The organism is Streptomyces achromogenes, from assembly GCF_030816715.1.
Taxonomy (GTDB): Bacteria; Actinomycetota; Actinomycetes; order Streptomycetales; family Streptomycetaceae; genus Streptomyces; species Streptomyces achromogenes_A.
This window is the reverse complement of record NZ_JAUSYH010000001.1, coordinates 5718461-5949146: the sequence shown is the minus strand read 5'-3', so window position 1 is coordinate 5949146 and position 230686 is coordinate 5718461. Positions and strand designations below refer to the sequence as shown.

195 protein-coding genes, 3 tRNA genes, 4 pseudogenes and 1 riboswitch (2 of these 203 cut by a window edge) are annotated in these 230686 nt (G+C 72.1%); of the genes and pseudogenes, 78 read left to right on the top strand and 124 right to left on the bottom strand.

The window, feature by feature from the left end:
* From QF032_RS26870 to QF032_RS26860, 3 genes are all read right to left on the bottom strand, one after another.
* A protein-coding gene (locus tag QF032_RS26870) for an MFS transporter (protein WP_307046005.1) crosses the window boundary here: on the bottom strand, positions 1-747 show its 5' portion. It extends 597 nt beyond the left edge of the window; only the first 747 of its 1344 coding nucleotides appear in the window; the start codon lies at positions 745-747; its stop codon lies off the left edge, out of view.
* A 190-nt stretch (positions 748-937) separates the two neighbouring features.
* On the bottom strand, positions 938-1894 hold the full coding sequence (gene meaB / locus QF032_RS26865; protein WP_307046003.1) for a methylmalonyl Co-A mutase-associated GTPase MeaB: 957 nt from the start codon (positions 1892-1894) through the stop codon (positions 938-940).
* Between the two features lie 58 nt (positions 1895-1952).
* On the bottom strand, positions 1953-3164 hold the full coding sequence (locus tag QF032_RS26860) for an acetyl-CoA C-acetyltransferase (protein ID WP_307046001.1): 1212 nt from the start codon (positions 3162-3164) through the stop codon (positions 1953-1955).
* A gap of 151 nt (positions 3165-3315) precedes the next feature.
* Between QF032_RS26860 and mce the strand changes: the two genes are divergently transcribed.
* The 7 genes and pseudogenes from mce to QF032_RS26825 all read left to right on the top strand — a co-directional run bounded on the left by mce (position 3316) and on the right by QF032_RS26825 (position 13107).
* Entirely contained in the window at positions 3316-3756 is a 441-nt protein-coding gene (gene mce, locus QF032_RS26855) for a methylmalonyl-CoA epimerase (protein WP_306949231.1), read from the top strand.
* Between the two features lie 230 nt (positions 3757-3986).
* Positions 3987-7869, top strand: a pseudogene (gene scy / locus QF032_RS26850) (polarized growth protein Scy).
* A gap of 183 nt (positions 7870-8052) precedes the next feature.
* Positions 8053-8991: a cellulose-binding protein gene (locus tag QF032_RS26845; RefSeq protein ID WP_306949233.1), complete on the top strand. Its 939-nt coding sequence runs from the start codon at positions 8053-8055 to the stop codon at positions 8989-8991.
* A gap of 84 nt (positions 8992-9075) precedes the next feature.
* The gene (locus tag QF032_RS26840) at positions 9076-10068 is read left to right on the top strand and encodes an ABC transporter ATP-binding protein (protein WP_307045997.1); all 993 of its coding nucleotides are present in this window, start codon (positions 9076-9078) and stop codon (positions 10066-10068) included.
* Positions 10069-10070: 2 nt separating this feature from the next.
* Positions 10071-10841, top strand: coding sequence for an ABC transporter permease (locus QF032_RS26835; RefSeq protein WP_307045995.1), 771 nt, complete (start codon positions 10071-10073; stop codon positions 10839-10841).
* Between the two features lie 110 nt (positions 10842-10951).
* A complete protein-coding gene (locus tag QF032_RS26830) occupies positions 10952-12229 on the top strand; it encodes an ABC transporter ATP-binding protein (RefSeq protein WP_307045993.1) in 1278 nt (425 codons plus the stop codon).
* Entirely contained in the window at positions 12226-13107 is an 882-nt protein-coding gene (locus QF032_RS26825; RefSeq protein WP_307045991.1) for an ABC transporter permease subunit, read from the top strand. Before QF032_RS26830 ends, QF032_RS26825 begins: the two co-directional genes overlap by 4 nt.
* A gap of 35 nt (positions 13108-13142) precedes the next feature.
* On the opposite strand, the gene QF032_RS26820 is transcribed toward QF032_RS26825, so the two are convergent.
* A complete protein-coding gene (locus tag QF032_RS26820; protein ID WP_307045989.1) occupies positions 13143-13475 on the bottom strand; it encodes an ATP/GTP-binding protein in 333 nt (110 codons plus the stop codon).
* Positions 13476-13696: 221 nt separating this feature from the next.
* Here QF032_RS26820 and QF032_RS26815 point away from each other — a divergent pair, with 221 nt between their 5' ends.
* The gene (locus tag QF032_RS26815) at positions 13697-14725 is read left to right on the top strand and encodes an LLM class flavin-dependent oxidoreductase (RefSeq protein ID WP_306949239.1); all 1029 of its coding nucleotides are present in this window, start codon (positions 13697-13699) and stop codon (positions 14723-14725) included.
* Positions 14726-14821: 96 nt separating this feature from the next.
* On the opposite strand, the gene QF032_RS26810 is transcribed toward QF032_RS26815, so the two are convergent.
* Positions 14822-15214 carry an SCO5389 family protein gene (locus QF032_RS26810; protein WP_306949240.1) on the bottom strand — a complete coding sequence of 131 codons (393 nt, stop codon included), beginning with the start codon at positions 15212-15214 and terminating at the stop codon, positions 14822-14824.
* 312 nt (positions 15215-15526) lie between these two features.
* Here QF032_RS26810 and nucS point away from each other — a divergent pair, with 312 nt between their 5' ends.
* Positions 15527-16207 carry an endonuclease NucS gene (gene nucS / locus QF032_RS26805; protein ID WP_173985563.1) on the top strand — a complete coding sequence of 227 codons (681 nt, stop codon included), beginning with the start codon at positions 15527-15529 and terminating at the stop codon, positions 16205-16207.
* A 123-nt stretch (positions 16208-16330) separates the two neighbouring features.
* On the opposite strand, the gene QF032_RS26800 is transcribed toward nucS, so the two are convergent.
* Positions 16331-18931 carry an ATP-binding protein gene (locus tag QF032_RS26800; RefSeq protein ID WP_307057773.1) on the bottom strand — a complete coding sequence of 867 codons (2601 nt, stop codon included), beginning with the start codon at positions 18929-18931 and terminating at the stop codon, positions 16331-16333.
* 258 nt (positions 18932-19189) lie between these two features.
* On the bottom strand, positions 19190-19513 hold the full coding sequence (locus tag QF032_RS26795; RefSeq protein WP_057584016.1) for an STAS domain-containing protein: 324 nt from the start codon (positions 19511-19513) through the stop codon (positions 19190-19192).
* A gap of 469 nt (positions 19514-19982) precedes the next feature.
* Between QF032_RS26795 and QF032_RS26790 the strand changes: the two genes are divergently transcribed.
* Positions 19983-20555 carry a cob(I)yrinic acid a,c-diamide adenosyltransferase gene (locus QF032_RS26790; protein WP_306949242.1) on the top strand — a complete coding sequence of 191 codons (573 nt, stop codon included), beginning with the start codon at positions 19983-19985 and terminating at the stop codon, positions 20553-20555.
* On the opposite strand, the gene QF032_RS26785 is transcribed toward QF032_RS26790, so the two are convergent.
* Together QF032_RS26785 and QF032_RS26780 are read right to left on the bottom strand one after the other, a co-directional pair.
* Positions 20552-21145: a hypothetical protein gene (locus QF032_RS26785; protein WP_307057771.1), complete on the bottom strand. Its 594-nt coding sequence runs from the start codon at positions 21143-21145 to the stop codon at positions 20552-20554. The two genes, QF032_RS26790 and QF032_RS26785, sit on opposite strands and share 4 nt — an antisense overlap.
* On the bottom strand, positions 21142-21300 hold the full coding sequence (locus tag QF032_RS26780; RefSeq protein WP_307045983.1) for a hypothetical protein: 159 nt from the start codon (positions 21298-21300) through the stop codon (positions 21142-21144). Before QF032_RS26780 ends, QF032_RS26785 begins: the two co-directional genes overlap by 4 nt.
* Between QF032_RS26780 and QF032_RS26775 the strand changes: the two genes are divergently transcribed.
* The 3 genes from QF032_RS26775 to QF032_RS26765 all read left to right on the top strand — a co-directional run bounded on the left by QF032_RS26775 (position 21299) and on the right by QF032_RS26765 (position 25094).
* Positions 21299-22474: a sensor histidine kinase gene (locus QF032_RS26775; RefSeq protein ID WP_307045982.1), complete on the top strand. Its 1176-nt coding sequence runs from the start codon at positions 21299-21301 to the stop codon at positions 22472-22474. The two genes, QF032_RS26780 and QF032_RS26775, sit on opposite strands and share 2 nt — an antisense overlap.
* Before the next feature lie 15 nt (positions 22475-22489).
* Positions 22490-23143, top strand: coding sequence for a response regulator (locus QF032_RS26770; protein WP_307057769.1), 654 nt, complete (start codon positions 22490-22492; stop codon positions 23141-23143).
* A gap of 127 nt (positions 23144-23270) precedes the next feature.
* Positions 23271-25094 (top strand): glycoside hydrolase family 18 chitinase, encoded by a 1824-nt coding sequence (locus QF032_RS26765; protein ID WP_307057767.1) that lies wholly within the window; start codon positions 23271-23273, stop codon positions 25092-25094.
* Positions 25095-25168: 74 nt separating this feature from the next.
* Here QF032_RS26765 and QF032_RS26760 read toward each other — a convergent pair whose 3' ends face one another.
* The 26 genes from QF032_RS26760 to QF032_RS26635 all read right to left on the bottom strand — a co-directional run bounded on the left by QF032_RS26760 (position 25169) and on the right by QF032_RS26635 (position 53622).
* A complete protein-coding gene (locus tag QF032_RS26760) occupies positions 25169-25615 on the bottom strand; it encodes a DUF2550 domain-containing protein (protein WP_306949247.1) in 447 nt (148 codons plus the stop codon).
* 142 nt (positions 25616-25757) lie between these two features.
* Positions 25758-26132 (bottom strand): F0F1 ATP synthase subunit epsilon, encoded by a 375-nt coding sequence (locus QF032_RS26755; protein WP_020131175.1) that lies wholly within the window; start codon positions 26130-26132, stop codon positions 25758-25760.
* Between the two features lie 133 nt (positions 26133-26265).
* On the bottom strand, positions 26266-27702 hold the full coding sequence (gene atpD, locus QF032_RS26750) for a F0F1 ATP synthase subunit beta (RefSeq protein WP_307045978.1): 1437 nt from the start codon (positions 27700-27702) through the stop codon (positions 26266-26268).
* Entirely contained in the window at positions 27702-28619 is a 918-nt protein-coding gene (locus QF032_RS26745; RefSeq protein ID WP_306949249.1) for a F0F1 ATP synthase subunit gamma, read from the bottom strand. Before QF032_RS26745 ends, atpD begins: the two co-directional genes overlap by 1 nt.
* Positions 28620-28640: 21 nt before the next feature.
* A complete protein-coding gene (atpA, locus tag QF032_RS26740; RefSeq protein WP_057584041.1) occupies positions 28641-30230 on the bottom strand; it encodes a F0F1 ATP synthase subunit alpha in 1590 nt (529 codons plus the stop codon).
* A 134-nt stretch (positions 30231-30364) separates the two neighbouring features.
* Complete coding sequence (locus tag QF032_RS26735) at positions 30365-31186, bottom strand: F0F1 ATP synthase subunit delta (protein WP_306949250.1); 822 nt, start codon at positions 31184-31186, stop codon at positions 30365-30367.
* On the bottom strand, positions 31183-31731 hold the full coding sequence (locus tag QF032_RS26730; protein ID WP_306955932.1) for a F0F1 ATP synthase subunit B: 549 nt from the start codon (positions 31729-31731) through the stop codon (positions 31183-31185). Before QF032_RS26730 ends, QF032_RS26735 begins: the two co-directional genes overlap by 4 nt.
* 46 nt (positions 31732-31777) lie before the next feature.
* Positions 31778-32023: an ATP synthase subunit C gene (locus tag QF032_RS26725; protein ID WP_020131181.1), complete on the bottom strand. Its 246-nt coding sequence runs from the start codon at positions 32021-32023 to the stop codon at positions 31778-31780.
* 72 nt (positions 32024-32095) lie between these two features.
* Entirely contained in the window at positions 32096-32905 is an 810-nt protein-coding gene (atpB, locus tag QF032_RS26720) for a F0F1 ATP synthase subunit A (protein ID WP_306949251.1), read from the bottom strand.
* A 222-nt stretch (positions 32906-33127) separates the two neighbouring features.
* Positions 33128-33541: a hypothetical protein gene (locus QF032_RS26715; RefSeq protein ID WP_306949252.1), complete on the bottom strand. Its 414-nt coding sequence runs from the start codon at positions 33539-33541 to the stop codon at positions 33128-33130.
* Positions 33542-33845: 304 nt separating this feature from the next.
* Positions 33846-35198, bottom strand: coding sequence for an MraY family glycosyltransferase (locus QF032_RS26710; protein WP_307045976.1), 1353 nt, complete (start codon positions 35196-35198; stop codon positions 33846-33848).
* 173 nt (positions 35199-35371) lie between these two features.
* Positions 35372-36610 carry a serine hydroxymethyltransferase gene (glyA, locus tag QF032_RS26705; protein ID WP_307045974.1) on the bottom strand — a complete coding sequence of 413 codons (1239 nt, stop codon included), beginning with the start codon at positions 36608-36610 and terminating at the stop codon, positions 35372-35374.
* A gap of 76 nt (positions 36611-36686) precedes the next feature.
* Positions 36687-37364 (bottom strand): arsenate reductase/protein-tyrosine-phosphatase family protein, encoded by a 678-nt coding sequence (locus QF032_RS26700; protein WP_057584057.1) that lies wholly within the window; start codon positions 37362-37364, stop codon positions 36687-36689.
* Positions 37361-38008 carry an L-threonylcarbamoyladenylate synthase gene (locus QF032_RS26695; protein ID WP_306949255.1) on the bottom strand — a complete coding sequence of 216 codons (648 nt, stop codon included), beginning with the start codon at positions 38006-38008 and terminating at the stop codon, positions 37361-37363. The genes QF032_RS26700 and QF032_RS26695 overlap by 4 nt, the downstream gene beginning before the upstream one ends.
* A gap of 116 nt (positions 38009-38124) precedes the next feature.
* Positions 38125-38964, bottom strand: coding sequence for a peptide chain release factor N(5)-glutamine methyltransferase (gene prmC / locus QF032_RS26690; RefSeq protein WP_057584721.1), 840 nt, complete (start codon positions 38962-38964; stop codon positions 38125-38127).
* An 87-nt stretch (positions 38965-39051) separates the two neighbouring features.
* Positions 39052-40128: a peptide chain release factor 1 gene (gene prfA, locus QF032_RS26685; RefSeq protein ID WP_057584061.1), complete on the bottom strand. Its 1077-nt coding sequence runs from the start codon at positions 40126-40128 to the stop codon at positions 39052-39054.
* 107 nt (positions 40129-40235) lie between these two features.
* Positions 40236-40460, bottom strand: coding sequence for a 50S ribosomal protein L31 (gene rpmE, locus QF032_RS26680; protein WP_057584064.1), 225 nt, complete (start codon positions 40458-40460; stop codon positions 40236-40238).
* Positions 40461-40629: 169 nt separating this feature from the next.
* Positions 40630-41808: an LCP family protein gene (locus QF032_RS26675; protein WP_307057764.1), complete on the bottom strand. Its 1179-nt coding sequence runs from the start codon at positions 41806-41808 to the stop codon at positions 40630-40632.
* A 168-nt stretch (positions 41809-41976) separates the two neighbouring features.
* Complete coding sequence (locus tag QF032_RS26670; protein WP_307060383.1) at positions 41977-43779, bottom strand: trypsin-like serine protease; 1803 nt, start codon at positions 43777-43779, stop codon at positions 41977-41979.
* Positions 43780-43960: 181 nt separating this feature from the next.
* Positions 43961-45997, bottom strand: coding sequence for a transcription termination factor Rho (gene rho / locus QF032_RS26665; RefSeq protein WP_307057762.1), 2037 nt, complete (start codon positions 45995-45997; stop codon positions 43961-43963).
* A 427-nt stretch (positions 45998-46424) separates the two neighbouring features.
* Positions 46425-47354 (bottom strand): homoserine kinase, encoded by a 930-nt coding sequence (thrB, locus tag QF032_RS26660; RefSeq protein ID WP_057584076.1) that lies wholly within the window; start codon positions 47352-47354, stop codon positions 46425-46427.
* A gap of 460 nt (positions 47355-47814) precedes the next feature.
* Positions 47815-48873 carry a threonine synthase gene (gene thrC, locus QF032_RS26655; RefSeq protein WP_107441899.1) on the bottom strand — a complete coding sequence of 353 codons (1059 nt, stop codon included), beginning with the start codon at positions 48871-48873 and terminating at the stop codon, positions 47815-47817.
* Positions 48874-48876: 3 nt separating this feature from the next.
* Entirely contained in the window at positions 48877-50169 is a 1293-nt protein-coding gene (locus tag QF032_RS26650; RefSeq protein WP_307057760.1) for a homoserine dehydrogenase, read from the bottom strand.
* A 196-nt stretch (positions 50170-50365) separates the two neighbouring features.
* Positions 50366-51757, bottom strand: coding sequence for a diaminopimelate decarboxylase (gene lysA, locus QF032_RS26645; protein WP_307057758.1), 1392 nt, complete (start codon positions 51755-51757; stop codon positions 50366-50368).
* 14 nt (positions 51758-51771) lie between these two features.
* On the bottom strand, positions 51772-52863 hold the full coding sequence (gene nrtL, locus QF032_RS26640) for an ArgS-related anticodon-binding protein NrtL (protein ID WP_307057757.1): 1092 nt from the start codon (positions 52861-52863) through the stop codon (positions 51772-51774).
* 267 nt (positions 52864-53130) lie between these two features.
* A complete protein-coding gene (locus QF032_RS26635) occupies positions 53131-53622 on the bottom strand; it encodes a response regulator (RefSeq protein ID WP_306949263.1) in 492 nt (163 codons plus the stop codon).
* 111 nt (positions 53623-53733) lie between these two features.
* Here QF032_RS26635 and QF032_RS26630 point away from each other — a divergent pair.
* Positions 53734-53805: transfer RNA gene (locus QF032_RS26630), tRNA-Arg, on the top strand.
* 130 nt (positions 53806-53935) lie between these two features.
* Here the strand turns inward: QF032_RS26630 and QF032_RS26625 are convergent.
* The gene (locus QF032_RS26625; RefSeq protein WP_307045913.1) at positions 53936-54670 is read right to left on the bottom strand and encodes a sulfite exporter TauE/SafE family protein; all 735 of its coding nucleotides are present in this window, start codon (positions 54668-54670) and stop codon (positions 53936-53938) included.
* A gap of 291 nt (positions 54671-54961) precedes the next feature.
* Here QF032_RS26625 and QF032_RS26620 point away from each other — a divergent pair, with 291 nt between their 5' ends.
* On the top strand, positions 54962-55681 hold the full coding sequence (locus tag QF032_RS26620) for an IclR family transcriptional regulator (protein ID WP_307045912.1): 720 nt from the start codon (positions 54962-54964) through the stop codon (positions 55679-55681).
* Positions 55682-55776: 95 nt separating this feature from the next.
* On the opposite strand, the gene QF032_RS26615 is transcribed toward QF032_RS26620, so the two are convergent.
* The 4 genes from QF032_RS26615 to QF032_RS26600 all read right to left on the bottom strand — a co-directional run bounded on the left by QF032_RS26615 (position 55777) and on the right by QF032_RS26600 (position 61013).
* Positions 55777-56289: a DUF3761 domain-containing protein gene (locus tag QF032_RS26615; RefSeq protein ID WP_307057756.1), complete on the bottom strand. Its 513-nt coding sequence runs from the start codon at positions 56287-56289 to the stop codon at positions 55777-55779.
* A gap of 235 nt (positions 56290-56524) precedes the next feature.
* The gene (locus QF032_RS26610) at positions 56525-57163 is read right to left on the bottom strand and encodes a hypothetical protein (protein ID WP_307057755.1); all 639 of its coding nucleotides are present in this window, start codon (positions 57161-57163) and stop codon (positions 56525-56527) included.
* Positions 57164-57287: 124 nt separating this feature from the next.
* Positions 57288-60176 carry a helix-turn-helix transcriptional regulator gene (locus QF032_RS26605; RefSeq protein WP_307057753.1) on the bottom strand — a complete coding sequence of 963 codons (2889 nt, stop codon included), beginning with the start codon at positions 60174-60176 and terminating at the stop codon, positions 57288-57290.
* Between the two features lie 195 nt (positions 60177-60371).
* Complete coding sequence (locus tag QF032_RS26600) at positions 60372-61013, bottom strand: hypothetical protein (RefSeq protein WP_307045904.1); 642 nt, start codon at positions 61011-61013, stop codon at positions 60372-60374.
* Positions 61014-61403: 390 nt separating this feature from the next.
* Between QF032_RS26600 and QF032_RS26595 the strand changes: the two genes are divergently transcribed.
* Positions 61404-62048 (top strand): dihydrofolate reductase family protein, encoded by a 645-nt coding sequence (locus QF032_RS26595; RefSeq protein ID WP_307057751.1) that lies wholly within the window; start codon positions 61404-61406, stop codon positions 62046-62048.
* 96 nt (positions 62049-62144) lie between these two features.
* Here QF032_RS26595 and QF032_RS26590 read toward each other — a convergent pair whose 3' ends face one another.
* Positions 62145-62921 carry a hypothetical protein gene (locus QF032_RS26590; RefSeq protein ID WP_307045901.1) on the bottom strand — a complete coding sequence of 259 codons (777 nt, stop codon included), beginning with the start codon at positions 62919-62921 and terminating at the stop codon, positions 62145-62147.
* 251 nt (positions 62922-63172) lie between these two features.
* Here QF032_RS26590 and QF032_RS26585 point away from each other — a divergent pair, with 251 nt between their 5' ends.
* Positions 63173-64003, top strand: a complete 831-nt coding sequence (locus QF032_RS26585) for a hypothetical protein (protein ID WP_307057749.1) — start codon at positions 63173-63175, stop codon at positions 64001-64003.
* 157 nt (positions 64004-64160) lie between these two features.
* Here the strand turns inward: QF032_RS26585 and QF032_RS26580 are convergent, their stop codons facing one another.
* The 3 genes from QF032_RS26580 to QF032_RS26570 all read right to left on the bottom strand — a co-directional run bounded on the left by QF032_RS26580 (position 64161) and on the right by QF032_RS26570 (position 68876).
* Positions 64161-65261, bottom strand: a complete 1101-nt coding sequence (locus QF032_RS26580; RefSeq protein WP_307045898.1) for a LacI family DNA-binding transcriptional regulator — start codon at positions 65259-65261, stop codon at positions 64161-64163.
* A gap of 260 nt (positions 65262-65521) precedes the next feature.
* Positions 65522-67342 (bottom strand): glycoside hydrolase family 35 protein, encoded by a 1821-nt coding sequence (locus QF032_RS26575; RefSeq protein ID WP_307057747.1) that lies wholly within the window; start codon positions 67340-67342, stop codon positions 65522-65524.
* A gap of 352 nt (positions 67343-67694) precedes the next feature.
* Positions 67695-68876 (bottom strand): MFS transporter, encoded by a 1182-nt coding sequence (locus tag QF032_RS26570; protein ID WP_373430494.1) that lies wholly within the window; start codon positions 68874-68876, stop codon positions 67695-67697.
* Between the two features lie 345 nt (positions 68877-69221).
* On the opposite strand from QF032_RS26570, the gene QF032_RS26565 reads away from it, so the two are divergent.
* Together QF032_RS26565 and QF032_RS26560 are read left to right on the top strand one after the other, a co-directional pair.
* Positions 69222-69362: a hypothetical protein gene (locus QF032_RS26565; RefSeq protein ID WP_307057743.1), complete on the top strand. Its 141-nt coding sequence runs from the start codon at positions 69222-69224 to the stop codon at positions 69360-69362.
* Between the two features lie 30 nt (positions 69363-69392).
* A complete protein-coding gene (locus tag QF032_RS26560; RefSeq protein WP_373430386.1) occupies positions 69393-70655 on the top strand; it encodes an acyltransferase family protein in 1263 nt (420 codons plus the stop codon).
* 279 nt (positions 70656-70934) lie between these two features.
* Here the strand turns inward: QF032_RS26560 and ku are convergent, their stop codons facing one another.
* Entirely contained in the window at positions 70935-72053 is a 1119-nt protein-coding gene (gene ku, locus QF032_RS26555; protein WP_444875774.1) for a non-homologous end joining protein Ku, read from the bottom strand.
* Positions 72054-72122: 69 nt separating this feature from the next.
* Here ku and ligD point away from each other — a divergent pair, with 69 nt between their 5' ends.
* Positions 72123-73004, top strand: coding sequence for a non-homologous end-joining DNA ligase (ligD, locus tag QF032_RS26550; protein WP_307045889.1), 882 nt, complete (start codon positions 72123-72125; stop codon positions 73002-73004).
* A 167-nt stretch (positions 73005-73171) separates the two neighbouring features.
* Here the strand turns inward: ligD and QF032_RS26545 are convergent, their stop codons facing one another.
* Positions 73172-73969: a nuclease-related domain-containing protein gene (locus QF032_RS26545; RefSeq protein ID WP_307057741.1), complete on the bottom strand. Its 798-nt coding sequence runs from the start codon at positions 73967-73969 to the stop codon at positions 73172-73174.
* A 110-nt stretch (positions 73970-74079) separates the two neighbouring features.
* On the opposite strand from QF032_RS26545, the gene QF032_RS26540 reads away from it, so the two are divergent.
* The 10 genes from QF032_RS26540 (at position 74080) to QF032_RS26495 (ending at position 84693) form a co-directional block, all read left to right on the top strand.
* The gene (locus QF032_RS26540) at positions 74080-74589 is read left to right on the top strand and encodes a protein-tyrosine phosphatase family protein (RefSeq protein ID WP_307045886.1); all 510 of its coding nucleotides are present in this window, start codon (positions 74080-74082) and stop codon (positions 74587-74589) included.
* A 284-nt stretch (positions 74590-74873) separates the two neighbouring features.
* Complete coding sequence (locus QF032_RS26535; RefSeq protein ID WP_373430385.1) at positions 74874-75833, top strand: hypothetical protein; 960 nt, start codon at positions 74874-74876, stop codon at positions 75831-75833.
* On the top strand, positions 75830-77242 hold the full coding sequence (locus QF032_RS26530) for an ATP-binding protein (RefSeq protein WP_307045884.1): 1413 nt from the start codon (positions 75830-75832) through the stop codon (positions 77240-77242). Before QF032_RS26535 ends, QF032_RS26530 begins: the two co-directional genes overlap by 4 nt.
* Positions 77243-77312: 70 nt before the next feature.
* On the top strand, positions 77313-78047 hold the full coding sequence (locus QF032_RS26525; RefSeq protein ID WP_307057739.1) for an SH3 domain-containing protein: 735 nt from the start codon (positions 77313-77315) through the stop codon (positions 78045-78047).
* Between the two features lie 52 nt (positions 78048-78099).
* Positions 78100-79695 (top strand): FtsW/RodA/SpoVE family cell cycle protein, encoded by a 1596-nt coding sequence (locus QF032_RS26520; protein WP_307057737.1) that lies wholly within the window; start codon positions 78100-78102, stop codon positions 79693-79695.
* A complete protein-coding gene (locus QF032_RS26515; protein WP_307045879.1) occupies positions 79692-81146 on the top strand; it encodes a peptidoglycan D,D-transpeptidase FtsI family protein in 1455 nt (484 codons plus the stop codon). Before QF032_RS26520 ends, QF032_RS26515 begins: the two co-directional genes overlap by 4 nt.
* Before the next feature lie 94 nt (positions 81147-81240).
* Entirely contained in the window at positions 81241-82179 is a 939-nt protein-coding gene (locus tag QF032_RS26510) for an AurF N-oxygenase family protein (protein WP_306949302.1), read from the top strand.
* Positions 82180-82215: 36 nt separating this feature from the next.
* Positions 82216-82866: a TetR/AcrR family transcriptional regulator gene (locus QF032_RS26505; RefSeq protein ID WP_306949303.1), complete on the top strand. Its 651-nt coding sequence runs from the start codon at positions 82216-82218 to the stop codon at positions 82864-82866.
* A gap of 14 nt (positions 82867-82880) precedes the next feature.
* Entirely contained in the window at positions 82881-83243 is a 363-nt protein-coding gene (locus tag QF032_RS26500) for a hypothetical protein (protein WP_307057735.1), read from the top strand.
* Between the two features lie 103 nt (positions 83244-83346).
* Entirely contained in the window at positions 83347-84693 is a 1347-nt protein-coding gene (locus QF032_RS26495) for a C40 family peptidase (protein WP_307045874.1), read from the top strand.
* On the opposite strand, the gene QF032_RS26490 is transcribed toward QF032_RS26495, so the two are convergent.
* The 6 genes from QF032_RS26490 to QF032_RS26465 form a co-directional block, all read right to left on the bottom strand.
* Positions 84666-86141: a hypothetical protein gene (locus QF032_RS26490; protein ID WP_307057733.1), complete on the bottom strand. Its 1476-nt coding sequence runs from the start codon at positions 86139-86141 to the stop codon at positions 84666-84668. The two genes, QF032_RS26495 and QF032_RS26490, sit on opposite strands and share 28 nt — an antisense overlap.
* Before the next feature lie 67 nt (positions 86142-86208).
* On the bottom strand, positions 86209-87462 hold the full coding sequence (locus QF032_RS26485; protein ID WP_306949307.1) for a styrene monooxygenase/indole monooxygenase family protein: 1254 nt from the start codon (positions 87460-87462) through the stop codon (positions 86209-86211).
* 24 nt (positions 87463-87486) lie between these two features.
* Positions 87487-88131, bottom strand: coding sequence for a GTP-binding protein (locus QF032_RS26480; protein ID WP_306949308.1), 645 nt, complete (start codon positions 88129-88131; stop codon positions 87487-87489).
* A complete protein-coding gene (locus QF032_RS26475) occupies positions 88112-88534 on the bottom strand; it encodes a DUF742 domain-containing protein (protein WP_306949309.1) in 423 nt (140 codons plus the stop codon). Before QF032_RS26475 ends, QF032_RS26480 begins: the two co-directional genes overlap by 20 nt.
* Positions 88531-89034, bottom strand: a complete 504-nt coding sequence (locus tag QF032_RS26470) for a roadblock/LC7 domain-containing protein (protein WP_307045868.1) — start codon at positions 89032-89034, stop codon at positions 88531-88533. Before QF032_RS26470 ends, QF032_RS26475 begins: the two co-directional genes overlap by 4 nt.
* On the bottom strand, positions 89031-92012 hold the full coding sequence (locus tag QF032_RS26465) for a sensor histidine kinase (RefSeq protein ID WP_307057731.1): 2982 nt from the start codon (positions 92010-92012) through the stop codon (positions 89031-89033). Before QF032_RS26465 ends, QF032_RS26470 begins: the two co-directional genes overlap by 4 nt.
* 368 nt (positions 92013-92380) lie before the next feature.
* On the opposite strand from QF032_RS26465, the gene QF032_RS26460 reads away from it, so the two are divergent.
* Positions 92381-93172, top strand: coding sequence for a hypothetical protein (locus QF032_RS26460; RefSeq protein WP_307045864.1), 792 nt, complete (start codon positions 92381-92383; stop codon positions 93170-93172).
* Between the two features lie 105 nt (positions 93173-93277).
* Here the strand turns inward: QF032_RS26460 and QF032_RS26455 are convergent, their stop codons facing one another.
* Both QF032_RS26455 and lon read right to left on the bottom strand, forming a co-directional pair.
* Positions 93278-93778, bottom strand: a complete 501-nt coding sequence (locus tag QF032_RS26455) for a MarR family winged helix-turn-helix transcriptional regulator (protein ID WP_373430384.1) — start codon at positions 93776-93778, stop codon at positions 93278-93280.
* A gap of 182 nt (positions 93779-93960) precedes the next feature.
* Complete coding sequence (gene lon / locus QF032_RS26450) at positions 93961-96375, bottom strand: endopeptidase La (RefSeq protein ID WP_307045863.1); 2415 nt, start codon at positions 96373-96375, stop codon at positions 93961-93963.
* A 345-nt stretch (positions 96376-96720) separates the two neighbouring features.
* Between lon and QF032_RS26445 the strand changes: the two genes are divergently transcribed.
* A complete protein-coding gene (locus tag QF032_RS26445; protein WP_307057729.1) occupies positions 96721-97740 on the top strand; it encodes a DUF5954 family protein in 1020 nt (339 codons plus the stop codon).
* A gap of 311 nt (positions 97741-98051) precedes the next feature.
* On the opposite strand, the gene QF032_RS26440 is transcribed toward QF032_RS26445, so the two are convergent.
* The gene (locus QF032_RS26440) at positions 98052-98933 is read right to left on the bottom strand and encodes a rhomboid-like protein (protein ID WP_373430383.1); all 882 of its coding nucleotides are present in this window, start codon (positions 98931-98933) and stop codon (positions 98052-98054) included.
* A gap of 216 nt (positions 98934-99149) precedes the next feature.
* Between QF032_RS26440 and QF032_RS26435 the strand changes: the two genes are divergently transcribed.
* The 4 genes from QF032_RS26435 (at position 99150) to QF032_RS26420 (ending at position 105905) form a co-directional block, all read left to right on the top strand.
* The gene (locus QF032_RS26435) at positions 99150-99836 is read left to right on the top strand and encodes a spermidine synthase (protein ID WP_307045858.1); all 687 of its coding nucleotides are present in this window, start codon (positions 99150-99152) and stop codon (positions 99834-99836) included.
* Positions 99837-99958: 122 nt separating this feature from the next.
* Positions 99959-100699 (top strand): response regulator transcription factor, encoded by a 741-nt coding sequence (locus QF032_RS26430; protein ID WP_020130720.1) that lies wholly within the window; start codon positions 99959-99961, stop codon positions 100697-100699.
* A complete protein-coding gene (locus QF032_RS26425; RefSeq protein WP_307045856.1) occupies positions 100696-101811 on the top strand; it encodes a sensor histidine kinase in 1116 nt (371 codons plus the stop codon). The genes QF032_RS26430 and QF032_RS26425 overlap by 4 nt, the downstream gene beginning before the upstream one ends.
* Before the next feature lie 302 nt (positions 101812-102113).
* Positions 102114-105905 carry a multifunctional oxoglutarate decarboxylase/oxoglutarate dehydrogenase thiamine pyrophosphate-binding subunit/dihydrolipoyllysine-residue succinyltransferase subunit gene (locus QF032_RS26420; RefSeq protein ID WP_307057727.1) on the top strand — a complete coding sequence of 1264 codons (3792 nt, stop codon included), beginning with the start codon at positions 102114-102116 and terminating at the stop codon, positions 105903-105905.
* Between the two features lie 194 nt (positions 105906-106099).
* Here QF032_RS26420 and fxsT read toward each other — a convergent pair whose 3' ends face one another.
* The 8 genes from fxsT to QF032_RS40910 form a co-directional block, all read right to left on the bottom strand.
* Positions 106100-109141 carry an FxSxx-COOH system tetratricopeptide repeat protein gene (gene fxsT, locus QF032_RS26415; RefSeq protein WP_306949323.1) on the bottom strand — a complete coding sequence of 1014 codons (3042 nt, stop codon included), beginning with the start codon at positions 109139-109141 and terminating at the stop codon, positions 106100-106102.
* A 133-nt stretch (positions 109142-109274) separates the two neighbouring features.
* Positions 109275-110771: an aKG-HExxH-type peptide beta-hydroxylase gene (locus tag QF032_RS26410; protein ID WP_444875855.1), complete on the bottom strand. Its 1497-nt coding sequence runs from the start codon at positions 110769-110771 to the stop codon at positions 109275-109277.
* Positions 110768-111964 carry an FxsB family cyclophane-forming radical SAM/SPASM peptide maturase gene (locus tag QF032_RS26405; protein ID WP_373430493.1) on the bottom strand — a complete coding sequence of 399 codons (1197 nt, stop codon included), beginning with the start codon at positions 111962-111964 and terminating at the stop codon, positions 110768-110770. Before QF032_RS26405 ends, QF032_RS26410 begins: the two co-directional genes overlap by 4 nt.
* Positions 111965-112240: 276 nt before the next feature.
* The gene (fxsA, locus tag QF032_RS26400) at positions 112241-112471 is read right to left on the bottom strand and encodes an FxSxx-COOH cyclophane-containing RiPP peptide (RefSeq protein WP_307057723.1); all 231 of its coding nucleotides are present in this window, start codon (positions 112469-112471) and stop codon (positions 112241-112243) included.
* Between the two features lie 26 nt (positions 112472-112497).
* Positions 112498-115980 (bottom strand): SAV_2336 N-terminal domain-related protein, encoded by a 3483-nt coding sequence (locus tag QF032_RS26395; protein WP_307057721.1) that lies wholly within the window; start codon positions 115978-115980, stop codon positions 112498-112500.
* Between the two features lie 7 nt (positions 115981-115987).
* A complete protein-coding gene (locus tag QF032_RS26390) occupies positions 115988-117010 on the bottom strand; it encodes an AAA family ATPase (RefSeq protein WP_307045845.1) in 1023 nt (340 codons plus the stop codon).
* Between the two features lie 108 nt (positions 117011-117118).
* Complete coding sequence (locus QF032_RS26385) at positions 117119-119464, bottom strand: VMAP-C domain-containing protein (RefSeq protein WP_307057719.1); 2346 nt, start codon at positions 119462-119464, stop codon at positions 117119-117121.
* Positions 119461-120195 carry a CU044_2847 family protein gene (locus tag QF032_RS40910; RefSeq protein ID WP_444875854.1) on the bottom strand — a complete coding sequence of 245 codons (735 nt, stop codon included), beginning with the start codon at positions 120193-120195 and terminating at the stop codon, positions 119461-119463. The genes QF032_RS26385 and QF032_RS40910 overlap by 4 nt, the downstream gene beginning before the upstream one ends.
* A gap of 233 nt (positions 120196-120428) precedes the next feature.
* Here QF032_RS40910 and QF032_RS26375 point away from each other — a divergent pair, with 233 nt between their 5' ends.
* The 3 genes from QF032_RS26375 to QF032_RS26365 all read left to right on the top strand — a co-directional run bounded on the left by QF032_RS26375 (position 120429) and on the right by QF032_RS26365 (position 123011).
* On the top strand, positions 120429-120611 hold the full coding sequence (locus QF032_RS26375; protein ID WP_019058231.1) for a DUF6104 family protein: 183 nt from the start codon (positions 120429-120431) through the stop codon (positions 120609-120611).
* Between the two features lie 167 nt (positions 120612-120778).
* The gene (locus QF032_RS26370) at positions 120779-121843 is read left to right on the top strand and encodes a DUF4097 family beta strand repeat-containing protein (RefSeq protein WP_307045841.1); all 1065 of its coding nucleotides are present in this window, start codon (positions 120779-120781) and stop codon (positions 121841-121843) included.
* A 1-nt stretch (position 121844) separates the two neighbouring features.
* On the top strand, positions 121845-123011 hold the full coding sequence (locus QF032_RS26365; RefSeq protein WP_307057718.1) for a PadR family transcriptional regulator: 1167 nt from the start codon (positions 121845-121847) through the stop codon (positions 123009-123011).
* A 28-nt stretch (positions 123012-123039) separates the two neighbouring features.
* Here QF032_RS26365 and QF032_RS26360 read toward each other — a convergent pair.
* From QF032_RS26360 to QF032_RS26345, 4 genes and pseudogenes are all read right to left on the bottom strand, one after another.
* Positions 123040-123649, bottom strand: a pseudogene (locus tag QF032_RS26360) (Clp protease N-terminal domain-containing protein).
* Positions 123649-123858 (bottom strand): helix-turn-helix domain-containing protein, encoded by a 210-nt coding sequence (locus tag QF032_RS26355; protein WP_018571396.1) that lies wholly within the window; start codon positions 123856-123858, stop codon positions 123649-123651. The pseudogene QF032_RS26360 and the gene QF032_RS26355 overlap by 1 nt, the downstream one beginning before the upstream one ends.
* Before the next feature lie 123 nt (positions 123859-123981).
* Positions 123982-124947 (bottom strand): zinc-binding dehydrogenase, encoded by a 966-nt coding sequence (locus QF032_RS26350; protein WP_306949331.1) that lies wholly within the window; start codon positions 124945-124947, stop codon positions 123982-123984.
* 317 nt (positions 124948-125264) lie between these two features.
* Positions 125265-126494: an NAD(P)-dependent malic enzyme gene (locus QF032_RS26345; protein WP_307045835.1), complete on the bottom strand. Its 1230-nt coding sequence runs from the start codon at positions 126492-126494 to the stop codon at positions 125265-125267.
* A 635-nt stretch (positions 126495-127129) separates the two neighbouring features.
* On the opposite strand from QF032_RS26345, the gene QF032_RS26340 reads away from it, so the two are divergent.
* From QF032_RS26340 to QF032_RS26330, 3 genes are read left to right on the top strand one after another with little or no spacing between them, the layout of a single operon-like run.
* Entirely contained in the window at positions 127130-128092 is a 963-nt protein-coding gene (locus tag QF032_RS26340) for an ABC transporter substrate-binding protein (RefSeq protein ID WP_307045833.1), read from the top strand.
* 39 nt (positions 128093-128131) lie between these two features.
* A complete protein-coding gene (locus QF032_RS26335; RefSeq protein WP_306949333.1) occupies positions 128132-129100 on the top strand; it encodes an amino acid ABC transporter permease in 969 nt (322 codons plus the stop codon).
* Positions 129097-129858: an amino acid ABC transporter ATP-binding protein gene (locus QF032_RS26330; protein ID WP_306949334.1), complete on the top strand. Its 762-nt coding sequence runs from the start codon at positions 129097-129099 to the stop codon at positions 129856-129858. Before QF032_RS26335 ends, QF032_RS26330 begins: the two co-directional genes overlap by 4 nt.
* Positions 129859-129922: 64 nt before the next feature.
* Here QF032_RS26330 and QF032_RS26325 read toward each other — a convergent pair whose 3' ends face one another.
* Entirely contained in the window at positions 129923-130156 is a 234-nt protein-coding gene (locus QF032_RS26325; protein WP_307057716.1) for a hypothetical protein, read from the bottom strand.
* Positions 130157-130355: 199 nt separating this feature from the next.
* Here QF032_RS26325 and QF032_RS26320 point away from each other — a divergent pair, with 199 nt between their 5' ends.
* Positions 130356-130985, top strand: coding sequence for a CGNR zinc finger domain-containing protein (locus QF032_RS26320; RefSeq protein ID WP_306949337.1), 630 nt, complete (start codon positions 130356-130358; stop codon positions 130983-130985).
* Here the strand turns inward: QF032_RS26320 and sodX are convergent.
* On the bottom strand, positions 130889-131323 hold the full coding sequence (gene sodX, locus QF032_RS26315; protein ID WP_307045827.1) for a nickel-type superoxide dismutase maturation protease: 435 nt from the start codon (positions 131321-131323) through the stop codon (positions 130889-130891). The genes QF032_RS26320 and sodX overlap by 97 nt on opposite strands.
* A 145-nt stretch (positions 131324-131468) precedes the next feature.
* On the opposite strand from sodX, the gene sodN reads away from it, so the two are divergent.
* Positions 131469-131864, top strand: a complete 396-nt coding sequence (gene sodN, locus QF032_RS26310; protein WP_057584215.1) for a superoxide dismutase, Ni — start codon at positions 131469-131471, stop codon at positions 131862-131864.
* Between the two features lie 241 nt (positions 131865-132105).
* Here sodN and ppk2 read toward each other — a convergent pair whose 3' ends face one another.
* Complete coding sequence (gene ppk2 / locus QF032_RS26305; protein WP_307045825.1) at positions 132106-133032, bottom strand: polyphosphate kinase 2; 927 nt, start codon at positions 133030-133032, stop codon at positions 132106-132108.
* Positions 133033-133202: 170 nt separating this feature from the next.
* On the opposite strand from ppk2, the gene QF032_RS26300 reads away from it, so the two are divergent.
* The 3 genes from QF032_RS26300 to QF032_RS26290 are packed head-to-tail and all read left to right on the top strand — an operon-like array spanning position 133203 to position 134887.
* Positions 133203-133613 carry a helix-turn-helix transcriptional regulator gene (locus QF032_RS26300; RefSeq protein WP_306949340.1) on the top strand — a complete coding sequence of 137 codons (411 nt, stop codon included), beginning with the start codon at positions 133203-133205 and terminating at the stop codon, positions 133611-133613.
* An 11-nt stretch (positions 133614-133624) separates the two neighbouring features.
* Entirely contained in the window at positions 133625-134059 is a 435-nt protein-coding gene (locus tag QF032_RS26295; RefSeq protein WP_306949341.1) for a VOC family protein, read from the top strand.
* 36 nt (positions 134060-134095) lie between these two features.
* Entirely contained in the window at positions 134096-134887 is a 792-nt protein-coding gene (locus tag QF032_RS26290) for a VOC family protein (RefSeq protein WP_307057714.1), read from the top strand.
* Positions 134888-134947: 60 nt separating this feature from the next.
* Here QF032_RS26290 and QF032_RS26285 read toward each other — a convergent pair whose 3' ends face one another.
* Entirely contained in the window at positions 134948-135142 is a 195-nt protein-coding gene (locus QF032_RS26285) for a hypothetical protein (RefSeq protein WP_307045819.1), read from the bottom strand.
* A gap of 53 nt (positions 135143-135195) precedes the next feature.
* Complete coding sequence (locus QF032_RS26280) at positions 135196-135780, bottom strand: dihydrofolate reductase family protein (RefSeq protein WP_307045818.1); 585 nt, start codon at positions 135778-135780, stop codon at positions 135196-135198.
* 122 nt (positions 135781-135902) lie between these two features.
* Between QF032_RS26280 and QF032_RS26275 the strand changes: the two genes are divergently transcribed.
* Positions 135903-136496, top strand: a complete 594-nt coding sequence (locus QF032_RS26275) for a TetR/AcrR family transcriptional regulator (RefSeq protein WP_306949345.1) — start codon at positions 135903-135905, stop codon at positions 136494-136496.
* 236 nt (positions 136497-136732) lie between these two features.
* On the opposite strand, the gene QF032_RS26270 is transcribed toward QF032_RS26275, so the two are convergent.
* Both QF032_RS26270 and QF032_RS26265 read right to left on the bottom strand, forming a co-directional pair.
* Entirely contained in the window at positions 136733-137845 is a 1113-nt protein-coding gene (locus tag QF032_RS26270; protein WP_307057712.1) for a family 2 encapsulin nanocompartment cargo protein polyprenyl transferase, read from the bottom strand.
* Positions 137842-139248 carry a family 2B encapsulin nanocompartment shell protein gene (locus tag QF032_RS26265; protein ID WP_307045811.1) on the bottom strand — a complete coding sequence of 469 codons (1407 nt, stop codon included), beginning with the start codon at positions 139246-139248 and terminating at the stop codon, positions 137842-137844. Before QF032_RS26265 ends, QF032_RS26270 begins: the two co-directional genes overlap by 4 nt.
* A gap of 156 nt (positions 139249-139404) precedes the next feature.
* On the opposite strand from QF032_RS26265, the gene QF032_RS26260 reads away from it, so the two are divergent.
* Positions 139405-140316, top strand: coding sequence for a 1-aminocyclopropane-1-carboxylate deaminase/D-cysteine desulfhydrase (locus tag QF032_RS26260; protein ID WP_373430381.1), 912 nt, complete (start codon positions 139405-139407; stop codon positions 140314-140316).
* A gap of 55 nt (positions 140317-140371) precedes the next feature.
* Here QF032_RS26260 and QF032_RS26255 read toward each other — a convergent pair whose 3' ends face one another.
* Positions 140372-141970 carry a Na+/H+ antiporter gene (locus QF032_RS26255; RefSeq protein ID WP_307057710.1) on the bottom strand — a complete coding sequence of 533 codons (1599 nt, stop codon included), beginning with the start codon at positions 141968-141970 and terminating at the stop codon, positions 140372-140374.
* A 58-nt stretch (positions 141971-142028) separates the two neighbouring features.
* On the opposite strand from QF032_RS26255, the gene QF032_RS26250 reads away from it, so the two are divergent.
* From QF032_RS26250 to QF032_RS26240, 3 genes are all read left to right on the top strand, one after another.
* On the top strand, positions 142029-142289 hold the full coding sequence (locus QF032_RS26250) for a UBP-type zinc finger domain-containing protein (protein ID WP_057584245.1): 261 nt from the start codon (positions 142029-142031) through the stop codon (positions 142287-142289).
* Between the two features lie 334 nt (positions 142290-142623).
* Entirely contained in the window at positions 142624-143037 is a 414-nt protein-coding gene (locus QF032_RS26245; protein ID WP_004925829.1) for an anti-sigma regulatory factor, read from the top strand.
* On the top strand, positions 143034-144143 hold the full coding sequence (locus QF032_RS26240; protein ID WP_307045805.1) for an RNA polymerase sigma factor SigF: 1110 nt from the start codon (positions 143034-143036) through the stop codon (positions 144141-144143). The genes QF032_RS26245 and QF032_RS26240 overlap by 4 nt, the downstream gene beginning before the upstream one ends.
* Before the next feature lie 30 nt (positions 144144-144173).
* Here the strand turns inward: QF032_RS26240 and QF032_RS26235 are convergent, their stop codons facing one another.
* Entirely contained in the window at positions 144174-144629 is a 456-nt protein-coding gene (locus QF032_RS26235) for a hypothetical protein (RefSeq protein WP_307057708.1), read from the bottom strand.
* A 126-nt stretch (positions 144630-144755) separates the two neighbouring features.
* On the opposite strand from QF032_RS26235, the gene QF032_RS26230 reads away from it, so the two are divergent.
* Both QF032_RS26230 and QF032_RS26225 read left to right on the top strand, forming a co-directional pair.
* Complete coding sequence (locus QF032_RS26230; RefSeq protein ID WP_306949352.1) at positions 144756-145724, top strand: diacylglycerol/lipid kinase family protein; 969 nt, start codon at positions 144756-144758, stop codon at positions 145722-145724.
* Between the two features lie 319 nt (positions 145725-146043).
* Positions 146044-146301, top strand: a complete 258-nt coding sequence (locus QF032_RS26225; RefSeq protein WP_006380970.1) for a WhiB family transcriptional regulator — start codon at positions 146044-146046, stop codon at positions 146299-146301.
* A gap of 240 nt (positions 146302-146541) precedes the next feature.
* Here QF032_RS26225 and QF032_RS26220 read toward each other — a convergent pair whose 3' ends face one another.
* A complete protein-coding gene (locus QF032_RS26220; RefSeq protein ID WP_307060377.1) occupies positions 146542-148008 on the bottom strand; it encodes a PAS domain-containing sensor histidine kinase in 1467 nt (488 codons plus the stop codon).
* Between the two features lie 523 nt (positions 148009-148531).
* Here QF032_RS26220 and nagB point away from each other — a divergent pair.
* Positions 148532-149317 (top strand): glucosamine-6-phosphate deaminase, encoded by a 786-nt coding sequence (gene nagB, locus QF032_RS26215; RefSeq protein ID WP_307045801.1) that lies wholly within the window; start codon positions 148532-148534, stop codon positions 149315-149317.
* Between the two features lie 124 nt (positions 149318-149441).
* On the opposite strand, the gene QF032_RS26210 is transcribed toward nagB, so the two are convergent.
* The 4 genes from QF032_RS26210 to QF032_RS26195 all read right to left on the bottom strand — a co-directional run bounded on the left by QF032_RS26210 (position 149442) and on the right by QF032_RS26195 (position 154131).
* Positions 149442-150941 carry a glycoside hydrolase family 3 protein gene (locus tag QF032_RS26210; RefSeq protein ID WP_307057706.1) on the bottom strand — a complete coding sequence of 500 codons (1500 nt, stop codon included), beginning with the start codon at positions 150939-150941 and terminating at the stop codon, positions 149442-149444.
* A 7-nt stretch (positions 150942-150948) separates the two neighbouring features.
* A complete protein-coding gene (locus tag QF032_RS26205) occupies positions 150949-151797 on the bottom strand; it encodes a carbohydrate ABC transporter permease (RefSeq protein ID WP_307057704.1) in 849 nt (282 codons plus the stop codon).
* The gene (locus tag QF032_RS26200; protein ID WP_306949356.1) at positions 151794-152777 is read right to left on the bottom strand and encodes a carbohydrate ABC transporter permease; all 984 of its coding nucleotides are present in this window, start codon (positions 152775-152777) and stop codon (positions 151794-151796) included. The genes QF032_RS26205 and QF032_RS26200 overlap by 4 nt, the downstream gene beginning before the upstream one ends.
* A gap of 73 nt (positions 152778-152850) precedes the next feature.
* Positions 152851-154131 carry an extracellular solute-binding protein gene (locus QF032_RS26195; RefSeq protein ID WP_307057702.1) on the bottom strand — a complete coding sequence of 427 codons (1281 nt, stop codon included), beginning with the start codon at positions 154129-154131 and terminating at the stop codon, positions 152851-152853.
* 349 nt (positions 154132-154480) lie between these two features.
* On the opposite strand from QF032_RS26195, the gene QF032_RS26190 reads away from it, so the two are divergent.
* From QF032_RS26190 to mctP, 3 genes are all read left to right on the top strand, one after another.
* Positions 154481-155245: a GntR family transcriptional regulator gene (locus tag QF032_RS26190; protein WP_307057700.1), complete on the top strand. Its 765-nt coding sequence runs from the start codon at positions 154481-154483 to the stop codon at positions 155243-155245.
* A gap of 99 nt (positions 155246-155344) precedes the next feature.
* Positions 155345-155620 carry a DUF3311 domain-containing protein gene (locus QF032_RS26185; RefSeq protein ID WP_057584266.1) on the top strand — a complete coding sequence of 92 codons (276 nt, stop codon included), beginning with the start codon at positions 155345-155347 and terminating at the stop codon, positions 155618-155620.
* Positions 155617-157245 carry a monocarboxylate uptake permease MctP gene (mctP, locus tag QF032_RS26180; RefSeq protein WP_306949359.1) on the top strand — a complete coding sequence of 543 codons (1629 nt, stop codon included), beginning with the start codon at positions 155617-155619 and terminating at the stop codon, positions 157243-157245. The genes QF032_RS26185 and mctP overlap by 4 nt, the downstream gene beginning before the upstream one ends.
* Positions 157246-157402: 157 nt before the next feature.
* Here the strand turns inward: mctP and QF032_RS26175 are convergent, their stop codons facing one another.
* Positions 157403-160987, bottom strand: coding sequence for an ATP-binding protein (locus QF032_RS26175; protein WP_307045795.1), 3585 nt, complete (start codon positions 160985-160987; stop codon positions 157403-157405).
* Positions 160988-161129: 142 nt separating this feature from the next.
* On the opposite strand from QF032_RS26175, the gene QF032_RS26170 reads away from it, so the two are divergent.
* The 3 genes from QF032_RS26170 (at position 161130) to QF032_RS26160 (ending at position 165367) form a co-directional block, all read left to right on the top strand.
* Positions 161130-161636 carry a GNAT family N-acetyltransferase gene (locus QF032_RS26170; RefSeq protein ID WP_307057698.1) on the top strand — a complete coding sequence of 169 codons (507 nt, stop codon included), beginning with the start codon at positions 161130-161132 and terminating at the stop codon, positions 161634-161636.
* 52 nt (positions 161637-161688) lie between these two features.
* Positions 161689-161824, top strand: a riboswitch (cobalamin riboswitch).
* Positions 161825-161948: 124 nt separating this feature from the next.
* The gene (locus QF032_RS26165) at positions 161949-164333 is read left to right on the top strand and encodes a ribonucleoside-diphosphate reductase subunit alpha (RefSeq protein WP_307057696.1); all 2385 of its coding nucleotides are present in this window, start codon (positions 161949-161951) and stop codon (positions 164331-164333) included.
* The gene (locus QF032_RS26160) at positions 164333-165367 is read left to right on the top strand and encodes a ribonucleotide-diphosphate reductase subunit beta (protein ID WP_307045790.1); all 1035 of its coding nucleotides are present in this window, start codon (positions 164333-164335) and stop codon (positions 165365-165367) included. The genes QF032_RS26165 and QF032_RS26160 overlap by 1 nt, the downstream gene beginning before the upstream one ends.
* On the opposite strand, the gene QF032_RS26155 is transcribed toward QF032_RS26160, so the two are convergent.
* Positions 165280-165537 carry a hypothetical protein gene (locus QF032_RS26155; protein ID WP_307045789.1) on the bottom strand — a complete coding sequence of 86 codons (258 nt, stop codon included), beginning with the start codon at positions 165535-165537 and terminating at the stop codon, positions 165280-165282. The two genes, QF032_RS26160 and QF032_RS26155, sit on opposite strands and share 88 nt — an antisense overlap.
* 91 nt (positions 165538-165628) lie before the next feature.
* Here QF032_RS26155 and QF032_RS26150 point away from each other — a divergent pair, with 91 nt between their 5' ends.
* Entirely contained in the window at positions 165629-166594 is a 966-nt protein-coding gene (locus tag QF032_RS26150; RefSeq protein WP_307045787.1) for a GlxA family transcriptional regulator, read from the top strand.
* Between the two features lie 10 nt (positions 166595-166604).
* Here QF032_RS26150 and QF032_RS26145 read toward each other — a convergent pair whose 3' ends face one another.
* The 10 genes from QF032_RS26145 to QF032_RS26100 all read right to left on the bottom strand — a co-directional run bounded on the left by QF032_RS26145 (position 166605) and on the right by QF032_RS26100 (position 176673).
* Complete coding sequence (locus QF032_RS26145; protein WP_307057694.1) at positions 166605-167975, bottom strand: bifunctional albaflavenone monooxygenase/terpene synthase; 1371 nt, start codon at positions 167973-167975, stop codon at positions 166605-166607.
* Positions 167972-169081, bottom strand: a complete 1110-nt coding sequence (gene cyc1, locus QF032_RS26140) for an epi-isozizaene synthase (protein ID WP_444875862.1) — start codon at positions 169079-169081, stop codon at positions 167972-167974. Before cyc1 ends, QF032_RS26145 begins: the two co-directional genes overlap by 4 nt.
* Positions 169082-169363: 282 nt before the next feature.
* The gene (def, locus tag QF032_RS26135; protein ID WP_307057690.1) at positions 169364-170014 is read right to left on the bottom strand and encodes a peptide deformylase; all 651 of its coding nucleotides are present in this window, start codon (positions 170012-170014) and stop codon (positions 169364-169366) included.
* A 91-nt stretch (positions 170015-170105) separates the two neighbouring features.
* Positions 170106-171086 carry a tetratricopeptide repeat protein gene (locus QF032_RS26130; RefSeq protein WP_306949369.1) on the bottom strand — a complete coding sequence of 327 codons (981 nt, stop codon included), beginning with the start codon at positions 171084-171086 and terminating at the stop codon, positions 170106-170108.
* A 105-nt stretch (positions 171087-171191) separates the two neighbouring features.
* Positions 171192-172466: a metal-dependent phosphohydrolase gene (locus tag QF032_RS26125; protein WP_307057688.1), complete on the bottom strand. Its 1275-nt coding sequence runs from the start codon at positions 172464-172466 to the stop codon at positions 171192-171194.
* Between the two features lie 26 nt (positions 172467-172492).
* Entirely contained in the window at positions 172493-173806 is a 1314-nt protein-coding gene (locus QF032_RS26120; RefSeq protein ID WP_307057687.1) for an HD-GYP domain-containing protein, read from the bottom strand.
* 159 nt (positions 173807-173965) lie between these two features.
* Positions 173966-174277, bottom strand: a complete 312-nt coding sequence (rsrA, locus tag QF032_RS26115) for a mycothiol system anti-sigma-R factor (RefSeq protein ID WP_306949371.1) — start codon at positions 174275-174277, stop codon at positions 173966-173968.
* Positions 174274-174969: an RNA polymerase sigma factor SigR gene (sigR, locus tag QF032_RS26110; RefSeq protein WP_307050312.1), complete on the bottom strand. Its 696-nt coding sequence runs from the start codon at positions 174967-174969 to the stop codon at positions 174274-174276. Before sigR ends, rsrA begins: the two co-directional genes overlap by 4 nt.
* Before the next feature lie 248 nt (positions 174970-175217).
* Positions 175218-175856, bottom strand: coding sequence for an alpha/beta hydrolase family protein (locus QF032_RS26105; protein ID WP_307057685.1), 639 nt, complete (start codon positions 175854-175856; stop codon positions 175218-175220).
* A 1-nt stretch (position 175857) separates the two neighbouring features.
* Positions 175858-176673: an SOS response-associated peptidase gene (locus QF032_RS26100; protein ID WP_306949373.1), complete on the bottom strand. Its 816-nt coding sequence runs from the start codon at positions 176671-176673 to the stop codon at positions 175858-175860.
* Between the two features lie 100 nt (positions 176674-176773).
* Between QF032_RS26100 and QF032_RS26095 the strand changes: the two genes are divergently transcribed.
* The 4 genes from QF032_RS26095 to QF032_RS26080 all read left to right on the top strand — a co-directional run bounded on the left by QF032_RS26095 (position 176774) and on the right by QF032_RS26080 (position 180494).
* Positions 176774-177496: a M50 family metallopeptidase gene (locus tag QF032_RS26095; RefSeq protein WP_306949374.1), complete on the top strand. Its 723-nt coding sequence runs from the start codon at positions 176774-176776 to the stop codon at positions 177494-177496.
* A 160-nt stretch (positions 177497-177656) separates the two neighbouring features.
* The gene (gene aroA / locus QF032_RS26090; protein WP_307057684.1) at positions 177657-179000 is read left to right on the top strand and encodes a 3-phosphoshikimate 1-carboxyvinyltransferase; all 1344 of its coding nucleotides are present in this window, start codon (positions 177657-177659) and stop codon (positions 178998-179000) included.
* Positions 179001-179011: 11 nt separating this feature from the next.
* Positions 179012-180022 (top strand): ribosome small subunit-dependent GTPase A, encoded by a 1011-nt coding sequence (gene rsgA / locus QF032_RS26085; RefSeq protein WP_307045773.1) that lies wholly within the window; start codon positions 179012-179014, stop codon positions 180020-180022.
* A 148-nt stretch (positions 180023-180170) separates the two neighbouring features.
* Positions 180171-180494, top strand: a complete 324-nt coding sequence (locus QF032_RS26080; RefSeq protein ID WP_062642293.1) for a DMT family transporter — start codon at positions 180171-180173, stop codon at positions 180492-180494.
* A gap of 51 nt (positions 180495-180545) precedes the next feature.
* Here the strand turns inward: QF032_RS26080 and QF032_RS26075 are convergent, their stop codons facing one another.
* Complete coding sequence (locus QF032_RS26075; RefSeq protein WP_307045770.1) at positions 180546-181157, bottom strand: TetR/AcrR family transcriptional regulator; 612 nt, start codon at positions 181155-181157, stop codon at positions 180546-180548.
* 168 nt (positions 181158-181325) lie between these two features.
* Between QF032_RS26075 and hisN the strand changes: the two genes are divergently transcribed.
* The 3 genes from hisN (at position 181326) to QF032_RS26060 (ending at position 183241) form a co-directional block, all read left to right on the top strand.
* On the top strand, positions 181326-182126 hold the full coding sequence (gene hisN / locus QF032_RS26070; RefSeq protein ID WP_307045768.1) for a histidinol-phosphatase: 801 nt from the start codon (positions 181326-181328) through the stop codon (positions 182124-182126).
* A gap of 158 nt (positions 182127-182284) precedes the next feature.
* The gene (locus tag QF032_RS26065) at positions 182285-182677 is read left to right on the top strand and encodes a CBS domain-containing protein (RefSeq protein WP_306949378.1); all 393 of its coding nucleotides are present in this window, start codon (positions 182285-182287) and stop codon (positions 182675-182677) included.
* A gap of 147 nt (positions 182678-182824) precedes the next feature.
* Entirely contained in the window at positions 182825-183241 is a 417-nt protein-coding gene (locus QF032_RS26060; protein WP_306949379.1) for a Fur family transcriptional regulator, read from the top strand.
* A 138-nt stretch (positions 183242-183379) separates the two neighbouring features.
* On the opposite strand, the gene QF032_RS26055 is transcribed toward QF032_RS26060, so the two are convergent.
* The 4 genes from QF032_RS26055 to QF032_RS26040 form a co-directional block, all read right to left on the bottom strand.
* Positions 183380-183453 (bottom strand) — tRNA-Met (locus QF032_RS26055).
* A 306-nt stretch (positions 183454-183759) separates the two neighbouring features.
* Complete coding sequence (locus tag QF032_RS26050) at positions 183760-185616, bottom strand: tetratricopeptide repeat protein (RefSeq protein ID WP_307045766.1); 1857 nt, start codon at positions 185614-185616, stop codon at positions 183760-183762.
* Positions 185617-185820: 204 nt separating this feature from the next.
* Positions 185821-185894: transfer RNA gene (locus QF032_RS26045), tRNA-Met, on the bottom strand.
* A 40-nt stretch (positions 185895-185934) separates the two neighbouring features.
* Entirely contained in the window at positions 185935-188910 is a 2976-nt protein-coding gene (locus QF032_RS26040) for a UPF0182 family membrane protein (protein ID WP_307060375.1), read from the bottom strand.
* A 164-nt stretch (positions 188911-189074) separates the two neighbouring features.
* Between QF032_RS26040 and QF032_RS26035 the strand changes: the two genes are divergently transcribed.
* Entirely contained in the window at positions 189075-189617 is a 543-nt protein-coding gene (locus QF032_RS26035) for a PPA1309 family protein (protein ID WP_306949381.1), read from the top strand.
* 100 nt (positions 189618-189717) lie between these two features.
* Here the strand turns inward: QF032_RS26035 and QF032_RS26030 are convergent, their stop codons facing one another.
* The 4 genes from QF032_RS26030 to QF032_RS26015 form a co-directional block, all read right to left on the bottom strand.
* Positions 189718-190809 (bottom strand): YlbL family protein, encoded by a 1092-nt coding sequence (locus tag QF032_RS26030; RefSeq protein ID WP_307045764.1) that lies wholly within the window; start codon positions 190807-190809, stop codon positions 189718-189720.
* Between the two features lie 54 nt (positions 190810-190863).
* A complete protein-coding gene (locus QF032_RS26025; RefSeq protein WP_307050573.1) occupies positions 190864-191055 on the bottom strand; it encodes a hypothetical protein in 192 nt (63 codons plus the stop codon).
* A 145-nt stretch (positions 191056-191200) separates the two neighbouring features.
* Positions 191201-191659, bottom strand: coding sequence for a molybdenum cofactor biosynthesis protein MoaE (locus QF032_RS26020; protein ID WP_306949384.1), 459 nt, complete (start codon positions 191657-191659; stop codon positions 191201-191203).
* Positions 191660-191819: 160 nt separating this feature from the next.
* Positions 191820-192929 (bottom strand): SDR family oxidoreductase, encoded by a 1110-nt coding sequence (locus tag QF032_RS26015; RefSeq protein ID WP_307045762.1) that lies wholly within the window; start codon positions 192927-192929, stop codon positions 191820-191822.
* 192 nt (positions 192930-193121) lie between these two features.
* Between QF032_RS26015 and QF032_RS26010 the strand changes: the two genes are divergently transcribed.
* Positions 193122-194591 (top strand): zinc-dependent metalloprotease, encoded by a 1470-nt coding sequence (locus QF032_RS26010; protein ID WP_307057681.1) that lies wholly within the window; start codon positions 193122-193124, stop codon positions 194589-194591.
* Positions 194588-195103, top strand: a complete 516-nt coding sequence (locus tag QF032_RS26005) for an NUDIX hydrolase (RefSeq protein WP_307045757.1) — start codon at positions 194588-194590, stop codon at positions 195101-195103. Before QF032_RS26010 ends, QF032_RS26005 begins: the two co-directional genes overlap by 4 nt.
* A gap of 93 nt (positions 195104-195196) precedes the next feature.
* On the opposite strand, the gene QF032_RS26000 is transcribed toward QF032_RS26005, so the two are convergent.
* The 4 genes from QF032_RS26000 to QF032_RS25985 form a co-directional block, all read right to left on the bottom strand.
* The gene (locus QF032_RS26000) at positions 195197-195952 is read right to left on the bottom strand and encodes an AIM24 family protein (protein ID WP_306949388.1); all 756 of its coding nucleotides are present in this window, start codon (positions 195950-195952) and stop codon (positions 195197-195199) included.
* Positions 195953-195969: 17 nt separating this feature from the next.
* Positions 195970-196650 (bottom strand): AIM24 family protein, encoded by a 681-nt coding sequence (locus tag QF032_RS25995; protein ID WP_079659796.1) that lies wholly within the window; start codon positions 196648-196650, stop codon positions 195970-195972.
* Positions 196651-196661: 11 nt separating this feature from the next.
* Entirely contained in the window at positions 196662-198323 is a 1662-nt protein-coding gene (locus QF032_RS25990; protein WP_307057679.1) for a TerD family protein, read from the bottom strand.
* A gap of 144 nt (positions 198324-198467) precedes the next feature.
* Complete coding sequence (locus QF032_RS25985; protein ID WP_306949390.1) at positions 198468-199064, bottom strand: M48 metallopeptidase family protein; 597 nt, start codon at positions 199062-199064, stop codon at positions 198468-198470.
* A 240-nt stretch (positions 199065-199304) separates the two neighbouring features.
* Here QF032_RS25985 and QF032_RS25980 point away from each other — a divergent pair, with 240 nt between their 5' ends.
* Both QF032_RS25980 and QF032_RS25975 read left to right on the top strand, forming a co-directional pair.
* A complete protein-coding gene (locus QF032_RS25980; RefSeq protein ID WP_307057677.1) occupies positions 199305-200516 on the top strand; it encodes a TOMM precursor leader peptide-binding protein in 1212 nt (403 codons plus the stop codon).
* Positions 200509-201951 (top strand): ABC1 kinase family protein, encoded by a 1443-nt coding sequence (locus QF032_RS25975; protein ID WP_307057675.1) that lies wholly within the window; start codon positions 200509-200511, stop codon positions 201949-201951. Before QF032_RS25980 ends, QF032_RS25975 begins: the two co-directional genes overlap by 8 nt.
* An 80-nt stretch (positions 201952-202031) precedes the next feature.
* On the opposite strand, the gene QF032_RS25970 is transcribed toward QF032_RS25975, so the two are convergent.
* The 5 genes and pseudogenes from QF032_RS25970 to QF032_RS25950 form a co-directional block, all read right to left on the bottom strand.
* Entirely contained in the window at positions 202032-202250 is a 219-nt protein-coding gene (locus QF032_RS25970; RefSeq protein WP_307045747.1) for a hypothetical protein, read from the bottom strand.
* Between the two features lie 133 nt (positions 202251-202383).
* The gene (locus QF032_RS25965) at positions 202384-202710 is read right to left on the bottom strand and encodes a hypothetical protein (protein ID WP_306949394.1); all 327 of its coding nucleotides are present in this window, start codon (positions 202708-202710) and stop codon (positions 202384-202386) included.
* Positions 202707-203075 carry a WhiB family transcriptional regulator gene (locus tag QF032_RS25960; RefSeq protein WP_057584309.1) on the bottom strand — a complete coding sequence of 123 codons (369 nt, stop codon included), beginning with the start codon at positions 203073-203075 and terminating at the stop codon, positions 202707-202709. Before QF032_RS25960 ends, QF032_RS25965 begins: the two co-directional genes overlap by 4 nt.
* Before the next feature lie 176 nt (positions 203076-203251).
* Positions 203252-203569 carry a hypothetical protein gene (locus QF032_RS25955; protein WP_079041612.1) on the bottom strand — a complete coding sequence of 106 codons (318 nt, stop codon included), beginning with the start codon at positions 203567-203569 and terminating at the stop codon, positions 203252-203254.
* Positions 203570-203734: 165 nt separating this feature from the next.
* A pseudogene (locus QF032_RS25950) lies at positions 203735-206048 on the bottom strand (ATP-dependent DNA helicase UvrD2).
* Between the two features lie 78 nt (positions 206049-206126).
* On the opposite strand from QF032_RS25950, the gene QF032_RS25945 reads away from it, so the two are divergent.
* Positions 206127-206384, top strand: a complete 258-nt coding sequence (locus QF032_RS25945; protein ID WP_306955942.1) for a mycoredoxin — start codon at positions 206127-206129, stop codon at positions 206382-206384.
* Positions 206385-206517: 133 nt separating this feature from the next.
* Here the strand turns inward: QF032_RS25945 and nudC are convergent, their stop codons facing one another.
* From nudC to QF032_RS25920, 5 genes are all read right to left on the bottom strand, one after another.
* The gene (gene nudC / locus QF032_RS25940; protein ID WP_307045742.1) at positions 206518-207462 is read right to left on the bottom strand and encodes an NAD(+) diphosphatase; all 945 of its coding nucleotides are present in this window, start codon (positions 207460-207462) and stop codon (positions 206518-206520) included.
* Between the two features lie 153 nt (positions 207463-207615).
* Positions 207616-209028: a dipeptidase gene (locus tag QF032_RS25935; protein ID WP_306949397.1), complete on the bottom strand. Its 1413-nt coding sequence runs from the start codon at positions 209026-209028 to the stop codon at positions 207616-207618.
* A gap of 10 nt (positions 209029-209038) precedes the next feature.
* Positions 209039-212755 carry a UvrD-helicase domain-containing protein gene (locus QF032_RS25930; RefSeq protein WP_307057673.1) on the bottom strand — a complete coding sequence of 1239 codons (3717 nt, stop codon included), beginning with the start codon at positions 212753-212755 and terminating at the stop codon, positions 209039-209041.
* 175 nt (positions 212756-212930) lie between these two features.
* Positions 212931-216278 (bottom strand): ATP-dependent helicase, encoded by a 3348-nt coding sequence (locus tag QF032_RS25925; RefSeq protein WP_307057671.1) that lies wholly within the window; start codon positions 216276-216278, stop codon positions 212931-212933.
* Positions 216279-216544: 266 nt separating this feature from the next.
* The gene (locus QF032_RS25920) at positions 216545-216931 is read right to left on the bottom strand and encodes an MGMT family protein (protein WP_307057669.1); all 387 of its coding nucleotides are present in this window, start codon (positions 216929-216931) and stop codon (positions 216545-216547) included.
* 186 nt (positions 216932-217117) lie between these two features.
* Between QF032_RS25920 and QF032_RS25915 the strand changes: the two genes are divergently transcribed.
* From QF032_RS25915 to QF032_RS25905, 3 genes are all read left to right on the top strand, one after another.
* On the top strand, positions 217118-219805 hold the full coding sequence (locus tag QF032_RS25915; RefSeq protein WP_306949400.1) for a lysylphosphatidylglycerol synthase transmembrane domain-containing protein: 2688 nt from the start codon (positions 217118-217120) through the stop codon (positions 219803-219805).
* Positions 219806-219889: 84 nt separating this feature from the next.
* Complete coding sequence (locus QF032_RS25910; protein ID WP_307057667.1) at positions 219890-221434, top strand: alpha/beta hydrolase; 1545 nt, start codon at positions 219890-219892, stop codon at positions 221432-221434.
* A gap of 219 nt (positions 221435-221653) precedes the next feature.
* Positions 221654-223222, top strand: a complete 1569-nt coding sequence (locus QF032_RS25905; RefSeq protein ID WP_307057665.1) for an alpha/beta hydrolase — start codon at positions 221654-221656, stop codon at positions 223220-223222.
* A gap of 95 nt (positions 223223-223317) precedes the next feature.
* On the opposite strand, the gene moeZ is transcribed toward QF032_RS25905, so the two are convergent.
* The 8 genes and pseudogenes from moeZ to QF032_RS25865 form a co-directional block, all read right to left on the bottom strand.
* On the bottom strand, positions 223318-224496 hold the full coding sequence (gene moeZ, locus QF032_RS25900; RefSeq protein WP_307045730.1) for an adenylyltransferase/sulfurtransferase MoeZ: 1179 nt from the start codon (positions 224494-224496) through the stop codon (positions 223318-223320).
* A gap of 63 nt (positions 224497-224559) precedes the next feature.
* A complete protein-coding gene (locus tag QF032_RS25895) occupies positions 224560-225318 on the bottom strand; it encodes a spherulation-specific family 4 protein (protein WP_307045728.1) in 759 nt (252 codons plus the stop codon).
* Positions 225306-226268: an NAD-dependent epimerase/dehydratase family protein gene (locus QF032_RS25890; protein WP_306949405.1), complete on the bottom strand. Its 963-nt coding sequence runs from the start codon at positions 226266-226268 to the stop codon at positions 225306-225308. Before QF032_RS25890 ends, QF032_RS25895 begins: the two co-directional genes overlap by 13 nt.
* Positions 226265-226399 (bottom strand): hypothetical protein, encoded by a 135-nt coding sequence (locus QF032_RS25885; protein WP_307057663.1) that lies wholly within the window; start codon positions 226397-226399, stop codon positions 226265-226267. The genes QF032_RS25890 and QF032_RS25885 overlap by 4 nt, the downstream gene beginning before the upstream one ends.
* Positions 226400-226538: 139 nt before the next feature.
* A complete protein-coding gene (locus QF032_RS25880; RefSeq protein WP_307057662.1) occupies positions 226539-227756 on the bottom strand; it encodes a hypothetical protein in 1218 nt (405 codons plus the stop codon).
* A 113-nt stretch (positions 227757-227869) separates the two neighbouring features.
* Positions 227870-229657 (bottom strand): DUF3492 domain-containing protein, encoded by a 1788-nt coding sequence (locus QF032_RS25875; protein WP_307060373.1) that lies wholly within the window; start codon positions 229655-229657, stop codon positions 227870-227872.
* Positions 229658-229845: 188 nt separating this feature from the next.
* Positions 229846-230088, bottom strand: a pseudogene (locus tag QF032_RS25870) (hypothetical protein); the annotation flags it as partial.
* A gap of 12 nt (positions 230089-230100) precedes the next feature.
* On the bottom strand, positions 230101-230686 hold the 3' end of the coding sequence (locus QF032_RS25865; RefSeq protein WP_307045725.1) for a DUF3152 domain-containing protein. 719 nt of this gene lie beyond the right edge of the window; 586 of the gene's 1305 nt are visible here — the last part of the coding sequence; its start codon lies beyond the right edge, outside the window; its stop codon occupies positions 230101-230103.

Sequence of the window (230686 nt, the reverse complement as noted above, 5' to 3'; positions counted from 1 at the left end):
CCGTTCCGCGAACGCCACGACCAGCAGGTCGACCACGCCCAGCGCCAGGCCGACGCCGGCGATCGCGGCCACGGGCCGTCCGAGCCCGCGCAGCCCGCCGCCGCCCCGCCGCTCGGCGCCGGTGCCCGCGGGCGCCGTCCGCAGCGCGGGGGACGACAGGAACCCGGCCGTGCCGCCGGCCATCAGGGCCGCGCCGGCCACGATCCCGGCGGCCGGAGGTGCGAAGCCGACGAGGACGCCGACCAGCAGCGGCCCGGTCACGAACAGCAGTTCCTCGGCGACGCCGTCGAGGCTGTAGGCGCGCTGGAGCAGGGCCCGGTCGGGGGCGAGCCGCGTCCAGACGGCCCGCATGGCCGGCCCCAGCGGCGGCACACAGGCCCCGGCGGCCGCGGCGAGGGCGCCGAGCGCCGGTGCGGGGGCGGCGCCCGGCCGGGAGAGCGCCGCGGCCAGCAGCCCGAGCAGCACGGTGTGCCCGGCCGTCATCGGCACCAGCGCCCGGCGTGGCCCGTGGCGGTCGACGAGGGCCGCCCGCGCGGGCGACAGGAAGACGGCGGTGGCTCCGAACAGCGCCATCACGGCGCCGGCCACCGCGTACGAGCCCGAGGACCGGGTCACGGCGAGCATCACGGACAGCGGGACGACCGCGTAGGACAACCGGCCGGTCAGGGCGGCGGCGAAGGTGCGGCGGGCGTGCGGGAGCCGCAGGACGACGGCATACGAAGGCCGCACGGACGGTGAAGCGGACATGAGGAGGTTCCTCGACTCGAGGCAGGGCGGGAAGGGGGACGCCGGATCGCCGCGACCGGTCCGGCCTGCTGCCGCTCACCGATCACGGACCTGGGCGGTCCCTATGCCAAGAGGAGAAACACGAAACGAACGTACCAGCGCCCGCGCACGCCCCGCACGCCGTTTTCCACCGCCGTGCCGCCGGCCCCGCTCACCCCTCCGTGAGCCCCGCCACCAGTTCGTCGGCCGCGCGGTAGGGGTCGAGTTCGCCGGTGACGATGCGGTCCGCCAGGCTGCTCAGGCGGCGGTCGCCGTGCAGGTCGCCGATGCGTTCGCGCAGGGCCGTGACGGCGATCGTCTCGACCTCGCGGGCGGCGCGGGCGCGGCGGCGCTCGGCGAGGACGCCGTGCTCCTCCATCCACGCCCGGTGCTTCTCCAGCGCCTCGACGACCTCGTCGATGCCTTCGGAGCGCGCAGCCACGGTCTTCACGATCGGGGGCCGCCAGTCCCCGGGGCCGCGGGCCTCGCCGAGGCCGAGCATGTGGTTCAGTTCGCGGGCGGTGGCGTCGGCGCCGTCCCGGTCGGCCTTGTTGACGACGTAGACGTCGCCGATCTCCAGGATGCCCGCCTTGGCCGCCTGGATGCCGTCGCCCATTCCCGGGGCCAGCAGGACCACGCTGGTGTCCGCCTGGGAGGCGATCTCGACCTCCGACTGGCCGACGCCGACCGTCTCGACCAGGATCACGTCGCAGCCGGCGGCGTCCAGCACGCGGATCGCCTGCGGGGCCGACCAGGCGAGGCCGCCGAGGTGGCCGCGGGTGGCCATGGAGCGGATGTAGACGCCGGGGTCGGAGGCGTGGTCGGACATCCGGACCCGGTCGCCGAGGAGCGCGCCCCCGGAGAACGGGGAGGACGGGTCGACGGCGAGCACGCCGACCCGCCTGCCCTGCCTGCGGTAGGCGGTGACCAGCGCGGAGGTCGAGGTGGACTTGCCCACGCCCGGCGACCCCGTCAGCCCGACCACGTAGGCATTGCCGGTGAGCGGCGCCAGGGCCGCCATGACCTCCCTGAGCTGCGGGGACGCCCCCTCCACGAGGGAGATCAGCCGGGCCACGGCCCGGGGGCGGCCTTCCCTGGCCTGGGCGACCAGCGAGGAGACGTCCTGCATCACAGCTCCGTTCAGATCCGTTCAGTTGCGTTCAGCGGGTGACGTCGCGCGACGCGACTCAGGCCTTGGGCACCCGCACGATCAGCGCGTCGCCCTGCCCGCCGCCGCCGCACAGCGCCGCCGCGCCGACGCCGCCGCCGCGCCGCTTGAGCTCCAGGGCCAGGTGCAGCACCAGCCGGGCGCCGGACATGCCGATCGGGTGTCCGAGGGCGATGGCACCACCGTTGACGTTCACCTTTTCCGTGGACACGCCGAGGTCCTTCATTGACTGGACCGCGACGGCGGCGAAGGCCTCGTTGATCTCGATCAGGTCCAGGTCGGCGACCTCCAGGCCCTCCTTCTTCAGGGCGTGCGCGATGGCGTTGGAGGGCTGGGACTGCAGCGAGTTGTCCGGCCCGGCCACGTTGCCGTGGGCGCCGATCTCGGCGATCCACTCCAGGCCGAGCTCCTGCGCCTTGGCCTTGCTCATCACGACGACGGCCGCCGCGCCGTCGGAGATCTGCGAGGACGAGCCCGCGGTGATCGTGCCGTCCTTGGCGAACGCCGGGCGGAGCTTGCCGAGGGACTCCGCGGTCGTGTCGGCGCGGATGCCCTCGTCCTTGCTGAAGACGACCGGCTCGCCCTTGCGCTGCGGGATCTCGACCGGGGTGATCTCCGCCTCGAAGACGCCGTTCTTCTGGGCGGCGGCCGCACGCTGGTGGGACAGGGCGGCGATCTCGTCCTGCTCCGGACGGGCGAGGCCGAGGCGGGTGTTGTGCTTCTCGGTGGACTCGCCCATGGCGATGTTCTCGAAGGCGTCGGTCAGACCGTCGTGCGCCATCGCGTCGAGCATCTCGATCGCGCCGTACTTGAAGCCCTCGCGGGACTTCGGCAGCAGGTGCGGGGCGTTCGTCATGGACTCCTGACCGCCGGCCACGACGACGTCGAACTCACCCGCGCGGATCAGCTGGTCCGCGAGGGCGATCGCGTCCAGGCCCGAGAGACACACCTTGTTGATCGTGAGCGCCGGCACGTTCATCGGGATGCCGGCCTTGACGGCGGCCTGACGGGCCGGGATCTGGCCCGCGCCGGCCTGCAGCACCTGGCCCATGATCACGTACTGCACCTGGTCGCCGCCGATGCCCGCGCGGTCGAGGGCGGCCTTGATCGCGAAGCCGCCGAGATCGGCTCCGGAGAAGGACTTGAGGGAGCCCAGCAGTCGTCCCATGGGCGTACGCGCGCCCGCGACGATCACCGAGGTCGTGCCGTTGGAACCAGTCGAGTCAGTCATGAGCTGCGATTCCCCTTACCGGCCTGCACAGGCCGAGGAGTGAACGAGGGTTTACTTCGAATGTACTGAGTGGCACTCCGTGCCGTCATCGGGCCGTCAGTGTGATCGCGCGCACGTTGCGTAACCACCTCCGCCGCGCTGCACTAGCAGCATGCTGACGCGAATCGACCACATCGGGATCGCCTGCCACGACCTCGACGCGACCGTCGAGTTCTACCGTTCCACATACGGCTTCGAGGTGTTCCACTCCGAGGTCAACGAGGAGCAGGGCGTGCGCGAGGCCATGCTCAAGATCAACGACACCTCCGACGGCGGCGCCTCCTACCTGCAGCTTCTGGAGCCGACCCGCCCCGACTCCACCGTCGCCAAGTGGCTCGACAAGAACGGCGAGGGCGTCCACCACATCGCTTTCGGCACGGCGGACGTGGACGGCGAGGCGGCCGACATCCGTTCCAAGGGCGTACGCGTTCTGTACGAAGAGCCCCGACGCGGCTCCATGGGGTCACGAATCACCTTCCTGCACCCGAAGGATTGCCACGGAGTACTGACAGAACTGGTCACATCGGCCCCTGTTGAGTCACCTGAGCACTGACCCCCGTACATATGGGCCGGTAGGGTTGGGCTCGGTCGCCGCTCACACCGGGGCGACCCGGTCCTGCCGTCAGCGGCGGGACGCAGCCGGGGTCCGGGTTTCGGGGGACGAGCGTCGGGGCAGCAGCCCATGCTCCGTCGTTGATCTGACACCATTCCCCGGGGGCCCCGTCCGGCGGATGGACGGGGCTCGTTCGGAAGCTTGCGACCAGGGACGGATGGGACCGCGCAGTGCGGGGCTATGAGAGCCAGGAGCGGGAGCCGGCGGCTGACGTCGACCACCTGACTCGGTTCGAAGCCGAGATGAAGCGGCTGAAGACCGAGCGGGAAAAGGCGATCCAGCATGCCGAGGACCTCGGCTACCAGGTCGAGGTGCTGCGCGCCAAGTTGCACGAGGCGCGGCGCACCATCATGTCCCGGCCCGCCTTCGACGGCGGCGACCTCGGGTACCAGGCCGAGCAGCTGCTGCGCAACGCGCAGATGCAGGCCGACCAGCTGCGGCAGGACGCCGAACGGGAGCTGAGCCAGGCCCGGGCGCAGACGCAGCGCATCCTCCAGGAGCACGCCGAGCAGGCGGCCCGCCTCCAGGCGGAGCTGCACCAGGAGGCCGTCACCCGCCGCCAGCAGCTCGACCAGGAGCTGGCCGAGCGCCGGCAGAACGTCGAGTCGCACGTCAACGAGAACGTGGCGTGGGCCGAGCAGCTGCGCGCCCGTACCGAGGCGCAGGCCCGCCGGCTCCTCGACGAGTCGCGGGCCGAGGCCGAGCAGGCCCTGACGGCCGCGCGCGCCGAGGCCGAACGGGTGGCGACGGAGGCCCGGCAGCGGCTGCAGGCCGACGCCGAGTCGGCCCGCGCCGAGGCCGAGCAGCTGCTGCTGCGGGCCCGCACCGACGCCGAGCGGCTGCTGAACGCCGCGTCCACGCAGGCCCAGGAGGCCAGCGACCACGCGGAGCAGCTGCGCACCTCCACCGTCACCGAGTCCGACGCCGCCCGCCGGCAGGCCGGCGAGCTCAGCCGCGCCGCCGAGCAGCGGATGTCCGAGGCCGAGGAGGCGCTGCGCAAGGCGCAGGCCGAGGCCGACAAGGTGCTCGCCGAGGCCAAGGAGGCCGCGTCGAAGACGCTCGCGGGCGCCGAGTCGGCCAACGAGCAGCGCACCCGCACCGCGAAGGAGCAGGTCGCCCGGCTGGTCAGCGAGGCCACCAAGGAGGCCGAGACCACCAAGGCAGACGCCGAGCAGCTCGTCGCCGATGCCCGCGCCGAGGCCGAGAAGATCGTCGCGGAGGCCTCCGAGAAGGCCCGCACGCTCACCGCCGAGGAGAGCGCGACCCAGCTGTCGAAGGCGGCGAAGACCGCCGAGGACGTCCTCGTCAAGGCGCAGGAGGACGCCCAGCGCACCACCAGGGCCGCCGCCGAGGAGGCCGAGCGGATCCGCCGTGAGGCGGAGACCGAGGCCGACCGGCTGCGCGCCGAGGCGCACGACATCGCCGAGCAGCTCAAGGGCTCGGCGAAGGACGACACCAAGGAGTACCGCGCCAAGACGGTCGAGTTGCAGGAGGAGGCCCGCCGGCTGCGCGGCGAGGCCGAGCAGCTGCGCGCCGACGCCGTCGCCGAGGGCGAGAAGATCCGCGCGGAGGCCCGCAAGGAGGCCGTCCAGCAGATCGAGGAGGCGGCCAGGACCGCCGAGGAGCTGCTGTCCAAGGCGAAGGCCGACGCGGACGAGCTGCGGCAGAAGGCCACCGCGGACAGCGAGAAGGTGCGCACCGAGGCCATCGAGCGCGCCACCGCACTGCGCCGGCAGGCCGCCGAGACCCTGGAGCGCACCCGCGCGGAGGCCGAGCGCTCCCGCGAGGAGGCGGTGGAGCTCGCCGAGACCATCACCTCGAACGCCGAGCAGGCCGCGCGCGAACTGCGCGAGGAGACCGAGCGCGGCATAGAGGCCCGGCAGGCGGAGGCGGCCGAGGAGCTGACCCGGCTGCAGACGGAGACGGAGAGCCGGCTGGCCTCCGCCGAGCAGGCGCTCACCGACGCCCGCGAGGAGGCCGCGCGGATCCGCCGCGAGGCCGTCGAGGAGACCGAACGGCTGCGCTCCGAGGCCGCCGACCGGATCCGCACCCTTCAGCAGCAGGCCGACGCGGAGGCGGAGCGGCTGCGCAACGAGGCCGCCGCCGACGCGGCCGCCTCGCGCGCCGAGGGCGAGGCCGTCGCCGTCCGGCTGCGTTCCGACGCGGCCGCCGAGGCGGAGCGCCTCAAGACCGAGGCCCAGGACACCGCCGACCGGGTGCGCGCGGAGGCGCAGGCCGCGGCCGAGCGGCTGGCCGACGAGGCGTCCGAGACGCTGGCCGCCGCCCAGGAGGAGGCCGTCCGGCGCCGGCGCGAGGCCGAGGAGCTGCTCGGCTCCGCCCGCCAGGAGGCCGGCCAGGAACGCGAGCGGGCCCGCGAGCAGAGCGAGGAGCTGCTGGCCTCGGCGCGCAAGCGCGTGGAGGAGGCGCAGACCGAGGCCGTCCGGCTGGTCGAGGAGGCCGACCGGCGGGCCACCGAGATGGTGTCGGCTGCCGAGCAGCACGCGCAGCAGGTGCGGGATTCCGTGGCCGGACTGCACGAGCAGGCACAGGACGAGATCACCGGGCTGCGCTCGGCCGCCGAGCACGCGGCGGACCGCGTCCGGCGCGAGGCCGAGGAGGAAGCGGACCGGGTCCGCACCGACGCCTACGCCGAGCGGGAGCGGGCCGCCGAGGACGCGGGCCGGGTCCGGCGGGAGGCGAGCGAGGCGGCGCAGGCGGCGCAGGCGCTGGCCGAGCAGACCGTCGGCGAGGCGATCACGGAGGCCGAGCGGCTGCGCTCGGAGGCGTCCGCGCACGCCCAGCGGGTGCGCACCGAGGCGTCGGACACCATCGCCCAGGCCGAGCAGGACGCGTCGCGCACCCGCGCCGACGCCCGCGACGACGCCAACCGCATCCGCTCGGACGCGGCGACGCAGGCCGACACCCTCATCACCGAGGCCCGAAGCGAGGCGGAGCGGCTCCAGACGGAGACCCTCGCGGAGGCCGAGCGGCTGCAGTCGGAGACGATCGCGGAGGCCGAGCGGCTGCGCGCCGAGTCGGTCGCCAAGGCGGAGAAGCTGATCTCGGACGCGTCGGGGGACGCGGAGCGGCTGCGTGCCGAGGCCGCCGAGACGGTGGGGTCCGCACAACAGCACGCCGAGCGGGTCAGGACCGAGGCGGAGCGCTTCAAGGCGGAGGCGGCCGCGGAGGCCGACCGTCTGATGAGCGTCGCCCGCGAGGAGGCCGATTCGACGCTGGACGAGGCCCGCAAGGAGGCCAACAAGCGGCGCTCCGAGGCGGCCGAGCAGGTCGACACGCTCATCACGGAGACCGCGGCCGAGGCGGACAGGCTGCTCGCCGAGGCGCAGACGCAGGCGCAGAAGACCACCGCGGACGCGGAGGCGCAGGCCGACTCGATGGTCGGCGCGGCGCGCAGCGAGGCCGACCGGCTGGTCTCCGAGGCCACGGTGGAGGGCAACTCCCGGGTGGAGAAGGCCCGTACGGACGCGGACGAGCTGCTCATCGGCGCCCGGCGCGACGCGACGGCCATAAGGGAGCGGGCCGAGGAGCTGCGCGACCGCATCACGAGCGAGATCGAGTCGCTGCACGAGCGGGCCCGCCGCGAGGCCGCCGAGACGATGAAGTCGACCGGCGACCGCTGCGACGCGCTCATCAAGGCGTCCGAGGAGCAGCTCGCGAAGGCGCAGGCGAAGGCGCGGGAGCTGGTGTCGGACGCCAACTCCGAGGCCGGCAAGGTCCGCATCGCCGCGGTGAAGAAGGCGGAGGGGCTCCTCAAGGAGGCCGAGCAGAAGAAGTCGGCGCTGGTGCGGGAGGCCGAGGAGCTCAAGGCCGAGGCGATCCGCGAGGCGCGGCGCCACGGTCGAGGAGGGCAAGCGGGAGCTGGAGGTCCTGGTGCGCCGGCGTGAGGACATCAACGCGGAGATCTCCCGGGTCCAGGACGTGCTGGAGGCGCTGGAGTCCTTCGAGGCGCCGCCCGGGAGCAAGGACGGGGGCGTAAAGGCGGGTGCCGCCATCGGAGCTCCCCGATCGGGTGGGAAGCCCTCGGACGGTTAGCGGAATGTGTGGATTGGGTTAAAGTCTGGGGCCTTTGACCGGACCTTTGGCAAGGGGTGTGCCGCTCAGCCACCCAAAAGGGGTGTCATTCTCCAGATCAAACACGCATACGCTCGATGACACACCGCTCAGGCCCCTAGGATTCCACCTATCACCTCACCGGTCTCATTCGACAGGAACCCCATGAGCGACACTTCCCCCTACGGCTTCGAGCTTGTGCGGCGTGGGTACGACCGCGCTCAGGTGGACGAACGCATCTCGAAGCTCGTCTCCGACCGTGACAGCGCTCTGGCTCGTATCACTGCTCTGGAAAAGCGCATCGAGGAGCTCCACCTCGAGACGCAGAACGCCCAGGCCCAGGTAAGCGACGCGGAGCCGTCGTACGCCGGCCTCGGCGCGCGTGTCGAGAAGATCCTCCGCCTCGCCGAGGAAGAGGCCAAGGACCTGCGCGAGGAGGCCCGTCGCGCGGCCGAGCAGCACCGGGAGCTCGCCGAGTCGGCCGCCCAGCAGGTGCGCAACGACGCGGAATCGTTCGCTGCGGAGCGCAAGTCCAAGGCGGAGGACGAGGGCGTCCGGATCGTCGAGAAGGCCAAGAGCGACGCGTCGCAGCTGCGTTCCGAGGCGCAGAAGGACGCGCAGTCGAAGCGTGAGGAGGCGGACGCCCTCTTCGAGGAGACCCGCGCGAAGGCCGCGCAGGCGGCCGCCGACTTCGAGACCAACCTGGCCAAGCGCCGCGAGCAGTCGGAGCGCGACCTGGCGTCCCGTCAGCAGAAGGCGGAGAAGCGTCTCGCGGAGATCGAGCACCGCGCGGAGCAGCTGCGTCTGGAGGCGGAGAAGCTGCGCACCGACGCCGAGCGTCGTGCCCGTCAGACCGTCGAGACCGCGCAGCGCCAGGCCGAGGACATCGTGGCTGACGCGAACGCCAAGGCGGACCGGATCCGCTCCGAGTCCGAGCGCGAGCTGGCGGCGCTCACCAACCGTCGCGACAGCATCAACGCCCAGCTGACGAACGTCCGCGAGATGCTCGCCACGCTGACCGGCGCCGCGGTGGCCGCGGCCGGTGCGCCGTCCACGGACGACGAGCCGATCTCGCGCGGGGTCCCGGCACAGCAGACCCGGTAACGTCCGCGGGTACGGGGAACGGACATCGCCGAGCCCTCTGCCACTCCGGTGGCAGGGGGCTTTGCCGCGCTTTAGCGTGGCCGCATGATCGAGCTGTCGGGACTGACCAAGCGGTACGGCGACACGGTGGCGGTGAACAACCTCAGCTTCACCGTGAGGCCGGGCATCGTCACGGGCTTCCTCGGTCCCAACGGCGCCGGGAAGTCCACCACCATGCGGATGATGCTCGGTCTCGACCGGCCGACCGCGGGGGACGTCCTCATCGACGGGCAGCACTACGACCGGCTCAGGGATCCCCTCACCTACATCGGCGCCCTGCTGGACGCGAAGGCCATGCACGGTGGGCGCAGCGCCTTCAACCATCTGCTGTGTCTCGCGCAGAGCAACGGCATCCCGCGCAGCCGGGTGCACGAGGTGCTGGACACCGTCGGGCTCACCTCCGTGGCGCGGAAGAAGGCCAAGGGGTTCTCGCTGGGCATGGGCCAGCGGCTGGGCATCGCGGGCGCACTCCTCGGCGACCCGCGGATCCTGATGTTCGACGAGCCGGTCAACGGCCTCGACCCCGAGGGCATCCACTGGATCCGCACGCTGATGAAATCGCTGGCCTCGCAGGGGCGGACGGTGTTCGTCTCCTCCCATCTGATGAGCGAGATGGCGCTCACCGCGGATCATCTCGTCGTCATCGGGCAGGGCCGGCTGCTCGCCGACACCTCCATGGCCGACTTCATCGCGCAGAACTCGCGCAGCTACGTCCGTATCCGCACCCCGCAGCGGGAGCGGCTGCTCGACGTGCTGCACGGCGCCGGGACGGTGGTCGTCGAGACCGGTGGCGGGGTGCTGGAGGTCGACGACGGCAAGCCCGAGCACATCGGCGAGCTGGCCGCGCGGCACCAGATCGTGCTGCACGAGCTGAGCCCCCAGCGGGCCTCCCTGGAGGAGGCGTTCATGCAGCTGACCGCGGAGTCGGTCCAGTACCACGCGCACACGGACGTGCCGATGGACGCGTCCCCGGGCGTGCCGGGCACGCCCGACGTACAGCCCCTGCAGCAGTGGGGCGACGACTGGACGAGGAGCTGACGATGGCGGCGACCCAGGTCATCCGGTCCGAATGGACCAAGATCCGGTCGGTGGCGTCCACGGTGTGGACACTGTCCCTCGCCGTGGTGGTCACCGTCGCGCTCGGTGTGCTGATCTCGGCGCTGTCGAGCCACGAGTTCGACAACATGAGCCGGGGCGACCGGCTCTCCTTCGACCCCACCTTCGTCAGCTTCGCCGGGATGACCCTCGGTCAGCTCGCGATGATCGTGTTCGGGGTGCTGGTGGTGTCGAACGAGTACAGCACCGGCATGATCCGCACCTCGCTGGCCGCGGTGCCGCAGCGCGGCGTCTTCCTGTTCAGCAAGATCGCGGTGGCCACCGGGCTCTCGCTGGCCGTGGGGCTCGTGACCAGCTTCGTCACGTTCTTCCTGGGGCAGGCCATGCTCGGCTCCCACCGGGCGTCGATCGAGGACAGCGGCGTCCTGCGGGCGGTGATCGGCGGCGGTCTGTACATGACGCTCATCGCCGTCTTCTCGATGGGCGTGGCCACGATGCTGCGCTCGCCGATGCTGTCGCTCGGCATCCTGATGCCGTTCTTCTTCCTGATCTCCAACATCCTCGGCAACGTCTCCGCCACGAAGAAGGTCGGCCGGTATCTGCCCGACCAGGCGGGCAGCAGGGTCATGCAGGTGGTCACGCGGATCGACGACGACACCCCGTACGGGCCCTGGGGCGGGTTCGCGATCATGACGTTGTGGACGGTGGCGGCGCTCGCCGGCGGCTACCTCCTGCTGAAGAAACGCGATGCGTAACGCTTTGGGCTTTGCTTTCTTTTGGGCGGAACCGTCAGCGCCCCGATAGTCTCCTAACCCTTACGGGGGCGTGTGCCCTGCTGTCCTGAACCTTTCGATGGGTGCGGAGCATGATCGAAGCAGTCGGCCTGACCAAGCGCTACGGCGACAAGACCGCTGTGTACAACCTTTCCTTCCAGGTCCGCCCTGGGGCGGTCACGGGCTTTCTCGGGCCGAACGGCTCGGGCAAGTCCACGACCATGCGGATGATCCTGGGCCTGGACAACCCGACCGCCGGGTCGGTGACGATCGGCGGCTACCCGTACCGCCGGCTGCCCAACGCGGCCCGCCAGGTGGGCGCCCTGCTGGACGCCAAGGCGGTGCACGGCGGCCGGCACGCCCGCAACCACCTGCTGAGCCTGGCCCAGCTGTCCGGCATCCCGGCGCGGCGGGTCGACGAGGTGCTCGGCGTGGTCGGCCTGCAGGACGTGGCCCGAAAGCGCTCCAAGGGCTTCTCCCTGGGCATGGGCCAGCGGCTCGGCATCGCGGCGGCCCTGCTCGGCGACCCCCAGGTGCTGCTCTTCGACGAGCCGGTCAACGGCCTCGACCCCGAGGGCATCCTCTGGGTGCGCAACCTGATGAAGGCGCTGGCCGCCGAGGGCCGCACGGTGTTCGTCTCCTCCCACCTGATGAGCGAGATGGCGCTGACCGCCGACCACCTGATCGTCATCGGGCGCGGGCAGCTGCTCTCCGACATGAGCGTGAAGGACTTCATCTCGGCCAACTCCGCCGACTTCGCGCGCGTGCGCACCCCGCACACCGACCCGGAGCTGCGCGAGAAGCTGGCCTCGGCGCTCACCGAGGCGGGCGGCCACGTCCTGCCCGAGCAGGACGGCGCGCTGCGGGTGACCGGACTGCCGTTGCCCCGCATCAGCGACATCGCCCACGACAGCGACGTCCGTCTGTGGGAGCTGTCGCCGCACCAGGCCTCCCTGGAGGAGGCGTACATGCGGATGACGCAGGGCGCCGTGGACTACCGGTCGACCATCGACCAGAAGGCCGGCCTCCAGCAGCAGCTGCCGCCCGGGGCGCAGCCGCCGATGCCGGTGCCGGGCCAGGGCCAGCCGGGCTGGTACGCCCCGCCGCCCCCGCAGCAGCAGGGCTACGCGCCTCCGCAGCCGGCCCCGACGCCTTTGGCGGCCGCCCACGGGGCGTACGCCGCCCCCGGAGCGCCCGGTTCGGCTCCCGGCCCGAACAACGCCGCCAACCCGTACGCGCAGCCGCCCGCACAGGCCCCGGCCGCGCCGCCGGCACCCGCGCCCGCGGCGCCGGCCGCGTCGGCGCCCGAAGCCGCGCCCGCGCCCGTGTCCGCCCCCGACGCCCCGACCGAGTCCGAGGACGCCCGATGAGCACCCCGCAGCACCCGACGCCGCAGGCCGCACCCGCCTGGCAGACGGCGCCCGGCGCCTCGTACGCCGCGGCCGGCCCCGTCTACACCTCGCCGATCCCGGTCGTGCGCACCCACCTCGGGAACGCCATCGCCTCGGAGTGGACCAAGATCCGGTCGGTGCGCTCCACCATGTGGACGCTCGGCGTGTACGTGTTCCTCGTCGTCGGCATCGGGCTGGGGGCCGGCGCGATCGTCGCCGCGAACGCCTCCGAGCAGGACCTCTCGGGCGACACCGCGCTGCCCTTCGGCTTCTTCGGACTGCTGCTGGGCAGCATGTGCGTCATCACGCTCGGCGTGCTCACCACGGCCTCGGAGTACGGCACCGGCATGATCCGCACGACCATGGTCGCCTGCCCCTCGCGCGGCCGGGTCCTCGCCGCGAAGGCGATCGTGTTCTTCGCCGTCGCCTTCACGGTGACGCTCGTGGCGTCGGCCTTCGTGGCCGTGATCCAGGTGGCGATGCTGTCCGGCGCCCGCGAGCCGAGCGGCGCGGAGTGGCTGAAGGCCACCGTGGGCGTATCCCTCTACCTGGCACTGCTGGGGCTGCTGTCGCTGGCCGTCGGCTCGATCATCCGGCACTCGGCGGGCGCCATCACCATCATGATCGGCCTGCTGCTGGCCCCGCTGGTCATCGCGATCTTCATGTTCTCGTCCTCGCTGGAGAGCCTGCGCCAGGCCCTCTTCGAGTACTCGATCCCCAGCCAGCTCAGCGTCTTCTACGCGGCCTCGCTCAGCGAGAGCGGCCCGAGCGGCTGGGACCCGCTGTGGATCGCGCTGGGTATGACGGCCGTCGTGCTCGGCGCCGCCTTCGTGCTCCTGGAGAAGCGGGACGTGTAGGCCACCGCACCCCCACGCCGAGCGCGCCCCCGGGTTCAGAACCTGGGTGCGTTGCGGGACCGCTGCATCCCCGGGGTGCGGCGGTCCCGTGCGTTCCAGCACGCCTTGTGCCAGTGACGCCGGTCGTCGACGCCTGCGTGCTCCGGCCAGGCCACCACGTGCGGGACGCCGCCGGGGATCAACTGGTCGCAGCCGGGGCACCGGTACGTTTTGCCCTGGGCGCTCGCCCCGGCCACATGCCGTACGCTCCACTCTTCGCCGCGCCAGTCCTGCGCCGACTCCCAGCCGCCGTAGCGGCTCGCGCGGTCGTCCTCGGCGCTCCGGCCCGACGAGCCCTCATCCTTGGGTCGGTTGCGACGCGGCGACACAGGACACCTCACGGGGCTATACAGGGGGCAGGGCCGTTCTCCAGCGTACGCGGCGCGAGCCCGGGCACCCGAGGGGCAGCGGACCCGCAGGCCCCTTTCCCGGACGCCGCATTCGGCAGACAATCCGCAAATCTCTCCGCCAGGCCGTGTCCTCGGCACGTGTCGGACGGTTATGCCGGGTGGGGGAGCTCCGTGTCGGAGCCAAGGAAGCAGGAAAGTCCATGCGCGTTGGAAGTTTTGTGTTGGGGGCCCAGTTCCCGGGCCAGGGTCAGGGCGAGGCGCTGCACCGCGCGGTCCGCTCGGCCGAGGTCGCCGAGGAGGCGGGGCTCGACTCGGTCTGGCTGGCCGAGCACCACTTCGTGCCGTACGGCACCTGTCCGTCGGCGGTCACCCTCGCCGCTCTGCTGCTGGGCCGCACCCGCCGCATCAGGGTGGGCACGGCGGTCAGTGTGCTGCCCACCGTCCATCCCGTCGCGCTCGGCGAACAGGCCGCGCTGCTGCACCTGACCAGCGGCGGCCGCTTCTCGCTGGGCGTCGGCCGCGGCGGGCCGTGGGTCGACCTCGAGGTGTTCGGCTCCGGCCTGGAGGCGTACGAGAAGGGGTTCCCGGAATCACTCGATCTGCTGGTGCGCTGGCTGCGTGAACCTTCGGTGGGAGCCGACGGCGAGCGCTTCCGCTTCCGTGAAGTCCCCGTCGTGCCCCGCCCGTCGGAGGCTTTGACGGAGGGCACGGGGCCGGAGGTCGTCGTCGCCTGCACCTCCCCCGCGAGCGTGCGGCTGGCCGCCGAACGCGGCCTGCCGATGCTGCTCGGCATGCACGTCGGGGACGAGGAGAAGGCCGAGATGGTCGCCCAGTGGCGGCGGTTCGCCCGCGCCGCCGGGCGGTCCGAGGGCGAGATCCGCGGCGCGGCGCATGTCTCGGCGGGCGTCTGCCAGATCGCGGACCGGCGCACGGACGCGGTGGAGACCCTGGTGAAGGCCATGCCGGGCTGGCTGAAGCAGGGGCTCGACGCCCATGTCACGGTGGACGGCCGGCCCCGCTCCATGCGGGACCCGGTGGCGTACACCGAACTGCTCTGCGGGCTGCACCCGGTGGGCACCCCGCGGCTCTGCGCCGACCGCCTCGCGGCCACCAGCGAGCGGACGGGCATCTCGCGCTTCGCCCTGCTCGTCGAGGGCTCCGGCGACCTGGCGGCCACCGAGGAGAACGTACGGCGGCTGGGCTCGGAGGTGCTCCCCCACCTCCGGTGAGCGGCCCAGCCGGCCGCTGAGCCTGCCGCTCCCGTGATGCTCCCGTGGTGTCGGAAACCTCCCGCATCAGGAGCGGCAAGCGACATCGTCATGCCGTCAGCAGTCCCGGAATTCCGGGGACTGGTTGAGCACCTGGCTGCGGATCGAGGTGAAGCGGTCCAGCTTCTCGTCGACAGCCGAGTCCAACGGGAACACCGCCACCCGGTGGCAGTTCTGGAAGGCGAGCCGCACACCGAAGTGCCGCTGCAGCGCGCCGCGTATGGCGTCACTCGCGAGCGCGCGCAGCAGCTGCCCGCGTGCCTGCTCGTCCGGCGGGGGCGTCTGGTTGTCGGCGAAGTCTCCGCCGTCCACCTTCAGCTGGGCCACCAGGGAGCTGACCATCTCCCATGCGTAGGGCAGGGAGGTCCGGACGCAGTCGACGAATTCTGCTTCGTCGACCTCGCCTCGCTCGGCCTGATCGAGTAGGGCCGGTGAGACGTCGAGCGACATGGGTACTCCTCTCGCACCCCCGAGAACGACGAGGGTTGACGGACAGGGAAGGGGAGCCCGCCATGCCGAAACACCGCACACGCTGAGTACACGCATCGCGACCTCCCGTTCACTACGGTAGGCAACGGACGGTGACCGCACCAGGAGAATGAGCACATAGGGAAGGCCTGTTGGGCACACAATCGGCCACTGTCGAACAGAGGTTTTCCTGATCAAAAGGGGCGGGGCGCAAGGGTGGCCCGTTGCGTGCGGGACCGTCGGACGGGCGGGCGGATCGCGGGCACCACGGGGCGTCGGATAGCGTTGCCGACCATGCGTCTCGTCATCGCCCGGTGCTCCGTCGACTACGCCGGCCGGCTCACCGCCCACCTCCCCTCCGCCCCCCGTCTGATCCTGGTGAAGGCGGACGGCAGCGTCTCCATCCACGCGGACGACCGGGCCTACAAGCCCCTCAACTGGATGTCGCCGCCCTGCACGCTGAAGGAGGACGCGGGGGACTCCGAAGGCGTGGCGGGTGTCTGGACCGTCGTCAACAAGGGCGGTGAGAAGCTCATCATCACGATGGAGGAGATCCTCCACGACTCGTCGCACGAACTGGGCGTCGATCCCGGCCTGATCAAGGACGGCGTGGAAGCGCACCTGCAGGAACTGCTCGCGGACCGCATCGAGACCCTCGGCGAGGGCTACACCCTCATCCGCCGCGAGTACATGACGGCCATCGGCCCGGTCGACATCCTGTGCCGGGACGCCGACGGGCAGACCGTCGCGGTGGAGATCAAGCGACGCGGCGAGATCGACGGGGTCGAGCAACTCACCCGCTACCTCGAGCTGTTGAACCGCGACCCGCATCTCGCCCCGGTCCGCGGCGTCTTCGCCGCCCAGGAGATCAAGCCCCAGGCCCGCGTCCTCGCCACGGACCGCGGCATCGGCTGCACGGTCCTCGACTACAACGCCATGCGCGGCATCGAGGACGACAAACTGCGGCTGTTCTGACGTCGGGTACGGCGTCCGCACGACCGCCGGACGGCATCCGTACGGCGTCCGCACGACGACGAGGGCCGGGTTCCCGAAGAGGAACCCGGCCCTGTCGTGTGCCCAAAGCCGTGCCCCCGCGGCTCAGATGACCTCGTCCGGCGAGGTCGCCGCCGCACCGGAGGGGCCGGATCGCCCGGAGGAGCTCATCGTGCTGCCGACGGGGGCGGAGGACATGGAGTCGCCGGCCGAGGTCGAGGTGTTGCCGGAGGGGGTCGGTGCGCCGGTCTCCGAAGTGGACGGCGACGGCGACGCCGAGCCGGTCCCGCCGCTGGAGGACGCGGACGCCGAGGGCGAAGCCGACCCGGACCCGGTCGGGCCGGCCGACGGACTGCCGCTCGGCTCGGGCGGGCCGGAGGGCTTCCCGTCCCCGGGATCCCCCGAGCCGCTCGCCCCCGACGACGGCTCCGCCGAACCCGTGGGCGTCGGGTCGTCCGAGGTGCCCATGGTCCCGTCGGCACCCGGGTCCGTCGGCCTGCTGGTCGCCTCGCCCGTGTCGGCGGAGCCCTTGTCGTCGCCGGGGGTGTCCGCGCCGACGTCACCGCCGTCGACGCCGGTGGAGACGGACGGGTTGACGCCGACCCGGTCGGAAGGGTCGTCGGCGTCCTTGTTCGAGGTCGCGCCGAGCGTGACCACGGTGCCCAGCACGGCGACGAGCAACGCGCCGGCGCCGACCCCGACCAGGTTGCGCCTGGCCAGGCTCCGCAGGCCGCCGAGGCTGTGACGCATCGGCTCGGGGGGCGGTTCGCGGCGGGCGACGAGGGTCTCGGCCTCCGGCGGGAAGGTCGGGAGCGGCGCCTGTACGCCGCGGGGCGGGGACGCCTGTTCCTCGTGACGCGCGTCGGGCGTCTCGCCGCCGAACGTCGCGGCGGGCAGTCCCGGCACGTCGCCCGAGCGGTCGGCGACCAGCGCGAGGGCGCGGCGGCCGGCGACGGTGCCGCGCTTGTCGGCGATCGTGCCGCGCAGGGCGAGCGAGGCCTCCAGCTCGGAACGGGACCGGTCGAGGTCCCCGGTGCACAGCGCGAGGACGCCGAGCTCGTGGTGGAAGTAGGCGCGGTCCGCGGACTGCGCCGCGAGCCGGGCGGCCTCCGCGCCCTCGTGCAGCGCGCTCGACCAGGCGCTCCACTGGAGCCCCGCGGCGAGCGCGGGTGCCGCCGTGCGGGCGAGTTGGACGGCGGTGGCCTCCTCGCCCTCCTCGGGCCGGGTGGTGTCCGGGACGACCGCCGCGAGGGCGGCGAGGACGGCGTCCGCCTCCGCGCAGACCCGTTCCGGGGTGACCGAGGGGTGGCCGGTCCACCAGGCGTAGTGCTGGGCTGCGGCGTGAGCGCGGGTCTCGACGTCGTCGGCGTATCCGGCGGCCTCGAGCTGGGCCTGGACTCCGGCGGCGAGGCGGTAGCGGTTGCCGACCGGGGAGACGAGCCCGCAGCCGGCCAGCTCGCCGAGGGCCGCGTCGGCGTGGGTGTCGCCCACCAGGGCGGGCAGATGGGCCTGGTGCGGGACCTCGCCGCCGAGGGCGACGGCGAACCGCAGGGTGTCGCGGGCGGAGGCGCTGAGGCGGGCGGCGAGCAGGGGCGCCGGCGCGGCGGCCTCGCCGAGGGAGGGCAGGGGTATCTCCTCGGCCTCCCCGGCCCCGGCGACGGCGTCGACGGGGGTGGAAAGCGGCCGGGCGTCCTCGAAGACGCCGAACGCGTCTACCGCGTCGGCACTGGCCCGCAGCCGGTCGCGCTGCGCGAGCAGGGCGCCTGCCTGCACGAACCGCAGCGGCAGGCCCTCCGACTCGAACCAGAGGTCGCCGGCCCAGTTGGCCTCCTCCTCGGTGAGCACGCGGCCGACGGCCCGCTCGATGACCTCTACGCCGCCCGCGCGGTCGAGACCGGGGAGGACGACCTCCTCGACGGCGGAGTCCGCGGAGGGCAGCGGGGTGTCCGGCGTCGCGCCGAGCAGGAAGGCGCACTCGGGCGTCGCGTCCAGCAGATCATCGAGGGCGGCGCCGCCGAGGTCGAGGTCGTCGACCACCACGACCGCGCCGATCTCGCGGACCAGGTCGCGCAGCTCGTCCTCGTCGGGGCGGTGCCGGGGGGCGTCGTAGACGGCGTGGAAGAGGTCCTGCAGCAGGTCGGCGGTGGTGCGCCGGCGGCCGCTGAGGCGGACGACGCCGTCGGGGGCGAGGTCCTCGCAGTCCTCGGCGACCAGGTCGAGGAGGCTGGTGCGGCCGGAGCCGGGGGCGCCGGTGAGGCGGACGGAGCGGCCGCGGGCCAGGAGACGGACCAGTTGTTCGCGTTCGTCCTGCCGGCCGAGAAGCGGCCGCGCGGGCGGGGCGGCTCCGGCGGGAACGGGCGGACGGGCGGTGCGCTCGGCCTCGGCGCGCCGCTCGGGCGTGCGCCGGGCGGGCCGCTCGGCCCGTTCTCCCCCACTCTCGGCTGCGCTCGAGCGGGCGGTGCCCCCAGGCGGGCACAGCTCGATCTCGCTGCCGTCGACGGGGTTGACGGTGAGCAGATGGTCGCCGGCGACCAGGCGCACCGTGCGGGCCAGGGCGGCGGCGGGCTGGCCGAAGTCGGGGGTGAGGGGGTCCCTGGACGGGCGCGGGCGCGAGGTCTGGCCGGGCCCGGAGTCGAAGGCGCTCGACCGGGAGGCGTCCCCCGCGTCGTGGCCGTGCTCCTCGGGTCCCCGGGTGTTCGGGTCCATGGGTCAAGCCCCCCAAAAGCGTCGTGTGGCGGTAGCCCCTCCCGGCCTGGCCGCACACTGGGCTGTCGCTTCTGGTCCGGTGCCCGCTCGAGGGCTGCGGGCGGCGGGCAGACGAACCGTAAACCTTCGCACAGTATCTACGACAGCCCGGGGTGCCGGGCCGCCCGAAGCGTCACGGTCTCGTGAGGATTGCACCCGGATTCTCGCACCCGTCGCGCCCGTCCCACGCTTCCCGTCGCAGGCCACACCCCCTGCTCGTCACACGCGGGGCAGGGACTCCACTCCGATGCCGCCCTCGATCGCGAGGATCCGGTGCAGCCGGGTGGCGACCAGCAGTCGTTGCATCTGCGGCGGCACACCGCGCAGCACCAGGCGCCGGCCGCAGCGGCCGGCCCGCCGGTGGACGCCCATGATGACGCCGAGACCGGTGGCGTCCCACGAGTCGAGTCCGGACAGGTCGAGCACCAGGTCGCCCACTCCGTCGTCGACCGCCGTGTGCAGGGCCGTACGGGCGTCCGCCGCGCTGCGGACGTCGAGGCGGCCCCCGACGACCAGCTCGACGTGGTCGCCCTTGATGTGCATAGCGCTCCCCTAAGCGTGCGTCTCGTGCTCCGCGGTGGTGGTGTCCGGTGTTGCATCCTCTGACTGCGAGAAGCGGTCAGAGGTTGCCGTCTGTGAGCGAACCGATACCCAATTCACCCGCAAGGGTGAGGCTCCTGGGACCTGTGCGGTTCCGGTGCCTGTAGAGCCCTGCCCGCTCACGCGTCCGATGTCACCGGCGTCAACCATCCGGCGCAGCCGCCCCGGTTGCCTGTCCATGTGCCTCTCGGCCGGAGATTAGCGGTCGTGAGGCGCTGCGTGACCGGTTAGTAACGCGTCTCACGTCTCAGGGCGTGAGACGCCGGTCACGTCGTCAAATCCTGTCCGATTCACTCCGATTGACCCCGTCCTGAGCAGGCTCCGCCCCCCGCGAAGGGCCGCCGATCCGCCGCCCCGCGGACCGTGACGAAGGGAACGGAGCGGATGCGCGGGGACGGTCTAGATTGGCGGCATGGTCAATCTGACGCGCATCTACACCAGGACCGGCGACCAGGGCACCACCGCCCTCGGCGACATGAGCCGGGTCGCCAAGACCGACCTCAGGATCGCCGCCTACGCGGACGCCAACGAGGCGAACGCGGTGATCGGCACGGCGATCGCGCTCGGCGGCCTGGACGAGGAGGTCGCCGAGGTCCTCGTCCGCGTCCAGAACGACCTGTTCGACGTGGGTGCCGACCTGTCGACGCCGGTGGTGGAGAACCCGGAGTTCCCGCCCCTGAGGGTCGAGCAGTTCTACATCGACCGGCTGGAGGCGGACTGCGACCGCTTCAACGAGCAGTTGGACAAGCTGCGCTCGTTCATCCTGCCCGGCGGCACCCCGGGCGCGGCCCTGCTGCATCAGGCGTGCACGGTGGTCCGGCGCGCCGAACGCTCCACGTGGGCCGCCCTGGAGGCGCACGGCGAGCGGATGAACCCGCTCACCGCGACCTACCTCAACCGGCTGTCGGACCTGTTGTTCATCCTCGCCCGCACCGCCAACAAGGCGGCCGGGGACGTGCTGTGGGTGCCGGGCGGGGAGCGCTAGTCCATCTTGGCCGGTTCCCGCTCCGGGCCGTCCTTCGGTTCCGGCTCCGGGCCGCCCTTCGGCTCCCGCTTCGGGAAGAGGGTGTAGCTCGCGGCGATGACGACGTTGACGCCGACGACGAACAGCATCCGCTGCTGCCACGCCCGCAGCGAGCCGGTGTCGCCGTCGCCGCCGACGTACCGGACGGCCGCCTGGAGCAGGGCGACGGCGACCAGGGCGGCGAGGGTCCAGCGGCCCGCGACCTTCCATTCGTGAACGGCGCGGGCCCTGCCGTACTTCGGCGGCCTCACCGGCGGCGGTCCGCCCGCGAAGCGGTGGGCGACGCGGGCGTCCGCCCACTTGATCGTGGAGTGGCCGAGGCCCACGGTGAAGCCGATGTAGACGGCGGCGAGGCCGTGCCGCCAGTCCGGCTCGGCGCCGTTCCTGAGGTCGGTCGCGGTCACGGCGAACAGCACGATCTCCAGCAGCGGCTCGCACAGCAGCAGGGCGAGGCCCAGCCGCGGCATCCGGAACACGTACCGGAAGGCCAGCCCGGCGGCCAGCAGCACCCAGAAGGCCACCTCGCAGGCGATGATCAGCGTGACGATCACGGTCCGCTCCTCTCGTTCGCCGTCCCAGGCTCCCGCAGCGCGCGGCCGCGTTCGTCGTCGCCGGTGACGAACTCGCGGTACATCGAAAGATGCAGTTCGGGACCGTTCCCGAGGAGCAGGCGCACGGGTCGCGGGGCGTGTTGGATGGAGGGCATGCCCGCACGACGACTGCCCCGCCCGCACCGGTTCGACGTCCGCATCGCGGTCGGCGGACTGCTCGGCGGACTGCTGCTCGTCGTCGCCGGCCTGGGCACCCGGCCGTCCAGCGACCCGATCACGCTGTTCGACGGCCCCTGGCCCGTCCTGCCGCCTCTGCTGGTGACGGCGGGCTGCGAACTGATGCGCCGCACGGCCCCGCGCGCGGCCCTGCTCACGGCCACGGCCGCGTTCTGCGCGGATCTGGTGACCCAGGGCAGTCTGTCCACCCTCCTGATGTTCACCGACGTCATGTACGCGGCCGTCCTGTACGGCCCGCTCGCCTCCGCCCGCCGTATCCAGTGGATCACCGGGCTGCTCACGGTGGCGGGAACGCTGGTGCCGTTCGCGGTGTGGCGGGTGCCGGAGGCGCTGCTGATCGGCGTGGTCGTGGGCGTCGTCGCGTACGGGCCCGCCGCCACCGGCTGGATCGTGCGCGACCATCGTGACGCCGCCGAGGCCGCACGGCTGCGGGCCGAGCAGACCGCGCTGCTCGCCGAGATCGACCGGGCCCAGGCGGTCACGGCCGAGCGGGCGCGCATGGCGCGGGAGTTGCACGACATGGTCGCCAACCACCTGTCGGCGATCGCCATCCACTCGACGGCCGCGCTCTCGATCGACGACCCGGACACATCCAGGCAGGCGCTGTCCGTCATCCGCGAGAACAGCGTCGAGGGGCTGGCGGAGATGCGGCGGCTGATCGGGATCCTGCGCGACGACGGCGGGGAGTGCGAGCCGGCGGCCGCCCCCACCCTCGAAGGCCTGCGTTCCCTGGTCGACGGCGCCCGCGCCAACGGGCTCGACGTCACCCTCGACGCCGACCACGGCGAGGTCCCGACCCCGGTCGGACTCGCCGCCTACCGCATCGTCCAGGAATCGCTGACCAATGCGCTGAAGCACGCGTGCCCCGGCCGGGTCACCGTCGGCCTCGTGCAGCGCGACGGCGCACTCGACCTGCGGGTCGGCAGTCCGTACGGCCGCCGGGACGGGCCCCGCGCCCCCGGCTCCGGGGCCGGACTCGTCGGGATGCGGGAGCGGGCCGCGCTGCTCGGCGGCACGTTCGCCGCCGGGCCGCAGGGCTCGCGCTGGACCGTGCACGCCGTGCTGCCCCTCGTAGGGGGAGAGCCCGCATGAGCAAGGAGGGGCCCTGTGAGTTCCGCCGTCCGTGTCCTGGTCGCCGAGGACCAGTCCGCCGTCCGCGCCGGACTCGTTCTCATCCTGCGCAGCGCGTCCGACATCGAGGTGGTCGGGGAGGCCGCGGACGGGGAGCAGGCGGTGGCGCTGGCCCGGGAGCTGCGTCCCGACCTGGTGCTGATGGACGTTCAGATGCCGCTGCTGGACGGGGTGTCGGCGACCCGGAGGATCGTCGCGGAGGGGCTGGCCGACGTCCTGGTCCTGACCACCTTCGACCTCGACGCCTATGTGTTCGGTGCGTTGCGGGCCGGTGCGGCCGGATTCCTGCTCAAGAACACTGAGGCGCGGGATCTGCTGACCGCGGTCCGCACCGTGGCCGCCGGGGACGGGCTGATCGCCCCGGCCGTGACACGCCGTCTGATCGCCGAGTTCGCCGCGCGCCCGGTCCGCACGCCCGCGGCCGATCCGGCCGCGCTCGACCCGCTGACCCGGCGTGAACGCGAGGTGCTCGCCTGTCTGGGCCAGGGACTGTCCAACGCGGGGATCGCCGAACGCCTCGACATGGCGGAGGCGACGGTGAAGACGCACGTCAGCCGACTGCTGGGCAAGCTGGGACTGCGCAGTCGGGTGCAAGCGGCGGTCCTGGCGCAGGAGTTGGGCATCCGGTGAAATCGGGAGCGAAGTGAGTCGCAGTGGTCCAGACCTATTGACCCGTGGTCCAGACCTTTCTATTCTCGCGGCACCGTGGGCGTGAAGGCTCAGTCACGCCCCCCCGACTCCCCCGAGGAGGCGCGCGATGCGCTTCAGACACAGAGCCGCGGCAGGGTTCGCCACGCTGTTGCTCCCCCTGGCCGGGCTGGTCGGCCTGGCGAGCCCCGCCCAGGCCGCCCCGACCGCAACCGCCACCTACACCAAGGCCTCCGACTGGGGCACCGGCTTCGAGGGCAGGTGGACGGTGAAGAACACCGGCACCACCGCCCTGAGCTCCTGGACGGTCGAGTGGGACTTCCCCTCCGGCACCTCCGTCACCTCCGCCTGGGACGCCGACGTCACGTCCTCCGGCACCCACTGGACCGCCAGGAACAAGTCCTGGAACGGCAGCCTCGCCGCCGGCGCCTCGGTCTCCTTCGGCTTCAACGGCGCCGGCGCCGGCTCCCCGTCCAACTGCAAGCTCAACGGCGGCGGCTGCGACGGCACGTCGGTCCCCGGCGACGCCGCCCCCTCGGCCCCCGGCACACCCACGGCCTCCTCCGTGACCGACACCTCGGTGAGGCTGACCTGGTCCGCGGCCACCGACGACAAGGGCGTCAAGAACTACGACGTCCTGCGCGACGGCGCCAAGGTCGCCACCGTGACGACCACCTCGTACACCGACACCGGTCTCACCGCGGGCACCGACTACTCCTACGCCGTCCGGGCCCGTGACACCGCCGACCAGACGGGACCGGCCGGCGGCGCGGTCGCCGTCCGCACCACCGGCGGCGGCACCACTCCCCCGACCACCGGCGACAAGGTCAGACTCGGCTACTTCACCGAGTGGGGCATCTACGGCCGCAACTACAACGTCAAGAACCTGGTGACGTCGGGCTCGGCCGCGAAGATCACACACATCAACTACGCCTTCGGCAACGTCACGAACGGCCAGTGCGCGATCGGCGACTCCTACGCCGACTACGACAAGGCCTTCACCGCCGACCAGTCGGTCAGCGGCGTCGCCGACACCTGGGACCAGCCGCTGCGCGGCAACTTCAACCAGCTGCGCCAGCTGAAGGCCAAGTACCCGCACATCAAGGTGCTCTGGTCGTTCGGCGGCTGGACCTGGTCCGGCGGCTTCGCCCAGGCCGCGGCCAACCCGGCCGCGTTCGCCCAGTCCTGCTACAACCTGGTCGAGGACCCGCGCTGGGCCGACGTCTTCGACGGCATCGACATCGACTGGGAGTACCCGAACGCCTGCGGCCTGTCCTGCGACACCAGCGGGGCGGCGGCCTACAAGAACCTGATGCAGGCACTGCGCGCCAAGTTCGGCGCGAACTACCTGGTCACCGCGGCCACCACGGCCGACGGCACCTCCGGCGGCAAGATCGACGCCGCCGACTACGCGGGGGCCGCGAACTACGTCAACTGGTACAACGTGATGACGTACGACTTCTTCGGCGCCTTCGACGCGGACGGTCCGACCGCCCCGCACTCCCCCCTGACGACGTACAACGGCATCCCGCAGGCCGGGTTCACCACGGCCGACGCGATGGCCAAGTTCAAGGCCAAGGGCGTCCCCGCCAGCAAGCTGCTCATCGGCATCGGTTTCTACGGCCGCGGCTGGACGGGCGTCACCCAGGCCGCGCCCGGCGGCACGGCGACCGGACCCGCGGCCGGCACCTACGAGCAGGGCATCGAGGACTACAAGGTCCTCAAGACGTCCTGCCCGGCCAACGGCGCCATCGCCGGCACGGCCTACGCCTTCTGCGGCAACAACTGGTGGTCCTACGACACCCCGGCCACCATCGCCGGAAAGATGACCTGGGCCAAGAACCAGGGCCTCGGCGGTGCCTTCTTCTGGGAGTTCAGCGGAGACACCGGCAACGGCGAGCTGGTGAGTGCCATCAACAGCGGGCTTTCGTAAAGAAGTTCGCTGGGCGACATTGACGCTCCCCCGGACTCAGTCCCGGGGAAGCCCCACCCAGAGAGTGAATGTGGCTACGCCACGTTCACTCTCTGTCCGGGCGGGGCTGCCTCCAGCCACGCGAGGAAACCGGTCAGCGCGTCTTCGCTCATGGCGAGTTCGAGGCGCGTGCCCCGGTGCAGACAGACGAGGACCACCGCGTCGGACAGCAACGCCAGCTCCTCCTCGCCCTCGGGAAGGCGGCGGCCGGCCACCTCGATCGAGCCGCGCTCCAGAACCCGGCGCGGACGGTAGGCGTAGGAGAAGACGCGGTACCACTCGATACGGTCGCCGTTGTAGCGGGCGACCCCGTAGCTCCAGCCCTTTCCGCTCGTGTCCGGTTTCTCGGAGACGTCCCAGCGCAGGGAGCAGTCGAAGGTGCCGCCGGAGCGCTGGATGAGCCTGCGGCGCAGACCGAAGACGAACAACCCCAGCGCCACCAGGGCCACGACAATTCCGCACACAGTCAGAGCGAGGACCATCGACACCGACCTCCTCGTCTCCTGGGTACCGAAAATAGGTAACGGAACGGAAAAATCATCCATATCTGCCTCAGCCGCGGTCGGCTCCGGATTGCTCCGGTGCCGACCGCGGCTGAGTGACGTCCTGCGGTTCCGCGCTGGTTCAGCGCGAGGCCGCCGCACGCAGTCGTACGTCCGCGCGACGCTCGGCGGCGGCATCGCCCTCCGCCTTCGCGCGCTCGAGTTCGCGCTCCACGCGCTGGACGTCGATCTCGTCCGACAGCTCGGCGATCTCGGCCAGCAGCGACAGCTTGTTGTCCGCGAACGAGATGAAACCGCCGTGCACCGCGGCGACGACCGTTCCACCCTCACTCGTACGGATGGTCACCGGGCCCGACTCCAGCACACCGAGCAGCGGCTGGTGACCGGGCATGACGCCGATGTCGCCGGACGTGGTGCGCGCGACGACCAGGGTGGCCTCGCCGGACCAGACCTCTCGGTCGGCCGCGACCAGCGCGACGTGCAGCTCAGCAGCCAAGGTGGCTCCTCGGGTCACCACCCGGCGGATTCTGCCGGGTGTTGGTTACAAGTCTAAGGGGCGTGCGTGAGGGGGCGGGACGCGCCCGCCCCCTCAGCCGTGAGCCGAAGGGCTCACTTCGAACTCAGGGAGTTCAGGAGACGCCCAGCTCCTTGGCGTTGGCCTTCAGGTCCTCGATACCACCGCACAGGAAGAACGCCTGCTCCGGGAAGTGGTCGTAGTCGCCGTCGATGATCGCGTTGAACGCGGTGATCGACTCGTCCAGGGGCACGTCCGACCCGTCGACGCCGGTGAACTGCTTGGCGACGTGGGTGTTCTGGGACAGGAAGCGCTCCACGCGACGGGCGCGGTGGACGGTGAGCTTGTCCTCCTCGCCCAGCTCGTCGATGCCGAGGATGGCGATGATGTCCTGAAGGTCCTTGTACTTCTGCAGGACCGTCTTGACGCGCATCGCGGTGTTGTAGTGGTCCGCCGCGATGTAGCGGGGGTCCAGGATGCGGGACGTGGAGTCCAGCGGGTCCACGGCCGGGTAGATGCCCTTCTCGGAGATCGGACGGGAGAGAACCGTCGTCGCGTCGAGGTGGGCGAAGGTGGTGGCCGGGGCCGGGTCGGTCAGGTCGTCCGCGGGGACGTAGATCGCCTGCATCGAGGTGATCGAGTGACCACGGGTCGAGGTGATGCGCTCCTGGAGGAGACCCATCTCGTCGGCCAGGTTCGGCTGGTAGCCCACCGCGGAGGGCATCCGGCCGAGCAGGGTCGAGACCTCGGAACCGGCCTGGGTGAAGCGGAAGATGTTGTCGATGAAGAACAGCACGTCCTGCTTCTGCACATCGCGGAAGTACTCCGCCATGGTCAGACCGGCCAGGGCCACGCGCAGACGGGTGCCCGGGGGCTCGTCCATCTGACCGAAGACCAGGGCGGTCTTGTCGATGACGCCCGAGTCGGCCATCTCCTCGATGAGGTCGTTGCCCTCACGGGTGCGCTCACCGACGCCGGCGAACACGGAGACACCGTCGTGGTTGTTGGCGACGCGGTAGATCATCTCCTGGATGAGCACCGTCTTGCCGACGCCGGCGCCGCCGAACAGACCGATCTTTCCACCCTTGACGTACGGGGTGAGGAGGTCGATGACCTTGACGCCGGTCTCGAACATCTCGGTCTTCGACTCGAGCTCGTCGAAGTTGGGAGCCTTGCGGTGGATGGACCAGCGCTCGCCCTCGTACTGCTCGTCGACGTTCAGCACCTCACCGAGGGTGTTGAACACCTTGCCCTTGGTGAAGTCGCCGACCGGGACGGTGATGCCCGTGCCGGTGTCGGTGACCGGGGCCTGGCGGACCAGACCGTCGGTGGGCTGCATCGAGATCGTGCGGACCAGGCCGTCACCCAGGTGCTGGGCGACCTCCAGGGTCAGCGTCTTCTTCTCGCCGGCGAGGGCCGGGTCGGCCACCTCGACGTGAAGGGCGTTGTAGATCTCCGGCATGGCGTCGACGGGGAATTCCACGTCGACGACCGGGCCGATGACCCGGGCGACGCGGCCCGTGGCAACGGCCGTCTCAACTGTCGTCGTCATTACCTGTCACTCCCCGCGGTCGCGTCGGCCAGGGCTGCGGAGCCACCGACGATCTCGCTGATTTCCTGGGTGATTTCGGCCTGGCGGGCCGCGTTGGCAAGCCGGGAGAGCGTCTCGATGAGCTCGCCCGCGTTGTCGGTCGCCGACTTCATCGCGCGCCGCGTGGCGGCGTGCTTCGAGGCTGCCGACTGGAGGAGAGCGTTGTAGACGCGGCTCTCCACATAGCGCGGCAGCAGGGCGTCGAGGACGTCCTCCGCCGAGGGCTCGAAGTCGTACAGCGGAAGGATCTCGCCCTTGGGGGCTGCTTCCTTCGCCACCTCGTCGAGGCTCAGCGGCAGCAGACGGTCGTCGAGCGCCGTCTGCGTCATCATCGAGACGAACTCGGTGAAGACGATGTGGAGTTCGTCCACGCCGCCCTCGGCCGTGTCCTTCTCGATGGCCTCGATCAGCGGACCCGCGACCTTCTTGGCGTCCGCGTACGTCGGCTCGTCCGTGAAGCCCGACCACGACTCCGCGACCTTGCGCTCACGGAAGTTGTAGTGCGCGAGACCACGCCGGCCGACGATGTACGTGTCGACCTGCTTGCCCTCGGCCTCGAGGCGTGCCGTCAGCTGCTCCGCGGCCTTGATGGCGTTGGAGTTGAAGGCGCCGGCGAGCCCGCGGTCGCTCGTGAGGAGCAGCACCGCGGACCGCACGACCGTCTCGGCCTGCGTGGTCAGCGCGTGCTTCGTGTTCGAACCGGTGCCGACCGCCGTGACCGCGCGGGTGAGCTCGGTCGCGTACGGCGCGGAGGCCGCCACCTTGCGCTGCGCCTTGACGACGCGCGAGGCGGCGATCATCTCCATCGCCTTGGTGATCTTCTTGGTCGCGGTGACGGATCGGATGCGACGCTTGTAGACCCGGAGCTGGGCTCCCATGAGTCAGGTCCCTTCCTTACGTCACTTGGCCGCGGCCGGGGCGTCCTCGCCGAGAAGCTTGCCGTCCGAGGTCTCGAACTGCTTCTTGAACTCGGCGATGGCGTCGGCAACAGCGGTGAGGGTGTCGTCCGACATCTTCGCGCCCTCCTTGATGGAGGTCATGAGGCCCTGCTCCTTGCGGTGCAGGTACTCCAGGAGCTCCTTCTCGAAGCGGCGGACGTCGGAGACCGGAACGTCGTCCATCTTGCCGGTGGTGCCGGCCCACACGGAGACGACCTGGTCCTCGGTCGGCATCGGCTGGTACTGCGGCTGCTTGAGCAGCTCGACCAGGCGCTGACCGCGCTCCAGCTGCGACTTCGACGCCGCGTCCAGGTCGGAACCGAAGGCGGCGAACGCCTCCAGCTCACGGTACTGGGCGAGGTCGAGGCGGAGCCGGCCGGACACCTGGCGCATGGCCTTGTGCTGGGCGGAGCCGCCGACGCGGGAGACCGAGATACCGACGTTCAGGGCCGGACGCTGGCCGGCGTTGAACAGGTCGGACTCCAGGAAGCACTGGCCGTCGGTGATGGAGATGACGTTGGTCGGGATGAACGCCGAGACGTCGTTGGCCTTCGTCTCGACGATCGGCAGACCGGTCATCGAGCCGGCGCCCAGGTCGTCGGAGAGCTTCGCGCAGCGCTCCAGCAGACGGGAGTGCAGGTAGAAGACGTCACCCGGGTAGGCCTCGCGGCCCGGCGGGCGGCGCAGCAGCAGCGACACGGCGCGGTAGGCGTCGGCCTGCTTCGACAGGTCGTCGAAGATGATGAGGACGTGCTTGCCCTCATACATCCACTGCTGACCGATGGCCGAACCGGTGTACGGCGCCAGGTACTTGAAGCCGGCCGGGTCGGACGCCGGGGCGGCGACGATGGTCGTGTACTCCAGCGCGCCGGCCTCTTCGAGGGCGCCACGCACGGAGGCGATGGTCGAGCCCTTCTGGCCGATGGCGACGTAGACGCAGCGGACCTGCTTCTTCACGTCACCGGAGCGCCAGTTGTCGCGCTGGTTGATGATCGTGTCGACGGCCAGGGCGGTCTTGCCGGTCTGGCGGTCACCGATGATCAGCTGACGCTGGCCACGGCCGATCGGGGTCATCGCGTCGACGGCCTTGTAGCCGGTCTCCATCGGCTCGTGCACCGACTTACGGGCCATGACGCCGGGAGCCTGCAGCTCCAGCGCACGGCGACCGGACGTCTCGATCTCGCCGAGGCCGTCGATCGGGTTGCCGAGCGGGTCGACGACACGGCCGAGGTAGCCCTCGCCGACGGCGACGGACAGGACCTCTCCCGTGCGGGTGACCGGCTGGCCCTCCTCGACGCCGCTGAACTCGCCGAGGATGACGGTACCGATCTCGCGCTCTTCGAGGTTGAGCGCAAGACCGAGGGTGCCGTCCTCGAACTTCAGCAGTTCGTTGGCCATGGCCGAGGGGAGGCCCTCGACCTTCGCGATGCCGTCGCCGGCAAGGGTGACCGTACCGACCTCCTCGCGCGAGGCCGCGTCCGGCTTGTACGACTGGACAAAGTTCTCCAGCGCGTCCCGGATCTCCTCCGGCCGGATCGTGAGCTCCGCCATCTGGGTTCCCTGCTCTCCTTGTTGGGCCCGAAGTTTCACTTTGGGGGGATGGGGACTCCCCCCTGAAAGAGGTGAATCCTCTGCACGGCCCAACCAGGGCCGCCATCAGTTCGTACTGCGGTCTTGAGTTGCTGCTAGCTCGCCATGCGGCGGGCGGCGTCCTCGATGCGGTCCGCGAGGGAGCCGTTGATCACCTCGTCGCCGACCTGCACCCGGATCCCGCCGAGGACCGCGGGGTCCACGTCGAGGTTGAGGTGCATCGGGCGGCCGTAGAGCTTGGCGAGGGCGGCGCCGAGGCGCTGCTTCTGCGGGTCGCTCAGCGGTACCGCCGAGGTGACGACGGCGACCATGCGGTCCCGGCGCTCAGCGGCGAGCTTGGACAGGGCTTCGAGGCCCGCTTCCAGGCTACGTCCACGGGGCGCGGTCACGAGGCGCGTCACCAGTCGCTCGGTGGCCGCGTCGGCCCGGCTGCCGAGCAGGCTGCCCAGCAGCTCGCTCTTGGCCGAGACGGTGGCCTTCCGGTTGGTCAGTGCGGCGCGCAGCTCGGTGTTCGAGGAGACGATCCGTCCGAAGCGGAACAGCTCGTCCTCGACGTCGTCGAGCGTGCCGGCCTTCTGCGCGGCCGTGAGGTCGGCGATGGACGCCAGCTCCTCCAGCACGTCCACCAGGTCGCGGGACTGCGACCAGCGGGAACGCACCAGGCCGGACACCAGGTCGGCGGCGGGGCCGCTGATCCGGGAGCCGAGCAGGCGCTGGACCAGCTCGGCCTTGGCCTCGCCGGCCTGCGCCGGGTCGGTGAGGACCCGACGCAGCGAGACCTCGCGGTCGAGCAGCGCGGTGACGGTCGCCAGCTCACCGGCGAGCTGCGCGGCGTCCACGGACGTGGAGTCCGTCAGCGCGTCGAGACGCTCACGGGCTGCTGCGAATGCCTCGCGGCTCGCTCCGTGTGCGGTCATCGAGACGCCTCGGCCTTCTCCTCGAGCTCGTCGAGGAAACGGTCGATGACGCGGCTCTGGCGGGCGTGGTCCTCGAGGGACTCCCCGACGAGCTTGCCGGCCAGTTCGGTGGCGAGCTTGCCGACGTCCTGACGCAGCGCGGACGCGGCGGCCTTGCGGTCCGCCTCGATCTGGCTGTGCCCGGCGGCGACGATCTCCTCGCGCTGACGCTGGCCTTCCGCGCGCATCTCGGTGATGAGCGTGGCGCCCTGCTCCTGCGCCTCCTGGCGCAGCCGCGCGGCCTCGTGACGGGCCTCGGCGAGCTGCGCCTTGTACTGCTCCAGGACGCTCTGGGCCTCCGTGCGAGCAGCCTCGGCCTGTTCGATCCCGCCCTCGATGGCGTCGCGACGCTCTTCCAGAACCTTGTTGATGTTCGGAAGGAGCTTCTTGCCCAGGACGAAGAACACGATCGCGAAGGCGATCAGACCGATGACGAGCTCGGGGATCTCCGGGATCAGAGGATTCTGGGCCTCCTCCTCAGCCGCGATTTGCAGCAAGGGCGAGATCACATCAGTTCCTTCCGTGGAATTCTCTCGTCGGCGTTAGACCGGATCAGGACGTCGGGTAGACGAAGCCCATGACCAGACCGATCAGGGCGAGCGCCTCACAGAGGACGAAGCCGAGGATCTGGTTCTGACGGATCAGGCCGGCGGCCTCGGGCTGGCGGGCCAGCGCCTGGGTGCCGTTACCGAAGATGATGCCAACGCCGACGCCGGGGCCGATGGCCGCGAGACCGTAGCCGATGGCAGCGAGGTTGCCCTTGATTTCGACCGCGGCGAGGGTGTCGAGAGCGGACATGCCGTAACTTCCTTCTCTTTACACAGGCCGGTGGGGGTTGGCCACCGGAAGTTCAGGGGGTGGTGCGGGTGCTCAGTGGTGCTCGGCGAGCGCGCCCTGGATGTAGCTGCAGGACAGGAGGATGAAGACGTAGGCCTGGAGGGCCTGGATGAACAGCTCGAACACCGTCATCACGAGGACCATCAGGAACGAGACCGCCGAGTAGGCGATGCCGATGCCGTTGAGCAGGTACCAGGTTCCGATGGTGAAGATCAGGATCAGCACGTGCCCGGCGAACATGTTGGCGAAGAGCCGGACGGCGTGGGTGAAGGGCCGGATGAACACGTTCGACAGGAACTCGAAGAACATGACCATCGGGAACACCGGGCCGAGCGACTTGTCATAGCCGGTGATGTTCTTGAAGCCGCCGATGAAGCCGTGGCGCTTGAACGTGATGCTCATCCACAGGATGTAGACGAGCGCGGCGAGACCTGCCGGGAAGGCGATCACCGCGGTGGCCGGGAACTGGGCCAGCGGGACGATCGACCACAGGTTCATGATCCAGATGAAGAAGAACAGCGCGAACATCAGCGGGACGTACTTCTCGCCCTCGCGCTTGCCGATCGTCTCGTAGACGACCCCGCGGCGTACGAAGTCGTAGCCGGCCTCGCCGACCATCTGGAGCTTGCCGGGGATCAGCTTCGGCTTGTTGAAGGCCGCCCAGAAGAATCCGATGACGACGACGGTGCTCACCAGCGAGAGCAGCATCGGCTTGTTGAATTCGATGCCGCCGACGGTGAAGAGCGGCTCGAACATGAACGAGTGCAGGCCGGGGGTCGGGAAACCGCACCCGTCGAAAATATGACAGTCGGTCTCGAAGGCGAGCGTCTTGGCGTTACTCACCGCGAGCTCCTTCAGCGTGGCGCATGGGTACGGCAACCTCGATGTGTCGGCGCGGCCTGCGACCGCGGGACGGCACTGGACTGGACTTGCGGATTAGGGGGCGGCGACTGGGCTCCGAACCGTGAGACGTCACAGGCACGCTTGCCGCCCGCGCCAGCTCTGCCGCAGTTGTGGCGAGACCATAGCAAAAGAGCGGAAGTCCCTTTACACCGGCCCTACAGGTCACGACGACGTCCGAGCGGTATCCGGCTCGACGTAGAGGATCTTGGCCTTCATGTGCGAACGCACCTGGGCGGCGATCCACACCAGAGTGGCCGCGAGCAGCGTGAAGGCGAAACATTTCGGATTGAAGGCCGAGGTCCCCTTGAACGTGATCAGCACGATCATCAACAGCAGAATCTGAGTGGTGTAGAGCAACAGCCCCATCGACTGGAACAGATGGGGAAGCTGGCGCGCGGTGCGCAGCAGCACCATCAGCCCGCCGCCCATGAAAAGCAGGACGAGCACCGCACCGAAGACGGCGCCGAGCGCTCCCTTGCCGCCGGCAACGGCGGCGCTCACCGCGACTCCCGCCACACCCGCGACCGCGGTGGGCAGGGCACAGTGCAGGAGCGTTCGTACGTCGTTGGACTGCATGGCGGCAACTCCGCATTCAACGGGGGCAGGGTGTCGTCATGGACGAGCGTAGTCCCGGCCCGAGGGGGCGAGTGACCTCGCTCCGCCTCGCTCCAACGAACCGTCTCAGCACGGTTCTTCGGCTCTATCCGGGGGTTCTCGTGAACCGTATCACAAACTATTTGATGAGGTCTTTACCTGGAGGGTGTGCCCACTGTCACACATGAGAGTGACAGTGCGCGTCTGTGCAGAATCCGGGGTGGCTTGTCTGGTAATGGGGGGCTTTGCCCTCCCTGGACTCTCCCACGACTTGGCAATGCTCTCGTCAGATTCTTACCTTGGAGCTGCGCCGCCCACCGATCGCGGTGGCCCCGTTGGCCCCCGTCACCCCGACCGTGACAGGCGGCTGCCGCTCCTCCTCCGCGCGGTCCGCGACGGGCTCCACATCCCCCGCGAACGGCTCGGCTGAGGCCGCCGCCGGCTGCTGCCGCCGAGCGGCCGCGGAGCGCCGGCGTCGCCGGTAGCGCGGCGGGACGAACGCCTCGGCCCAGCGCGGGGTGCGCGGCGTGAACCGCGGCAGCAGAAGCAGGCCCAGCCCGATCGCGCTGAGGAACACGACGCCGAGGACGATCCACATGGAGGCCGAGTTGACCGAGTAGGCGAGCGCGCCGAACGCGATCAACGCCGACCAGAAGTACATGATCAGCACCGCGCGGCTGTGCGAGTGGCCGATCTCCAGCAGCCGGTGGTGCAGATGCCCCCGGTCCGCCGCGAACGGCGACTGACCGCGCCAGGTGCGGCGCACGATCGCCAGGATGAGGTCGGCGGCCGGGATCGCGATGATCGTCAGCGGCATCACCAGCGGGATGTAGACCGGCACCATCTGATGGACGGTGCTGCGCTCGGACCCGCTGACGCTGAACAGATTGTCCGGGTCGACGTTTCCCGTGACGGAGATGGCTCCCGCGGCCAGCACCAGCCCGATCAACATCGAGCCCGAGTCGCCCATGAAGATCCGCGCGGGGTGCATGTTGTGCGGCAGGAAACCCAGGCACATGCCCATGAGGATCGCCGCGAACAGCGTCGCCGGGGCGGCCGCCTCGATGCCGTAGGAGTACCAGATGCGATACGTGTACATGAAGAACGCGGCCGCGGCGATGCACACCATGCCGGCGGCGAGTCCGTCGAGCCCGTCCACGAAGTTGACGGCGTTGATGGTGATGACGACCAGCGCCACCGTCAGCAGTGTGCCCTGCCACTGCGTCAGGGCGACCGTGCCGACCCACGGCACCGGCAGCCACAAAATCGTCAGACCCTGCATGACCATCACGCCCGCGGCGATCATCTGGCCGCCCAGCTTGATCAGGGCGTCGATCTCGAACTTGTCGTCCAGGACGCCGATCAGCCAGATCAGCGCCGCCCCGGAGAGCAGGGCGCGCGGCTCGTTCGACTTCTCGAAGACCTCGTTGAGGTTGGTGAGATGGTCGGCGACCAGCAGACCGGCGCACAGACCGAAGAACATCGCGATCCCGCCGAGCCGCGGAGTGGGTTCCCGGTGCACGTCACGGGCCCTGATCTCCGGCATCGCTCCGGCCACGATCGCGAATTTCCGTACCGGCCCTGTCAGCAGATACGTCACCGCGGCCGTGATGCAGAGCGTCAGCAGGTATTCACGCACGGGCTTCCCCACATGTCTCGCCGGCCATCTCAGTCCCACACCCTAGCGATCGACTACGTCACGGCGCATATGTGTGAGGACTCCCGGGTAGTGACGATGGTTTCACGTGCAGCTGTGAGCCGTGGCGCAGCGGGGGTGCGCACCCGGGCGCACACGGCGCGTCCACCCCCGGTTCAGCCCGGATAGGGCGGGAACGCCAGGGTCAGTTCGCGCACGTTCTCGCGGGCCGTCCGGGCGTCGGTCGCCTCCCGCAGCACCCCGGCCAGCAGCGCCGCGATCCGCGTCATCTCCGCCTCCCCCATGCCCTGCGTGGTCACCGCGGCGGTGCCCAGGCGCAGCCCACGGGCGTCGCCGTGCGGCAGCGCGCACCAGTCCAGGACGATCCCCGCGGCCGCCAGCAGCCCCCGCGCGGCGCGTCCGTCGATCCCCAGGGGCGCGGTGTCGGCGGTGATGAGATGCGTGTCGGTGCCGCCGGTCGTCACGGCCAGCCCCTCCCGTTGCAGCGCCGCCGCGAGAACCCTCGCGTTGGCGACCACCTGATGGGCGTACACGGCGAACGCCGGCGTCGCCGCCTCCCCGAACGCGACCGCCTTCGCGGCGACGGTGTGCATCTGCGCGCCGCCCTGCGTGAACGGGAAGACGGCCCGGTCCACGCGCTCGGCGAGGTCCCCGCCGCAGAGGATCATCCCGCCGCGCGGTCCGCGCAGCACCTTGTGGGTGGTGGCGCAGACGATGTCGGCGTACGGCACCGGGGAGGGTGCCGCTCCCCCGGCGACCAGCCCGATGGGATGGGCGGCGTCGGCGATCAGGAACGCGCCGACGTCGTCGGCCACCTCGCGGAAGAACGCGTGGTCGATGTGGCGCGGGTAGGCGGTGGACCCGCACACGATCGCCTTGGGCCGGTGGGCCCGGGCCAGCGTGCGGACCTGCTCGTGGTCGATGAGCCCGGTCTCCGCGTCCAGCCCGTAGGGGACGAAGTCGAACCAGCGTCCGGAGAAGTTCGCCGGCGAGCCGTGGGTGAGATGGCCGCCGTGCGGCAGCCCGAGGGCCAGCACGGTGTCGCCGGGCCGCAGCAGGGCGGCGTAGGCGGCCAGCACGGCCGAGGAGCCCGAGTGCGCCTGCACGTTGGCGTGTTCGGCGCCGAACAGCGCCTTGGCGCGGTCCACGGCGATGCGCTCGGCGACGTCGACGATCTCGCAGCCGCCGTGGTGGCGGGCGCCCGGATAGCCTTCCGCGTACTTGTTGGCGAGCGGCGAGCCGAGGGCGGCGAGCACGGCGGGCGAGGTGAAGTTCTCGGCGGCGGTCAGCTGAAGCGTCGACGCCTGCCGCTCCCGTTCGCCGAGGAGGATCCCGGCCAGCTCGGGGTCCTGCCGGCGCAGGACATCGGTCTCGGGGGCATGGGTGACCGACATGGTGCGCTCCGGGCGTCGACGGTGACGTACGTCCAATGTAGGCCCGCACCGCCCGCCACGCCCCGCGCCCGCGCGGTCAGGCTCGCGTCGGCACCCCCGTCAGGGCCGTCACCACCGGGTCCAGGGCCTGGTGTATCTCGTCGCCGATGGAGCGGAAGAACGGCAGCGGCGCCCCGTACGGGTCGTAGACCTCGTCGGCCTCCAGGGTCGGGGCCAGGAGCCACCCGCGTAGCGCCGCCGCCGCGCGGACCAGCGCCCGTGCGCGCATCACCACGCCCTCGTCCAGCGGCGGGAGGGTGGCCGGGTCGATGGCGTTCACCAGACGGGTGAACTCCTTCAGGGTGAAGGTGCGCAGCCCCGCCGAGTGGCCCATGGAGATGACCTGGGCGCGGTGGTCGCGGGTCGCCGTCAGGACCAGGTCGGCCATGATGACGTGTTCGTCGAGGAGCTCCCGGCCGGTGAACCCGGACGCGTCCGCGCCGAACTCGGCCAGCACGGTCTCCGCGTTGGCCTCCATGGGCGCGCCCTCGTGGCCCCAGGTGCCCGCGCTCTCCACGATCAGCCCGCCGCCCAGCAGACCGAGCCGCTGGGACACGAAATGCCGGGTCAGGCGCTCGGTGATCGGCGAGCGGCAGACGTTGCCGGTGCTGACGTGGAGGATGCGGAAGGTGTCGCGCGGATATCCGAACGTCGTCGTCTGCTCCGCGGCACGTTCCCCGTTGCCTATGCCACGCCCCGCGTCAGGGGCTGTCAATTCGCCACCTCGAGGTCGGGTACGACCTTCCGCAGCTCGTCCGCGGAGATCGCGCCCGCCCGCAGCAGCAGCGGCACCTCACGGCTGACGTCGACGATCGAGGAGGGCACGTTGCCGGGGGTCGGACCGCCGTCGAGGTAGACGGAGACGGAGTCGCCGAGCATCTCCTGCGCGGAGTCGCAGTTCTCCGGCGCGGGGTGGCCGGTGAGGTTGGCGGAGGAGACCGCCATCGGGCCGACCTCCGTCAGCAGCTCGATGGCGACCGGGTGCAGCGGCATCCGCACGGCGACCGTGCCCCGGGTGTCGCCGAGGTCCCACTGCAGGGAGGGCTGGTGCCTGGCGACGAGCGTCAGCGCGCCCGGCCAGAAGGCGTCGACCAGTTCCCAGGCCAGCTCGGAGAAGTCCGTGACGAGGCCGTGCAGCGTGTTCGGGGAGCCGATGAGGACGGGGGTGGGCATGTTGCGGCCCCGGCCCTTGGCGTCGAGCAGGTCGGCGACGGCCTCCGAGGAGAACGCGTCGGCGCCGATCCCGTACACCGTGTCGGTCGGCAGGACCACCAGCTCGCCCCGGCGGACGGCGGACGCGGCCTCGCGCAGACCGGTCACACGGTCGGTCGCGTCGTTGGTGTCGTATCGCCGGGCCATCTAGCGAGCCTCCTCGTACACGGAATACACGGAATTCAGGGAACACACGGACTGCACGGAACGCGCGAATGCTGACGCGTACACGTCCTGCTGCGGGTCGGAAGTGCGGGGGGCGCTCACGGCGTCGCCCTGCGGGCGGTGGCGAAGCGCGGCCGGTTGTTGAGGTCGGGGTGGTCGGCCGCGTCGGCCCAGCCCCGCTCCTCGGTGAAGATCCACGGCACCTGGCCGCCCTGGGTGTCGGCGTGCTCGATGACGACGACGCCGCCGGGACGCAGCAGCCGGTGCGCGGTGCGCTCGATGCCGCGGATCAGGTCGAGGCCGTCCTCGCCGGAGAACAGGGCGAGCTCGGGGTCGTAGTCACGGGCCTCCGGGGCGACGTACTCCCACTCGGTGAGCGGGATGTACGGCGGGTTGGAGACGACGAGGTCGACCTGGCCGTCGAGGTCGCGGAAGGCGTCCAGGGCGTTGCCCTGGCGCAGGTCGACCCTGGAGCCCTCCATGTTCTTACGGGTCCACACGAGGGCGTCCTCGGACAGCTCCACGGCGTGCACCCGGGAGCGCGGGACCTCCTGCGCGAGGGCGAGGGCGATGGCGCCGCTGCCGGTGCACAGGTCCACGATCCGGGGCTCGACGACGTCCATGGCGCGTACCGCGTCTATGGCCCAGCCGACGACCGACTCGGTCTCGGGACGCGGCACGAAGACCCCGGGGCCGACCTGGAGCTCCAGGTACCGGAAGAAGGCCCGGCCGGTGATGTGCTGAAGCGGCTCGCGCTGCTCGCGCCGGGCGATGACCTCCCAGTAGCGGGCGTCGAAGTCGGGATCCTTCACGGAGTGGAGTTCACCGCGCTTGACGCCGTGCACGAAGGCGGCGAGCTCCTCCGCGTCGTTGCGCGGCGAGGGCACGCCGGCGTCGGCCAGCCGCTGGGTGGCCTGAGCTACCTCAGCGAGCAGCAGACTGCGAGGGCTCGGGGGGCGTCCCCCAAATGATTGCTGCACGCAAGTCCTCCGTGTCGTACTCGTCGTGCGTCCGTCCTACAACGCCTACGCGGCCGCGAGCTTGGCGGCCGAGTCCGCGTCGACGCAGGCCTGGATCACCGCGTCCAGGTCGCCGTCCAGGACCTGGTCCAGGTTGTACGCCTTGAAGCCGACGCGGTGGTCCGAGAGGCGGTTCTCCGGGAAGTTGTACGTGCGGATCTTCTCGGAGCGGTCGACGGTGCGGACCTGACTGCGGCGGGCGTCGGCGGCCTCCCGCTCCGCCTCCTCCTGCGCCGCCGCCAGCAGCCTGGAGCGCAGGATACGCATCGCCTGCTCCTTGTTCTGCAACTGGCTCTTCTCGTTCTGGCAGGAGGCCACGACTCCGGTGGGAACGTGCGTGATGCGCACGGCGGAGTCGGTGGTGTTGACGGACTGGCCGCCGGGGCCGGAGGACCGGTACACGTCGATGCGCAGGTCGTTCGCGTTGATCTCGACGTCCACCTCCTCGGCCTCGGGCGTCACCAGCACGCCGGCGGCGGACGTGTGGATCCGGCCCTGCGACTCGGTCGCGGGCACCCGCTGCACGCGGTGCACTCCGCCCTCGTACTTCAGCCGCGCCCAGACGCCCTGTCCGGGTTCCGTCGCGCCCTGCCCGCCCTTGGTCTTCACCGCGACCTGGACGTCCTTGTAGCCGCCCAGCTCGGACTCGGTGGCGTCGATGATCTCGGTCTTCCAGCCCACCCGCTCGGCGTAGCGCAGGTACATCCGCAGCAGGTCGCCGGCGAACAGGGCCGACTCGTCGCCGCCCGCACCCGCCTTGATCTCGAGGATGACGTCCTTGTCGTCGGACGGGTCCCGGGGCACGAGCAGCAGCCGCAGCTTCTCCGTCAGCTCCTCGCGCTGCTTCTCCAGCTCCTTGACCTCGGCGGCGAAGTCCGGGTCGGAGGCGGCGAACTCGCGCGCGGTCTCGACGTCGTCACCGGTCTGCTTCCAGGAGCGGTACGTGCCGACGATGGGGGTGAGCTCGGCGTAGCGCTTGTTCAGCTTGCGCGCGTTGGCCTGGTCGGCGTGGACCGACGGGTCGGCGAGCTTCTTCTCCAGGTCGGCGTGCTCTCCGAGCAACTCCTCGACGGCCTCGAACATGGTGGGCTCCTGAATGACGTACGTGGGGGAAGGGCGGGCGACCAAAAACGCCGGTCCCGGCGTGTCCCGGGCGGGGACACTGCCGTGGACCGGCGAAGAGGGGCTCGCTACTTCTTGGAGCCGGCGGCGGCCTTGCCGAAGCGGGCCTCGAAGCGGGCCACACGGCCACCGGTGTCGAGGATCTTCTGCTTGCCCGTGTAGAACGGGTGGCACTCGGAGCAGACGTCGGCGCGGATGGAACCGCTTCCGATCGTGCTGCGGGTGGTGAACGACGCGCCACAGGTGCAGCTGACCTGCGTCTCGACGTACTCGGGGTGGATGTCGCGCTTCAAGGTGTCTCCTAGTTTCGGGAGGGCGCCGGGTCGCTGCCGCGGGATACGGCAAACGTGAACCGGAGCCGACGTACCAGTCTGCCAGCACTGGCCGTATCCCCCAAAACCGGGGGGCGGGGCGATCTATTCCCCAGGGGCCTCGGCGCCGGGCGCGGTCGGACCCCGGTGGCTACGACGAGGCCACGACCCCGGCCGCCTCGCCGCTGGCGTTGCCCTCGGTGGCCGCCTTCGGGACGGGCCGGTCGTTCCTCAGCGCCGTCCACACCTGCTCGGCCTTGGCCTCGGAGACGAGGACGCGGTTGAGGTTGGACGGGTCGTACCGCACTGGCATCGTCACCATGGTCATGTCCGCCGCGCCGATGCCCTGGAGACCGCTCGCGAAGGACATCAGGGAGTTCAGCGACCCGAGGTCGGAGTCGGTGGTGACGGCCTTGGTGGCGGTGTCGGCGAGGTCGTACAGCCTGGTGCCGCCGGTGAGCAGCCCGACGTGCTTGACCTGGTCGACCAGGGCCTTGACGAAGGCCTGCTGGAGCTGGATGCGGCCGAGGTCGGAGCCGTCGCCCACGCCGTGCCGGGTGCGGACCAGGCCGAGCGCCTGGTCGCCGGTGAGCGTGTGGGTGCCCGCGTCGAGCTTCAGGTGGCTGTCGGGGTCGTCGATCGCCTTGGTCGTGGTGATCTCGACGCCGCCGAGTTCGTCGATGAGCTTCTCGAAGCCGGCGAAGTCGACTTCCAGGTAGTGGTCCATCCGGATGCCGCTGATCGCCTCGACCGTCTTGACCGCGCAGGCCGCGCCGCCCGTCGAGTACGCCGAGTTGAACATCACGTCGGACGCCGCGTCGTGCGTGACGCCCTTCGTGTCCGTGCAGGCGGGCCGGTCGACGAGGGTGTCGCGCGGTATGGAGACCACACTGGCCCTCTTGTGGCCCTCGTAGACGTGCACGACCATCGCGGTGTCGGAACGGGCGCTGCCGTCGTCGGCGCCGCCGCCGAGCTTCTTGTTCGTGCCGGAGCGGGTGTCCGAGCCCAGCACGAGGATGTTCTCGGAGCCGTTGTCGACCTTGGTGGGCCGCGCCGTGCCCAGCGCCTGGTCGATGTCGACGCTCTTGATGTTGCCGTTGAGCTCGAAGTACAGGTATCCCGCTCCGGTGCCGCCGAGGACGAGGACGCCCGCGGCGCTCCAAGCGGCGATCAGCAGACCCTTGCGTCTGCCGGCGCGCTGCTTGCGGTGGCGCGGACCGCGCCAACCCTCCTGGCCGCCCCGACCGTCCGGACCGCTCCGGTCGGCCGCCCCGCTCGTCGTGCCGGCCTCACCCGGTGTGCCGGGCTCCGGCGTGCTCTCGGCAGACATGTGCTCCTCTGTTCTCGTGGAACCTCACCATGGTCACTCCGCCAGGACAGACGGGGAAACTCGGGACAGGGTTACACGCCACCCCGTGTGCGAAACGTGCCGGAACACACACGGAGCGTGCCGCAGGTGAGGGCCGCACACGGCGCTCACCTGCGGCTTCGTGGGGCGTCAGCCGAAGATGTCGTACTGCTTGAAAGTCGTCCCGAGGGACACCCTTGTGGCAAACATCGCACTCGTGGCGGTTCCGGTTCCCTTGTACAGGTAGAGCACCCCGGCGGGCGTGCGGGCGAGCAGGTCGGCCACGCCGTCGCCGTTGACGTCCCCGACGGCGGCCACGACGTTGTACGTCGTGCTGCTCCAGGTGGCGACCTTGACGCGGGCCGCGAAGGCGGACGCGGCGGCGCCGTTGCCCTTGTAGAGGTAGACCGCGCCGGTGCTCTTGTTGCGGGCGATCAGGTCCGCCCTGCCGTCGGCGGTGAAGTCGCCGTGTCCGCGCAGGACGTTGTACTGGTTCCAGCCCGTGCCGTTCTTGACGCGCGCGGCGAAGGAGCCGCCGCCGTTGCCCGGGTAGACCCACAGGGCCCCGGCCGAGTCCACGGAGACCAGGTCGGGCAGGTAGTCGCCCGTGACGTCGCCGGGGGCGACGATCTGGGTGCGGGTCTTCCAGTTGTCGGCGATCAGCTTGGTCGCCCAGGTGTTGCTGGAGGGCACGTAGTGCCGCCAGAAGACGTCACCGTCGGACGCGCGCCGCAGGACGAGGTCCTGGACGCCGTCGCGGTCCAGGTCGGTCTGCAGGACCAGGTTGTAGCTGCTCCAGCTGCCCCAGGACTCGCGGGCGCCCAGCGAGGCGCCCTTGGAGTCCATCTCGTACCCGGTCTTGGTGGCCGCGGCGCGGGCCCACAGGTCGGCCAGCTGGTCGCCGCTGAGGTTGCTGTCGTCGACGCGCGGGTAGGCGGTGCCGACGTACGCGGAGACCTTGCTGAAGACGCTGTACGCGCCGCTCTCGACGCAGTTGGTGACGCCCCACGAGACGACGCCCACGATCCGGTCCTGGCCGGCCGCGTTCCGCACGATCAGCGGTCCGCCGGAGTCGCCGTTGCAGGCGCTGGTGGTGCCCGAGTCGGCGCCGGTGGCGGGCGTGCCCGCGCACACCATGTGGCCCTTGCGGTAGTCGGCGCCGTAAAAGTCCGAGCAGGTGGCGTCCGACCGCATCGGCAGCACGGCCGTCTTCAGCGTCTCGGAGAGGTCCTGCGTGGCCGAGGTGGTCCGGCCCCAGCCGTACAGCGTGGCCTTGGTGCCGGTCGCGTACGAGGCGGTGTCCGTGCTCGTCGTCATCTTGATCGGTGTGGCCCTGACCGGCGTCTCCAGGGTCAGCACGGCGATGTCGTTGTCGATGGTCGTGGCGCTGTAGGACGGGTGGTTCCACTGCCGGCGGACGTAGGTGCCGGTCCCGCCGTGCAGGCTGCCGTCGTCGGACATCAGCTGGGCGCTGCCGGTGACGACGTAACCGTGGGCCTGCCAGTTGTAGCCCTTGACGCAGTGCGCGGCCGTGAGGATCTTCGTCGGCGAGACGACCGAGCCGCCGCAGAAGAAGCCGACGTCGTCGGTGGTGGTGCTGGTGCCCCGGTCGTCCCCGTACCAGAGCTGGGCCATCCACGGGGCCCGGGCGACGGTCGTCGTCGTACCGCCGATGATCTTCGGGTCGACCCTGGCGGCGCCGACGCTCGTGCTCCCGCTGAGGGACGCCTTCGAGGCCTGCCCCGGCGTCTCGTCGCCGCTGACCGCGACGTCGATCAGCTTCCGCAGCTCCTTGGCCGACTTCGTCGCGGCCGTGGCGGGCGCCGGCGGCGCCTCGGCGGCCTGGGCGGACGACAGGAACAGCGCGCCGGCGACGGCCGCTGCCAGGCCCGCCGCGGCGACGGGCAGGGCGATCCGTATCCGGCGTCTGTGCCGGCCGCCGCCCCCGGACATGGGTGTACCCACGCGAGTCCCCCCTCGGGATCAGGATGGTGGAAGAAGAGCGAGATCGTATCCCGCCCGTGAAGCGCGGATCAGGGCCGCCCCCGCGTGCGGGGACGGCCCTGATCCGATGTCTGCGGGCTACGACTTCAGTCGTCGACGTCGGTCGTCGTCGACTTCAGTCGTCGTCGACTCAGTCGTTGTTGTTGCCCGGCGACGGCGTCGTCTTCTGGATCTGCATCAGGAACTCGCCGTTCGACTTCGTCTGCTTCATCTTGTCGAGGAGCAGCTCGATCGCCTGCTGCTGGTCGAGCGCGTGCAGCACCCGGCGCAGCTTCCAGGTGACCGCGAGCTCCTCGTTGCCGAGCAGGATCTCTTCCTTGCGGGTGCCGGACGCGTCCACGTCCACCGCCGGGAAGATGCGCTTGTCGGCGAGCTTGCGGTCGAGCTTGAGCTCGGCGTTGCCGGTGCCCTTGAACTCCTCGAAGATCACCTCGTCCATGCGGGACCCGGTGTCCACCAGCGCGGTGGCGAGGATGGTCAGCGAGCCGCCGTCCTCGATGTTGCGGGCCGCACCGAAGAAGCGCTTCGGCGGGTACAGGGCCGTCGAGTCGACACCACCGGACAGGATGCGGCCGGAGGCCGGGGCGGCGAGGTTGTACGCACGGCCCAGACGCGTGATCGAGTCGAGCAGCACGACGACGTCGTGGCCGAGCTCCACCAGACGCTTGGCGCGCTCGATGGCGAGCTCGGCGACCGTGGTGTGGTCCTCGGCCGGACGGTCGAAGGTCGAGGAGATGACCTCGCCCTTGACCGACCGCTGCATGTCGGTGACCTCTTCCGGACGCTCGTCGACCAGGACGACCATCAGGTGGCACTCGGGGTTGTTGTGCGTGATCGCGTTGGCGATCGCCTGCATGATCATGGTCTTGCCGGTCTTCGGCGGGGCCACGATCAGGCCGCGCTGGCCCTTGCCGATCGGCGCGACGAGGTCGATGATGCGGGTCGTGAGAACGCCCGGGTCGGTCTCCAGACGGAGCCGGTCCTGCGGGTAGAGCGGCGTCAGCTTGTTGAACTCGGGGCGTCCGCGCCCGGATTCGGGCGCCATGCCGTTCTGCGAGTCCAGGCGGACCAACGCGTTGAACTTCTCGCGGCGCTCCCCGTCCTTCGGCTGGCGGACGGCGCCGGTGACGTGGTCGCCCTTGCGCAGACCGTTCTTGCGGACCTGGGCGAGCGAGACGTACACGTCGTTCGGGCCCGGCAGGTAGCCGGAGGTCCGGATGAACGCGTAGTTGTCCAGGATGTCCAGGATGCCCGCGACGGGGATCAGCACGTCGTCGTCGGCGAGCTGCGGCTCGGGGGCGCCGATCTCGTCGCGCCCGCGGCGGCCACGGCGGTCGCGGTAGCGGCCGCGGCGGCCACGCCGGCCGTCGCCGAACTCGTCGTCGTCCTGCGGGCCGTTGTCGCGCTGCTGACGGTCCTGGCGGCCGCCGCCCTGCTGCTGGCCCTGCTGGCCGCCGCGCTGCTGCTGACCCTGCTGGCCGCCCTGCTGGTCGTCGCCCTTGCGGCGGTCACCGCGGTCACCGCGGTCACCTCGCTCGCCACGGTCACGGCCGCGCTCACGGCGGTCGCGGCGACGGCCCTCGCCGCCGTCGGCGTCGCTCCTGGCGTCGCCCTGGGGCTGTGCCTGGGCCTCGGTCTGCGCCGGCGCGGGCGTCTCGGCCTTCGGCGCGCTCTTCGCCTCGGCGGCGACCGTCTCCGGGCTGCCGACGTCGGCGGTGGCACGACGGCGACGGCGCTCGGCGGGCGCGTCGGCGCCGGCCGGCTGGCCCGGAATCTCGATCTGCTGCTGGGCCACGGCCTTCTCGGCGGCGGCCTCGGCCGGAGCGGCGTCCGCCTTCTTGTCGGCGGCGTCTCCGGTGCGGGCCTTGGAGGTGGCGCGGCGCTTGGGCTTGGTCTCGGCGACCGGGTCCGCGGCCTTGGCCGGGGCGCCGCCTCCCGCCTGCGCCTCCTTGATGACCTCGATCAGCTGGCTCTTGCGCATCCGCGCGGTGCCCTTGATGCCGAGGCCGGATGCGACCTGCTGCAGCTCGGCCAGCACCATGCCCTCGAGGCCGGTACCGCGGCGTCGCCGGGAGCCTGCACCGGTGGCAGGCGCGGAGGCGTCCGTGGCGGGCGCGGCAGCGGTCTCCTCGACACGTGCGCCCATCAGATCGGTGGTGTCGCTCACGAAGGGTCCTTCCCTGGAGCGGACGTCGGCCTGTCTGGCTCGGCGACCGTTTGTGCTGTCCGGCTTCGATCCTTGCTGTGGCGAAGCCGGGGCGGTGGTCCGCCTTGTGCGGCGGAAGAGAATTTGCTGGTGATGGCGCTTCCGCGACGAGCCGTGACACCCAGTGTCACGTGGCGTGGTAGCACCGATTCCGAAGCTCCCCCAGAGGGGGGACCCCCATCTGCGGGCCGCTCAGCGTCGTTGCACGGCGTACTGCCCAGGTACGACGTACGGAACGCAGTGCGGCTTGGGGAGCTCCCGGAAGAATGTCTGTCCCGAAGCGGGACACGAAGCACCTCGCCGTGGTGGGGTCGGGTGCAGACTTGAGGTTAACACTACCGGATCCAACAAACATTCCCCCTCTCGAAATCCGGCAACCGTGCGCTTTTTAGATGTCGCCGGAGGGCGCAAGAGGCAGCACGCACGCCCCCTGCAGGTCCATGGCCAGGCGGTTCGCGGCCCAGTCCGCGCCTGCCGAGGATTCGATCTTGTCGGCGGTGCCCGCGTCGGCCAGTGCCATCACGGTGGGTCCGGCGCCGGAGATGACGGCCGGAATTCCGTCGGCGCGCAGCCGCTCCACCAGTGCGGCGCTCTCCGGCATGGCCGGCGCGCGGTACTCCTGGTGCAGACGGTCCTCGGTGGCGGGCAGCAGCAGTTCGGGGCGCCGGGTGAGCGCCTCGACGAGCAGTGCGGCGCGGCCCGCGTTGGCGGCGGCGTCGACGTGCGGGACGGAGCGCGGGAGCAGTCCGCGCGCGGTCTCGGTGAGGACCGGCTTCCCTGGCACGAAAACCACCGGAACGATGGAATCGGCGGGCTCCGTCCTGATCGCGCGCGCGGCGCCGGCCTCCATCCAGGACAGGGTGAATCCGCCGAGCAGACAGGCCGCGACGTTGTCCGGGTGGCCCTCGATCTCGGTCGCGAGCTCGAGCAGGGCGGCGTCGTCGAGCCTGCTCTCACCGCCTATGGTCACCGCGCGCGCGGCGACGATGCCCGCGCAGATCGCGGCGGACGAGGAGCCGAGGCCCCGGCCGTGCGGGATGCGGTTGGCGCAGACGATCTCCAGTCCGCGCGGCTGACCGCCGAGGACGTCGAAGGCGGTGCGCAGGGAACGGACGAGCAGGTGCGTCTCGTCGCGCGGCAGCGTCTCGCTGCCCTCGCCCGCGATGTCGATGTGCAGCCCGGAGTCGGCCACCCGGACGACGACGTCGTCGTAGAGCCCCAGCGCGAGGCCGAAGGCGTCGAAACCCGGGCCGAGATTGGCGCTGGTGGCGGGAACGCGCACACGCACGGGGGCGGCACGGAAGGCGGGACCGGCCATCTTGCGATGACTCTCCTTGAGCTGCGGGGCTGTGGAATGAGATGCGCTACGTACATGAGGACCCTGCCGCCGCTACGGCGACGCAGCACCGCGGCATATGCGGCGGGCGGGTTCAGTACAGCCTATCGAAGGAAGGTTCTGCGGCGACATAGGGCGCACAGGAGGCGCACGATGCGTGTCGTAAGCCCCCTGTGCACCCCCGATGGGGAAGTCCCCGTCGAGGGTGCCGGGAAGCGGTGTTCCCTGGCGAGCGGGTGCCCCTCGCGGAACGGGTGCTGCCGGTGGAACGGATGTTCCCCGTGCGGCGGACGTTCCATGCGGAACGGGTGTTCCGGGAGCGGCCGTCCCAGGCGGAGCGGGTCTTCCGGGTGGAGAGGGTGTTCCCAATCCGCCGTCCGCCGTCCGCCGTCCGCCGGCGGGCTGGTGGGCAGCCCGCCGGTCCGTGGTGGACAGGATTCCGCTACGCGAGGCCGAGGCGCTCGGCCGCCGTGACCGCGTCGACCGGGACGGTGACGGGCTGCGGGGCGCCGGCGACGGCCCAGTCGGGGTCCTTGAGGCCGTTGCCGGTGACGGTGCAGACGATGCGCTGGCCCGGGTCGACCAGACCCTGCTCGGCGGCCTTCAGCAGACCGGCCACCGACGCGGCGGACGCGGGCTCCACGAAGACGCCCTCCTGAGCCGCCAACAGCCGGTAGGCGCGCAGGATCTCACGGTCCGTCACCTCGTCGATCCGGCCGCCGGACTCCTCCTGCGCCGCCAGCGCGAACTTCCAGGAGGCGGGGTTGCCGATCCGGATGGCGGTGGCGATCGTCGACGGGTCCTTGACGATCTCGCCGCGCACGATCGGAGCGCTGCCGGACGCCTGGAACCCCCACATCCGCGGGGTCTTCGCGGCGATCTTGTCGGCGGCGTACTCCTGATAGCCCTTCCAGTACGCGGTGATGTTGCCCGCGTTACCGACCGGCAGGACGTGGATGTCGGGGGCGTCGCCGAGCATGTCGACGATCTCGAAGGCGGCCGTCTTCTGCCCCTCGATGCGCACCGGGTTCACCGAATTGACCAGCGCCACCGGGTAGTTGTCGCTCAGCGCTCGGGCGAGGGTGAGGCAGTCGTCGAAGTTGCCGTCGACCTGGAGGATCTTCGCGCCGTGGACGAGGGCCTGGCCCATCTTGCCGAGCGCGATCTTGCCGCGCGGCACGAGCACGGCCGAGACCATGCCCGCACGGACGGCGTAGGCGGCCGCGGAGGCAGAGGTGTTGCCCGTGGAGGCGCAGATGACCGCCTGCGCGCCCTCCTCCTTGGCCCGCGTGATCGCCATCGTCATACCGCGGTCCTTGAAGGACCCCGTCGGGTTGGCGCCCTCCACCTTCAGGTGGACCTCGCAGCCCGTGCGCTCGGAGAGCACCTGCGCGGGCACGAGCGGCGTGCCGCCCTCACGGAGCGTCACGACCGGCGTGCTGTCGGATACCGGCAGCCGGTCCCGGTACTCCTCGATGATTCCGCGCCACTGGTGGGTCATTGGTTACTCTCCTTCAACCCGCATGATGCTGGCGACACCCCGCACGGTGTCGAGCTTGCGCAACGCCTCGACGGTCCCCGTCAGGGAGGCGTCGGACGCGCGATGGGTGACGACGACGAGAGAGGCCTCGCCGTCCTTGCCCTGTTGGCGCACCGTATCGATGGACACCCCGTGCTCGGCGAACACGGTCGCCACCTGGGCGAGAACACCCGGTTTGTCGGCGACGTCCAGGCTGATGTGGTAGCGCGTGACGACATCGCCCATGGGCGACACCGGCAGGGCGGCGTACGCCGACTCGCCGGGCCCCGTCGCCCCGCTGAGCCGGTTGCGGCAGACGGCGACGAGGTCGCCGAGCACGGCGGAGGCGGTGGGTGCACCGCCGGCGCCGGGGCCGTAGAACATGAGCTGGCCGGCCGCGTCCGACTCGACGAACACGGCGTTGTAGGCGCCGCGCACCGAGGCGAGCGGGTGGCTCAGCGGAATCATGGCGGGGTGCACCCGCGCGGTCACGGACCCTCCGTCGGCCGCCCGCTCGCAGATGGCGAGCAGCTTGATGGTGCAGCCCATCTGCCGCGCGGAGGCGAAGTCGGCCGACGTCACCTCGGTCATGCCCTCGCGGTAGACGTCGTCGAGGCGCACGCGCGTGTGGAAGGCGATGCCGGCGAGGATGGCGGCCTTGGCGGCCGCGTCGAAGGCCTCCACGTCGGCGGTCGGGTCGGCCTCGGCGTACCCCAGGGCGGTGGCCTCGTCGAGGGCCTCCTGGTAGCCGGCGCCGGTGGAGTCCATCTTGTCGAGGATGAAGTTGGTGGTGCCGTTGACGATGCCGAGCACCCGGTTCACCTTGTCGCCGGCGAGGGACTCGCGCAGCGGCCGGATCAGCGGGATCGCGCCCGCGACGGCGGCCTCGTAGTAGAGGTCCTCGCCGTGCTCGTCGGCGGCGGCGTGCAGCGCGGCGCCGTCCTGGGCGAGCAGCGCCTTGTTGGCGGAGACGACGGAGGCGCCGTGCTCGAAGGCGGCGGTGATGAGCGTACGGGCGGGCTCGATGCCGCCGATGACCTCGACGACCACGTCGATGTCTCCGCGTTTGACTAGGGCGGTGGCGTCGGTGGTGACGAGGGCGGGGTCGATGCCTTCGCGGACCCGGGAGGGACGCCGCACGGCGACACCGGCGAGCTCCACGGGAGCCCCGATGCGCGCGGCGAGGTCGTCGGCGTGCGTCGTCATGATGCGCGCCACCTCTGAGCCGACCACTCCGCAGCCCAGCAGCGCCACCTTCAGCGGACGCGTACGCATCATCCGACCTCGTTTCCTGAATACCGTCTACGGCTGTTTCCGGTTGGTTCAGTCTCACTCACCGGACCGGAGTTTCTATCCCCGGTCCGGATCGTGAGACATCTATTTCATTTTCGCAGAGGCGGCGGACAGGAGATCTTCCGCCCTTTCCTCTCTGAGCCCCATTCTCCTTCGCGGGGCCCATTTCCCGGCCGGTCGCTCAGCCGACGTCGAGCCGCAGCAGGTCCTCCTCGGTCTCCCTGCGCACGACGACCCGCGACTCCCCCTCGTGCACGACGACCACCGGCGGCCGCAGCACGTGGTTGTAGTTGCTGGCCATGGAACGGCAGTACGCGCCCGTCGCGGGGACGGCGATGAGGTCACCGGGTGCCAGGTCCGACGGGAGGAACGCGTCCTTCACCACGATGTCCCCGCTCTCGCAGTGCTTGCCGACCACGCGCGCCAGCATCGGCTCGGCGTCGCTGGCACGCGAGACGAGCGCCACGCTGTACTCGGCGTCGTACAGCGCGGTGCGGATGTTGTCGGACATGCCGCCGTCGACGGAGACGTACGTCCGCAGCCCGTCGAGCGGCTTGACGGTACCGACCTGGTAGAGGGTGAACGCGGTCGGTCCGACGATCGCGCGGCCCGGCTCGACGGAGATGCGCGGGGTGCTCAGCCGTGCGGCCTCGCACTCCCGGGTGACGATCTCGGTCAGCGCCTTGGCGATCTCGTGCGGCTCGCGGGGGTCGTCGTCGCTGGTGTACGCGATGCCGAGACCGCCGCCGAGGTCGATCTCGGGCAGCTCGACGCCGTGCTCGTCCCTGATCACCTTGAGCAGCCCGACCACCCGGTGGGCGGCGACCTCGAACCCCGACATGTCGAAGATCTGCGACCCGATGTGCGAGTGGATCCCGATCAGCTCGAGCCCGTCGAGCTGAAGGGCGCGCCGCACCGCCTCGGCCGCCTGGCCGTCGGCGAGCGGGATCCCGAACTTCTGGTCCTCGTGGGCGGTGGCGATGAACTCGTGCGTGTGGGCCTCGACGCCGACGGTGATGCGGATCTGCACCCGCTGGCGCTTTCCGAGGGACTGCGCGATGTGCGCGACCCGCACGATCTCCTGGAAGGAGTCGAGGACGATGCGCCCGACCCCGGACTCGACGGCCCGGCGGATCTCCTCCGTCGACTTGTTGTTGCCGTGGAAGGCGATGCGGTCGGCGGGCATGCCGGCGGACAGGGCGGTGGTCAGCTCGCCGCCGGAGCAGACGTCGAGGTTGAGCCCCTCCTCGTGCAGCCACCGCACGACGGCCCGGGACAGGAACGCCTTGCCGGCGTAGAAGACGTCGGCGTCGTTCCCGAACGCGGTGCGCCAGGCGCGCGCCCGGCCGCGGAAGTCCGCCTCGTCGAGGATGTAGGCCGGGGTGCCGTGCTGCTCGGCGAGGCTGACGACGTCGACGCCGCCGACGGTCAGCACACCGTCGGCGTTGCGTGTGACGGTCTGCGCCCAGACCTTGCCGTCGAGGGTGTTCAGATCGGCGGGCGGCGCGGAGTAGTGGCCCTCGGGCAGGACGTCGGCGTGACGGGGCCCGGCGGGGTGGGCGGAACGGCTCATCTGGGCGTGCTCTCTCAGAGGTGATCGGGTGCGTCGATACCGAGCAGGGACAGGCCGCCGGCCAGCACCGCCCCGGCGGCTTCGGCAAGCGCGAGCCGGGCACGGTGGGCGGCCGAGGGTTTCTCCTCACCACGGGGAAGGACGACGGGAAGCAGGACGAGGGTCGCGTCGGCCAGCGCCAGAAGGTGTCGGGCGAGACGGGGGGGAGCGCCGGCGTCGAGGCCGGGGGTGACCGGCTGCGGGGCGTCGGTCACGGCCGTGGCCAGGATGCGGGGGTAGTCCGCGAGAAGGGCAAGCAGATCGTGGGCTTCGGACGGCACCTGAAGCCCGAAGTCGGCGCCGACGACACGGGCCTCGGCGTCCGCGACGACATCCGTGTCGACATCCGGGTCGGCGTCGTGCGGGCCGGGGTCGGACCACGGCCCGAACCCGAGATCGGAGGCGTTGCGGCGCACGGCTCGGGTGCGGGCGTGGGCGTAACGGACGCGGAAGACGGGATTGCTCTCCCGCTGGACCAGGTGATCGGCGGTGATCCGGGGCCGGTCGTGCGGGGCCGGGTGGAGCAGGGCCCAGCGGGCGGCGTCGAGGCCGAGCGGGGCCGGGTCCTCGGGGGCGGGCGCGGGCCGCAGGGTGACGGGCCCGTCGTGACTGATGTCGACGCGGCCGCCCTGCGCCGCGACGATCCGCGCGAGCGCGTCGGCGACGACCTCCGCCCGCACCTCGTACGGCACCCGCACCGCGAAGACCTGCCCGGCCAGCCGGTCGCCGTGCCCGTACCGCGGCCCCGCACGGAGGACCCGCCGGACGAGGACCGCACCGGCGGAACCGTCGAGGCGGAGGTTGAGGAACCCCGGCCCGGTGATCTCGACGCCGGCGACCCCGTGGGACGCGGCCAGGTACGACCGGAGCACCTCGGCGACACGGAGCGGTGGCTGCCCGGCCGGCCGGGCGAGCTGGAGGGCGATGTTGGTGGCGTAGTCCCCACGCCCACCGGGCCCCGGCGGCGCGACCACGGCACGCGCAGGCACGGCCACGCTGAGCTCCCCGGCCTCCACGGCACGACGCACCGCGCACAGCACGGTACGGGAGAGCTCGACGGGGGTCACGGGACAAGCGTAGGGGAGGAGGGGGGTGGGTAGGCGAGCAGGTTTGCCAGAGGTCCGCTATGTGGACGTCGACAAAGAAAAGAGGGCCGCGAGGAAGCGAACCAAGGGACGGCGGGAATCGCGGCGGGGGAGGCGAAGCGGGGAACCGGGGGGAGAGCGAAGCAGGGGACGGCGGGGCAAACGAATCAGGGATCGAGGAAGCAGGCATCACGGAAGCAGGCATCACGGAAGCAGGGATCGAGGAAGCAGGGATCGAGGAAGGCGGCTCTACTCGGGCATGGGCCCTGCGCCGGACCCGCCACCCGTCCCCGCCCCCACGCCCTCCCCCGCGCCGCTCTCCCGGTCCATCAGGGTCCGAATGAGGGAGACGAGTTCGGCGGGATCGAAGGGCTTGGCGAGAAAGGCGTCGACGCCGACCTCCAGACCGGCCTCGACCTCGTACTGCGTACAGGCACTGATGATGGCGAGCGGAAGATCGCGCGTGCGTGGATCGGTACGCAGCCGAGCGGCGGTCCTCAGCCCGTCGAGCCGGGGCATGGCGACATCAAGGGTCACGAGATCGGGTCGCACCTGATGGACGACTTCCAGACACTCGACACCATCGGACGCGGTCACGACCTCGATGCCCTCCAGCTCGAGATTGACCCTGATCAGCTGCCGGATGACCTTGTTGTCGTCGACAACAAGCACCCGGCCCGACGCGCCTGGCACACCTCGAGAGTAGGTCCGGACCGGCCACCGCGTCCGGGTTTTCCCCACTTCCACCCCCCGCGGGCGACGCTCCGGCCCGCAGAAACACGTTCATGAACACCCCGAGGGAGCTGGTAGTGTTCTACCCGTCGCCGCGAGCAAACAACTCTGGCCCGACACGCCCCCGTAGCTCAGGGGATAGAGCAACGGCCTCCGGAGCCGTGTGCGCAGGTTCGAATCCTGCCGGGGGCACCTTGCATGAGGTGTCCGAAGACCCCGCCACCAGCGCTTACGCTGAGGACGGGGTCTTGGCGTATGTGCAGGCAGATGCAGCTTCGCCGCCGGTGGGACTCCTGCGGGGCGGGCGGCGCCCGGTGCGGCGTCACAGCATCCCCTGGACGCCCTTGACCAGGACGGAGAGGCCGCCGGTCAGAGCCAGGGCGAAGATGAGGCGGCGCACCCACTCCTCGGGGACCCTCGGCGCGAGCGCTCTGCCGACGAGGGCGCCCGCCACCATGGCGGCCACGGCCACCGACCAGGCCGGCCCGCTCAGCCGGGGCACACCGTTGGCGGCCACCGAGAAAACGTTGACCAAAATTCCATAAAATTGCGCGTTCGGCACGAATTCACGGACCGACCAGCCCGCATTCACCGCGTACAGCGAATACGGCGGCCCTCCGACGCCGGCGGCGGAATTCATGAATCCGCCCACCGCCCCTGCGGCCACAGCGCCTCTCGTCCCCGCCAGAGCCGGTATGCGCACGCCTCCCATGACGAAAGCGACGGCCAGCGTCACCAGTATTCCGATACCTGCCAGCAGCACAGGTTCGGGCAGTCGGGCCGCCACCCAGGAACCGGCGGGCACCGTGCATCCCGCAGCGATGATCAAGGGAACCATGGCGCCGATGCGCACCTGCCGCCACCCCGCAGTGAGCCCCACGACGCTGATGGCTCCGGCCACACAATTCGCGAGCACAACGCCCTGAGTCGTCCCGAGTACCAAAACGAGCGCGGGCACCGCGATGAGTGCAAAACCCATGCCGGTCAGCCATTGCACCGACGCACCCAGCATGACTATGCCGCCCAGCAGTAACTCGGCCGCCCCTGCGCTCGCCACGGCTCACACCCACCGGCATCCGAGATGATCTACGCCATCCTCTCCAGAGGGCGGCCGCGAACGCAACGGCCCGGCACGGAAGAATTTTTGCGCACTCGCCGGCATATTGCTTACACGGCCCTTATACGCGGAGGTCATTCAGAGTTCCCCGCCTTCTCGGGCATATCGGCGACGCAAGGGAAGCGACCCGGGCCCGAAAGAACGCGTCATGCACCCTCCCCAGCACGTTCCATGTATGGCACACTCATCCCCCTGCCGTCGCCGTCGGCCCGACCCGAAGGAGGCCGCAGCATGCCACCTCCCATCCAGTCCCTGTCCCGCGCCGCGGCCGTCCTGCGGCTGTTCGCCACCGGGACGGGCCGGTTCGGCCTCTCCGACACCGCAGCCGCACTGGACCTTCCGAAGAGCACCGTCCACGGAATCCTGCACGCCCTCGAACAGGAGGGCCTGGTCGAGCACGACACATCGTCCGGCACCTACGGGCTGGGCCCTGAACTGGTCCGGCTGGGCGGCAGTTGGCTCCGCGGACACGAGTTACGCGCGCGGGCGCTGGCCTGGGCCGACGACCTGGCCAGGGTCACGGGAGAAGCGGTGCACGTGGGAGTGCCCCACCCCTCGGGCGTGCTGATCGTCCATCACATCGTCCGCCGCGACCGCGCCCGGCAGGTTCTGGAGACAGGCCGCGTGGTGCCCGCCAGGGGGACCGCGCTGGGTACGGCGCTGACGACGCCCTCCTCCCAGCCCGCCGCCGGCACATCGGCTGCTTCCTCCGGCCTGCTGCGAGCCGCTCGGCAGCGAGGCTGGGTCTGCCTGCCCGACCGGGTGCGCGACGGCATGGTGTCGATCGCCGCACCCGTCCACGGCCGGAACCGGGGGACCGTGGCCGCTGTGAGCGTGTCCGCGGTCGCCGCGCGCATCCACGAGGACGCGACGGTGCGCGACCGCCTGGTCTCCTCGCTCAGGGCCTGTGCACGCGCGATCTCGCACGATCTGGGCGCCGCCCATCCCTGAGGCAGCCGTGGTCCACCGGGGACGTCGGGCAGGGGCTCTCCTCGCTCCGCGCGTGCTCCGGCCGTCACAACGGCGGCCCATGCCCGAGGCGTTGGCTAGCGGTAGAAGACGGACACGCCGCCGTGGTGCGAGCAGGCGCCCTGATGGTGAGCGGCATAGGAGTACGTACCGTCATTGCACAGGGCCGTCGCACCGCCGCCCGCAGAACCGGAGCCGCCCGACGAGCCGGAGCCGCCGCCGGACGACGAGCCGCCGGACGTCGAACTGCCGTCCGTGCCCGACCTCGCGGCGGCGTGCGCGGTGACGGTCACCTTCACAGTGACCGTCTCCGTCACCGTCGGCGCGGGCTCCGGCTTCGCGGTCTCCGTCGCCGTGGCCGTCGCGGTGACCGTGGCCGTGGCCGTGACCGTCGGCCGGGTCTTGTCGCTGACCGCCGTCTTCGTCGTGTTCGGCTTCTGGTCGTCCGCACCGGCGCTCCCCAGACCGACGATGAACGCCAGGCCCAGGGCGGGCAGCACGAAGCGTTTGCGGGCCCACCTGGGTGCGGGACGGGCAGGCGGCGATCCGGGCGGAGGCTGCAACGGCGGTTGAGGCTGGGAGTAGCTCACGAGGCCCCCTGGTTACGTGCGTGAGGGGCGAAACTACCCACACCGGGACGTCAACTGTGAGGGAAGAGTGAAGAAGTTGACCCAGTTGTGACCTGGCGGCTTCCCCGCGGCCCCGTACGCGCACGGCAGTTCCCGCGGCCCGGGCTTTTCCTTTCCGGGTGGCGAGGAGGCGGTTTCTGGATTCCGTTCCTCGTCAGCGTCAGCGTCATCTCGGCCGCGAGACCCGGGCCGGCGGTCAGGCTGTGCGCTCCCCCGGTGTGAACGGGCCGGTCGCGGGGGCGACGCACTTGTCGACGACGGTCTGCTCGCCGGCCGCCGAGCCGTCCAGGCAGAGACGTCCGCCCTGGTCGCGCAGGTCGAGGAAGAACCGTGTGGCCGTGCCGGACTGCTTGAGGTCGTGGATGCGCTCGTCGATGTAGCCGAGGTCGTTGAGGATCTTCCTGACCTTGGCGGGGGTGGGGTCCGCCAGATTCCACAGCGCCTGGGTGATGCGCTCTTCATGGAGGTTGCTCGCGCACCAGTCACGAGCGTTCAACTCCACCTCGGGGCCCGCCGTGGGGGCGATCGGCTCGACGGCGCCGGCCGGCGGCGTCTCCCCGGACGGCGACGTCTGCGCCGGACCCGACGGCGGCGCCTGCGGCGGAGCACTCGGGGGGCACTGCTGCGCGACCTGCTGCAGCATCTCCGTGAACGCCACGCCCTGTTGGGATCCCGCGCTGTCGGCTCGGCTGCCCGGCGACCTGTCCGCGTCCGGCTTCTCGGCGCCGCAGGCGGTGAGCGCCAGAGCCGCGAGAGCGGCACACGCGAGCGCCGGCCACAGGCGGCGCGGGGAAGGGGCGGTCGTGCCGGTCGGTGCGGAGGTTCGATTTCTCATGCCCCGAGTCTGGAAGCAGGTCACGGCCACCACGTGAGCACGCGTACTCACGTGCTCCGGCGCAGTCACTCAGATTTCGTCTTCGGCGCGCCCAGGCCGCGATGCGCACCCGATCACGCCTGGCTCATGAGCCGACGCCCAGGCCGATGCGGGTCATGAGGCGGGTCAGCGCCGAACGGGACGGCACGGCGAGCTTGCGATAGACCGAGGAGAGGTGCGTTTCGACGGTGCGTCGGCTGAGGTGGAGCCGGGCGGCGATGTCCTGGTTGCTCAGGCCCTCCGCCAGCAGACCGGCGACCTCCACCTCACGTGCCGTCAGTCCCGCCAGTTCCGCCGGGACCGCGGGCGGCCGGGGTACGACCTCGGGGCGGACCAACTCGGCCAGGTCGACGAGCAGACGAGCTCCGCCGGCGAGGGCGATGCGGTGGGCGCGGTGCCACAGGGCGGCGGCGCGCTCACTCTGGCCGCTGCGCTGTACCAGGGGCGCCGCGCGGAGCAGGCAGTACGCCTCCCACAGGCGCTGGCCGCAGCGGGCGTACTCCTGGGCGGCCGCGTCGAGGAGGCGCACGGCCTTGTCCGTGTCGCCGCGGTGTTCGGCCAGCGATGCCTCGGCTCGGCGGGCGGCCGCGCGCTGGCCGCCGAGTCCGAGCCGGTCGGCCTCGCGCGCCGCCTGTGCGGCCCATCGTCGGGCCTGGCCGAGGTCGCCCGTGGCGAGGGCCGCGGCGGTGAGCGTGTCGAGCTGCCCCGGGCGGATCGACGGTTGCAGCAGGGGGAGTTCGCGGCCCCCGCCGGCCGTCGTGATGGCCTCCTGCGCGCGGTGCGCGTCGCCGCTCACGAACGTCGTGTGCCCGAGCATGCACCACGCCAGGGCGGGCCACCAGCCCTTGGTCCCGCTGGTCGCCGCGACGGCCTCCTCTGCGGTGGTCAGGGCGCTGACGTCCCCGAAAGGACGGCACAGCAGCAGCACCAGCGTCTTGATGGCGAGGGTGAAGGCCAGAAGGTCGGGGCTGCCCGCGGCCCGGGCGAGTGTCTCCGCCTCCTCGGCCGCCTCCAGCGCGGACGGCAGACGGCAGGTGGTGAGGTGGACGAATGCCTTGCTCGTCAGCAGGTGCGGCAGGACGTGGAGCCGGCCGCCGCGCCGGGCGATGTCGAGCCCCCGGCCGAAGTGCCGTTCGGCGTCCTCGTAGCGCTCCAGCAGTACCTCCGCCCAGGCCAGCCAGCTCAGCGACTCGCACAGGTCGGTGAGGCCGGGGTCGGTCAGCGCGTCCGTGAGCCGGGACGCGGCGTCGGTGAACCGGACGGCCGCGGCCGTCTCGCCCTCGTACGCCTCGCCCAGGGCGGCCAGGGCGAGGGCGGCCGCTTCTCCCGCGCAGTCGCCGCCGGCTCGGGCGAGGGAGACGGCTTCCGCGACGTCCGCGCGGGCCTCCGGGTAGGACGCCGTCAGCAGGGCGGACATGCCGAGGGCGAGCCTGAGGGAGACCGCCTGCCCGGGAGACGGGCTCGGACGGCGGGACAGCTCGCGGCGCAGCAGAGCGGTGGCTTCCGGGGAGTGGCCGAGGTGCCGTTCCATCACGGCGCACCAGGCGACGGCCTCCGTGCGCAGCGGGAGAAGGTCCTTGCCCGACGTCTCGATCAGGTGGTGCAGCAGATCGCGGCTCTCGCGGAGACCGCCGCTGACGCCGAGCGCCCGGGCACGTGCCAGGACGAGTTCGCCTCGCCGTCTCTCGTGCTCGGGGGTGTCCGGCAGGTGCGCGAGGACGACGTGCAGCAGGTGGGCGGCGGTGGCGGGCGCGGTCGACGCGCACTGGGCGGCGGACTCCTCCAGCACGGCGGCCGCGTCGGCGTCCCAGCCGGTCATCGACCGTGCGACGTGGTGGGCCCGTTCGGTGGCCGGAGCACCGCTGCGGGCCAGTGCCCGCGCAGCCCGACGATGAAGCCGGGCACGCCGCCCCGGCGCGATGTTCTCGTAGACGAGGGCCCGTACGAGCGGGTGGCGGAGCACCCATCTGCCGCCCGGCGCGGCGCGCAGCACGTCCCGCGCCGCGAGGGCGCGGATCTGTTCCGTCACCTCCGTCGGCTCCCCCGGTGGCAGGCCGATCGCCGCGGTCACCATGGCGGGTGTGGCGTGAGCGCCCAGTGCTGCCACCGCCTCGGCGACTCGGCGTTGTGGCCCGGTCAGCGCGGTCAGCTCGTCGAGCAGCAGGACCGCGAGGCCGTGGGGCACGCCGACCGCGTCCGTCGCGTCGGGCTGGGTGAGGACGCTGGGCAGTCGGGCTCCGCCGCGGTACGCGTGCAGCAGTGCGAGCAGGTAGAAGGGGTTGCCTTCGCTGGCGGCGTACAGCTGCTTCGCCTCGCGCCCGGGAACGTCGGCGGCCAACGTCCGGATGGACTCCTCCTCGGGGAGCGGGCCCAGCGCGAGGTGCAGGACGTCTCCGCTGCCGGTGCCGCGTGCCAGGGCCGCGGTCAGGGACGTGGGCGTCTGCCGGGCCCGCCGTGCCACTACCAGGAGGACCCGTCCGCGGGCGGGGTGCCGGATCAGGTGATCCACGAGTTCCCGTGACGCGGGGTCCGCCCAGTGCAGGTCGTCGACGGCCAGGACCACACCTCGCTCGCCCAGGCGGGTGAGGAACGCGCTGATCGCCCGGTGCGGTCCGAAGCGGGCGACGGCGCCCGGGTCGGACGTGCCGCCCGGCGCCGCTTGCCGGATGCCGTGCAGCACCCACTCCAGTTCGGGGAGTCCGGGATCCGCGGCGACGACACGGGGGTCGACGTCCGCGAGCGCGTCGGTGAAAGCCTGGAAGGGGACGTGCTGTTCGTACTCCGTGGCGCGGCCGCGAAGCACCGTGAGTCCGTGTCGGCGGGCCCGGGCGCAGATTTCGCCGAGCAACCGGCTCTTGCCGATGCCGGGCTCGCCGGCGATGTCGACCACCGCCGGTGCGTCGGGCAGGTCCGGGCCGGCCAACAGGGCGTCGAGCCGCGCGAGTTCCGCTGTTCTGCCCACCAGTTGTGTCACGCTCGCGCACCCTGCCCGCCCAGTCGGTCCCAGTTCCCCTCGACCCATCCTAGAAGGGGCTACCGACACATATGGGGTGACATGTATCGAGCTCGCGCGGCAGGGTGTCACGCCGCCAACGTGCGGTGCGGCGCTGTGGGATGCGGCTCCCTGGCCTGCGGGGTGTCGGGCTGCGGGCGACGGCGACGGCGACGGCTACGCGTCGGTCTCGACGGTCGACAGGGGGATGCGGAGAGCGCGGTGCAGTCGGGCGGAGGTGTCGATGTCGAGGCCCAGCCTCGCGTGGCGCAAGGACGCGCTGTGCTGACGGATCAGGGTCAGGTCACGCAGCTGACGGTGCAGTTCGGCGGTGAGCATTGCGTCAGGGTCGACGGCGTTGCTGTCGCTGTTGTTCAGTCGCTCGCCCGTGTTCGCGCGCTCACCGGCGTTCGAGCGGGCGTCCGCGGCTTGGACGGCGCGGCTGCTGACCAACGGGACCGGATCGCCTGCGCCGAACAGGTAGGCCACCGCGGTGTGGAGCACGGCGGCCGCGGCCGGTTCGTCGGCGTCACCGGGGCCGGCCTGCCCGTCGTTGTGACAGTACTCGCTCAGAAGGTGCTCACCCAGCCCGTGCTTGATCTCTCCGAACGCCGACGCATTGCCCAACGCCGCCTCCCACAGGGCGTTGAGCGTCGGTCGGAGGCCGAGGGCGTACTCCGCCTGCTCATGGGCCGGCAGAGCCTCCTGGGCCCGCATCAGCCGCTCGGCCACCCCGACGGCGAACACCACGCGCTCGTCCGGGGACGCGGCGGCCAGCCGGTCTGCCACCTCGGCCTGCAACTCCTGCCAGGTCGTCATCCGTGCCCACCCCCGTCGTGACTGATCACTTGACGACGACACTAGCCGCACCCCGGCCACGAGCAGCGCGGTGGACGAGCGCGGCGGACGATGCGGCGGAGCAGCGCGGCGGAGCAGCGGCGGACGTGCCCGCGTGACTCTCCACGGGCGCGCTGCAGCTGACGGCGGCCGCGGCCGGTGACCTGCGGTGACGCCCGGGGCGGGGTTTCACCGGGTCGGGACGCGGCCCGTGTTCTATCGTGAGGGGGGAGTGAGTGCCGGTGCGGTGTCCCGGTACCGGGCGGGCGACGACCACGAAGTCGGTGCCGTCGCGGCGATGAGTTCGCCCGGGTCCACAGGTCTACCTGCCGACCGAGACAGACGGAACTCGTGACTCATCGGGAGCAAGGCATGGGCCTCATCGACATCGAGATGTTCGCGTCACTGGACCTCGTCGCGCAGTCACCCGGCGGCCCGGACGAGGACCCGGTGGGGTTTCCGTTCGGCGGCTGGCAGGCGCCGTTGTCGGACGAGGTCGCCGGAGCGCAGATCGTCGCCGCGTACGAGGGCACGGACGCCCTTCTGCTCGGCCGGCGGACGTACGACATCTTCGCCGCGTACTGGCCGCACCAGAAGGGCGGCGTGGACAACGAGATCGCCACGCTCTTCAACAGCGTCCCGAAGTACGTCGCCTCCCGCGGCACGCCCGACCTCTCGTGGGAGGGGTCGACGCACCTCGGCCCGGACCTGGCCGGCGCGGTGCGCGAGATCCGTGACCGGCACGAGCACGTGAAGGTCGTCGGGAGCCTGGACCTGGTGCAGACGCTCCTGCGGGAGAAGCTCTTCGACCGTCTCGACCTCTGGGTGCACCCGATCGTGCTCGGCGTCGGGAAGAAGGTGTTCGACGGTGGCGCGGTGCCCATGAACGTCACCCTCCTGCAACCGCCGGCGACCAGTCCGAAGGGCACCGTGTACCTGCGCTACGGACGCGCCGAGGGCACCCCCCTGACGGGGGACATGAGCGCACCCGACCGCGGCCTCGGCCACGACGACTGACGCCGCGGCCGGCTTCCCGAACGGGCGGCAGCAGGCTGGTTCCCCACCCGGGGCGGCAGCCCGGACCACCGCCGGGCCGGCCGGGGTGGGTCGGTGTCAGTAGCGGTGGCCGGGCCAGTGGGGATCCGTCCAGCGGGCCTCGCCGGTGAGGCCGAGCAGCCGTATCCGGTGCCGCAGGTCCGCCGGTGCGTCCGACGCGCGGAGTCGCGTCGCGGCGTGGCCGAGCAGCCAGCCGACCAGTTCGGCGCGCAGCTCGTCCTCGTCGTGCTCGTGCCAGTGGACGCACCACGGCAGGCCGTCCCCCAGGAGTTCGTACGTCCACTCCCCGACCGCTTCGGCGAGACGTCGGTCGCTGAGGGGCCCGGTGTGCTCTTCCCAGTCGGCGAGCCAGGGGCCGAGCGTTCCGGACGCCTCGGCGCACATCGCGAAGACCTGGTGCGCCGGGACGGCCGCGTCCGGGTCGGTGAGGCTCTGCACCCACCAGGCGTGCAGGAACTCGCTCACGGCGTCGGCCTGTTCGTCGGGCCACTGCTGCCAACGGCCGCGGGCGAGGGAGTAGCCGACCTCTTCCAGCCCGGACAGGGCTCGCACACGGCCGGCGACGAGGGCCGTGGCGAACTGCGGCAGGATACGGCGCAGCACGGCCGCGTGATCGCTCCAGTCGACGGCTTCCCAGGTCCGTCGCAGCAGGTCCGGCTCCAGTTCCACATCCGGGGTCTTGAGGAGGGAGACCTCTTCCGCGCTGCCCCAGTGGCATGAGCAGTTGTGCTCGTCCCGATGTGCGGTCATGCCGTGGAAGACGGCGGAGAGGCCGTCCAGGGCGGCGCCGAGGCGGCGGCGCGCGGCGAGATGCTGGAGGTGCCCGAGGTGCATGAGATGCCCGGCCTTCGAGGACTCCGTCCGGCTTTCGCCGACCGAAGATCGCCACGCTACACGGTGCGGTGGGGGCCGTGTCGGCCGTACCTTGCCGTTGCGATGCGGTCCGGCCGTTCCGACGCCCTCCCTCCTCCGTGGTCGGCGAACCGCGCGGCCGGTGTGCGCGTCTCCGCCGTCACAGGGCGGCTTCCGGTGGCGCCGCGTGTTCTGGTTCACGGTGCGCTGCGGCACCGTAGGGGAGGGTGGCCATGGCGTTGGCGATGTGCCCGTTGTGCAGCGACGATGAGGACATCGAGCTGGTCCGCGGGCTCGAGGGCGGGCGTCGGCGCGTCAGGCACCGGTGCGGTTACGAGTGGGAGCACGGCGCGCTCGCCGAGCCGAGGAAGCAGCCTCCTCGCTCCTTGGTCGATCTCAAGGCGCGCTTCCCGAAGGCCGAGGACGTCGAGCCCGGGGTGCTGGAACGCGTCGACCGGCTCAAGGCCCGCTACCTCGCCACCCGGCCTGGCTTCGATCCCGACGTGGCCGCCTACTGGGAGAAGTACCGGCGGATCTTCTCCCGCGAAGGGCTGTACACGTGCGATCCGAGGGCCCTCAAGGACTTCGCGAACTCCGACGTCGGAGCGCACCCCGGCAACCAGGCCACGTTCAACAGCGCGTGGAACGCCCTCGGCGACGACGCGGCCGCCGAGTCGACCCGGCAGACCGTCGGGTACCTCCTCCACGGACCCGACGACGTACCCCGCGAGGACCGGCTGGACCACCTGCTGAGCGGTGCGAAGCCGTTCGCCATGACGGGCTTCAAGGAGGCCCTGCTCACCAGGGTGCTCTGCGTGGTGGAGCCCGAGCGCTTTCTGTCGATCCTCAAGTACACGACGGAGGCGGGCGGCAAGCGCGAGATCGCGCGGATCGTCTACGGACTGGAGCTGCCCGCACCGGAGTCGGTGAACTGGACCCTCGGCCGGCTCGTCTTCTGGAGCAACGACCTTCTGCACACCCTCGTCGGAGACGGGTTCGCCAACCAGCAGCACTCCGCCGCGTTCCTGTGGTGGGCGAAGGACCGGATCGACGAGCCCTCGTGAGCCGACGGCCGTCCGCCGGGACAGCCGCCAGTGGGCCCGCGGGCGCGCAGGCCCCAAGATCCGAAGGCCGTCGGGCCGCACATCAGACACCCGCACATCAGACACCCGCACATCAGACGGTCGCACGCCAGACGGTCGCACGCCAGACGGTCGCACGTCAGACGGTCGGGTGCCGTGGGTGTGAGCGGGGCGGGGCTGTCGTGCTGTGGCGCACTCGCAGGTCGACCGGGATGAGGGTGAGGGAGGGCTCCGGCGCCCGGGAGGGCTGGGGCGGGCTGTCGATCCGGGCCAGGAGGACGCGCAGGGCGATGGTGCCGATGTCGGTGAAGTCGGTGCGGATCGTGGTCAGCGGGGGAAGGAAGTGGGCGGCTTCCGGGATGTCGTCGTAGCCGACCACGCTGACGTCCTCGGGGACGCGGCGGCCCGCCTCGTGGAGGGCGCGCAGCACGCCGAGAGCCATCTGGTCGTTCGAGACGAAGACCGCGGTCAGGCCCGGGTCCTTCGCCAGTTCGCGGCCCCGGTCGTAGCCGGAGTCCGCGCTCCAGTCGCCGACGAGGGGAACGTGCACCTCGGCCCCCGCCGCCTCGAGTGTGGCGCGCCAGCTGTCCGCCCGGCGGTCCGCCGACGTCCAGCCCGTCGGGCCGGCGAGGTGGCGGACCGTGGGGTGGCCGAGGGAGAGCAGGTGCCGCGTCGCCTTGCGGGCGCCGGTACGCGCGTCGGAGGTGACCATGGGGGTGCCGTCGCCGAGGTCGTTGTCCATGACGACCAGCGGGGTGTCGAGGTGGGCCTCCGCGAGGGCGCGCGCCAGCCGGACCTGGGGGGCGATCGCGATCACGCCGTCCGCGCCCTCCGCCGAGAGCCGGTCGGCGGCCCGCACCACCGTGTCCCGGTCCGCGGTGTCCAGCGCGATCGAGCTCACCAGGTAGCCCGCCTCCTGCGCCGCGGTGTTGATCGCGGTCAGGGTCGAGGCGGGGCCGTAGCGGGCCGCGTCGAAGGAGATCACGCCGAGCATGCGGGTACGGCCGCTGGCCAACGAGCGGGCGCTGCTGCTGGGACGGTAGCCCAGCGCGCGCATCGCCGTCCGGACCGCCTCCCTCGTCTCGGCGCGGACGGCCGGGTGGTCGTTGAGCACCCGGGAGACCGTCTGCTTGGAGACGCCCGCCAGCTTCGCGACGTCATCCATCACCGGGCGGGCTCCGGCGAAGTTGCGTCTGCTGCGTCCCCTGGGCGCCGGGCCGTCGGCAGCGCTACCGGTCATGGTGGGGGCTTCTTCCTGTGGACTGGCCGGACAGGGCGGCGGAGCCCGGGCGGGGGTGGGGAGGGTTCCGCTTGCGGGGCGGGCTTGTCCGGGCAGTCGTGCTGAACCGCCCGGCGGATCCACAGGATAGGCCGGGCGGTGACCGGGCGGACGGAGGGGTGATCGGGCGGGCGAACGGGCGAACGGGCGAGGGGGCGGAAGGAGGGGTGGAAGAGGGGGGCAGAGGACGTGGGCGGGACAGGGAGGCGGGACGGGGCGGGTCAGGGGCCCGTCGGGCCTAGGTCCGGGACGTCGGTGAGGTGGGCGTCGGACGTCGTGGCGCCGTGCAGTTCGAGGAGGACCAGGTCGTTGACGCCCCTGCGCAGGATCGGGGCGGGGACGTAGAGGGTGCGCTGGGGGCCGCGGTTCCAGTAGCGGCCGAGGTGGAAGCCGTTGATCCAGGCCTGGCCCTTGGTCCAGCCGGGGAGGGACAGGAAGGCGTCGGCCGGGGTCCGCACGTCGAAGGTGCCGTGGTGGAAGGCGGGCCCGGACGAGGCGAAGGCCTCGGGGACGGGGACCCGGGAGGTGAGGGTCCCGGTGGGCGCGCTCTCAGGGGCGACGGGCTCCGGGTCGGTGGCGGTGAGGGTCGTCGTGGAGGGGGCGTCGTCGAGCGGGAGGGCGTGGCAGTCCCAGTCCCGCAGGGGTCGTCCCATGAAGGTGACCGGGCCCAGCAGGCCCTTCGGGACGCCGATGCGGGGTCCGTAGTTGACCCGGCCCATGTTCTCCACGAGCACGTCGAGGACGGCGTCCGCGCGCGGGACGTGGACCGGCAGGGTCTCCTCGTAACGTTCGCGCTCCAGGACGCCGGCCGGAGCGCCGTCCAGGAAGATCTGGGCCCGGTCCCCCACTCCCCCCTCGAAGTGCAGCAGGCCGTGCCCCGGGGTGGGGACGGTCGTCCGGTACAGGGTGTAGCCGGCGCGCCGGCCCATGTCGTCGGCGGAGAGCGGGTCCTTGGCGCGGACCGGGCGGCCGGCCGGCGGGATGAGGGGCGTGCGGTGCGTCAACCGGACCGTGGTCGGGGCGAGTTTGGGCGACGGCGCCGGGACCGGCTCGTCCGGGACCGGGGCGTGGCGGGCGATGACCTCACGGAAGGCGTGGTACTTCGGGCCCGGGTCGCCGCTCTCGGTGAGCGGGGCGTCGTAGTCGTAGGAGGTGACGGTGGGCACGTAGGCGTGGTGGTGGTTGGCGCCGTTGGTGTAACCGAAGTTGGTGCCGCCGTGGAACATGTAGATGTTGACGGAGGCGCCCGCGGCGAGGAGCCGGTCCAGGTCGGCGGCGGCGTCCTCGGCGTCCCTCCCGTGGTGCGGGCCGCCCCAGTGGTCGAACCAGCCGATCCAGAACTCCGAGCACATCAGGGGGCCTTCGGGCTGTGCCTCGCGGAGCCGGCGCAGCGACTCCTCCACCCGGCTGCCGAAGGTGCCGGTGGCGAGGACGCCGGGCAGCGTCCCGTTGCGGAGGTGGTCGCCGGCGGTCTGGTCGCAGGTGAAGAGCAGTTCCTCGACGCCCCGGGAGCGCAGGGCGTGCTCGATGTGCTTGAGGTAGGCGATGTCGTCGCCGTACGCGCCGTACTCGTTCTCCACCTGCACGGCGATGACGGGGCCGCCCGACGCGGCCATGTACGGCAGGAGCGGCGGGAGCAGGAGGTCGAGGTAGCGGTCGACGGCTTCCGTGAAGCGCGGGTCGCTGGTGCGCAGGCGGATGTCGGGGTCGGTGGTGAGCCAGTGGGGCAGGCCGCCGCCGTCCCACTCCGCGCAGATGAAGGGGCCGGGGCGGAGGAGGACGTGCAGGCCCTCGGCCGCGGCCAGGCGCAGGAAGCGGGGCAGGTCGAGCAGACCGTCGAGGACCAGGGTGCCGGGTTCGGGCTGGTGGAGGTTCCAGGGGAGGTACGTCTCGACGGTGTTCAGGCCCATGAGCCGGGCCTTGCGCAGCCGGTCGGCCCACTGGTCGGGATGGACGCGGAAGTAGTGCATCGCCCCGGAGAGGATGCGGAAGGGGTCACCGTGGAGGAGGAAGCCGTCGGAGGTGGTGGCGAGGGCGGGCATGAGGTCCCTTCGGTGGGTGGGGCGAGGGCCGTGAGGGGCGGGGTGAGACGTGGACGGGGTGAGACGTGGGTGGGGCCTGGGTGAGGCATGGGGGTGGGCCGCCGTCTGGGGGCCGGCGGGTTGGGGCGCGTGTGGTGGGGAGGGCGTATGGGTGGAAGGGGTGCGGGTGGAGGGTGTACGGGTGGAGGGCGTACGGGTGGAGGGTGGAGCTGGGCGACGGGCCGCGATGGGCTGCGACGGGCCGCGCCGTCACGATCCGCTCACCCGGCTTGGGCGGCAGCGACTGCGGGGGCGGGCGCGACGGCCGTTGCGGGTACAGGTACGGGTACGGGGGCCGGCGTTCAGGGTTCTCTCAGGGGGAAGGTCGGCTTGTTGTCCGGGTGAGCCAGAGGGTGGCCGCCAGGCAGGCTGCCGAGACGGCCGCGAGGATGAGGGGGACGGCCCGGACGCCCGACCACTCGATGATCTTGCCGAGTGCCGGGCCCGCAGCCACGCCGCCCAGCATGGACGCGGCCATGACGATCGCGCCGGCCCGGCGGGCGCCGGGGGCGACCCGGCTGAGCCAGGGCAGGCCGGTGGGGAAGATCGGGGCGATGAAGAGACCCACGCCGGCGTAGGCGTAGGGGGCCATGTCCGGGATCGCCGCCAGGAGGAGGCAGGCCGTCATGCCGGCGCAGGAGACCGTGATGATCGCCTGGGCGGAGAAGCGCAGGGCGACCGGGGCGGCCAGGAAGCGGCCGAGAGTCATCATCAGCCAGTAGACGCTGGTCGCGGTGGCGGCCGCCCCCGCGCCGTAGCCGACCGACTCCAGATGGGTGGGTTCCCAGCCGCCCACGCCTGCCTCGATGCCCACGTGCAGCACGTAGAGGGTGACGAAGACGGCGAGGACGGAACGCAGCGCGGCCCCTACGGGCGTGGCGCCCCCGGTGTCAGGGGACACGGAGTCGGCGGACGCGGTGGCAGCGGACGCGGTGGCGGCGGCCCCGGTGTCGGCGAACGCGGGCTGCGGGGTGTGGTCCTTGACGCCCCGCAGGCAGAACAGCAGGGGGAGGTTGGCCAGGGCGAAGGCCAGGAAGAGGGCCGGGTAGTGCTCGGAACCGACGGCTCCGATCACGGCCGGACCCAGGATCGCACCGACGCCGAAGTGGGCGTTGAGGATGTTGAGCATCGCGGTGGAACGGCTTCCGAAGCCCGTCGCGAACAGTCGGTTGAGGCCGTAGTCGATGCCGCCGAAGCCGATGCCGGCGAGGAGTGCCGCGAGGATGGCGAACGGCCAGTCGGGGGCGAGGGCGAACCCTGCGGCCCCGGCCGCCATCAGCAGGTAGGCGACGGCGAGGATCCGGCGGTTGCCGGTGCGTCCGAAGCGGCGGTCGAAGAGGAGGACGCCGGCGACCCCGCCCGCGAAGTGGGCGCTCAGGCCGAGGCCCGCGGCGGAGGGGGAGAGTCCGAACTCCTCACGGAGGGCGGGGATCGAAGGACCGTAGAGGGCCTGGAGGGCCCCGATGAGCACGAATCCGAAGCAGGACGCGACCACGGCGGACGTCGTGAAGACGGGGCCGGTCTTCGGGGCGCCGAGGCCGGTCTCGGCGGCGTCGGGGCCCGCCGGGGCAGGCGACGGGGAGGCGGTGGCCGGGGCGCGCTGTGCCGTGGGGCGGTCGGTCACGCGGACTCCAGGACGGACGGCCCACGGCGTCGTGGGGGTGCGGTGTGATGCTCCGACGACCATCGATGTTACCGGTAACATTCAGAGCGTCAAGAGCGCGGCAGGGCCCGACGGAACCGGCCCCGGCGCTCGACGCGGGGTGCCGTCAGGGCACGGCTTGGTTGCGACAACGCGGTTGACCTGTAAGGGAGTCGGCGACGGCGGCAGCATGCGGGCATGAGCCGAGACCGGTACGTCGACTTCCTGCGGGCCTGGGCGATCCTGCTCGTGGTGCTGGGGCACTGGCTGATCACCGGGCTGGTCCGGCGCCCGGACGGGACGCTCGCCGCGCCCGAGATGCTGCTCGCCCTGCCCTGAACGCAGTGGCTGACGCTGGGCTTCCAGATCATGCCGCTGTTCTTCCTGGCCGGCGGGCACGCCGCCGGCGGCTCCTGGGCGCGGAGCCGGGACGCCGGCGGAACCGCCGCCGGGTGGGTGGGGCAGCGGGCGGCGCGCCTGCTGCTGCCCACGGCCGTCTACAGCGGCCTCGTCCTGCTCGCCGTCGGCGTGTGCGGCCCGCTCGGGGTGGATCCCGCAACTCTCGCGCTGGTGGGCTGGGCGATGGCCATGCAGTTCTGGTTCCTGCCGGCGTATCTGCTGCTCAGCGCCCTGACGCCGGCGTTGTACGCCCTGCACGCGCGGTGGGGCCTGCGCGTGCCCGTGGTCATGGGCGTCGCCGGGTTCGGCGTCGGCGTGCTCGTCGCGGCCGCCGGGCCGGCGCGCTCCGGGCTCGTCGAGGCCGTCGGGGCGGTGAACTACCTGCTCGTGTGGGGCGTGGTCTACCAATTCGGCTTCTGCTGGCGGGACGGGCTGCTGACCGGCCGCGGGCGGCGGACGCCGGCCGCTCTGGCACTGGGCGGCGGGGCGGTGTTCGCCGCGCTCGTCGGGCCCGGGCCGTTCCCGGTCGGTCTCATCCTGGTGACGGGGCAGGATCTGAGCAACACCGATCCGCCGTCGGCGGCCCTGCTGGCCTGGGCGGTGGCGCAGGTGGGGGTGGCGCTGTGGATCGCGCCGGCGGTCCGCGGAGCGCTGGAACGGGACCGGGCGCAACGCGCGGTGCGGGTGCTGGGTGCCGGCAGCATGACGCTCTACCTGTGGCACATGCTGCCCGTGCTGATCGTCGCCGCCGCATTCTACCTCACCGGCCTCGCCCCCGAACCCCGGTACGGCTCGGCGGGCTGGTGGGCCCTGCGCGTGCCGTGGTTGCTGGTGCTGGGGACGGTCCTGGCCGGGGTCGTCCGGGCGTTGCGTCCGCTGGAGCGGAGGCTGGTCTCCGTGGAGAGGGCCGTCCGGCCCGATGCCGGGCTTCGCGGGGCGGCGGCCTGGCGCATGTGGGCGGGACTCGGGGTCAGCGTCTGCGCGCTGACCTACTTCGCGGGCCATGGGTTCGCGCACGGAGGCACGTTTCCCGTCCCGGCGGCGCTGGGGCTCGGGACGGGCACGGCACTACTGGCCCTCCGCCGCCGAGGTGGCGATCTGCACGACGTGGACGGAGTGCACGACGTGGAGAGCGGGGAGGGCGGGGAGGCCCTGGGCGGCGACGAACGGGCGGACCTGGGCGCCGAGCGCGGCGGCCCCGGGGACGATGGAGAGTCGCACCGGGTCGTCTGACGAGCGGCTGCCGCCGGCCGGCCGATCGTGAGCTGTGGGAGGACGTCGGCCGGCTGGCCGTAAGCGGCGGGAGGACCCCGGCCCGCTGGTCGTGAGAGGCGGGAGGACGCCGGCCCGCTGGCCGTAAGCGGCGGGAGGACGCCGGCCCGCTGGTCGTGAGAGGCGGGAGGCGTCGGCCCGCTGCTCGTGCGCGGTGCGGGAATGCCGGTCGAGCTGATCGTGAGTGGGGCTGGGCCGCCGGTCGGCCGGTCAGAGGCTCACCGAGGGCGGGGCGGGTGGTCAGGCCGTGCGTTTGCGGGGCGTCGCCTTCTTCGCCGTCTTCTTGGCCGGCGTCTTCGCGGTCGTCTTCGCGGTGGTCCCGGCCGTCGCCTTCTTCGCAGTCGAGGTCGTCTTCTTCGCGGCGCTCTTCTTGGCCGTGCTCCCGCCCGCCGTCGTCTTCTTCGCGGCCTGGGTGGACTTCGCCGTCGACTTCCGCGGCGCGGCCGTGGACTTCCTCGCCGTCGACGTCGACTTCTTGCCGCCCGTCTGCTTGGGCGCGGCGCCGGCCGACTTGCGCTGGGGCAGGCGTCTGACCTCCGCCTTCTCGACCGCCCCCGGCTCGTGAGCGGAATCCGAGGCCTCACCCCGCGACTCCTTCGCCGCCCGGACGCTCTTCTCCAGGGCCGCCATCAGATCCAGCACCTTGCCGCTGGACGGCGCGGCCGGGGCCTCCGGGGGCGCCTCGCCGGCCGCCTTCGCCGCGACGACCTCCTCCACCGCCTCGCGGTACTCGTCGTGCAGGTCCGCCAGGTCGACCTCGCCGAGGGTGTCCATCAGGGCGTCCGCGAGGTCCAGCTCGTTGTCGCGGACGGTGACGGAGGTGTCCGGGGCGACGCCCTCCGGCGCGCGGACCTCGTCCGGCCAGAGCAGGCCGTGCATGGCGATCGCCTCGCCGACCACGCGGAGCATGCCGAGGCGCTCACGGCCACGGAGGGCGTACTTCGCGATCGCGACCTTGTGGCTGCGCTTCAGGGCCTCCCGGAGCAGGGTGTACGGCTTGGCCGCCGGGGCACCGCCCGCCTGGAGGTAGTAGGCGGCGTCCATCTGGAGCGGGTCGATCCGGTCGGCCGGCACGAAGGCCACGATCTCGATGGTCTTGGCGGTCGGGAGCGGGAGGTGGGACAGGTCCTCGTCGGTGATCGGGATGATCGTGCCGTCCGCGTCCTCGTAGCCCTTGCCGATCTCCGCCGACGTCACCTCGCGCTCCTCCAGCTCGCAGACCTTGCGGTAGCGAATGCGGCCGCCGTCCTCCGTGTGGATCTGGCGGAAGGAGATCGAGTGGTTCTCGGTGGCGTTCACCAGCTTGATCGGGATGCTGACGAGGCCGAAGGAGATGGCGCCGTTCCAGATGGATCTCACGTGCAGCACCTTCCGACCGAGCGTGAATGGCATGAGGTGGTATCAGGCGTTTTGTGTGATTCTCATGGTATGACGCCGATCACCGAAGTGGAGGGCAGGCGGCTCGCGCTCAGCAACCTGGAGAAGGTGCTGTACCCGGCGACCGGCTTCACGAAGGGCGAGGTGCTGCACTACTACGCGACCGTGGCGGACGTCCTGCTCCCCCATCTGCGGGACCGGCCGCTGTCCTTCCTGCGCTACCCGGACGGGCCCGGCGGCCAGGTCTTCTTCGCCAAGAACGTGCCGCCCGGGACGCCCGACTGGGTCACCACCGCCGAGGTGCCGCGGTCGGAGGGGCCGGCCCGGATGGTGGTCGTGCAGGACCTGCCGAGTCTGGTGTGGGCGGCGAATCTCGTCACCGAGTTCCATACGCCCCAGTGGGTGATCCAGGAGCCGGAGACCGCCGACCGGCTCGTCTTCGACCTCGACCCCGGCGCGCCCGCCACGGTCGTCGAATGCTGCGAGGTCGCCGTGTGGCTGCGGGAGCGGCTGGCGCAGGACGGCATCGAGGCGTTTCCGAAGACCTCCGGATCCAAGGGGCTGCATCTGCTGGCGGCGGTGCGGGGCGCCTCGTCCGAACGGGTCACGGAGTACGCCAAGCGGCTGGCCGTGGAGGCGGAACAGGCCGCTCCGCGGCTGGTGCTGCATCGCATGACGCGGAGTCTGCGGCCGGGGAAGGTGTTCGTGGACTGGAGTCAGAACGCGGCGCGCAAGACGACGGCCGCGCCGTACACCTTGCGGGCGCGGGCGGAGCCGACGGTGTCGGCTCCGGTCACCTGGGAGGAGGTGGAGGAGTGCGGGTCGGCGGGGGCGCTCACGTTCTTCGCGGGGGATGTCGCCGCGCGGGTGCGGGATTTCGGGGACCTGTCGGGAGCGTTGTTCGAGGAGGGACGGGTGGGGGTGGTGCCGTGAGGTTTTCGGCCCTACGGACGCCGGGCGGGCCGAAGGAGTGGGGCCTGGCTGCTGTGGGGGGGCAGGCTTCTGAACAGGTGGGTGCAGCTGAACAGGCGGGTGCAGGCTTCTGACCAGGCGGGTGCAGGCTTCTGAACAGGTGGGTGCAGGCTTCTGACCAGGTGGGGTCAGACTTCTGACCAGGTTCTGCGGTCTCTGGCCATCGCGTGGAGGGCCTCCACGTCCGCCGGTTTGAGGACTCCGCCCAGGCGGACCAGGTCGGGGAGGTCGGTGTCGGTCAGGACGCGGACCTGGCGCGGGGGGCCGGTGAAGGCGACGTCCGTCGGGCCCACCAGGGCGAGTACGGGACGGACCTCGGCCGTGAGGGCGTGAGACGCGCGGTCGGCGTCGCCCCGGATTCTGCGGAGCAGGGGCTCCGGCTCGCGGCGCCCCAGCCCGACCACCGGATCGGCGATCCGCACCCGATGCCTACGGGCGTACAGCGTGTGGACGGCGAACAGGCCCGCCGGACCGATGGCCAGGTGATGGAGCCGGTCGCCGCCCGGGAGCGGGAGGGAGTGCAGCGTGTGCCAGCCCGCGCCGTCGAGTCGGTCCAGCGCCTCGCCGACCGTCTGCTCGGCCGCGAGGGATCGCCGGCGCGGGTCGGTGCGCAGCCGGTGGGCGGGGTCGCGGTCGAGGTCGACCAGGAGGGCCTCGCCGGGGCGGTTGGGGGCCAGGTCGTCGTCCGGGTGAAGGGCGAGCCGGGCCAGCTCGGCGGGTGTGGGGACGGGGGGCGGGCCGACCGTGACCGGGCCGGTGACGAAGGGGCCGAGGACCTCCAGGACGTCCTCCCTGCGATCTTCGGAGACCAGGTTGATCCTGGCCGCCTCACGGTCGTACCAGGCGATGTTCCTGCCGTCCGTGAGGCAGACGTAGAGCCGCTCCCGGCCATGCCTCCAGGTCGGTATGACGCGCAGTCCGTTCATGCACCATCACCCCACGACCATGGGAACAGGAGGGACGCTCCGGGGCAAGAAGGCGGTTACCCGTGGAGTGAGTTGGGCAGAGACCGGGCACCGCGTTTGGGGAGGTGCCGTTGCGGACTCGCAGGAAGCGACCCGACGTACCGGAACCGGATCGTCCGTGGAGTGAGATCGTGCCCGGGCTGTGGATGGGCGGCCATGGGTTCCGGGGGCGTTCCGGAGAGCGGGAGCTCGCCGTGGTGCGGGACGGGTTCGATCTCGTCCAGACGCTGACCCGGGCCAGGCCGGGACACGGGCCCGGCCCCGGTGTGGAGCACCATGTGTGGCCGATTCCCGACGGACCGCTGGACGGCACCCAGCTCGCCGGGGTGATCCGGCTGGCGCAGGCCGCGGGCGACGCGCTGGACGCGGGGCGGACGGTCCTGGTGCGCTGCTACAGCGGTTACAACCGGTCGGGGCTGGTCGTCGCGCACGCGCTGATGCTCCAGGGGCGCTCGGCCGACGACGCGATCCGGCTGATACGGTCACGGCGCTCGCCGTGGGCCCTGCACAACGAGCTGTTCGTGGAGTACCTGCGCGCGGGACTGCCGACGGCCCGACTGCTCGAGGAATTGGCCGAGTAATCGTTTCTCCCGTGGTCAGCGCCTCGGCAGCGGCTCGGCACCGACTCGGCGTCGGCTCACCCTTCCGGCCTACCGGTACGCAAAACGGACTTCCTTACGAATTAAGGTGTGCCCGGGGGCCGGCGTCGACGCCGGTCGCAGGCCCGTAGTCATCGTCGTCGGAACCGTCCCCGCCATCGTCCCCGTCATCGCCATCGCCATCGCCATCGCCACCGCCACCCTCCCCGTCATCGTCGTCACCGCCATCGCCACCGGTCGTAGGCCAGAGGGGTCACAGGAGTCCCGTGTTCCGCAGTCGTCCCGCCGACCCCGGCACCCCCGGTCCGTCCGGCCCCGACCCCGGCACCCCCGGTCCGTCCGGCCCCGGCCCGAGCGGTCCCGGTCCGTCCGGCCCGCGCGGTCCTGTCGACGGTCCCGGGCGTTCCGGCGGACCGGTCCGCCGGAACGCCCGGTTCGCGCTCGCCGCCGTCGCCGTCGTCCTGCTGGGCTCGGTCGTCGTGGGCTGCGGGGACGCCGGGGAACTGAAGGGGGCGGGCGCCACGCCGACGGCGATCAGCCCGGACCGGCTCTGGCCGGATCTGACCCCCGCCTCCCGCCCCGCCTTCGACATCGGCGAGGTGGAGACCGAGGTGGTGCGGGGCGTCACCGTGCCCGGCGGGAACATCCGGGCGGTGGACCCGGTCTCGGTGGTCCGCCGGGAGATCGCCCGGAATCCGGGCGACTACGGTGCGGGAGCGTACGCGGAGACGGCCCGCCGGATGGCGGACTGCGGCAGGAGCGGCGCGAAGGCGGCCGAGTGCCCCGTCCTCAGGGCGTACTACCGCGACCTCACCGGTGACGGTCACGACGACATGACGCTGGGCTTCCGGCAGTTGCCCGGGAACCTCACGGCGGTCCGCGTCTACACCGTCCGCGAGAACCGGCTCGTGCAGATCATGGGCTACGAGGACGCCGTCAGCGGGGTCGAGCTGGCCGCCCGGTCCGTGATCATCCGCGCCCCCTCGGAGGTCGCCGGGTACGAGTACCGCCTGCAGTGGACCTGGGACCAGCAGCAGCAGGCCATGCTGCTCACCCACGACGAGATGCTGCGCATCGGCGGCCGCAAGCACACCCCGCGGTCGTCCGCCTCCGCTCCCGCCCCGGGAGCCACGACCCCTCCGACGGCCTCCCCCACGACCTCGTCGGCGCCCTCTTCCGACCGGGGTTCCGACTCCCCCGCCGCCTCCTCCGCGAGCGGCCGATGAGGCTGGGGATGCCCTCCTGGGCCGGCACGCTCGCCGTGAAGGCGGCCGTCTTCATCACCGTGATGTGCTGCGCGCTGGCCGCCCTGCTCGGTGTGCTGGTGCACGTGTCGGTGACGAACCAGACCGTCGGCCAGGCCCGCGACCTCGCGCTGTCCAGGCTGAAGGAGGCGACGGCGGCGTTCGAGGCCGGGGACACGCTCGGGTGGGGAGCGCGCGTCGACCCGCCGGGACTGCCCGCCTCGCTGCGGGCGTTGGCGGCGGCAGGGGAACGCGGCACCATCGTCGCCGACCGCGAGGGACGGCCCACGATGTGGGCGGCGGGCCCGGTGGACGGCGGGCGGGCCCTCGCGGTCGCCGTCGACTACTCGCAGAGCGCCCGCACCATCGAGGCGCTGGACACCGCGATCCTGTGGTCGTCGGCGCTGGCGATCGGGGCGACGCTGCTGGTCGGCGCGGTCGCGGTGACCCGCGTGACCCGGCGGCTGCACACCACCGCGCAGGTGGCCCGGCGGATCACCGCCGGCGATCTGGACGCCCGTGTGAACGACCCGCGCGCGAGGGAGCCGGGCCGGCCGCGGGACGAGGTGGGCATCGTGGCCGTCGCCCTGGACTCGATGGCGTCCTCGCTGCAGGGCAAGCTGCTGAGCGAGCAGCGGTTCACCGCCGACGTGGCGCATGAGCTGCGGACCCCGCTGACCGGGCTGCACGCGGCGGCCGAACTGCTGCCGCCGGGACGGCCGACGGAGCTGGTGCGCGACCGGGTGGCGGCGTTGCGCACACTCACCGAGGACCTGCTGGAGATCTCCCGGCTGGACACCGGACGGGAGCGGCTGGAGCTGGACGCCGAGGACCTGACGGCGCTGGTCATGCGGGTCGTACGGACGGCGGAGGCCTCGGACGGCTCGAGCGGCGTGGGTGGTTCGAGGGGCGTGAGTGGTTCGGGTGCGGCCGGCGGGACGCCTGCCGGCAATGGTCCGGGCGGCTCGGGTGGTCCGGGGGGCTCGGGCGGCTCCCGCGGCCCGACGGCCGGCATCGCGGTCACCGTCGTCCGGGACGCGCGCGTCGAGACCGACCGACGGCGCCTCGAACGGGTGCTGGGGAATCTGCTGGCCAACGCGCGCCGGCACGGACGGGCGCCGGTCGTGCTGACGGTGAACGGGCCGATGGTCACCCTGCGGGATCACGGGGACGGCTATCCGGAGTACCTCATCACCCACGGGCCGCAGCGGTTCCGCACCGAGGGCGGGGCGAAGGGGCATGGACTCGGTCTGACGATCGCGGTGGGACAGGCGGAGGTGCTGGGGGCGCGGCTGACGTTCGCCAACGCCGCGGACGGCGGCGCGGTGGCGACCCTGACGCTGCCTCAGACGCCTCCGGCCGCGAGCGGCCTCCCCGATGGCGCAGCGTGACGGGCGGCGAGCACGAACCGCTCCTAGTGTGGCGATAAGTCAGCTTCACCCTCTTCGTGGAGGTATCGCCATGTCCCTGCGTTCCACCCTGACCCGTCTCGCCGTGGTCACCGCAGCCGGCGCCCTCGCCGCCTCCGCCGCCGTCACCCCGGCACTCGCCGACGGCGGGGACGGCGTCCACGCCCAGCAGGGCGGAACGAACGACTGGCGGCACGAGGGCGGCGACGGCGACGACTGGCAGTCCGGCGGCGGCGGTGGCGGTGACGGCGGCGACGACTGGCAGCCCGGGGGCGGCGACGACCCCTGGCAGTCCGGCGGCAACCAGAACGGCAACCAGAACGGCGGCAACCAGTCGGGCGGCAACCAGTGGCAGTCGGGCGGCAACCAGAACGGGAACCAGTCCGGTGCCAACCAGAACGGCAGCCAGTCCGGCGGCAACCAGTCCGGCGGCAACCAGTGGCAGTCCGGCGGCAACCAGTCCGGCGGCAACCAGTGGCAGTCCGGAGGCAACCAGTCCGGGGGCAACCAGTGGCAGTCCGGCGGCAACCAGTCCGGGGGCCAGAACGACGGCCGCCGCTCGCGCGGGCGCGTGACCGCGAGCGAACTGCTGCTGCGCAGTGCGCCCACCCGGGCGAGTCAGGTGATCCGGGTGGTCCACCGCGGGGACATCGTCTCCATCTTCTGCCGGACCTCGGGTCAGGACGTCCAGGGCAACGCGCAGTGGTACCTCCTGACGGACGGCACCTGGGCCTGGGGCTCGGCGCGCTACATCGAGACCATCGGCGCGCCGCCGCGCCGGTGCTGACACGACCGCCCGGCACGGCTCACAAGCAGCCACATTTAGGTAAGTTCCGGACATGACGAGAACCGGAGTCGGAGCGGGGACCACCGTGGTGGCGGCCGACGCGCCCGCTCCCGCGGCAGGCCTCCCCCGGCGCCGTGGCGTCGAACTCGCCCTGATCGTCCTGGCCGTCCTGCTCTCGGTGTACGGCTACTGCGCGGTCGGCCTGGCGAAGCTCGGCGCCGTGCCGCCCGGCGCCGCCGGCTACGGCGCCGGGCTCGGGGTCCTCGCGCTGCTGGCGCATCTCGCGGTGCGGTGGCGCGCCCCGTGCGCCGACCCGCTGCTGCTGCCCATCGCGGTGCTGCTCAACGGGATCGGCCTGGTGCTGATCTACCGGCTCGACCTGGAGACGCCCGGCGACCGGGCCTCGCCCACCCAACTGGTGTGGTCCACAGTCGGGGTGGGCCTGTTCATCGTGGTGGTGACCGTGCTGGGCGACCACCGCGTGCTGCAGCGGTACGCGTACGTCTGCGTCGTTGCGGCGCTCGCCCTGCTCACCCTCCCGGTCCTCTTCCCACCGGTGAACGGGGCGCGCATCTGGATCCGGGTCGCCGGGTTCTCCATCCAGCCCGGCGAGTTCGCCAAGGTGCTGCTGGCGGTGTTCTTCGCCGCGTATCTGGCCGCCAACCGCACGGCGCTGACGTACGCGGGCCGGCGGATCTGGCGCTTCACGCGCATGCAGCTGCCGACCGGACGCGTGCTCGGCCCGATCGTCGCGATCTGGCTGCTGAGCGTCGGCGTGCTGGTGCTGGAACGGGACCTCGGCACCTCCCTGCTCTTCTTCGGCCTGTTCGTGGTGATGCTCTACGTGGCCACCGGCCGCACCGGCTGGATCGCCGTGGGCCTGCTGCTCGCCTCGCTGGGCGCGGTCGCCGTCGGCCGTCTCGAACCGCACGTGCACAGCCGGGTCGAGGACTGGCTGCACCCGTTCGCCTCCATCGACGCCGGCCAGGGCCCCAACCAGCTCGCGCAGTCGCTGTTCTCCTTCGCGGCCGGCGGGATGCTCGGCACCGGGCTCGGCCTCGGTCACTCCGTCCTCATCGGCTTCGCCGCGAAGTCGGACTTCATCCTGGCGACGGCCGGCGAGGAACTGGGCCTGGCGGGGCTGTCGGCACTCTTCCTGCTGTACGGGCTGCTGGTGGAGCGCGGCTTCCGGGCCGGGCTGTCGCTGCGCGACCCCTTCGGACGGCTCCTGGCGGCCGGCCTCGCCTCGATCGTGGCGCTCCAGGTGTTCGTGATCGCGGGCGGGGTGACCGGCCTGATCCCGCTGACCGGCATGGCGATGCCGTTCCTGGCGCAGGGCGGCTCCTCGGTCGTCACCAACTGGGCGATCGTGGCGCTGCTGATCCGGGTCAGCGACTCGGCGCGGCGGCCGTACGACAGGACGCGCCCCGAGGCACACGGCGACACGGGACACGGAACGCACGCCGAAGCACGCGACGACGCACCCCCCGAGGCGCGCCCCCGCGCAAGCGACGAAGGGCTCGGCGGAGGACTCGGCGCAGAGTTCGGCGAAGGGCTCGGCGAGGCGCGCGGCGGAGGCGCCGACCACACCTCACCGCACACCACCTCACCGCACACCTCACCCCACACCTCGCGGAGGCCCGGGTGACCCGGCACATCCGGCGCGCCGCCGCGTTCTGCGCCCTGCTGCTGGCGGCGCTCCTGGTCAACGCCGCGCGCGTCCAGGTCGTCCGGTCCGAGGCCTACGACGGCAACCCGGCCAACCGGCGGGCGGCCATCGCCCGTTACGCCCAGCCGCGCGGCGACATCCTGGTCGGCGGGGTCCCGGTCACCGGCTCCCGGGACACCGGCGAGCAGCTGCGCTACGAGCGGACGTACCTCGACGGGCCGCTGTACGCGCCGGTGACGGGCTTCGCCTCGCAGGTGTACGGGACGACGTTCCTGGAGCACAGCGGGGACGGCGTGCTCTCCGGTTCGGACCCGCTGCTCGCCTCGTTCCCGCTGTGGGACGACGTCACCCGCGGCCGCCCGGCCGGCGGCGATGTGGTGACCACGCTGAACCCGAGGGCCCAGCGGGCGGCGTTCGAGGGGCTGGACGGGCGCAAGGGCGCGGTGGCGGCGGTGGAGCCGTCGACGGGCCGGGTGCTGGCGCTGGTGTCGAGTCCGTCGTACGACCCGGCCGCGCTGTCCGGGAACGACGCCCGCACGGAGCGGGCCTGGGCGCGGCTCAACGGCGACCCGGACCGGCCGATGCTCAACCGGGCGGTGCGGCAGACGTATCCGCCGGGTTCGACGTTCAAGGTGGTCACCGCGGCGGCGGCGCTGGACGCGGGGGTGATCACCGACCTGGACGCGGCGACCGACTCCCCCGCCCCCTACCGGCTGCCCGGCACGCGGACGCGGCTGACCAACGAGGGCGACGGCTGCGAGGACGCTCCGCTGCGGGACGCCTTCGAGTGGTCGTGCAACACGGTGTTCGCGAAACTCGGCGTGGACACCGGCCTGGCCCCGATGACCCGGACGGCGCAGGCCTTCGGCTTCAACGACCTGGACGTGCGGATCCCGTTCGCCGTCGCGCCGAGCACCTTCGACACCTCGCTCGACCGGGCGCAGCTGGCGCTGTCCTCGATCGGCCAGTACAACACGCGGGCCACTCCACTGCAGATGGCGATGGTGTCGGCGGCGGTGGCCGACGGCGGTCAGGTGCGCACGCCGTACCTGGTGGAGCGGACGACGCGGCGGGGCGGGGCCACGGTGTCCACCGCCGGCTCCCGTCCGTCGCGGCAGGCGATGCTGCCCTCGACGGCGCGGCGGCTGCGCGAGCTGATGACGGACGTGGTGCGGGAGGGCACCGGCGTGAACGCGGCGATCCCGGGCGCGATCGTCGGCGGCAAGACGGGCACCGCGCAGCACGGCCTCGGCAACGCCGGCATCCCCTACGCCTGGTTCGTCTCCTGGGCGCAGGACGTGCGGGACATGGAGCCGCGGGTCGCCGTCGCGGTGGTGGTGGAGGACGGGTCGGCGCGCCGCGGGGACATCACCGGCGGCGGGATGGCGGCCCCGATCGCGCGGGCCGTGATGGAGGCGGTGCTCGACTGACGGCGTGCGCGGCGCCGGAGCACCTCGGCTGCCCGGTGCGGGCAATTCCGCGCAGGGGATTGACGGGCTTGCTGACAAGCAGTCTCATAAGTGCATGACGACCCTCACGGATGCCGACGCGGTGGAAGGGCTGCGGGACGCGCTGGGCCTGCTCAAGGACCGGGAACAGGTGGCCGAGCGGCTGCTCGCGTCCTCCGCCAAGCACTCCTTCGACCCGGACCAGGAGCTGGACTGGGACGCCCCCTTCGAGGAGGGCAAGTGGTTCTGGCCGCCGGAGCTCGTGTCGCTGTACGACACGCCGCTCTGGCGGCGGATGGGCGAGGAGCAGCGGATCCTGCTGTCCCAGCACGAGGCCGCCGCGCTCGCCTCGCTGGGGATCTGGTTCGAGATCATCCTCATGCAGCTGCTCGTCCGGCACATCTACGACAAGGCGGCGACGAGCGCACACGTGCGGTACGCGCTCACCGAGATCGAGGACGAGTGCCGGCACTCGAAGATGTTCGCCCGGCTGATCTCGCACGGCGACACGCCCTGGTACCCGGTGAGCCGCGCCCACCAGAACCTGGGCCGGGTCTTCAAGACGATCTCCACCACCCCCGGCTCCTTCACCGCGACGCTGCTCGGCGAGGAGGTCCTCGACTGGATGCAGCGGCTGACCTTCCCGGACGAGCGGGTCCAGCCGCTGGTCCGGGGCGTCACCCGGATCCACGTCGTGGAGGAGGCCCGGCACGTGCGCTACGCCCGCGAGGAGCTGCGCCGGCAGATGATGACCGCCCCGCGCTGGTCCCAGGAGTTCACCAGGGTCACGTCGGGTGAGTTCGCCCGGGTGTTCTCGGTGGCCTTCGTGAACCCGGAGGTCTACACGAACGTCGGCCTGGACCGGCGGGAGGCCATGGCGCAGGTCCGGGCGAGCGGGCACCGCCGGGAGATCATGCAGACGGGATCGAAGCGGCTGACGGACTTCCTGGACGACATCGGGGTGCTGCGCGGCGTCGGACGCCGGCTGTGGCGGTCGTCCGGACTGCTGGCGTAGGCGCGGCCCCGGGGGCAACGGATTACGCTGCACGTCATGACGCCCGCCGCCCCCGCCTACCGTCGTCTCAGCGTGGAGGAGCGCCGCAGCCAGCTGCTGGAGGCCGCGCTCTCGCTGTTCGCGCACCGCGTCCCCGAGGACGTCTCGCTGGACGACGTGGCCGAGGCGGCCGGGGTCTCCCGGCCGCTCGTCTACCGGTACTTCCCCGGCGGCAAGCAGCAGCTCTACGAGGCCGCCCTGCGCTCCGCCGCCGACGAGCTGCACCACTGCTTCGACGAGCCGCACGACGGGCCCCTCCTCCCCCGCCTCGCCCGCGTCCTCGACCGCTATCTGACCTTCGTCGGCCGCCACGACGCCGGCTTCAGCGCCCTCCTCCAGGGCGGCAGCGTGGTCGAGACGTCCCGGACGACGGCCATCGTGGACGGCGTGCGCCGGGCCGCCGCCGAGGCCATCTACAGCCACCTGGCGGTGGCCGAGCCCGGACCGCGGCTGCGGATGACCGTCCGCATGTGGATCACCGCGGTCGAGGCGGCCTCGCTGATCTGGCTCGACGAGGACAAACAGCCGCCCGCCGACGAGCTGCGGGACTGGCTGGTCGACCAGTTCGTCGCCGTCCTCATGGTGACCGCGGCCCGGGACGCGCAGACCGCCGAGCTGGTCCGGGGTGCGCTGGCCGCGGAGACCTGATCGACACTGGTGGCGTGAAGAGCCAAGACACCCCCTTCGAAGGCGGTCCCATGGACGGCCGGGTGCTGCCCGTGCTGCTGGGCCCGACGGGGCATCCGCCGAAGACGTACCGCATCCCCGTCCCGGACCCGGCCGGCGGCCCGCCCACCGTCCTGGTCTACCGGCGGGTGCCGCGCGGCCACAGCAAGCGGCTCGGGCTGCCCCAGGGCTGGAAGTACGCGTTCGATCCCGAGGGCAAGGACAGCGGACGGCCGCGCTGGCCCTGGTCGAAACCCGACGCGACGTCCGGCCCCGCGGCCGGCGGCACGCCGGAAGCGACGCGCGACGCCACGCCCGACGCCACGCCGGACGGACGGCGGGACGACGCCGACGGGTGACCCCGTTGCGCCGAACCGCGCACGCTCGGCGCGCGGACCGCGCGGATCCGTCCGAAGCTCGCCCTGCGGGATGGAGGGGCCACCCCGCAGCGGAGGTGATGGCGTGTCAGGAAGACTGCTGCGTCTGGCCTGTACGGTCGCCACGGCGGCGCTCGCCGCCCAGACCGTGCTGGCCCCGGGATACGCCGCGGCCGCCCAGGAGCCCCCGGAACCGGGCGGACCGACGGCGACCGCCCCCGCGCCCCCCGACCGGAACACTCCCCCCGCCCCCGAGGCGCAGAAGGCCGCCGCCGACGGGGGCACGGGCGAGGCGGACGGGGCGGACGACGACGTTCTGGGCGGCGCGGACGAGGGCGACGGAGGCGGAGGCGGCTCGAGAGAAGCGGAGGACGGCGGCGAGCGGACCGCCGCGGAGCTGCTGACGGAGCTTCAGCGGCTCTACCGCGAGGCCGAACGGGTCACCGAGGCCTACAACGCCACCGAGGAGCAGCTCGCGCGGCGGCGCGCCGAGACCCGGCGGCTGGACGCCGGCCTGGTGCGGGCGCGGCTGTCGCTGCACGACAGCCGGGGAGCGGCCGGCCGGCTGGCCCGCCAGCAGTACCAGGGCAGCACCGGCATCTCCCCGTACCTGCGCCTGCTGCTCGCCCGCGATCCGCAGCACGCCCTCGACCAGGGGCATCTGATCGGGCAGTTGGCGCGCGAGCGGGCCGTGGCGGTCGGCCGGCTGACGAGCGGCGAACGCCGGGCCGACGGGCTGGCGCGCCGGGCGCGGGCCGCCCTCGACGCACAACTCACCCTGACGGCGCGCAAGAAGAAGGAGCGCGACGCCGTACGGGGGCGGCTGGCCGCCGTCGAGAAGCTGCTGGCCTCCCTCACCGCCGACCAGCTCGCCGCTCTGGAGAGACTGGAGGAGGACGGCGTCGCGCAGGCGCAGCAGCGGCTGGTCGCGTCCGGTGCGCTCGGCGCGGACGACCGCAAGCCCTCGAAGGAGGGCGAGCGGGCCGTCCGGTACGCGGTGCGGCAGATCGGAAAGCCGTACGTCTGGGGCGCGGAGGGTCCGGGATCGTACGACTGCTCGGGCCTGACGTCGCAGGCCTGGGGTCACGCCGGGACGCCCATTCCCCGCACCAGCCAGGAGCAGTGGGCGCGCCTGCCGCATGTGCCGCTGAGGGAGCTGCGCCCCGGCGACCTGGTGGTCTACTTTCCCGAGGCCACCCACGTCGCGCTGTACCTGGGCGGGGGAAGGGTGGTCCAGGCGCCGAGGACCGGCGAGAGGGTCAAGGTCTCGCCGATCGCGTCGCATCCGGTGCTGGGGGCGGTGCGCCCGGACCGGCGGGCGGCGTCCCCGCGGCGCTCCGCACCGCCGGAGGCCCGCGGCACGGCGACGGCGGGCCCGCCCCATCGGCCGGGCGCCACGGCGGGTCAGGACGTCAGGAGAGCCGCGCAGTAGGAGTCCACGCCCATCAGCGGGGGCGGCGGCGTGACCGGCCGTATCGCGCGGACCAGCCGGGGCACCTCACGGGACCAGCGGCGCAGCGGGAGCCAGGCGGCGACGTGGGCCTGTTCACGGTCGGTGCCGCGGCGCCCCTCGCCGCCGACGTCGTGACGCATCCGCGGGGCGCGGCCGCGGCCGCGGCGCTCGACGACGTTGCGGGTGAAGGTGTTCGCCACGGCCCGCATGTCGGCCTCGGTGAAGACCTCCGGCAGGCCGGGGGCGTCGTGGTAGAGGCAGAGGAAGTCGATGTCGATCAGGGCGTGTGTGACGTCCTCGGGAACGGTGACCGCGCGGTAGGAGGGGCGGACGTCGGAGCCGTCGGTCTTGGCGGAACCGGTCGCCTCCCACCCCTGGTACACGCGGCCGAAGCCGGGCCAGTACGGCCAGACGGCCGCGCCGTCGGAGACGGTGAGGTCGCCGTGCAGGGCCCGGGCCATCGCGGTGGCCCGGTCGCGCCAGCGGGCCTCGCCGGTGACCACGGCGAGCTGGACGGCGGTCCGGCCCATGGCGAGGAACTCGTTGGTGGGCAGCTCGGCGCCCGCGAAGGAGACCGGCTCGTCGGGCAGCCAGCGGTAGAAGCCGCGCCCGTCGTCGGTGGTGCCCCACTGCTCGTCGTGGACGCGCATCGCCCGGTCCACCGCCTCGAGGTAACCGTCGATACGGCCGCGCACCGCGGCGGGCACGGACTCCGGGCGTTCGCGGGCGAGTCGGGCGAGTCCGGCCATGGGGTAGGTGATCATGCCGGTCTGGGCGGCGAGCGAGACCATGGCGGGCCGTACGGCGAAGGTGCCGGGACGCGGCCGCCGGGGGCCGCGTCCCGGCCGGTCGGACGGCAACAGCCGGGCGGTGACCGCCGTGCGCTGCTCGTACGCGGCGTACAGGACCCGGTCCGCGCGACGCTCGTCCAGCGGGTCGAGGCTGAGCCCCGCCACCTCGACGTCCGTCCGCTGGGGTCCGGTCACGGATATGCGGAAGTGCCGGTCGCCGTCCGGGTGGACGGCGACTCTGGCGGTCCTGGCGTGCGGCGGACAGACCGTGATCTCGAGGGCCGGCCGGTCGTCCGTGTCGTGCAGGACGACGGAGGCGGCGGTGAACTTGTGGGCGGTGCTCCACACCGGCAGGCCGCGGCCGCGGAAGTCGCTCACGCCCCGCAGATCGTCGCGCGCCAGGAGGACCTGGTCGATGAGGTGCGCGAGCCGCTCGGCGTAGTCGGGCCGACCGGTTCGCCGGGCCATCAGCAGATGTCCCTGCATGCGCCACGAGGTGCCCCAGCCGATGACTCCGGTCTCGTTGTGGGGCAGGACGTGCGGGCCGTTCACTCCGACGAAGTTGCGCTCGGTCTCGTCGAAGGAACGTCTTCCGACACGATGCAGGCCGGTAAACTTGTCTTCAAGAAACGGCATCGGGCGAGTATGGCACCGTGACCGGGCCCGCTCACCGCCGTTGCGTGAATTCCCGCCGGCCAGTGCCTCAGGCCCCGGTGACCTCCGCCAGATAGGCGCCCGTCTTCGCCGGCTCGTAGAAGAAGTTCTCGAAGTCCGCCGGGTCGTTGAAGGCGTTGGCGACACGATCGGCCACGGGCGGCAGCTGCCCGGCCGCGCCCAGCAGGTTGACGATGTGCTCCGGCGGCGGGGCCAGCATCGCGTTGGTCCACTTGGTGACGTGCCGCGCGGTGTCCCAGTACCGGTCGAAGGTGGCGCGCATCCACTCCTCGTCGAACTCCTTCTCCCCGCGCTCGAGGATCGACGCGAGGTAGGCGGCCGCGCACTTGGCGGCCGAGTTGGAACCCTGGCCCGTGATCGGGTCGTTGGCGACGACGACGTCCGCGACGCCCAGCACCAGGCCGCCGCCGGGAAGGCGGCCGATCGGGTTGCGGACCGTGGGGGCGTAGCGGCCGGCGAGCGTGCCGCCCGCGTCCGTCAGTTCCACCCTGGTGGCCCGCGCGTACTCCCAGGGCGTGAACTTCTCCATGAGCTCCAGCGTCAGGGAGAGGTGCTCGGCCGGGTCCTTGACGCCGTTGAAGACGTCCAGGGGCCCGCCGGGTATGCCCTCCCAGAACAGGATGTCCGCGCGGCCGGAGGTGGTGAGCGTCGGCATGACGAACAGTTCGCCGACGCCGGGCACCAGGTTGCAGCGGACCGCTTCGGTGTCCGGGTGCTCCGGGCGCGGGCCCAGCCCGTGGACGTAGGCGACGGCGAGGGCGCGCTGCGGCTCGGCGTAGGGGGAGCGCTCGGCGTCCCGGCCGAACATCTGGACGAGTTCGCCCTTGCCCGCGGAGACCAGGACGAGGTCGTAGGCGCGGGAGAAGTAGTCGAGGTCGGAGACCGCCGCGCCGTGGATCACCAGCTGGCCGCCGCGCTGGGCGAACGTCTCCATCCAGCCGGCCATCTTCACGCGCTGGTCGACGGACTGGGCGAAACCGTCGAGCCGGCCCAGCCAGTCGATCGCGCGCTGGGTGGGGCCGGGGTCGTGGGAGCCCGGGGCGGCGACCGAGACGCCGAGGCCCTGGATCTTCGGGGCCTGCTGCTCCCAGAAGTTCAGCTGGAGGTCCCGCTCGTGCTGCAGGGCCGTGTGGAACATGCACTGCGTCGACATGACGCGGCCGGAGCGGATCTCGTCCGCCGTCCGGTTCGACATCAGGGTGACCTCGTACCCGTGCGACTGGAGGCCGAGGGCGAGCTGGAGTCCGGACTGGCCGGCTCCGACGACGAGTATCTTCCGCATGCGGGGATGGCTCCTAAATGAGGACTACTCGGGGGTTTCGTCGAGCGCGTGGCCCACCAGGGCCAGGAGGGTCTCGATCACCGAGATCCGGCGCCGCGCATCCATGATCATGACAGGTATGTGCGGGGGGACCGTCAGCGCCTCCCGCACGTCCGTCGGCTCGAACAGGTCACTGCCGTCGAAGTGGTTGACGGCGACGACGTACGGCAGGCCGCAGCTCTCGAAGTAGTCCAGCGCGGGGAAGCAGTCCTTCAGACGGCGGGTGTCGGCCAGCACGACCGCGCCGATCGCGCCGCGGACCAGGTCGTCCCACATGAACCAGAACCGCTGCTGGCCCGGCGTGCCGAACAGGTAGAGCACCAGGTCGTCGTCGAGGGTGAGCCGGCCGTAGTCCATGGCGACCGTGGTGGTGACCTTCTCCGGGGTGCCGGTGAGGTCGTCGGTCTCCTCGCTCGCCCGGGTCATCAGAGCCTCCGTCTGGAGGGGCTCGATCTCCGAGACGGCGCCGACCAGGGTGGTCTTGCCGGCTCCGAAGCCGCCCGCCACCACGATCTTCGTGGCGACGGGGGCCCGGGTGCGGTCGGTCTGCCAGGGCTGCAGGGGTTCGTCGGGTTCGACGACGGGGGTGACGCCGGGGGAGGAGGCGGCGTCAGAGACGACGGAGTCCACTCAGCACCCTTTCCAGCAGAGCGCGGTCGGGACGGCCCGTACCGTGAGCGGTACCGGTGCCGTACACACGGATCTTTCCCTGGTCCGCGAGGTCGCTGAGGAGCACCCGGACCACGCCGAGCGGCATCCTCAGCAGCGCGGCGATCTCGGCCACCGTGCGCATCCGGCGGCACAGTTCGACGATGGCCCGCAGCTCGGGCATGACGGTGGACCTGAGCGACCCTCCCGTCAGCTCCCGCCGTTCTTCGGGGGCCTCGAGTGCCGCCACGAACGTCTCCACGAGGAGGACGTGCCCGAAGCGGGTACGGCCGCCGGTGAGCGAATAGGGCCGCACCCGGGCCGGCTTGCGGTCGCCGCCACGGACGGGGAGCTGCTGCCTGACGTTCTTCGGGCCCGTGCTCATCGCAGACTCCCGGTCGTCTCGGATTCCAGGGACTGCCGTAGTTCGCTGCGGAGTTCCGGGGTGAGCACATGTCCGGCGCGGCCCACGAAGAGGGCCATGTGGTACGACACCACGCTCATGTCGCAGTCGGCGGAGCCGTGCACGCCGAGGAGCGAGCCGTCGCTGATCGACATGACGAAGAGGCTGCCCTCCTCCATGGCGACCATGGTGTGCTTCACCCCGCCGAACGCCATGAGCCTGGCCGCCCCGATGGTGAGGCTGCCGATGCCGGAGACGATGGTGGCGAGGTCCGCCGAGGACCCGCGGGGTCCGGTGGGCCGGCTCTCCCTGGCCTGCCGGGCCGCGGCGTTGCGGCCGGGGTCCGAGGAGAGCAGCAGCAGGCCGTCGGAGGAGACGACCGCGACGGACCGGATGCCGGGGACCTCCTCCACGAGGTTGCTCAACAGCCAGTGCAGGTTACGGGCTTCACTGCTCAGTCCGAAGGTACTGGGCGCGGTCAACTGCTTGCCTCCTCGACTGTGCCCCCCGTGTCTTCTTCGGCGTGTGCGTGTGCTTCTTGAGCTGCTGGGTGCGGTGCGTTCGGTTCCGCGGAAGGTGACGGGACCCGGTTCTGGCCCGTTCGTTCGGCGATCTCCGCTTCGACGTCGCGGTAGCCGGCCTCCGCCCCCCGGCGGAAGCCGCCCAGACGGCGGCGGAGGGCGTCCGCGTCGACGGAGGCGGTCCGCTGGCGCGGGGCCTGTGCGGGTGCGGTGATCCTGGGCGTGCGCTTCGGAAGGCCCTTGTCGGTGACGAGCTCTTCCGGGGCGTCGGGGGTGCGGGTGTGCTCCGCCTCGGCCTCGGTGCCGAAGGCGGTGTCGTTGTCGAGGGCGGTGTCGGGGTCGGGGGTGCTGTCGGGGGTGGTGCCCGGTGCCGGTCGGGCCCCGGGCAGGAACGGTGCGGCGGACGCCGGTCCGGTGGTCGGTCCGGCGGGCGCCTCCCCGGCGGGTGCGGGGTCGTCGTCGCGCCACCGGGCGCTCTCCTCCCCCGCTTCCGGCGAGTCCGGCGGGCTCGGCAGCAGGAGTTCCATCGTCGTCTCGGCCGGCCTCTCGGCGGGCGGCTGCGCCACCGGCTCCGCCGTCGGCGTCGACGTGGGTTCGGGCGCCGGCTCGGGCGTCGGCGCCGACTCGGGCGCGGGCAGGGACTCGGGGGCCGGCACCTGGGCGGGCTCGGGCTCGGGCGGCTGCTCCGCCGGGGTCCGGGCCTCGCGCACCGCCTGCTCCGCCAGGGCGACCAGCGGGTCCGCGGACGGCGAACGGCCGGGCAGGACGTTGGAGTTGGCCTCCGCGTCCGCGCCGGGGAGGGTGAAGCCCTGGGTGCCGGCCGAGGCCGGGGACGTCGCCGGGATCGCGGCGGCCGGGGCGGCGGCCAGCAGCGGGGCCGGCAGGACGACGACCGCCGCCACTCCGCCCTGCTTCTGTTCGCGCAGCCGCACCCGCACCCCGTGCCGGTGGGCGAGCCGGGCCACCACGTACAGGCCGAGGCCGAGACCGTCCTCGCCCTCCTGGTCGTACGGCGTCTCGGGGTCGAACTCGGCGAGGCGGGCGTTGAGTTGGCTCAGCCGGTCGTCCGTGATCCCGATGCCCTCGTCCTGGACGGAGAGCATGACCTCGCCGTTCTCCAGGAGCCAGCCGGAGACCTCGACCGGCAGGTCCGGCGGGGAGAACGAGGTGGCGTTCTCCATCAGCTCGGCCAGCAGGTGCGAGAGGTCGTCCGCGGCGAAGCCCGCCACGTGTGCGTGCGGCGGGAGCGCGGAGATCCGGACGCGCTCGTAGCGCTCGATCTCGCTGACCGCGGCGCGGACCACGTCCACCAGCGGGATCGGGCCCGCGTGCTGCTGGACGTGCTCGGTGCCGGCCAGCACCAGCAGGTTCTCGCTGTGGCGGCGCATGACCGTGGCGAAGTGGTCGAGCTTGAAGAGGGTGGCCAGTCGGTCGGGGTCCTGCTCGCGCTCCTCCAGGCCCTCGATGACGGCGAGCTGGCGCTCCACCAGACCGAGGGTGCGCAGGGCGAGGTTGACGAAGGTGCCGCTGATGCTGTCCCGCAGACCGTCCAGCTGGGCCGCCGCGTCGCCGAGTTCGGCGCTCAGCTCCTCGCGGGCGTCGGCCATCCGCTGGCGCTGTCCGACGAGGTGCTTGCGGTCGGACTCCAGCGTGGCGACCCGCTCGTGGAGGGTGACGGCGTGCTCGTGCAGGGCGTTGACGGAGCGCACGACCTGGGCGAACTCGTCGTTGCGGCCGGTGAACGCGACCGGTTCCTCGGCCGCCGGGTTCTCCGCCCCGGCGAGCCTGGCCGATCCGCGGCGCAGCACGGACAGCGGGCGGGTGAGGCTGCGCGCCATGCCCGTGGCGACGGCGACGGCGAGCAGCATCAGCGCGCCGAGGACGGCGACGCGGATCTCCAGGCCGGTGACGTCGTCGTCGCGCAGCCGGGCGAGGTCCTCGGCGCGGTGGCCGTACAGGGAGGCCTCGGCCCCGCGCATCAGGTCGACGCGGCCGGAGAGCGCGGCGTCCAGTTTCCTGACGCCGGTGTCGAGTTCGCGGTCGCTCAGCCTGGGCTGGTCGGTGAGGGACGCGAGGTAGGCCTCGGCGGTGTCGACGTCGCCGCCGGTCACGGTGGAGTCGTAGGAGGCCAGCGTCTCCTCGGGCGCGCCCTCGCGGAAGTCGGCGAGGGCCGCGTCGGAACGCAGCCGGGCCTGCTGTGCGGCGGCGGTGAGGGCGTCGCGCTGTTCGGCGTCGGCGTCGCTGGAGACCTTCTCGGTGCTCGTCCGGCCGGTGACGGGGTTGTAGTCCGTCTCGGTCCTGGTCGGCACGCTGAGCGCCGCGAGCAGCAGTCCGCGGGTCGCGGAGGCCTGCTGGACGGCGGTGTCGAGTTCGGCGAGGGCGTACGCGCCGGAGCCCGCGCGCGGCGGCGTGTCCTCGGCCAGGCGGTCGACGAGCACATGGAGCGCGGCGATCGCCTCGGAGTAGTCCTGGTGCGCCTGCAGCGCGGTGCTCTTGCCGGTGAGGGCCGACTGCCGCGCGGCGGGGATCCCGGCGAGGGCGGCGCGCAGTGCGGCGGAGACGTCGGTCCCGGCGGTCAGCTCGCGCACCTGGAGGTCCACTTTGGTGCTGCTCTGCGTGGACGGGGCCCTGGACTTGGCGCGGCCGGCCGCCACGTAGACGGTGACCTCGTCGCGCTCGTCCGCCAGGGACTGGGCGAGGGCGAGGGCGTCCTGGGTCTGTTCGGCCAGGGTGACCAGGTCCTGGGAGTCCTTCAGCCGGCCGGAGGCGGCCAGGACGGAGGGGGCGCCGGCGCCGGCGATGGCGGCGGCCACCACGGCCACCGCGACGATCAGCCGGTTGCGCACATGGGTCGGACGGCCCTTGCCGACGGGGGTGCGCTCCGCGCCCCCCTCGGAGGCCGTCTGCCTGCCTGTACGCCGAGGCCGCGTCTTCTGCACCGGTGCTCGCATTCCTGACTCGTGTTCCAGGGGCCGGATGTGACGTTCTGTCAACTGACGCCTACGTCCGGTACGGCTCCCGACCCTCCCAGTGCCGGTGGGCAGGGGCCGCGCATCGCTCGCCCCGCCACCCGAAGGAGTGAACATCGGAGGGGAGTTGGCGGGCAAGTTCCGTCGGCGCGTGCGGCAACCCCGCCCGGCCGTCCGGTTGGACGTGGGCGGCGGGCTTTGGCAGTATTCGCCGACACGCCTTCCCGGAGTGCTTCATTCCCGCCCAAAACAGGCGTCTGACCTGCGGCGGCGTACCCGTTCAGGGTGTGTTGCCAGCCTTTCGCGGAGGCTGTGAAGGGCTCGTGCAGACTGGCCGGATGCGTACGGAACTTGTGTCGGAGGCCGGCGATCGGGCCCGTCCCAACGAGGACTTCGCGAGTGTCGGGCTCGCCGCCTCCGGGCAGGGAGGTTCGCTCGTCCTCCTGGACGGGGTGACTCCGCCGCGGGGCGGCGGGGGCTGTCTGCATTCGGTCCCCTGGTTCACGGCACGGTTGGGCGGCGCCCTGACCGAACTGACCGTTTCGCTCATGGATGTTCCGCTGGCCGAGGCGCTCGCCCTCGCCATCGCACGCACCGCCGAGGCCCATGCGGAAACCTGTGACCTTTCTCACCCACGCACGCCACAGGCGACGGCGGTCCTGGCGCGCTGGTCGCCGCGGACCGTGGAGTACCTGGTCCTGTGCGACGCGACGCTGCTGTTCGCCTCGCCCGGCGGCGCGGTGACCGCCGTCCGGGACGACCGGCTGGCCCGGGTGCCGCGCGCCCTGCTGCGCAGCGCCGACGTCGTCGACGGCACGCTGCGCAACCGGGAGGGCGGCTTCTTCACGGCGGCGGCCGACCCGGCGGTGGCGGCCCGCGCGGTGACGGGGTCCGTGCCGCGCGGGGAGGTCCGTTCGCTGGCCGCCCTGTCGGACGGGGCCGGGCGCTGGACGGAGGTGTTCCGCCAGGGCGGCTGGGAGGACCTGTTCGCCCTCGTCGACCAGCAGGGGGCGCAGACCCTCGTGGGGCGGGTGCGGGAGCTGGAGCGGGCGGACGAGGCGGCCGGACGGCCCCTGCTCGGCCGGGCGAAGACCCACGACGACGCGACGGTGGTGTGCGTGCGGCCGTGACCGGGTCCCGCGCCGGGCCCCTGGCCATGCCGGTCACGGCGGTCACGGCGGTCACGCCGGCCCGACGGCCCGGCGGCCCGGCGGCCCAGGGCCGGACCCGGTGGGTTACTTCTCCATGCCCCGGTTCAGCTGGTGCAGCAGCCGCGCCAGCTCCTCGACCTCGCCGCGGTCCCAGTGGGAGAAGTGGCTGACGTACCGCTCACGGCGGGCCTCGCGGACCCGGCTCACCCGGGTGCGGCCCTCCTCGGTGAGGTCGACCAGCCAGGCCCGGCCGTCCGCCGGGTCCGGGGCACGGGCGACCAGGCCGAGCTGCTCCAGGGCCCGCAGCTGCCGCGACATGGTGGCCTTGCCGACGCCGATGTACCCGGCGAGCTCGGTGGCCCGCTGCCGGCCGCACTCCTCCAGCCGGACGAGGAGCCCGTAGGCGGCGGACTCCAGGTCCGGATGGACCTCGCGGGCCATCTCCCCCTGGTTGGCGCGGGCCCGGCGGAACAGCACGGTCAGCTCCCGCTCCAGGGACAGGAACTCCCGGTCGTCCCGCTCCACGGCGCGCGACGGCGCGCCGGACTCGTCCCCGCGTCCGTCGCCGTCTGTGTCCTCGTGCACGTCAGCACCTCTGCCCTTTGTCTCCGGTCGCTGCCATCGGCGCAGCTCCTCAGTATTTCGCAGGCCCCGGGCGACGGCGGCTCGCAGGGCCGCCGCCGGGCACGGCGAGAGCCCGGTCCCCATGGGGAAGCCGCAACAGCATCCCCACGGGTTCCGGGCCCCCGCCTCTCCCACGGCGTCCGTCACGCCGCCACGGGAACCTCCGGCGTCGCACCGTTCGCGGCGGGCGCGAGCGCCAGCTCCAGCACCTGGCGGACGTCCGTGACGGCGTGGACGTCGAGCGTGTCCAGCACCTCCGCGGGGACGTCGTCCAGGTCGGGCTCGTTGCGCTTGGGGATGATCACGGTGGTGACGCCCGCCCGGTGCGCGGCGAGCAGCTTCTGCTTCACGCCGCCGATCGGCAGGACCCGGCCGGTGAGGGACACCTCGCCGGTCATCGCCACGTCCGTGCGGACGAGCCGACCCGACAGCAGGGACGCGAGGGCCGTCGTCATGGTGACGCCGGCGCTCGGGCCGTCCTTGGGGACCGCGCCGGCCGGGAAGTGGATGTGCACGCCCCGGTCCTTCAGGTCGCCCACCGGCAGCTCCAGTTCGGCCCCGTGGCTGCGCAGGAAGCTGAGGGCGATCTGCGCCGACTCCTTCATCACGTCGCCGAGCTGACCGGTCAGGGTCAGGCCCGCCGCGCCCGTCTCCGGGTCGGCCAGCGACGCCTCGACGTACAGGACGTCGCCGCCCGCGCCGGTGACCGCGAGACCGGTCGCGACACCGGGCACGGCGGTCCGGCGCTCGGCCGGGTCCTGGGCGGACTCGGGCACGTGGTGCGGCCGGCCGATCAGGGCGCGCAGATCCTCGTCACGGATGGTGAACGGCAGCTTCCGCTCGCCCAGTTCGTGCTGGGCCGCGACCTTGCGCAGCAGCCGCGCGACGGTCCGCTCCAGGGTGCGCACGCCCGCCTCGCGGGTGTACTCGCCGGCGAGCTTGCGCAGGGCGCTCTCGTCGAGGGTGACCTCGTCCTTGTCCAGGCCCGCCCGCTCCAGCTGGCGCGGGAGCAGGTGGTCGCGGGCGATGACGACCTTCTCGTCCTCGGTGTAGCCGTCCAGGCGGACCAGCTCCATACGGTCGAGCAGCGCCTCCGGGATGGCCTCGAGCACGTTGGCGGTGGCCAGGAACACCACGTCCGACAGATCGAGTTCGACCTCCAGGTAGTGGTCGCGGAAGGTGTGGTTCTGCGCCGGGTCGAGCACTTCGAGGAGGGCGGCGGCCGGGTCGCCCCGGAAGTCGGAGCCGACCTTGTCGATCTCGTCGAGGAGGACCACCGGGTTCATCGACCCGGCCTCCTTGACCGCCCGCACGATCCGGCCGGGCAGCGCGCCGACGTAGGTACGGCGGTGGCCGCGGATCTCGGCCTCGTCGCGGACGCCGCCGAGGGCGACGCGGACGAACTTGCGGCCCATGGCGTGCGCGACGGACTCGCCGAGGCTCGTCTTGCCGACGCCGGGCGGGCCGACGAGGGCCAGGACGGCGCCGCCGCGCCGGCCGCCGACCACGCCCAGACCGCGCTCGCCGCGGCGCTTGCGCACCGCCAGGTACTCGGTGATGCGCTCCTTCACGTCCTCCAGGCCCGCGTGCTCGGCGTCGAGGACGGACTTGGCGCCCTGGATGTCGTACCGGTCCTCGGTTCGCTCGTTCCACGGCAGTTCGAGGACGGTGTCCAGCCAGGTGCGGATCCAGGATCCCTCGGGCGACTGGTCGCTGGACCGCTCCAGCTTGTCGACCTCCTTGAGGGCGGCCTCGCGGACCTTCTCCGGAAGGTCGGCGGCCTCGACGCGGGCGCGGTAGTCGTCGGACTCCTCGCCCTCCTGCTCGCCGTTGAGCTCGCGCAGCTCCTTGCGGACGGCTTCCAGCTGGCGGCGCAGCAGGAACTCGCGCTGCTGCTTGTCGACGCCCTCCTGGACGTCCTTGGCGATCGTCTCGGCGACGTCCTGTTCGGCGAGGTGGTCGCGCAGCTGCTGGGTGGCGAGCTTCAGCCGGGCCACCGGGTCGGTGGTCTCCAGGAGCTCCACCTTCTGTTCGGTGGTGAGGAACGGCGAGTAGCCGGAGTTGTCGGCGAGCGCGGAGACGTCGTCGATGGCCTGGACCCGGTCGACGACCTGCCAGGCGGCGCGCTTGCGCAGCCAGGCGGTGGCGAGCGCCTTGTACTCCTTGACCAGTTCGGCGACGTGACCGGGCAGCGGCTCGGGGACGGTCTGGTCGGCCTTCGTCCCCTCGACCCACAGCGCCGCGCCGGGCCCGGTGGTGCCGGCGCCGATCTTCACGCGGCCGCGGCCGCGGATCAGCGCGCCCGGGTCGCCGTCGGCCAGCCGGCCGACCTGTTCGATCGTGCCGAGCACACCGGTGCTCGCGTACGTGCCGTCGATACGCGGCACCAGGAGTACCTGGGGCTTGCCCGGTGTTGAACGGGCGGCGGCCTGGGCGGCCTCCACCGCGGCGCGTACGTCGGCGTCGTTGAGGTCCAGCGGAACCACCATGCCGGGGAGCACGACCTCGTCATCGAGAGGCAGCACGGGCAGAGTGAGCGGAGCGGACGTCGATGCCATGATCTCCCCTTCGGCAGTCAAGTTGAGCTATGCCGACTCAATGCACGTGAGCCCCCGAATGTTCCCCGGAACCCGTCCCGTTCGCTGTGGGCGATCATCACTGCTCCGGCGGGGGGTGCCGGGCGCGTGGCGGGCGGGCACTGTACGAGCCCTCGGCGCGGGGCGTCGAGTCGTCGCCGGCGAGCGCGGAGTTCACGGGGACGCACGGAGGCGACGTCCGCCGGACGAGGGGGCGCACCCCGTGCCGCCGCACGACGGGCCACGCCCCCCGCGCCCCCTGCCCGTACCCCGCCCACTTCCGGCATTCGCCCCGAAGCACCCCTTCGCCCCGACCACAATGCGCGTATGACCGATGACTGGAAGCGACGTCTCGACGCCCTCCACGCGGAGCTGGTCCTCCGCGACGACCCCGTCGCCTGGGTGACCGAGGCGGACGCCGTCGAGGCCTCCAGGCGCTACCCGCACATCGCGCTGCGCGGTCCCGTCTTCGGCGTCGCCGCGCTGGACCCGGCCGCCGAGGGGCCGTGCTGGCGGCTGCTGAAGCCGGTGGTGGACGGCATGCCCCAGCAGGCCCGGGACGGGCTGAACTCGCACCTCTGGTTCCAGGCGAAGGACGGCGCCGGCGATCCGACCGTGCGGCGCGAGCTGCTGAGTGCCGTCGCCCTGCTGGAGCGGGCCCCCGCCGACGAGGTCGAGGCGCTGGGGGTGCGCTACCGGGTGGTGCGCGGCGACGAGTTCGCCCGGACCGGCGACGAGGGGCTGGAGCCGCCCCGGCCCACCGACCCGGAGGTCCCGGGCGCCTCCTGGGAGGACCCGGGCGCCGCGCCGTCGCCGGACGTGGGCTTCGCCCTCGACCCCGGCCGGGACGAGGGGCCGATGGCGGGCGCGCTGCGGCTCGGACTGCGCGACTTCACGTACACGGGCGCCCGCTTCCCCGCCGACGTCCGCGAGGACTCCGCACGGGCGGCGCTGACCCACCCGGACGTGGTCAGACTGCCGGTCGGCTTCTCGGTGGCGGAGCTCGAGGGCACGGACTGGACGCCGTTCGGCTCGCTGGCCGCGACCCCGCACGAGGCGCGCCGCGCGCTGTACGAGGGGATGGCCCGCGTCTGGGCGATGCTCTACCGCTTCGACGAGCGCAAGAAGGCCCTGTACGCGCGGGCCGCCGAGGCGTTCAGGGCGGCCGGCCGGGCCGACGAGGCGAGCGTGGAGGGCCGCCGGTTCCGCGTCTGCCGCGTCGAGCGGATGATCCGGCTGGGCCCCGACGGTCCCGAACCGCCCCGCCCGTCCGACGTGGACGAGTACGGCCCCATGAAGCTCCACCCCACCCTCTGCGAGGACGGCACGGTCCGCTTCAACGACTGAGACCCGCCCGGCCGGTCCGGTGAGCGCGGGCCCGGCCGCACTCCGTCCGACCGGCACCCGTCCGTCCGCCCCCTGCCCGGCCGGAACGTGACCGACCGGCACCACCCGTCCGGCCGGCGCCCTGTCCCACAGGCACCCGTCCGACCGGAACGTGACCGACCGCCACCTGTGCGGCCAACACCTGCGACCGGCACCTGCCCGACCGGAACTCGCCCGGCCGGAACATGTCCGGCCGGAACCTGCCCGGCCAGGCCCCGTCCGGTTGACGCCCGGTTGCGGGGCCGGCGCTCACGAGCCGGACAGGCGCGCGCTCACGCCGCGGGGAGGGGCTCCGCGGGCCGAGGGCGGGCCGGTCGGCCCCTCAGATCCCAGCGCCGGACCCACGGCCAGAGGGCGACGCCTATCGCCAGCGCGATCAGATGGCCCCAGTTGGTCAGCGGGTCGGTGTAGGCGATCAGGTCCTGCAGCAGCATCCCGCCGAACGCGACGAGCAGGAACCCGCGCAGCCACGGCCCCAGCAGTCCGGCCAGCGCGCCGACGCTCCCGGCGACGCCGAAGCTGATGCCGTAGTCGAGTCGGTGGAGCGAGCTGTCGGGCAGCCGCCCCACCAGCACGCCCAGACCCACCGGGACCTCGGTCGCGAGGGTGGCCAGCACGTGTCCGAGCAGGAAGACGACCGCGGTGCGGGCCCCACCGATCCGCCGTTCCAACGCGGTGAGGACGACCACGAAGCCGAGCGTGAAGGGCGAGGCGAAGCCGCCCGCCACCCACAGCGCGCTGGCCACCAGCACCAGCGCCGGCGTCTGCAGCAGGTGCGCCACATCGGTGCTGGAGCCCTGGTAGAGGGCGTACACGAGGGTGGGGTCGGCATGCTCGGCGACGTACGAAGTGACGGCGAGGAGGGCCGCATAGGCGAGCGTGAAGGGGACGGGGACCCGCACCCGGAACCCGGCCGCGCGCCGGGGGCGCGGGGCGGGGCCCGTCCCCGCGGGCGGCTCGGCCGGACCTTCCGCGCCGCGTTCGCCGGGCCGTCGGAGGAGCGGCGGGGCGGGCCGCGCGCCGCGCTGGCCGGGGATGCCGTCCAGCAGACCGGCGGCGTCGGGCAGTTCCACGGCGTCGGCGATCCCCGTGCCGCCGGGGATTCCCGCGGCGCCGGGCAGGGGCGGGCTCGTGGGTGAGGTCGTGCGTTCCACCTGAGGCGCTCCTTCCGTTTCACCCCCACCCTTCGCGCCCCGCCCGCCCGCTGTCTGTGATCCGCGCCACGCCCAGGCCGATTCACAGAAACCTCTGAGACTCCTCTCGGCCGATTCTCATGCGGCCGAACCCGACTCGAACGTCAGTACGTCAACTGCGCCTGCCGTACACGGATTTCCCTCGATCGGCCGCCGGCGGACTGCCAGGATGGGCTCATGCCTCTCCCGTACGACATGCCCGACGCCCCGGAAGTGCTGGACCGTCGCGAGGGCCCCTATGGCGAGGTGGTCCTGCGCCGGCACGGGAAGCTGCTCCAGATCATCGCCAACGGCTGCTTCCTGATGGACACCTCGGACGGCCGCTCGGAGCGCCTGCTGGTCGAGGCGGCGCGTGCGGCGCTCGACGGCCGTGCGGCCCCGCGTCTGCTGATCGGCGGCCTGGGCGTGGGCTTCTCTCTGAGCCACGCGGCCGCCGACCCGCGCTGGGGCGGGATCACCGTCGTGGAGCGCGAGCGGGCCGTGATCGACTGGCACCTCGACGGCCCGCTGGCCGCCTTTTCCGGGCCGGCGCTCGCCGACCCCAGATCGACGATCGTGGCAGCGGATCTCCTCGACTACGTCCATGAGACTCGCGACACATTCGACGCGGTATGCCTGGACATCGACAACGGGCCCGACTGGACCGTCACCGAAGGCAACGGAAGCCTGTACTCCCCCGCCGGACTCGCGGGCTGCGCACGGGTGTTGAGACCGGGCGGTGTACTGGCCGTATGGTCTGCCCGGCCCTCTCCGGAATTCGAGGGAACCTTGCGGAATGCCGGGTTCCAGCAGGTGCGTACCGAAGAGATCCCGGTTGCCCGAGGAGTGCCGGACGTCGTGCATCTCGCCGTCCGGCCTGGATAGCAAAGCCGTGGTGACTCCCCGTACGCTGCACCCCTGACGCCGATCATTTACGCGTCAACCGCAGTCATGCGCAGACATGGGATCACCCCACTGGTTCCGGAAAGCACACTCAGGGGCGGGCGATGGAGCAGACACACACCGCACACAACAGCACGGCGACCGCCACACCGGGCGCGCAGCGGCGCGTCCTGGTGGTCGAGGACGATCCGACGATCGTCGACGCCATCGCGGCCCGCCTGCGCGCCGAGGGATTCCTCGTGCAAACGGCGGGCGACGGTCCGGCGGCCGTCGACACGGCGGAGGCCTGGCAGCCCGACCTGCTGATCCTCGACATCATGCTGCCCGGCTTCGACGGGCTGGAGGTCTGCCGTCGCGTGCAGGCGTCCCGTCCGGTGCCGGTGATGATGCTCACCGCGCGCGACGACGAGACCGACATGCTGGTCGGACTCGGCGTGGGCGCCGACGACTACATGACCAAGCCGTTCTCCATGCGGGAGCTGGCGGCACGCGTGCACGTGCTGCTGCGCCGGGTGGAGCGGGCCGCGATCGCGGCGACCACGCCGCGCAGCGGGATCCTGCGGCTCGGCGAGCTGGAGATCGACCACGCGCAGCGCCGGGTGCGGGTGCGCTCGGAGGACGTGCACCTCACGCCCACCGAGTTCGACCTGCTGGTCTGCCTGGCGAACACCCCGCGCGCGGTGCTCTCCCGTGAGCAGCTCCTCGCCGAGGTCTGGGACTGGGCGGACGCCTCCGGCACCCGCACGGTCGACAGCCACATCAAGGCGCTGCGCCGGAAGATCGGCGCCGAGCGGATCCGCACGGTGCACGGCGTGGGCTACGCGCTGGAGACCCCGACGCCATGAGCCCCGGGCAGGACGGACCCAGAAGCCCCGCTCCCGGAACGGGGGAGCCCTGGGGCCGTGTGCGCCCGTTCTCGATCAAGACCAAGCTGGGTGCGCTGGTCGTCATCTCGGTGCTGATCACCACGGGTCTGTCGATGATCGCGGTGCACACCAAGACCGAACTCCGCTTCATCACGGTCTTCTCGATGGTGGCGACGCTGCTCATCACGCAGTTCGTGGCGCATTCGCTGACCGCGCCGCTGGACGAGATGAACACGGTGGCCCGGTCCATCTCGCACGGCGACTACACCCGCCGGGTGAGCGAGAACCGCCGCGACGAGCTGGGCGACCTCGCCCAGACGATCAACGTCATGGCGGACGAGCTCGAGGCGCAGGACCGCCAGCGCAAGGAGCTGGTCGCCAACGTCTCGCACGAGCTGCGCACGCCCATCGCGGGTCTGCGCGCCGTCCTGGAGAACGTCGTCGACGGCATCGCCGAGGCGGACACCGAGACGATGCGCACCGCGCTGAAGCAGACGGAGCGGCTCGGGCGGCTGGTGGAGACCCTGCTGGACCTGTCCCGCCTCGACAACGGCGTCGTCCCGCTGCGCAGGCGGCGCTTCGAGGTGTGGCCGTACCTGTCGGGCGTGCTGAAGGAGGCCAACATGGTCGCCTCGGCGCGCGCCACGATGGGGTCGGGCGGCAGCCACACGCGCACGGACGTCCATCTGCACCTGGACGTGTGCCCCCCGGAGCTGACCGCGCACGCGGACCCGGAGCGCATCCACCAGGTCGTCGCCAACCTGATCGACAACGCCGTCAAGCACAGCCCGCCGCACGGACGGGTGACGGTGAAGGCGCGGCGCGGGCCGCTGCCGGAGTCGCTGGAGATCGAGGTCCTGGACGAGGGGCCCGGCATTCCGCGCTCGGAGTGGCGCCGCGTGTTCGAGCGGTTCAACCGGGGAGCCGTCCGCCGGCCGCACGGGCCGGGCAGCGACGGCGGTACGGGGCTGGGGCTGGCGATCGCCCGCTGGGCGGTCGATCTTCACGGAGGCCGGATCGGAGTGGCCGAATCCGAGCGGGGCTGCCGGATTCTTGTCACTCTTCCGGGAGAGTCCTCCGTCCCGAGTTGACGTAAAGTGCGAAGCGGAGCCGCAAGATCCACCGGTGTTCGCCCTGTCGGACACGTGTGATCAGGCAGAGCGCCGACGCAGGTCGGCGAAGGGCCCGCACGCCCGTCGTGCGTGACGTGCATCAGCACACCCTTTTGACGCGTAACCGCGCTTGTTTCCCGCCATTTCCACCCCCGAAACGCCCTCTCCGATGTGACTTACGCGACGATGGACGGGCCCGGCCTGACTCTCCCCCTCATGGGGGCGTAGCCTTTATTCCCGCTGTCCATCACCTTGTGAAGCGGAAGAGGGCGGTTGCCGCCGTGTCGCCACAGTCCCCCAGTAACTCCAGCATCTCGACCGACGCAGACCAAGCGGGCAAGAACCCCGCTGCCGCGTTCGGACCGAACGAGTGGCTCGTCGACGAGATCTATCAGCAGTACCTCCAGGACCCGAATTCGGTAGACCGCGCCTGGTGGGACTTCTTCGCCGACTACAAGCCAGGGGCCGCTGCCCCCTCGGCTACGGCGGGTACTGCGGCCGCGGGGGCCGCAGCGACCACCACCGCGCCCCCCGCGTCCGCCGCCCCGGCCCAGCCGGCCCCCGCCGCCGCTCCGGCTCCCGCCCCGGCCCCGGCCGCCGTGCCGAAGCCCGCGGCCGCCGCTCCCGCCCCGGCGAAGCCGGCCCCGGCCCCCGCGGCCAAGCCGGCCGCCGCGGCGAAGCCCGCGGCCCCCGCCGCCGCCGAGGGCCCGGAGTTCGTGACGCTGCGCGGCCCGTCCGCCGCGGTGGCCAAGAACATGAACGCCTCGCTGGAGCTGCCCACGGCCACGTCCGTGCGCGCGGTCCCGGTGAAGCTGCTGTTCGACAACCGCATCGTCATCAACAACCACCTCAAGCGCGCCCGGGGCGGGAAGATCTCCTTCACGCACCTGATCGGCTTCGCGATGGTGCAGGCCATCAAGGCCATGCCGTCGATGAACTGGCACTACGCGGAGAAGGACGGGAAGCCCACCCTCGTCAAGCCGCCGCACGTCAACTTCGGCCTGGCCATCGACCTGGTGAAGGCCAACGGCGACCGCCAACTCGTCGTGGCCGGCATCAAGAAGGCCGAGACGCTGAACTTCTTCGAGTTCTGGCAGGCCTACGAGGACATCGTCCGCCGCGCCCGCGACGGCAAGCTGACGATGGACGACTTCACCGGCGTCACCGTCTCGCTGACCAACCCCGGCGGCCTCGGCACCGTGCACTCCGTGCCGCGTCTGATGCCCGGCCAGTCGGTCATCATGGGCGTCGGCTCGATGGACTACCCGGCGGAGTTCCAGGGCACCAGCCAGGACACCCTGAACAAGCTCGGCATCGCCAAGGTCATGACGCTCACGTCGACCTACGACCACCGGGTCATCCAGGGCGCGGCCTCCGGCGAGTTCCTGCGGATCGTCGCGAACTACCTGCTCGGCGAGAGCGGCTTCTACGACGAGATCTTCGAGGCGCTGCGCATCCCCTACGAGCCGGTCCGCTGGCTCAAGGACATCGACGCCAGCCACGACGACGACGTCACCAAGGCCGCCCGGGTCTTCGAGCTGATCCACTCCTACCGGGTCCGCGGCCACGTCATGGCCGACACCGACCCGCTGGAGTACCGCCAGCGCAAGCACCCCGACCTCGACATCACCGAGCACGGGCTCACCCTGTGGGACCTGGAGCGCGAGTTCGCGGTCGGCGGCTTCTCCGGCAAGTCCCTGATGAAGCTGCGCGACATCCTCGGCGTGCTGCGCGACTCGTACTGCCGCACCACCGGCGTCGAGTTCATGCACATCCAGGACCCCAAGCAGCGCCGCTGGATCCAGGACCGCATCGAGCGCCCGCACACCAAGCCGGAGCGCGAGGAGCAGCTGCGCATCCTGCGCCGGCTGAACGCGGCGGAGGCCTTCGAGACCTTCCTGCAAACCAAGTACGTCGGCCAGAAGCGCTTCTCGCTGGAGGGCGGCGAGTCCGTCATCCCGCTGTTGGACGCGGTCCTGGACTCGGCCGCCGAGTCCCGCCTGGACGAGGTCGTCATCGGCATGGCCCACCGCGGCCGGCTGAACGTCCTCGCGAACATCGTCGGCAAGTCGTACGCGCAGATCTTCCGCGAGTTCGAGGGCAACCTCGACCCGAAGTCGATGCACGGCTCCGGCGACGTGAAGTACCACCTGGGCGCCGAGGGGACCTTCACCGGCCTGGACGGCGAGCAGATCAAGGTCTCGCTGGCCGCGAACCCCTCCCACCTGGAGACGGTCGACCCGGTCATCGAGGGCATCGCCCGCGCCAAGCAGGACATCATCAACAAGGGCGGCTCGGACTTCACGGTCCTGCCGGTCGCCCTGCACGGCGACGCCGCCTTCGCGGGCCAGGGCGTGGTGGCCGAGACCCTGAACATGTCGCAGCTGCGCGGCTACCGCACCGGCGGCACGGTCCACATCGTCATCAACAACCAGGTCGGCTTCACGGCCGCCCCGGAGTCCTCGCGCTCGTCGATGTACGCCACCGACGTGGCGCGCATGATCGAGGCCCCGATCTTCCACGTGAACGGCGACGACCCGGAGGCCGTGGTACGCGTCGCGCGGCTCGCCTTCGAGTTCCGCCAGGCGTTCAACAAGGACGTGGTGATCGACCTCATCTGCTACCGCCGCCGCGGTCACAACGAGTCGGACAACCCGGCCTTCACCCAGCCGCTGATGTACGACCTGATCGACAAGAAGCGCTCGGTGCGCAAGCTCTACACCGAGTCCCTGATCGGTCGCGGCGACATCACCCTGGAAGAGGCCGAGCAGGCGCTCCAGGACTACCAGGGGCAGCTGGAGAAGGTCTTCACCGAGGTCCGCGAGGCCGTCACCGCCCAGCCGAGCGCGGGCCCGGTGTCGGACCCGCAGGCGGAGTTCCCGGTCGCCGTGAACACCGCGATCTCCGCGGAGACCGTCAAGCGGATCGCCGAGTCGCAGGTCAACATCCCCGACTACTTCCACGTCCACCCGCGTCTGCTGCCGCAGCTGCAGCGCCGGGCGTCGATGGTCGAGGACGGCACGATCGACTGGGGCATGGGCGAGACCCTCGCGGTCGGCTCCCTCCTCCTCGAGGGCACGCCGGTCCGGCTGTCCGGCCAGGACTCCCAGCGCGGCACCTTCGGCCAGCGCCACGCGGTCCTCATCGACCGTGAGACGGGCGAGGAGCACACCCCGCTCCAGTACCTCGCCGACGAGCAGGCGCGCTACAACGTCTACAACTCCCTGCTGTCCGAGTACGCGGTCATGGGCTTCGAGTACGGCTACTCGCTGGCCCGCCCCGACGCGCTCGTGATGTGGGAGGCGCAGTTCGGCGACTTCGTCAACGGCGCGCAGACGGTCGTCGACGAGTACATCTCGGCCGCCGAGCAGAAGTGGGGCCAGACGAGCGGTGTGACGCTCCTCCTCCCGCACGGCTACGAGGGCCAGGGCCCGGACCACTCCTCGGCCCGCGTCGAGCGCTTCCTCCAGCTCTGCGCCCAGAACAACATGACGGTCGCGATGCCGACGCTCCCGTCGAACTACTTCCACCTCCTGCGGTGGCAGGTGCACAACCCGCACCACAAGCCGCTGGTCGTCTTCACCCCGAAGTCGATGCTGCGGCTGAAGGCCGCCGCGTCGAAGGCGGAGGAGTTCACGTCGGGCCAGTTCCGCCCGGTCATCGGCGACACGTCGGTCCAGGCCGACGCGGTCAAGAAGGTCGTCTTCTGCGCCGGCAAGGTGTACTACGACCTCGAGGCCGAGCGGCAGAAGCGCGGCATCACGGACACGGCGATCATCCGCCTCGAGCGGCTGTACCCGCTGCCGGGCGCCGAGGTCCAGGCCGAGGTCAACAAGTACCCGAACGCCGAGAAGTACCTGTGGGTGCAGGAGGAGCCGGCCAACCAGGGCGCCTGGCCGTTCATCGCCCTGAACCTGATCGACCACCTGGACCTGGCGGTCGGCGCCGACATCCCGCACGGCGAGCGTCTGCGCCGCATCTCGCGGCCGCACGGCTCGTCCCCGGCCGTCGGCTCGGCGAAGCGCCACCAGGCCGAGCAGGAGCAGCTGGTCCGCGAGGTCTTCGAGGCGTGACCCGCTGACCGTCGAGAGAGCATCGGCGGCGTGATCCACGGCGAAGGGCCCGTCCCCCGGGCATGTCGGGGGGCGGGCCCTTCGCCGTGCGTCTGTGCGTCTGTACGGCTGTGCGTCTGTGCGTCTGTACGGCTGTTTCTGCCGGTCGGTCCGTGCGGCCGCGCGGATGCGTGGATACACGGCCGACGCCGGCCTCAGATGACCTGGGGTTCGAAGTCCCAGTAGGGCCGGTTGCGGGAGCGGGCCGAGACGGTGTGCGGGTGCTTGCTGCCCAGCGTCGCGTCGAGGTCCGACAGGGCCTCCTGCTCGACCTTCTCCGCCTGCCGCCGGTCCCGCAGCCCGCGCAGGTCGGCCGCGTGGGCGATACGCGCCGACAGGGTCAGCGGGTGGGTGCGCCCGAGCGTCTCGACGGCCCGGCCCACCGTGTCGTGGCTGAGCTCGGCCGCGCTCTCGGTGTCGCCGACGATGTTGCGCAGGGCGGAGGCGTTCAGGGCGCAGCCCAGCGTCCAGGGGTGGTGCTCCCCCACGGCGTCGGTCATCGCGGCGAGCGCCTGCTCGAGGAGGACGTGGCCCGCCTCCCGCTCGCCGACGTTGCGCAGGATCAGCGCCTGGTTGGCGCGGGCCCCGGCGACGAACGGATGCTCGTCGCCCAGCATCACCTCGTACCGCGCGACGACGGCCTCGCTGAGCTCGCGGGCCCGGTCGATGTCGCCGTGCTCGCGGGCGTAGCAGCTCTGGGCCGTCGCGAAGATCAGGGTCAGCGGATGCGTCTCGCCGAGCACCCGCTCGCCGCGCTCCAGCACGCTGGAGAGCAGCTCGCCGGGCTCCTCGCGTTCGGCGCCGCGGTCGCGGCCGCGGTCCCGCTCGCCGAGGCGGTAGCGGCACAGGGCGAGGTTGTGCTCGGCCTTGAGGGTCTGGGGGTTGTCGCGGCCCATCACGAGGCGGATCTCGCGCACGTTCTTCGCCTGGATGGACTCGGCCTCGGCGTAGCGGCCGAGCAGCCGCAGGTCGATGGCGTAGGAGATCTCGGAGCCGAGGGTCCACGGATGGCGGGCCCGCAGGAGCAGGCGGCGGGACTCCATGGTCCGCCGGTCGTGCTCCAGGGCCTCCGGGTAACGGCCGAGCAGCCGGAGCGAGACGGCGAGGTTGTTGAGCGAGTTGAGGCTGCGCGAGTCCTGGTCGCCCAGCAGGTCGCGGTAGGCCACCAGGACCCACTGGGAGAGTTCCAGCGCCTCGTCGTAGCGGCCGAGGCCGCGCAGGTCCGCGGCGAGGCCGGCGGCGGCCCGCAGATGCTCCAGGTCCTGCGGGCCGCGCTCCGCCTTCAGGTGCTCGGCGGCGGCCCGGCTGAGGGCCTCGGTGGCGGCGTAGTCGCCCACGGCCCGCAGCAGGTTGGTGTAGTGGTAGGTCAGCTCCCAGATCCGGGGGTGGGTCGGGCCGAGCAGTTCGCGCCAGGCCTTCATGGCGCGTTCGCCGAGTTTGATGCCGGCGACGTACTCGCCGGAGAAGTACATGTAGCGCAGGCAGTTGAAGACCAGTCGCTGGACGGTCGGTTCCTGGGTCTGCAGCACGTCGGCGTACTTCAGGTGCGGCACGATCTCGGCGTATCCGGGCCACAGGTCGGGGTCGGTGGGCCGGCGCGGGTCGGCCGCGGCGAGGGCCAGCCGGACGACGTCGATGAACTCCTTGCGGTCGGCGTCCGGCATGTCCTTGTGCACGATCTGGTGGACCATGCGGTGCAGGTACAGCGACTCCCCGGAGCCGGCGCCCTCGTCGCCGACGGCCTCGTGGGACTCCAGGCGGACGACGGAGTACTGGCGGAGCTGGTTGATCGCCTTGTTCCACAGCAGCGGGTCGTTGAGCAGCCCGGCGAGCTGTTCGGGCAGTTCGTCGCTCGACATCTCGCGCAGCAGCCGGACGGGGATGAAGCCGGGCGCGAAGAAAGTGCACAGCCGCAGCAGGTCCACGGACTCGGGGACGGTCTCGCGGAGTTTGTTCAGCAGTATCGACCAGGCGGTCTGGAAGGCGAGCGGGAAGTCCGCCGACACCTTCACCACGTCGCTGTCGATGCCGCCGTCCAGCAGGGCGATGTACTGGCGCACCGACAGGTCGGAGTCGTTGAGCCAGCCCGCCGTCTGGTCCAGCAGCAGCGGCAGGTCCTCCAGGGCGTCCGCGAGCTGGTCGGCCTCGCCCTCGGACAGCCGGGGCGCGCGGCGCCTGATGAACGCCACCGACTCGTCGCGGGCGTAGACGGGCACCTCCAGCAACTTGCTGTTGTGCTCGGTCCATTCGGGGTTGCGGGAGGTGATGATGACGTGGCCGGGACCGGTGGGCACCAGGTCCCAGATCTGGTCCGGCTCGTCGGCTCCGTCGAGGATCAGCAGCCATCGCCCGTACGGGTCGCCGCGGCGCAGCGAGTCACGGACGGAGCGCAGTCGTTCGCCGTACTCCTGGCCGGTCTGCAGGCCCAGTTTCGGGGCGAGTTCGGCGAGCAGCCGGCGGTAGGTGACGCGTTTCTCGGCGTTGACCCACCACACGACGTCGTACTCGGATCCGAACCGGTAGACGTACTCGGCGGCGGTCTGGGTCTTGCCCACGCCGGACATGCCGTGCAGCGTGACCACGCCGGCGCCCGGCTCCGCGCCCTGCAGCAGGTGGTAGGCGTCGTTGAGCAGCGACTCGCGGCCGGTGAAGCGGGTGTTGCGGCGCGGCACCCCGCCCCAGACCTCGGGCATCGCGGCCGGGAAGCGGGGACCGCGGCGGGCGCCGTCGGGGGTGTCGGGCTGCGGCTCGAAGGGCAGGTCGAGCCGGTCGAGCAGACGGCGCTCGGCTTCCTCGGCGCCCATGTTGGTCAGGTCGACGGGGGCGAGGACGGCGGTCGCGGCCGGTACGGAGGCCGTCGTCACGGAGACGGCGGCGAACCGGGACGGGTCGGGGGCGACGACCTCGCGCAGTGCCGTGTTCCACTCCTCCTGCGTACGGGGTCCGAGCTGGAAGTACCACTCGCTGACGACGATGAGGATGCGGCCCTCGGCGAGTTCCAGGTCGCGCAGCAGATCGACCAGGGGAACGTCGGCCGGGGAGTCCCAGCGCAGGTACACCACGCGCAGGCCGCGGCGTTCCAGCCGGTCTCCGATCCAGGCCGCCCAGGCCCGGTTGAACCCCGCGAAATGGATCGTGACCGCCTGCCTCGCGGCCCCTCTTCCGGTTGCCCCGACCGGCGTACGAGCTCCAGACATGCAGCGGCCTCCAGCACGTAGTACCTCGAAAATCCTAGGACCTCGGCGCGGCGCGCGTAAGTCCGCCGACCTCTTCCGCGCGCGCCTCGGCCCGACGATCTTCGCTCACCCGACGGCCCCTCGCAGGCCATCCTCATTCTTTCGGGCGTGGCAGAGCCGGAGTATGACGCTGTGTCCACAAAGCGCGTGCGGCCTTCACGTAGGCGTCGGCCCGGGCGGTGTGGTCGCGGGGCGCCGGGTGTTCGGCCATGCGTTCGTAGGCGGCGGCCATCTCGTCGACGAACCGGCGTCCGCGGACGGTGAGGTCGGGCGAGCCGACGAGCGCCGGCAGCGCCGCCTTGACCTGGGCGCGGTAGCGGGCGTGCCGGGACCAGGCGTACTCGCGGTCGGGCGGCGGGACGACCAGCGCCCGGTGCTGGAAGTAGTCGGCGAGGGCCAGATGGGAGTACACCCCCTGGAGCAGGGCGTCGTACGGCCGGGGGCCCGTCTTCCAGGGGGCGAAGTAGCGGGCCTCGGGACCTGCGTGATGGAGCGTCACCAGGTTGCCGAGGGCGGCGAGTTTGGCGTGGTGCAGTTCGTGGACGAGGGTGGCCGCGAGGGCGACGGCGTCGTGCGGGGGGCTGGCGAGCAGGGCGCCGAACGCCTCGTGCCGTGTCGCGCTGCAGCTGTCGCGCCCGTCGGCGCCCGGCGGGCTCTCGAGCGGGACGAGGCAGCGCAGCAGGGCCGCCGCTTCGGCCACCCGGTGCGCGCCGCCGGAGCGCAGGGCCGCCTCGGTGCCCGACCAGGCCTGCAGCCAGCGTTTGTGGTCCGTGTCGTCGAGCACGGCCGGTCCGCCGAGGCCGCGGTGGCCGGGCCCGGGCGCGGTGCGGTACGGGTCCACGTCGTCCAGGGGCAGGGGGGCGGCGGCGGGCAGCAGGCCGGGCAGGGTGCGCACGGGCGTCCAGGCGAGGGCGGCGGACCAGGCTCCGATCCCGCTCTCCAGGTGGACGACGACGTCGGGCGCGTCGGGCCGGCGCAGTGTCAGCCGTCCGTGCCGGTGGGTGACGTCGACGGGGGCGTCCGCGCCGGTGGCCGTGTGCAGCGCGCCGAGGGAGGGCAGGGCGAGCACCCCGGCGCGGGCGGTCAGCCGCACGGTGAAGGGGATGCCGGCGCGGGCGGCGGCCACCGCGGCGAGGGCGCTGAAGTGGGCCAGGTCCTGGCGGAGCCGGCGGTCCCGGTGCGCGTCCGCGGGGCCGCCGCGCCCGTCGAGCCCGCGCAGACAGCTCAGCGCCCAGGGGCCGGTCAGCGGGTGGAAGAGGCGGGCGCGGGCGGGCGAGTGCGCGGCGCCGGGCGGGTGGGGGTGACCTGCCGGCGGGCGGGGACCGGCGGGCGCGCCGGGCGGGCGGGGGTGGTCTGCGGGCGGGCGAAGGCGGTCGGCCTCGGTGAGCAGGGCCCAGTCCTCGCGCAGCCGTGCCTTGCGTGCCGTGGAGCAGACCGCCGGGTCCGCCGCGTCGGCCGCGTCGAGGACGGCGCGCAGGAGGAGCAGGCGCCGGGTGTCCTGGTCGCGCGCCAGGAGGGCCAGCGTGTCGGGGTCCCCGCGGGTGCGGCCGAGCTCCACCAGGCCGCGTTCCGGGACCGCGGGCCGGATCACGGAGCGCCCCCTTCGCGGAGGGCGGGCAGGGAGTGCGGCGCGGGGGCGGCGTGGCCGGCGATGGCGGCTGGGGCGGTACGGACGGCCCGGACGGCGGTGGCGGTTGGGGCGGCGTCGGGCGCGTGGGCGGCGAGCCGGGCGGCGATGTGGCGGATCAGCCGCTGGAGGTCGGCGCAGTACACCGACGGGTTGCGGAAGCCGTGTCCGGCCCGGTAGCGGTGGGCGTAGTGGCCGCCTCCGCAGACCGTGAGCAGGGGGCAGGCGCGGCACTGCGGCGCGAGGGCCGCCGTGCCGGCCTGCCGGGCCGCGACCGCCGGGTGCCGCAGGGCGTCGTCGAAGGTGTTCCGGAAGACGTCCAGGCCGGTGTGCGCGGCGCCGTCGTACGCGGACTTCAGGGAGTCCGTCTGCTCGATCGACCCGTCGGTCTCCACCACGACCGCGTCGAAGGGCGCGAGGCCCAGGGACTCGGTGGCGGAGGGCATGCCCAGCAGGAGGGCGAGGCACTCCTCGAAGAGCCGCACGCGGGTCTCCCGCCGGCCCGCGTCCCACCAGCGGTCGAAGACGGCGCACAGCCATTCCCCGTGCCGGGCGCCGGACCAGTGGGGCGGCGGGGCGGACCAGTTGCCGTGCGGCAGCAGGAAGTTGAGAGCCGGGGGGCGCAGGCCGAGGAGGGACTCGTACGTCTCCACGGGGTCCAGCGTGGCGTCGACGACGGTGAGGATGCCGGCGTACGCCGCCGGCGCGTGCTCGGCGGCCAGCAGGGCGCCGCGCGCGGCGGCGGGCCAGGAGGGACGGCCGGCGTGGTCGACGCGGCGCGCGTTGTGCGCGGCCCGCCCTCCGTCGAGGCTGACGCTGATCCGGATGCCGCCGCCGGCGAGGACGGCCAGCCGTCGTGCGGTCAGCAGGGTGGCGTTGGTCTGGACGACGGCGTGGACCGTGCAGCCCGTCGGGACACGGTCCCGGACGAGGTCGGTGAAGCGGGTCAGGGTCTCGACGCCGGCCAGCAGGGGTTCGCCGCCGTGCAGGACGAGGGAGAGGTCCGTCAGGGCGTGGGCGCGGGCGTGCTCGGCGATGCGGGCCGCGGTGCGGTCGAGGACGTCGGGGGCGGCCGTGGCGGGGCGGGTGCGCCAGGTGCGGTCCGGGCCCTCGTAGAGGTAGCAGTAGGTGCAGGCGAGGTTGCAGCGGCCGTGCATCTTCACGATGAACTGCCGGAAGGCCTGTCCGGACACTCCAGCACCCCCATGCCCTACCGCTGCCCCGAAGCCGCCCCGCGGCCGCCCTTCGGCCCGCGCCGCCGCGTGCCCCGCGGCACGGCGCCCGCGCCTGGGCCGCACGGGGCGCATGCCCGAGCGCACCGCGGACACAAACCCCGACCGACCGAACTTGTCCGAGTCGCGCGCAGATAAGACCGGATCTGACTTCCAGACGATCGAACTCGTCCGATAATGGCGGCAGTTACGGAAGGGCGGTCAGAGCACGGCGTCGAACCCCCACAGGGTCTCGCTCGACCTCCCCGCCCGCTCCCGCAGGTCCTCCACCACCTCCCGCAGCACCGGATGCCCGATCGTCCGCAACTCCGCGAGGTCCAGCGCCAGCAGATCCGGCAGCGGCTCTCCCACGCCGGACTCTCCCGCTCCGGGCCCGCCCGCGCCGACGTCCTGCGCGGTCCTCTCCGCCACGGACTCGCCCCGTACGGTCATGCCCGTACCTCCCCAACCCGCTCGGCTCACGTCACCCGCTCCAGCGCGGCCAGCCGCTCCGCCGTCTCGGCGGCCGTCGGCCCGTCGGCGACCAGGCTGCCCTCCGGCAGCCGTGACCACTCCGTCCGGGCGGCCCGGTAGGCCTCCCGGGCGGCCCTCGGCCGCGAGGCCGCCTCATAGGACATACCCCGCCAGTGGTGCGCCTGCGCACCCTTCCGGACGGCCTCGTGCCGCCGGCGCTCCGTGGTGGCCGCCCCCTCGGCCTCCCGGGCCGACTCCGCCGCGTCGCGGAAGGCATCGACCGCCAGGTCGAGGCGGGCCGGGCGGCGCAGGCTGCGGTAGGCCTCGAACTGGACCTGGCCGAGTTCCAGACGGCACCGGGCGGCCAGCAGCGGGTCCGCCGCGTCGACGGCGGCGAGTCCGAAGAGGTGCTCGGCCTCGCGCAGGTCGACGCGGTCCCCGCGGCCCCGGTAGCGCAGCATCAGCGCACGGCCGAGCAGCAGCAGCCGGTGGGCGACCTGCGCGCTGCCCGCCGGGGTCTCCATCCGGCAGTCCCGCAGCACGCGGATCGCCCGGGAGAGCGTGCCCTCGGCCCGCGCCCCGGTCTGCAGTCCGGCCAGCCGCAACAGCGCCTCGCCCCACTCGGCGAGGACGTCGGCGTGCGCGGGCGCGTCGCGGGACATGCGCTGGGCGGCCTGCGCGAAGCGGTCGGCGGCCGTCTCCAGCTCCGCCGCGTCGCCCGACTCCCGGTGGCGGGCGACCGCGATCCGGCCGGCCCGCGCCAGCAGCGCCGCCCGCCGGCCCTGTTCGCGGACCAGGGCGAGGGCCTCGTCGACGCGGGCCTGGGCGTCGTCCAGCGGACCGCCCGCCTGGAGCAGCGCGTCGACCAGGTCGATCAGGACGCGCACCCGCGCGCGTGCCGACTCCGCGGTGTCGGGCGCCTCCCCGGTGTCGAGGGCGGCGCGCAGCGACTGCGCGCCCTGCTCGGCGTAGACGCGGGCCTGCACGGGGTCGGCGGTGGCACCGGAGAGGCGCAGCAGGATCCGGCCGTGCTCCAGGGGGAGTTCGGGGGGCCGCTGCCGGCGGTCGGGCCAGACGTCGGCGAAGGCCTCCAGCATGCCGACGGCGCCCTGGAGCAGCGCGCTGTCCCCGCCGAGCCGCCACTGCGCCTCCAGGGCGCGCACCCGCTCCAGGGTGAGTTCGAGGGCCTGGTGGTGGTCGAGGTCGGGCGCCGCGCAGGCGACGGCGTACTCGCGGTCGGCGCGGCGCAGCAGGTCCAGGGCGCCGGCCGGGTCGGCGCGGCGTCTGCGGTCGGTCGCCGCGGCGTGCAGCACCCGCGCCAGGACGGCCCGTTCGTGCAGCCGCCCCGGGTGCGCCGTGGCGCGCTCCGCGGCCGCCTCCGCCTCCTGGAGCAGGTCGTCGCCGCCCTGCACCTCCCACAGGCGCAGCGTGCACCGCGCGTACTCGGCCCACAGCTCGGGGTCCGCCCCGGGGGGCCGCTCGTGCTCGGTGGCGCCGCGCAGCAGCTGCACCGCGTCGATGACATCCTGGATCATGCCCTCGCCGTCGAAGCGCTCGATCAGCGTGCGGGCCCGGCGGACCGCCTGGTGTGTCGGCCGCTCCTCGGGACGCCCCGGGCCGGTGCGGCCGATGGGCGTCTCGAACTGCTCGGGCAGCGGCATGAAGCGCCGCAGCACGCGCGCGGCGACCTCGGCGAAGGGCTGCGGCACGGGCGCCTCGTCGCCGTTGCCGCCGTGGTCCCCGTTGTCCCCGTGGTCGGCCCGGTCGGCGCGGCCCGCGGCGCCGGCGGCGGGCGCGTAGGGGCGGCCCGCGCCGCCGTCGCCGAGCTGGGCGAGGGCCAGCGCCGGGAAGTTGGGGCCGCCCTTGCCGAAGCGCTGCTCGATGTACTCCGAGCAGTGCTTGAGCACCAGCATGGCCTCGTCGCGGCCGAGCCGGGACAGCAGGGCGTCGCGCACGTCCGCATCGATGCGGTACCACTGGGCGCCGTCGTCGGCGTACTCCTCCGACTCCCGTGTGAGCAGGCCGCCGACCAGCACCTCCGCGAGCTCCGACGGCCCCGAGTCGGGCAGCATCGTGCGCTGGACGAGCTGCATGACCGGCAGGCACAGGGGCGCGGCGGCCAGGTACACGGCGAGCCGTCCGGCGGCCGGGGAGGCGCTGGAGCTGAACCTGCTGACCCGCTCGAACGGGGTACGCCGCCGGTCGGCGCGCCCGGCGGGGGCGGGCGGCTGGTCCGCGCGCACCCAGCCCACGGCGCCCGGCACCGGCCCGGCGCCGGCCCCGGACAGCAGCCTGGCCCAGGCGCCGAGGGCCACCGGCTCGGGCGGCAGCACGGGCACCGGCAGAGCTCCGCGGCGGGCCTCCGCCGGAACACCGGACGGGGTGCGCACCCGCAGTGCGGCAGCCCCGCCCAGCGTCTCGCCCCTACTCAACTCGCAGAAGACCACGGGCAGTCGGGTGCGGTTCCACAGGCGCTGCGGAAGCGGCTGGAGCACGGCGACCGGGCCCTGCCGGGAGAGGTGGTGCAGCAGCCGGTGCGCCTGTCCGCTGTGCCACAGCGGGCCCGCGCAGTCGCTGACGAAGAGCACGATCCGGCGGCCGGTGGGGTCGCTGAGCCGGTCCGTGGAGTGCAGCGGCGCCGCGTACACGTCGGGGCTGCGGCTGACGGCGGGAGCGCCGTCCGGGCCCTGGTGCAGATGGCTGACCTTGATGTCCGAGAAGGCCCCCAACTGGCCGAACACCTGCTCCAGTTCGAAGAAGAGCCGGTCCCAGACCCGCATCGACGACGAGGCGTCCAGGACCAGTTGGAGCCGGGCGTCGCCCCGGACCACGGCACGGTAAACGGGCATGATCAGGCCGCCCGCCTGTGCGCTGCGCTCCGCCGTCGCCGTCTCGTCGAGCCGTGTGCGCAGCGGCGGCGCCGGGCTGCGGTAGCGCTGCAACCGCCGCAGCGCGCGCTGGAGTTCGAGCGGGGCGGGCAGCGCGGGGGCGGCGGGCACGCCCACCGGCAGCGCGGCGGCCCGGCCCACGCCGCGGGCGCGCGGGACTCCGTCCTGGGGCACCGGGTACAGGCTCACGCGTCCGTCGGCGCCCACCTCCTGCGGGGGCGGCTCCGGCCGCTCGGGCCGCTCCCCCCGCCCTCCTCCCTCGGGGCCCCCGCCCCGACCGCCGTCGCGCAGGAACGCGGGCCTGTCCGTGGCCTCGGCACGCGGCTCCTCCGGTTCGGGCAGGTCCGCCGGCCGGGTCCACCGCGCCAGCCACAGCGCGTCGCACAACTGCTCCACGTCCGGATCGAGCCCCACCCCGCGCAGCCGCGCGACCAGTTCGGCGAGCGGGTCACCTCCGTCGGGGACCGCGGCCGGGGCCCGGGCCGTGAGCGGGGAGGCCGAGGGATCGTCGTGGTCGCCCTGATCGCGGTGGTCCTGATCGTGGTGGTGGTGGTCGTCGTCGGGCGGGACGGGGCCGTGGCGGGCCGCTGCGTCGGGCATCAGGCCCTCACCTCGGGCGGTCGAGTCGCTGGATGAGCAGGTCGGCCAGCCGGTCACGACTGGGCGGCGCGGCCGCGTCGGTGAGGTAGATCGCGTTCAACAGCTGGTCGGCGGCGAGGAGTTCGCTGCGCGACCGCTCCAGGAACCGCGTGATCAGATCGTCCCCCGCACGGGCCGCCTCGTCGCCGAGATGCGCGCGGACGAAGGTGGCGAGCCGGCTGTGGTCGGGGCGCCCCAGCTCCAGGTGGATGCACCGGCGCATCAGCGGGGCCGGGAAGTCGCGCTCCCCGTTGCTGGTGAGCACGACGAACGGGAAGGCGCGGCAGCGCACCCGTCCGTCGCGCACCCGTACCTTCACGCCGTCGGCGGTCAGCACCTCCGCCTCGCCGTCGGGCAGCCGGTCGGCGATCCGCTCCAGCTCGGGTATCGCGAACTCGCCCTCCTCCAGGACGTTCAGCAGGTCGTTGGGCAGGTCGATGTCGCTCTTGTCCAGCTCGTCGATGAGCAGCACGCGCGGTGTGTCGGAGGGCAGCAGGGCGGTGCCGAGCGGCCCCAGCCGGATGTAGCTGCCGATGCCCTCCACCGCGCCCGGCGAGCCGGCCGCCGACCCGAACCCGCCCTGGGCCGCGATCTGCACGTCCTGGAGCCGGGCGATGGCGTCGTAGTGGTAGAGCCCGTCCTGCAGTGCGGAACGGCTGACGATGGACCAGCGCAGCACGTTGCCGAGCCCGAGTTCGTACGCCACCGAGTGGGCGAGGGTGCTCTTGCCCGCGCCGGGGCTGCCCGTGACGAGCAGCGGACGGCGCAGATACAGCGCCGCGTTGATCATCTCCAGCTCCTCGGCGCCCGGACGGTGCAGTTCCGCCAGGTGCCGGTGCGCGCCGAGCCTGCGGTCCTGGGAGCCGTCGCCCGACCCCGCCGCGTCCCGGCTGGTGAAGTCCCGCCACGGGGGAGGGTCGGGCAGCCGCTCGATCCCGTCGTGCGGTTCGCCGGCGCCTCGGTAGATGAGCCACTCACTGGATTCGGTCATGATCCGGTCCTCGTCACTCGTCCACTGCCGCGGCGGTCCGAACGTGCATCACGTTATCCATCCTGGAGGTGCCTGGTAAGGGGCCGGCCGGCCCCGCGGACGGGTGCCTCAAGGGGCCTCCAGCAGGTCACCCGTTCCGGGGAGGGGCTGGTGGGGATCGTCGTACAACAGGGCCACGCCGTCGGCCCAGAAGGACTCCGTGCGGCCCTCGCGCAGCCGTACCCGGAGATCGTGCACGGCCTCCGGAAGGTGCCGCACGGTGGGCGGTTCTGCGATCTCGTCGATCGTCCCGCGGTGGAACTCGCCGCAGACGGCGTCCGACCGGCCGCGCCGCCGGCGCCACAGGGCCACGCCGTAGCCGCCGAGCACGATCCGGGCGAGCGCCTCCGCGTCGTCCTCGTAACGGAGGTCGCCATAACGGCAGAGCACCGGGACGGTGCCGTGCGACAGGGCGCGCAGCTGCTCGACGGTCGGTACGGGTTTGCGCAACCCCTCGTCGCAGTCGAGGACTTCGGCCCGCGCGCGGTGCGCGTGCAGCCAGCGCCAGCGGGCCCGGCGCTCCGCGTCCACGTCCTCGTCGCCGTAGTCGTCGTACCCGCCGCCCTCATCGCCGTACGCACCGTGTTCGTCGTGTACGTCGTCGTTTCCCGGCGCCTCCGGATTTCCTGCGTCCTGTGGGTCCTGTGGGTCCTGTGGGTCCTGCGGGTTTTGCCGGTCGTGCCAGTCGGCCGAGGCGTCGCCGCCGGCCGCGGCATACGCCCCGAACGCCCCGTCGGGCAGCCGGTCGCGGTCCGCGCAGCGCACGACGACGGGCCGCAGGGTCCCCAAGGGCGCGTCGTCGGGAGGGAGTTGCCAGGCGTCGACTTCGAGGCCGAGCAGCGCGGAGGGCAGCGCCACCTGGAGCAGCGCGGGCCTGCCGGGCTCGTCGCAGTGGCGGAAGGCCTCCGCGAGCGGTCCGGCCAGGCGGCCGGGCAGTTCGGCCAGCGGTGTGCGCTCGGCCTCGTGCAGCCGTACCGCCTCGCCGCCGGGAACGGTCACGCAGACCGACCAGTCGCAGCGGTCCGGCTCCCAGCCGCGCCGCACCAGCTCGAGCAGGGCGGAGGGCCGGGCCGCGCTGTTCGGACCACGGCCACGGGCCCGCGCGCGTGCGTCCTGCCCGGGCCGTCGGCCGCGCCCGCCGGGACCGTCCACGGCGCGCGCGCCTCCGGAGACCGTGTCGGGGGCGTCGCGCTCCACCCCGTCCCGTCGGCGCAGCCGCGCGATCCGCTGCTCGGCGAGGCCGGACCGGTAGCGGGCGCTCAACCGCTGCGCGGCCTGCCAGACCCAGACCCACAGGGCCTTCTCGGCGTCCGGGGTGCTGGGCACGACGAACGGGCGCGGCGCGGACATCGCCCGCATCGCGTAGTCGAGCACCAGCTCCAGCGCCCCGTCGTCGCTCGCGCTCTCGTACAGCGCGCCGAGACCGTCGCGCCAGCCGCGCGGCGCGGGCAGCGGAACGGGACCCTGGAGGTCGGGCAGGGAGTCGAGGATGTCCAGCAGACCGCGGGTGCTCTCGGGCGGTGGGAGCTCGGCGAGCCGGCCCAGCAGCTGGATCCGCTCGTCCGGACTGAGGGTGCGGCCCGGACGGGCGCCCAGCCTGCCCTGGACGTCGGTCCAGGTCTGCCGCCGGGAGGCCGGGTGGCGCTGCCGGTCGCGGTGGTAGCGGTCATGGGCGTGGAAGACCGCCTGGTAGAGGTCGCTGTGCTCGGCCGGCACCGCCTCCGCGGGCACCCGCAGGGTGCGCAGCTGCTCGATCCCGGTGGAGGTCCCGCCCGGCCGGTGGTCCGAGCGCGCCTTCAGGACGCCGATCACCTCGCCGCGCACCGGGTCGATCACCGGACCGCCCGAGACGCCGTAGGGCAGGTCGTTGTCGCCCAGTCGCATCTGCACGTCCGAGGACCACCCGCCGATCGTCCCCTGCACCGTGAGCGTGCCGTCCAGGACCTGTAACCGGCCCTCGCTCTCGGTCCAGCCCGCGTACAGCACCCGGCCCTCGCCGTAGTAGGCCGCCGGACGCTCGGAGACGTACACGCACTCGTGGTCGTCGACCGGTTCGGTCAGCTGCACCAGGGCCAGGTCCGGGGCCGGCCAGTTGCCGGCGGACGCGGCCCGCTCGCCACGCTCGGGCAGCGTCGCCACCACCCTGCCGGGCGCGGTCGAGGCACCCCGTCCCGGAGCCGTCTCATACACCACGGCAACCTTGCCCCCCTCCCCGCCGCAGGCCACGTGTGCGCAGGTCAGAACCCAGTTGGGAGCGACGAAGAAGCCGCTGCCGAGGAACGTCCCGGGCTCATCCAGGGCATACCCGACCACCGGGCGATGAATGCGCACGGTCGCCGCCACGACGAGTCCACGCAGCGCACGGCGGGCCGCATCCAACGCGTTCGATGCGCCCGGGGCGTGCCCGCCCGTCATGCTCCGCCCCCGCCGACGGCGCCGTCGGCCCCCCTGTGCATCGGCGCGCCGGGGGACGCGCCCGCGCGCCGCCCCCCGTCGGCGCCGGACGAAGCGGGTGCGTCGCATGAGGCAGGTGCGGCTGGTGCGGTGGTCGAGGCCGATGAGACAGGCGGCGGCGACGTAGGTGGCGGGGGCGGAACGGGCGACGGGGGCGAGACGGGCGGCGGCGGGGGCGGTGAGGCGGGTGGAGCCGGTGCGGTCGATGCCTGCACCGAGAAGCCGTCACGCGCGCGGGGGTCATTTCCAGCGGTCGCGCCGACGTTCGTTCCGGCGGTCGCGCCACCGGTTGTGCGGGCGTCCGTTCCGGCGGTCGTGCCGGCCTGGGGTGCGCCGAGGTCGGGGGGCCCGCTGTTCCAGGTCAGGGTGACCGTGATGCCGGCCTTGGCCTCGCCGTCGGCCAGCAGGCCGACGACCTTCCCGGCCTTGGCGGTCAGCTCGATGCCGAACTCGACGCTCACCTCGTCCGGCCGCACCGCCCGCAGCGGCTCCGCCAGCGACCGCGCGACCCCCGTGACGAGCGCGTGCAGGCTCTCCACGCTCGCCTCCACCCGCTCGGCGAACCCGGTGTCGCTGTACGACAGCCGCCCGGACGGCGCGGACAGCTCACCGGCGCCAGAGATACGGGCCCAGACGGGCGTCCCGTCCGGCAGCGCGATGCGCGCCACCCGTGTCACGTCCTCACCGCTCATGCCACTCCCCCGTTCCCCCAGTCCCTCCTGCCCCTCCCGCGCGTGCGCGGGCAGGCAGCGGGATCCGTCCGCACGGGGGTCCGGCGGCCCACAGGGCCGCGCCCCCCTGCGCCTATCCTTTTCCTGTCCCCTCCCCCACCGGAGAGCGGAGCACTTCCTCCCCTCGCAGGAACAAGGGTCCTTCCCCCGACGGAGGACCCCTACCCCTGCGACCGACCCACGGAGCACGATCCATGTACTTCACCGATCGCGGAATCGAGGAACTCGAGAAGCGGCGCGGCGAGGAGGAGGTCACCTTCGAGTGGCTCGCCGAGCAGCTGAGGACGTTCGTCGACCTGAACCCGGACTTCGAGGTGCCGGTGGAGCGGCTGGCGACATGGCTGGCGCGGCTGGACGACGACGAGGACGACGAGTAGGCGGTGCACGGCGGCCCGGCGGCCGCCGCGTGGGAAGGGGCGTCTCGGACGCCCCTTTTTTTCCTTTCTTGACTTTCCGCGACCGCGATATATCGTGTTTTACGGCAGACGCGATATGGCGCGTCGCCGAAGCGTCACGTCCCGTGCCGTTCAAGGAGGTCCGCACCATGTCCGAGTGGTCCGTCGCCGAACCGAGGAAACTCTCGTTCGACGAGCCCGTGAGCGAACTGCACGTGCGCATCGTCGAGGGCACCGTGAACGTGGTGGGCACCGACGAAGGCCCCGCCCGCCTGGAGGTCTCCGAGGTCGACGGCCCGCCGCTGGTGGTCAGCCACCGCGACGGGACCCTGACCGTGGCCTACGAGGACCTGCCCTGGAAGGGCTTCCTCAAGTGGCTGGACCGCAAGGGCTGGCGGCGCAGGGCCGTCGTGTCGCTCGCCGTGCCGGCCGGCACCCGGGTGGAGGTGGGCGTGGTGAGCGCCGCCGCGGTGGTCTCCGGCATCGACGGCCACGCCGAGGTGAAGGGCGTCAACGGGGACACCACCCTGGTCGGTCTCGCCGGCCCGGTGCGCGCCGACACCGTCTCGGGCAGCGTCGAGGCGCAGGCCCTCACCGGCGACCTGCGCTTCAACTCCGTCTCCGGGGACCTGACCGTGGTCGAGGCCGGCTCCTCCGTGAAAGCCGACTCCGTGAGCGGGTCGATGATCGTCGACCTGGACCCCGCGAGCCGTCCCACGCGGATCGACCTGACCAGCGTCTCGGGCGAAATCGCCATCAGGCTGCCCCATCCGGCCGACGCGCAGGTGGAGGCGAACACCGCGAGCGGCTCGGTCTCCAACGCCTTCGAGGATCTGCGGGTCAGCGGCCAGTGGGGCGCCAAGCGCATCACGGGCCGACTGGGCGCCGGCAACGGCAAGCTCAGGGCGACCACGATCTCCGGCTCGATCGCCCTGCTCCGAAGGCCCCCGACGGAGGACGCGCCAGACGGGACGGACGCGGCAGCCGCAGTGGACACAGTGGACGCGATGGACGCCGCGGGGCAGGGGACGGCGGACCCGCGGGAGGACGGGCGCGCGGAGACGCGGAGGGCGGAGACGCCGAGGCCGGACCGGGGGCCGCGGGAGCACGCCGGCGCGTCCGCCGACCCGGGGGACAATGCCGTTTCCGGCCCGGGCGGCGAGAGCTCCTCGAGCGATCCGGCCGACAGCACGACCGACAAGAAGGTGTTCTGACATGCCTCCCGTCTTCGCCCACGGCCGTCTCCGCCTCTACCTGCTGAAGCTGCTGGACGAGGCGCCGCGCCACGGCTACGAGGTGATCCGCCTCCTCGAGGAACGCTTCCAGGGCCTCTACGCGCCCTCGGCGGGCACGGTGTACCCGCGGCTGGCCAAACTGGAGGCCGAGGGCCTGGTCACCCACACCACCGAGGGCGGCCGCAAGGTGTACGCGATCACCGACGCGGGCCGTGCCGAACTCGCGGACCGCAGCGGCGAACTGGCCGACCTGGAGCTGGAGATCCGCGAGTCGGTCGCCGAACTGGCCGCCGAGATCCGGGCCGACGTGCGCGGGGCGGCGGGCGATCTGCGCCGCGAGATGCGGGCGGCGGCCTCCGAGGCCCGCCGGGGCGCGGGCAGCCCGAAGGCGGCGGACCACGGCGACCACGGAACCCAGGAAACCCATGGCGAGAGCGGCGAGTACGGCGACGGGGAGGCGTGGCGTGCCGCCAAGGAGGAGATGCGCCGCGTCAAGCAGGAGTGGAAGGAACAGGCGCGCCGGGCGAAGGACGAGAGCCGCCGCGCCCGCGACGAGGCCCAGCGGGCCCGCCGCCAGGCCAAGGAGGCGCAGGAGAACGCCCGCAGCCAGGCCCAGGAAGAGGTGCAGCGCATCGCCCGCCGTGTGCAGGAACAGGTCCAGGACCACTTCGCCCGGGGCGACTGGCCGACGGGCGTCCGCGAGGGCCTGACCGAACTGGCCAAGGAGTTCGGCAAGGACGTCGGCAGGGAGTACGGCAGGGACTTCGGCTTCGGCCGCACCGGAGGCGCCGGAGGCATGACGGACCGGAAGACGACCGGGCGTCCGGAACACCCCGGCGCCCCGGACCACTCCCCCGCCCAGGACCGCTCGGGCACCCCGGAAAACTTCCCCACACCGGACTGCTCCGGCGCCCCGGAGGACTTCCCCGCCGCGTACGAGCCGGTCTGGGCCCACGAGGACACCGGCGGCGACCCGACCCGCGACCCGGCCCGCGACCTGGACCGCCTCCTGGACCGCTTCCGGGACGACATCCGGGACGCGGCCCGCGACCACGGCGTCACCGCGGACCAGCTCCGCGAGGCGCGCCGCCACCTGTCCACGGCGGCGGCCCGCATCGGGCTGATACTGCGGGCCCCCAAGACGTGACGCTCACGGCCGGCGGGGGCCGGTGACCTCAGCCGCCCTCGGCCCCGGCGCCTGCCCCGGCACCGGAGTCGTCTCCCCGCCCCCGGTCGCCGTAGAGCACCCGGGTCAGGGACGCGTGCGTGACGCCGTGGTCGGCGAGGATCTCCGAGGGGACACCCGCGACGGGCGGTCAGGGCCAGCAGCAGATGCTCGTCGCCGATGTGCCGTTCGCCGTGGGCGACGGCCACCCGCAGGGTCCCGGTGAGCAGGTCCTTGGCGCCGCGGCCGAACGGCCGCCGCCCGGACCGTCCGCCGAAGAGGCCGCCCCGGCCGGCCGCGGCCAGCGCGCCTTCGCCGTGCGTCTCCTCGACCCGGGACACGATCTCCGCCAGGTCGATGCCCAGCCCGGACAGGGCGTCCGCGTCGGCCCGGGAGAGTCCGCCGCGGCGGCGCGTCTCGTCCAGGTCCCGCACCAGCCCCGCCCGACCGCCGGGCGGCAGACCGAGCGAGGCCAGCGCGAAGGAACCGCGACTGCCCTCGCGGTCGAGCAGGGACAGCAGGACGTGCGTCTCCTCGACCCGTGTCGCGCCCTCCCGCTCGGCGTGTCCCGCGGCGCCCTCGACCACCGCACGGGCGTCCTTGGTGAATCGCTCGAACATCACTGCCTCCCGTACTTCTTGTGCACGGCCTGCCTGCTGACACCGAGCTCCGCGGCGATCTCCTGCCACGACCAGCCCTGGTTGCGCGCACTGCGCACCTGCACCGCCTCCAACTGCTCCAGCAGTCGGCGCAGTGCCGCTACGGCGCGCAGTCCGACCCGTGGGTCACGGTCGCCGGCGCGCTCGGCGAGATCCGTTGCTTCGGTCATGCATGTCAACCTACGTTGACAGCCGTATCGATGTCAACCAAGATTGACACAACCGGTAGGCGAAAGGCGGGCCCGGGTTCCCCGGACCCGCCATGACCCCGCCCGCAACCCGCGGTCGACCGCTCAGCCGTTGGTGAGCACGATCTTGCCGAACAGGTCGCCGGACGCGAGCCGTTCGAACCCCTCACGGGCCCGGTCGAGCGGCAGCGTCTCGTCGATGACGGGGCGGACGCCGGTGGCGGCGCAGAAGGACAGCAGGTCCTCCAGCTCGTCCTTCGAGCCCATCGTGGAGCCGACGACCTTCAGCTCGAGGAAGAAGATCCGGGTCAGCTCGGCGTGCGAGGGACGGTCGCCGCTCGTGGCGCCCGAGATGACGAGCGTGCCGCCGGGCCGCAGGGACTTCACCGAATGTGACCAGGTCGCCGCACCGACGGTCTCGATGACGGCGTCCACCCGCTGCGGCAGGCGCGCACCCGGCTCCACCGCCTCGACGGCGCCCAGCTCCAGGGCCCGCTTACGCTTGGCCTCGTCCCTGCTGGTGGCGAAGACCCGCAGCCCGGCCGCCCGGCCCAGCACGATGGCCGCCGTGGCGACACCGCCGCCGGCGCCCTGCACGAGAACGGAGTCGCCGGGGCGCACGCCGGCGTTGGTGAAGAGCATCCGGTACGCCGTCAGCCAGGCCGTGGGCAGACAGGCGGCCTCCGCGAAGGAGAGCTCCTTCGGCTTGGGCAGGATGTTCCAGGTCGGCACGGCGACCTGCTCGGCGAAGGTGCCCTGGTACCGCTCGGTGAGGATCGAGCGCGGCTCGTCGGGCCCGACGCCGTGCCCCGTCTGCCCGATGACGGAGTGCAGGACGACCTCGTTGCCGTCCTCGTCGACGCCCGCGGCGTCGCAGCCGAGGATCATCGGCAGCCGGCCCTCCGGGAGGCCGACGCCCTTGAGCGACCAGAGATCGTGGTGGTTGAGGGAAGCGGCCCTGACATCGACGGTGCTCCAGCCGGGCCGGGCCTCGGGGGCCGGACGCTCCCCCAACTCCAGTCCGGAAAGCGGCTGGTCACGGTCGATGCGGGCGGCGTAGACGGCGAACATGCCACCGACCCTAGGGTCCGGCGGCGGCCGGCGAAACCGGACGGCACTGTGAGACATACCCTCTTGCGCTCCCACCCCGCGGCCCCGACCGGCCTTCCCAGCCTGTCCGGCAGTACCGACCGAGCATCGGTCAGCGATTCCAGCCCGTCCGGGGGCACCCCCTCCGGGGGAGATTCAGGACGAGGCCCGTTCAGGGCCGAAGCGGGGGTCCAGGGGCGGCAGCCCCGGGGACGGCGCCCTCGTCGTCACCCGAACGGGCGGGCGGTGGGCAAAGAAATGGCCCCGCCCTCCCGGACGGGACCATTCGGAGGCGCACGTCAGCGACGGGCAACCCCTTCGGCCCGAGCAGCCGCGGCAACCGCCGCGGTCACCGCGGGAGCGACCCGCTCGTCGAACGGCGACGGAATCACGTAGTCCGCCGCGAGATCGTCACCGACGACTCCCGCCAGCGCCTCGGCCGCCGCCAGCTTCATGCCCTCGGTGATCCGCGACGCCCGCACCTGCAGCGCGCCGGCGAAGATCCCCGGGAACGCCAGCACGTTGTTGATCTGGTTCGGGAAGTCCGACCGCCCGGTCGCGACGACGGCCGCGTACTTGTGGGCGACGTCCGGGTGCACCTCGGGGTTCGGGTTGGCCATGGCGAAGACGAACGCGCCCTTCGCCATCGAGGCCACCGCCTCCTCCGGGACCGTCCCGCCGGAGACGCCGATGAACACGTCGGCGCCGGCCAGCGCGTGCTCGAGCGAACCGCTCAGCCCGGCCTTGTTGGTGAACCCGGCCAGCTCGCGCTTGACGTCGGTCAGGTCGCTCCGGTCCGCCGAGACGATGCCCTTGCGGTCGGCGACCGCGACGTCCCCGATGCCCGCCTCGATGAGCATCCTGGCGATGGCGACGCCTGCCGCCCCGGCGCCCGAGATGACCGCCCGCAGCTCGCCGATGCCGCGCCCGCTCAGCCGCGCCGCGTTGCGCAGCGCCGCCAGCGTCACGATCGCCGTGCCGTGCTGGTCGTCGTGGAAGATCGGGATGTCGAGCTCTTCCTGGAGCCGGCGCTCGATCTCGAAGCAGCGCGGCGCGGAGATGTCCTCCAGGTTGACTCCGCCGAACGAGGGCGCGAGGCGCACCACCGTCTCGACGATCTCGTCCACGTCCGTGCAGGCGAGCGCGATCGGAACCGCGTCGACACCGCCGAACTGCTTGAACAGGATCGCCTTGCCTTCCATGACCGGGAGGGAGGCCTCCGGGCCGATGTCTCCGAGCCCGAGCACGGCCGTGCCGTCGGTCACGACCGCGACGACGGACGACTTCCACGTGTAGTCGTTCACCAGGTCCGGCTGTTCCGCGATCGCGGTGCACACGCGAGCGACGCCGGGCGTGTAGGCGAGGGACAGGTCGTCCTTGTCGCGGATCGGGACGGTGGCCTGCACGGCCATCTTTCCACCTCGGTGCAGCGCGAACACCGGGTCGAACGAGTCGAGGGGCTCCGCACCGCCCTCCTGGCCCGTTCCGTCGGCGCTCTCGCTGCGAGGATTGACGATCTCCGCTGCCACTGTGTCTTACCCCTTAGGTCTGCATGGTTTGAGGGTGGCCACTCCTGATTGAGAAGTGGGCGGGCATCGCGCAGAGCCGAGGTGATGCGTACGGGCGTCTGCGCGTCGGGCGCGCCGCACACGCGCCCTGAGCCCCGGATGAGGGGTGTGAAGAACCTTCTTACCGGACGGGGACCACAGCCGACGAGTCCATTCGGTGCAAGGTCACATCGCTCGGTGTGTGGACCTTCGACAGAGGTCGCCACGAGTGAGATGACTCATGCGGGGGGACGCACCAGGCTCCGTGAGTCCTCTTGACAATGCCTTGACAAGAAAGCACGTCGCGGGACGCGTCGCACCGCGGTGATCGCCCTGCGACAGGAACCGGAGATTTTTCGGCCGGAACGGGGGATTCCCGCAGATGGTCCGGCTCCGTCCGGTCGTGATGTACCGGACTGATGGGGTTCGGGGGTCGCCCGTTATCCGATTTTGACATGGCTGCCCCCCTGAATGGCGTCGTCCGAATGGCAAGATGCCGTCATCACACGAGGTCGCGACACCCGAAGGTGTGTGTTCTCGTCGACCCAACGGCATGGTCGGCCCCTCGGCTGTGTCGCCCCATCGGCATCTCCATCCATCCGCCGGAGGAACCCACCATGACCGCACGCTCCACCCGAACCACGACCGCCGCGCGCACCCGCCTGGCAGCGGTCGGATCCCTCGCGGTCGCGGGCGCCCTGCTGCTCACCGCCTGCGGGGACCAGACCGAGGGCGGCGGAAGCTCCTCCGAGTCGTCCAGCGGCTCCAACAAGGCCCCGCTCTTCTCGAAGCTCCCGGCCGAGATCCAGAAGTCGGGTGTCATCAAGGTCGGCACCAACGCCGAGTACGCCCCCATGGAGTCCGTCGAGGGCGGCAAGATCGTGGGCGTCGACCCGGACATCGCCGCCGCGCTCGGCAAGCAGCTCGGCGTCGACTTCCAGTTCACCTCGGGCGGCTTCGACACCCTGATCACCGCGGTCAACACCGGCCGCTACAACGTCGCCATGTCGTCCATCACGGACAACAAGCAGCGCCAGGAGGGCCTGGACGACAAGGGCAAGAAGCTGGGCGAGGGCGTCGACTTCGTCGACTACTTCACCGCGGGCACCGCCATCTACGTCAAGAAGGGCAACCCCAAGGGCGTCAAGACCATGGACGACCTGTGCGGTCAGACGGTCGCGGTGCAGCGGGGCACCACCTACGAGGAAGCCCTGAAGGCGCAGTCCAAGAAGTGCACGGACGGCGGCAAGAAGGCCCTCAAGATCGAGTCCTTCGAGAACGACACCGAGGCCCAGACCCGCGTGAAGTCCGGCGGCGCCGTGGCCGGCGTCAACGACTACCCGGTCGCCGTGGACATGGCCCGCAAGGCGGGCAACGGCAACACCTTCGAGGTGCTCGACGAGCAGTACGAGGCCGCCCCGTTCGGCATCGTCGTCGACAAGAAGAACACCCAGCTGCGCGACGCCCTCAAGGAGGCCGTCGACGCGATCATCAAGGACGGCTCCTACCAGAAGGTGCTGGAGAAGTGGGGCGCCGAGAGCGGCGCGATCAAGGCTGCCGCGGTCAACGGCGGCAAGTGATCACCCCGCACCTCCTGAAGTCTTCGAAGGGCAGTCCCCATGACTGACAAGCTCGACAAGTCCTCCGCGGGCGCACCACCCGAGGACACCCCGCCGGTCGCCAAGGACGCGGCGTTCTCCGGGCCGCCGGAGGCCATCAAGGCGATCCCGGTGCGCCACTACGGCCGCTGGGTCAGCGCCGTCGTCGTCATCGCGCTGCTCGCACTGCTGGTCAACGCCTTCGCCCACGGCGACATCCAGTGGGACACGGTCGGCGACCAGCTGTTCGACTCGACCGTGATCGCGGGCGCCGGGCGCACCCTGCTGATCAGCATCCTGTCCATGGTGCTGGGCGTCGTCCTGGGCGTCGTCCTGGCCGTGATGCGGCTGTCGAAGAACCCGGTGACCAGCACGGTCGCCTGGCTGTACATCTGGTTCTTCCGGGGCACCCCGGTGTACGTGCAGCTGCTGATGTGGTTCAACCTGGCGCTGATCTTCCCGATGCTGAACCTCGGTCCGATCTACAAGGACGAGATGACGGACGTCATGACGCCGTTCATGTGCGCCCTGCTCGGCCTGGGTCTGAACGAGGCCGCGTACATGGCCGAGATCTGCCGGGCCGGCCTGCTGGCCGTCGACGAGGGCCAGACCGAGGCGGCCCACGCGCTCGGCATGAGCCACGGCAAGACGCTGCGCCGCATCGTCATCCCGCAGGCGATGCGGGTCATCGTGCCGCCGACCGGCAACGAGTTCATCAACATGCTGAAGACCTCGTCGCTGGTGTACGTGGTGACGTACAACGAGCTGCTGCGCTCGACGTCGGTGATCGGTTCCTCGTCGTTCGCCGTGATGGAGCTGCTGTTCGTCGCCTCCATCTGGTACCTGGTCATGACCAGCGTCTTCAGCGTCTTCCAGTACTACCTGGAGCGCTACTACGCCCGCGGTTCGAGCCGTAGCCTGCCGCCCACGGTCTTCCAGAGGATCCGGGCGAACCTGTTCTCGATCGGCCGCGAAAGGGGTGCGGCATGACCGCGATGGTGAAGTCCGAGGGCGTCCACAAGTCCTTCGGCGCGGTCGAGGTCCTCAAGGGCATCGACCTGGAGGTCAAGAACGGCGAGGTGTTCTGCCTCATCGGCCCGTCCGGCTCCGGCAAGTCGACGTTCCTGAGGTGCATCAACCACCTCGAGAAGATCAACGCCGGCCGGCTGTACGTCGACGGGGACCTGGTGGGCTACCGCCAGAAGGGCGACAAGCTGTACGAGCTCAAGGACAGCGAGGTCGCGCTGAAGCGCCGGGACATCGGCATGGTGTTCCAGCGGTTCAACCTGTTCCCGCACATGACGGCGGCGGAGAACGTGATCGAGGCCCCGGTCCAGGTCAAGGGCCTCAGCAAGGCTCAGGCCAAGGAGCGGGCGAGGGAACTCCTGGACCGGGTCGGCCTCGCCGACAAGGCCGGGAGCTACCCCGCGCAGCTCTCCGGCGGTCAGCAGCAGCGCGTGGCGATCGCCCGCGCCCTCGCCATGGACCCGAAGCTGATGCTGTTCGACGAGCCGACCTCGGCGCTCGACCCGGAGCTGGTCGGCGACGTCCTCGACGTCATGCGCGACCTCGCCGAGTCCGGCATGACGATGGTCGTCGTCACGCACGAGATGGGCTTCGCCCGCGAGGTCGGCGACAGCCTGGTCTTCATGGACGGCGGTGTGGTCGTCGAGTCGGGCAACCCGCGCGACGTCCTGACCAACCCGCAGCACGAGCGGACGCAGGCGTTCCTGTCCAAGGTGCTGTAGCGGTACGGCACGCGCGGAAGGGGCGGTACGGGATCCTCCGTACCGCCCCTTCGTCCGTGTGCGCTCAGGGCAACAGTGCGGGATTCAGCGCCAGTTGCCTCAGCTGGGCCTTCGTCAGCGGGTAGGTCTTCAGCGGCGGCCCCTCCTTGCCGGGGCCACGCTGGGTGCCCATCCAGTCCTGTACGAGCAGCAGCGTGCCGTCGTCCCTTACCAGCCGGGCCTCCAACCAGCTGTCCGACTCCTTGTCGGCCTTCGAACCCGATACCTTCCAGATCGACAGCAGACCGGCGCCGGGCACCTTCTCGCTGGTGCAGTCCTTCTCCGACTTCGTGAAGTAGCCGTCGGCGCACGAGGCGGGGCCGGCGACCTTGGCCTTGTCGTGCAGGCGGACCGTGACGTAGCCGACGCCCCCGTCCCGCGGGCGTAATACCCTGGGAGCATCCTCAGCCGTTACGCGGCCGGGTCAACGACCGTCGAACCCCCGGTAAGGACTACAAGTGGAACTTGCCCACTACTCGGATTACGCCGTGCGTCTCGTCAACAGCGAGGACCCGGCCCGGGGCAAGGACGCGCTGACCTCGGTGGAGGCCGTCCGCGCGCTCTTCGGCGCCAGCCGGTCGGCCGCCCGCCGCGCCACCGACGCGGACGTCACCCGGTTCCGCTCGGTCCGCGGCCGGCTGCGCGCGGTCTTCGAGGCGGCCGACGACGGCGACGAGACCCTCGCGGTGGACCTGCTGAACTCCCTTCTGCTGGAGTTCCCGGTGAACCCGCAGATCTCCGGCCACGACGTCCGCGACGACGACGGCCGGCCGCTGTGGCACATGCACCTGGCCGACCACCCCTCGAACGCGACGGCGGGATACGCGGCCATCGCGGCCATGGGCCTGGCCTTCCACCTGACCGAGCACGGCGTGGACCGGCTCGGCCTGTGCGAGGCGAGCCCGTGCCGCAACGCCTACCTCGACACGTCGACCAACCGCTCCCGGCGCTACTGCTCCGACCGCTGCGCCACCCGCGCCAACGTGGCCGCCTACCGCGCCCGCAAGCGCCTGGAGACAGAACCGAAGCCCCGCACCGGCCTGGCGGCCGACAGCGCCCAGCGCAGCACCGCCAGCGGCGAGCGCTGATCCCGCCGCCGCGGGCGGTAGCGCAGCCGCACCCTGCCGAGGACCAGCTCGTCGGGCACCGTGCCGTAGTCCGTGCTGTCGCCGCCCGCGAAGGCGTTGTCGCCGAGCACCCACCACCCGCCCTCGCGGCGCTCCGCGGCCCGTTTGACGACCAGCAGGTCCTGCTGGAAGGGATGCCGCAGCACCACCACGTCGCCCGGCCGTACCCGGGCGCCGTACTGCACCACCAGCTGATCCCCGTGGTGGAGCGTGGGCACCATGGACGGACCGGTCACCTCGGCCAGCCCGAAGGGCGCGGCCGCCCTCCTCCGCTCGGTCTCCTGCGACGGTTCCGGCATGCCCGCCACCTCCCCGGTCCGCTCCTCCACCAGTCTCAGTCTGACCCCGGACTTTTGCCCTAAGCCCAAGGGGGCACCCGCGAAAAGCCCTCCCGCAGGGAGTAATGTCCCACCTGAGAAGACGATCACGAGGAAGGAACGCTCCATGCTTTCCCGCCTGTTTGCCCCCAAGGTCAAGGTCAGCGCGCACTGCGACCTGCCCTGCGGCGTGTACGACCCGGCCCAGGCCCGCATCGAGGCGGAGTCGGTGAAGGCCGTGCAGGAGAAGATGGCCGCCAACGACGACCCGCACTTCCAGGCGCGCGCCACCGTCATCAAGGAGCAGCGCGCAGAGCTCGCGAAGCACCACGTCTCCGTGCTGTGGAGCGACTACTTCAAGCCCCCGCACTTCGAGAAGTACCCGGAGCTGCACCAGCTGGTCAACGACACCCTGAAGGCCCTGTCGGCCGCCAAGGCCTCGACGGACCCCAAGACCGGCGAGAAGGCCCTGGAGCTCATCGCCCAGATCGACAAGATCTTCTGGGAGACGAAGAAGGCCTGACCTTCTTCGCCGCACCCACTGACCTGCGTTTCTTTCGGCCGCAGTGTCACTCTCCCCGCACCCGGCCCGCAGGCCGCCGTAACCTCGGCGTCCGTCCGCGGTCCGGGTGCGGTGTCGTGCGGGCGCGGTGCCGGTCGCGGTGTCGTGCGGGCGCGGGGTGCGGCCGTGCTGCGCGGCGGACGGTTCGGTCACGTTCTCCGGCGCCGCGCGGGTGTCCCCGCCCGGCAATGACGCCCGCCGGTCACGCCTCGCGCCAGCGCGGCCGGTCCGGGTCCGTCGTGTCGGCCTCGCCCGCCTCCAGCAGCCCCGCCGCGGCGCCCACGATGCGCGGGTCCGGGGTGCCGACGACCTCCTCGTCCTTGTCGGCGTAGGCGAACCGGGCGAGCACGCTGCGCATGGCCTCCACCCGGGCCCGCTTCTTGTCGTTGCTCTTGACCACGGTCCAGGGCGCGTGCGCCGTGTCCGTGTCGCGGAACATGGCGACCTTGGCCGCGGTGTAGTCGTCCCAGCGGTCCAGCGAGGCGACGTCCATCGGGCTCAGCTTCCACTGCCGCACGGGGTCGATCCGGCGGATCGTGAAGCGGGTGCGCTGCTCGCTCTGCGACACCGAGAACCAGAGCTTCACCAGGTCGACGCCGTCGTCCACGAGCATCCGCTCGAACATCGGCGCCTGGCGGGCGAAGCGCCGGTACTCGTCGTCGGTGCAGAAGCCCATGACCCGTTCGACCCCGGCCCGGTTGTACCAGGACCGGTCGAAGAGCACGATCTCGCCCGCCGTCGGCAACTGCTCGACGTACCGCTGGAAGTACCACTGCCCCCGCTCCCGCTCGGTCGGCTTCTCCAGCGCGACCACCCGGGCGCCCCGCGGGTTGAGGTGCTCCGTGAACCGCTTGATGGTGCCGCCCTTGCCGGCCGCGTCGCGGCCCTCGAAGACGATGACGAGCCTGCGTCCGGTGTCCTTGATCCAGCTCTGCAGTTTCAGCAACTCGATCTGCTGGAGCCGCTTGTGCCAGTCGTACTCCCTGCGCTCCATGCGCTGCGCGTACGGGTAGTTCTCGCGCCAGGTGTCGACCGGGGTCCCGTCGGGCCGGATGAGAACGGGTTCGTCGTGGTCGCTGTAGTCGACGCGCAAATCGGCCAGTTCGGACTGCGGGGGCGGTATCGCCATGCCCACTACCTCCCGGTCTCGGACCTCGCGCCCACGGGTGGACAGCGAGGTGACCAGCCATGCGTTCACCATGCGCCCGCCGACGCCCCGCCGCACCCCGGACGGCCGTCGCCCGGTCGGGCGGCGGAATCAGGTGACCTCCGGGCGCGTCACCGTGCCATGCTGGCAGGGTGAAACGGGAGGACCTGGTCAGACTGCGGCAGGCACGGGACCGCATGGACCGTGAGTACGCCGAACCGCTCGACGTCGCCGCGCTCGCGCGCACCGCGCTGATGTCCTGCGGCCACTTCCAGCGCAGTTTCCGCGAGGCCTACGGGGAGACGCCCTACAGCTATCTGATGACCCGCAGGGTCGAGCGCGCCAAGGCCCTGCTGCGCCGGGGCGACCTCACCGTGACCGAGGTGTGCATGGCCGTCGGCTGCGCCTCGCTCGGCTCGTTCAGCGCCCGGTTCACCGAACTGGTCGGCGAGACCCCGAGCGCGTACCGGGCGCGGTCGCACGAGCCGAGCGCGGTGATCCCGCCGTGCGTGGCCCGCAAGTTCACCCGCCCGCGACGCTCCGGACCTCCTCTACGCCCGTAAGGCTGGACACCATGGACCTGCTGCTGCACCAGTGCTTCATCGCCGTGGACGACCACGACAAGGCCGTGTACTTCTACCGTGACGTCCTCGGACTGGAGGTCCGAGGCGACGTCGGCTTCGAGGGGATGCGCTGGGTGACCCTCGGCTCACCGCTCCAGCCGGACGTCAGCATCGTGCTGGAACCGCCGGGCGCCGACCCCGACGCCTCTCCCGCCGACAAGGACGCGCTGGCCCGGCTGCTCGCCAAGGGCATGCTGCGCGGGGTCATCTTCTCCACCGCCGACTGCGACGCGCTGCACGCGCGCGTGCGGGAGGCCGGCGTCGAGGTGCTCCAGGAGCCGACCGACCAGCCGTACGGGGTGCGCGACTGCGCGTTCCGCGACCCGGCCGGGAACCTGCTGCGGTTCATGGAGCGCAAGGACGGCGCCGGACGTTCCAGCACGTGAAAGGCCCGCTCCGGCCGCCGCCTCTACGATCGGCCCATGAGCACCCGTGCCGCCCGCCCCTCCCCTGCCGTCCGCTGGACCTACGCCTTCGTCGACCGGCCCGCCCACCTCTTCGAGCGGGCGTGCGCGTTCTGGACCGCGGTCACGGACACCGAACTGTCCGCACCGCGCGGCGACGAGGGTGAGTTCGTCACGCTGCTGCCGCGGGCCGGCACGGACGCCTGTGTGAAGGTCCAGGGGGTCACGGCCGGCCACGGCGGCGCACACCTCGACCTCGCCGTCGAGGACGTGCCCGCCTTCGTGGCCGAGGCGTCGCGGCTCGGAGCGGGGACGGCCGCCGCGCACGAGGGATGGTCCGTGCTGCGCTCCCCCGGCGGGCTGTCGTTCTGCGCGGTGCCGTGGCAGGGGGAGACCGAGCGGCCGCCCGTGGTGGCGGGCAGCCGGCTGGACCAGGTGTGCCTGGATCTCGCGCCGTCCGTGTTCGAAGCCGAAGCAGCCTTCTGGAGCGCCCTGTTGCCCGACTGGTCGTCCCGGCCGGGCTCGCGGTCCGAGTTCCACGTGGTCGAACAGCCGGCCGGGCTGCCGATCCGCATACTGCTCCAGCGGCTCGACGAGGAGCGCCCCGACGGCGCGGATCAGGCCTCGGCCCATCTCGACCTGGCGTGCGGGACGGACGTCGAGGCGGTACGCGTCCGCCACGAACGGCTCGGCGCGCTCCTGGTCGCCCGCGAGCCGCACTGGACGGTGATGCGCGACCCGGCCGGCGGCCTCTACTGCCTGACCGGACGCGACCCGGAGACGGGCGGCCTGCCGCGGACGGCCTCCTGATCTCCCGACGGCCCGGCGCCAGGACGCCGGTGTCACGAGGCCGGTGTCACGAGGCCGGTGTCACGAGGCGGGGGCGGCGGGGGCCTCGGGCTTCTGGTCGGGCTCGGCGGCCGCATCCGCGTACGCCTCGCACTCCTGGTTGTGGCACGGTCCCGCCGTCCAGCGCGGCACCCACGCCCCCAGCGTCTTGTGTCGCCGGACGACGGACTGCACGGGCTGTCCACAGGCGGGACACACACGTTGTTCCCTGTCCATGACCTCAGGGTAGGGCGGCCCGGGCGCGAGCGCTCCCCGCGTGCACCGGTGGGTCAGCGTGCGCGGTCGTAGGTGCGCACCACCGCGCCGTTGCCGAAGGAGCGCACCTCGCCGAGAGCGAAGCCGGCGACGTCGCAGTCGGCGGCGAACATCGGCATGCCGGTGCCGTAGACGATCGGGTAGGTCTTGATCACCAGTTGGTCGATCTCGTCGAACAGCTCCCCCGCCAGGCGGGAGCCGCCGCACAGGTAGATGTCGAGTCCGCCCTCCTGCGCCTTCAGCTCACGCACCGTGTCGAGCAGTCCCTCCCCGACGATCTCGACCTCCGGGCTCGGCGATGCGGCGAGGGTGCGGGAGGCGACGTACTGGCGCAGGTGGGCGTACGGGCTGACATCGCCGTCCTTCAAGGCCAGGTCGTAGCTGAGCCGGCCCTGGATGACCGTGTCGAACCGCTTGTTCTCCAGGTCGTCGAAGCCGCAGGCGCGCCGGCCGCGGGTCGGCACGGTCTCCGGATACTCGGACTTCAGGAAGTCCAGGAACTCCTCGTCGACGTAGGGGAGCATCGCCGAGGCGTCGCCCGTGACGTCTCCGATGAAGCCGTCGACGGAGCAGGCGATGTAATAGGTGAGCTTTCGCAAGTGAGGGCTCTTTCCGTAGGCTGTTTTCGAACCACTCCAGTTGTAGTACTTCAGATGTAGTGGTTGCAAGGGATTGCGTGATCCGGTTCGCGGACCGCGGCAAGTGAGAGAGAGGGTTCCGCATGGCCGGAAATCCGGAGCGCCGGGCGGCTCTGGTCGACGCCGGGGTCGAGGTGCTCGCCCGCGAGGGGGCGAGGGGACTGACCTTCCGTGCGGTGGACTCGGCGGCGGGCGTGCCGACGGGCACCGCCTCCAACTACTTCACCGGGCGGGACGACCTGCTCCGGCAGATCGACGCCCGGCTGCACGTCAGGCTGGCGCCCGACCCCGAGGTGTTCGGCGGGCTGATGGCACAGCCGCGCGACCGCTCGCTGGTCGCCGCGTTCATGCACGACCTGATGGCCCGCGCGACCCGTGACCGGACGGGCTACCTCGCCCTGCTGGAGATGCGCCTCGAAGCGACCCGGCGTCCTGAACTGCGGTCCTCCTTCACCACGTCGGTGCGCGGCGACCTCCAGGAGGGGCTGGACTTCCACCGTGCGTCCGGTTTGCCCGGCGGCGACGAGACCGTGGTGGTGCTCTACCTCGCGATGCTCGGCCTGCTCCTGGAACACCTCACCCTGCCGGCCGTCCTGGAGGGCGTCCTGCCCGGGGTTTCGGTGCCGGAGGGGTTGATCGACCACATCGTCGCGACGGTGGTCCCCGAGCGGCCCTGACGCCCCCGGAGCGCCCGTTCCCGGCAACGCCGACGACCCGCCGCACCGCCGGGGACCCCCCGGCCGGCGGCGGCGGACGCGACGCCGGACGCACCGACGCCGGACACGCCGGTGCACGGGTACGACGGTCTTCGCGACGTCCCGCACTCCGCACACCGGCGCCCCGGACCCCGTACCCCGGGCCACCCAGCCCGGTCCCCCGCCCCCGCCCCCGCGGAACTTCCCCTTTCGCCTGGCTAGGCGTTGCGCCGGGTCACGAACTCGGCCAGGGACAGCAGACCGCCCGCCGACTCCGGGTCCGGGACGGCCCGGGTCAGTTCGTGCAGCGCACGGGACATGCGGTCGGCCGCCTGCTCCTGCGCCCACGCGCGTCCGCCGGCCCGTTCGACGGCGAGCGTCGTGCGGTCCAGGTCGGCCGGGCGATAGGGCGCCGCGTACAGCTCCGCGAGCTCTGCGGCCGCCGGGGTGCCGGAGGTGAGCGCGGCGACCACCGGCAGGGACTTCTTGCGGGCGGCGAGGTCGGCGCCGGCCGGCTTGCCGGTCTGCCGCGGGTCCCCCCAGATGCCGATGACGTCGTCGATGAGCTGGAAGGCGAGTCCGGCCTCCCGGCCGAACGCGTCCAGCGCGTCGACGTCCGCCTCCGTCGCGCCCGCGTACAGCGCGCCCACCGCGCAGGCGCAGCCGAGCAGCGCGCCCGTCTTGGCCTCGGCCATGGCGAGCACCTCCTCGAGGGTGATCTCGGTGGGGCCGCGTCTCTCCATGGCCGTGTCCGCCTGCTGGCCGGCGCACAGCTCGACCACACAGGCCGCGACCCGGGCGGCGGCCGCCGCGGACGCGGGGTGCGGGTCCGCGGCGAGCATCCCGAGGGCGAGGGCCTGCAGGGCGTCACCGGCGAGGATCGCGTCGGCGTCTCCGAACACGGTCCAGGCGGTGGGACGGTGGCGGCGGGTGGTGTCCCGGTCCATCACGTCGTCGTGCAACAGCGTGAAGTTGTGGACCAGTTCGACCGCGGCGGCCGCCCGGACGGCCACCGCGCGGGCCGCCGGGCCGCCGAGCGCGGCGGCGGCGGCGAGCACGAGGGCCGGGCGGATCGCCTTGCCCGCGTTGCCCGCCGCCGGGGTGCCGTCCGCGTGCTCCCAGCCGAAGTGGTGAAGCGCGACCCTGCGCAGGGAGCCGGGCAACGAGTCGATCGCCGACCGCAGTTCCGGATCGACCGCGGCCCGGGACCCTTCCAGGACGGCCGCCGCCTCGTGCCCGCCGGCCGGTCCCGCACCGCCGTCGTCCCGGCTTCCGGCGGGCTCCCGCCCGTCTCGCGCCCCGCTGGGATTTCGCCTGACGGCGGAGGTCACCGCCAGCGGCCGATCTCGACGTTCTCCAGGACGCCCAGCGCGTCCGGCACCAGGACGGCGGCCGAGTAGTAGGCCGTGACCAGGTACTTGATGATGGCCTGTTCGTTGATGCCCATGAACCGCACGGACAGGCTCGGCTCGATCTCGTCCGGCAGGCCCGACTGGCGCAGCCCGATGACGCCCTGGTCCTGCTCACCCAGGCGCATCGCGATGATCGAGCTGGTGCGGGCCTCGGTGACCGGGATCTTGTTGCACGGGTAGATCGGCACCCCGCGCCAGGTCGGGATCCGGTTGCCGCCGACGTCGATCGTCTCGGGGACGAGTCCGCGCTTGTTGAGCTCGCGGCCGATCGCGGAGATCGCGCGCGGGTGGGCGAGCAGCATCTTGGTGCCGCGCCGCCTGCTCAGCAGTTCGTCCAGGTCGTCGGGGCTGGGCACGCCGTCGTGCGGCTGGAGCCGCTGGTCGTACTCGCAGTTGTGGAGCAGCCCGAACTCCCGGTTGTTGACGAGCTCGTGCTCCTGCCGCTCCTTGAGCGCCTCGACCGTCAGCCGCAACTGCTGCTCGGTCTGGTTCATCGGCTGGTTGTACAGATCGGCCACCCGCGAGTGGATGCGCAGGACGGTCTGCGCGATGCTCAGTTCGTACTCGCGGGGCCTCGCGTCGTAGTCCACGAAGGTGTGCGGGATGTCCTGCTCGCCGGCATGGCCGGCGGCGAGGTCGACCACCTTCTCGCCGTACTTGTTGGTGCGCTGTTCGGGGATCGCGCGCAGCCGCCGCAGGTGCTCGCCCAGCGACTCGGCGCGCTCGGCGACCTGCTCGACGTCCTGCCGGGAAAGGACCAGCACCGTGCAGGCGGTGTCGGCGCGGGCCGTGTACTCCCAGATGGCGTCCGCGTCGAGCAGCGCCTGATCGCCGAAGTACGCGCCGTCGGCGAGCACCCCGAGCACCTGGTCGTCGCCGTAGGGGCCGGTGCCGACCTTCTCCACGCGGCCGTGCGCCAGCAGGTAGGCCTCCTCGCTCCCGCTGCCGAAGGAGGCGATCACCTCGCCGGGGGCGAACTCCCGCTGCCGGCAGCGCTGGGCGAGTTCCGCGAGCACCTCCTCGTCCTCGTAGGAGCGCAGTGCGGGCAGTTCGCCCAGCTCCGCCGGGATGACCTCGACGCGGTCGCCGGTCTTGACGAACGTGATGCGGCCGTCGCCCACCGCGTACGTCAGACGCCGGTTCACCCGGTACGTCCCGCCCTGCACATCCACCCAGGGCAGATTCCGCAGCAGCCAGCGGGAGCTGATCTCCTGCATCTGCGGCGCGGACTTGGTCGTGGTGGCCAGGTTCCGCGCGGCCGCGGTGCCGAGACTCTGCTGCGGCTTGCCCGACTCCGTGCGGACCTCTTCGCCTACCGACATGAGAAATGCCCTCCCGATTCATGCACGGACGCCGAACTGCGCCGGTGCACTTCGTTCATGCGGCCAGCCTTCCATCACGGAGTGTGGTCGTGCTATTACCCGAAAGAGCGGGAATGGATCATCGTGGGCCTGGGAAGAAGCACGTTTCCCCGAACGATGTTCGACAATGAGCGGGTGACCGACCTGCGCCCGCGCCTTCCCTCCCCCCTCCAGGAGGTGACCGACGACCGGTTCGCCCGGCACGGCGTACGGCTGCTGCTCAAGCGGGACGACCTGATCCATCCCGAGCTGATCGGCAACAAGTGGCGCAAGCTCGCGCCCAACCTGGAGCAGGCGGCCGGCCGGACGCTCCTGACCTTCGGCGGGGCCTACTCCAACCATCTGCGGGCCACGGCCGCCGCCGGCCGCCTGCTGGGGATGCCCACGGTCGGCGTGGTGCGCGGCGACGAGCTGGCGGGCCGGCCGCTGAACCCCTCGCTGGCCCGGTGCGCGGCGGACGGCATGCGGCTGCGTTTCGTGGACCGCGCCACGTACCGCCGCAAGACCGAGCCGGACACCCTCGCGGCCGTCCTGCGGGCGGCCGGCGCCGAGGACGCCTACGTCGTTCCCGAGGGCGGCAGCAACGCGGCGGCGGTCCGCGGCTGCCGGGCGCTCGGTGAGGAACTGCGGGGCCGCGCCGACGTCGTGGCCCTCGCGTGCGGCACCGGCGGCACGCTCGCGGGCCTGGCCGCGGGCCTCGCCCCCGGTCACGGTCTGCGGGCGCTGGGCATACCGGTCCTCAAGGGCGGCTTCCTGGGCGAGGAGATAGGGGCCCTGCAGGAGGAGGCGTTCGGGGGGCGGCGCGGCGACTGGAGCCTCGACGAGCGCTTCCACTTCGGCGGATACGCCCGGGTCACCCCCGAACTGGAGGCGTTCGCGGCGGATTTCGAGCGCCGCCACGGTCTGCCCGTCGAACGTCTCTATGTCGCCAAGTCGCTCTACGCCCTGGTCGTGCTGGCCGAGGAGGGGGCCTTCGCGCCCGGGACGCGGCTCGCGGCCGTCGTGACGGGCTCCCCGTTCACCGCGTGAGAGCCGGGCGGCTCGCCCGTCCGGACCTGGCCGCCGCCCTTCCCGCGCGGGCCGTTCAGGTCGCCTCCCGGAAGGCCGCCGCCTCCTCCAGGTCGAGCCGGCGCAGCAGCGTGCGCAGCATCTCGTCGTCGATGTGGCGGGCGTCGCGCAACCGGACGAACACCTCGCGCTCGGCGCTGATCATCTCCCGCGACAGACGCCGGTAGGTGTCGTCGACGGTCTCCCCGGTGACCGGGTTGACCTGCCCGAGGCGCTCCCAGACGGCGTTGCGGCGGCGCTCCAGGACGCTGCGCAGCCGGTCGGCGAGAGGTGGCGGCAGGACGTTGCGTTCGTCGGCCAGGAGAGCGTCCAGCTGCTCCTCGGCGACCCGTGAGGCCTGTGCCTGCGCGTTGGCCTCGGCGAGCGTCGCGGCCTGCGGGTCGGCCTCGGGGAACTTCAGCAGACGGATCAGCGGAGGCAGCGTCAGGCCCTGCACCACCAGTGTGCCGATGACGGTCGTGAAGGTGAGGAAGAGGATCAGGTTGCGGTGCGGGAAGGGCTTGTCGCCGTCCTCCACGGTGAGCGGGATGGAGAAGGCGATGGCGAGCGACACCACGCCCCGCATGCCGGCCCAGGCGATGACGACCGGGCCGCGCCAGGTCGGGTCGTCCTCCCGCGCGCGGATGCGCGCCGACGCCATCCGCGGGAGGAAGGTCGCCGGGTACACCCACAGGAAGCGCGCCGCCACGACCACGAGGAAGAGGGCGACGGCGTACCAGGCGGCGTCCATGCCCTCGTAGTCGCCGAGGCCGCGCAGCACCACCGGGAGCTGGAGTCCGATCAGGGCGAAGACGGCCGACTCCAGGACGAAGGCGACCATCTTCCACACCGCCTCCTCCTGGAGGCGGGTCGCGAAGTCGACCTCCCACGCGCGGTGGCCCAGGTACAGCGCCACGACGACCACGGCGAGCACCCCGGAGGCGTGGAACTGCTCGGCGGCCGCATAGGCGACGAACGGGATCAGCAGGGAGAGCGTGTTCTGCAGGAGGGGTTCCTTGAGGTGGGTGCGCAGCCAGTGCAGGGGGGCCATCAGGATCAGCCCGGCGGCGACCCCGCCGACCGCCGCCACCAGGAACTCCTCGATGCCGCCGCCCCATGAGGCGCCCTCGCCGACCACGACCGCGAGGGCCACCTTGTAGGCGGTGATCGCGGTGGCGTCGTTGAGCAGCGACTCGCCCTGCAGGATGGTGGTGATCTTCGACGGCAGGCCGACCCGACGGGCCACCGCGGTGGCCGCGACCGCGTCCGGCGGCGCCACCACCGCGCCGAGCACGAGCGCCGCCGTCAGCGGCAGCCCGGGGACGATGAGGTAGGCGGCCCAGCCGACGGCGAACGTCGCGAAGAGCACGTACCCGACCGACAGCAGCGCCACCGGCCGCAGCTGGGCGCGCAGGTCCAGGTAGGAGCTGTCGGTGGCCGAGGTGTAGAGCAGCGGCGGCAGCAGGAGCGGCAGGACGACGTCCGGGTCCAGGGTGTAGTCGGGGACCCCGGGCAGGTACGACACGGCCAGGCCCACCGCCACCAGCAGCAGCGGCGCCGGCGCCGGGGTGCGCCGGGCCGCCGCCGCGATCGCCGCACTGCCGGCCACCAGCAACAGCAGTGGCATCACGTCCATGTCTCGCCGCTTTCCTTTTTCGCGCGGGCGTCCGCACACCCGTCGTAATCTGGCAATCATGAAACAGTGCACGCACGCCGACGCGCTGCCCGACCCCGAACCCGTCCCGCTCGGCGAGACGTGTCCCGAGTGTCTGCGGGACGGCACCCACCCGGTACAACTGCGGCTGTGCATGACGTGCGGCCACGTCGGCTGCTGCGACTCCTCGCCGAGCCGGCACGCCACGGCGCACCACAAGGAGTCCGGCCACCCGGTGATGCGGACGTTCGAGCCGGGCGAGAACTGGCGCTGGTGCTTCGTCGACCACGTCCTCGTCTGACCCCCTCGGCGGGCCGGTCGGCGGCCGGTCCGTCGCCGGGCGAACTTCCGGGGCGGTGTGCGCGTTGAACCCATGAGACGTCCCCGCCGCCGGGCGGGTACGGTTCGACCGTCCGACGCCTGGGTACGTCAACCCGGCGCGCCTTCTTCCCCATTGGCTCCGCACACCCCTAGACACGGAGCGTGTTCACAGCTTTACTGTGAGTGACGCCAGGGGTTGGGGTCCCGGGGACAGGAATCGTGAGAGCGCGATAGCGTCACCGCTGCACCACACACGCGTTACCCCGGGGGGCGACCCTCGGCCCCGAAAAGCTTGTACCACCTTGGAGGTGAGGGTGTCCCAGATCGCAGGCGAGCCCGCGACCCAGGACTTCGTGGAAGTCCGGCTGCCGGCTGCGGGTGCCTACCTGTCGGTGCTGCGGACGGCCACGGCCGGCCTCGCGGCCCGTTTGGACTTCACCCTGGACGAGATCGAGGACCTGCGCATCGCGGTGGACGAGGCCTGCGCGATCCTGCTCCAGCAGGCCGTGCCCGGCTCGGTGCTGAGTTGCGTCTTCCGTCTCGTCGACGACTCGCTCGAAGTCACCGTCTCGGCGCCGACCACGGACGGCCACGCCCCCTCGCGGGACACCTTCGCCTGGACCGTCCTGTCCGCCCTCGCGGGCAAGGTGTCCTCCGCCGTCGACGAGGACAAGACCGTGTCGATCAGCCTCTACAAACAGCGCGGCGCGGGACCCGGGCCGGCGTGAGGAACGGGGACGGGCCGGTGCGGGACGAAGAGCGCGGCACACAGGAGCTGCCGGCCGGGAGCGCCGACGTGCCAGTCTCTCCGGACGGTTCCCGACACCTGGCGGACAACATCGACGGCATTCCCGAGCAGGCCCGGCCGCATCCGGAGGACGACTCGTCCTCCGTGCAGGCGAGCAGGGCGGACGGTGCCGTGCAGGGCTCGCCCCGGGAGGGGCGGATCGGGGGCTCGCCCCCGGGCCGAGCGCAGGCGAGGGCTCGACAGAGGGCGACGGGCGGGACAATGAGCGAGCACGAGCGAGACGGCGAGCAGAGCGTGCCGGGCACACAGCACACACCCTCGCCCACGTCGGCGACGGACCGCAGCGGGGCGCGGGCGATGTTCGTCGAGCTGCGGCAGCTGGACGACGGCAGCGCCGAGTACGCGGAGATGCGCAACCGGCTGGTCCGCATGCATCTGCCGCTGGTCGAGCACCTCGCGCGCCGCTTCCGCAACCGCGGCGAGCCGCTGGACGACCTCACCCAGGTCGCCACCATCGGCCTGATCAAGTCGGTCGACCGTTTCGACCCGGAGCGCGGCGTGGAGTTCTCCACGTACGCGACCCCGACGGTCGTCGGCGAGATCAAGCGGCACTTCCGCGACAAGGGCTGGGCGGTACGCGTACCGCGCAGACTCCAGGAGCTGCGCCTCGCGCTGACCACCGCGACGGCCGAGCTGTCGCAGCAGCACGGCCGCTCCCCCACGGTGCACGAGCTCGCCGAGAAGCTGGCGATCTCGGAGGAGGAGGTCCTGGAGGGCCTGGAGTCCGCGAACGCGTACTCCACCCTGTCGCTGGACGTCCCCGACACCGACGACGAGTCCCCCGCGGTCGCGGACACCCTCGGCGCGGAGGACGAGGCGCTGGAGGGCGTCGAGTACCGGGAGTCGCTCAAGCCGCTCCTGGAGGACCTGCCGCCCCGGGAGAAGCGGATCCTGCTGCTGCGGTTCTTCGGCAACATGACGCAGTCGCAGATCGCCCAGGAGGTGGGCATCTCGCAGATGCACGTCTCCCGGCTGCTGGCGCGCACCCTGGCCCAGCTGCGGGAGAAGCTGCTCGTCGAGGAGTAGCGGTCGCCCCGCGGCCGCTCCGCTCCGGCTCTACTCCGGTGTGCGGCCGGGCCCCCGGATCCCGAGGGCCCGGGTCGTCTCCCCGTTGACCAGCAGCACGAGCGAGGCGATCGCGGCGGTCGCGAGCGCGATGCCCGCCGGGATGGCCATGCTGTCGGCCTGCAGCAGGTTGTAGGCCACCGGCAGCGCCATGATCTGCGTGATGACGGCGGGTCCCCGGCTCCAGCCGCGCAGGCCCCACAGTCCGCGCGCGGCGAGCAGCGGCAGCAGCGCGAGCACGATCAGCGTGACCCCGCCGGTGACGGCCTGCTGACGGTCGTCCGGGTCCGCGGAGATCCCGAGGACGAGCATCCAGACCCCGCCGACCACCAGCGCCAGCCCTTCGAGGGCCGCGAGCGCGGCGGCGTACGTCAGCCGGCGCGGGCGGAGGTCTGCGGTCACCGGGGCTGCGCTCTCCGGGGCTGCGGGGGTCTGCTCACTGCTCACCCCTGAAGGGTAGCCCGCACGGTCGCCGCGCCCGGGTCCGCCCGTGTCGAGGCTCACCTCGCGATCTCTTACCCGATCCCCACCTCGGCCTGTGCCCGGTACCACCCAGTAGGTACGCTGCAACTCATGCGTGCACTTCTCGTGGTCAATCCGGCGGCAACCACCACCAGTGCACGGACGCGCGACGTCCTCATCCACGCGCTCGCCAGCGAGGTGAAGCTCGAGGCGGTCACCACCGAATACCGCGGACACGCGCGTGACCTCGGCCGGCAGGCCGCCGAGAGCGGCAACGTCGACCTGGTGGTGGCCCTCGGCGGGGACGGCACGGTCAACGAGGTCGTGAACGGTCTGCTGCACGCCGGCCCGGATCCGGAGAACCTGCCCCGTCTCGCGGTGGTCCCCGGCGGCTCCACCAACGTCTTCGCCCGGGCCCTGGATCTGCCCAACCATCCCGTGGAGGCCACCGGCGCCCTGCTGGACGCGCTGCGTGAGGGCCGCGAACGCACGGTCGGTCTGGGCCTGGCGGCCGGTACGCCCGGCACCGAGGACGAGGCGGTGCCGTCGCGCTGGTTCACCTTCAACGCCGGGCTCGGCTTCGACGCCGGAGTGGTGGGGCGGGTGGAGCAGCAGCGTGAACGCGGCAGGAAATCCACGCACGCTCTTTACATCCGTCAGGCCGTCCGCCAGTTGTTGGGCGAATCACAGCGCCGGCACGGTTCGATCACCCTGGAGCGGCCGGACGCCGAACCCGTGACGGATTTGGTGCTCTCCATAGTCTGCAACACGGCTCCGTGGACCTATCTGGGTAATCGCCCGGTGTACGCGTCACCTAAGGCCTCGTTCGATACCGGGCTCGACGTACTCGGTCTCAGCCGTCTGTCCACGGCCTCGGTTGCCCGATATGGCACCCAGTTGCTCACTTCGTCCCCCGAGCGGGGACCCCAGGGAAAGCATGCCGTCTCACTGCACGACCTGGACCAGTTCACCTTGCATTCGAAGGTCCCGCTGCCCCTCCAGATGGACGGTGACCACCTGGGGCTGCGAACCAGCGTGACGTTCACAGGCGTACGCCGTGCACTGCGTGTGATTGTGTGAGCAGAAAGGGCTGAAGTCCTTTCACTCGAACGTTTAGGCCAGGATCCACCCCATGGAAGTACGGCTGTGACCTAGTCGACACCGAGGAATCAAAAAAAACTTTCCGGTAGGGGTTGTATCCGCCGCTGAGGTTTGCGAGTCTCTACGTGGCGATCGGGACAGCCCGCAACACCGGCATCCACTGATCACCGGAACCCCTCTTCACACACAGGACCAACGCCAGTGCATCTGGCTGGTGGCCCTTCACTTGTTGAGGGATTCGTGAAAGCGTTCACATTCACAAGCAACCTGCATGTAATACCAAGGAGAGGTAGCAGCCATGGACTGGCGTCACAACGCCGTTTGCCGCGAGGAAGACCCCGAGCTCTTCTTCCCCATCGGCAACACCGGTCCTGCGCTGCTGCAGATCGAGGAAGCCAAGGCCGTCTGTCGTCGCTGCCCGGTTATGGAGCAGTGTCTGCAGTGGGCGCTCGAGTCCGGCCAGGACTCCGGCGTCTGGGGTGGTCTCAGCGAGGACGAGCGCCGTGCCATGAAGCGTCGCGCCGCCCGCAACCGGGCCCGCCAGGCAACCGCCTGACAACACCCGCCCCGCAAGCCTGAGCTTGGCGGCGCGTACAGCGAGTACGCATCTCCCGCCCCCGAGCCGCAGCGCGCAGTACCCCCGATGCGCAGCACACGCTGGCAACGAGCATTCGAGCCCCGGACCCCTGAACGGTCCGGGGCTTCGTGCTGTGCGCGATCCGTCGCCGGGCGCCGCCCTGCGCGTCGAGGGGTGCCGCCCTGCGCGGCTCCCGCTCGGCTCACCTGTGTGCTCGGCTCACTTGTGCGCGCGCACCGGGATGTCGAGGATCACCTGTGTCCCGCGGTCGGGGGCCGGAACCATGTCGAAGCTCCCGCCCAACTCCCCCTCCACCAGCGTCCGCACGATCTGCAGGCCCAGGTTGCCCGAGGTGTGCGGGTCGAAACCGGCGGGCAGGCCGACGCCGTCGTCCTGGACGGTGACGAGGAGACGGACCTCCTTGGTGGTGCCGCCGCGCACGGCCGAGACCTCGACCGTGCCGGTGTCGCCCTCGCGGAAGCCGTGCTCCAGGGCGTTCTGCAGGATCTCGGTGAGGACCATGGAGAGCGGGGTGGCGACCTCGGCGTCCAGGATGCCGAAGCGTCCGGTGCGCCGGCCGGCCACCTTGCCCGGGGAGATCTCGGCGACCATCGCCAGCACACGGTCGGCGATCTCGTCGAACTCCACCCGCTCGTCCAGGTTCTGGGACAGCGTCTCATGGACGATGGCGATGGAGCCGACCCGGCGGACCGCCTCCTCCAGGGCCTCCCGGCCGCGCTCCGACTCGATGCGCCGGGCCTGCAGGCGCAACAGGGCCGCCACCGTCTGGAGGTTGTTCTTCACCCGGTGGTGGATCTCCCGGATGGTCGCGTCCTTGGTGATCAACTCGCGCTCACGGCGGCGCAGTTCGGTCACGTCACGCAGCAGCACCAGCGCGCCGATGCGGGTGCCTTTCGGCTTGAGCGGGATGGCCCGGAACTGGATGACCCCGTCGTTGGCCTCGATCTCGAACTCGCGCGGCGCCCAGCCGCTGGCGACCTTGGCGAGGGCCTCGTCCACCGGGCCCCGGGTCGGGGCGAGTTCGGCGGTGGTCAGGCCGAGGTGCTGTCCGACCAGGTCGGAGGCGAGCCCCATCCGGTGGTACGCGGAGAGCGCGTTCGGGGAGGCGTACTGGACGAGGCCGTCGCCGTCGACCCGGATCAGACCGTCGCCGACGCGCGGGGCCGCGTCCATGTCCATCTGCTGGTCGGGGAACGGGAAGGAGCCGGCCGCGATCATCTGCGCGAGGTCGGAGGCGCTCTGCAGGTAGGTCAGCTCCAGCCGGCTCGGGGTGCGCACGGTGAGCAGGTTGGTGTTGCGGGCGATGACGCCGAGGACGCGGCCCTCCCGCCGCACGGGGATCGACTCGACCCGGACGGGGACCTCTTCGCGCCACTCCGGGTCGCCCTCGCGCACGATCCGGCCCTCGTCCAGGGCGGCGTCCAGCAGCGGGCGGCGGCCGCGCGGGACGAGGTGGCCGACCATGTCGTCCTGGTAGGAGGTGGGGCCGGTGTTGGGGCGCATCTGGGCGACGGAGACGTAACGCGCGCCGTCACGGGTGGGCACCCACAGGACCAGGTCCGCGAAGGAGAGGTCGGAGAGCAGCTGCCACTCCGAGACCAGCAGGTGGAGCCACTCGAGGTCGGAGTCGTCGAGTGCGGTGTGCTGGCGTACGAGTTCGTTCATGGAGGGCACGCCTGTGAGCGTACCCGGGCAGCCGGAGTGTCCGAAAAAACACCCGCGGGCCGCGGCGCCTGGGAGGGACCCTCAACCCTCCCGGCACCGCAGCCCGGAGCAATATCGGCCGCGGGGTGTGCGGTCCCGTCGGCCGAAGGTGAGGACCTGGGCAGTCAGGGCAGAGAGCTCCGGGTCCTCGGTCCGCCTTCCTGTGCGGGGAAGGCGGAGGTTCTGTGTCATGCCCCCTGCCATTGTGGACTAGACCACTAAGGGTGTCCATGCGTGGGAGCTTGTTCGTCGTCGTAGGTGTTCGGATGCTCTGACATCCATCACGCAGCCTAGCCTGTGCGGCTTCCCGTGCGGGGCGGATGTGCGAGGCAATTTCCCCGGCCCGCCCCGGATCCGGCCCGCCCATCCCGCTCCGCACCCAAAGACGGGGGCTCCCGATTCTGCTAGATTGAACCCCTGGATTGGTCTAAACCACATAGCCCTTCCGGGCCCTCGGAGCCCCCTCTCAGAACGGCAGGCCAGCGTGGAAGTTGTCATCGTCGCGGACGCCCGGTCGGGCGGCGAGCTCATCGCCGAGGCCATGGCCCAGCTCCTTCGGCGCAAGCCGGACGCGCTGCTCGGGGTGGCCACCGGTTCCACCCCGCTGCCCGTCTACGAGGCGCTGGCCGCCCGGGTGCGTGCCGGCACGGTGGACACCGCGCGCGCCCGGATCGCCCAGCTCGACGAGTACGTGGGCCTGCCCGCCGAGCACCCCGAGTCCTACCGCTCGGTCCTGCGGCGCGAGGTCCTCGAGCCGCTGGGCGTGAAGATGGAGGCGTTCCTCGGTCCGGACGGCACGGCCGACGACGTGCAGGCCGCCTGCGAGGCCTACGACCGGGCGCTGGCGGCGGCCGGCGGCGTGGACCTCCAGCTGCTCGGGATCGGCACCGACGGGCACATCGGGTTCAACGAGCCGTGCTCGTCGCTGCGCTCACGGACCCGGATCAAGACGCTGACCGAGCAGACCCGGGTGGACAACGCCAGGTTCTTCGACGGAGACGTCGAGCAGGTCCCGCACCACGTCATCACCCAGGGCATCGGGACGATCCTGGAGGCCCGGCACGTGGTGCTGCTCGCCACCGGGGAGGGCAAGGCGGACGCGGTCGCCGCCTCCGTCGAGGGGCCGGTCGCCGCCGTGTGCCCGGCCTCCGCGCTGCAACTGCACCCGCACGCCACGGTCGTCGTCGACGAGGCCGCCGCGTCCAAACTGAAGCTCGCGGAGTACTTCCGCCACACCTATGCCCACAAGCCGCGGTGGCAGGGGATCTGAGGCGGCGCGCCCGCTCCACCGCGCACCGCGACCGCCGCTCCACCACGACCGCCGCGACGAGGAAGGCGCCGGGTTCCCGACCAGGGACCCGGCGCCTTCCTCGTCGTCGTGCCCGGTCACGGCACTAGCCTCCCGCGACGACCTCCGCCGCCGCGCGGGCGCAGACCCGGGCGGCGCCGTGGGTGGCGATGTGCAGGGCGCCCCGGGGCGGGGCCTGGGGGACGCCCATCTCGACGACCACCGTGTCCGGGCGGGCCGCGAGGAGGGTGTCGAGGGCGGTCGCCATCCAGGGGTGCCGGTGCTCGTCGCGGACCACGGCGACGATCCGCCGCTCCCCCGCCGCGACCAGCGCGGCGTGCCCCGCGTCCGGGCCGGCGAAGCTGCCGGTCTCCGTTCCCGGCAGCAGCCGGATCAGCTCGGCGGCCATCCCCCACGGGGTCTCGTCGCCGACGGCGATGTTGGCGACCGGGGTGAGGGCGGCGACGTACGGCGGATCGGTGAGGGGCGAGAAGACCTCGTCGCCGGTCAGCCGCAGGGCGCGGCGGGCGGCGATCAGGCCGACGTCGGCGCGCACGGCCGCGCCGTCCGGCTGCCCGGTACCGGCCGGGGCTCCCGTCGCCGTCCAGCGGGCGAGGGCCCGTACCCGTCGTGCCGCGTCGGCGAGGCGTTCCTCGGGGAGTTCGCCCGTGCGGACGGCGGTGACCAGGGCGTCGCGCAGCCGGCACACCGTCTCGTCGTCGGCGAGGCCGCCGCCCACGCAGATGGCGTCGGCGCCCGCGGCGATCGCGAGGACGCTGCCGCGCTCGATGCCGTAGGTCGCGGCGACGGCCTGCATCTCCATTCCGTCGGTGACGACCAGGCCGTCGTAGCCGAGTTCGTCGCGCAGGAGCGCGGTGAGGACGCGGGGGGACAACGTTGCCGGATGCGCCGGGTCGAGGGCCGGGACCAGGATGTGCGCGCTCATCACGGCGCGGGTGCCGGCGGCGATGGCCGCACGGAACGGGGTCAGCTCGCGTTCGGACAGGACCGCCGGGCCGGCGTCGATGCGCGGGAGCGCGTGGTGGGAGTCGACGGCCGTGTCGCCGTGGCCCGGGAAGTGCTTGGTGCAGGCCGCGACGCCGGCCGACTGCAGGCCGGTGACGTAGGCGGCGGTGTGGCGGGCGACCAGGGCGGGGTCGGCGCCGAAGGAGCGCACGCCGATGACCGGGTTCGCGGCGTTGGAGTTGACGTCGGCGGAGGGCGCCCAGTTGAGGTTGACCCCGCAGGCGGCGAGGCGGCGGCCCAGCTCGGCGGCGACCTCCAGGGTGAGCGAGACGTCGTCCACCGCGCCGAGCGCGTGGTTGCCGGGGAAGCTGGAGCCGGTGCGCACCTCGAGGCGGGTGACGTCCCCGCCCTCCTCGTCGATCGCGACCAGGACGTCGTCCCGTTCTGCGCGCAGGCGGGCGGTCAGAGCGGCGAGTTGTCCGGGCGAGGCGATGTTCCTGCCGAACAGGCCGACCGATGCCAGCCCTTCGCCGAGCCGGCGCAGCAGCCAGTCGGGGGCGGTGGTGCCGGGGAAGCCGGGCTGCAGGACCGTCAGGGCGTCGCGGGTGAGTGTGTCGGTGCCGCTGGCGAGTGTCGTCATCGGGGCGTCATCCCTTCACGGCGCCCGCGGTCAGCCCCGCGGCCATCTTGCGCTGGACGAGGAGGAAGAGGGCGACGATCGGCAGCGCCATCATGGTGGCGCCGGCCATCATCGGGGCGTACTCGGTGCCGTGCTTGGTGGAGAAGTTGCTGAGCCACACGGTCGCCGTCTGGTTGTTCTGGCTGAGCAGCATCAGGGCGTACAGGTACTCGTTCCAGGCCTGGATGAAGCCGTAGACCGAGGTGGCGACCATGCCGGGGGCCAGCAGCGGGAAGACGACGCGGACGAAGGCGCCGGTGCGGGTGCAGCCGTCGACCATCGCCGCCTCCTCCAGCTCCTTGGGGATGTTGACGATGAAGCCGCGCAGGGTCCACACCGTGAACGGGAGGATGAAGGTCAGGTACGTGATGATCAGGCCGGAGAGCTTGTCGTACTGGTCCAGGTCGTTCAGCAGCAGGAAGACCGGGATGATCATGGCAACGAGCGGGACCATCTGCACCGCAAGGATGCCGACGATGACGATCTTGCGGCCGCGGAAGGCGAACCGGGAGATGGCGAGCGCGGCCAGCATGCCCACGACGACGCCGATCGCGACGACCGCCAGGGAGACGAGCAGGCTGCGGCCCACCGGCCCCCAGAAGTCGGCGATGTGCAGCGCGCGGCTGAAGTTGTCGAGGGTCAGGTGCGTCGGCAGCAGGCTGGGGTCCGGGTCGATCGCGTCCTTCGCCGGCTTGAACGCCGTGGTGAGCATCCAGTAGACGGGGAAGCCGGCGACGGCGAAGACCAGCAGGCCGAGGAGGTTCCAGCCGAGCCGTGACGTCCGGCGCGGCGCGGCGAGGGTGCGCACGCTGGTCATTCCACCTCTCCGATCTTCAGCATCTGGCGCATGTAGACGGCGACCACCCCGAGCAGCAGCAGTACGGTGATCAGCGCGATGGCCGAGCCCTGGCCGTAGTCGTTGACGACGAAGGCGCGGTCGTAGGAGTACGTCGTCAGGAGCTGGAACTCGGCCTCGGGGTGGCCGTTGCGCATGACGAAGACCTGGGGGAAGACACCCATGTCCCAGATGACCGACAGGGTCGTGAGCATCACGACGATCGGCTTGAGGACGGGCAGGGTGACGTACCGGAAGACGCCCCAGGCGCCGGCGCCGTCGAGGCGGGCGGCCTCCTCCAGCTCGGCGGGCACCTGGGTGAGGCCGGCGCTGAGGGTGATCACCACGAAGGGCACCGCGCCCCAGATCACCAGCAGCATGATCACCGCGAGGCCCTGCGGTCCGCTCGCGAACCAGTTGTGGCCGATCAGTTCGACGCCGGGCAGTCTGCTGAGGACGGCGTTGAGGATGCCGTAGTCGGAGTCGAACAGCCACTTGAAGACGGTGGTGGCGACGATGACCGGCATGCCCCAACTCGCCACGAGCGCGATGTTGACGAGGGTCTTCACCCAGCCGGAGACCCGCTGGAGAAGCAGCGCGATCATCATGCCGAGGACCATCGTGAGGGTCACGCAGCCGGCCGCGAAGACAATCGTGCGCAGGACGACCTGCCAGAACTCGCCGTCGCCCAGCACGCCGGCGAAGTTGTCGAACCCGACCGACTCGGCGGGCTGGAAGCCCCACAGCTGGGACTGCCCGAACTTCTGGAAGGAGAGGGTGACGAGCCGGACCAGCGGATAGCCCATCACCAGGGCGAGCACCAGCAGGCAGGGTGCGAGGAGCAGCCAGGGGGTTCCGGCGGACGCGCGTTTCGTCCGCGGTCCGCCCGGCGGCGCGGGTGGTGGCGGTGACGGCCGCCGCGGCGGCGCCTTGGCAGGGGTGGTCGTGTCTGCGGCACTCATCCGCGCGCTCCTCAGCGGTCCTTCGGGTCGTACGGGAGGCAGGGCCCGGTGGGCCACGGGCCCTGCCCTCAGGTCACTTGGTGTTGATGACCTTGTCGATCGCGGCGTCCGCGTCCTTCGCGGCGGCCTCGACCGTCTTCTTGCCGGTGCCGATGCTCTGGAGCATGGTCTGGAGCACCTGGGCCTTCTCGACCTGGCCCCAGCCGGGGGCCATCGGGACGAACCAGTTGGACTCGGCCGCGGTGGCCGGGACCGCCGTCGCCGGGTCGTTCTTGAGGGTGGCGAGGTCGGTCTTGTTGTTGGGCAGGTTGCCCTTGGCGATCAGGCCCTTCTGTCCGGCGGGACCGGTGAAGGCGTTGATCCACTCGGCGGCGAGGCCCTGCGCGTCGGACTTCACCGGGACGGCGAGGTCGGAACCGCCGAGGAAGACGGGGAGGTTCTTGCCGGACGGGCCGGGCATCACGAAGTTCTCGACGTTGCCGGCGAGCTTGCCGGTCTTGTCGTTCTCCTTGGCGGCGGCGGTCGCGCCCTCCCAGGCGGGGGCGAAGATCATGCCGGACTTGCCCTGGCCGTAGACGATGTAGCGGTCGGACTCGTCCTTGGTCTTGTCGCCGTGCATGTACGAGTCGAGGACCTTCTTGAACTCGTTGAGGCCCTTGAGGGACTCCGGCGAGGACAGGGCGGCCTTCCACCGGCCGCCGTCCTCCTTGGCGATGGAGCCGCCGGCGTCGTAGACGAAGGACATGGCCGCGTACCAGTCACGGCTGGGCTGGAACCAGGCGGAGAACTTGTCGCCCTCCTTCTTCTGCACCTTGTCGAGGGCCGCGGTGAGCTCCGCGTACGTCTTCGGGGTGGACGTCACCCCGGCGGCGGCGAAGACGTCCTTGCGCCAGTTGGCGACGCGGCCGCCGGCGTAGTACGGCACGCCGTAGGTCTTGCCGTCGTAGGTCACCGAGGCCTTGAGGCCGTCGAGCCAGGCGGAGGAGTTGTCGAACGTGCCCGCGTCGAGGGGGGCGAAGGCGCCCTTGACCATGTAGCCGAGCATCTCGGTGTTGCCCATCTCGACGACGTCGGGGGCCTTGTCGGTGGCGAGGACGGCGTCCAGCTTGGCGTTCTTGTCCGGCCAGCCGTAGTACTCGTGGTTGATCTTGACGCCGGGGTGCGCCTTCTGCACCGCCGCGTCGGCGGCCTTCACCAGCTGGGGCCAGTTGTTCTGCGCGTCGACGGTGAGCCAGACGGTCAGCTCCTTGGCGTCGGTGCCCTTCGAGTCCCCACTCCCGCTGTCGTCCCCGCACGCCGCGATGGAGACCATCATGCCCGCGATACCGATCGCGGCTATCAGCTTGCGCTTCACGCCATCCTCCTCAGGGATGCCACACCCCCCGCCCACGGGCCGGGACCTCGATCTCTGGACCAATGGTGTAGACCAGTGCGCAGAGCTTGGCTCAGGCCACTGAGCCTGTCAAGGGTGGCCGAATACCCTCCGACCAGCCGTTATGGGACCTACATATGCAGGAACCTTTAAGTAAGAAGCCCTCGAAAACCTCGGCACCGGAGGGCGTCGCCCTGGTAGACCATTTGACCTGGTGGACTAGACCAGCAAAGGTTGCGACGGTATACAGAGGGGATCACGGAACGGCGGGGCGGCAGCGCCCGCGGCCGTGCCACGATGTGACCCGCATCCGAGGCCGGGAAGGCAGGACATGAGCACCGACGTCAGCAGTGCGGCGAACGAGGGTGGGACGACCGTCCGTACCGCGCGCGTGCCCAAGTACTACCGGCTGAAGAAGCACCTGCTCGACATGACGCAGACCCAGTCGCCGGGCACCCCGGTCCCGCCGGAGCGCACGCTGGCGGCCGAGTTCGACACCTCCCGCACGACCGTCCGCCAGGCGCTGCAGGAACTCGTCGTGGAGGGCCGGCTCGAGCGCATCCAGGGCAAGGGCACCTTCGTCGCCAAGCCGAAGGTCTCCCAGGCGCTCCAGCTCACCTCGTACACCGAGGACATGCGCGCCCAGGGCCTCGAGCCGACCTCGCAGTTGCTGGACGTCGGCTACATCACCGCGGACGACCGCCTCGCCGGGCTGCTCGACATCACGGCCGGCGGGCGGGTGCTGCGCATCGAGCGGCTGCGGATGGCCAACGGCGAGCCGATGGCCATCGAGACGACCCATCTGTCGGCTAAGCGCTTCCCGGCCCTGCGCCGGTCGCTGGCGAAGTACACCTCGCTGTACACCGCCCTCGCCGAGGTGTACGACGTCCGTCTCGCCGAGGCCGAGGAGACCATCGAGACCTCGCTGGCCACGCCGCGCGAGGCGGGCCTGCTCGGCACCGACGTGGGGCTGCCGATGCTGATGCTGTCCCGCCACTCGCTGGACCGCACGGGGCTGCCGGTGGAGTGGGTGCGGTCGGTGTACCGGGGGGACCGGTACAAGTTCGTGGCGCGGCTGAAGCGGCCCGCCGAGTAGAGGGTCTGTGGAGGGACTTCCGCTGGGCTTATCCGTCACTTACATTGCCTGCGCATTACATCTGTGATCAAGGCGATCGAGTGAGGGGCGGAGCCGCCGATGTCAGAGACCCCGGAAGTGACCAAGGGGCCGGTGGTGACGCCGTTGCGCGTCGCCATCGGCCTCTGTCTGTTCGCGCCCTTCGTGGCGATGCTGTGGGTGGGTTCGTACGCGAAGGTGGATCCGGCGTTCATCGGGATCCCGTTCTTCTACTGGTACCAGATGCTGTGGGTGCTGATCTCCACCGTGCTCACGGTCGTCGCGTACAAGCTGTGGCAGCTCGACCAGCGCGGCCGGGCGGGCTCCTCCTCCGCGAAGGGCGGTGCGTCGCGGTGAAGGACGGCGTGAACGGCGTGGCGCTCGCCGTCTTCATCTTCTTCTTCCTGGCCGTCACGGTCATGGGCTTCCTGGCCGCGCGCTGGCGCAAGGCCGAGAACGAGCACAGCCTCGACGAATGGGGCCTGGGCGGCCGGTCGTTCGGCACCTGGGTCACCTGGTTCCTGCTCGGCGGCGACCTGTACACCGCGTACACCTTCGTCGCCGTGCCCGCGGCGATCTACGCGGCGGGCGCGGCCGGCTTCTTCGCGGTGCCGTACACGATCCTCGTCTACCCGCTGATCTTCACGTTCCTGCCCCGCCTGTGGTCGGTGTCCCACAAGCACGGCTATGTCACCACCTCGGACTTCGTGCGCGGCCGGTTCGGCTCGAAGGGGCTGTCGCTGGCGGTCGCCGTGACCGGCATCCTGGCCACGATGCCGTACATCGCGCTCCAGCTGGTCGGCATCCAGGCCGTGCTCGACGTGATGGGTGTCGGCGGCGGCGAGAACACCAACTGGTTCGTGAAGGACCTGCCGCTGCTGATCGCCTTCGGCGTGCTGGCGGCCTACACCTACTCCTCGGGTCTGCGCGCCCCCGCGCTGATCGCGTTCGTGAAGGACACGCTGATCTACATCGTCATCGCGGTGGCGATCATCTACATCCCGATCAAGCTCGGCGGCTTCGACGACATCTTCGCCAAAGCGGGCGAGGCGTTCAGCCAGACCAACCCGGCGACGGGCAAGCCGCGCGGTGCACTGACCCCGGCCGAACCGGGTCAGTGGACGTACGCGACGCTCGCGCTGGGCTCGGCGCTGGCGCTGTTCATGTACCCGCACTCCATCACCGCGACGCTGTCCTCGCGCAGCCGTGACGTGATCCGCCGCAACACCACGATCCTGCCGCTGTACTCGCTGATGCTGGGCCTGCTCGCCCTGCTGGGCTTCATGGCGATCGCGGCCGGGGTCAAGGTCACCAACGGACAGCTGGCGATCCCGCAGCTGTTCGAGGACATGTTCCCGTCCTGGTTCGCGGGCGTGGCGTTCGCGGCGATCGGCATCGGCGCGCTCGTGCCCGCGGCCATCATGTCGATCGCGGCCGCGAACCTCTTCACCCGCAACATCTACAAGGACTTCATCAAGCCGGACGCGACGCCCAAGGAGGAGACCCGCGTCTCCAAGCTGGTCTCGCTGCTGGTGAAGGTCGGGGCGCTGGTCTTCGTCCTCACCATGGACAAGACGGTGGCCATCAACTTCCAGCTGCTGGGCGGCATCTGGATCCTGCAGACGTTCCCCGCACTGGTCGGCGGCCTGTTCACCCGCTGGTTCCACCGCTGGGCGCTGCTCGCCGGCTGGGCGGTCGGCATGCTCTACGGGACCTTCGCCGCGTACGGGGTCGCCTCCCCGACGCAGAAGCACTTCGGTGGCTCGGCGAAGGAGATCCCGGGCATCGGCGAGATCGGCTACATCGGCCTGACGGCTTTCGTCCTCAACGTGGTCGTCACGGTGGTCCTGACCTTCGTCCTGAAGGCCGCCAAGGCCCCCGACGGCGTCGACGAGACGAAGCCGTCGGACTACACGGCGGACGCGGGCGACCCGGGCGTGGCGGTGGAGCTGCCCCCGGCGACGGCGGGCACTGCTCACTAGGGCGTGACCGGTCTCCTGGCCAGGGAGCCCCGCATGGAGCTCCCTGGCGCAAGGAGCGGCGGACGCCTCGCATGGGCTTCTTCTGTCCGAACTCGGCGAACCACCGCTCCACCGGGTCCAGCCAGGATGAACGTGTCGGTGCGAAGTGGGGACGGAATCACTGGTCCCGCGTCCGTCTGGCCATCGCGTCCCAGAAGCGGTCGAGTTCGCCGACCCGCATGCCGACCCAGCGTGGGGTCTTTCTGCGCAGCCCCCTGGGCAGCCGGCGCCGGACGCTGCCCGGCAGCAGGGCCTGTTGCTGACGGCAGAACGGCTCGCGGATCTCTCCCCGGGGCAGACCGCCCCGAGGAGGGTAGGGGCAGAGCTGGAACTTGCAGTCGGGCAGACAGGCCGTGCCCGGTGCGGGCGGGGTGGACGTGCCGATGCGCAGTCCGGGCCGCAGCGGCTCCCGGTCCGTGCGGATGCACGGCGGCAACGACATTCCGGGCTGCTCCACACGAGCCAGGCGTTCCTCGACCTCGTCCGGGTGCCCGTCCCGTTCGATGAGGTTCAGCATCACCAGTACGTCGGCGACGAGACGTTGGGCGCGCGGGTCGAGGGTGCTCCAGCCGACCGAGGGCGGAATCCACAGGTGGTGCTTGCGGTATCCCCCGGTGTTGCCCGCGCGGGCGCCGATGTTGTCGGCGACGCCCTTCTCGTCGATCCACAGGAACCGCTCGGGCTGTCCGGTCTCCAGGGCGAGGGCGACCAGGTCGCCGGCCTCGGCGACGAACGGATGCAGGCACCGCCGGGCCGGTTCGCCGAGCTGGTCCGTGTGACCCGGTACCGCGTTCACCGTGCCCGCCATCGACAGCCAGCGCTGCACCGTCCGTACGGCGGTGGCCCCGCCGAGCGGCTGGAACGGCTGATGCCCGTCCGGGCGGCCGCCCACCGTGTCCGGGAGCTCCCACAGGCACAGTGCCTGGAGCAGGCTGAGCTGCGCGTACCAGCAGCGCGACTGCTGCAGCACCGTCTCCGCCTGGCGAATCAGGTCGCTGCGACCCTCCAGATGTGTGTGCGGGTGTCGTGGGCGCCGGTTGGCCGCGTACTTGAAGCCCTGGGCCAGCGCTGCCTCCAGGGCGAGCGGCAGATCGGGGACACCGCCGGTGAACTTCGGGTCGAGGTGACGCAGCCACTTGGTGAGGCGTTCGCCGGCCTCGTCGCGGTGGGCCTCGTCGACGGAGCCCAGGAGCATCGGGAGCATCCAGGCCCGCATCACGAACTCGCGGAAGAGGGCGACCCGTTGCCCTCGGTACTTCCGGTTCAAAGCCCTGCGGTCCTCCTGCAGCCGCTCGATGTCCTCGGCCGACGCGCCCCCCGGGGACGTGCGGGTCGCCCGCGCCCTGCCCATGCGCACGGCCCATGCCTCGTAGGCACGTCTCTTCCATCCCTTCAGATGGTCGAGCCGGTCGTTGTACTCCTTCACGGGATCGCTGTTCAGGCCGACCCGCTCGCGGATCACGGCGAACGCCGCGTTGCCGCCGGCGCCGAACTCCTGGGCGACGACCAGACGGATGGAGTAGGAGGGTTCCTGGATGCCCAGCCGGAAGAGATCCCAGTACAGCGGAGTGGTGTCGATCCGGTCGGAGACCCTGCGCAGCGCGGCTCCCAGCTGTTTGAGCACTCGGCGCTTGGCGTCCCTCAGGGTGCGCCGGTCCCCCTTGATGCCGGGCCAGTGTTCGCGCACCGCGGTGACGATCTCGCTCAGGTGTCCCGGGTCGTCCTCGGCGCTCTCGATCTCCAGGGCGGCCCCGTAGAGGTCCAGGGCCTTGGGGTCGTCGGTGCGGCGGCCGGCGGCGACGCACAGCCGGTGGGCGAGCGGGCGGCCCCGCACCGGTGTCTGCCGGACCACGTCCGCGATCTCCTTCCGGATCTCGGCCCGCACACCGTGCCCCCGGGCCGTGGCGTCCGCCGCCCGCCCACGGGACAGCAGGACGAGGGCGATGAGCAGTTCGCGGCTGGGTCCTGGCGGCTGCAGCGCCTGTTCGGCCAGATCGCCCGCTCCCCGCTCCCCGAGTTGGTTCAGCAGGCGGCAGCCGAAATAGGCCTGGATGATGCTGTGCGGGAAACGGACCCTGTGCTCGAAGCCCTCCACCAGTCTGAGTTTGCTCGCGTGGGCCGCGAAGCGGGCGAGGACGGCATGGCACTGGTCCATGTTGCCCTCCCGCAGCCGCATGCGTTCCTGGTCGCCGAGCCGCTCGCACAGCGCGTCCCAGATCTGCTGCCGATGCCAGTCGGAGAGGGTGACACCGCGCTTGCCGTACCGGTCGAAGCCGCGGCCGGCCCACAGGTGCTCGGCTCGGGTTCGCGCGCGCCGCGCCCGACCGGGGTGCAGGACGTCCGGGTCGAGCAGCTCCGCGAAGCCGACCTCCAGCTTGTCCTCGAGCAGTCCGACACAGGCCAGGGCCGAGACCACCTCGAGCGTGTCGCGGCGCTCCTTCGGGGCCAGCGCGACGTCCTCGCGCAGCTTCCCCTCACACAGCGCCTCGGCCCAGGTGTCGAGCAGCCAGAGCCGCAGGGTGGCACGGTCGCGGCCGCGGGTGTTCACATGCTGCGGATCGCCGTCGGGGCGGTCGAGCTCCAGCATTCCCCGCCGGTGGAGTTCACGGGCGATCTGCAGGTAGATCGGTGACTCGGTCACCTCCGCCGTCTCCACGATCCAGTCCACCCGGCGCTCGTCGGTCCCAGGTACGTCCGCCTCGACGAAGCGCAGCGCTGCTTCCTCGCTCAGCGGTTCCAGCACCACGATCGCGGCGGAGGTGGTCTCCAGCGGGCTGTGCGGCCGGGAGGCGATGACCAGGGGCAGCTTCTCCTCACGGGCGCGCTCGATGGCCCGGCGGATGACGTTGTCCCGGTTCTGCTGGCGGCCGTCGTCGAGAAGGGCCTCCTCAAGGCCGTCGGCGAGGACGACCGGCTTGTCGTCGGCGAGGAGTTGCTGCCACACCCGGTCGGTCTTGCCGCGCGCCAGAATGCCCTTGGGTGACTCCTGGGCGAAGCGCTGCCTGGCCAGACGCTCGAAGTTCAGGTCGGTGCCGTCCGCCGCGTCCCGCAGTCTGATCGGCACCGGTACGGCGTTCTGGCGGGCCAGGAGTTCGGTGAGCCGTACGAGGACGGCGGTCTTCCCCGCTCCGACGCCGCCGACGAGCAGATACGGCCGCCGCGTGTCGCGGTCCCGCAGCCGCTCGGCGATCACCTGGGAGATGTCCTCGCGACCCACGATCTCGCGGGTGTCGTATCCGGCGGTGGGCACCAGTCCGCGCGGATCCCGCAGCGCCTTGGTGAGATAGCGCCGTTTGGTCCAGCGGTACCACCAGAACAGGAAGAGCGCGGCGGCGATCGAGGCGGCGAGGACCGGACCGACGACCTTGAGGACGATCTCGAACCCCTCGTTGTCCTTCCGCCACTTCTCGAAGCGGGTCGTGTGCTGCGTGATGAGGATGAACAGGCCCTCCCCGATCCAGGTGAGCATCGCCAGCACGGCGACCAGCCAGATCGCCCTGGTGACATTGGCGTAGGAGGCCCATCGGCGCCATTTCCTGGGGCGGGTGGTGCCGCGGCGGGCCTCCAGACGGATCGTCAGGGCGTGCCAGCGGCCGACGAACCCGTGCCCCACCCGGTTTCCCGCTCGTCGCAGAACCAGTGTGGCCATCGGCGCGTCGCGCGGTCGCTCCTTGCCGGGCGCATGGCGGACGACCCTCGTCATAGCCTTCTCCTTGCGAACTCCCGGAGTGGTTCCCGGGGACGGAGGACTCGCGGGGCAGCGGATTCGCACGGCGCCGACGGCTACTTCCATGGAATCACTCCGGACACGCTCCGCAACCCGGGCGTCCGGCACACTCGAGGCCATGGACATCGTGATACGACAGGTCACTCCGGGCGAGTACCAGCCCCTGGGCGACATCACCGCCCGCGCCTACCTGGACGACGGTCTCCTCGACTACGGCGAGGAGGACCCGTATCTGCCGGCGCTGAAGGACGTCGCCGCGCGGGCGGCCGCCGCCGAGGTGCTGGTGGCCGTGGACGGCGACCGGCTCCTCGGCGGCGTCACCTTCGTGGCCGGTCCCGGCCCGGTCGCCGACATCGCGCGGCCCGGTGAGGCCGAGATCCGTGCGCTCGCGGTCGCGCACGCGGCGCGCGGCCGGGGCGCCGGAGAGGCGCTCGTGCGGGCATGCCTGGAGCGGGCGCGAGCCACGGAGGGCTGCGCGGCCGTCGTCCTGTCGAGCCAGCGCAGCATGCACACCGCGCACCGGATCTACGAACGTCTCGGCTTCGTCCGCACACCCGAGCGGGACTGGAATCCCGTGCCGCACCTGGACGACTTCACTCTTCTCACCTATCAGTTGACGCTCTGAAACCACCCCGACACAACATCTGGGGGTGGCGTGGCAGGCGAGCACAAGATGTATGCTCATGCTCGCTGTCGCCGCAGGGGAATCCGGTGCGAATCCGGAACTGTCCCGCAACGGTGTACTCGCGTGCATCCCTACCCATATGGGCACGCCTGTTCAGTCCGAGGTCCTGCCGACAGCGCGCCCGGCCGTCCGGTCCGGGTGCCCTGACGTCCGGGCCTCGTGGAGTGGGCCGGTGGACGCGACGCCCCCGCGCGCTCGTGTGCTGCCCCCTGCCCTGCGCCAGGCCCCTTGCCGAGCGAGGGAGAGCCCCACGTGACCATCGCGCCAGCCGAACCGGCCTCAGTCACCGAGCTGAAGACCGACGGTGCCGGGACCGCGTTGCTGCGTACCCTGACCGAGCTGACCGCCGACCTGCCCGACGCCGACCCGGGCCGGGTCGCGGCCGCCGCCCTTCGCGGCCGGTCCGCGCGGGCTGCCTCCGAGATCACCGCGGAGCTGCGCGAACTGGCCACGGAGGCGGCCGCCGGCCTGATCGCCGAGGACCCCGCCTACTCGAAGCTGGCCGCCCGTCTGCTGACCATCGGCATCGCCGCGGAGGCCGCCTCCCAGGGCGTCACGTCGTTCACCGAGTCGGTCGCCGTCGGGCACCGCGAGGGTCTGATCGCGGACCGCACCGCCGAGTTCGTGCGCGTCCACGCGGCCCGCCTCGACGCGCTCGTCGACACCGCGGCCGACGACCGCTTCGGCTACTTCGGACTGCGCACCCTGCACAGCCGCTACCTCCTGCGGCACCCGATCACCCGCAAGGTCGTCGAGACGCCCCAGCACTTCCTGCTGCGCGTCGCCGCCGGTCTGGCCGAGGACGACACCGTCCGCGCCGTGGACGAGGTGGCCGCGCTCTACCGGCTGATGAGCCGGCTGGACTACCTCCCGTCCTCCCCCACACTCTTCAACTCCGGCACCCGGCACCCGCAGATGTCGTCCTGCTACCTCCTCGACTCCCCGCTCGACGAGCTGGACTCCATCTACGACCGCTACCACCAGGTGGCCCGGCTGTCGAAGCACGCCGGCGGCATCGGGCTGTCGTACTCCCGCATCCGCAGCCGGGGTTCGCTGATCCGCGGCACCAACGGGCACTCCAACGGCATCGTGCCGTTCCTCAAGACCCTGGACGCCTCCGTCGCCGCCGTGAACCAGGGTGGCCGGCGCAAGGGCGCGGCGGCGGTCTACCTGGAGACGTGGCACTCCGACATCGAGGAGTTCCTGGAGCTGCGGGACAACACCGGTGAGGACGCCCGGCGCACGCACAACCTGAACCTGGCGCACTGGATCCCGGACGAGTTCATGCGCCGGGTCAACGCCGACGAGCCGTGGTCGCTGTTCTCCCCGGCCGACGTGCCCGAGCTGGTCGACCTGTGGGGCGACGCGTTCGACGCGGCCTACCGCAAAGCCGAGTCCGCCGGTCTGGCGAAGAAGACCATCCCGGCCCGCGACCTGTACGGCCGCATGATGCGCACCCTCGCGCAGACCGGCAACGGCTGGATGACCTTCAAGGACGCCGCCAACCGCACCGCCAACCAGACGGCCGAGCCGGGCCATGTCGTGCACTCCTCCAACCTGTGCACGGAGATCCTGGAGGTCACGGACGACGGCGAGACGGCGGTGTGCAACCTGGGCTCGGTGAACCTGGGCGCGTTCGTCGACACGGCGAGCGGCGGCATCGACTGGGAGCGGCTGGACGAGACCGTCCGCACGGCGGTCACGTTCCTGGACCGCGTCGTCGACATCAACTTCTACCCGACCGAGCAGGCGGGCCGGTCCAACGCGCGCTGGCGTCCGGTCGGGCTGGGCGCGATGGGCCTCCAGGACGTCTTCTTCAAGCTGCGGCTGCCCTTCGACTCGCCCGAGGCCAAGGCCCTCTCCACCCGCATCGCCGAGCGCGTCATGCTCGCCGCCTACGAGGCGTCCGCGGACCTGGCCGAGCGCGGCGGCCCGCTGCCGGCCTGGGAGAAGACCCGTACGGCCAGGGGCGTGCTGCACCCGGACCACTACGGCGTCGAGTTCGCCTGGCCCGAGCGCTGGGCGGCGCTGCGCGAGCGGATCGCCTCGACGGGGCTGCGCAACTCCCTGCTGCTCGCCATCGCGCCCACCGCCACCATCGCCTCCATCGCGGGCGTCTACGAGTGCATCGAGCCGCAGGTGTCGAACCTGTTCAAGCGCGAGACGCTGTCCGGCGAGTTCCTCCAGGTGAACTCGTACCTGGTGCGCGAGCTCAAGGAGCTCGGCGTCTGGGACGCCCGCACCCGTGAGGCGCTGCGCGAGGCGAACGGCTCGGTGCAGGGCTTCGCGTGGATCCCGGCCGAGGTGCGGGACCTCTACCGCACGGCGTGGGAGATCCCCCAGCGCGGGCTGATCGACATGGCCGCCGCGCGCACCCCGTACCTGGACCAGGCGCAGTCGCTGAACCTGTTCCTGGAGACGCCGACGATCGGCAAGCTCTCCTCGATGTACGCGTACGCGTGGAAGTCGGGCCTGAAGACGACGTACTACCTGCGCTCGCGCCCGGCCACCCGGATCGCCCGGGCCGCCCGGGCCCAGGCGCAGCCGGAGAAGACCGTCCCCGTGCAGCCGGCCGCCGACCCCGACGCCGTCGCCTGCTCCCTGGAGAACCCCGAGTCCTGCGAGGCCTGCCAGTGATGACCACCACCCCCGAGAAGACCGACAAGGCCGAGAAGAACCTGCTCGACCCGGGCTTCGAACTGACCCTGCGCCCGATGCGCTACCCCGACTTCTACGAGCGCTACCGGGACGCCATCAAGAACACCTGGACCGTCGAGGAGGTCGACCTCCACTCGGACGTCACCGACCTGGCGAAGCTGTCCGAGGGCGAACAGCACATGATCGGCCGGCTGGTCGCGTTCTTCGCGACGGGCGACTCGATCGTGGCGAACAACCTCGTGCTGACGCTGTACAAGCACATCAACTCCCCCGAGGCGCGCCTGTACCTGTCACGGCAGCTCTTCGAGGAGGCCGTGCACGTCCAGTTCTATCTGACGCTGCTGGACACCTATCTGCCCGACCCGGACGACCGGGCGGCGGCCTTCGCGGCGGTGGAGAACATCCCGTCCATCCGGGAGAAGGCCGAGTTCTGCTTCAAGTGGATCAACGAGGTGGAGAAGCTGGAGCGGCTGGAGTCGCAGGCCGACCGGCGCCGCTTCCTGCTCAATCTGATCTGCTTCGCCGCGTGCATCGAGGGCCTGTTCTTCTACGGCGCGTTCGCGTACGTCTACTGGTTCCGCAGCCGGGGCCTGCTGCACGGTCTGGCCACCGGGACCAACTGGGTGTTCCGCGACGAGACCATGCACATGAGCTTCGCCTTCGAGGTGGTCGACACGGTACGCAAGGAGGAGCCGGAGCTCTTCGACGACAAGCTCCAGGAGCAGGTCACCGCCATGCTCCGGGAGGCCGTCGAGGCCGAGCTGCAGTTCGGGCGCGACCTGTGCGGCGACGGCCTGCCGGGCATGAACACCGAGTCGATGCGGCAGTACCTCGAGTGCGTCGCCGACCAGCGTCTGTCGCGGCTCGGCTTCGCCCCGGTGTACGGCTCGGAGAACCCGTTCTCCTTCATGGAGCTGCAGGGCGTTCAGGAGCTGACCAACTTCTTCGAGCGCCGTCCGTCGGCGTACCAGGTCGCGGTGGAGGGCACCGTGGACCTGGACGAGGACTTCTGAGCCCGGGTCCGAGTCCGGTCCCGGGTCACGGGCCGCGCGGCCAGTGCGGCCTGCGCGGCGTCCTTCAGCTGGCGGTCGATCCGGCGCTCGTGGAGATGTCCCACGAGCGCCGGAGCCGCGAGGACGAGGAAGAGGGCCAAGACGGTGAGGTACTCGCTGAGTGCGTTCATGAGGTAAGCGTCGTCCACGCCGGATACTCCTGACAGTGGCAGGACTGCCGTACATCTTCAAATTACTGCCACTTCGGTGCACACTGGCGGCATGCTGAACAACGTGGCCGCGATCCTCCTGGACGGTGTGCACCCCTTCGAACTGGGCGTCGTCTGCGAGGTCTTCGGGATCGACCGCAGCGACGAGGGGCTGCCGGTCTACGACTTCGCCGTCGCCTCGGCGGAGGGTCCGACGCTGACCACCCACGCCGGGTTCACCATGAACACCCGGCACGGTCTGGAGCGGCTGGAGAGCGCCGACCTGATCGCCGTGCCGGCCGGCGACACCTACGGCGAGCGGGACTTCCCGCCGGAGCTGCTCGGCGCGCTGCGCCGGGCCGTGGACCGCGGCACGCGGGTGCTGAGCGTCTGCTCGGGCGCGTTCGTGCTGGGCGCGGCGGGACTGCTGGACGGGCGGCGCTGCGCGGTGCACTGGCGGCACGCCGAGCAGCTGGCCCGGCAGTTTCCGCGCACCACCGTGGAACCGGACGTGCTCTACGTCGACGAGGACCCGGTGATCACCTCGGCCGGGACGGCCGCCGGCATCGACGCCTGTCTGCACATCGTCCGCAAGGAGCAGGGCCCGGAGGTCGCCAACCGGATCGCCCGGCGGATGGTGGTGCCGCCGCACCGGGACGGCGGCCAGGCCCAGTACATCGAGCGGCCGCTGCCCCGGTCGCGGTGCGACACCGTCGGCGAGGTGCTCGCGTGGATGGAGCAGCACCTCGACCAGGAGATCACGGTCGAACGGCTCGCGGAGCGCGCCCACATGTCCCCGCGCACCTTCGCCCGCCGTTTCCAGCAGGAGACCGGCACCACCCCCTACCGGTGGCTGCTGCGTCAGCGGGTGCTGCTGGCACAGCAGTTGCTGGAGGCCACGGACGAGACGGTGGACGCGATCGCCTGGCGCGCCGGATTCGGCACGGCGGGCGCCCTGCGCCACCAGTTCGTGCAGGCGCTGGGGACGACCCCCAACGCCTACCGGCGCACGTTCCGCGGCCCGCAGGCCGTCGCCTGAGCCGCGGTTCTCACCCGGGTACCGCCCGCAGCAGCAGCCGGCGCGGCCGCAGCGTGATGCCGATGCGCGTCCGGTTGTCGGAGCCGGGGGCCGGCTCGAAGCGGAACGCGTTCGCCACCACCGCCGTGATCAACGTCAGCTCGGCCATCGAGAAGTGGTCGCTCGGGCACTTGCGGTTGCCGACGCCGAACGGCGTCATGGCGTACTTCGGCAGCTCCGGGGAGCGGCCGGGCAGCCAGCGGTCGGGGTCGAACTCCGTGTGCCGCTCGTACGACCGCGGGTCGCGCTGCACCGCGTACGGGCTGTAGACGATGTCGGCCCCGGCGGGAATGCGGTAACCGCCGAGCTCCGTGTCGGTCACCGCGCGCCGGGTCAATATCCATACGGCGGGATAGAGCCGCATGGTCTCGACGACGACATTGGCGGTGTGCCGGAGCTTTCGGACGTCGTCGAATGCGACCGGCCGGTCACCGACAACGTTTTTCACCTCTTCGCGGATCTTGTCCACTTGATCCGGGTGCTCGGTGAGGACGTGGAGCAACGACATGACCACCGAGCCGGCGGTTTCGCTGCCCGGGGTGAGTATCGCGACGACCTGGTCGTGGATCTCCTGTTCCCCGATCGGGTCGCCATTCTCGTCCTTCGCCTCCAGCAAAGCCGTCAGCAAATCGTCCGGTTTTTGACCGGATGCCCTGCGGTCGGCGACGATCTCGTCCACCAGCCGGTGCAGATCGGCCAGCGCCCGGTTGAATTCGCGGTTGGCCGGAATCGGTACCCGATAAAGCGGACCGAGAGGTACGACCATGCGCTGGTACATACCGGCGAACAGCGTGGCGAGCGCGGAGGTGATGCGCTCGGACCGGGTGTCCATATAGCTGCCGCGCATCAGGCAGCGGGCCGAGATGCGCACGGCCACCCGGAAGGCCTCCGCGGTGACGTCGAGGACCTCGCCCCTCGTCCAGCGCTCGACGAGCGCGTGCGCCTCCTCCTCCATGATCGGGCCGTAGCCGGGGATGGCGTCGAGCCGGAACGCGGGCTGGATCGTGCGCCGCTGGCGGCGGTGCAGCGGTCCGTTGGCCGTGGCGACGCCCTCTTTGCCGAGCAGGCTCTCCAGGGACTCCCACAGGGGGCCGGAGATGATGTAGTCGGGGCTGAGCGCCAGCGCCCCGGTGAGGTCCGGCGCGGTGACGGCGTACACCGTCTTGGGGCCGAGCCTGAGGCGGACGACGTCGCCGTGGTCGCGGAGCCGGGCCAGGAAGGCCAGCGGGTCACGGGCCAGCTTCCAGCCGTGCCCGAGGAGCGGCACCCTGCCACCGGCCAACGGTGGCTCACGCAGTTCGGGTGCCCCGGCGGTCGCGGGTTTCACCGACTCGACGGTCATTTCTCACCTGCCGCTTCGTTGTTGACGTACGGGGGCGTGGACCGGTCGTCCCAGCTGTCGACCATGTATCGGCCGGACTCGTGGTGGAACCAGTAGACGGAACTGAACCAGTGCCGCATATTGCCGAGGCAGGCCCGCACCGCGGCGCCGAGTCGCATTCCGCGAACGGTACCGTCGGTGAGTCGGTCGGCCAGCCTCAGGACATCCTTCTCAACGGCGAGGAACTCGGAAATACATTCTTCGATGCGTCGCCTTGTTTCCTCTACGGCCTCTTCGAGGGTCATCCCCTGATGGGTTACGAGACTGATTCCGAGATTATGCACCTCGTCGCCCGCCAATTCCTTGGGGAGGGAGCAGAGGTCGTTGTACCAGGCGGCGAAATCCTGACTCAGCAGGGCCGCGCGCCGATAGGACGGGTGTTTCCGCACCGAGTCCGGGAGTTCGCATCCCGCGCTCGGCTCCAACAGGTCGGTCCAGATCCAGTGTGCGAAGGTGAGCCGGCGCAGGGCGAGGTATTCCTCGACACCGGGAATGCGTCCCTCGACGCGGTTGTGGAATTCCCGGTCGTACGCCTCGATCACGGTGTGGAAGTGCCGGGCGAACCGGGCGTTCCAGGTGCCGGGAAGGAAGGAGTACAGCCTGCCCACGCTGTCCGCGAGCCCGGCGACCAGCGGATCCCGGTGGGTCAGATGCTCCGCCGGGGAGTCCAGGGCCGCGTGCAAGCGGAACCTGAGCTGCCGCCAGGAGGACACCCGGCCGTGCACGACGTCACGGTCGTGCCGGTCGTCCCAGACGAAGAACCAGGCGCTGTAGTCGGCTATGGCTTGCAGGACCTCGTCGGGTGCGCCGAGGTAGTAGCCCGCCATCAAGTCCGTGTAGCAAAGACCGTCGGCATATTCTGCGACCTTCTCCGCCGGCATCAGCCGCTTTTCCAGCAGCCAGGAGCGGGTGTTTTCCTGCAACCGGGGCCAATATGGGTGCAGTTGCCGGGGAAACGCCGCCTCGATGACCGGAAGAGAGAGCGCGGGAGGAACCGCGGGCACGGTCACCGTCGCCGTGGTGCTGTATGTGGTGCTGTATGTGGTGCTGTATGGGAAAGCTGGCACGAACAACCCCTCTCAGCCGCCAGTGGGCGCACACCCCTCCTGCCGTGCCGGGCGTGCGCCGTTGCGTATCCCCGCTCATCCCATTCAGCACTACAACTGACCGTTCTGGGAACGGATTTGCTTCATTCACTACCCCAACATGCCGGGAATCCGCCCCCACATGACCGGTTACGGGTCGGCAGATGTACAGGAGATGTGCGCAAGCGACCGAACATCCGTCGGACACACGAACGACGCCGGTCCGGAAGAAGTCCGGACCGGCGTCGTGTGTGCGCAGGGGGCTCAGCCGTTGGCGACCACGGGGTAACGCGGCTCGTTCTCGGCCATCTGCCGCAGCGCGTCCTTGCGTTCACGCTTGGAGAGACGGTCGATGTAGAGGTACCCGTAGAGGTGATCGGTCTCGTGCTGCAAACACCGTGCGAAGTACCCGGTGCCGCGCACCTTGATCGGGTTGCCCCGCTCGTCCTGCCCCGTCACCTCGGCGTAGTCCGGACGGGCCAGCGCCGCGTAGGCGGTCGGCACCGACAGACAGCCCTCGTTGCTGTCGTCCAGCCGGCGCCGGTCCGCGGGCAGCTCGACGAGCTTCGGGTTGCAGACGACGCCGACGTGCCGGGCGCCCTCGTCGTCGGGGCAGTCGTAGACGAAGACCTTCAGGTCCACGCCGATCTGGTTGGCGGCCAGGCCCACGCCCTCCGCGGTGCGCTGCGAGGCGAACATGTCGTCCACCAGCTTCAGCAGCTCGTCGTCGAACTCGGTGACGTCCCTGCACTCCTTGTGGAGCACCGGGTTGCCGACGACCGTGATCGGCCGCGAGACGCCGCGCTCACGGTGGGCCCGCTCGCGCTCCTCCGTCTCCTCGGTGTCGATGACGAAGCCCTCGTCGTCCACGGGGAGCACGCCCCCGTGCTGCTGATCGGTGTCCTGCTGCGCCATGACCGACGTATGCCTTCCTGACTGTGTCCTCCGAGGGCTGCCCTCGGACCCCCGCCCGGGGGTTCGTCGCTGATACAGGGTACGGGGACGGCTAACAGACCTCTTCCAGGTCCCGCCAGTCACGGGTGTCCGGGCTGTCGGCGACCCACCCGTCCAGCAGCCCCCGCACCAGCGAGGCGGGCGCGGCCACCCCGCACTCCCGTTCCGGCGCCCACAGCTGCCCGTCGGTCACGTGGCCCAGCGGGCCCGGGTGCCCCGGCTCGCTGTGGTCGTGCGGGTCGAGGTGCTCGCCGTCCCCCTCGTCGGAGGGCATCCGCGACTCCGAGCACATCCGGCACAGCAGCCGCACCGAGGACGACCAGTCCTCCGCCGCGAAGCCCGCGTCGGCGGCCAGCTGCTCCAGGGCGTCCCGGTCCGCCTCGGAGGCCGCCTCCAGCAGGACCACCCAGGTGGGCACGGGGGACGGGGCCCACAGCTCGATCTCGTCGAAGACGGGATAGGAGTGGCCCGCGGAGGTGGTCCGCTCACCGTGCGGCACCCCGTCGTGCAGCACGACCTCGCCCCAGCGGCGCCCGGAGGACGGCAGCGGGATCGACAGCACCTCCATACGGGCGGGATCCAGCCGCCGCCCCCACACCACCTCGGCCTCGCCCTCGGGCGACAGCCGTACGGCCGCGCTGCCCAGCTCCATGCCGACGGGCTCGCCCGCGCCCGTGGCCTCCCCCGGCACGTGCAGCCCGTACGCCTGCCAGGAGCGGCGGGCCAGCGGCCAGTCCTGCAGGGCGGTGGCGGCGATGCCCACGTTCCACCAGTCGGGGGCCCCCGCCTCCCGGTCGAGCAGGGCGACGGCGCGCAGCCCGGCCGTGCGGGCCTGCTCCCAGTCGTGCCGGAACTTGTGCAGCAGGGCGAGGTTGAACCAGGACTCGGAAAGCCAGGGTTCCAGGTCGGCGGCGCGCGTCAGGAGCGCGCCGGCGTCCTCGTACCGCCCGTCGCCGATCAGCGTGAACGCGCGGTCGGTGGCCTGCCGCCAGGAGGCGGAGGGCCGGTGCCGTCCCTTGCCGAAGATCCTCACGATTCCCGCCTGCCAGTTCCGTTCTGTGGGCTGGCCAGTGCCCCCGGACACTCTCTCCCTCGCATCCAACCACGTGTGGCCGGAAGGCCGCTCATTACCCATGGGTTACCCACCCGCGGGCAGGGTAAGACCCGACCTCGAAACCACCCTGGCCAGCGCCTCCACCACCTCGGGCGCGTACTCCCGGCCGGTGCCCAGGCGCAGCTCCTCCAGAGCGGTGAGAGGTCCGTCGGGACCGCTGCCCCGCACCCTCTCCTCGTATGCGTTCACCGCCCGGACTATGCGGGCGGCCACCGGTTGCTCCGGGTAGGGGTCGGCCTGCCGCTCGACGACCGTCGCCACCTGGGCGCTCACCCCGGTCTGGCGGACGACGGCTCCGCCGAGCAGCGCGATCCGCCGCTGCTCGGCCGCCGGCAGGCCGGCCGTGGCGCCCGCCGGAACCGGGTCGACGAGGCTGAGCTGCCCGATGTCGTGCATCAGTGCCGCGTACTCGAGGACGGTCAGCTCGGGCTCCGGCAGCCGCAGGTCCCGGCCCACCGCCTGGCTGAGCGCGGCGACCCGGCGGGCGTGCCCGGGCGGGGTGTACCCGGCGATCTCGGTGGCCCGGGCGAGACAGGCGATGGTCTGCCGGTAGGTGGCGCGGACGGCCGCGTAGCGGCGCAGGGACAGCTGGGTGAGCAGCAGCGGCACCGAGAACACGGGGAGCGCCCACAACCCGACGACGGCTACCGCGAGCGCCATCACCGCGCCGGTCGCGCAGACCGCCGACCCGATCCCGGGCACCGCCCGCAGCTCGTCGCGCAGCAGCGGAGCGAACGGCCAGCCGGTGCGGGAGCGGGCGAGGGCGGCCGCGACCACGGCGTCGCACAGGACGGTCAGGACCAGCAGCGCGAGCAGCAGCAGCGCGTACGCCGGGCCGCCCCAGCCGTCGAACGCCCCGCGGTTGTACAGGGGCTGGAAACAGGCCGCGGCGAACCCGACGGCCAGCACGCGCCGGACCAGATGGTCGAGGACGGGCCCCTGCCCGCGGGCCAGCTGGGGCACGCTGCCCAGCAGGGAGGCGGCCGCGACCACCGCCACGACCTGCGCCACCCCGTGGTGGGTGGGATGCCCGGCGTGCTCCCCGAGCAGCGCGTACGACAGGGAGCCGGCGGCGCCGAGCGGCGCGGTCTCGCGCAGTCCGGGCCCGCTCACCGGGCTCGCCTCGCCCGGGCGGAGCCGGGAGCGCGCGAGGGCCGGCTCGCCGACGGCCACGAGGATCCCGAAGGCGAGCGCGACGGGGCGCTCCCGCAGGCCCGCCAGGAACGTGACGAGCAGGGAGCCGGCGGCCAGCAGGGCGGCGGCCGCGTAGAGGGCGGCCAGGGCGCGGCGGGAGGTCATCGGCGCCCCCGGCTCGTGGCAGGAGGTCACCGGCGGGCCCCCGAGCGGTCGTCGGGCGCCGGGGCGGGGGCCGGCACGCCGGGCCGGGTCTCCTCGGCGGTGACCACCGGGTGCCAGCCGTCCCGGCCGACGACCCGGGTCAGCGCGGTGACCATCCGGGGGTCGAAGTGCGAGCCCGCACACCGGCGCAGCTCCTCGAGGGCCGCCTCCACGGGCCGGGCCCGGCTGTAGGAGCGGGTGGAGGTCATCGCGTCGAAGGCGTCCGCGACGGCGACCACCCGCGCGGACTCCGGGATCTGACCGCCCGCCAGTCCGTAGGGATAGCCGCTGCCGTCGACGCGCTCGTGGTGGTGGAGGATCGCCGAACGCGCCTCGCCGAGGAAGGAGATGCCGCGGGTGATCTCGTGCCCGTACTCGGGGTGCAGCTCGATCACCCGGCGTTCCTCGGGCGTCAGCGGCCCGTCCTTGCGCAACAGCCGGGTGGGGACGCCGAGTTTGCCGACGTCGTGCAGGATGCCGGCGAACCGGAGCATCTCGATCCGGTGCTCGTCCATGCCGAGTTCACGCCCGATCATCATGGAGGCCTGGCCGACGCGTTCGCTGTGGCCGCGCGTGTAGCCGTCCTTGAGGTCGACGGCCTGCACCAGGGCGCGGATGGTCGCCTGGTGGGCGGCGCGTTCACGGTGGTACTGGGCGAACACCCACCAGGACACCGCCATCGGGAAGAGCACCAGCAGCGCCGCGACCGGGCCGTACCTGCTGCTCCACAGCACGGCCGTCATCAGTCCGGCGAGGCCGTGCACGGCGACCGGGGCGAGGGAGCGCAGGAACAGCCCCTGGCAGACCGCCCGCAGCGGGAGTCCCTCGGCGAGCGCGAGCATCCCGCCGTCCAGGAGGGCGAGCGCGGCGCAGAACACCAGCACCGCCGCGCCCGCCGGCAGGAGGGCGGACGGCAGGTCGGAGCCGGCCACGGCCGCGCGCCCGCCGAGCGTCCCGTGCGTCCGCGCCGCCAGCCACACGGCGAGCGACGACTCGGCGGCCCGCCAGACGCGGCGGAGCAGGAAGGGGCGCTGCTCGACGTGTGAGAACAGGGCGCCGGGCAGCGCGACGAGGGCGGCCGCGGGCGGCGCCAGCAGGAAGGCCCCGGCGAGCAGCACGGGATGGAGGGTGGCGGCGAACCTGCGCCGGGCGACCTGCTCACCCGCCGCGTACACCGCGGCCAGCAGGGCGACGGCCCACCAGGGGGTCCGCACGCCGGGGAGGGAGGGGAGCGTGCACAACAACGCGCCGAGGGCGACACAGGCGACGTAAGCGCGTGCCCGCGCCGGAATCCCCTCCATGGCCACTCCCCCCAGCCGTGCCTGTCCGGGCTCAGGAGCCTAGGACGGCCGGGGGTGGGTCTGCGGGCGTATCACCCGCGGATTAGCACATACGGGTGACGGCGGCGCTCTCCGGGCCCGGTGTCCGCCGACGGGGGGCGAGCGCTCGGGCCCGGCGGGTCAGGACTCCTGCGGAGTCGCCGACGTGGTGGCCACGTCGTGCTCGGGGACGGCCTGGCCGGAGCGGATCAGGTCGATCCGGCCCATGACCTTGGCGCGCAGGTCGGTCGGCACGTCGTCCTGTCCGCAACACCGCTTGACCAGCTTCTTCACGGCCTCTTCCAGCCCGTACTTCTCCAGGCAGGGCGAGCACTCCTCGAAGTGGTGCTGGAACTTGTCCCGGTCGAGAGGAGGCATCTCGCTGTCGAGATACTCGTACAGGTGGTCGAGGACCTCACTGCAGTCCGTCTCGTGCGGATCTCCGCAGCTCATGAGCCCGAACCTTTCGCTTCGTTCGACTCTCCGGCGCCGGCCGGGACCAGCCCGCGCTCACGGGCGTAGTCCTCGAGCATGCCGCGCAGTTGACGGCGGCCCCGGTGCAGCCGGGACATCACCGTGCCGATGGGTGTCCCCATGATGTCCGCGATCTCCTTGTACGCAAAGCCTTCTACGTCCGCGAGATACACGGCGATCCGGAACTCCTCCGGAATGGCCTGAAGCGCTGCCTTCACGTCCGAGTCGGGCAGGTGGTCCAGCGCCTGCGACTCGGCTGAGCGCAGACCCGTGGACATGTGCGACTCGGCGCGCGCCAGCTGCCAGTCCTCGATCTCCTCGGCCGCGCTGCGCTGGGGTTCGCGCTGCTTCTTGCGGTACGAGTTGATGAAGGTGTTGGTGAGGATCCGGTAGAGCCAGGCCTTGAGGTTGGTGCCCTCCCGGAACTGGTGGAAGGACGCGTACGCCTTGGCGTAGGTCTCCTGCACCAGGTCCTCGGCGTCCGCCGGGTTGCGTGTCATGCGCAGGGCGGCCGAGTACATCTGGTCGAGGAACTCGAGCGCGTCCCGCTCGAAGCGCGCGCTGCGCTCCGCGGTGGACTCCACACCCGTCTCCCCGCTCACACCCTGGCCCTCGGGCAGCTCCGCCTGGCCGTTGTCGGTCCCTGCGTCGGTACCGGTGACCGGACCCACCTCCTCAAGATCGCGGGCAGAATCGAAACCGATCCCACTCGAATCGGAGGATAGACGACTACCCGTGCCTGCCGCCGCTCGAACAGGAGCGATCTTGGCCGCGTGCAGCACCGTCCAGTCGAGGGCGGTACGGCTCGGGCAGATGGTCGAACCCATGCGGAGGACTTCCTCTCCCACTGACGTCGGTGCCGGATGTTCAGCACTTCTGTCCGGCTCAACAGCAAGGCCGCCCTCCGCATTCCCCGCGCTCAGCCGAGCGACGCGATCCACCGGACGACGGCGGCGGTGACGGTCTCCAGCGCCTCCTCCTGCGTCACGGGGGCCCGTTTCGGCACGGCGAACCCGTGATCGCCGTACGGCACCTCGACGAGCTCGTACGGGCCCTCGGGGAACTCCTGCGGCCTGCCGAACGGGTCGTTGCCGCCCTGGACGACGAGGGTGGGCGCCCCCGCGCCGAGCAGCTCCCCGGCGCGGGACTTCTCCGGCTTGCCGGGCGGGTGCAGCGGAAAGCCGAGCGCGAGCACCGCGTGCGCGCCGAGCTCGGCGGCGGTGCGGCAGGCCACCCGGGCCCCCGCCGACCGGCCGCCGGAGATAACCGGCGCTCCGGACGCGGTGACGGCCGGCCAGATCCCGCGCCAGCCGACGTCGAGGGTCTTGGGAGCGGTCGCGACCTTCTTGCCGGCCACCCGCCAGGGCTGCTCGACCAGGGCCACGCTGACCCCGTGCCCGGGCAGCACGGCGGCGAGCGCCCGCAGGTCGCGGGCTTCGACGCCGCCGCCCGCCCCATGGCTGACGGCGAGGACGAAGGCCGGTCTGCGGGCCCGGTGCCAGGTGATGCGGGCGGTCCCCGCGTAGGTCTCGACGGTCTCCACGGTTTCGGTGATCACGTCAGAAGAGTGTGCCCTCCTCGGGCCCCTCCAGCTCCTTCAGCAGCTCCGCGCCGTTGTTGCGGACGTTGCTGACGGCCGTGGAGACCGGGTAGGCGCGCATCAGCCCCTCCGCCGGCGGCTCGAGGAGCGAGCGCAGGTCGTCGGCGTCGGTCCGCGCCGGGTCGAGCCAGGCGTCCCAGCGGTCGGGGGTGAGCATCAGCGGCATCCGGGGATGGATGTCGGCGAGGGCGTACGGGCCGTCGGCGGGGGCCACGGCCAGCGGCGAGGTCTCCGCCTCGGTGGTGATCACCGAGCACGTCGTCCACCAGGCCTGCGGGTGGTCGTCGGGCAGGGTCCGGTCCCGCCAGAACTCGTAGAGCCCGGCCATCGCGAAGACCGAGCCGTCGGCGGGGAGCACGAAATACGGCTGCTTGCGCGGCCGCTTCTTCTTCCCCTCGACCTCGAGATCCCGCTCCTGGACGCCGGTCACCCACTCGTAGTAGCCGTCGGCGGGCAGGATGCAGCGCCGGGCGGCGAAGGCACGGCGGTACGACGGCTTCTCGTGCACCGTCTCCGCGCGCGCGTTGATCATCCGGGCGCCGCCCTCGGGCGTCTTCGCCCAGGACGGCACCAACCCCCACTTCAGCCTGCGCAGCTGACGAACCGGACGCTTGTCGTCGGCGTCCTTCACAGGACGGTCGAGAACGGCGTAGACCTCCTTGGTCGGCGCCACGTTGTAATCGGGCTCCAGGCTCTCCTCGGGCTCCCACTTCTCGACGTCGAAGATTCCTGCGAGATCCTCGGGCCCACGACTGGCTGCATACCGTCCGCACATACGTGCCACACTGCCAGGCCGACCCGTCACCCGGCCACCACCACCCGGCGCCGGAGCCACGCGCCGACCCGCGCATCACGAGAGGGAGCCACCCCCGACCATGGACAGCACCGCCGCCCTCGCGCTGCCCGACCTGTGGGACCGTCTCGTCGGCACCCAGACCGACCCCGACCTGTGGGTGGTGATCGCCACCGCGGTGGCGGCGCTCGCGGTCGTCGTGCCGCACCGCCTGTGGCGGCTCTCCCGCAACGCGATCACCATCGCCCACGAGGGCGGCCACGGCCTGGTCGCGCTGCTGACCGGCCGCCAGCTGACCGGGATACGGCTGCACTCCGACACCAGCGGCCTCACCCTCAGCCGGGGCAAGCCGCACGGCCTCGGCATGATCCTCACCGCGGCCGCCGGCTACCCCGCTCCCCCGCTGCTCGGCCTGGGCGGCGCCGCCCTGCTGGGCGCCGGCCGCATCACCCTGCTGCTCTGGGTGGCGACGGCCCTGCTGCTGGCGATGCTCGTGATGATCCGCAACGCCTACGGCGCCCTGACGGTCGTCCTCACCGGCGGCGCCTTCCTGCTCGTGTCCTGGCTGGCGGGCCCGCAGGTGCAGGCGGCGTTCGCGTACGCGGTGGTGTGGTTCCTGCTGCTGGGCGGGGTCCGTCCGGCGTTCGAGCTGCAGGCGAAGCGGTCCGGCGGCGGAGCGGGGGACTCCGACGCGGACCAGCTGTCGCGGCTGACCCACGTACCGGCCGGCCTGTGGCTGTTCCTCTTCCACGCGGTGAGCCTGTGCGCGCTGCTGGGCGGGGGCAGGTGGCTGCTGGGCCTGTAGACGGCGGCCCGCGCCGGTGACGGTCCGCGCAGGAAGGCGGGGCCGCCCGGCTGTGGCCCCACGGGGGGGCGCGGCACGGTGACGCGCGCCGCGGCACGCGACCGGTCATGGCGCGCTCGCGCCCGAACGACGGCCTCCCGAGTTCATTAGAGTGGAGTCCATGGCCCCGAACCCCGCCCACACCGCCCTCTGGCCCGCCCCGCACGCGAGCGAGGCCGTCGACGCGACGGTCCACGTGCCGGGGTCGAAGTCCGTCACCAACCGCGCGCTGGTGCTGGCCGCCCTGGCCTCCGAGCCCGGCTGGCTGCGCCGCCCGCTGCGCTCCCGCGACACCCTGCTGATGGCCGAGGCCCTGCGCGCCATGGGCGTCGAGATCGAGGAGACGGTGTCGTCGAGCTCCACCGGCGGCGCGGGGAACCCCGACCTCACGGGCGAGGCCTGGCGCGTGCTGCCCGACGGCCTGCGCGGCCCGGCCACGGTGGACGTCGGCAACGCGGGCACCGTGATGCGCTTCCTGCCGCCACTCGCCGCCCTCGCCGACGGACCCGTCCGTTTCGACGGCGACCCGCGGTCCTACGAGCGTCCCCTGCACGGCGTCATCGACGCGCTGCGCGTCCTCGGCGCACGCATCGACGACGACGGCCGCGGGACGCTGCCGCTGACCGTGCACGGCGGCGGCGCGCTGGACGGCGGCCCGGTGGAGATCGACGCCTCGTCCTCGTCCCAGTTCGTGTCGGCCCTGCTGCTGTCGGGGCCGCGCTTCAACCAGGGGGTGGAGGTCCGGCACATCGGCTCCTCGCTGCCCTCGCTGCCGCACATCCGGATGACGGTCGACATGCTGCGCGCGGTCGGCGCCCAGGTGGACACCCCGGAGTCGGGCGGCGAGCCGAACGTCTGGCGGGTCACGCCGGGCGCCCTGCTGGGCCGGGACCTCACGATCGAGCCGGACCTGTCCAACGCCCAGCCGTTCCTGGCGGCGGCGCTGGTCGCCGGCGGCCGGGTGCTGATCCCGGACTGGCCGGCCCGCACCACCCAACCGGGTGACCGGCTGCGCGAGATCTTCACCGAGATGGGCGGTTCCTGCGAACTGACCGACTACGGCCTGGTCTTCACCGGCTCGGGCTCGATCCACGGCATCGACGTGGACCTGGGCGACGTCGGCGAGCTGACGCCGGGCATCGCGGCGGTCGCCGCCCTCGCGGACTCCCCGTCCACCCTGCGCGGCGTCTCCCACCTGCGGCTGCACGAGACCGACCGGCTGGCCGCGCTGACCAAGGAGATCAACGAACTGGGCGGGGACGTGACGGAGACCGCCGACGGTCTGCACATCCGTCCGCGCCGGCTGCACGGCGGGATCTTCCACACCTACGACGACCACCGCATGGCGACGGCCGGCGCGATCATCGGCCTGGCCGTGGAGGGCGTGCAGATCGAGAACGTGGCGACGACCGCGAAGACCATGCCGGACTTCCCGGAACTGTGGACCGGGATGCTCGGGGCGTAGGGACTTCTGTCATGCGCCGCTACGGCAAGCACACCGACGAGGACGACATCCGCAGCCGCCCGAACCGCAAGGGCAACCGGCCTCGTACCCATATCCGGCCCAAGCACGAGGACTCCGTCGAGGGCATGGTCCTCACCGTCGACCGGGGCCGGCTGACCTGCCTGGTCGAGGACCGCATCGTGCTGGCAATGAAGGCCCGCGAGCTGGGCCGCAAGGCGGCGGTGGTGGGCGACCGCGTCGACCTGGTCGGCGACCTGTCGGGCACCAAGGACACCCTGGCCCGCATCGTCCGCATCGGCGAGCGCACGTCGGTGCTCCGCCGCACCGCGGACGACGACGACCCGTACGAGCGTGTCGTCGTCGCCAACGCCGACCAGCTGGCCGTCGTCACCGCGCTGGCCGACCCGGAGCCCCGCCCCCGTCTGATCGACCGCTGTCTCGTCGCGGCCTTCGACGGCGGCCTGACCCCGCTGCTGGTCATGACGAAGTCGGACCTGGCCTCACCGGACAAGCTGCTGGAGCTGTACGGCCACCTCGACATCCCCTATGTCGTCACCAGCCGTGACGAGCTGGAGAACGGCGCCGCGGCGGACGTGGTGCGCGAGCACCTGGCCGGACGGGTCACGGCCTTCGTCGGCCACTCCGGCGTCGGCAAGACGACTCTGGTCAACGCGCTGGTCCCGAAGGAGCGGCGGCGGGTGACCGGACATGTGAACGCGGTGACCGGACGCGGCCGCCACACCACGACCTCGGCGCTGGCCCTGCCGCTGGCGGGCACGGACGACTGGGTGATCGACACTCCGGGCGTGCGGTCCTTCGGTCTGCACCACGTCGACCCGTCCCGGGTGATCCTCGCCTTCCCCGACCTGGTGCCGGGCACCGAGGGCTGCCCGCGCGCGTGCAGTCACGACGAGCCGGACTGCGCGCTGGACGCCTGGGTGGCCGACGGCCACGCCGACCCGGCGCGGCTGTACTCGCTGCGCCGGCTGCTCGCCACGCGCGAGCGCACGGAGGGCGACTGACCCCTCGTCCGGTCCGTCGGCGCGCCCGACACGCCTGACGCCTCGTCACACTCACCGGCTGACCACCGCGTTGTTTGCGTCGGCCCGGGGCCGGTAAGTGCATAATCGCACCGAGCCGGACCGGGCCGGTCAAACGGAGGGACAGCACATGGCGTGGCTGCTGGTCGTCGTGGCCGGACTGCTCGAGACCGGTTTCGCCGTCTGCCTCAAGCTGTCCCACGGCTTCACGAGGCTCTGGCCGACCATCGCCTTCTGCGCCTTCGCCCTGGGCAGCTTCGGTCTGCTGACCCTCTCGCTGAAGAAGCTCGACGTGGGCCCCGCCTACGCGGTGTGGACGGGCATCGGCGCGGCGGGCACCGCCATCTACGGCATGGTCTTCCTGGGCGACCTGGTGTCGACGCTGAAGCTCGTCTCCATCAGCCTGGTGATCATAGGAGTGATCGGGCTGCAGCTGTCGGGGTCGGCGCACTAGCCACGGCCGGACGCCCGCCGGGGTGGGCGCACCGGGGCCGCCCCTGACGTCCTAGTTCCTGGACGGTCGCTGCAGGGCGCCCCGCACCAGGTCGGCGACCCCGTCCTCCCCCGGCGGGGGCGCGGCGACGCAGGACAGCGCGAGACGGACGGCGAGTTCGGAGCAGCGGGCGAGATCGGCCGCGTCGGCGCGGACGGCGCCGGGGCCGGAGAGCACGGCGACGGCCCGGTCACGGACGGCGCCCACGAGGTCGGCGGGTGAGGGCAGCGGCCCGTCCGCCCGCCGCTGGGCCGGCACGGCGGAGGAGGACGGCACCGCCGAGAGCGTCGGCGAGGGCAGCCGTTCGCTCCAGAACCCGGTGAGGACGGCCCGTACGAGGACGTTCTCGCGAGCGGCGGAGGCGGTCCACTCGGCGGTGGCGGCGAGCCGGTCGCGGATGTCGCCGTGCGCGGCGAGCGCGCGCTCGACCCCGGCGAGGTATCCGTCGGCCTCGCGCCTGACCAGGGCCCGGGCCAGGCCCTCCTTGCTGCCGAACTCGTTGTACAGCGTCTGCCTGGACACCCCGGCGGACGCGGCGACGTCCACCATCCGCACCGCGGCCCACGGCCGTAGCGCCAGCGCCTCGAAGGCGGCGTCCAGTAGGGATTCCCGCGCTGCAGGCATCGTCGCCTCCCTGGAGCGAGTGGCTCTGCGCCCAGGTTTGACGCGCACGGCCGCACTGTCAAGGGTGGCGGAGGCACCGGACGGCGATCGGCGGGCCTTCCCGACCTCCCCGCTTCCGCCGCCGCCCCCTGTGGCCCCTGTTCGGCTTGGCCGGATACGGTTCGTCCCATGCCGGACTACCTGGACGACCTCCGCCTCGCGCACGTGCTCGCGGACGCCGCCGACGCCGCGACCATGGCCCGTTTCAAGGCCCTCGACCTCAAGGTCGAGACCAAACCGGACATGACCCCGGTGAGCGAGGCCGACAAGGCCGCGGAGGAGCTCATCCGGGGCCATCTCCAGCGCGCCCGTCCCCGGGACGCGGTCCTGGGCGAGGAGTACGGCGTCGAGGGCACCGGCCCCCGCCGCTGGGTGATCGACCCGATCGACGGCACGAAGAACTACGTGCGGGGCGTGCCCGTCTGGGCCACCCTGATCTCGCTGACGGAGGCGGGCGAGGGCGGGTACCAGCCCGTCGTCGGCCTCGTCTCCGCGCCGGCGCTGGGCCGCCGCTGGTGGGCCGCGAAGGGGCACGGCGCGTTCAGCGGCCGCAGCCTGACCTCCGCGAGCCGGCTGCACGTCTCGCGCGTCTCACGGATCTCCGACGCCTCCTTCGCGTACTCCTCGCTGAGCGGCTGGGAGGACCGCGGGCTGCTCAACGGCTTCCTCGACCTGACCCGCGACGTGTGGCGCACGCGCGCGTACGGCGACTTCTGGCCGTACATGATGGTCGCCGAGGGCTCGGTCGACCTGTGCGCCGAACCCGAGCTCTCCCTCTGGGACATGGCGGCCAACGCGATCATCGTGACGGAGGCGGGCGGCGCCTTCACCGGCCTCGACGGCCGCCCGGGCCCGCACAGCGGCAACGCGGCGGCCTCCAACGGTCTCCTCCACGACGAGCTGCTGGGCTACCTCGAACAGCGCTACTGAAGCGCGCCCGAACCGCACGGATGAGCGCGCACGCCCTCAATCGGCCGCGCGCGCCCTCTTGTTGACCCCCGCTTTACCTGCCACGCTGACAGCACCCCCACTTGTGAACTTGTGAATCCATGAACGACCCGTGGATTCTTAGGAGGTGGCATCAGCCCATGCTCGTCCGCGACGCCATGAGCACGGTGGTCCTGACCATCGGCCCCGCACACACCCTCCGTCAGGCCGCCGCCCTGATGGCCGCCCGCCGCGTCGGCGCGGCGGTGGTCCTGGATCCCGACGCCGGCGGCATCGGCATCCTCACCGAGCGGGACATCCTCAACTCCGTGGGCCTCGGCCAGGATCCGGACACCGAACGCACCCACGCCCACACCACCGACGACGTCGTCTTCGCCGCCCCGACCTGGACCCTGGAGGAGGCGGCCCGGGCGATGGCCCACGGCGGCTTCCGACACCTGATCGTCCTCGACCACGGCGGACCGGCCGGCATCGTCTCGGTCCGCGACATCATCCGGTGCTGGGCGCCGGCCCGACAGCAGGTACCCGTCTGAGCACGGAGCGCAGTCGGCGCGCAGTCGGCGCGCAGTCGGCGCGCAGTCGGCGCGCGGGAAACATTCACTGGAATCCGTCCAAGTCCGTCCAGGATCTAAAGTCACACTGGTTCGGGACCTGGTCCGGTCGACTGTTAGGCTGAATCCATGAGTGACCTTCTGGAACGGCTGCGCGGACGCGGATGGCGGATGACCGCACAGCGGCGCGTCGTGGCCGAGGTGCTCGAGGGCGATCACGTCCATCTGACGGCCGACGAGGTGCACGCGCGAGCGGTGCTCCGGCTGCCCGAGATCTCCCGGGCGACCGTCTACAACACCCTCGGCGAACTGGTCTCCCTCGGCGAGGTGCTCGAGGTGGCCACCGACAAGCGCGCCAAGCGGTACGACCCGAACGCCCACCGTCCGCACCACCACCTGGTGTGCGCCCGCTGCGGCGCCATCAAGGACGTGCATCCGGGCGGCAACCCGCTGGCCGACCTGCCCGACTCGGAGCGCTTCGGTTTCACCGTGTCGGACGTCGAGGTGACCTACCGCGGCATCTGCCCGAACTGCGCTGCCGCCTGACCCGTGCTCGGCCTGTGGCCCCGGCCTCCCTCGCGGGAGACCGGGGCCACAGCCGTGACCGCCTGCCGTGACCGTCTGCCGTGACGCCGAACGCACCGAGGGCCGGAACCCTTTCGGATTCCGGCCCTCGGCCTTCAGTAGCGGGGACAGGATTTGAACCTGCGACCTCTGGGTTATGAGCCCAGCGAGCTACCGAGCTGCTCCACCCCGCGTCGGTGAACCCCACGTTACGTGAACGGCGACGAGGAAGGCAAATCAATACGACGGCCACCTATACGCCGAGGTCAGCGGGGTCGGGAGGGCCGACCCCGCAGGATCGACGCGAGCTGGGCCGGAGCCGGGCTCACGGATCGTCGGGAGGTCGGCGGGGGCCGGCCCGCGGGTCGGCGGGGGGCCCGCCGGGGCCGGCCCGCGGGGTCAGCGGGAGCTCAGCCGGGATCGGCCCGCGAGTCCACGTGAGCCCGACCGGGACCGACCCGCTGGGTCAGCGGGAGGCCGGCCGGGAGGCCGGCGGCGCGTTACGCGGACAGCTCTTCTCGCAGGGCGTCGCGCAGTCGGGCCGCCCGCTCGGCCACCTCCGCCGGGCCGAGGGACACCGCCCGGTCGGCCCACCGCTTGCCCTCCGCCAGCTCGCCGCGACGCGCGTAGACCAGGGCCAGCCGCAACGCCGCCCGCCCGTGCCCGGCGTCGGCCGCTCGCGTCCACCACACGGCCGCCTCGGGCTCGCTGCCCTCCCGCGCGAGCAGCAGCCCCAGGTTGAAGGCGCCGTTGCGCGAACCGGCCTCCGCGGCCGTCCGGTACCAGCGCGCGGCCCCGACGACGTCACCGCGCGCGGCGGCCAGCATCCCGACGCGCACCTGTGCGCGCCGGTGCCCCTGGGTCGCCGCCCGCTCGTACCACTCCTCGCACTCGGTCTTCTCGTGCACGATCTCCCCGAGCTCGTGCGCGGGCTGCGGCGGTCGGCGGGCGTCGAGCACGGCCGCCAGCCGGTACGCGGCCTCCGCGTTCCCGCCGCCGGCCGCGCACCGCAGATGCCGTTCGGCCTCCTGCTCGTCCCCGTCGCGCAGGCGCGCGATGCCGACCTGCAGCGCCGCCTCGGTGTGCCCGGCGGCCGCCGCCCGCTCGTACCAGCGCAGGGCCACCGCCTCCTCCCCGCGCCCGGCGAACAGGATCCCCAGGTTGAACGCGGCGTCGACGCTGCCCGCCTCCGCCGCCTTGGAGAACCAGGGCTCGGCCCCGGCCGTGTCGCCGACCTGGAGCAGCAGGACGGCGAGCGCGTTGGCCGCCTCCCGGTGCCCCGCGTAGGCGGCGCGCCGGTACCACTGTTCGGCCTGCACGGTGCGGCCCTGCTCCGCGCAGAGCAGGGCGAGGTTGTAGGCGCCGTTGTCGTCTCCGGCGTCCATCGCGGCCCGGTACCAGCGTTCGGCGGTCTGGGTCTGGCCGCGCTCGGCGTGCAGCGCGCCCAGCGCGTTCGCCGCGTTGCCGTCGCCGTCCTGGGCGGCCCGCAGCCACCAGACGGCGGCGTTCTCCGGGTCGCCGGCGTCGCGCAGCAGGAACCCGAGCGCGCAGGCGGCCCGCGCCTCGCCGTCCTTGGCCGACGTGAGGTACCAGCGCCCGGCCTCCTTCAGGTCGCCCCGGCTCTCCAGGATCGTCCCGAGGTGCAGCGCGGCGCGACGGTGTCCGCGCGCGGCGGCCTGCCGGTACCACTGCTCGGCCTCGGTCCGCCCGGCGACCCCGGTGTCGTGTGCGCGCTCCGGTGAATCGCCGTCCTGGAGCGGGTTGCGGTGCTGGTCGAGGGCGCGGGCCAGCCGGTACGCGGCCTCCCGGTGGCCTCGCTCCGCGGCGACCCGCATCCACTGCTGCGCCCCGGCGTCCCCGCGGTGCTCCAGCAGGTCGGCGAGGGCGTACGCGCCCAGCGTGTGTCCCTGCTCGGCGGCCTGGCGCAGCCAGTACTCGGCGGCCGGCTCGTCCCCGCACTCGCGGCGGTGGCGGCCCAGCGCGTGGGCGGCCGCGGCGGAGCCGGCCACCGCGGCGACCCGCCACCAGCCCGCGGCCTCGTCGGGGTAGCCGCGCTGGTGGAGCAGGACGCCCAGGTTGTTCGCGGCGGCACGGTCGCCCTCCGCTGTCGCGGCACGCAGGTGGGGCTCGGCGCCGTCCAGGTCGCCGCGGCGCAGCAGCATGGCCCCGAGGACGCTCATGGCCTCGGCGTCGCCGGCTTCCGCCGCCAGCCGCAGGCGCATCTCCTCGACGGCCTCCCCCGTCTCGACGGCGTCGGCCGTCTCGTCCCGGCTCTCGACCGGGGTCGCTTCCTCGTCGGAAGTCTGCACAAACCGCCCTGTCTCGAACAGAGTTGCCTTGTCCCCCATAACGTCCATCGTCGCACCACCCGCAACCCGGGTACACCTGGTATACCGCGGCCCGTAAGGTCACTTCAGCGTTTTGTCGACATGCCCACAGAGAGACAAGTCAAACACAGATAGCCCAACTCCCCACAGCGGCGCGTCCATCGCCTGCCCGGCACATGCGTTCGCACATCACGAAGGCCCGGATCCGTTTCCGGATCCGGGCCTTCGTTTCAGTAGCGGGGACAGGATTTGAACCTGCGACCTCTGGGTTATGAGCCCAGCGAGCTACCGAGCTGCTCCACCCCGCGTCGTGTTCCACAACCGTACCACGACGCGGGGCGAGCATGATCAGCCGCTACTCGGGCTCGGAGTGGGACTGGGTTTGCTCCCGGAACCGCCGCTCGAGCCACCGCTCGGACTCGCCGAACCGGTGGGACTCGGGCTGCTGCTCGGCTTGGTGCCCTTGTCGGCCGCCGTCTGCGCCGCCTCGGCCCGCTTCAGCGCGTCCTCGAGGTCCTTCTGCGCCTTGGCGTACGCGGCCCAGTCGGGCTTCTTCAGAGCCTCCTGGCCGGCGGCGAAGGCCTTCTGGGCGTCGGCCAGCGCCTCCCGGACGGTCGGGTTGCTCGACGTCGGCGGCGGGGTGGTACCGCCTGGCTCGTCCGCGGGCGGCGGGGTGGTGCCCTCCGCGCCGAAGACCTTGTTGAGCGCCTCGTCCAGGGTGTCCTCGAAGGCGGTGTTGCCGCCGTAGGTCACCAACACCTTCTTCAGCAGCGGGTACTTGAGCCCGCCGCCGCGCACATAGACGGGTTCCACGTAGAGCAGTCCACCGTCGAGCGGCACCGTCAGCAGGTTGCCGTACTCGATGTCGGAGTCGCCGCCCTTCAGGAGCCTGATGGACTCGGCGATGTCCTGTTCGGAGTTGAACTGGCTCTGCACCTGTTTCGGCCCGTCGACGGTCGTGCTCGTCGGCAGTTTCAGGATTCTGATCTTGCCGTAGTCGGGAGTGCCCGCTTCGGAGTCGACCGCCATGAACGCGCTGAGGTTGTCCCTGCCGTTGGGCGTGAGCGTCGTCGTCAGCGAGAACGCCTGTGCCTTCTGGTCGGGCATCTTCATGCTCAGGTAGTACGGCGGCACCGCGTCGCCCGACTTGTTGGACGGGTCGTCCGGCACCTGCCACACCTCGCTGCCGCTGAGGAACGTCGTGGCGTCCTTCACGTGGTAGCGGGTGAGCAGCTCGCGCTGGACCTTGAACAGGTCCTGCGGGTACCGCAGATGGGCCATCAGCGACTTGGAGATCGCCGACTTGGCCTTCACCGTGCCGGGGAACGCCTTCATCCAGGTCTTCAGGACCGGGTCCTCGGTGTCCCACTGGAAGAGCCTGACCTCGCCGGTGTACGCGTCGACGGTGGCCTTCACCGAGTTGCGGATGTAGTTGACCTGGTTCTGCTGGGCCACCACCGCCCGGTTGTCGTTGGTGGCGGTCAGTGAGTCGGCCGTCGTGTCGCCGAGGGTCGTACGGGAGGCGTACGGGTAGCCGTTCGTCGTCGTGTACGCGTCGACGATCCACTGGATGCGGCCGTCGACCACGGCCGGATAGGCGTCGCCGTCGATGGTCAGCCAGGGGGCGACCGCCTCCACACGATCCTTGGGCGTGCGGTTGTACAGAATCCGCGAACCCTCGCCGATCGCGCCGGAGTAGAGGATCTGCGGCTCGCCGAACGCCACCGCGTACGCGGCGCGGTTGACCGGGTTGGAGAGGTTGACCCCGCTCTTGCCCCGATAGCTGGTGGTCTTCTCCCCCGCGTCGTCGGAGTAGTCGATCTCCTTCTGGGGACCGCCGACGATCGAGTACGTGGTCGTCTTCTCGCCGTAGTAGACGCGCTGCTCGTACGTGCCGAGCTCGCCCTCGGACGGCAGGTTGGACTCGGTGAACAGGGGACGGCCCTCGGAGTCGGACGTGGTCCCGTTCGCCGCGACCACCCCGTAACCGTGGGTGTAGCGGAAGTGGTTGTTGATCCAGTTCTGCTTGTCCACGCCCGCGAGGTTCAGCTCGCGCAGACCGATCACCGTGTCCTGGTCGGCGCCCTTCACGTTGTAGCGGTCCACGTCCAGGTTGGTCGGGAACGCGTAGTACTTGCGCATCTGCTGGAGCTGCTGGAACGTCGGGGAGACGATGTTCGGGTCCAGGACCCGGATGCTCGCCGTCGCGTCGACGTCGTCGCGCAGAGTCGTCTTGTCCTTGGTGGTGCTCGTGCCCGAGTACTCGGTGACCTGCGTGCCGTCGATGCCGTACGCCTCACGTGTCGCCTTGAGGTTCTTCGCGACGTACGGGGCTTCCTTGGCCTGCTCGTTGGGCTGGACCTGGAACTTCTGGACGATCGCCGGGTACAGCCCGCCGATGAGGATCGCCGAGAGCACCATCAGGCCGAAGCCGATCACGGGCAGCTGCCAGGTGCGCCGCCACAGCGTGGCGAAGAACAGCAGGGCGCAGATGACGGCGATGCAGAACAGGATCGTCTTGGCCGGCAGATAGGCGTTGGCGTCGACGTACCGAAGACCCGTCCAGTTGTCCGTGGCCTTGAAGTCGCTGGACTTCACCGCCAGGCCGTAACGGTCGAGCCAGTAGGCGACCGCCTTCAGCGCGACGAAGACGCCCAGCAGCACCGACAGGTGCCCGGTGGCCGCGGCGGTGGCCCGCGCGCCGGGGCTGGTGACGCGCAGCCCGCCGTACAGGTAGTGGGTCAGCGCGGCGGCGATCAGGGAGAGGATCGTGGCGGCGAAGCCGAAGCCGAGCAGGAACCGGTACCAGGGCAGGTCGAAGGCGAAGAACGACACGTCGAGGTGGAACTGCGGGTCCTTCTGTCCGAAGGACACCCCGTTGACCCACATCAGCCACGTGCGCCACTGCCCCGCCGCCGAGGCGCCGGCGATCAGGCCGACGAGGGCGGTGATGCCGAGCAGCAGCCATGTCTTGTACGGCGCGATGCCCATGCGGTAGCGGTCGAGGCTCTGTTGCTCCACCGACATCGCGCTCAGCGGCGGCCGCAGCCGGTGGGCCAGCCAGATGTTGAAGCCGACCGCGAGGGCCATCAGCAGACCGAAGACGAAAAAGAGCCCGATCTTGGTCCAGAGCATGGTCGTGAAGACGGACGAGTAGTTCACCGAGCGGTACCAGAGCCAGTCCGTCCAGAACCCGGCGAACATCGTGAACGCCATGCCGAGTACGGCCAGGACGCCCAGCGTCGTCAGCAAGGTCCGGACGCGCCGGGACGGGCGGCCCACTCTGATCCGCGGCCCCGTGGGGCCTCCGCCGCGGTCCGGCATCTGGAAAGCCAAGGTGCGCACCTCGAATGTCGCAGTTGATCCGTCAGGCCCGCGTGTTCGTGGACCGTTCGTGGCCCCCGGTGATCGCGGGCCCACACCTATGCAACTTACTCACCGTTTACTCGGTTCCCGATTCCGCCCAGGAACGAGAGAGGATTGTGACCATGTCCAACACTCCCATGGCGGCGAGCCCGCTCACCCGGGCCGTGCTCGAGATCGACGAGTACGCCTCCGGCCTCGGCTGGGACCAGCCCGCCCGCCTTTTCGCCCTCGTAGACACCGCTCGGCTGCGAGCCCAGGAACCGTCGCTCGCGACCCAGCTCGGCCTTCAGGACGAGCCCGAGACCACCGGTCTCACCCCGATCGAGCAGGACGAAGTGCCAACGGACAAGCCGCTCGACGAGTTCCTCGCCACGATCGCGTGGCCGGACGCCGTGGTGGGCTGCGCCCTCACCGTCGAGCGTCTGATGCTTCCGCCGTCCGCCGAGTCCCAGGTCCCGCAGGGCCTCAGCGACGCGAAGCTCGCGAAGTGGGTGGCCGAGCACCCCGACCGCCACGAGGTCCGGATGACGGTCGGCGTGCTGCGCGACGGCACCCGCGACTCGGCCCTGCGGCTGCGCGAGAAGGACGCCCCGACGGAGGTCCTCACGGGCGCCGGGCTGGTCCCGGGCCTCGCGGAGGCGCTGTCGGCGACGTTCGCGGACTAGCAGGGGCTCGCGGGCCCCGGCGGGGCGGCCGGCAGCAGCTTCCTGTCGGCCTCCCGGGGCCCGGGGCCTGCCGTTCGGCCGGGTCCCGGCTACCCGGCGGCTACTTCGTGCACTTCGGCAGGGCGGCGGTGTCGCCGCCGCGGATGTCCTCGAGGGCGGCGAGGGCGTCGTCGATGGTGTCGACCTTGACGAGCCTGAGCCCCGAGGGGGTGTCCTCGGCGGCTGCCTTGCAGTTGTCGGCGGGCGTCAGGAAGAACTGGGCGCCCTGGCTGCGCGCGCCGACGGTCTTCAATTCGATGCCGCCGATCGGGCCGACCTTGCCGTCGTCGTCGATGGTCCCGGTGCCGGCGACGAACTTTCCGCCGGTGAGACTGCCCGGGGTGAGCTTGTCGTAGATGCCGAGCGCGAACATCAGGCCGGCGCTGGGGCCGCCGACGTCGGCGAGCTTGATGTCGACGGTGAACGGGAAGGTGTGGTCGGTCCCGGCCGAGATCCCGACGATGGCGCGCTTCTCGCCGCTGTCGTCGGAGGCCGCGGTGGTGATCGAGACCTTCTGTGTGGCCGTCGCCGTCCTGTGCGCCTTCTCTGCGGCCGCCTGCTCCTTCGCCGGAACGATCGTGAAGACGACGTTCTCGCCGGCCTTGTGCTCGGTCACCAGCTTGGCGACGTCACCCGGCTCCTTGACCGCGGTGCCGTCCACGGCCTTGATCACGTCTCCGGCGTGCAGCCTGCCCTCCGCCGGGGACCCCTTCACCACGGTCGAGACGATCACCCAGGACGTCACGGGGACCTTCAGCTCCTTCAGGGCGGCGACCTTGGCGCTCTCCTGGGACTGGCTGAACTCCTCGGCGTTCTCCTGGGTGGACTGCTCCTCGGTCTTGCCGTCCGGGTAGAGCGTGTCGTGCGGGACGACCTTGTTGTCGTGCGCGAGCCATCCGTAGACGGCCTCGACGAGGTTCATCCGGTAGTCGGCACTGGTCACCCGCACCGTGGTCATGTTGAGATGGCCGCTGGTCGCGTAGGTCTTGCGCCCGGAGATCTGCAGCACCGGCTCGCCGTCGTGATCGCCGAGCGTGTTCACCGTCGGGCCCGGGGACATCTCCGAGTACGGCACGGGGATGAGCACTCCCGCGCACAGAAGCGCGATGAGGATCAAGGTGGAGGCGAGCATCGTCGCGGTGCGGCGTGGCATGACTCGACAGTACGGGACGCCTCTGTCAGCGCACGGTCAGGGCTGCCACCCGGGTCACGCGCGGGAGTGCGGCTTCTCCATGGCGGCCCGGAAGCGGGCGTATCCGTCCAGCTCAGGGCCGTCGCCGCGGGCCTTGCGGGTCCGGTTGGCCCAACTCCCCCACAGCCCCGCGCCGATCGCGGCGACAAGCGGAATCAGCAACCAGGCGAGCGCCGCCATGCCGACCTCCCAACCCCAGTGAGCCACCACAACTGACTGATCAGCAGATTAACCATCCGCAGTGACAACGCTCACGGCAGGGGTCCGGTTACGCAACCGGACGGGTGGCCGGTGGATCAGCAGGCCCCCACCCGCCCACCCGTCGCCCGACCACCACCCCTCAACGACGGCGCTACGCGCCGACCCATTCCTCGGTGCCGTCGGAGAACTTCTGGTGCTTCCAGATGGGCACCTCGTGCTTGAGGTCGTCGATCAGCTTCCGGCACGCCTCGAAGGCCTCCCCGCGATGCGGGCAGGACACGGCCACGACGACCGCCAGGTCGCCCACGGCCAGATCCCCCACCCGGTGGACGGCCGCCAGGGCCCGCACCGGGTACTCGGCCGCCACCTTCTCGGCGATCCGCCGCATCTCCGCCTCGGCGCTCGGGTGGCAGGAGTATCCGAGCGCGTCGACGTCGGCGCCCTCGTCGTGGTCGCGCACGGTGCCCACGAAGAGCGCAGTCCCGCCGGCCGCGTCGTCCCCGACCGCCTTGAAGACCTCGTCCAGGGAGAGCGGAGTGTCGCGAACGGCGATCAGCTTGATGGGATCCTGCGCGGCCCGCTCGCCGGGATGCTGGTCGTTGGCTGCCATACCCCTATCGTGCCGCACCCCGGGGAACAGGCGAAATAGCGTGATCACCCGGTACGCACGTGTGGCGCTTCGGAGGTCGCCCCAAAGCACCGGCCCGTCCCTGCTCCGGCGTGGCAGGTGCCTGTCGGGGTGGCGGGCGCCGCAGCCCGCCACCCGCCGCTCAGCGCCGCCGGGCCTTCCGGGCCCGTCGCACCACGGCCGCGGCACCCAGCAGAGCGACCGTCGCGCCGGCCGCCCCCGCAGCCGTCGCGTCCTTGCGCCCCAGCCGCCGACCGACGACGGTGCGGCGTCCGGCCACCTCCTCCAGCAGCTCCGCCAGGACCTCCTCGTTGGTCCAGCCCGGCCGCCACCCCGCGTCGTGCAGCCGGCTTCCGCTCACCACCCAGGGGTACATCGTGTACGCCAGGTCGCCCGCCGGGGACGGCGTCAGGCCGATCCGGTGCAGCCGCGCGGCGGCGCCCAGGGCGACCGCCGACGGCAGCTCCATGCGCCGGATCCCGCTGAGCTCCTCGACCTCCTCCTGCTCCAGCCACCCGTCGCACCCGACGGCGAGTTCCCCGTCGACCTTCTCCAGGACGGCGTACTCCAGGGCGCTCACCAGGTCCTCGACGTGGCAGAACTGCCAGGCCGGCCGCGATCCGGCGACGACCAGCAGGCGCGGCGACTCGAAGTACCGGGTCAGTGCCGTGTCCGTGCCGCCGACCAGGATCGCGGGCCGCACCACGGTGACGTTCAGACCGGGATGCGCCCGGGGCGCGCGGCGCGCGAGCCGTTCGATCTCCAGGAGGTCCCCGACGCCGGTCGCCTCCGCCGTCGCCCGCAGCTCCGCGTCCTCCGAGAGCGGCAGCTCGTTGTCCTCCAGCGCCCCGTAGACCATCGCGGAGGTGCACAGCACGACGCGGCGCACCCCGGCCGCCGCGGCGGCCGTCAGCACCGTCTGCGTACCGCGCACGTTGTAGGCCGTCCGGGCGGCGGCGTCACTCCCCAGGTCGAGGTCGAGCGCGAGGTGGACCACGACGTCGGCGCCGCGCAGCTTGTCGGCGATCGCGGGGTCACGGACGTCGAGGATGTGCCACTGCGCCGCGTCGCACTCGCCTCGCCGCTCGTCGATGGCGACGACCTGCTTGACCTCCTCCGATGCGGCGAGCCGCTCCGTGAGCAGCGCGCCCACCCCGGTCGCCGCGCCGGTCACGGCGACGACGGGCCCTCGGGCACCGGCCCGGGCCGAAGGGTTTCGCGCTGCGCGAACCTGCGGATCTGGGGAACTCACCAGGTGTCTCCAGCGGTTGTCTTGGCATACGGGCGCGAGTGACGCGTACGTACCAGGTGGCATCCATCCTGCCGCAGGGCAGGAGTCGGCGAAGCACCGAGGCCCGATCGAGCCGGGGTGTCTACGCTGGGTGGTGTTGCAGGGCAGTCGCCGCCGGCCGAAAACCGGTGGCCTTACCAGCCGAGGAACCCCGTGAGTGACACCCCATTCGGATTCGGCCTTCCGCCGGAGGAGCCGGAGGACGGCGACGAGGGCAAGAAGGACCCGCAGAGCGGCGGTGGTCAGGGACCGGCCAACCCGTTCGGTTTCGGCGGACTGCCCGGTGCCGGCGGCTTCGGCGCGCCCGGCGCGGACAATCCGCTCGCCGCGATGTTCGGTTCACTGAACCCCAACGACCTGGGGGCCGCGTTCCAGCAGCTCGGTCAGATGCTCTCCTACGAGGGCGGCCCGGTGAACTGGGACATGGCCCAGCAGATCGCCCGCCAGACGGTCGCCCAGGGCACCTCCGACGGCGTCAAGGACTCCAGCGTCGGTCCGTCCGACCGCACCGCCGTCCAGGAGGCCGTCCGCCTCGCCGACCTCTGGCTCGACGACGCCACGTCGCTGCCGTCCGGCGCCGCGTCCGCCGTGGCATGGTCCCGCGCGGAGTGGGTCGAGGCGACGCTGCCCGCGTGGAAGGAGCTCGTCGACCCGGTCGCCGAGCGGGTCGGCGCGGCCATGGGCGACGTCCTGCCGGAGGAGATGCAGGCCATGGCCGGCCCGCTGATCGGCATGATGCACTCCATGGGCGGCGCGATGTTCGGCTCGCAGATCGGCCAGGCCGTGGGCGTGCTCGCGGGCGAGGTCGTCGGCTCGACCGACATCGGGCTGCCGCTCGGTCCGGCCGGGCGCGCCGCGCTGCTGCCGGTGAACATCGAGGCCTTCGGCAAGGACCTGGGCGTCGGGAAGGACGAGGTGCGGCTCTACCTCGCGCTGCGCGAGGCCGCCCACCAGCGGCTCTTCGCCCATGTGCCGTGGCTGCGCTCGCATCTGTTCGGCGCGGTCGAGGGGTACGCGCGCGGGATCAAGGTCGACACCGCCAAGCTGGAGGACGTGGTCGGGCAGTTCGACCCGCAGAATCCCGAGCAGCTGCAGGACGCGCTGCAGCAGGGCATGTTCCAGCCCGAGGACACCCCGGCGCAGAAGGCCGCCCTGGCCCGTCTGGAGACGGCTCTGGCGCTCGTCGAGGGCTGGGTGGACGCGGTGGTGCACGCGGCCGCCAAGCCGCGCCTGTCGTCCGCCGACGCGCTGCGTGAGACCCTGCGCCGCCGCCGTGCCACGGGCGGTCCGGCCGAGCAGACGTTCGCGACGCTGATCGGCCTGGAGCTGCGCCCTCGCCGTCTGCGCGACGCCTCCCGCCTGTGGGCCTCGCTGACGGACGCGCGCGGGGTCGACGGCCGGGACGCCCTGTGGGCCCACCCGGACATGCTGCCCACGGCCTCCGACCTGGACGACCCGGACGGGTTCGTGCACCGCGAGCAGATGGACTTCTCGGAGCTGGACAAGATGCTCGGCGAGGCGGCGAGCGGCGGCGGCCTCGGCGACGGGCCGAACCTGAAGAAGGACGCCGACGCGGACGGCCCGGCCGACGGGACCGACTCCGGGGGCGACGACACCAAGTGAGCCTGCACGACGACGCGGTCCTCGTCCTGAAGGGGTACGAGGGCCAGGAAGAGCTGTGCCAGACGTATCTGGACCATCTGGCGGCCCGTCCCGACGGCGTGTGGAAGGCCTGCGCGGACGGGCACGTCACGGCGAGCGCGCTGGTGATCGACCCCGAGCGCGGTCGTGTGCTGCTCACGCTGCACAAGAAGATGCGGATGTGGCTGCAGACCGGCGGTCACTGCGAGCCGGGCGACGCGACCCTGGCGGACGCGGCGCTGCGGGAGGGGACGGAGGAGTCGGGCGTGCCGGGGCTGAGCCTGCTGCCCGGCGGTCCGGTGCGCCTGGACCGGCATCACACGCCCTGCGCCTGGCACTACGACGTCCAGTACGCGGCGCTCGCCCCGGCCGGAGCCGTGGAGACGATCAGCGACGAGTCCCTCGACCTGCGCTGGTTCGCCTATGACGAGGTGGGGAGCGTGGCCGACACGTCGGTCGTGCGTCTGCTGGAGGCGGCCCGCGCGCGGCTGTGAGCCGGAGCGGGTAGGGGCGAACGATCAGGTAAGGGGCGACCACCAGGGTGGTCGCCCCTTACGTCTGACGTCCACGTCCGTCGTGACGGGCGGTCAGCTCCAAACGTTGCCCTGGTTCTGTCCCCGCGCTCCTTGCTGGCCCATGCCGTACTGCGCGGCGAGACCCGACCCGACCTGGGCGTTCTGCGGCGGCAGCAGCTCACTGGGCTGGACCAGCGCGTAGCCGGAGCCCATGAAGCTGAGCTCCCAGCCCTCACCGGTGTTGCCGCGCCGGCGCCACACCCCGGTGGAGTGCGTCTGCGCCTGCATCTGCACCCGCAGTCCGGTGGACCAGGCGACGATGGCGTCGGCGTCGCAGTTGACGTACTTGTCGGGGGTGACCTGCATCATCAGCGGCGCGCCGGAGGTCATCAGGGCGACCTTGCCACGGCCGGTGATGTTGAGCTGGTACTTCCCCGAGCCGGAGATGCCGTAGAGGCTGTCGACGGCGATGACGTCGTGGTGCAGTGAGGAGTCCATGGCCAGCACATAGCTGCTGTCCACGGTCAGCCCGTCCTGCTCCACGTCCATCACGTGGATGTGCTGGGCGAGGTTGGCGAGGTACACCGTGCCCTGGCCGTGACAGCGCATCAGGTTCAGGCCCTCGCCCGTGTGCGCACGCGCGCGCCCCTGCTGGTTGCTCTGGTACTCGGCGTCGAACTCCATCAGGCCCTGGTAGGCGACCATCGTCCCCTTGCGGGCGAGGATGTCGTCGTGGCCCTCCAGGGTGACCCGGAGCATCTGCTTGTTCTGCAGACTCCAGCGGTCCTGGGTCTGCGAGTCGTTGTGCGCGAAAAGTGAGCTCTGCATGGTGTTCCCGGTCCCCCTCAGCCCCGTACCCGGAGGCGGTCGGTGCTGTCCTCACTGGGCTGGACGACGACGATGCCCTGGCCGGAGAAGGCCATCTGGTAGGCCTCACCACTGCCCCGGCCGATGAGCGACTGCGCCTTGAAGCTGCGCTTGCCCTTCACCTTGAGGTTCGGGGACCAGGCGACGAGCGCGTCGGGGTCGACGTACGTCTCGTCCTCGCCGCCGCCGCAGTCGACGACGATCGGCTTGCCCCGGGAGGTCAGCGCGACCCAGCCCTGCCCGGAGATCTTTGTGTTCCACAGCCCCTGGCCGGCGAACTTCGCGAGCCCCTTGACGCGCTCGACGCCCCAGGTGAGGTGCGCGTCGAAGGCGAGCAGGTTGGTGGCGTTGACGGAGATGCCGTCGCCGTTGAGGTTGATGACGACGACGTTCGCGCCGTAGTCGGCGAGATAGAGCAGACCGTCGCCGGTGCACTTCATCAGGGGCGCGCCCTCGCCGGTCATCCAGTCGCGGGCGATCTGGCGCACGGCCGGCGGGTTGGGCTCGTACTGGACGAAGCCCTCGTAGGCGACCATCGAGCCCACGCGCGCGAAGAGGTCGTTCCCGGTCTGCATGGCGACCTTCAGCATGTGGTTGCCGTGGTTCTCCATGCGGGCGGTGACGGGTGCGGGCGCGTAGCCCGCGAGCGGCTGGTTCATGACGGGCTCCCTCAGACCTCGTACGGCTGGACGACGATGAAGTTGCCGGGAGCGCCCCGGAACTGGAGGTTGACGCTCTCTCCGGTGTCCCCGGGGTATGCGTTGCGGCGCATCCGCACCTGGCTGGAGACGACCACCTGGGAGGCCGCCGACCAGGCGACGACGGCGTTGCAGTCGGCGAACGTGGTGGGCGTGACCGGCAGGACCACGGGGGTGCCGTGCGTCTTCACGACGATCGTCCCGGTGCCCTGGAACTGCATGGTGAACAGCGCGCCGCCGGGGATGCCGTGCCCCTCGATGCGACGGACCTCGTACTGGAGGCTCTCGTCGAAGGCGAGGACGTTCTCGGCGGAGACGCAGATCGCGTCGCCCTGGAGCTCGATGGGGTGCACATGGGTGGAGTTCTCGGCGAGGAACACCTGCCCCTGGCCGGTGCAGCGCATCAGCTGCATCTCCTGACCGGTGGCGTTGCCGACGATCCGGCCGGCGAACCCGGCGCCCTTGTAACTGAAGTCGACCTTGCCCTGGTAGAGGACCATGCTGCCCTGGCGGGCGAGGACGGGCTGGCCGCCGATGCCGAGATCGACCCGGATCATCTTCCTGTTCTGCTGGGTCCAGCGCTGCCCCGTGGGCGTCTCCTTGAACTGCTGGAGCGCCGACGCCACACCGGCGCCGCCCTGGGGCGCGCCCTGCGGCACGCCGTAGGCCTGCTGGCCCGGGACCTGCCCGAAGGGGGGCTGCTGACCGTAGCCGGGCGGCGGGGTCGGCTGTCCGTAGCCGGGCGGGGCCTGTGGGGCCTGCGGGGCGGGGGGCTGCTGCCCGTAGCCGGGGGGCATGGGCGCGGTCGGCGCGGGGCCCTGGCCGTACGGCTGCTGCTGTGGCGGCTGTCCGTAGGGAGCCGGGGCGGGGGCGGGCGGCGGGACCTGGCCGCCGGGCGGGACCAGCGGCGCGACGATGGTCGGCGCGGCGTGGACCGGGGATACGGGAGCCGGGGCCGGCGGCGGGGTCGCGCCGGGCGGGGGCGCGAAGCCCTGCGCGGCGGGCTGCGGCTGCTGAGGAGCGGGAGGCGCGCCGAAGGCGGGCGGGGCGAAGCTCGGAGCGGCGGCGCCGGCCTGCGGCTGCTGCGGCGCGGCGGGCGGCTCCTCCTCGGCGACCTCGCCGCCGAAATTCTTCAGCAGCGCGTCGAGGCCGCCGTCGAAGCCCTGGCCGACGGCCGCGAACCGCCACACGTCCTTGAGGTAGAAGTCGCCCAGCATCACGGCCCGCTCGCTGGTGAACTCGGAGCCGTTGAACGCGTAGCGGGCCACCTCCTCACCGCCCGCGACGATACGCAGGTAGCCCGGGTTGATCTGCGACATCTGCCCGGCGCCGTCCAGCGTCGCCGTGAAGGACAGTTTGCGGATCTGCGGCGGGATGCGGTCGAGGGTGATGCGGAAGGACTCCGTGTCGCCCGCCTGGGAGCCCAGGAGCTGGATGGACTCCTCGGGGGACTTGGGCTGGTTGAAGAAGACGAAGTACCGGTCGTCCGAGAGACGCTCGTCGGCGTCGAGACCGAAGCAGCTGATGTCGAAGGTCAGGCCGGGGGCGGTGATCTGCACGCCTACGTACAGATCGGTACCCGCCGTGAGGTCACTGATCCTGGCCTTGTGGCCGCGTTGGAATTCCCTGGGCATGCGTAACGACCGTCCCCCATCCCGATTGCGAGTGCGTCGCGTCAGGCTAACGGCAAAGTCCGACAACGCACGATGTCGGTACAGACCCGGTACACAAGCGACGGCACCGGACGCCCGCGAGGTTCACCCCACGCGCGCCGCAGGTCACTCCCCGTTCGCGTCCGGCGGATGAGGGAGGCGTTCGGCCGCGACGACGCCCTCGAGGTAGCCCCGGGCGCGCTCGGTCCGCGGGTAGGCCTCCAGCAGTCGCCAGAAGTCGGGGCCGTGGCCCGGCACGAGCAGATGCGCGAGCTCGTGGGCGAGGACGTAGTCGATGACGTACTCGGGCATGCCCTTCAGTCGGTGGGACAGCCGGATGCTGCCCTCGGCGGGCGTGCACGAGCCCCAGCGGGTGTTCTGGTTGGTCACCCAGCGCACCGAGGCGGGCCGGGCCCGGCCGCCGAAGCACTGGGCCGACAGGCGCTCGGCTCGTTCGGCGAGCTCGGCGTCGCCCGGCACGCGCCGGCTCTCCTGCGCGGCGAGTTTGTCGAGCATGACGGTCACCCAGCGTTGCTCCTCGGCCTCGGACATCCGGGCGGGGATGAGCACGATGGTGCGATCGCCCTCGCGGTACGCCGAGACCGTCCGGCGTCGCCGGGCGCTTCTGCGGACCTCGATCGCGCTCGCCCCCGAGCCGCTCGGCGGCTGGCTCGTCGTACTGCGCTGTGGTGGTCCGGCGCGGTGCAGTGGGTCGGCGGGCACGCCCCGACGTTACCCGTTGCACATGGCGGAAGTCCCGGCTCCGGGTCGGGTGGGTTCCGATCCGACCTGCCGCTTTTGCCTCGTACGACGCATTTATACGACGAATTACCGTGCCTGTGGACAACTTTCGGCGGCCTCGGTCGGGTCCGGGCATGCTGGCAGTCGTCGGCGGAGCGAGGACACCCCACGTCCCGCTCCGTCGACATGACGGGGAGTTTCCACGCATACGGGGGGCCTTCGATGCATCCGACGGTGAAACCCGCGCTGCGGCGCGGCTGGCGCGACCTCAACACGGTGCAGTTCGGCATGACACCGGCGCACGCACTGACACTCGGCCCGGTCGACACGGCCACCGGCAGTTTCCTCGACCTGCTGGACGGCACCCGCGGGCTCCCGCTGCTGCGCGAGGAGGGCCGCCGTATGGATCTGCCCGACGGCCATGTCGACCGGCTGGTGGAGCGGCTGGCCCGGGCGGGACTGCTCGACGACGCGCGCGGCGGCGGACCGGAGGCCTCCGCGCTGCGGGAGAGGAGGGAGGTCATGGACCGGCTGCGTCCCGATCTCGCCGCGCTGTCCCTCCTCACCTCGCAGCCGGGAGACGCTGTCGAGCACCTGGCCGCCCGGCGCGGGTTGCGGGTGCAGGTGCGGGGCGCGGGCCGGGTGGGCGCGGTGCTGGCGGCGCTGCTGTCGGGCGCGGGAGTGGGCGAGGTGGACGTGCGAGACGGCGGAAAGGTGGAGCCGGGGGACGTCACGCCCGGCGGCCTGCCCGCCGAGGCGGTCGGCGAGCGCCGGGACGAGGCGGCCCGCCGCGTCGTGCGCCGGGCCGCCCCCGGTCGCCCGCCCCGAAGGAGCAGGAGCTCACCCGCCGGGGACACTCCGGGCTTCTCACTGGTGATCCTCGCCCCGCGCGACGACGTGTGCGTGCACGCGCCCGCTCCCTCCGCGGCGGAACCAATGATCGCCTCGGGCACCCCGCATCTCTACGCCGGGGTCGTCGAGGGCACGGGCGTCGTCGGCCCGCTCGTCCTGCCGGGTGAGACGGGTTGCGCGGGCTGTCTGCACCAGGAGCGCACCGACCGGGACCCGGTCTGGCCGCGGCTGGTCGCCCAGTGGCACTCCGGTCACCGGCGCACGGCGCGCGCCTGTGACCTGACGCTGGCGACGACGGTGGCCGGGCTGGCCGCCGCCCACGCGCTCACGTTCCTGGACGGCCGCGAGCCGTCGAGTGCGGGCGTGCGGTGGGAGGTCTCCGTACCCGCGCTCCACTGGCACGCACGGCCGGTGCGGCCACACTGCGCCTGTCCGTGCGGGGCCGCGGAGAAAGGTAAGCGGGAACACACCTCCGAGGAGGGGGGTTCGCACGAGACAATGGGAGAGCAACCGCATTCGACGGGGTTACGCGGTACGACGGACACCGCGCGGCTGGCTGGGACTTGGAGGGCGCATGTCTGATCTTCCCCGGAAGGCGGTCACCCGGACCGCCAAGCTCGCCGCGCTCCCGCTCGGCTTCGCCGGGCGGGCCACGTGGGGTCTGGGCAAGCGGATCGTGGGCGAGTCCGCGGAGATCGTCGGCCGCGAGCTGCAGCAGCGCACCGCGGAGCAGCTCTTCAAGGTGCTGGGCGAGCTGAAGGGCGGCGCGATGAAGTTCGGACAGGCCCTGTCCGTCTTCGAGTCGGCCCTGCCCGAGGAGGTGGCCGGCCCCTACCGCGCGGCCCTCACCAAGCTCCAGGACGCGGCGCCGCCGATGCCGACCCGGACCGTGCACGCCGTGCTCACGAAGCACCTCGGCGAGGACTGGGCGGAGCTGTTCCTGGAGTTCGACGACAAACCCGCCGCGGCGGCCTCGATCGGTCAGGTGCACCGCGGGGTGTGGCACGACGGGCGAGAGGTCGCGGTCAAGGTCCAGTACCCCGGGGCGGGCGAGGCCCTGCTGTCCGACCTGAACCAACTCAGCCGCTTCGCACGCCTGTTGGGCCCGCTCATTCCGGGCATGGACGTGAAGCCCCTGATCGCCGAGCTGCGCGACCGGGTCTCGGAGGAACTGGACTACGGCCTGGAGGCGCAGGCCCAGCAGGCCCACGCGGAGGAGTTCGCCGGGGATCTTGACGTCGTGGTGCCGGCGGTGGTCCACCAGTGCGACCAGATCCTGGTCACCGAGTGGCTCGACGGCGTTCCCCTCTCCGAGGTGATCTCCGAGGGCACCCAGGAGCAGCGTGACCGCGCCGGCCAGTTGCTGTCCCGCTTCCTCTTCTCAGGCCCGGCGCGCACCGGCCTGCTGCACGCCGACCCGCACCCCGGCAACTTCCGCCTCCTGCCCGGCGGGCCTGAGGGCGAGGACGACTGGCGGCTGGGCGTGCTGGACTTCGGCACGGTGGACAGGCTCGCGGGCGGCCTGCCGGACCCGATCGGCGAGTCCCTGCGCATGACCCTGGACGGTGACGCGGAGGCGGTCTACGAACTCCTGCGCGCGGAGGGCTTCGTCAAGGACTCCATCGAGCTCGATCCCGACGCCGTCCTCGACTACCTCCTGCCGATCATCGAACCGGCCCGTGCGGAGGAGTTCACCTTCACCCGCGGCTGGATGCGCAGCCAGGCGGCCCGGATAGCCGACCCCCGCTCTCCCGCCCACCAGTTGGGCAAGCAGCTCAACCTGCCGCCGGCGTACCTGCTGATACACCGGGTGACCCTCAGCACGATCGGGGTGCTGTGCCAGCTGGGTGCGACGGTACGGCTGCGGGACGAACTGGAGGACTGGCTCCCCGGGTTCCTCCTGGAGGACGAGCCGGAGTCCTCGGAAACCCTGGAGTCCCCGGAAGCGGAGGATCCCTTGGCGGAGGATCCCTTGGCGGAGGGCCCCTTGGCGGAGGACTCGGCGGCGGAGGCCTGAGAGACAGGAGGACTCGGTGGCGGAGGCCTGAGACAGGCGTGAGGCACGGGCGCGGGACTCCGGCCCGGGTGTGAGATACCTCACCACCAGTTCGAGTCGAGCCGGCCTTCGATCGCCCGGAGGTTCTCCCGGGCGCACGCCTCGCAGAAGTGACGGCGGACACCGTTCTCCACAGAACACGTCCAGGTGACCGGCGGTGGATCTGCGGCCCGGACCCCGCAGCGGCCGCACACCACCGGCAGGGGCGGGGGCTCCGCCGGTGAACCGTCTCGGTCGCCGTCTCCGGGAGGACTCGCCATGCCAGGACGATAACGCCGCGGGGCCGGATCGGGCGCACAGCGCACAGCGGGGGCCGGTCCGTTCGGACGGACCGGCCCCCGCGGGGAGAGCTTCGCCTCCCTCTCGGGAGACCACCGCTTCAGGTGTGTGCGGTTACTGCATCACGGCCATGGCGAGCGCCCGGCGGGCGCGCAGCGACGCGCGCTCGGCCCGACGCTGCATCCGGCGAGCGGCCACCAGGCGCACGGCCTGGCGTTCCCGCTCGACCTCGTGCAGCCGGTCGTGCATATGGGCACGAGCCAGGGCTTCTGGGATGAGTTGCATCTCGCGTGTCCTGTTCTGACGCGAGTCGTACGCGCCGGTGGTGATCGTGAGGTCTTCGGTCGCGGAGCCTGCGGGCTCGCTGGTGAACGGCTTCATCGGGGCCTGCTTCTTGGGGTCTTGCGTGAGGGGACGGTCGATTGTTCCTGCGGTGTTCATGCCGTGACCGGGTTCTTGCGCGGGCGACCACGCGGCCGCTTGCGGGCGACGACGACACCCTGCACGAACAGCTCGCCACCCCAGACACCCCAGGGCTCGCGCCGCTCCTTCGCGCCGGCGAGGCAGGCCTCCACCAGCGGGCAGGTACGGCAGAGGGACTTGGCGTACTCGACGTCCGCCGGGGTCTCGGCGAAGAAGACCTCCGGGTCGTAGGAACGGCAGGGGACGGGCACGCCGAGGTTCTCGATGGCGTCGTCGAGCGCGGTGAGCGCCGTGAGCGGGGTCAAGGTGGAGTCCTCCGTGAGGCCGGGCGGGGGGATCGTTTCGGAAGGCGGTACGGACGGGGCGTGCGCTTCGAGTTGCACGGTTCGTCTTCCTCGTCTGGTCGGTCCGGTCCTGTGGGACCGGGTGTCGGCTGGGTACCGGGTTCTTTTCTTGTCCCGAGGCCCCTTCACTCCGTCGTCCCCGTTCGGGGAAAACAGAAGGGCCGCGGATCCCGAGTGGGGTTCCGCGGCCCTGAAGGCGCCGGCCTGATCGACGATCAGGCTGGATCACTCCAGGGTTCTGGCCCACGGAAGGCCCACATCAGGTGGTGCTGCGTCGTCTGCTTGCGGAATCCGGCACCGGTCGCCGCGAAGGCATAGGCATGTGCCTGCGCCTCTACTGCTTCCAGTGCCTTGGTCGGTCGCTCATTGCGCTCGCGGCCGAGGAGGCTCACGGGCGAAACAGAGGAGGACGCCGGCCGGTCGGCACGGATGCCGGACAGACCGGTGCCCAGGACCGAGGCGCCGAGCATGCACGTGGAGACGACCGAGCGATCGGTCAGTTTGGCGGTGGAGCTGCGGTTGATGATGATCACTGGAATCGCCTCCTCTCGGCGTCTCGGGGGACCAGGGTGAGCCGGTCCGACGGATATGCAAGTACAGCACGGAATCAGGGCCTTCGAGAAGGCCGCCGTTCCGGTGTCTAAGAACCTATGGGGATTGCCGGGGCATGCGCAAACTATTTTTCCGACGAGTTCGGATCAATCTTCGGCCGCCCCTCCCTCACCCCCCTCGTCGCCCTCCACCACGTCCTGGCCTGCGCAGATGGCCAGGACGTCGGTCCCGTAACGGTGCAACTTGCGCACACCGACCCCCGGGATCCGGGCCAGTTCGCCCTCCTCGTCGGGGACCGCCTCGGCAATCGCCATCAGCGTCTTGTCGGTGAAGACGCAGAACGCCGGCTGGCCGGCGCGCTTCGCCTGGACCGCCCGCCAGTCCCGCAGCCGCTCGTACAGGCCCTCGTCCATGTCGGAGGGGCAGTCCTCGCAGCGCATCAGCTTCATCTCGCCGGCGTCGGTCAGGGTGCGCCCGCAGACCCGGCAGCGGGCCGGGGTGCGCTGCGTCCGCCGCGGCGCCTGGCCCGCGGCCGCGGCGACACCGGGGAACCCCCGCTCGATGCCTCCGGCTCCCCCGCCGCCCCCACGGCCCACGGCGGTGCCCGAGCCGGGACGGAGGCCGTCGAGGAAGCGGCTCGGGCGGCGGTTCGGACGGCCGCCCGGTGAGCGGGAGAGCGCCCACGACAGGTACAGCCGCGCGCGGGCCCGGGTGACCCCGACGTAGAGGAGGCGTCGCTCCTCCTCGATCTGCTCGTCGGTCCTGGCGTAGGTGATCGGCATCATGCCCTCCGCCACGCCGACCAGGAAGACGACGTCCCACTCCAGGCCCTTCGCGGAGTGCAGGGAGGCCAGGGTGACGCCCTGGACGGTCGGGGCGTGCTGGGCGCTCGCCCGCTCGTCGAGTTCGGCGACCAGGTCGGCGAGGGTCGCCCCGGGACGGGCCGCGACGAAGTCCTGCGCCAGGCTCACCAGGGCCGCCAGCGACTCCCAGCGCTCCCTGACGGCCCCGGAGCCGGCCGGTGGCTGTGTGGTCCAGCCTTCGCCGGAGAGGACGGCACGCACCTGCGAGGGCAGGTCGACGGCGTCCTCGAGGAGCGTGTCGTTGCCGCCGAACCGGGCCGCGCCGCGCAGGGCGACACCGGCCTTGCGCACCTCGGGCCGGTCGAAGAAGCGCTCGGCACCGCGCAGCTGATACGGGATGCCCAGGTCGGCGAGGGCCTGCTCGTAGGTCTCCGACTGGGCGTTGGTGCGGAACAGCACGGCGATCTCCGCGGCCGGGACCCCGGCGTCGAGGAGCTCGCGGATACGACGGGCCGCGCCCTCGGCCTCGGCGGGCTCATCGGCGTACTCGGCGTAACCCGGCTCGGGCCCGGGGCCACGCTGGGAGACCAGTTCCAGACGGTGGTCGGCGGCGCGGCCGCGGGCCTGGGCGAGCAGCCCGTTGGCGAGGTGCACGACCTGGGGGGTGGAGCGGTAGTCGCGGACCAGCTTGACGACGGTCGCCCCGGGGTGACGCTTGCGGAAGTCGAGCAGGTGGTCGGGGGTGGCGCCGGTGAAGGAGTAGATCGTCTGGCTGGCGTCCCCGACCACGCACAGGTCGTCCCGGTCGCCGAGCCACAGCTCGAGCAGGCGCTGCTGGAGCGGGCTGACGTCCTGGTACTCGTCGACCACGAAGTGCTGGTACTGGGCGCGGACCTGCTCGGCGATGTCGTGCCGGTCCTGCAGAACGGCGACGGTCAGCAGCAGGACGTCCTCGAAGTCGATGACGGCACGCTCGCGCTTGAGGTCCTCGTAGGCGGCGTAGAGCTGGGCGATCTCGGCGGGGTCGCGGGGGGACTCGCGGCCCGCCTTGACGGCGGCGAGGGCGTAGTCGGCGGGGACCGTCTGGGTGACCTTGGACCACTCGATCTCCGCGGTGACGTCCCGCAGCTCACCGCGGTCGAGACGGATGCGGCAGGCGGCGGCCGCGTCGGCGACGAGCTGTACCTTGCGGTCGACGAGCCGGGGCAGGGAGCCACCGATCGCTTTCGGCCAGAAGTACTGCAGCTGCCGAAGGGCCGCGGAGTGGAAGGTGCGCGGCCTGGACTCCCTGGGCGCCGAGCTGGCGGAGCCGGCCGCGCATCTCGCCGGCGGCCCGGTTGGTGAAGGTGACGGCGAGCACGCTGGAGGGGTGCAGGATGCCGGCACGCACCCCGTAGGCGATGCGGTGGGTGATGGCCCGGGTCTTGCCCGTACCGGCTCCGGCCAGTACGCACACCGGACCGTGCAGGGCGGTGGCGACCTCGCGCTGCTCGGGGTCGAGCTCGTCGAGCACCGCGTCGGCCGAGTCCGGTGCCTGCGGGAACAGGGTGGAGTGCGTTGCTGCTGTCACACGGCCATGCTGCCAGGTCGGCGGAGACTGGCGGGACGGTTGTCCACAGGCGGGCCCCCGCAGTCGTACTGGTGCGGCGGACGTCACCACCGGGAATGGCGGCCCCGCCCGCCGCGTTCACCCTAGGACCGCCCCTCCCCCGACCGCCGAAGGAGCATGACAGACATGCTGGGCACTGTGACGATGTACAGCACCACGTGGTGCGGCTACTGCCAGCGGCTGAAGAAGCAGCTGGAGCGCGAGGGCATCGCGTACACCGAGATCAACATCGAGCAGGACCCGGAGTCCGCGGCGTTCGTGGAGAAGGCGAATGGCGGAAACCAGACGGTGCCGACTGTTCAGGTAGTTCCCTCCAGCGGTGGCGCTGAAGTCGTGATGACGAACCCGAGCCTCGCCCAGGTGAAGCAGGCCCTCACCGCCTGACCCTCGCGCGACGCGACCCCCGACGGCTTCAACGGCTGGTCGGGGGTTCCCGGTTCCGCGCGTCGAAGGGGTGGCCGTCCCGGTGCGGGGCGGCCACCCCTTCGACGTGCCGGGCGTGGTCGGGCGGTCGTGGTCAGACGAGGTTGCGCATGGGCAGCGGCTTGCCGTACCAGAGCTCGATCAGGCGGGCCGCGATGGAGATGCCGTAGGGGGGCAGCACGTCGCCGGCCTCGAAGGCGGCGGCGAGCTCGTCGCGGGAGAACCAGCGGGCCTCGTGGATCTCGTCGCCGTCGACGTCGATGTCGGTGGACGTGGCACGGGCCATGAAGCCGAGCATGAGACTGGACGGGAAGGGCCAGGGCTGGCTGGCGACGTACTCGACCTGGCCGACGGTGACGCCGGCCTCCTCGAAGACCTCGCGGCGCACGGACTGCTCGATGGACTCGCCGGGCTCGACGAAACCGGCGAGGGTCGAGAAGCGGCCCTCGGGCCAGTGGACCTGGCGGCCCAGGAGGATGCGGTCCTCCTCGTCCGTGACGGCCATGATCACCGCCGGGTCGGTGCGCGGGTAGTGCTCGGCGCCGCAGGCGGGGCAGCGGCGGATGTGGCCGGCCGCGGCGATCACCGTGCGCTCCCCGCAGCGGGAGCAGAAGCGGTGGGTGCGCTGCCAGTTCTCCAGACCCACGGCGTGCACCATCAGGCCCACGTCGCGCGGCGACAGCAGCAGACCCGCCTCACGCAACCCGGCCGAGCGCGCGGACTGGTCGATACGGCCGGGCAGCGTGTCCTTCTGGAGGGCGAAGTAGCTGACGCCGTCCTCGTCCGTCCCGAGGAAGTAGCGGTGCGCCTCGGTGAGGGGGGCCTCGAAGGACGGGGTCATGACGAGTTCGGTGCGGCCGTCGGACGTCTCGTCGATGAGGACCTGGCCTCCGGAGACGACGAAGCAACGGGTCGTGGGGTGGCTCCACGCCGCGGCGAGCCAGGCCTCGTCGAGCCGGTGGTGGGCGGCCCGGTCCACACCGCTCGGCGCGGTGAGCGAGATGGGTCGATCGGCGTTCTGGTCGGTCCAGGTGGTCACGGGTACTTCCAACTCCCCCGGTGGAACGGTTGTTTCTGCGGGCGGTTCAGCGGGATGTACGGGAGACGGCGACCGGTCGTGGAGCGGCGCGATGCGGAGCGGCTTCTTCAGTGTGCACCGCGCGCGCGGTTCCTCCGGGGCCGGTCGGGGTCGTCAGGGCGCATGACGCCAGTGCGCGGCGAGGTCGCTCCACAGGTGTGCGGCGGTCTCGACGCCCTTGAGGAGGAGGTCCAGCTCGACCTTCTCGTTGGGCGCGTGCCAGCCGTCCGAGGGGACGGAGATGCCAAGGAAGAGCACGGGGGCGTCGAGGACCTCCTGCAGGTCGGCGGCCGGTCCCGAGCCTCCCTCACGGGTGAAGCGGACGGGCTTGTCGAAGGCTCGGCCCATGGCGCGGACCACGGACCGCAGGGCGGGGTGGTCCAGCGGGGTCAGGCAGGGGCGCGTGGCCGGGCTGAACGCGATCTCGTACCGGACGCCGGCGGGCGCCTGCTCGGCGACCCAGGCGCGGACTGCCTTCTCGACATGGTCGGGGTCCTGGCCTGCGACGAGCCGGAAGGACAGTTTCACGAACGCCGAGGACGGGATGATCGTCTTGCTGCCGGGTCCCTGGTAGCCGCCGCCGATGCCGTTGACCTCGGCCGTCGGGCGGGCCCAGATCCGCTCCAGGGTGGTGTGCCCGGCCTCCCCGTGGGCTGCGTGCGACCGGGCGGTGCTCAGCCACTGGTCCTCGTCGAAGGGCAGCTCGGCGAAGAGCTCCCGCTCGCGGTCGGTGAGCTCGACGACGCCGTCGTAGAAGCCGGGGACGGCCACGCGCGCGTGCTCGTCGTGCAGGCCGGCGACGAGGCGGGCGATCGCGGTCGCCGGGTTGGGCACCGCCCCGCCGAAGGAACCGGAGTGGATGTCCTGGTCAGGGCCGAGGAACCGGATCTCGCACTCGGCGAGGCCGCGCATTCCGGTGCACACCGTGGGGGTGTCCTCGGACCACATGCCGGTGTCGGAGACGATCACGGCGTCCGCGGCGAGCCGCCCGGCCCGCTCTTCCACGAGGGCCCGGAAGTTCGGGGAGCCGGACTCCTCCTCGCCCTCGATCAGCAGCTTGAGGTTGACGGCCGGCGCGGTGCGGCCGGTGGCGGCGAGGTGGGCGCGGACGCCGAGGGTGTGGAAGAAGACCTGTCCCTTGTCGTCGGCCGCCCCGCGCGCGTGGAGGCGGTTTCCGCGGACGACGGGCTCGAAGGGATCGGTGTCCCAGCCGTCCTCGCGGGCGGCGGGCTGCACGTCGTGGTGGCCGTAGACCAGGACGGTGGGCGCCTGCGGATCGCCGGAGGGCCATTGCGCGTAGACGGCCGGCGCGCCCGGCGTCTGCCAGACCTCGGCGGTCGGGAAGCCGGTCTGGAGGAGCTTGGCGGCGAGCCAGTCCGCGCTGCGCCGTACGTCGGGGGCGTGGTCGGGCTGTGCCGACACCGACGGGATACGCAGCCATTCGGCGAGGTCGTCGAGGAAGGCGGCGCGATGCTGCTCGACGTACGTGCGGACGGCGCTGACGGCACTGTCAACGGGATGGCTCATGGTCACGAGCCTATCGGCCCGCGCCGGCGTCCTCGCCGGGCCCCGGTGCGGGGCCCACGCGCCCGGCCGGTTCGTCGCGGCCGTTCCCGGCGCCCTCCTTCCCGGTCAACAGGCGCTCCAGAGCGGGACGATCGGGCAGCTCCTCCGGTCGTACGACGTCACCGGTGCGCACGTACAGGAACGCCGCTGTGACGGATTCCACGGGCACTCCCTGCTGCTCGGCCCAGGCGAGCCGGTACAGGGCGAGCTGGAGGGGGTCCGCGGTGTGGGCACGGTGGGTCTTCCAGTCGACGATGTCGTACGTGGCCGAGTCGCCGTCGCCCTCTTTGTAGACGGCGTCGATACGGCCCCGGACGACGCGGCCGGCGAGGGCGACCTGGAAGGGGGCCTCGACCCGGTAGGGCGTGCGGTGGGCGTACTCGGTGCGCTCGAAGGCCTCCTTGAGGGCCTCGAGGTCGCGTTCGTCATCGATCTCGGCGTCGTGGCCCGGCAGTTCGTCCGGTTCCAGCAGGGGGAGCGTCAACTCCTCGAAGCGGGCCTCCACCCAGGCGTGGAACCGGGTGCCCCGGCGTGCGGCCGGTTGCGGGGGGCGTGGCATGGGGCGCGCGAGTTCCTGCGCGAGACCGTCCGGGTCGGCGGCCAGGCGCAGGACCTGCGAGGCGGTCAGGCTCGTCGGCAGGGGCACGTCCGTGACGGTCCGGCGGGTACGCAGCAGTTCCCCGGCGAGCGCGTCGAGGTCGCGGTCCCAGGAGGCGACGGTGCGGGCCTCCTCCGGGGTGAGGGAGTTCCGGCGCGGGCGGGGTCCGGGGGGCCTGGTCGACCTGGGGGGCCTGGGCGCCTCAGGGGCTGCCCCCTGATGAGGGACCGACGGGTGGACGGCGGGACGGACGGGGCGGTGGACGGGGGAACCGGCCGAGCCCCGCTCGTGCCCGTCCGCGGGGTCGCCCTCGGCCGGCCGGGCTTCGTGGGGGGCAGCACCGGCCGACCCGTCCTCGAAGGGGCCTTGGCCGACGGGGTCCGCATCGAAGGGGTCCGCGTCGAAGGAGTCCGCGTGGAAGGGGCCGTCGTCAAAGGAGCCCGCGTCGAAGAGGTCCTCGTCGAAGGGGTCGTCCTCGTCGTGGGGCGGCTCGTCGTCGTCCGGTGGCGGCGGCCAGTCGGGGTCGTCGTGGGCGTCCGGGTCGTGGGCGGCACGGGGGCGGTCGTCCTCGTGCGAGGCGAGGTCCTCGAGGTCCTCCAGGTGGGCGAGGACGGTCTCGGCGGCGGCGCGGCGGCGGGCCAGGGCCGCGTCGTCCAGCGGGAGCGGCCAGACCTGGTCGACGCTCGCCCGGTGCAGGGCGGGGTTCTCCCCGTCCTCCTCCGGCGGGTCGGCCCAGACCTCGATCTCGCCGTGTCCGGCCGCGCAGTGGTCGTGCAGGGCCAGCAGGAAGTCGGACGGGCCGCGGGGCTTCTTCTGGGCGGGTCCCCACCAGTGGCCGGAGCCGAGGAGCAGGGACCGCGGGCGGGTGAAGGTGACGTAGCCGAGGCGGAGTTCCTCGGTGTGCTGGTGGTCCTTCATGGCCTCGTGGAAGGCCTTCATGCCCCGGGCGTCCCAGGAGGCGAGGTCGGGGAGCGTGTCGGCGTCACCGCGCAGTGCGTGCGGCAGCACCTTGGCCTGCGCGGTCCACTTCTCGCGGCCCTGGCCGCTGGGGAACGTGCCGCTGACCAGGCCGGGGACGGCCACCACGTCCCACTCGAGGCCCTTGGACTTGTGCGCGGTGAGCACCTTGACGGTGTTCTCGCCGCCCGGAAGGGCGTTGTCGAGGCCCTTCTCGTACTGGGCGGCGGTGCGCAGGAAGCCGAGGAAGGCCAGCAGGCTCGCCTCGCTCTCGCCGGCCGCGAACGAAGCGGCGATGTCGAGGAAGTTGGACAGGGTCTCCCGGCGGCGGGCCGCCAGGGCGTGCGGGGACGCCGAGAGTTCGACCTCGAGGCCGGTGACGGCGAGGACGCGGTGCAGGACGTCCATCAGGGGATCGGCGAGGGAGCGGCGCAGGTCGCGCAGTTCGGCGGCGAGGCGCGCGAACCGCACGCGCGCGTCCGGCGAGAACGGCAACCCGTCATCGTCCCCGCCGGCGCCGCCGTACAACGGCGTCTCCAGGAAGGTGTCGAGGGCGTCCGCGAGCGATATCACCTCGGACGGGTCCACCCCTTCGACGGCCTCGGCGAGGCGACGGTCCGGGTCGGCGTCGCCCCCGCGCGCGTGGCCGACGAGCCGCCGGGCCCGTCGGCCGAGGAGAGCGAGGTCGCGCGGTCCGATGCGCCAGCGCGGGCCGGTGAGCAGGCGGACCAGGGAGGCGTTGGCACCGGGGTCCTGGAGGACCTCGCAGACGGCGACCAGGTCGGCCACCTCGGGCAGGTGCAGCAGACCGGACAGACCGACGACCTCGACGGGGACGTCCCGCGCGACCAGCGCGCCCTGGATCTGCGCGAAGTCGGTGGCCGTCCGGCACAGGACGGCGATCTCACCGGGCGCCTTGCCGGTGCGCACCAGATGGGCGATGGAGTCGGCGATCCAGTCCATCTCCTCGGCGTGGGTGGCCAGCAGGGCGCAGCGGACCACGCCGTCGCGTTCCGCACCGGGAGCCGGGCGCAGCGCCTCCACGCCCGCGTGCATGGCGCGCAGCGGTTCTGCGAGGCCGTTGGCGAGGTCCAGGAGGCGGCCGCCGCTGCGGCGGTTCTCGCTGAGCGACTGGCGGCGCGCCCGGCTGCCGTCGGTGTGCGCGAAGTGCTCGGGGAAGTCGTCGAGGTTGGCGACGGAGGCGCCGCGCCAGCCGTAGATGGCCTGGCAGGGGTCGCCGACGGCGGTCACGGGGTGGCCCGCGGCGCCGCCGAAGAGTCCGGCGAGGAGCACCCGCTGGGCGACGGAGGTGTCCTGGTACTCGTCGAGGAGGACGACGCGGAACTCGTCGCGCAGGAGCGGGCCCACCTCGGGCACCTGGGCGAGCCGGGCCGCCAGGGCGATCTGGTCGCCGAAGTCGAGCAGGTCGCGCTCGCGCTTGGCGGCCCGGTAGCGCAGCACCAGGTCGGCCAGTTCGCGTCGGGCGGCGGCCGCTTCGGGGGCCTTGCGCAGGTCGGCGTTGGTGAGTCTGACGCCCTCGAGGGTGTGCAGCAGTTCCGCGTCCCACGCGCGCAGGTCCTCGGGGCGCACGAGGTGTTCGGCGAGTTCGCCGTCGAGCGTGAGGAGGTCGCTGATCAGGTCGGCGAAGGAGCGGGTGAGCGACGGGTAGGGGCCCGGGGCCTCGCGCAGCACGCGCGCCGCGAGCTGGTAGCGGGTGGCGTCGGCGAGCAGGCGGGAGGTGGGTTCCAGGCCGATGCGCAGGCCGTGGTCGGCGAGGAGGCGGCCCGCGAACGCGTGGTAGGTGGAGATGACCGGCTCGCCGGGCGGGTTGTCCGGGTCGATGACGTCGGGGTCGGTGACGCCCGCCCTGACGAGGGCCTTGCGGACGCGTTCGGCGAGTTCTCCGGCCGCCTTGTTGGTGAAGGTCAGGCCGAGGACCTGCTCGGGGGCGACCTGGCCGGTGCCGACCAGCCACACCACGCGTGCGGCCATCACCGTGGTCTTGCCCGACCCGGCTCCGGCCACGATCACCTGCGGGGCGGGCGGCGCGATGACGCAGGCCGTCTGCTCCGGGGTGAAGGGGATCCCGAGGAGCTCCTTGAGCTGCTCGGGGTCGCTGATGCGGGCGGGCATGGGGAGAGGCTAGCGGCGGGCACCGACAGTCGATGACAAATCACCCGCCGCGGGGAGATGCGTGCAGGTCAGCGCGGGTGGTGCGGTCCGTCACACCGTCCGCCCCGCCCACGGCTTTCCCGTCCGCCCCCGCACACGCCACCCGTCCGCCCCCGCACATGGCTTCCCCTCCGCCTCACTCGACGACGTGACGCCCTTCGGGCCGGGCGCTGCACGAGGCGCGGAACGCGCAGTGGGTGCACTGCTGGCCGGCGGTGGGGGTGAACCGCTCGTCGAGGACCTTGCCGGCGGCCGTGGCGAGGAGTTCGCCGACCCATTCGCCTTCCAGCGGCTCCTGCGCCTGCACCTTGGGCAGCGCTTCGCCGCCGTCCCGCCTGGCGGCGCCCTGGCGCAGTTGGACGAGTTCTGCGCCGCCCGGTTCGGGGCGCACCCCGTCGAAGGCGTCGTCGACGGCTCCCTCGCGGACCGCGAGCTGGTAGACGGCGAGCTGGGGGTGACGCTGGACCTCGCGCGCGGTGGGCGTCTGCTTGCCCGTCTTGAAGTCGACGACGTAGGCGCGGCCGTCGCCGTCCGCCTCGACGCGGTCCATCTGGCCGCGGATGCGCACCTCGTAGTCGCCCGCTTCGAGCGTGACGTCGAAGTCGTGCTCACTGGCGACCGGTGTGCGGCCCATGCGGTCCGTCACATGCCACTGGAGGAAGCGTTCGAGCGCCACGCGTGCGTGCGCCTTCTCCTGTGTGGACTTCCACGGCGCGTCGAAGGCGAGGGCGTTCCACACGGAGTCGAGGCGCTCCATGAGGACCTCGAGGTCGGCCGGGGTGTGCCCGGAGGCGACCTCGTCGGCGAGGACGTGCACCACGTTGCCGAAGCCCTGGGCGGCCGTGGCGGGCGCGTCGGCCTTCACCTCGCGGCCCAGGAACCACTGCAGGGCGCAGGTGTTGGCGAGCTGGTCGAGAGCGCTGCCGGAGAGCACGACGGGCTGCTCGCGGTCGCGCAGCGGCACCTTGCTCTCGGTCGGCTCGAACATGCCCCACCAGCGGTACGGGTGGGCGGCGGGCGCCAGGGGCCGGCCCTCCTCGTCGGCGAGCGCGGCCAGCCGGGCTAGACGGCGGGCGGCCGCCTCCCTGAGGGGCGCGGAGACGCGCGGGTCGACCGTGGTGGCGCGCAGTTCGGCGACCAGCGCGGCGACCGACAGGGGCCGGCGGGGGCGGCCGGTGACGTCCTTCGGTTCAACGCCGAGTTCGGTGAGGAAACGGGAGGGCTGGTCGCCGTCGTCGGCGGGCGCCTTGACGGCGGTGACGACGAGACGGTCCCGCGCGCGTGTGGCGGCCACGTAGAAGAGGCGGCGTTCCTCGGCGAGCAGCGCGCCCGGGGTGAGCGGCTCGGCAAGTCCGTCGCGTCCGATGCGGTCGGCCTCCAGGAGGGAGCCGCGGCGCCTCAGGTCCGGCCACAGGCCTTCCTGGACGCCGGCCACGACGACCAGACTCCATTCCAAACCCTTGGCGCGGTGGGCGGTCATCAGGCGTACGGCGTCGGGGCGCACGGCACGGCGGGCGAGGGTGTCGGCGGCGATGTCCTCGGCCTCGATCTCGGCCAGGAAGTTCAGCGCGCCCCGTCCGCCGGTGCGTTCCTCCGCGCGCGCGGCGGTGGCGAACAGCGCGCACACCGCGTCCAGGTCGCGGTCGGCGTTGCGGCCCGCCGCGCCGCCGCGCCGGGCGGCCCGTTCCAGGCGCGTGGGCCAGGGGGTGCCGTCCCAGAGGTCCCACAGCGCCTCCTCGGTCGTGCCGCCGCCCGCGAGGCGTGCGCGGGCCGTGGCCAGCAGCGCGCCGAGGCGCTGGGCGCCGCGCGCGTACGTCGGGTCGTGGGCGACGAGGCGCTCGGGCTCGGCCAGGGCGCGCGCGAGCAGTTCGTCGGAGGGCGGCGGCAGCGGGTTGCCCGCGGTCCGTTCCTCCTCGCGCAGGGCCCGGCCGAGGCGGCGCAGATCGGCCGCGTCCATGCCGGCGAGGGGTGAGGCCAGCAGGGTGAGCGCGGTTTCGGTGTCGAGCCAACCGGGCGCCTGCCCGGCATCGCCGGACCCCCCGGCTCCGGTCGCCGCGCCGCGCGCGTCGTCGGGGGTCGCCGTCGCGGACGCCTCCGCCGTGGCCACCGCGCGCAGGGCCGCCAGCAGGGGCGCCACCGCGGGCTCGTGGCGCAGGGGGAGATCGTCGCCGTCGATGTCGAGGGGGACGCCGGCGGAGGTGAGGGCGCGGCGGACCGTCGGGATCGTGCGCGATCCGGCGCGCACCAGGACGGCCATCTCGCCCCAGGGCACGCCGTCCTCCAGGTGGGCGCGGCGCAGGATGTCGGCGATGTTGTCCAGTTCGGTGCCGGGCGTCGGATACGTGTAGACCTCGACGCGGCCGCCGGCGCGTGCGGCGGTCAGGTCGCGGTGCGCGCGGACCTTCTCCGACGGCAGCCGGGTCAGGGGCATCCGCTGCGTCAGCAGCCGGGTGGCGTCCAGCAGGGCCGCGCCGGAGCGCCGGGAGGTGCGCAGCACCTCGACGGGGGCGGGACGGCCGTCGGGGCGGGGGAAGGCGTACGGGAACTCCAGGATGCCGTTCACGTCGGCGCCCCGGAAGGTGTAGATCGACTGGTCGGGGTCACCGAAGGCGACCAGGGTGCGGCCGCCGCCGGCCAGGGCGTGCAGCAGGCGGACCTGAGCCGGGTCGGTGTCCTGGTACTCGTCGACGAACACGGCGTCGTAACTCGCGGCCAGCCGTTCGGCGACCTCGGTGCGGTGGGCGAGGAGCACCGCGCGGTGGACGAGTTCGGCGTAGTCGATCACTCCGTGCAGGTCGAGCACGTCGAGGTACTCGGCCAGGAAGGCGGCCGCGGCCCGCCAGTCGGGGCGGCCGATGCGGTGGGCGAACGCGTCCAGGGACGTGGGGTCCAGGCCGAGTTCGCGACTGCGGGCCAGCACCGCGCGGACCTCGTCGGCGAAGCCGCGGGTGGTGAGGCAGGCGCGCAGTTCGTCCGGCCAGCGCACATGGGCGAGGCCGAGCCGTTGCAGGTCGAGCTGGCCGGCGAGCAGCTCGCGCACGGCCACGTCCTGTTCGGGACCGGACAGCAGCCGCAGCGGCTCCACGAACAGGTCGACGTCCTGGTGGGCGCGGACCAGGGCGTAGCAGTACGAGTGGAAGGTGGTCGCCTGGGGCGCGCGGGCGGCGCCCATGCGCCGCGCCATCCGGTCGCGCAGCTCGACGGCCGCCTTGCGGCTGAACGTGAGGACGAGGATGCGCCCGGGGTCGCCGCCGCGGGCGATGCGGGCCGCCACGGACTCGACGAGCGTGGTGGTCTTCCCGGTGCCCGGGCCCGCGAGGACGAGCAGCGGGCCGGGGCCGTGGTCAACCACCGAGCGCTGTGCGGCGTCCAGACGAGGGGGATCCACCCGGGCGGCCGGGGTACGCACCAGTCGGTAAGCGCCACGGTTCCCCTGTCGCCCCTGGTGGGGCGACAGGCGCCTGGTGGAGGAAGATGTGCTCACGTGGTTCGCCGGTCCTGGTGGGTGTGCTGGTCGACGGATCGTCGCCCGGGAAGGTCGGTGATCGCGGGATGAGAGGGACGCGTGCCGCCGACGCTACGCCGACGGCCGGCCCGGAAGGACGACTTCCGCTTCTTCCCTCGGGCCCCGCACGTCTCGGGCACCCCTCGCCCCACGAACGTACGCCATGCCACGGACGTGCCCCGTACGCACTGTTTCGCCCGTACGGGCCACAGGCGCCCCCCGGTCCCGTCCGATGGCGGAAGCTGTCAGGTGTGACCCGCAGCGCGTTCGCCGCCGTCCCATCTCGCCCGTCTCATGTCGAGACGCGGGACGTGTCCTTCCGCGGCCCTGCTCGCCGCCTTCAGCGGAGTGCCCTCGGTGCGGTAGCGCTCGAGCGCCCGCAGCTCGTGTCCCGGGAGCAGCGCCCCGTCCGCGCGCACGACACGCCACCACGGGACGGCGCCGCCGTAGAGCGCCATCATCCGGCCGACCTGTCTCGGACCGCCCTCCTCCAGCCACTCGGCGACGTCCCCGTACGTCATGACCCGGCCGGGCGGGATCAGCTCCGCGACCTCGAGGACCCGCTCGGCGTACTCCGGCAGCGCCCGCGTGTACTCCGCGCGGGCGTCGTCCGGAAGGCTCTGCTCGCTCATCCGCCCCATCCTGCCCCACCGCACCGACAATGCGACGGGCTCGCGACGCAGTGTGACCCTCGCTCCCCGGCGAGGCTTCGGGCAGACTGTGCGCCCCCGCATTTGCACCCTGATGCCCCCGTGTGTCGGCGGGACATGCCACCATCGTGCGGGCGGTGACCGGTGATACGAGACCGAGAAGAGACGATGAAGCAGCAGGGCGTGCACACAGAGGACGCGCGGGGCGCCTCTGCCGCCGCGTCGCGCCCGGACGTCCCCGACGAGCTGCGGGAGGAGGTGCACATCGACGAGGTCGAGGGTGACGAACCCCTGCTCCCCGCGCGCGTGCACCGCCCTTCCGACCTGATGCGGCTGATGATCGGCGTGCTCGCCGTCATCGTGCTCCTGGGCATCGCCGCGTTCGCCCACGGAACCACGTCGGGCCTCGAGCAGGACATCAACAAGGGCACCGGACAGGCGCCCGACCTGCTCATCAAGATCGCCGGCCTGGCATCCAGCATCGCGATCCTGCTGGTCCCGGTCGCGTTCGCGATCGAGCGTCTGATCAAGCGGGACGGGCTGCGCATCGCCGACGGCGTGCTCGCCGCCGTCCTCGCGCACGGTGTGACGCTCGCCACCGACCTGTGGGTCGCGAAGGCCGCTCCGGGCTCCATCCAGGAGGCGCTGACCCAGCCCTCCCCCGGTGACATCCACGCCCTGACCGACCCGGTGCACGGTTATCTCGCGCCCGTCATCGCGTACATGACGGCCGTCGGCATGTCGCGCCGCCCGCGCTGGCGCTCGGTGCTGTGGATCGTGCTGCTCCTCGACGCCTTCTCGATGCTCGTCACCGGCTACACGACACCGTTCTCGATCATTCTGACGGTGCTGATCGGCTGGACGGTCGCGTACGGCACCCTGTACGCGGTCGGATCACCGAACGTGCGGCCCACCGGACGGACGCTCATGGCGGGTCTGCGGCACGTCGGGTTCCGCCCGGTGAGCGCCGCCCGCGAGGAGACGCCGGACGCGGCCGAGGGCGACCGGGGCAGACGCTACTTCGTCACCCTGGAGGACGGACCGCCGCTGGACGTGACCGTCGTCGACCGGGAGCAGCAGGCGCAGGGCTTCTTCTACCGCGCGTGGCGCAACCTGGCCCTGCGCGGCTTCGCCACCCGCAGCAGTCTGCAGTCGCTGCGCCAGGCTCTGGAGCAGGAGGCGCTGCTCGCCTACGCGGCCATCGCGGCCGGCGCCAACGCGCCGAAGCTGATCGCGACCTCCGAGCTGGGCCCCGACGCGGTGATCCTCGTCTACGAGCACACCGGCGGCCGCACCCTCGACTCGCTTGCGGACGAGGAGATCACCGACGACCTGCTGCGCAACACCTGGCACCAGGTGCGGGCCCTGCAGTCACGCCGCATCGCGCACCGCCGGCTCGCCGGTGACGCGATTCTGGTGGATCGTTCCGGCACGGTGATCCTCACCGATCTGCGCGGCGGCGAGATCGCGGCCGGCGACCTGCTGCTGCGCATGGACGTCGCCCAGCTGGTGACGACACTGGGCCTGCGGGTGGGCGCCGAGCGCGCGGTGGCCTCCGCGGTGGGCGTGCTGGGGCCGGACGCGGTCGCGGACTGTCTGCCGATGCTCCAGCCCATCGCCCTGTCGCGCTCCACGCGCGCGACGCTGCGCCGTCTCGCCCGCGAGCGCGCGCAACGCGAGCGGGAAGCGGTTCTCGAAGCCTCCCAGCAGGCCAAGCAGGCCCGCGCGGAGGCCGCCGAGGCCGACACCGAGGCCGCCGTCGCGGAGAAGCCCGGCAAGAAGGCCGTGCGCGCGGAGGCCCGGGCCGAGAAGCGGGCCATCGACGAGGCGCTGGAGGGGGCGCGCGAGGAGGACCTGCTGACGCAGATCCGCCATGAGGTGCTGCTGATCCGCCCCCAGGCGCCGGTCGAGCCCGCCCGGCTGGAACGGGTGCGGCCGCGCACCCTGATGAGCTTCATCGCCGGCGCCATCGGCGCGTACTTCCTGCTGACCCAGCTCACCCACATCGAGTTCGGCCCGCTGATCGCCAACGCCGAATGGGGCTGGGTCGCCGCGGCCGTGCTGTTCTCGGCGGTGAGCTACGTCGCCGCCGCGATGAGCCTGCTGGGGTTCGTGCCGGAGCGGGTGCCGTTCCCGCGGACCGTGGCCGCGCAGGTCGCCGGGTCCTTCGTGAAGATCGTCGCGCCGGCCGCCGTCGGCGGCGTCGCCCTCAACACACGCTTCCTGCAGCGCGCGGGTGTCCGGCCAGGACTCGCGGTGGCCAGCGTCGGCGCCTCGCAGCTCTTCGGGCTCGGCTGCCACATCCTGATGCTGCTGTCCTTCGGCTATCTGACCGGCACCGAGAAGACGCCGTCGCTGTCGCCGTCCCGCACGGTCATCGCGGGTCTGCTCACGGTCGCGGTGCTCGTGCTCGTGGTGACCTCGGTGCCCTTCCTGCGCAAGTTCGTCTCCACGCGCGTGCGGTCGCTGTTCGCGGGCGTCGTGCCGCGCATGCTGGACGTGCTGCAGCGGCCGCAGAAGCTGGTCACCGGCATCGGCGGCATGCTGCTGCTCACGGCCTGCTTCGTGATGTGCCTGGACGCCTCGATCCGTGCGTTCGGCGACGAGTCGACCTCGCTCAGCATCGCGAGCGTCGCCGTCGTCTTCCTCGCCGGCAACGCGCTCGGCTCCGCGGCGCCGACGCCGGGCGGAGTCGGCGCGGTCGAGGCGACCCTGACCGTCGGCCTGATCGCGGTGGGTCTGCCCAAGGAGGTCGCCGCGCCCGCGGTGCTGCTCTTCCGGCTGCTGACCCTGTGGCTGCCGGTGCTGCCCGGCTGGCTGGCCTTCAACCATCTGACCCGCAAGGGCGCCCTCTAGTGCCGTGAGCGCAGGCTCGCACGGTCCTACCCCGGACGGCCCGCGTCCCGCGCGCGTGCCCGCGTGCGACCTCAGGATGGGATCATGCCGATCCCCTCCCGCCCGCGTGCCGCCGTCGTGACCGCCACCGCTGTGCTGCTCGCCCCGCTGGTGGCGGGCTGTGCGCAGGACGCACGGCCCGGGGATCTGACGGAACAGAAGCTGAGCTGGAAGAACTGTCCCGCCCCGTCCCAGTCGGAGGGCGGCGGCAGCGCACCGTCTCCGCTGCCGGACGGCGACCCGTGGCAGTGCGCCACGATGAAGACGCCGCTCGACTGGGACGACCCCGGGGGCGACACGATCGACCTCGCGCTGGTCCGGGCCCGGACGAGCGGCGACCGGAGCCGGCGCATCGGATCGCTGATCTTCAACTTCGGCGGCCCCGGCGGCTCGGGCGTCTCGGCCCTGCCCGCGTTCGGCGACGAGTACGCGACCCTGCGCACCCGGTACGACCTGGTCAGCTTCGACCCGCGGGGGGTGGGCCGCAGCGCCGGTGTGCGGTGCGAGAACGATCAGCAGCTCGACGCGTACTTCCAGCAGGACGCCACCCCCGACGACGCCACGGAACGCACCTCACTGCTGGACAACACCCGGAAGTTCAACGCGGCCTGCGAGAAGAACTCGAAGAAGATGCTGCCGCAGGTGCGGACCACGGACGCGGCCCGCGACATGGACCTGATGCGCCAGGTGCTCGGCGACGACCGGCTGCACTACTTCGGCATCTCCTACGGCACCGAACTGGGGGGCGTGTACGCCCATCTGTTCCCGAAGAAGGTGGGACGGGCCGTCTTCGACGCGGTCGTCGACCCGACCCAGACGTCCGAGCAGGGCTCGCTCGGCCAGGCCAGGGGTTTTCAGCGCGCGCTCGACAACTTCGCGAAGGACTGCACGTCGAAGACACGGGACTGTCCCGTCGGGGACACCGCGCAGGACGTCGAGGCCCGTATCGCCGATCTGCTCGAGCGCCTCGACTCCAAGCCCATCCCGGGGATCTTCCCGCGCGTCCTGACCCAGAGCGCCGCGACCAACGGCATCGCGCAGGCGCTGTACTCGAAGGACTTCTGGGAGTACCTCACCGAGGGCCTGGAGCAGGCCTACGACGGCGACGGCCAGATTCTGATGCTGCTGTCCGACCTGATGAACGGCCGTAGCGAGAACGGCGAGTACAGCAACGTCGCGGCCGCCAACGTCTCCATCAACTGCGCCGACGATAAGCCGCGTTACTCGACCGCCTACGTGCAGAAGAAGCTGCCGGAGTTCCGGGCGGTCTCCGCGCTGTTCGGCGACTTCATGGCCTGGTCGATGGTCGGCTGTACCGACTGGGCCGTGCCCGGGGCCGCCGACCACCCGGACGTGAGCGCCCCCGGGTCCGCGCCGATCCTCGTCGTGGGCAACACCGGCGACCCGGCGACCCCGTACGAAGGGGCGCGGAAGATGGCGGACGCGCTGGGCCGGGGCGTCGGGGTCGAGCTGACGTACAAGGGACAGGGCCACGGCGCCTACGGCGGCAAGAGCCCGTGTGTGCGGCGGGCGGTGGACGGCTACCTGCTGAACGGCAGGACGCCGGCCGACGGCACCGTCTGTTCCTGACGGCGGACCTGCGGAAGGCATCGGATTCCACCGCACCCCGCCGGGCGCGCGAGGCCCGTCGGCCCCACCGCACCCGCCGCGTCACCGAGCCCTCGACCACACGTATGCGCAGGTCAAAGGGTTATCCACAGGCTCGGACGGTCGGGGCCGAGGACGCCTACCATGGCCTGAAAGCCGTTCGCCCCTGAGCGTGGACGGCCTGCGAGGGGGGAGGCGCGCATGGCGCGATTCGCACGGTGGACGGTGTGGGGAGCCGCCGTCGCACTGCTGGCCGCGGGCTGCAGCGGCGGCGCGTCGGGCGACGGGGCGGGCGGCAGAGGCGGTACGGCCGACGCACGGCCCCCGGCCGGCTCCGCCTCAGCCGCGGCCACCCCTTCGGCGGCCCTGCCCGCCGCACTGACCGGCCAGACACTCGACTGGGGCCGGTGCGGGGCCACCGAGGACTCCTCCGCCCCGGGCGACGACTGGCGGTGCGCCACGCTGAAAGCGCCGCTGGACTGGTCGAAGCCCGGCGGCCGTACGATCGATCTCGCCCTCGTGCGCGCCAAGTCGCGTGCCGGGGACGGCGACCGCATCGGTTCGCTCCTGTTCAACTTCGGTGGCCCCGGCTCCTCGGGGGTGTCGATGCTCCCCTCCTACGGCTCGACGGTCTCCTCGCTCCGCGAACGCTACGACCTGGTGAGCTGGGACCCACGCGGGGTGGGCGCGAGTGAGGGCGTCCGCTGCCGCGGCGACAAGGACATCCAGGCCGCCGAGTCCCTCGACTCCACTCCGGACACCCCGGCAGAGGAACAGGCGTTCTTCCAGGACGCCACCGCCTTCGGCGAGGGGTGCCGGAAGGCCGCGGGCCCGCTGCTGGCCCACGTGTCGACCACCGACACCGCCCGCGACATGGACCTGATGCGCCAGGTGCTCGGCGACCGGAAGATGCACTACTTCGGCATGTCGTACGGCACCGAACTCGGCGGCGTGTACGCCCACTTGTTCCCTCGCAACGTCGGCAGGCTCACTCTCGACGCGGTCGTCGACCCGAGCGCCGACGCGGTCGGCCACGCCCAGAACCAGGCACGCGGCTTCCAGCGGGCGCTGGCGGACTACCTCACGTCGACCGGCCAGGACCCCGGGAAGGGCAGCGCGAGGATCGCGGCCCTGCTGGACCGGCTGGACGCCCACCCGCTGCCCGGGTCGGACGGACGGGAGCTGACGCAGGCGCTCGCGGTCATCGGCATCGTCCTGCCGTTGTACAGCGAGGCGGGCTGGCCGAGGCTGACCAGCGCTCTGGAAGCCGCGCAGGCCGGGGACGGCTCCGAGCTGCTGACGCTCGCCGACCGCTACAACGAGCGGGACTCCTCGGGGCGCTACGGCACGACGGTCCACTCCCAACGGGTCATATCGTGCTTGGACGACCGGCAGCGGCCGACCGCGCGGGAGACGAAGCTGCTGGTGCCGAGGTTCGAGAAGATCTCTCCCGTGTTCGGGGACTTCCTCGCCTGGGACACGGCCGGCTGGTGCCACGACTGGCCGGTGGCGGGGCAGTACGACACCCCGGAGGTGAGCGCGGCGGGCGCGGCGCCGATCCTGCTGGTCGGCACCACCAGGGACCCGGCGACTCCCTACGAGGGTGCGCGGAAGATGGCGGACGAGCTCGGCAAGGGCGTCGGTGTGCTGCTCACCTGGAAGGGCGAGGGGCACATCGCGTACGGAAGCGGAAGCTCGTGCGTCGACTCGACGGTGGACGACTACCTGCTGAAGGGAGTGGTCCCGCGGGACGGCACGGTCTGCTCATGACGGCGGCGGGGGCCTCGCGCACTCCTGGTGCGCCAAACCCCCGCCGATCCCGTCAGGAGGCCCGACGGGCCTGCCGGGCCGGTCGAACGCCCGGGTCAGTAGACCGGCTTGCTCGGTTCGATCTGGTGGACCCAGCCGATCACGCCGCCGCCGACGTGCACGGCGTCGGAGAAGCCCGCGGACTTCAGCACGGCGAGGACTTCCGCACTGCGGACACCCGTCTTGCAGTGCAAGACGATCTTCTTGTCCTGCGGCAGGCCCTCCAGGGCGGTGCCCATCAGGAACTCGTTCTTCGGGATCAGCCTGGCGCCCGGGATGGAGACGATCTCGTACTCGTTCGGCTCGCGGACGTCGATGATCTCGATGCTCTCGCCGTCGTCGATCCACTCCTTGAGCTGCTTGGGAGTGATCGTCGAGCCGGCCGCCGCCTGCTGGGCCTCCTCGGAGACGACGCCGCAGAAGGCCTCGTAGTCGATGAGCTCGGTCACCGTCGGGTTCTCGCCGCAGACCGCGCAGTCGGGGTCCTTGCGGACCTTGACCTGGCGGTACTGCATCTCCAGGGCGTCGTAGATCATCAGGCGGCCGACCAGCGGCTCGCCGATGCCCGCGAGCAGCTTGATCGCCTCGTTGACCTGGATGGACCCGATGGACGCGCACAGCACGCCCAGCACGCCGCCCTCCGCGCAGGAGGGGACCATGCCCGGCGGCGGGGGCTCCGGGTACAGGCAGCGGTAGCAGGGACCGTGCTCGGACCAGAAGACGGACGCCTGACCGTCGAAGCGGTAGATGGAGCCCCACACGTACGGCTTGTTCAGCAGCACGCACGCGTCGTTGACCAGGTAACGGGTCGCGAAGTTGTCGGTGCCGTCGACGATCAGGTCGTACTGGCTGAAGATGTCCATCACGTTCTCGGCCTCGAGCCGCTCTTCGTGAAGGACCACGTTGACGTACGGGTTGATGCCGAGGACGGAGTCACGGGCGGACTCGGCCTTGGAGCGGCCGATGTCGGCCTGGCTGTGGATGATCTGCCGCTGCAGGTTCGACTCGTCGACCTCGTCGAACTCCACGATGCCGAGCGTGCCCACGCCCGCGGCGGCCAGGTACATCAACGCCGGCGAGCCCAGGCCGCCGGCGCCCACACAGAGCACCTTGGCGTTCTTCAGCCGCTTCTGCCCGTCCATCCCCACGTCGGGGATGATCAGGTGGCGGGAGTACCTGCGGACCTCGTCTACGGTGAGCTCGGGGGCCGGCTCGACCAGGGGTGGCAGCGACACGGGGACTCCGTTGGTCGGTCAGTCATGACGGTTGTTCTCCCCGTAACAGTGCCATGGCCATTTTCATTCCGAGACACCTGTTCCGATCCGCGAGACGATGTCGTCCCAGTAGCCGGGCATGGTCTCCCAGGGGTCTCGTGCGCCGCCGCGTTCGGTGCCGTCCGTGAACCAGATCGTCGCGGCGCCCTGCCAGCGGGCGATGCGCAGCGCCTCGTCGAGATGCCCGCGCGGCACTCCGTGCACGAAGTGGCAGAAGCGCTCCGGCGGGTGCTCCGCCGTCCACTCGGCCACCTGCGACCAGCGGTAGTCGCTCCAGGGACCGGAGAAGGTGACCAGCTGGTCGGCGAGCTCGGCGTAGCCGGGGTGCGGGTGGACGCCGTGGTCGAGGACGACGTGGGGTGCGTCGTGGAGCGTGCGCAGCGCGCCGGCCGTGCGGCGCAGTCCCGGCAGCGTGCCGCGGTCGGCCGGGGAGCGGTCGAGGAGGAAGCCGTCGACCTGGTACCAGTCGAGGTAGCGCTGTGCTTCGGAGATCACCTCGGCGATGGCGCGGGCGCCGTACAGCGCGTCGATGCGCCCGAGGACCCGGATGCCCGCGTTGCGCAGCCGGCCGGCGGATTCCAGACAGCTCGGGTCGGGGCGCGAGCCGGGTCCGTCGGCGACGTCCAGGGCGACCCAGTGCAGGGGCCTGCCGGGCCGCGCGAGTTCGCCCCACTCGGCGGGCGCGACCAGGGGATGCGCGAGGCCCGGGGCGCCGAGGCCGGTGCGGACGTCGGTGGTGCCGGGGTGCGCGCTGCCCGCCGGGGTTCCGGTCAGATACGACATGCCGCCTCCATCCAGATGTCGGCGAGGGACTCCTCGAGGTTGATCCGGGGGCGCCAGCCGAGCCGGTCGCGGGCGGTGCGCACGTCGGCCTGCTGCCAGCTGCCGCAGCCGTCCGGGTACGGGTACGCGACCGGGCCGCCGTGGTCGGCCTCCAGGCGGGGGTGGCCGATGGCGGGCCGCAGGTGGCCACCGGGCGGGCCGTCGAGTTCGTGGAGGGCGCCGCCGTATCCGGCCACGCGCGCGAGGATCGCCGCGGCGTCGCGCAACCGGACGGCACGACCGGAGCCGATGTTGATGACGCCCTGTGCGGCGGAGAGGGAGGCGGCGTGTACGGCTCGGGCCACGTCACGGACGTCGATGAAGTCCCGCTGCGCGCCGAGACCGCCGAGCTTGAGTTCGCCGTCGCCGGACTGCATGGCGCGCCGCATGGCCTCGGCGAGGCGGCCCAGCGGGGAGCCGGCGGGCGTGCCCGGGCCGGCGGGCGAGAAGACCCGGAGCACGACGGCGTCGAGTCCGGAACCGAGGACGAGTTCGGTGGCGGCGAGCTTGCTGACGCCGTACGGGCCGCCCGGCCGGGGTACGGCGTCCTCGGCCGTGGAGGAACCGGGCTGGCTCGGGCCGTACTCGGCGCCGCAGCCGACCTGGACCAGCCGGGCGCCGCAGCCGCTGCGGCGCAGGGCCTCGCAGACGGTGGCGACGGCGACGGTGTTGTGCCGGGTGAGCTCGCGGGCGCCGCCGCGGGTGGTGCCCGCACAGTTGACGACGACCTGGGGGTGGACCGCGTCGAGGAAGCGGGTGAGCGCGCCGGGGCTGCCGGACGCGAGGTCGAAGCGGACGTCCGCGTCGTCGCCGCGGCCGAGCGCGGTGAGCTGGACGGCGGGGTCGGCGAGCAGGCGGTCGGCGACGAAACGGCCGAGGTAGCCGTTGGCTCCGATCAGCAGAACCCTCATCGTGCGGCTCCCGGGGTGTGCGCCGTGGCCGGGGTCACCATGGCCGGGGCTGCCGGGGCTGCCGGGGCCGGGGCGCCGGCGACCGCGGGTGCCCCGGTGGCTGCGGTCGTTCCGGATCGGGAGGTGGTCATCTGGTCTCTCCTTCGGGGGTGTTGCGATGGGCTGCGACGGAGTGCGGGAGCGCTGACGTCGTGCGGTCGGGGCACGGTGGGGGGTGCGCCCCGTGGGGTGGCCGCGGCGGCCGCGGGGAGTGGCGGGGGCGGGCTCGCGTCAGCACGGCTGGTCCGTTCCCGCGTGGGCCGAGGCCCGGGTCAGCGTGCGGGCGGCGTGAACGAGCAGGGCCAGGGCCGCGCTGCCGCAGACGAGGAACGGAACGCCGGCCGGACCCCAGGCGGTGGCCAGGTCGTTGACGGGCACGGCCAGGAAGTCGCAGCCGGGCAGGCGGCCGGCGAAGACCGCGGCCGGGGCCAGCGCCTCGGCCGCGCCGGCCGCCCCGAGGACGACCGCGGGGGCATGGGTGACGCCGTGCACCATGAGGAGGCGGGCCAGGAAGAGGAGGCCGCCGAGCGTGAGGGTGTGGCCGTATCCGGCGGGCTCGCCCAGGACCGCCGCGCTGACGGCGGTCAGTGCGGTGAGCGCGCCCAGGAAGAGGGCGAGGACGGCGAGCAGCAACGGCTGCACGGAGGCGGCGAACTCGTCGAGACCGCGGCTGGTGCCCAGGCGGCGGCGGGCACGTGTGGCCAGGAGGTGGGCGCACCATGCGGCGGGCGCGCAGGCAAGGGTGAGGGCGAGCAGCGGAGCGGCGGCCACCGGCCAGGGGCCGTCCGCCGTCCCGTCGGGCAGGCCGTCCGGGCCGCCGCCGACGGCGGCGCTCAGGAGGCTGTCGCCGAGGGCCGCGTAGGCGAGGAGCCAGCAGGTCCAGGCCTCCGTCCGGTGCGGCCCGGGGTGGGCACCGCGGTGCGGGCTCAACGGCCCCCGGCGCAGCGCCGCGTGCACGGCGAGGACGACGGCGAGGAGGCCTGCGGCGGCGACGAGGAGCGAGGTGCGCCCGTGGGTGAGACGCACGCCGGTCACGGTCGTGGCGCACAGGATGCCGGGCAGCAGGGTGAGCAGCGCCCAGTCCAGGCGGGGCCGCGGGGCGGCGGTGGGCGCGGCGAGCAGCGGTGCGTCCCCGTCGCGCGGGACCCTGGCGTACATCTCCTCGGCGAGGGAGAAGACGTCCCGGTGCCGGAAGCGTGCGGCGGTGCGGTCGGTGACCCCGTGGGCCTCCAGGCCCGCCGCGATCTCCAGGGGGTCGACGGCCCGTTCGCACAGTTCGCGGTGACGGCGCATCAGGGCCTTCACCGGGTCCACGCCGCCCCGGCGGGGCGCGGTCGGCCCCGGACCGCCGGCCGCGGCGACCTCGTCGGCGGGGGCGCGGAAGCGGGTGCCGACGGCATCGCCGACGCCGTGAGCGGGGCGCGCGTCGGCGCGACCGGGGATGCCCACAGGGCCCCCCTCACCGGCGCCGGCGGCGGCAGAGGCGGCAGCAGAGGCGGCGGCAGCAGCAGCGGAGCCGGCGTCATGGGGTGCTTCGGGTCGGTCCGGTCCGTCCAGAGGGCTCATCGTGCTCCCTCCGTCGCGGCGACCGGCGAGGCGTCCCGGGCCTGCGGGCCCGTCGCCCAGGCCGGGCCCGGCCGGGCGGTGACGGGCGCGCCCGGGCCGGTCTGCAGGCCGGACAGACACTCCTCGGGCGGGACGGCGAACGGTCGGGGTTCGCCGTCGTCGTCGAAGAGGAACCGGCGCGTCGGGGCCTGTGAGACGAGCTCGAGGTAGATGCCGTGGAACGCCGTGACGTTCTGCTCGACGGTGAACAGTTCGAGGGCGCGGGCACGGGCGGCCGCACCCAGGCGCGCACGGCGCTCGGGGTCGTGCAGCAGCGCGACGCAGGCCTCCGCGAGGGCCCGCGGATTGCGCGGCGGGACGACCAGTCCGGTGCCTCCGATGACCTCGACCACCGCGCCGACGTCGGTCGACACGGTCGCCCGGCCGCAGAGCATCGCCTCGACCAGGCCGACCGGGAAGCCCTCGACGACGCTGGACAGGACGACGACCGCCCCGGCCGCGTACGCCTCGGCGAGGGTGGCCGACTCAGGGCCGCCGATCTCCTCGAAGGAGACCGGGTTGTCGCCGACGGCGTGCGGTCCGTCCGCCTCGTCGGGGAAGAGCTGGGCGGCCAGCATCCGGCAGTGGCCGAGGTAGGCCCGGCCCTCCTCGCCGGACGCCGCGCCGATGATCCGCAGCCGGGTGCGGGGCTCCTCCTTGCGGATCTCCGCGAAGGCGTGCAGCAGGGACACCAGGTCCTTCGCCGGTTCCACCCGGCCGATCCAGACCAGCGTGTGCGGGTCGGCGGTGTCCGGGGAGTCGCCCACGTGGGCGAAGCGGGACGTCTCCATGCCCGGGTAGACGGTGCGCAGTTTGGCGCGGTCGGCGCCGCACCGCTCCTGCCAGCGACGGGCGTGCGCGTTGCCGGGTGTGACGCACGCGGCCTGCCGGTAGACCTCGGCCGCGAGCCGGCCGTGGAAGGCGGCGAGCAGGGCGCGCACGGCGGGGGCGGACAGGGCGGGAGCGGGCACGGCGGACGGCGCGCTCCCGGGGCCCGCCGGGGAGGCGCCCCGCCCCGAGCTCAGGTAGTGCGTGCGCAGTCTCACCCCGTACTCGGTGACCAGGAGCGGCACGTCGAAGAAGTGGCGTGCGAGGAGTCCGGGCAGGGCGGCCGCGCCGCCGGACGCGGCGTGGCAGACATCGACCGCGCCGAGGCCCCGGCCCCCCTCGTCGCCCTGGTCGTCGTACCAGTCGAGCGAGAGGGGGCGCAGGGCGCTTTCGAGGTGTGCGGCGACGGCTAGCAGATCGGGTACGCGCGCCTCGCGCGCCGGGCGCAGCGCGCCGGGCGCGCGGCAGGCCCGCTCCAGGGCGCGCACGGCGCCCTCCGAGCGGAGTGCTCCCACCAGACCGCCCTCGTCGCGGGCGAGTTCGGCGAGGCCGTAGAACGCGGTGGCGAAACGGTCCGCCTGAGCGGTGGGACCGGCCTGCGAGAGGGCGGTCGGGTCCGACGGGTCGCCCTCGCACAGGGCGGCCACCAGCTCCCCGTAGGACTCGGCGAAGCGTCGGCGCGCACGGCGGCCGTGGACCACCCCGTCGTCCTGCGCCGTCCACAGCGGCGCGGTGCGCACCCGGCTGACCTGCGGCGGCAGGGCGACCCAGCCGCCGTCCTCCTGGGCTGCGGTCCGACTGAGCGCGTACACCTCGAACTGGTGCTGCTCGAGCCCGCGCACGAGCCGGTCACACCAGAGTCCGGCGTCACCGCTCACATACGGATAGCCACCCTCCGTCAGCAGTCCGATGCGCACGCGCACCCCCGATCTCCCGTTTGGTGAGCCGTCGTTGACCCGGCGGCTCGCAGCGGGAAGAACGTATGCGGACAAGGCGGTGGCGCGACGGACGGTTGTCCGTCGCGCCACCAAAAGGGGTGAACGGTCGTAACTTTCCCGTGCGGGTCGCGTTCGGTCGCGCTAAGAGATCATCCGACTGCGCAACGTCACGCGAGGGGTCCGGGGGCGGCACCCGTTCGGTCCACCCGTCGCTCCGCGCGTCTGCGGGCCGCGACCGCCGGGGTGAGAGCCGGGGCGAGAGCCGGCACGGCGGCGAGGAGCTGCCTGGTGTACGGGGTGTACGGGGTGTACGGATCGCCCGGCTTCCCGTGCACGTCGTCGGCGGGCCCCTCCTCGACGACGCGCCCGCGCCGCATCACCTCGGCCCGGTCGCCGACCTGGCGCACCATTGTCGCCCCGCGTCAACTCCCGGGGAAGGCCCAGGCGTTGGGCAGGCAGTGGATCCCGTCGTGGTCGAGGAACTTCGTCTGCTGCTGCATGACGGGCGCGAGCTCGCCGTCCTTGTCGCAGGTGACATGGCCGAAGCCGAGCCGGTGGCCGACCTCGTGGTTGATCAGCATCTGCCGGTAGGCGTACATCGCGTCACCGAAGGTCGACGAGCCCTGCGCCCACCGGTAGGCGTTGATCATCACGCGCTCGGTGGCGGCCGAGTCGCAGGAGACGTTGTCCTCCGTGGTGTCCAGACCCGACTTGGCGCACCACTCGGCGGTGGTGCCCGGGCTGGCGAGCGTGATGACGAAGTCGGGCTTGCCCGAGTGGATCCGCTCGAAGGTGCGGGCGCCGCCGTGGGCCCAGCTGCGGTCGTCGTTGAGCGTCTTCTGCACGGCCTGGGCGAAGAGTTCGCCGTCGAGCCCGAGCCCCTGCTCGACGTCGACGCGGTAGGTGTACTTCCGCCCCTTGCCGGGCGCCTTGGCGACGCCCGCGATCGCGTCGAACTTCCCCGACCCCTTGAGCGCGGCGGCCAGGGGGTACTTCGCGGACATCTTC

Excerpts from the sequence above, each read along its gene's own strand:
- QF032_RS26250 (WP_057584245.1), top strand. The coding sequence starts at position 142,029 with ATGAAACAGTGCACGCACGCCGACGCGCTGCCCGACCCCGAACCCGTC.
- QF032_RS26735 (WP_306949250.1), bottom strand. The coding sequence starts at position 31,186 with ATGACCGCACACGGAGCGAGCCGCGAGGCATTCGCAGCAGCCCGTGAG.
- QF032_RS26425 (WP_307045856.1), top strand. The coding sequence starts at position 100,696 with ATGAGCCCCGGGCAGGACGGACCCAGAAGCCCCGCTCCCGGAACGGGG.
- QF032_RS26845 (WP_306949233.1), top strand. The coding sequence starts at position 8,053 with ATGAGCGACACTTCCCCCTACGGCTTCGAGCTTGTGCGGCGTGGGTAC.
- QF032_RS26725 (WP_020131181.1), bottom strand. The coding sequence starts at position 32,023 with ATGTCCGCTCTCGACACCCTCGCCGCGGTCGAAATCAAGGGCAACCTC.
- QF032_RS26610 (WP_307057755.1), bottom strand. The coding sequence starts at position 57,163 with ATGAGAAATCGAACCTCCGCACCGACCGGCACGACCGCCCCTTCCCCG.
- QF032_RS26120 (WP_307057687.1), bottom strand. The coding sequence starts at position 173,806 with ATGGAGGGGATTCCGGCGCGGGCACGCGCTTACGTCGCCTGTGTCGCC.
- QF032_RS26075 (WP_307045770.1), bottom strand. The coding sequence starts at position 181,157 with ATGCCTGCAGCGCGGGAATCCCTACTGGACGCCGCCTTCGAGGCGCTG.
- QF032_RS26765 (WP_307057767.1), top strand. The coding sequence starts at position 23,271 with ATGCGCTTCAGACACAGAGCCGCGGCAGGGTTCGCCACGCTGTTGCTC.
- QF032_RS26170 (WP_307057698.1), top strand. The coding sequence starts at position 161,130 with ATGGACATCGTGATACGACAGGTCACTCCGGGCGAGTACCAGCCCCTG.
- QF032_RS26275 (WP_306949345.1), top strand. The coding sequence starts at position 135,903 with ATGGCCGGAAATCCGGAGCGCCGGGCGGCTCTGGTCGACGCCGGGGTC.
- QF032_RS26745 (WP_306949249.1), bottom strand. The coding sequence starts at position 28,619 with ATGGGAGCCCAGCTCCGGGTCTACAAGCGTCGCATCCGATCCGTCACC.
- QF032_RS26190 (WP_307057700.1), top strand. The coding sequence starts at position 154,481 with ATGAGCACCGACGTCAGCAGTGCGGCGAACGAGGGTGGGACGACCGTC.
- QF032_RS25895 (WP_307045728.1), bottom strand. The coding sequence starts at position 225,318 with ATGTCGTATCTGACCGGAACCCCGGCGGGCAGCGCGCACCCCGGCACC.
- QF032_RS26335 (WP_306949333.1), top strand. The coding sequence starts at position 128,132 with ATGACTGACAAGCTCGACAAGTCCTCCGCGGGCGCACCACCCGAGGAC.
- prfA (WP_057584061.1), bottom strand. The coding sequence starts at position 40,128 with ATGTTCGAGGCCGTCGAGGAGTTGCTCGGAGAGCACGCCGACCTGGAG.
- glyA (WP_307045974.1), bottom strand. The coding sequence starts at position 36,610 with ATGTCGGTCACCCATGCCCCCGAGACCGATGTCCTGCGCCGGCAGGAC.
- QF032_RS26595 (WP_307057751.1), top strand. The coding sequence starts at position 61,404 with ATGGGCCTCATCGACATCGAGATGTTCGCGTCACTGGACCTCGTCGCG.
- thrC (WP_107441899.1), bottom strand. The coding sequence starts at position 48,873 with ATGACCCACCAGTGGCGCGGAATCATCGAGGAGTACCGGGACCGGCTG.
- sodN (WP_057584215.1), top strand. The coding sequence starts at position 131,469 with ATGCTTTCCCGCCTGTTTGCCCCCAAGGTCAAGGTCAGCGCGCACTGC.
- QF032_RS25975 (WP_307057675.1), top strand. The coding sequence starts at position 200,509 with ATGTCTGATCTTCCCCGGAAGGCGGTCACCCGGACCGCCAAGCTCGCC.
- QF032_RS26365 (WP_307057718.1), top strand. The coding sequence starts at position 121,845 with ATGCCTCCCGTCTTCGCCCACGGCCGTCTCCGCCTCTACCTGCTGAAG.
- QF032_RS26065 (WP_306949378.1), top strand. The coding sequence starts at position 182,285 with ATGCTCGTCCGCGACGCCATGAGCACGGTGGTCCTGACCATCGGCCCC.
- QF032_RS26385 (WP_307057719.1), bottom strand. The coding sequence starts at position 119,464 with ATGACGGGCGGGCACGCCCCGGGCGCATCGAACGCGTTGGATGCGGCC.
- meaB (WP_307046003.1), bottom strand. The coding sequence starts at position 1,894 with ATGCAGGACGTCTCCTCGCTGGTCGCCCAGGCCAGGGAAGGCCGCCCC.
- QF032_RS25905 (WP_307057665.1), top strand. The coding sequence starts at position 221,654 with ATGGCGCGATTCGCACGGTGGACGGTGTGGGGAGCCGCCGTCGCACTG.
- QF032_RS26030 (WP_307045764.1), bottom strand. The coding sequence starts at position 190,809 with ATGCCACGCCGCACCGCGACGATGCTCGCCTCCACCTTGATCCTCATC.
- sodX (WP_307045827.1), bottom strand. The coding sequence starts at position 131,323 with ATGCCGGAACCGTCGCAGGAGACCGAGCGGAGGAGGGCGGCCGCGCCC.
- QF032_RS26530 (WP_307045884.1), top strand. The coding sequence starts at position 75,830 with ATGAGGCTGGGGATGCCCTCCTGGGCCGGCACGCTCGCCGTGAAGGCG.
- QF032_RS26520 (WP_307057737.1), top strand. The coding sequence starts at position 78,100 with ATGACGAGAACCGGAGTCGGAGCGGGGACCACCGTGGTGGCGGCCGAC.
- QF032_RS26525 (WP_307057739.1), top strand. The coding sequence starts at position 77,313 with ATGTCCCTGCGTTCCACCCTGACCCGTCTCGCCGTGGTCACCGCAGCC.
- QF032_RS26795 (WP_057584016.1), bottom strand. The coding sequence starts at position 19,513 with ATGCACATCAAGGGCGACCACGTCGAGCTGGTCGTCGGGGGCCGCCTC.
- QF032_RS25915 (WP_306949400.1), top strand. The coding sequence starts at position 217,118 with ATGAAGCAGCAGGGCGTGCACACAGAGGACGCGCGGGGCGCCTCTGCC.
- QF032_RS26230 (WP_306949352.1), top strand. The coding sequence starts at position 144,756 with ATGCGTGCACTTCTCGTGGTCAATCCGGCGGCAACCACCACCAGTGCA.
- QF032_RS26565 (WP_307057743.1), top strand. The coding sequence starts at position 69,222 with ATGAGCCGAGACCGGTACGTCGACTTCCTGCGGGCCTGGGCGATCCTG.
- QF032_RS26210 (WP_307057706.1), bottom strand. The coding sequence starts at position 150,941 with ATGACGACACTCGCCAGCGGCACCGACACACTCACCCGCGACGCCCTG.
- QF032_RS26830 (WP_307045993.1), top strand. The coding sequence starts at position 10,952 with ATGATCGAAGCAGTCGGCCTGACCAAGCGCTACGGCGACAAGACCGCT.
- QF032_RS26355 (WP_018571396.1), bottom strand. The coding sequence starts at position 123,858 with ATGACCGAAGCAACGGATCTCGCCGAGCGCGCCGGCGACCGTGACCCA.
- QF032_RS26825 (WP_307045991.1), top strand. The coding sequence starts at position 12,226 with ATGAGCACCCCGCAGCACCCGACGCCGCAGGCCGCACCCGCCTGGCAG.
- QF032_RS26585 (WP_307057749.1), top strand. The coding sequence starts at position 63,173 with ATGGCGTTGGCGATGTGCCCGTTGTGCAGCGACGATGAGGACATCGAG.
- QF032_RS26375 (WP_019058231.1), top strand. The coding sequence starts at position 120,429 with ATGTACTTCACCGATCGCGGAATCGAGGAACTCGAGAAGCGGCGCGGC.
- QF032_RS26285 (WP_307045819.1), bottom strand. The coding sequence starts at position 135,142 with ATGGACAGGGAACAACGTGTGTGTCCCGCCTGTGGACAGCCCGTGCAG.
- QF032_RS26125 (WP_307057688.1), bottom strand. The coding sequence starts at position 172,466 with ATGACCTCCCGCCGCGCCCTGGCCGCCCTCTACGCGGCCGCCGCCCTG.
- QF032_RS26295 (WP_306949341.1), top strand. The coding sequence starts at position 133,625 with ATGGACCTGCTGCTGCACCAGTGCTTCATCGCCGTGGACGACCACGAC.
- QF032_RS26405 (WP_373430493.1), bottom strand. The coding sequence starts at position 111,964 with ATGCACGGCCGCTGCAACCTCGCCTGCACCTACTGCTACCTCTACGAG.
- QF032_RS26040 (WP_307060375.1), bottom strand. The coding sequence starts at position 188,910 with ATGCCGGACCGCGGCGGAGGCCCCACGGGGCCGCGGATCAGAGTGGGC.
- QF032_RS26475 (WP_306949309.1), bottom strand. The coding sequence starts at position 88,534 with ATGAGCACGGGCCCGAAGAACGTCAGGCAGCAGCTCCCCGTCCGTGGC.
- QF032_RS26200 (WP_306949356.1), bottom strand. The coding sequence starts at position 152,777 with ATGAGTGCCGCAGACACGACCACCCCTGCCAAGGCGCCGCCGCGGCGG.
- fxsA (WP_307057723.1), bottom strand. The coding sequence starts at position 112,471 with ATGACCGTACGGGGCGAGTCCGTGGCGGAGAGGACCGCGCAGGACGTC.
- lysA (WP_307057758.1), bottom strand. The coding sequence starts at position 51,757 with ATGAGCCGTTCCGCCCACCCCGCCGGGCCCCGTCACGCCGACGTCCTG.
- QF032_RS26290 (WP_307057714.1), top strand. The coding sequence starts at position 134,096 with ATGAGCACCCGTGCCGCCCGCCCCTCCCCTGCCGTCCGCTGGACCTAC.
- QF032_RS26775 (WP_307045982.1), top strand. The coding sequence starts at position 21,299 with ATGCCCGCACGACGACTGCCCCGCCCGCACCGGTTCGACGTCCGCATC.
- QF032_RS26675 (WP_307057764.1), bottom strand. The coding sequence starts at position 41,808 with ATGTCTGCCGAGAGCACGCCGGAGCCCGGCACACCGGGTGAGGCCGGC.
- QF032_RS26390 (WP_307045845.1), bottom strand. The coding sequence starts at position 117,010 with ATGACCGAATCCAGTGAGTGGCTCATCTACCGAGGCGCCGGCGAACCG.
- QF032_RS26560 (WP_373430386.1), top strand. The coding sequence starts at position 69,393 with ATGCCGCTGTTCTTCCTGGCCGGCGGGCACGCCGCCGGCGGCTCCTGG.
- QF032_RS26620 (WP_307045912.1), top strand. The coding sequence starts at position 54,962 with ATGCCACCTCCCATCCAGTCCCTGTCCCGCGCCGCGGCCGTCCTGCGG.
- ligD (WP_307045889.1), top strand. The coding sequence starts at position 72,123 with ATGACGCCGATCACCGAAGTGGAGGGCAGGCGGCTCGCGCTCAGCAAC.
- QF032_RS26155 (WP_307045789.1), bottom strand. The coding sequence starts at position 165,537 with ATGAACGCACTCAGCGAGTACCTCACCGTCTTGGCCCTCTTCCTCGTC.
- QF032_RS25930 (WP_307057673.1), bottom strand. The coding sequence starts at position 212,755 with ATGCCCGCCCGCATCAGCGACCCCGAGCAGCTCAAGGAGCTCCTCGGG.
- QF032_RS26100 (WP_306949373.1), bottom strand. The coding sequence starts at position 176,673 with ATGTGCGGACGGTATGCAGCCAGTCGTGGGCCCGAGGATCTCGCAGGA.
- QF032_RS26255 (WP_307057710.1), bottom strand. The coding sequence starts at position 141,970 with ATGGACGTGATGCCACTGCTGTTGCTGGTGGCCGGCAGTGCGGCGATC.
- QF032_RS26035 (WP_306949381.1), top strand. The coding sequence starts at position 189,075 with ATGTCCAACACTCCCATGGCGGCGAGCCCGCTCACCCGGGCCGTGCTC.
- QF032_RS25885 (WP_307057663.1), bottom strand. The coding sequence starts at position 226,399 with ATGACCACCTCCCGATCCGGAACGACCGCAGCCACCGGGGCACCCGCG.
- QF032_RS25935 (WP_306949397.1), bottom strand. The coding sequence starts at position 209,028 with ATGAGCCATCCCGTTGACAGTGCCGTCAGCGCCGTCCGCACGTACGTC.
- QF032_RS40910 (WP_444875854.1), bottom strand. The coding sequence starts at position 120,195 with ATGAGCGGTGAGGACGTGACACGGGTGGCGCGCATCGCGCTGCCGGAC.
- QF032_RS26000 (WP_306949388.1), bottom strand. The coding sequence starts at position 195,952 with ATGCAGAGCTCACTTTTCGCGCACAACGACTCGCAGACCCAGGACCGC.
- QF032_RS25890 (WP_306949405.1), bottom strand. The coding sequence starts at position 226,268 with ATGAGGGTTCTGCTGATCGGAGCCAACGGCTACCTCGGCCGTTTCGTC.
- QF032_RS26435 (WP_307045858.1), top strand. The coding sequence starts at position 99,150 with ATGCCTCTCCCGTACGACATGCCCGACGCCCCGGAAGTGCTGGACCGT.
- QF032_RS26575 (WP_307057747.1), bottom strand. The coding sequence starts at position 67,342 with ATGCCCGCCCTCGCCACCACCTCCGACGGCTTCCTCCTCCACGGTGAC.
- mce (WP_306949231.1), top strand. The coding sequence starts at position 3,316 with ATGCTGACGCGAATCGACCACATCGGGATCGCCTGCCACGACCTCGAC.
- QF032_RS26205 (WP_307057704.1), bottom strand. The coding sequence starts at position 151,797 with ATGACCAGCGTGCGCACCCTCGCCGCGCCGCGCCGGACGTCACGGCTC.
- QF032_RS26600 (WP_307045904.1), bottom strand. The coding sequence starts at position 61,013 with ATGACGACCTGGCAGGAGTTGCAGGCCGAGGTGGCAGACCGGCTGGCC.
- QF032_RS26485 (WP_306949307.1), bottom strand. The coding sequence starts at position 87,462 with ATGCGGAAGATACTCGTCGTCGGAGCCGGCCAGTCCGGACTCCAGCTC.
- QF032_RS25995 (WP_079659796.1), bottom strand. The coding sequence starts at position 196,650 with ATGAACCAGCCGCTCGCGGGCTACGCGCCCGCACCCGTCACCGCCCGC.
- QF032_RS25965 (WP_306949394.1), bottom strand. The coding sequence starts at position 202,710 with ATGAACACCGCAGGAACAATCGACCGTCCCCTCACGCAAGACCCCAAG.
- QF032_RS26080 (WP_062642293.1), top strand. The coding sequence starts at position 180,171 with ATGGCGTGGCTGCTGGTCGTCGTGGCCGGACTGCTCGAGACCGGTTTC.
- QF032_RS26020 (WP_306949384.1), bottom strand. The coding sequence starts at position 191,659 with ATGGCAGCCAACGACCAGCATCCCGGCGAGCGGGCCGCGCAGGATCCC.
- ppk2 (WP_307045825.1), bottom strand. The coding sequence starts at position 133,032 with ATGGCGATACCGCCCCCGCAGTCCGAACTGGCCGATTTGCGCGTCGAC.
- QF032_RS26330 (WP_306949334.1), top strand. The coding sequence starts at position 129,097 with ATGACCGCGATGGTGAAGTCCGAGGGCGTCCACAAGTCCTTCGGCGCG.
- QF032_RS26175 (WP_307045795.1), bottom strand. The coding sequence starts at position 160,987 with ATGACGAGGGTCGTCCGCCATGCGCCCGGCAAGGAGCGACCGCGCGAC.
- QF032_RS26095 (WP_306949374.1), top strand. The coding sequence starts at position 176,774 with ATGGACAGCACCGCCGCCCTCGCGCTGCCCGACCTGTGGGACCGTCTC.
- QF032_RS26060 (WP_306949379.1), top strand. The coding sequence starts at position 182,825 with ATGAGTGACCTTCTGGAACGGCTGCGCGGACGCGGATGGCGGATGACC.
- QF032_RS26835 (WP_307045995.1), top strand. The coding sequence starts at position 10,071 with ATGGCGGCGACCCAGGTCATCCGGTCCGAATGGACCAAGATCCGGTCG.
- QF032_RS25945 (WP_306955942.1), top strand. The coding sequence starts at position 206,127 with ATGCTGGGCACTGTGACGATGTACAGCACCACGTGGTGCGGCTACTGC.
- lon (WP_307045863.1), bottom strand. The coding sequence starts at position 96,375 with ATGGCATCGACGTCCGCTCCGCTCACTCTGCCCGTGCTGCCTCTCGAT.
- QF032_RS26790 (WP_306949242.1), top strand. The coding sequence starts at position 19,983 with ATGGTCAATCTGACGCGCATCTACACCAGGACCGGCGACCAGGGCACC.
- QF032_RS25920 (WP_307057669.1), bottom strand. The coding sequence starts at position 216,931 with ATGAGCGAGCAGAGCCTTCCGGACGACGCCCGCGCGGAGTACACGCGG.
- QF032_RS26395 (WP_307057721.1), bottom strand. The coding sequence starts at position 115,980 with ATGCCCGACGCAGCGGCCCGCCACGGCCCCGTCCCGCCCGACGACGAC.
- QF032_RS26150 (WP_307045787.1), top strand. The coding sequence starts at position 165,629 with ATGCTGAACAACGTGGCCGCGATCCTCCTGGACGGTGTGCACCCCTTC.
- QF032_RS26225 (WP_006380970.1), top strand. The coding sequence starts at position 146,044 with ATGGACTGGCGTCACAACGCCGTTTGCCGCGAGGAAGACCCCGAGCTC.
- QF032_RS26460 (WP_307045864.1), top strand. The coding sequence starts at position 92,381 with ATGCGTACGGAACTTGTGTCGGAGGCCGGCGATCGGGCCCGTCCCAAC.
- QF032_RS25990 (WP_307057679.1), bottom strand. The coding sequence starts at position 198,323 with ATGCCCAGGGAATTCCAACGCGGCCACAAGGCCAGGATCAGTGACCTC.
- QF032_RS26810 (WP_306949240.1), bottom strand. The coding sequence starts at position 15,214 with ATGTCGCTCGACGTCTCACCGGCCCTACTCGATCAGGCCGAGCGAGGC.
- QF032_RS26160 (WP_307045790.1), top strand. The coding sequence starts at position 164,333 with ATGACCACCACCCCCGAGAAGACCGACAAGGCCGAGAAGAACCTGCTC.
- QF032_RS26840 (WP_307045997.1), top strand. The coding sequence starts at position 9,076 with ATGATCGAGCTGTCGGGACTGACCAAGCGGTACGGCGACACGGTGGCG.
- QF032_RS26800 (WP_307057773.1), bottom strand. The coding sequence starts at position 18,931 with ATGGACCCGAACACCCGGGGACCCGAGGAGCACGGCCACGACGCGGGG.
- QF032_RS26185 (WP_057584266.1), top strand. The coding sequence starts at position 155,345 with ATGTCAGAGACCCCGGAAGTGACCAAGGGGCCGGTGGTGACGCCGTTG.
- def (WP_307057690.1), bottom strand. The coding sequence starts at position 170,014 with ATGGCGCAGCAGGACACCGATCAGCAGCACGGGGGCGTGCTCCCCGTG.
- rsrA (WP_306949371.1), bottom strand. The coding sequence starts at position 174,277 with ATGAGCTGCGGAGATCCGCACGAGACGGACTGCAGTGAGGTCCTCGAC.
- aroA (WP_307057684.1), top strand. The coding sequence starts at position 177,657 with ATGGCCCCGAACCCCGCCCACACCGCCCTCTGGCCCGCCCCGCACGCG.
- QF032_RS26490 (WP_307057733.1), bottom strand. The coding sequence starts at position 86,141 with ATGCCGTTTCTTGAAGACAAGTTTACCGGCCTGCATCGTGTCGGAAGA.
- QF032_RS26860 (WP_307046001.1), bottom strand. The coding sequence starts at position 3,164 with ATGACTGACTCGACTGGTTCCAACGGCACGACCTCGGTGATCGTCGCG.
- rsgA (WP_307045773.1), top strand. The coding sequence starts at position 179,012 with ATGCGCCGCTACGGCAAGCACACCGACGAGGACGACATCCGCAGCCGC.
- QF032_RS26050 (WP_307045766.1), bottom strand. The coding sequence starts at position 185,616 with ATGGACGTTATGGGGGACAAGGCAACTCTGTTCGAGACAGGGCGGTTT.
- QF032_RS26260 (WP_373430381.1), top strand. The coding sequence starts at position 139,405 with ATGTTCGACAATGAGCGGGTGACCGACCTGCGCCCGCGCCTTCCCTCC.
- QF032_RS25970 (WP_307045747.1), bottom strand. The coding sequence starts at position 202,250 with ATGGCGAGTCCTCCCGGAGACGGCGACCGAGACGGTTCACCGGCGGAG.
- atpA (WP_057584041.1), bottom strand. The coding sequence starts at position 30,230 with ATGGCGGAGCTCACGATCCGGCCGGAGGAGATCCGGGACGCGCTGGAG.
- QF032_RS25910 (WP_307057667.1), top strand. The coding sequence starts at position 219,890 with ATGCCGATCCCCTCCCGCCCGCGTGCCGCCGTCGTGACCGCCACCGCT.
- hisN (WP_307045768.1), top strand. The coding sequence starts at position 181,326 with ATGCCGGACTACCTGGACGACCTCCGCCTCGCGCACGTGCTCGCGGAC.
- QF032_RS26145 (WP_307057694.1), bottom strand. The coding sequence starts at position 167,975 with ATGACCGTCGAGTCGGTGAAACCCGCGACCGCCGGGGCACCCGAACTG.
- QF032_RS26650 (WP_307057760.1), bottom strand. The coding sequence starts at position 50,169 with ATGATGCGTACGCGTCCGCTGAAGGTGGCGCTGCTGGGCTGCGGAGTG.
- QF032_RS26220 (WP_307060377.1), bottom strand. The coding sequence starts at position 148,008 with ATGAACGAACTCGTACGCCAGCACACCGCACTCGACGACTCCGACCTC.
- thrB (WP_057584076.1), bottom strand. The coding sequence starts at position 47,354 with ATGGCCGGTCCCGCCTTCCGTGCCGCCCCCGTGCGTGTGCGCGTTCCC.
- fxsT (WP_306949323.1), bottom strand. The coding sequence starts at position 109,141 with ATGTCTGGAGCTCGTACGCCGGTCGGGGCAACCGGAAGAGGGGCCGCG.
- QF032_RS26815 (WP_306949239.1), top strand. The coding sequence starts at position 13,697 with ATGCGCGTTGGAAGTTTTGTGTTGGGGGCCCAGTTCCCGGGCCAGGGT.
- QF032_RS26510 (WP_306949302.1), top strand. The coding sequence starts at position 81,241 with ATGACGACCCTCACGGATGCCGACGCGGTGGAAGGGCTGCGGGACGCG.
- QF032_RS26695 (WP_306949255.1), bottom strand. The coding sequence starts at position 38,008 with ATGGCCCGGCGATACGACACCAACGACGCGACCGACCGTGTGACCGGT.
- QF032_RS26580 (WP_307045898.1), bottom strand. The coding sequence starts at position 65,261 with ATGACCGGTAGCGCTGCCGACGGCCCGGCGCCCAGGGGACGCAGCAGA.
- QF032_RS26505 (WP_306949303.1), top strand. The coding sequence starts at position 82,216 with ATGACGCCCGCCGCCCCCGCCTACCGTCGTCTCAGCGTGGAGGAGCGC.
- QF032_RS26340 (WP_307045833.1), top strand. The coding sequence starts at position 127,130 with ATGACCGCACGCTCCACCCGAACCACGACCGCCGCGCGCACCCGCCTG.
- QF032_RS26760 (WP_306949247.1), bottom strand. The coding sequence starts at position 25,615 with ATGGTCCTCGCTCTGACTGTGTGCGGAATTGTCGTGGCCCTGGTGGCG.
- QF032_RS26445 (WP_307057729.1), top strand. The coding sequence starts at position 96,721 with ATGACCGATGACTGGAAGCGACGTCTCGACGCCCTCCACGCGGAGCTG.
- QF032_RS26430 (WP_020130720.1), top strand. The coding sequence starts at position 99,959 with ATGGAGCAGACACACACCGCACACAACAGCACGGCGACCGCCACACCG.
- nucS (WP_173985563.1), top strand. The coding sequence starts at position 15,527 with ATGCGTCTCGTCATCGCCCGGTGCTCCGTCGACTACGCCGGCCGGCTC.
- QF032_RS26715 (WP_306949252.1), bottom strand. The coding sequence starts at position 33,541 with ATGCAGTCCAACGACGTACGAACGCTCCTGCACTGTGCCCTGCCCACC.
- QF032_RS26670 (WP_307060383.1), bottom strand. The coding sequence starts at position 43,779 with ATGTCCGGGGGCGGCGGCCGGCACAGACGCCGGATACGGATCGCCCTG.
- QF032_RS26780 (WP_307045983.1), bottom strand. The coding sequence starts at position 21,300 with ATGCCCTCCATCCAACACGCCCCGCGACCCGTGCGCCTGCTCCTCGGG.
- QF032_RS25980 (WP_307057677.1), top strand. The coding sequence starts at position 199,305 with ATGCATCCGACGGTGAAACCCGCGCTGCGGCGCGGCTGGCGCGACCTC.
- QF032_RS26370 (WP_307045841.1), top strand. The coding sequence starts at position 120,779 with ATGTCCGAGTGGTCCGTCGCCGAACCGAGGAAACTCTCGTTCGACGAG.
- atpD (WP_307045978.1), bottom strand. The coding sequence starts at position 27,702 with ATGACGACGACAGTTGAGACGGCCGTTGCCACGGGCCGCGTCGCCCGG.
- QF032_RS26590 (WP_307045901.1), bottom strand. The coding sequence starts at position 62,921 with ATGCACCTCGGGCACCTCCAGCATCTCGCCGCGCGCCGCCGCCTCGGC.
- QF032_RS26350 (WP_306949331.1), bottom strand. The coding sequence starts at position 124,947 with ATGTTCGCCGTCTACGCCGCCCGCATCGACCGTGACCAGCCGCTTTCC.
- QF032_RS26265 (WP_307045811.1), bottom strand. The coding sequence starts at position 139,248 with ATGTCGGTAGGCGAAGAGGTCCGCACGGAGTCGGGCAAGCCGCAGCAG.
- QF032_RS26545 (WP_307057741.1), bottom strand. The coding sequence starts at position 73,969 with ATGAACGGACTGCGCGTCATACCGACCTGGAGGCATGGCCGGGAGCGG.